The following is a 217,771-nucleotide window of genomic DNA, read 5'->3' on the forward strand; positions in this document are numbered from 1 at the left end:
TCCAATGCCCTCCAGCAACTCGCTGACGCGGTCGATGGCGTCGCGGACGCGGATCGCGGTGATATTCGGGTATTCCCCGGCGAGGTCGCGCAGGATCTGCGCCTCGGCCTCGGGCGCGGCATAGACGGTCGAGATGAACGTATGCGGCGCGGCCTCGAGCGCCGAGGGGTTCATCGACATGACAAAGCCGATCCCGGCGGTTGAGAAATCGACCTCGCGGAACGAGGTGATCGTCGCGGTGATGTCGCGGCCGAGGATGTTGACGGTGATCGTGTCGCCCAGTTTCAGGCCCATTTCCTCGGCTTCCTCAGCCGCGAAACTGACCTGCGGCGGGCCGCTGTAGTCCTCGGGCCACCACGCACCATCCGTCACGGTGGTGCGGCCGTCGGGTTTCACCGAATATGTCACGCCTCGGTCACCCCGGATCACCCAATGCTCTCCCACCACCTCTTTCGCCGGGCGGTCATTGATCCGGGTGATGATGCCACGCAGCATGGGTGCGCTGTCGATCCGGGTCACGGCGGGGTCGTTTTCCAGCCGGTCGAGGTAGCCCGCCATCTGGTCCTTCTGGATGTCGACGAAGAAATACGAGGGCGCGACCTCGGGCAGGTCGCGGGCGATGGCGGTGCGCAGGTTGCCGTCGATCTGGCCCACGGCTGCCAGCACCGACAGGCCGAGGCCGAGGGACAGGACGACCGCCGTCGCGCCCTCTCCCGGCCCGCCGATGGCCGACAGCGCCCAGCGCAGGATTGGCCGGCCCCGCGCGGCGGTGGTGGCGCGGCGCGCGGCCCAGCGGATGCCCAGCGCGGCCAGCACCAGCAGCGCCAGAGCGAACAGGATGCCGCCCGCTGTCCACAGTGTCAGCATGACCGCCCCCGAGAGCAGCGCCGCGGCCCCGACCAGCAGCGCCAGCAGCGCCCCTGTCGCCGCGATGTAACGCGGGCGGGGCAGGGCGCGCGCGCCGCCCAGCGCGTCGCGGAACAGGGTCGCGGCGCGCACCTCTTCGGCCCGGGCCAGCGGCCAGAGGGTAAAGACCAGCGCCGTCAGCACGCCATACAGCGCGGCTTCGGCCAGCGGTGCGGGATGCAGGGTGAAGATCGCAGGAACCGGCAGGGCGGCCGAGATCAGCGGTCCCAGCAGAATCGGGATCAGTGCGCCAAGGATCAGCCCCAACGCAATCCCCAACAGCGCCAGCACGCCGATCTGGAGGAAATAGGTCAGAAAGATCACCCGGCCGGTCGCGCCCAGCGTGCGCAGCGTGGCAATGACCGATGTCTTGCGCCCGATATAGGCGCGCACCGCCGCGCTGACGCCGATCCCGCCCACGGCCAGACCGGACAGGCCGACCAGCACCAGGAACGATCCCAGCCGCTCGACGAAACGCGCGATGCCGGGCGCGCCGTTGCGTGCGTCGCGCCAGCTGAGGCCGGTCTGCTCGAACCTGTCGCGCGCCTCTTGTCCTACGGTGTCGAGGTCGGCGCCCTCGGGCAGCAGCAGGCGGTATTCCGTCTCGAACAGGGTGCCCTCGGACAGCAGGCCGGAATCCGCCAGATCGACCGTGCGCACGATGGTGCGCGGGCCAAGGCCAAAGCCGTCGCCCGCATCGTCGGGTTCGCGCATGATCACGGCGCGCAGGGTGAAGGTCGCGGTGCCCAGTCGGAACGTGTCGCCTGGTTTCAGCCCCAGCCGGTCGGCCAGGACGGGGGCCATGACGCCGCCATGATCCGCCAGCGCCTGGGCCAGCGGCATCGATGGTTCGAGCACCATCTCGCCCAGCAGCGGATAAGCGGCATCCACCGATTTGACCTGTGTCAGCCCGCGTTCCGGCCCGTCGGACCCGTCCACCACCGCCATCGAGCGGAAATCCGTCACCTCGGACACGGCGGTTGCGGCGCCCGCCATCCAGGTGCGTTCCTCGTCGGTGGCGAAACGATAGGTGAATTCCGCCTGCGCGTCTCCGCCCAGTAAGATCGCGCCTTGGTCGGCCAGCCCCGCCTCGATCGCCGAGCGGACCGATCCGACCCCGGCAATCGCTGCCACGCCCAGCGCCAGGCAGGCGATGAAGATGCGAAAGCCGTGCAACCCGCCGCGCAGTTCGCGTGCGGCAAGGCGCGCCGCGATGGACAGGCTCATTCCGCGGCCCTCACCTGCCGGTCGATGCCACCGTCGCGCAGTTGCACAACGCGGTCGCAGCGCGCCGCGAGGTCGGGCGCGTGGGTGACAAGAACCAGCGTCGCGCCGGTTTCCGCCGACAGGCCGAACAGTAGGTCGATGATGGCCTGCCCGTTGGCGCCGTCGAGATTTCCGGTGGGCTCGTCCGCCAGCAGGATCGCGGGGCGCGGGGCAAGGGCGCGGGCCAGTGCGACGCGCTGCTGCTCGCCACCCGACATCTGCGCCGGGTAGTGGTCGGCCCGGTGCGACAGGCCCACCGCCTTCAACCCGTCGGCCGCGCGGTCGAAGGCGTCGCGCGCGCCCGCCAGCTCCAGCGGCGTCGCCACGTTTTCCAGCGCCGTCATGGTGGGGATCAGGTGGAACGACTGGAACACCACGCCCATGTGGTCGCGGCGGAACCGCGCCAGCGCATCCTCGTCCATCGTTGTCAGGTCACGGCCCAGTGCCCGCACTTGGCCTGCCGTCGCCCGTTCGAGCCCGCCCATGACCATCAGCAGCGACGACTTGCCCGATCCCGACGGCCCGATCAGCCCGACGGTCTGGCCCTTTTCCACGTCCAGCGTGATGCCGTGCAGGATTTCCACTGGTCCGGCATTGCCCTGAAGGGTCAAATGCACATCTTTAAGAGACAGAACGGGATCGGGCATAAGGCATTCCGGCTATGAGTGACCACGTGACATATGGGCTGTCGGCCCTGCGCAGCAAGGCATTTGCGACAATCCTTGCCGTTCTGCCGCTGCCGCTTGCGGCAGAAACGGTGGATATCCTCGCGCTGGGCGACAGCCTGACGCAGGGTTACGGGCTGATCGAGGAGCAGGGATTTGTCCCGCAATTGCAGGCCTGGTTGCAGGCGCGCGGGCATGACGTGCGGATCGTGAACGGCGGCGTCTCGGGCGATACCACCGCTGGCGGACTGGCCCGCGTCGACTGGTCGCTGACGCCCGAGATCGAGGCGATGATTGTCGCGCTGGGCGGCAACGACCTGTTGCGCGGAATCGCGCCCGAAGTGTCGCGCGCCAATCTGGATGGCATCCTGCAGATGGCACAGGGGCGCGGCCTGCCCGTGCTGCTGATCGGCATGCAGGCGCCGGGTAATTACGGCCCGGACTACAAGGCCGCCTTCGACGCGATCTATCCCGATCTCGCAGCGCAATATGGCGCGCTTCACCTTGCCTCCTTCTTTTCCGGGCTGATGGAGGGGGGCGCGATGCCCGCCGAACCGGCCCGGTTCATGCAGCCGGATGGCATCCATCCCAATGCCGAGGGCGTGGCGCGCATCGTCGAGGCGGTCGGTCCCGAGGTCGAGGCGCTGATCCTTCGCGCCATCGATTAAGCCGGCCATTCCCGGGGTTGCCTTTCGGCACACGCGCCCCACTTACCCTACGGGTTAGAAGGAGCGACTCTCATGTCCAATGTCGAAGATCGGTTGAGCAGCCTCGACCATCAGCGCCTCGAGGCGCGTTACGAAGCGGCCAAGGCCCGAATCCTGCGCAACCGCCGGATCGAGAACGGGCAGGCCGGTGCGATGGTGTTCGCAGCCCTCGCCTATGGCGACGCGCTGGAGGAAAATGCACTGTTCGCGAAGGCCTCGCATTGGGCAAAGCTCGTCTGCATCGCAGCGGCGTTCGTGATTCCGAACCTGCTGGTGATCCGGGTTCTGCTGTAACAGGAGAGGGGGCCTTCGGGCCCGCGCCCGCCTTTCGGGTCGGCCGCTTGTCAGGCCAGGACGGGCTGTTCCGGGCAGGTCGGCCGCAAGGCGGCAGCCATGGCGGTAACCAGACCGAAGCCAACGGCGGTGGCCATGTAGAGCATGAAGGCAGAGAATAGTGGCAGGTTGAACGCCATGAGACCCGCCAGCGCGGCGACCAGCCCAAGCACACTGCCAAGAATAATACCGATGATCGCCATGCTTGTCCTCCGCGCTTCAACGTGCCGCGCACTTCCTTACAAATCGTTAATTGCGGCTGTTTCGGGCGGAATTGTGACGCCGGTCTGGCAGTCCTGCGGCGCAAGCGTCAAATGCCGCGGATCGCGCGCAGGGCAAAGGATGGCAGTCGGCGCGCCATCTGGCGCATGAGCGGACCGTATTCCGTCTCTCCTGCCATCAGGCGCAGGTATTCGCCGCGCAGGCTGCGCGAATTGCGGAAACTGCGGATGAAGGCGGGACGGAGCGCAGGGCGGAAAAGGATCTGGCGCAGCATCCGGGCCTGCCGAAGGCCCCGGTGGATCGGGTCCAGTGCCTGCTTGTAGCGGTCCAGCGCGCTATCCGGCGCGCCGGCACCCAGCGCCTGGGTTGCGGCCTGCGCAGCCAGCGCCCCGCTGGACAGTGCATGGGCGATGCCCTCTCCGGTAATCGGGTCGACAAGCCCGGCGGCGTCGCCCGCCAACAGCACCCTTCCACGTCCGGGCTGGGCGCGGAAGTCGCCGAAGGGCAGGAACTGGCCTTTGACCTTGTGCCCGCCATCCGCCCCCAGAAGCGCAACGTAGCGGGCCAGCGCGGCTTTCATGTCGGGGTTGCGGCGCAGTACGCCACCCACGCCGATCGTGGTGCCGCAGTGCTTGGGGAACTGCCAGCCATAGCCCCACTCGGCGGCGCCGAAGTCGATCCGCAGAGGCGTGTCCTCGTCCACCTCGGGATGCTCGATCTCGAGCGCAAAGCCGATCCGGTCCCGATCATAGGGTGCACCGAACAAGTGCCGCGCGACGGGGCTGGAGACGCCGTCGGCGGCGATAACCAGCGGCGCGCGCAGCACCGTGTCCCCCAGCGACAGCGTGCCCGACGCGGGGTCGAGGCTCCCATCCCGGCCGGTGAAATCCTGGGCGCCCGCCCGCAAGGCACAGTCTACCAGGTGGCGGTCGAAGTCGCGGCGCATGATGAGGTGGATCGGCGGAGCGCCGGGCGAGGCGCCCAGGTCGGCGCCGAACCCGTGGAAGTGAAAGCAGTCACGCCGGACCATTGGCGTTTCCGGTGCCTCGCGTCCGAAGATCGCGCGATATTGCCCCATCGCCCGCCCGGTCAGCCCGCCGCCGCAGAGCTTGTCCCGGGGAAAGCGGCGCTTGTCGACCAGAGCGACGCGCAGCCCGGCAGAGGCCGCGGTCATGGCCGCAGCGGCGCCCGCCGGGCCAGCCCCGATCACGATGAGGTCGAACGACACGCGTGCGCGGCGGTCAGAGAATGGTGACGGTGGTGCCGACGGGCACGCGTTCGTACAGGTCCATGACGTGTTCGTTCAGCATGCGGACGCAACCGTTCGACACCGACTGTCCAATCGAGCGGGGCGCAATCGTGCCGTGGATGGCGTTGTAGGTGTTGCGGCCATCCTGAAACAGGTACATCGCCCGTGCGCCCAGAGGGTTGCCCGGCCCGCCAGGCTGGACATAGTCGTTGCCGATGAACTTGGAATAGGTGCCGGGGTCGCGTTCGATCATCGCGTTGGTTGGCCGCCATGTCGGCCATTCCTTGCGCGCGCCGACGGAATAGGTGCCCGCCAGTTCCTGACCGGCCTTTCCAAGCCCTACACCATAGCGCATCGCGGTGCCCGGGCCGTCGACGAAGTAGAGAAAATGGGCACCCTGCAGGATCAGGATCTGCCCCGGTGCGATGTCGGGCTTGATGCTGACGCGCTGCGGGCGAAAGATCGGGCTCACCTCGAATGCATGGGCAGGCACGGCGGCCATGGCAGCGGCTGCGGCAAGAAATGTGCGGCGGGAAATCATGGTGGGGCTCTTTTCCGTTGAACAGATGCGGATTGCGCCATTCTTTTCCCGCCTTGGCCGGAATTCAATCCCGTCATCGGTCGAACCCTTGTCACGATGGCGTCAGAACAACATATAGGTTTGGACGAATACGACGGAGGTCGAGATGACGGCTGCCACCCTGACATGCCTTGCCTGCGGGCAGGGAAACCGTGTGCCATCCGACAGGAACCGCAGCGCGGCGCGATGCGGCACCTGTGGCGAGACGCTGTTTCCGGATCGTCCGATCGATGTTGATCCCGCGACGCTGCAAAAGGCGATCCGACGCGACACCGTTCCCCTGCTGGTCGATTTCTGGGCGCCCTGGTGCGGCCCCTGCCGGGCGATGGCGCCGGAATTCGCCAAGGCGGCGGCCGCGTTGCAAGGGGATGTCCGGCTGGTCAAGGTGGACACGCAGCGGTTTCCCGAGGCGGCGCAGACCCACGGTGTCCGGGGCATTCCGATGATGGCGCGATTCGAAGGCGGCAAGGAAACCTCCCGCCAGACCGGCGCGCTTCCCTCGGCGGCGATCATCGGGCTTGCGCGCGGGCACAGCCCGGCGCGCTAACCCTTCATTCCTTCGGGACATTGGCGTTGCGCCCGGCGAGGATGACGCTGATCGTGTAGGCCGCCGTCGGGCTCAGGCCCGCCATCACCGCCGCCGCTGCATTGGGACGCATCCGGCCGATGAAACCGGCCGCGAATTCCGGGTCCATTTCCTCGAACAGGGCGGCGGCCTGCTTGGGCTTCATGTTGGCATAGACATCGGTCAGGCGGGCGATATCGCTTTCTGCCGCGTCGCGGGCTGTGGACAGGGTCGCGCGCAGACGCGCCTCGGCATCCTCGAGTGCGACCAGCTTGCGGTCGACCTCGCTTTCGGCCAGCGACAGGGCCTGCATGCGGCGGTCGATCTCGGCCTCGCGTTTCGCGATCCGCTCCTCGCGGGCGGTCAGCGCCTCGAGCACGGGCAGAAGATCCGCCTCGCCGATGCTGGCCAGCCGGGGTGAGGGATTGCTGTGGTCCGTGGATTGCCCGGCCCCCGCGACATTCTCGAAAAGACCGGACCCTTCGCGGGCCAGCGCCTCTTCCGCGCCGATCGCGGCGCGGACCACGGCGGATGCGATCAGCAGGCCGCCGATCGTGGCCAGGGCGCCGCGCGCCTTGCGGCGGGGCATTCGCGCCTGTGCCGGTGCCCTTTTCCGAAACAGCCCGATCATCCCGCACTCCTGTTGCGAGGATGGCGGACAAAGACTGTGTCCAGCCGTTCCGGTTCCGGCGGCGGCGGCGCCTCCTTTGGCAGGTCATGCATGGACGCGACCAGCAGTTCCAGCCGCCGCGCCACGTCCTCGGCCCGCGCCGTCAGTTCGGTGAGTGATTCGCTGGAGGCGCTGGCGGTCTTCTGCGCCGTTTCCAGCGTCTTCGACAAGTCGTCGACCTGGGCGGACAGCACGGCGACCGCGCCCCCCACGCCATTTTCCAGATCGGTGAAGCGCGTCAGCCGGCGCGCCAGCACGAAACAGTACAGCCCCGCGCCAAGTGCTCCCGCCACCAGAAAAATGTCTGCGATCAGTTCCATCCCGTCCTCTCAGTTCAACACGAAATCAAGTATCAGCAGGTCCTGTACCCGCCCTTCGCCGACGACGAGCTTGATCCGGCGCAAGAGTTGCGCCCGGATGCGCACCAGGGCGGCGGCCTGTTGAAGATCCTCGGTTTGCAGCGCCCGCAGGTAGGTATTCATCACGTCCTGCACGCGGGGCAGGATCGCCAGCACCTCCTGCTCGTGCGCCTTGGGCACCTCGAGGCTGGCGCGGAACCGCAGATGTCCGGCCTGCATGGCCTGGCCCAGCGTGATCGTGACCGGCGGGACCTCGACGAAGGCGACATCGGGCAGGGGGCCGGTTTCCGGCAGGTCCTCGGCCGCATGTTCGGCCTCTTCAGCATGGGGCGAAGCCCCGCCTAGCAGGCCGGATTGCACGGCATAGAAACCGCCGCCGCCGCCGGCGATTGCCAGTACCAGACCAATGATCAGCGGCAGCCTGGATGGTTTTCCCGCCTTCGTGGCCGTGTCGTCGACGGTGGCGTCAGTCATTCTTAACCTCATCGCTCGAACAGGTTCCGTATAGGCGCAAAGGGGCTAACCGATTGTTAAGCCCGTTGGTCCAATCTGCCCCCAACCCGAACAGAACGTTTGGAGCGGAGGTCGGTCTTGCAGCAGTTCACGTCAGTCTGGAACGCGCTTGGTGCGCGTCAGCGCATCATTGTCCTGGGCGCGACGCTCGCCATGATCCTGTCCGTCTGGGGCCTTGCCCGCCTGGCCACGACGCCGAATCTCGCCTTGCTTTACGCTGGCCTGGAAAACGGCGCTGCGGGAGAGGTGGTCAAGGCGCTCGAGTCCCGGGGCGTGCCCTATGAGGTGCGCGGAGGGGCGATCTTCGTCCCCGAGGGTGACCGTGATTCGCTGCGCCTGACGCTCGCCAGCGAGGGGCTGCCGGCCAACGGCGCGCAGGGCTACGAGCTGCTGGACGGGCTGTCGGGCTTCGGAACAACCTCGCAGATGTTCGATGCCGCCTACTGGCGTGCCAAGGAGGGCGAGCTTGCCCGCACGATCGTCTCGAACCCGGCCATTGCGACGGCCCGTGTCCACATCGCCAACAGCAGCGCCAATCCCTTTCAGCGCAATGTCACGCCTTCGGCGTCCATCTCGGTCACGACGTCCGGTGGCGTGCTGACGCCGCAGCAGGCGCGGGCGCTGAAGTACCTCGTGGCGTCCGCGGTTCCCGGGCTCGACGCCGAACAGGTGGCGGTCATCGATGGCAAGGGCGGGCTGATCGGCGCCGAGGGCGAGGCGCCGGCGTCGCAGGCCGACGATCGCGCCGCACAGATGCGCGAGCGCGTGCAGCGCCTGATGGAGGCGCGGGTCGGCACCGGAAACGCCGTGGTCGAGGTCAGCGTCGATACGGTGACGGAGACCGAATCGATCCTCGAACGCCGCTTCGATCCCGAGGGGCGCGTCGCGATCTCGACCGATACCGAGGAACGGTCGGACAATTCGCAGGATGCCGGCGGCGGCAATGTCACCGTCGCCTCTAACCTGCCCGATGGCGAGGCCGGTGGCGGCCAGGGATCGCAATCGCAGGCCAACGAAACGCGTGAGCGGGTGAATTACGAGGTTTCCGAGACCACGCGCGAGATCACCCGCGCACCGGGCGCGATTCGCCGTCTCACCGTTGCGGTCCTGGTGAACGGCACCTACGCGCCCGACGCGTCCGGCGCGCAGCAGTTCCAGCCGCTGCCCGATGCCGAACTGGAGGCGCTGCGCGACCTGGTGTCCTCTGCCGTTGGCTTTGACGAGGCGCGGGGCGACCGCATCACCATCCGGTCGCTGCCCTTCGAACGCCCCGAAGGACTGGGAACCGGCCCGATCGAACCGGGCCTCTTTGCCGGCCCGATCGATGCGATGCGCCTGATCCAGATGGGGGTCGTGGCGGCCGTCGCCTTGATCCTCGGCCTGTTTGTGCTGCGCCCGATCCTCGCGCGCGGTCCCGCCGCCTCGGGCAATGCCGCCGCCCTGCCTGCCCCCGGTGCCGCTGCCCCCGAACCCCTGACCGGAGAGATCGAGCCTGATGGTGGCTTCCCGGACCTGCCGATGATGCAAGCCAGCAGCGGTGAATTCGGTGGCATGGGCATGGTCGATTTCGATTCGCCCACGCAAGAGGACCCTGTCGAGCGCCTGCGCGGCCTCATCCAGGAACGCAAGTCCGAGACGGTCGAGATCCTGCGCAGCTGGCTTGACGAGAAGGAGACCGCGAAATGAGCGCCTTGTGCGATTTTCTCGAGGATTTCAGCAGCACGCCTGCTTCCTCGACCGACATGGTCCCGATGATCGACGAGGCCGAGATCGAGGCGCATCGCCTTGCTGCCTTCGAGGAGGGCTATCGCGCCGGATGGGATGATGCGGTCAAGGCCCAGAGTGCCGATCAGGCGGCGTTGAGCGACGGGTTGCGGCAGGCGTTGCAGGACATGTCCTTCACCTATCACGAAGCCTATGGCCAGATGATGACCGCGATAACGCCGCTGCTCGAGGACCTCGTGCAGGTGCTGCTGCCGGGAATGGCGCGCGCCACGCTTGGGGCCCACGTGGTGCAGACCCTGAAGGATCTCAGCCACGAAATCGGCGCGCTGGACGTGGAACTCGCGGTCTCTCCCGACGCGATGGAGGCGGTAGCGCCCCTGCTGGAGCAGGATTTCGGCTTTCCGATCCGCCTGGTCGCGGATTCCGCGCTCTCGACGGAGCAGGCCGATCTTCGCTTCGGCCAGAGCGAACGGCAGATCGACCTGGCAGAGTTGCTCAACACGGTGACCGAGGCGGTCCAGGGCTTCGTGCACGATCAACGGAGGAAGACGGCAAATGGATGACCTTCACGTCAGTGAACACGCGGATCACGGCACGCCTTTCACCCGGGTGCCGATCGAGATCACCGTGTCGGTGGGCCGCGCCCGCCCCTTGGTGCGCGAATTGCTGCAATTGGCCGAGGGCGCGGTGCTGACTCTCGACCGCAAGCTCGAGGATCCGGTCGAGCTCTATGTCGGTGAAAAGCTCATTGGGATCGGCGTGCTCGAAGTCGTCGAGGGCGACGGCCAGAACCAGCTTGCCGTGCGCCTGACCGAGGTTGTCGGCATGAAGGGTCAGGCCTGAGCCATGCGGCTGTTCCTCGCCGCCCTGCTGCTGGTCCTGCCGGCCGCGGCCCAGGCGCAATCCCTGTCGATCGACCTGGGCGATGGCGGGTCGATCACCTCGACCAGTGTCCAGTTGATCGCGCTGATCACGCTGCTCAGCCTCGCGCCAGGCATCGCCATCATGGTGACCTGCTTTCCCTTCATCGTGACGGTGCTGGCGATCCTGCGCCAGGCCGTCGGGTTGCAGCAGTCGCCACCCAACATGCTGCTCGTCAGCCTGGCCCTGTTCCTGACCTATTTCGTGATGGAGCCAGTCTTTACCGAGGCCTGGCAGGCCGGCATCGACCCTCTCCTGCAAGAGCGGATCGAGATTGACGAGGCGGTGCCGCTTGTGCTTGACCCGTTCCGGGTCTTCATGGCCGGCCGAACCGACCCTGACACTTTCGCCGCCATGGCCGACCTGCGCCCCGATGCAGCCGGAACGACCCTGGCGCCCGAGGCGCCGCTGTCGGTCCTCGTCCCCAGCTTCATGCTGTCCGAGGTGGCGCGGGCCTTCCAGGTGGGATTCCTGATCTTCCTGCCCTTTCTCATCATCGACCTGGTCGTGGCCGCGGTGCTGATGTCGATGGGCATGATGATGGTGCCGCCGGCCATCGTCTCGCTGCCGTTCAAGCTGGCCTTCTTCGTCATCGCCGATGGTTGGGCGCTCCTGGCGGGCAGCCTTGTCCGGGGCTATTTCTGACGGCGACCCGCGCGGGGGCAAGCCGGGCGGGGAATCCCCGCCCTGACCTGTCAGCCCAGAACCTGCGCCACGGCGCGGGCGGTCTTGCCGGCGATCTCGTCCGCCTCCTCCCGGCTGAGGCAGAAGGGCGGCGCGAAGCCCAGGATGTCGCCTTGCGGCATGGCGCGGGCGATCACGCCCTGCTCCAGCAGCGCCGCCGCGATCCGCGGACCGACCTTGTCCGACGCGTCGAAAAAGCGCCGCTTGTCCCGGTCGGCGACGAAGTCCACCGCGGCCAGCATCCCCTCGCCGCGCACCTCGCCCACATGCGGATGTGCCGCCAGCGCGTCGCGCAGCACGGCGTTCAGGTAGGCACCGGTCTCTCCTGCCGCCTGGACCAGCCCCAGTTCGTCGATCAGCCGAAGGTTGGCAACGCCCGCTGCCGCGCCGATGGGATGGGCGGAATAGGTCCAGCCATGGCCGATGGGCCCGTTCTCGTCCGTGCCGCGTTCCAGCACCGCCCAGACCTTGTCGGACACGATCGACCCGGACAGGGGCGCATAGGCCGAGGTCAGGCCCTTGGCTATGGTGATAAGGTCCGGTTTCAGCCCGTAATGCGTCGAGCCGAACATCGACCCAAGCCGGCCGAAACCCGTCACAACCTCGTCGGCGATCAGCAGGATGTCATGCCGCGCAAGCACGTCCTGGATCGCGGTCCAGTAGCCAGCGGGCGGGGGCACGATGCCACCCGTGCCCAGTACCGGCTCGCCGATGAAGGCGGCGATCGTGTCGGCGCCTTCGCGGTCGATCAGCGCCTCCAGCTCTGCGACGCAATGCGCGACGAAACCGGCCTCGTCCATCGCTGGATCGGGACGGCGGAAGAAATACGGCGCTTCGGTGTGCAGAACCTGCGCCAGCGGCAGGTCGAATTTCTTGTGGAACAGCTCCAGCCCGGTCAGCGAGCCGGTCATCAGTCCCGAGCCGTGATAGCCCCGCCAGCGCGAGATGATCTTCTTCTTCTCGGGCCGGCTTAGGATGTTGTTGTAATACCAGACCAGCTTGACGTTGGTCTCGTTCGCGTCCGATCCGGACAGGCCGAAATAGACTTTCGACATGTGCGCGGGCGCGCGGTCCATCACCATCTTGGCCAGGGTAATCGAGGCTTCGGTCCCGTGGCCCACATAGGCGTGGTAATAGGCCAGCTCGCGCGCCTGGTCGGCAATGGCCTCGGCGATCTCGGGGCGGCCGTAGCCCACGTTCACGCAGTAGAGCCCGGCGAAGGCATCCAGCAGGCGGTTGCCCTCGCGATCCTCGATGTGACAGCCGGACCCGCCCGTCACCACCCGGTTGGGCAGGGCGCCGCGGGCGAAGTCGGCCAGGTGGGTCGAGGGATGAAAGAAGCTCTCGCGGTCCCACCGGTCGAGCTGGTCGTTGACAAGCATGACTCTCTCCTTGGTTTGGCGCAGCATAAGGGGTGACCGGCGGGGATGAAAGGCGGGCGGCGACAGTGTGTTGCACACAACCGACAAGGCAAGAAAGGGATTGAAGGATATTACCGCTGAATTTGACCCATGTTGTGCACAACATGGATGCCCGGAAAGCCCCCAACAATTCGCTGTCGCGGCGTTTCAAATGCTCCTAGTCTTGCGGCCATGACGGACCGCGACGCGATCTTTGACAGCCCCTATTCCTGGGGGCGGCTGGGCCTGACGCTGTTGATCGGCGTCATGGGCAATACCGGCATGTGGGTCGTCACCGTGATCCTGCCCGAGGTGCAGGAGACCTTTGGCGCGACCCGCGCGGCGGCCTCGATGCCCTATGTCATGACGATGATCGGCTTTGCGCTGGGCAACCTGCTGATCGGCCGAGCGGTGGACCGGTTCGGCGTCACGGCGGCGCTTTCGGGCGCGGCGGTGCTGATCTCGGTCGGATACGCGACGGCGGCGATGGCACCCTCGATGCTGGTCCTGAGCCTTTTGCAACTGGCCATCGGTTTCGGCACGGCGGCCAGTTTCGGCCCGCTGATCGCGGACCTGTCGCAATGGTTCCAGCGGCGGCGGGGGATCGCCGTGGCGGTCGCGGCCTGCGGCAACTACCTGTCGGGCGCGATCTGGCCGGTGCTGCTGGGATGGCTGGCGGCGGATGCGGGCTGGCGCTGGGTCTATTGGGCGCTGGCGGTGCTGACGCTGGTCATCATGCTGCCGCTGGCGCAGTTCCTTCGCCGCCGGGTGCCCGCCGATGCCTTGGCGCGGGCCGATGCCGCCGCCGCCGCACAGGCTCGCGCCACGGGCTTTTCGCCCGGCCAGTTGCAGGGATTGCTGGGCCTGGCGGGCATCGGTTGCTGCGTAGCGATGGCGATGCCGCAGGTTCATATCGTCGCGCTTTGCGTCGACATGGGCTTTGGCGCCGGGGTCGGGGCCGAGATGCTGTCGCTGATGCTGGTGGGTGGGGTACTGTCGCGGCTGGTTTCGGGCGTCATGGCCGACCGGTTGGGTGGCGTGCGGACGCTGCTGATCGGGTCGACCCTGCAATGCATCGCGCTGTTTCTGTATCTGCCCGCCGGCGGGCTGGTGAGCCTTTATGTCGTGAGCTTCGTCTTTGGCCTCAGCCAGGGAGGCATCGTGCCCTCCTACGCAGTGATCGTGCGAGAGTTCCTGCCCGCCCGCGAGGCCGGGGCGCGGGTCGGCCTGGTGATGATGATGACGATCCTCGGCATGGCGCTGGGCGGCTGGATGTCGGGCGCGATCCGCGACTGGACCGGCGATTATCAATGGGCCTTCATCAACGGGATTGCCTGGAACGGGCTGAACATCGCGATCATGGTGCTGATCCTGACGCGCGGCAACCGCGCGCGGCGCGGGGCCGTAGCCGCCTGAGGCGAGGGCGGAGGGGTGCTGCCTCCGCCCCTTCGGAGCTCCCCTGGGATACGTTCGGCCAGAAGAAGCCTAGAGGTCTTCGGGAATGTCGGCGTGCAGGTGCCGTTCGCCACGGGCGCGGGCCAGCGCGATCTGCCTCTCGCGCTCGCGGAAGCGGGCCTTGTCCTCGTCCGAGGTCTCGTCGATGCACATGTGGCAGGAGACGCCGTGTTCATATTCGGGACGTGTGCGATCCTCGGGCAGGATCGGGCGGCGGCAGGCGTGGCAAAGCTGGTGCGGTCCCTCGCGCAGGCCGTGGCCGACCGAGACGCGTCCGTCGAAGACAAAGCACTCGCCCTGCCAGGTGCTGTCCTCTGCGGGCACGTCCTCGAGGTATTTCAGGATGCCGCCCTTGAGGTGATAGACCTCGTCCACGCCCTGCCCGATCAACCAATTGGTCGATTTCTCGCAGCGGATTCCGCCGGTGCAAAACATCGCGATGCGCTTGTTGTGGAAGCGGTCTTTATTCCTCTCCCACCAGGCGGGAAAGTCGCGGAAACTGGCGGTCTCGGGGTCGACAGCGCCCTCGAACGTGCCGATGGCGACCTCGTAATCGTTGCGCGTGTCGATTACCGCCACGTCGGGGCTGCGGATCAGGTCGTTCCAGTCCTGCGGGTCGACGTAGTGACCGACGCGGGCGCGCGGGTCGACGTCAGGCTGACCCATCGTCACGATCTCGCGTTTCAGCCGGACCTTCATTCGGGCGAAGGGGCGGTCGGTGGCCTGCGACAGCTTCCACTCGAGATCGGTGCAGCCGGGCAGGGCGCGGATATGCGCCAGAACGGCGTCGATGCCCTCGGCGGGGCCAGCGATCGTGCCGTTGATCCCCTCGCGGGCCAGCAGCAGCGTGCCGGTGACGGCCTGCGCGCGGCACTGGTCAAGCAGCGGCTGTCGCAGCGCGGCCGGGTCGTCGAAGCGGGTGAAGTGATACAGCGCGCAGACGGTGAACATGGCGCCGAAATAGGCGGCGAAGTGTGTCGGGCGCAAGAGGGCAGGAGGCCGCGCCCTTGACCGATCTGCCCCCGCGCCCTACCCAAGGCGCCAAAGGATGGAGGTGCCGATGAAAGCCCTGATCGTGATCGACGTGCAGAACGATTTCTGCCCCGGAGGCGCGCTGGCCGTCTCTGGCGGGGATGAGATCGTGCAGCCCATCAACGCGCTGATGGCCCGGTTCGACGCGGTGATCCTGACGCAGGACTGGCACCCGGCCGGGCATTCTTCTTTCGCATCCAGCCATGCGGGCAAGGCACCCTTCGACCTGGTCGAGATGCCCTATGGTCCGCAGGTTCTGTGGCCGGATCATTGCGTTCAGGGGACCGAGGGCGCGGCCTTTCACGCTTCGCTGGACGCGACCCGCGCCGACCTGATCATCCGCAAGGGGTTCCGCCCGGCGATCGACAGCTATTCGGCATTCTTCGAGAACGACCACGTGACGCCCACGGGGCTGGAGGGCTACCTGCGGACGCGTGGCATCACCGATCTGACGATGGTGGGCCTCGCGACGGATTTCTGCGTGAATTTCTCGGCGGTTGATGCGGCGAAGCTGGGCTTTGCCGTGACCGTCCAACAGGATCTGTGCCGCGCCATCGATCTCGACAGATCGCTGGCTGCGGCGCAGAGCGGCATGCGGGATGCGGGTGTGACGCTGGCATGAGCCGCATCGCGTCGCGGATCGCCGAGGCACGGGTCGGCACGCGCCCCGACGTGGCGGATCGCGCACGGCGTGGGCTGGTCGCCTGGGCCGAGGCGGAGGCGGCGCAGGGCACGTCCCCCGATCTGGTGCTGGACCGGCTGGCCGATGGCACGGCGGCGCAGGGCCTCGGACGCTTGGCGCTGTCGGCCTCACCCGTGCCGCAGGGGCTGGCCTGCGCGTCGGGTTGCGCCTTTTGCTGCATCCTGTCGGGCGCGGATGGCGGCACCATCACCGAGGCCGAGGCGCGCGACCTGCACGCCGCGCTGTCGCCGCTGGCCGGGCAGGCTGACGGGCGCGCCTGGCATCCGCGTGCCTGCCCCGCGCTCGACCCCCAGACCCGTGCTTGCCGCGCCTACGATGCGCGGCCCGTGATCTGCCGGGCCTATGTCTCGGTCGACGTGACCGCATGCGAACAGGTGGCCGGGGGCGAGGCGGTCGAAGGGCCCGGCACGCTGGGCCCCTATCACACCTATCTTGCCGCGCTGGGGCTGAGCCGCTCGGCGCTGAAGGGCACCCGCCGGGTATCGACCCATTCGCTGGCCCGCCTTGCCGCCGCCGCGGTCGAGGGCCAGACGCTGGACGAGGCGCTGAAGGTCTCGCGTCACAAGCCCGGTGAACTCGACGAAGAACTGCGGCGCAGCAAGCGCGATCTGGGCCGCGCGGCGGGTCCGGGCTTGCCCTGACCGCCCCGCATGCACTAACCCCGTCACAGGCGGAGCCACCGGAGGCCCACATGGTCGATATCGCCACCCGCGTGTGGAACCACAAATGGAAGATCGACCCCATCGTGCGGTCGCTCATCGATACGGATTTCTACAAGCTGCTGATGTGCCAGTCGGTTTTCCGCAACCGGCCCGACACGACCGTGACGTTCAGCCTGATCAACCGTTCCGACCACGTGCCGCTCGCGCGCCTGATCGACGAGGGCGAGTTGCGCGAGCAGCTTGACCACATTCGCTCTCTTTCGCTGACGCGGGGGGAATCCACCTGGCTGCGCGGCAACACGTTCTACGGCAAGCGCCAGATGTTCACGCCCGAATTCATGGAATGGTTCGAGGCGCTGCGCCTGCCGCCCTACCATCTCGAACGGGTGGGCGATCAATATGAACTGACTTTCGAGGGCAAGTGGCCCGAGGTCATGATGTGGGAAATCCCGGCGCTGGCCGTGCTCATGGAACTGCGCGGTCGGGCCGTGCTGCATGACATGGGCCGGTTCGAGTTGCAGGTGCTCTATGCCCGCGCCATGACCAAGCTCTGGGAAAAGGTCGAACGCCTGCGGCAGGAGCCGGGCGCGCGCATCGCCGATTTCGGCACGCGGCGGCGGCATTCCTTCCTTTGGCAGGACTGGTGCGTGCAGGCCATGCTCGAGGGGCTGGGCGAGAGTTTCGTCGGCACCTCCAACTGCCTCATTGCCAAAAACCGAGACCTCGAGGCGATCGGGACCAACGCACATGAGTTGCCGATGGTCTATGCGGCGCTGGCCGAGGACGATGCGGCGCTGGCCCGCGCCCCTTACGACGTGCTGGCCGACTGGCACGAGGAACACGACGGCAACCTGCGCATCATCCTGCCCGACACCTACGGCACCGAAGGCTTCCTGCAGCGCGCGCCCGACTGGCTGGCGGGCTGGACCGGCATCCGCATCGACAGCGGTGATCCGGCCGAGGGCGCGGAAACCGCGATCCGCTGGTGGCAGTCGCGCGGCGAGGATCCGACGAAGAAACTGGTGATCTTCTCGGACGGGCTGGACGTGGACGTGATCCTGTCGCTTTACCGGCAATTCGCGGGGCGCGTGCGCGTGTCCTTTGGCTGGGGAACGCTGCTGACCAACGATTTCAGGGGGCTGACCCCGGATGACCGGCTGGCGCCCTTCAGCCTGGTCTGCAAGGCGGTCAGCGCCAATGGCCACCCCACGGTCAAGCTGTCGGACAACCCGAACAAGGCGATGGGCCCGGCCGACCAGATCGCCCGATACAAGCGCGTCTTCGGCGTTGGCGAGCAGACCGCGATGGAGGTCGTGGTCTGATGCGGCAGCGCGGCACCTTGGTGCTTCCCTCTGCCCGCCACGGACGGTAAAGCAGGCCGGGTCAAGGAGGTGCCACATGGGCCGTTTCGTTCCGCAACCGGGGATCATGGACATCGCGCTGTATGTCGGGGGCAAGGCCAAGCTCGACGGGGTGACGAATGTCATCAAGCTCAGTTCGAACGAGAACCCGTTCGGACCCAGCGACGCGGTGAAAGAGGCGGTTGCCCGCTCGGCGCATGACCTGCATCGCTATCCCTCGACGGATCATGCCGACCTGCGCCGCGCCATCGCCGAGACGCACGGGCTGGATGCCGACCGGATCATCTGCGGCGTGGGCAGCGACGAGGTGTTGCAATTCCTCGCGCAGGCCTATGCCGGGCCGGGCGACGAGGTGATTTACACCGAGCACGGCTTTTCCATGTATCGCATCATTGCGCTGGCCGCCGGGGCCACGCCGGTCTCCGTGCCGGAACGCGGCCGCGTGGTGGATATCGACGCGATCCTGTCCGCCTGCACCGAGCGGACCAAGCTCGTCTACCTGACCAACCCGGGCAATCCGACCAGCACGATGATCGGCCTGTCCGAGGTCGAACGCCTGGCCGAAGGCCTGCCGAAGCAGGCGATCCTCGTGCTGGACGGGGCTTATGCGGAATATGTCGACGGCTATGACGGCGGCGCCAAACTGGTCGAGATGCGCGACAATGTGGTGATGACGCGCACCTTCTCCAAGATCTACGGGCTGGGCGGGATGCGCGTCGGCTGGGGTTATGCCCCGCGCGAGGTCATCGACGTGCTGAACCGCGTGCGCCAGCCCTTCAACCTGTCCAACACGGCGCTGGCCGCCGCCGAGGCGGCAGTGCGAGACACCGCCTACCTGGAGTATTGCCGCAAGGAAAACGCCCGCCTTCGCCACTGGCTGGCCGAGGCGCTGGGCGAGCATGGTGTGCCTTGCGACACGTCGATGACGAATTTCGTCCTGGCCCGCTTCGCCGACAGGGCAGAGGCCGAGGCCTGCGACGACTTCCTGCAGAAACAGGGCATCCTGGTGCGGCGCGTGGCGGGCTACGGCCTGCCCAATTTCCTGCGCATCACCGTGGGTGACGAGGCGTCGTGCCGCCGGGTCGCCCATTGCATCGGCCTGTTCAAGGCAGGCGAGCGATGACCGAACCCTACAAGCGCGTCGCGCTGATCGGCCTGGGCCTGATTGCGTCGTCGATGTTCTGGGCGATGCGCCGCGCCGGCATGGCGGCTGAGGTGACGGGCTATGCCCGCTCTGCCGCCACGCGCGACACGGCCCGCCGCATCGGGCTGTGCGACCGGGTCTGCGACAGTGTCGAAGAGGCGGTGCAGGGCGCCGACCTGATCGTGCTGGCGGTGCCGGTTGGTGCGATGGGTGCCGTGGCCGAGGCCATCGCCCCGCACCTGGCGCCGGGGGCCACGGTGATCGACGTGGGGTCGGTCAAGCGCGCGGTGGTCGAGGCGGTCGGCCCGCACCTGCCCGAAGGCGTGCATTTCGTGCCCTGCCACCCGATGGCCGGGACAGAGCATTCCGGCCCGGAATCGGGCTTTGCCACGCTGTTCGACAACCGCTGGTGCCTGATCGTGCCGGGCGATGCTGCAGAGGGCGCGGTGGGGCGGGTCGAGGCATACTGGCGCGCGCTGGGCGCCAATTGCGAGCGGATGGATGTCGAGCATCACGACCTCGTCTGTGCCGTGGTAAGCCACATTCCCCACCTGATCGCCTACACGATGGTGGGCGTCGCCGACGACCTGCGCCGCGTCTCCGACCAGGAGGTGATCAAGTTCTCGGCCGCCGGTTTCCGTGACTTCACCCGCATCGCGGCCTCTGACCCGACCATGTGGCGCGACGTGTTCCTGAACAACAAGGACGCTACGCTGGAAATCCTGGGCCGCTTCACCGAAGAGCTGTTTGCCCTGCAACGCGCCATCCGAACCGGCGACGGTGAGCAGCTTCACGCCTATTTCACCCGCACCCGCGCCATCCGGCGTGGCATTCTGGAGGCAGGTCAGGATACTGATAAGCCAGACTTCGGACGGGTGAAGGTGGATCGGTGACACGGCTTCTTGTTCTTTCCCTCCTGTTTCTCGCGGCCTGCGGCGCGGGGCGCGAACGCGTGATGACGCGGGATACCGGTGCGCTGGACGGCGTCCGGTCCTTCCTGTCCACCGCCTTCGAGGGCGAGTCGGCCGGTGGTGGCCTCTGCGGCGACCCGGCTCTGGTGGGTGAACCCGTGGGTGCCGTCGAGGCCGAGATCGCCGGGTGCGGCATCGACGAGGCAGTGCGGCTGCGCGCGGTGGGCGAGGTCGGGCTCAGCCAGGCGGCGCTGATCGACTGCGCCACGGCGCGCGCGCTGCGCCGCTGGATCGACGACACTGCCGCTCCCTCGCTGCGCCGCCAGGGCGGCGGGCTGGCCGAGATAAAGGTCGCTGCGCATTACGCCTGCCGCACCCGCAACCACAAGCCCGGTGCGCCGATTTCCGAGCATGGGCGCGGCAAGGCCATCGACATTTCGGGCTTTCGCCTGCGCGACGGGTCAGAGGTGACGGTGCTGAACGATTGGGGCAGCGGCAAGCGCGGCAAGGCGCTGCGCCAGATGCATTCCGACGCCTGCGGACGCTTTGGCACGGTTCTTGGCCCCGGCTCGGATGGCCATCACGAGGACCATTTCCACTTTGACACGCGGATGCATCGCGGCGGGCCTTACTGCCGCTAGGGCTCAGCCCTCTGCCAGAAGCGCGGGCAGGGCGTCGGCCAGCACGTCCCAGACCAGCCGCACGCGCGGGTTGGTGCGCAACTCGCGATGCGCGACCAGCCACACCGGGTAGTCGAAGAACGGCCCGTCGGGCAGCACCCGCCGCAGGTCCGGGTCCGAATCGCCCAGCCCGCAGGGGCCCACTCCGATCCCCAGTCCGGCCCGCGCCATCTGCCAATGCGCCGGATGGGTGGAGGCGATGACCGGAAAATTCGCCTCTGACACCGGCACGCCGTAGCGGCGCAGCGCGTCGATGTAGTTGGGCGTGTCGTCGAAACCGATGAAATCCGCCCGCGCCAGGTCGTCCAGCGCCGCGATATGGCCAAGCCGATCAAGGTAGGCGGGGGTCGCGAAGAAGGTGCCGCGATCCTCAGCCACCAGACGTGCGATCAGATCTGGTTGGTCGGGGCGGGCGTTGCGAATGGCGATGTCCGCCTCGCGCCGTTTCAGGTCGCGGATCGCATTCGAGGCGACGACCTCGATCGTAATGCCGGGCGCCTCGGCCCGAAGGCGGGGCAGGATGCGCGGCAACAGCCAGGTGGAATAGATCTCTGACGCGGTGATCGCGACGTGCCCCTCGACGGCGGTGGACTGGCCCCGCGCGGCCAGCGACAGCGCACCCGCCGCATCACCCATGCGGCGCGCGTGATCCAGCAGGCGGGTGCCCGCCTCCGTCAATTGCAACCCGCGCCCGACGCGCTCGAACAGGGTGACGCCCAGTTCCGCCTCCAGCGTCGAGACCTGTCGCCCAAGCGTGGGCTGCGCCATGTTCAGCGCCCGCGCGGCGGCGGAGAGCGAGCCTTCTTCGGCGGTCACCAGGAAGGCCCGTGCGCGGTTCCAGTCGAACTCCACCGATCTCCAATCCATGCATAAATGCATAGATTGTCTGAGAATCCAGTCAATATGAAAAGATACCGTATCAGTTATTGTGCATTGGACCGATCCAAAGGAAAGGAGGCCCGGCATGAAAGCCGCGATCTACACAGAATATGGCGCCGCCGACACCGTCCGCATCGCCGAAATCCCTACCCCGGCACCGGGCCCGAAGCAGGTCCTGATCCGGGTGCGTGCCAGCAGCGTGACGACCGCCGACTGGCGGCTGCGCGCCTCGGCCTTTCCGGGCATCCTGTGGCTGCCGGGGCGGCTGATGACCGGGCTGCTGCGACCCCGCAATTCCGTGCTGGGGATGGAAATGGCCGGAGAGGTGGTGGCCGTAGGCCATGCCGTGACCCGCTTTACCCCCGGTCAGAGGGTGTTCGGCTTTGCCGGCGGCGGGGCGCATGCGGAATTCCTGGTGCTGGACGAGGATGCGACGATCCTGCCCACGCCCGACGACCTCAGCGATGCCGAGGCGGCGGCGCTGCCTTTTGGCGCACTCTGCGCGCTGGTATTCCTGCGCGACGTGGCCAATGTCGCGCCGGGCCAGCGCGTGCTGATCCTGGGCGGATCGGGCGGCGTTGGCGTCTACGCCATCCAGGTCGCCAAGGCGCTGGGAGCCAATGTGACGGCCTCGGCGTCGGCGGGCAATTCCGGGCTGATGCGCGATCTTGGCGCGGACGTGGTGCTGGATTACCGGGTCGACGATCCCGCCTCGGCCGGGCCCTATGACCTTGTGTTCGATACGGTCGGCGCGACGAACTGGGCGCGGATCCGCACGGTGCTGCGGAAAACCGGCCTGTTCCTGCCGTTGAATTTCGGCGCGCGCGAACTGTGGCACATGCTGCGGGCCAAGCTGGCAGGCGGGCCGCGCATCGTTCTGCATGTCAACGCCGACAGGGCCGACGACCTGCGCGTGATCCTGGGAATGATCGCGGACGGGTTGCTGCGCCCGGTGATCGACCGCCGTTTTCCGCTCGAGCGGATCGCGCAGGCGCATGTCTATGTCGAGGGGCGACACCGCAAGGGTGCGGTGATCGTCGATGTGACCCCGGCAGCACAGGTTCCCGCTGCCGCCTGAACGCGAAAAGGCCCCGGGATCGCTCCCGGGGCCACGCAACGGCGAAAGGGCCGGATCAGTTGACGGCGTCGGCGTCGACCACGTCCTTGGCGGCGGGCAGGCTGCCGGCCCGGGCAATGGCGATCCGACGCGATTTCAGCGCCTCGGGGATCTCGCGCTGAAGGTCGATATGCAGCATGCCGTTCTCATGCACCGCGCCCACGACGCGCACATGGTCGGCCAGGTGGAACCGGCGCTCGAAGGCGCGGGTGGCGATGCCGCGATGCAGGAAGGTGCGGCCCTGCTCTTCCTCGACCTTGCGGGCCGAGACGACCAGCGCCTGCTCCTTGACCTCGACGGTCAGGTCGGCGTCAGAAAAGCCCGCCACTGCGATCGAGATGCGATAGGCATCGTCGGCGGTCTTTTCGATGTTGTAGGGCGGGTAGCCGGGCTGGGCGACGTCATTGGTCAGCACCCGGTCCATCAGGTCGGCGATCTGGTCGAAGCCGACGGTAGCACGATACAGCGGTGCAAAGTCGAAAGTACGCATGGAATCCTCCGTTGAGCGATACCTGGTTGTGCGGCGCCTTCCCCAGGGGACAGGCGTCTGTTCCTTGTCGGGACCCGCCACGCGGCATCCCGACCACTCTCAGGTGGGCAACGGAAAAGCGGATTTCAAGAGGATCAATTGCGCGCGTAGACATCCTGGTAGCGCACGATGTCATCCTCGCCGACATAGGAGCCGGTCTGCACCTCGATCAGCACCATGGGCAGTTTGCCGGGGTTTTCCATCCGGTGGACCGACCCCAGCGGGACATAGATGCTTTCATTCTCGCTCACCAGCCTGACCTCCTCGTCGACGGTCACGCGGGCTGTTCCCTGAACCACGATCCAGTGTTCCGAGCGGAGGAAATGGCGTTGCAGGCTCAGCGAGGCGCCCGGATGGACCACGATGCGCTTGACCTTGAACCGGTCGCCCACCACGAGGTTTTCGATCCAGCCCCAGGGGCGGTGATCCTTGGGGAATTGCGTGGCCTGGGCAGCACCCTTCTGTTTCAGCGCCTCGACCGCGCGCTTCACGTCCTGGGCGCGCGACATGTCTGCGACCAGAACCGCGTCGTTCATTGCCACGGCCATGATATTGTCCAGCCCGATGCCCACGACCTCCAGCCCTTCGCCGTCTGCGCGCAGCAGCGTGTTGGTGCAGTCGATGGCGGTGGCGTGTCCGGATGCGACGACACCGTTCGCGTCGGGATGGCTTTCGCGCCAGACCGCATCCCAGCCGCCAAGGTCCGACCAGTCCGAGGCGAAGGGCACAACCGACAGGTTCCCTGCCCGTTCCATCACGGCGTAGTCGATCGAGATATCGTCGGCCTTTGCCCAGGATTCGGGTGCGAGCCGCAGAAAGCCGAGATCGGGCCGGGCCTGCGTAACGGCCGTGCGCACCGGGTCCAGCAGCGCGGGGGCATGCGCCTCGAAGGCGCGCAGGATGTCGGCTGCTCGGAACAGGAAGATCCCCGCGTTCCACAGGAAATTTCCCGAATCCAGCATCTTGCGGGCGCGCGCCGCGTCGGGTTTCTCGACGAACCGCGACAGCTTGACGGGCCGGGTGCCCTTGGGACTGGCCCCGAGTTCCAGGTAGCCATAGGCGGTTTCCGGGTGGGTCGGCTGGATGCCGAAGGTCACCAGATCGCCGCCGGCTACCGCGTCGAGACCCGCGGCCACCGCGGCGTGAAAGGCCGTGGTGTCGGGCACCACGTGGTCGGACGGGGCCACCAGCAGGATCGCATGTGGATCGTCGGCCATGGCGTGCAGCGCCGCGGCCAGGATCGCCGGTGCGGTGTTCCGCCCCTCGGGCTCGATCAGCACGGCGCCCGGATCGATCCCGATCGCCTGGAGCTGTTCCGTCACGATGAAGCGGAAGTCGGAATTCGTCATCACCAGCGGCGACGCAAAGTGCAGCGCATCGCTTTTCCCGGACATGCGGCGGGCTGAGGCCTGGAACAGTGTTTCCTCTCCGACGAGATGGACGAATTGCTTGGGATAACTCTTGCGAGACAGCGGCCAGAGACGTGCTCCGGAACCGCCGCACAGGATGACCGGGGTAATCAGGGACAAGGCCATGGCACCTCTCCGAACACGTCCGTGAAGGCTGCCTTCCACGAATGGCCCCATGGATCAACCGCGAAACGGTGGGTGAGCACGGGGGTCGGATGCCAGGTCATGGCTTGACGAATTTTGCACCGGTGTCGCGCCGCGTCCCGGCGTCGAGCCGTTCCAGCCCTGCCCCGGGGTTCTCTGCCGTCTCCAGCAGCGCCCGCACCTCGTTCAGCGGCTCCAGCAGGGCGGTGCCCAGCGACACCGGCGTGCCATCGGCGGTCGCCTTGGCCGAGACCACCGAGACGATCCGGGGCCGCCCGTCATCGGCGAAACTGAACACCGGAGAGCCCGACGCGCCGAAATCCACCTCGCAGGACAGAACCAGGATGCCATCCTGCCGCGAGATCACCTCGCAGGTTTCCTGGAGGTTGGGTGCCTCGGAACGGTCGTGCCGATAGGACACCACGCCGACGCTGTCACCCAGCTCGGGTCGGGTGTCGGTCTCGAACGGGCGGATGGTCGTGTTCCGGATCGGCAGTTGCAGTTCCAGCAGCGCGATGTCGTTGCGCACCCGGTCGGAATCGGCGGGCCCCAGAAAGTCGTAGTCGGGATGTGCCACTGCCCGCTTGACCCGGCGATAGGCCGAGGCGCGCCCGTTGCGCCATCCGGCGAGGAAGTTCAGATCCTCGACCGGCACGGGTTCGCCGGTGGTCGTGTCAAAGATGCAATGCGCTGCCGTGAGGACCAGGCGCTCGTCGATCAGGGCGCCGGTGCAAAAGGCCTCACCGGCCAGTTCCAGCCGGCCCACGGCCTCCCACATGCGACCGTCTTCGCGGCTGTTGAGGGAAAACAGCCCTTGAGCCTGCGCGGTCGTCGCCAGACAACCGAACAGGATCCCCCATATAATCCGCATGTGCCAATGATCTCCGCCATTTTTCAAACAGTAGTATTGTCCGGTTTCGGCGAAAATGCGGCGACGCGTCAGATTTTTTCCACCAGCGCGGGGGGCTTGGGCCCACCGGTCGCCCAGTCCAGCAATTCGACCGTGTGCACGATCGGCACCCCGGTTCCCGAGCCGATCTGCATCATGCAGCCGATATTGCCGGCGGCGATGATGTCGGGCTGCTTCGCCTCGAGCGTGCGCACCTTGCGCGCCTTCAGCTTGGCCGAGATTTCGGGCTGCATCAGGTTGTAGGTGCCCGCGCTGCCGCAGCACAGGTGGCTGTCGGCAGGTTCCACCACCTCGAAGCCGGCGCGTTTCAACAGGTCCTTGGGAAAGGTCTTGATCTTCTGCCCGTGCTGCAGCGAACAGGCGGCGTGATAGGCCACGCGCAGCCCTTTGGCCGCGCCCTGCGGCAAGTCCAGCTTCATCAGCACTTCGCTGATGTCCATGGCGATTCCGCTGACCCGTTTCGCATCCTCGGCCAGCGTTTCGGTCCGGAACATGTGGCCGTAATCCTTGACCGTCGTGCCGCACCCGCTGGTGTTGATGACGATCGCATCCAGCCCCGCGCCATCCATCTCTCGCGTCCAGGCTCGGATGTTCCTTGCCGCCGTGCCGTGCGATTCGTCGGTCTTGCCCATGTGGTGCGTCAGCGCCCCGCAACAGCCCGCGCCCTCGGCAACAACCACCTCGCAGCCCAGCCGGGTCAGCAGGCGGATCGTGGCGTCGTTGATGTCTGTGTTCAGTGCCTTCTGCGCGCAGCCGGTCATCAGCGCGACGCGCATCTTCCTGACGGCCGCTGGCGCAAAGCTCTGCGGGTCGTCGTTGCGCGACACCGGCGGGATGCGTTTCGGCGCCATGGCCAGCATCGCGCGCAGCCGCGCGTCGGGGATCAGCGGAGCAAAGGGCTTGCCGATCTTGGCCAGCAGCAGCGCCACGCGGAACCGCGTCGGATAAGGCAGGATCCGCGCCAGGACCCAGCGCAGCGCCTTGTCGTGCCAGGGCCGGTCATAGTTCTTCTCGATGTAGTCGCGCGCATGATCCACCAAGTGCATGTAATGCACGCCAGACGGGCAGGTCGTCATGCAGGCGAGGCAGGACAGGCAGCGGTCGATATGCTTGACGGTCTTCGCGTCCGGCTTGCGCTCGTTCTCGAGCATGTCCTTGATCAGGTAGATCCGGCCGCGCGGCGAATCCAGCTCGTCGCCAAGCACCTGGTAGGTCGGACAGGTCGCCGTGCAGAAGCCGCAATGCACGCAGGACCGCAGGATCTCGTTCGCCCGGCTGATCCCCGGGTCTTTCAGCTGCTCTTCGGTAAAGGTCGTCTGCATGTCACACCATCAGGTCGGCCGTGGCCAATCCGAACCACGGCAAGGTCGTTGCAAGAAGCGCGCTCACGGTGATCCAGCGTCGCGGGCGGGGATTGGCCGTGCGTCGGCGCAGGCCCATGGCGATCATCGTCACCGACAGCACCCAGGCCAGCCATAGCAGGGCCAGGCCGGCCAGAACCCCGTCCCGGTCCTGCAACCACAGCGCAAGGCTCACCGACGTGGCCACGACCAGCGCAAGGCCCGACACGATGGCTCGGCGGTCGGGCAATCGCATCAGGCCCGCCGACAGGGCGGGTCCTGCGACGAAGCATATCGCGAAGGCGATCAGCGCGGCCGGTGTCATGCGTCCATGAGACCCGGGTTGAGCACTCCGCGGGGATCGAACCGGGCGCGGATGCCCGCGGTCAACGCGGCCAGCGGCGCGGGTTCGGGCTGAAACACGGGCAAGGCGGCGCGGCTGGCGTCAGAGCCTCGCACCAGCGTGGCATGGCCGCCAAGGGCGCCGAGCCGCGCGCGCGCATCCGTGCCTTCGGGCAGCAGTGCCCAGATCAACCCGCCGCCCCAGTCGAACAGCAGCTTGTCGGCGTCCAGCCGGTCGGCCAGCGCCGGCGCGTCCGACGGCTTGCACGAAATCCGCCAGACATCGCCCGCAGTGCCCTGCATTGGAGCCACATCGCGCACCCAGGCCCAGCCTTCGGCCACCTTGGCCGCATCGTGCTCGACCCGCACCGCGTGGTCGGAAAACAGCGCCGCCAGTTGCCCGGCGCGATAATCCACCGATCCGGCAAATCCCTCGATCCGCAGCATCGTCACCGGATGCCCATCCAGCCCGACAGGCACATGCGCCGCCCCCGTCACCTCGAAGGGAGAGGCCAGCGCCTTTGACATCGCGCCCACGGCGTTCGCGACGGACAGGCTGTCGATCAGGATGCAGGCGGCGCTGTCGGGCTTGGGCAGCACCTTGAGGCTGACCTCGGTCAGCACGCCCAGCGTGCCCCAGCTCCCGGTCATGAGCTTGACCAGGTCGTAGCCGGTGACGTTCTTCATCACCCGGCCGCCATTCTTGACGATCTGCCCGGTCCCATCGACAAAGCGCACACCCAGCATGAAATCGCGGCAGGCCCCCGCCTGCACCCGGCGCGGCCCGCTGACATTGGCGGCCACCACGCCACCGACCGTGGGCGTGCCGCTGGTTCCCAAAAGCCCGCGATAATCCATCGGCTCGAAGGGCAGGCGCTGTCCCTCGGCCTCCAGTGCGGCCTCCACCTCGGCCAGCGGCGAGCCCGCCTTGACCACCACGGTCAGCGCGCCCGGCTCATACAGCGTGATGCCTGACAGACCGCCCGTCTCCAGCACCGCACCCGTCACCGGCTTGCCGATGCTGCGCGTGCCACCACCGCGGATATGGAAAGGCCCCGAGGCCCCGGCGATGATCTCGGCCAGTTCGGCCTCTGTCTCTGGTTTCATCTTCATCTTGCCAAACAAACTCCGGGGTCCGGGGCAGAGCCCCGGTCCTCACTCCGCCGCCAGGGCGATGCTTCGGCGGCTTTCCGAGGCCGCCAGCGGGAACACCTTGGCCGGGTTCAGCAGCCATTTCGGATCGAACACGTCCTTCACCGCCATCTGCGCCTCGAGATCGGCGGGCGCGTACTGGTCCACCATCAGGTCGCGTTTCTCGATGCCCACGCCATGCTCGCCGGTCAGGCAGCCGCCCACCTCGACACACAGCCGCAGGATATCCGCCCCCAGCGCCTCGCAGCGTTCCAGGTCGCCCGGCTTGTTGGCGTCGAACAGGATCAGCGGGTGCATGTTGCCGTCGCCCGCATGGAACACGTTGGCCACGTCCAGCCCGTATTCCTTCGACATCTCGCCGATGCGCTTGAGCACATAGGGCAGTTCGGAAACCGGGATCGTGCCGTCGAGGCACATGTAGTCGTTGATCTGGCCCATCGCGCCAAACGCGGATTTCCGGCCCAGCCAGATCCGGCCCGCTTCGTCAGCATCCTTGGCCTCGCGCAGTTCCACCGGGTTGTGCCGGCGCGCGATCTGCAGGATCAGGCCCAGCTGTTCGTCGATTTCCGCCGGGCTGCCCTCGACCTCGACGATCAGCAGTGCCTCGCACATCGGGTATCCGGCCTTGGCAAAGGCCTCGGTTGCCTCGATGCAGGGGCGGTCCATGAACTCGATCGCCACAGGCAGCACGCCCGCCTTGATGATGTCGGAAACACAGGCGCCGGCCACCTCGTTTGAATCGAAGCCCATCAGGACCGGCCGCGCGCCCTCGGGCTTGCGCAGGATGCGCAGGGTGGCCTCGGTCACGACGCCCAGCTGGCCTTCGGATCCGCAGATCACGCCCAGCAGGTCGAGCCCGCCCGAATCCAGATGCGCGCCGCCGATCTCGACCACGGTACCGTCCATCTGCACCATGGTCACGCCCAGCAGATTGTTTGTGGTGACGCCGTATTTCAGGCAATGGGCCCCGCCCGAGTTCATCGCGATATTGCCGGCGATGGCGCAGGCCAGCTGGCTTGACGGGTCGGGCGCGTAGAAGAAATCGTGCTCCTCGACCGCGCCGGTCACGCTCAGGTTCGTGCGCCCTGTCTGCACCCGGATGAAACGGTTGTCGTAATCCGTCTCGAGTACCTCGTTCATCCGTGCGACGCCCAGGATCACGCTGTCGGCGGTGGGCAGCGCGCCCCCCGCGAGGCTGGTGCCAGACCCGCGCGGCACCACCGGCACGCCCTCTTCCCAGCAGACGCGCAGCACCTTCGAGACTTCCTCAGTCGTCGAGGGCAGCACCACTGCCAACGGCGGGCAGCGATAGGCGGTCAGCGCGTCGCATTCATAGGCGCGCGTCTCGGCCTCGTCGTCTATCACCGCGTCGGCGGGCAGCACCTTGCGCAGGCGCTCTACGATCCGGGCCTTGCGCGCCAGGATCGAGGCATCGGGTTTGGGCATCTGCATCGGCGTTCCTCCCTGAATTGGTCAACTTATATAACCAAAATCGCGATCCGGCGAGTCAAAATCGTCTCACCCCGTCGCGGCATCTTGAACTTTATCGTGTGGGCCGGTCAGGTGCGCGCATGAACTGGATCAAGATCATACACATTCTTTGCGTCATGGGCTGGATGACGTCGATCTTTGCCGTGCCGCGCGCCCTGATCTACTGGAAGCGCGAATGGGACCGGCTGGGCGAGTTTGGCCCGTTGGGTGACCTGACGATCCGGCTCTACCGTTTTTCGCTGGGGCTTGGCGTGATCGCCATCGTCACCGGGCTGTGGCTGGCGCATCTCTGGGGCTGGCCGGCCTGGACGCATCTCAAGATCGCCCTCGTGCTGGCGCTGGCGGCGCATTACGGCTGGACCGGGCGCCTGGTGCTGCGTGCGCGGCGCGGCGTTTTCACTGAAAGCGACAAGTATCTGCGCATCTTCAACGAGGTCAGCGTCTTTGGCGCCATCGCGATTCTCTGGGTCGTGGTGGTCAAGCCGTTCTGACAGGCCCATGACCCTGATCGAAAGCCTAACGCTGTTCTCGCCCGCCGACTGGGCGGCGGTCGGGTTCCTGGTCTTCGCATGGTTCGTATCGACGCGGTTGATCGAGCATCCGCCGAAACGCTTTCCCTCGACTTCAGCCCTGATGGCGGGGTATCGCCGCGAATGGATGGTGGCCTTTGTCCATCGCAACCCGCGCATCTTCGATTCGCAGATCGTCGGGCAGTTGCGGCAGGGCACGGCGTTCTTCGCCTCGGGCAGCATGATCGCGATCGGGGGCGGGTTCGCGTTGTTGGGCAATGCCGAACGGTTGCGCGGCGTGGCGCAGGACCTGACGCAATCCGCCGACCCGGTCGTGGTCTGGGAGATCAAGCTGATCCTGATGCTGCTTTTCGCCGCCAACGCGTTCCTGAAGTTCGTCTGGTCGCACCGGCTGTTCGGCTATTGCGCCGTTCTGATGGCGGCGGTGCCGAACGATCCCGACGATCCGGTGGCAATGCCCCGCGCCCGCAAGGCCGGTGAGATCAATATCTTTGCCGCGCGCGGCTACAACCGCGGATTGCGCTCGGTCTATTTCGGCATCGCCAGTGCGGCCTGGCTGATCGGTCCGGCCGCGTTGCTTGTCGCGACGGTGTTTACCGTTGGCGTGATCCTGCGGCGCGAATTCGCGTCGCAATCCCGCGCGATCCTGCTGGAACAGGAACCGGGGCAGGCCTAGGCGGCCGCCCCTCCCCGCGGACCCGAGCGGCCCTCGCGCAGCCAGGCACCCACGATCAGCGCCGATGCCAGCAGCAGCACCAGCCACGCTGGCAGCAATGGCGTCTGCGTCACGTCCAGCGTTTCGTAGGCCTCGCGTGGCGTGATGCCGATCCAGCCTCGTCCGGCGGCGGGACGACCCTCGCGCACCTCGCGGATCTGCGGCACACCCTCCTCCAGACGCGGCGTGCCGCCATTGGTGCCGTCGATCAGCGGCGTCAGCGCCTCGGCCGAGGCAATGGTCTGCTCGAACTCGCGCGGGGCGGCTGGCCCAAGGCCGATCACGACGCTCTGCTCGCCCTCGGACAGGCGGTAAAGCCCGATCTCGGGGCCGGTATACAGCGCCTCGAACCGGCCGGGGCTGACCTCGGACAGGGTGACTTCTTCGGTCGTGCCGTCGGGGCGGGTGATCGTGACCGGACCCACGCTGTCCTCCAGCGTGCGGCGGATGATGCGCATGGTCTGGCCGGTGGGCTGGGCCCAAAGCGCCTCTTCCTCGAGTTCGGGTTCCTTCATCATCCAGTGGGCGAGGCGGCGCAGCAGTTCCAGTTGCGGGCCGCCACCCTCGTAGCCGCGCGACCAGAGCCATGCGTGATCCGAGGCCAGCAGCGCCACACGCCCCTCGCCGACCCGGTCGAGGATCAGCAGAGGCCGGTCTTCGGCGCCCGACATGACCACGTCGCCCGCCACCGGGTCGACCTCGATCTGGCGCAACCAGCGGCCCCAGCTGTCCTCGCCCAGCAGGCCCGCCGTCACCGGGTGCTTCTGACCCAGGTCGGTGACCTTCGGCCGATAGCCCTCGTCGACGACGCGGGCCGTGGGCTCTGCCGGGATGATCTCTGCCAGCGGAGAGCGATAGATCGAATCCGCGCTGGCGAAATCGGGTCCTGCGGCGACCAGCAACGCGCCGCCCTTCTCGACATAGTTGCGCACGTTGTCCAGGTAGATCGACGGCAGGATTCCGCGCCGCTTGTAGCGGTCGAAGATGATCAGGTCGAAATCGTCGATTTTTTCCAGGAACAGCTCACGAGTCGGGAAGGCGATCAGCGACAGTTCGTTGACCGGCACGCCATCCTGTTTTTCCGGCGGACGCAGGATGGTGAAATGCACCAGGTCGACGCTGGAGTCGGATTTCAGCAGGTTGCGCCAGGTGCGCCCGCCGGCATGAGGCTCGCCAGATACCAGCAGCACGCGCAGCCGGTCGCGCACGCCGTTGATCTGCACCAGCGCGGTGTTGTTGCGGTCGGTCAGTTCGCCCTCGGCGGCGGGAACGGTGAATTCGATCACGTTCAGCCCGCCATGGGGCAGGGTGATCGGCAAGCTCAGATCCTCGCCCACCGGAACGCGAAACGTCTCGGGTTCCGCGCCATCGACGGAAATCAGCAACTCGGTCGACAAGTCGCCGGGCGCGGCGCCGTCATCCTCGATCCGCAGGGTCAGGTTTACTTCTTCGCCGAGAATGGCGAAGGCGGGGGCATTCTTGACGATCAGGCGGCGGTCCCAGTCTGTCTCGCGCCCGGTCATCAGCAGGTGCAACGGCGCGGGCAGGTCGGGGGCGCGTTCGAGATCGTGCAGGCGGCCGTCGGACAGCAGGAAGATCCCGGCGATGCGGGCGCGCGGTTCCTCGGCCATCGCCTGGGAAAGCGCGCTCATCAGGAGGGATCCGCTGTCGCCCTCGCCGTCGCCCACCGGGATGCGGCGGATCTCGGTGTTGGGGCGGGCGAGGATCTGCGCCTCGAGCGCGTCGGCGGCATCCGCCGTCACGCCAGCGCGTTCCGCCAGTTGCTGCGAGGCGCTTTCATCCACCACCATCAGTACGATGTCGGACAAGGGCGCGCGATCCTCGACCTGATAGGAGGGCTGTGTGAGCGCGCCGATCAGCACGATCCCGGCCAGCGCGCGCAACGCCCAGCCCGACAGGCCGCGCCACAGCGCCAGTCCCACGCCGGCCAATGCCAGCGCAGCCAGAACCCAGATCGCTTCCCAGGGAAGCAGCGGGTCAAAGACGATCTGCCCGCTCATTGGCCGAGCCTGTCGAGCAGGGCAGGCACGTGGACCTGGTCGGATTTGTAGTTGCCGGTCAGCACATGCATCACCAGGTTCACTCCGAAACGATAGGCTATCTCGCGCTGGCGTTCGCCGCTGAAGCCACGCCCGATGGGCACCAGGGGATTGCCGCTGTCATCCATCGCCCAGGCGGCGGCCCAGTCGTTGCCGCCGATCACCACCGGGGTCACGTTGTCGTTGAGGTTGCGAAATGGCATCCCCTCGATCAGTTCGGCGTCGGGCGGCGCCGCCTCGACCCAGACGCCGCGGCCGGTATAGCGGCCGGGGAAATCCTGGAGCAGGTAGAAGGTGCGGGTCAGCACGTGGTCCGCCGGCACGGGTTCCAGCGGTGGTATGTCCAGCGGGCGGGCGAGGTCGCGCAGCTTGCGCCCCTCGGGGGTGTTGGCGCCGAAACCGGCCACGTCCGCGTCGCGCGTGTCGAACAGGATCATCCCGCCCGAGCGTAGGTAGGTATTGAGCCGCGCATAGGCCTCGTCCGAAGGGGTCGGCTGCGAGGCGGTGATCGGCCAGTAGAGGAACGGGTAGAAGGCGAGTTCGTCGGTTTCCAGGTTCACGCCCATCGGTTCGGCGGGTTCGATCGAGGTGCGGAAGAAAAGCGTTTCCGACAGGCCGCGCAGCCCGGCGCGGGCCAGACGGTCGATCTGGTCGTCGCCGGTGATGACATGCGCCAGTGCCACATCCGAAGTGGCGGCGATGGCGCGGGCGTCATCGGTGGTGTCCTGCGCCTGCGCGCGCGGCGCCGGGATCAGCAGGGCCAGCGCCACCAGCGCCGCGGTGGTCGCCCGCGCACTGCGCAGCCGTCCCGACAGCGCCAGCGATGCCACCACGTCCGCCAGAAGCAGCGCGATGGTCAGACCGAGCAGCCAGCCCGCCAGCGGGGTTTCCTGCGGGCGGCCCAGCCCCTCGACCGGGATGCGGTCGGGCCAGACGGCGGGCAGCAATTCCGTCCCGGCGGCAATTACGTTGCGCGCGATGGTGCGGTCTTCGCCTTCATAGAGGCCGGGGCGCAGGTCGGGGCCCAGCGCCGCCGACACCAGCAGATCGCCCGCCACGCCGGGCAGGGTCCCGGCGTCGCGCGGCGCGCCGAAGGCGTCCAGTACGCGCACCGGCTGCCAGATGGTCCCTTCGAGCTCCTTGGCGGCGGGCGCCTCGGCCAGCGACGACACGGCGAGGCGTTCAAGCATTTGCACGAACAGTCCCGAAAGAGGCAGGCTCGACCATTCGGCGTTTGCGGTGACGTGGAACAGCACGACCTGCCCCAAGCCCACCTCCTTGCGGGTGACCAGCGGCGTGCCGTCGGTCAGCTGCGCCACGACACGGTCCGCCAGCGTGGGATCGGGCTGGGCCATGACCTGGCTGTTCACCGTCACGTCAGGGGGGATCGCGAGCCCGAAGAACGGGCTGTCGGTACCGAAGGGGGCCAGGGCCTTGGGCTCTCCCCAGCTCATCGCGCCGCCGACGCTGCGGCCACCGGCGCGCAGGCGCACGGGCATCAGTGGATCTTCCTCGTCGCGGCTGACATCGCTGGCGGCAAGGCGCGGCCCGGCGAAGCGCAGCAGCATCCCGCCCTTGTCCAGCCAGTCCAGCAGTGCCGCCTGTTCAGCGTCGGACAGCGTCGCCACGTCGGCCAGGATGATGACATCGGGATTGGCGGGCAGGATGTCCAGAAGCGCGCCATCCAGCAGGTCGGCGGTCGGTTCCAGCGCCTTGTGCAGGTAGTGCAGCGGCGACAGCAACTCCAGCCCTTCGCGGTTCTCGCGGCCCGCGATCAGCGCGATCTCGCGCCGGCTGAGGGAGTCGTCGGGCAGGGTGACGGCGCCGGCGCTGCGGATGCCCTCGACCTCGAACCGGGTGATGCGGGCGCGCAGCTCGGCGGGAAGGGACAGTGCCAGATCGGCGCGCAGGGCGTCGGCCTCGAAGGTGACGGGCGCGCGCACCAGCACGGCGGGGTTGCCGGCGGGGTCCAGCCCGTGACCCGCAATCGAGACCTCGGTCTCGGGGCCGGGGCGCAGGCGGGCCAGCGTCAGGGCGATGTTGCCTTCCTCGAACCGGGCGGGTTCCAGCGTGTAGAGGCTGCGGGGGCTTTCAAAGACCGTGACTTGCCCTCGTTCCTCCAGAGCGGCGAGCAGCGGTGCACGGGCCTCGCGGGCCAGCCCGTCGGACATCCAGTAGCTGTCGAAATCGCCCTCGGGCAGGGCGGCGAGGGTGGCCTCGAGCCGCTCGGCCCCAGGCTCCCACGGTTCCGGCAGCAGGCCGGTCAGGCGCGATTGCAGCACGTCGGCGGACAGCATCTGCACCGGCTGGGGATCGGTCAGGCGCAGCACGCCGACGGGGCGGCCTTCGCGACCGGCACGCGCCAGCAGCCCGTCCAGCGCGGTGATCCGCGCCCGCCAGTCCGCCGCCGAGGCCCAGCTGGCATCCATGACGATCAGCAGGGGGCCGTCGCCTGCGGCGCGGTCCTCGGTTTCGGGATTCAGGACGGGCCCGGCGAGGCCCAGGATGACCGCCGCCACCGCCAGCATGCGCAGCAGCAGCAGCCACCACGGCGTGCGGTCGGTGACCTGGTCGTCATCCTTGAGGCCCAGCAGCAGAACGACGCCGGGAAAGCGCCGTCTGATCGGGGCGGGCGGCACGGCGCGCAGGATCACCCAGAGGATGGGCAACGCCAGGAGCCCCAGCAGAAGCCAGGGAGTGGTAAAGCCCAACGCTCCGCCGAAGAGGGTCATCCGTGGCCTCCATCCATGGCCCGCCAGATCCACAGCAGGGCCGATTGGGCGCTGTGGTCGGTGTGATGCACAAAATGCTGCCAGCCCGTCAGGCGGCACAGCGAATCGAGCCGAGCCTTGCGTTCGGCGAGGCGCGCCAGATAACGCGCGCGCAACTCGCCCGCCTTCAGCGTCTCATGCGCCAGGGTGCCGCCCACCGATTCGAAAATCGTCCGCCCCTCGAAGGGAAAGCGCTCCTCTGCCGGGTCCAGCACCTGCAACAGCACGCCGCGCACGCCGCGATCAGCGGCCTTGGTCAGCGCCGCCTCGACCGGGGTCACGTCGCCCAGGAAATCCGACACGAATAGCGCGCGCGCATGGGGCAGCATGCCGCGCGCCTCGGGTTCGGCGTAATCGTCCTCGCCCTCTTCCGACAGCATCTGCGCCAGCCGCAGGATCTGCGGCTCGCCTCGCTGCGGCGGCAGTTTCCAGCCCGTCAGGCCCACGCGTTCGCCCCCACGCACCAGCAGGATCGACATGGCCAGCGCGATCAGGCGGGCGCGATCGGCCTTGGTGGGCAGGTTTCGGTCACCGGCAAAGCGCATCGAGGCGCCGGGATCGACCCAGAGCAGGACCGACTGCGCGATCTGCCATTCGCGTTCGCGCACGAACTGGTCGTCGCCCCGCGCGGACCGACGCCAGTCGATCTGGCGATAGCTGTCGCCGGGGCGCAGCGGACGGTATTGCCAGAAATCGTCGCCCAAGCCGGCGCGGCGGCGGCCATGCTCGCCCAGCAGCACCGTGCCGGCAAGCTGTTCGGCCCGCGCCAGAAGCGCAGGCAGGCGCGACGCCTCTTCCTGCGCGCGCTGCCTCAGAAGGGCGACCTCGGATGTCACGCGGCGGCCTCGGAGCGCATCATGCCGCCTGCCACCTCGTCGATCAGCTTGCCAAGGTTCTCGCCGCGCGCGCGGGCCGAGAAGGTCAGCGCCATCCGGTGCACCAGCACGGGCCGCGCCATGTTCAGAACGTCCTCGGGCGAGGGCGCGAGGCGGCCTTCCAGCAGGGCCCGGGCGCGCACCACCAGCATGAGCGCCTGCGCGGCGCGGGGGCCGGGGCCCCAGGCCACCATCTCGCGCACCTTGTCGCTGGCCGAGGGATCGTCGGGCCGGAAGGCGCGCACGAGGTCCAGGATCATCTCGACCACCGCATCGCCCACCGGCATCCGGCGGAGCAGTTTCTGCGCGGCAATCAGGGACGCGCCGTCGAAGACCTCGTGGCTTTCGGCCTCTTCGGTGCCCGTGGTGGCCAGCAGGATGTCACGCTCGGTCTTGCGGGTCGGATAGGGCACGTCGATCTGCACGAGGAAACGGTCGAGCTGCGCCTCGGGCAGGGGATAGGTGCCTTCCTGCTCGATCGGGTTCTGCGTGGCGAGCACGTGGAAGGGCGCCTCGAGCTTGCGGGTCTGGCCTGCGACCGTGACGGCCTTTTCCTGCATCGCCTGCAGCAGCGCCGACTGGGTACGCGGGCTGGCGCGGTTGATCTCGTCCGCCATCAGAAGCTGGCAGAAGATCGGCCCCTCGATGAACTTGAAGGTGCGCGAGCCGTCGACGCCGGTTTCCAGCACCTCGGACCCGAGGATGTCGCCGGGCATGAGGTCGGGCGTGAACTGCACCCGGTTGCCCCTGAGACCCATCACGGTCGAAAGCGTTTCCACCAGGCGGGTCTTGCCCAGGCCCGGCAGGCCGATCAGCAGCGCGTGTCCGCCGCAGAGCAGAGCGGACAGCGTGAGTTCCACGACCCGATCCTGGCCGATGAAGCGCGCCGTGATCGAACGCTTGGCCTCGGCCAGCTTGTCTTCCAGCGCCTCGATCTCGGCGACCAGGTCCTCGGCCATGTTATCTCTCCTGCAAGTTCTATATGTGTGGAGTTGAGTGTATTGCTGTAAACGGAAATGGCAAAACGAATGAGTGCACAAAATCTCGTGACACCCTCTGCCGAGGGCCTGGCTGCCTCGGTTCGCAGCGCGACGCGCAAAGGGCCGCCGCCGGTGCACCTGTGGAACCCGCCCTTTTGCGGGGATCTCGACATCCGGATCGCGCGGGACGGCACATGGTTCTACCTTGGTACGCCGATCGGGCGCTTTGAACTGGTCAGGCTGTTCTCGTCGATATTGAAGCTCGAAGATGGTAAATATTTCCTTGTCACGCCTGTCGAGAAGGTTGGCATCACGGTAGACGACGCGCCGTTCGTCGCTGTCGACTTCGCCGCCGAGGGGGACGGCGATGCGCAGGTCCTGACCTTTACCACACATGTGGGGGACGTGACCGTCGCAGGCAAGGACAACCCGATCCGCGTCCTGCGCGATCCGGAGACGGGCGAACCGTCGCCCTATGTGCATGTGCGCGCCGGGTTGGAGGCACTGATCGACCGAAAGAGCTTCTATCGGCTGGTCGAGATCGGTGCGCATCACGCGGTGGACGGGATCGACTGGTTCGGCCTGTGGTCGGGCGGCGTGTTCTTTCCGATGATCCCGTCGGCGGAGCTTCCGGGCTAGGGTTTCGGATCGCAAGGGGCGACCCGAGTCCGCCGCCCCCAAGGGTATTTCTGGTCCGAAGAAACAGCGGTCAGGACAGCAGCCGGGCCACCATCGGGCCTCCCGGGTCTTCCAGTCCTTCGATCACGTCGAAATGGTGCTTGCCCGGTTCGACCACGTGACCACAGCCCCAGGCGTTCGCGAGCCGTTCGGACTGGTCGAGCAGGGCGGGGCGTTCGTTCGCGCCGACCCAGATCGTGACAGGGACCCTCGGTTTTGCCTGATGCACCGGGCTTTCGGCGCGCGCCTCGGCCGCGTCGATGCGCAGGTCGGCGTTCATCGCGGTCTGCATGAGTGGTGCGAGGTCGGTGAGTGGCGAGATCGGCAGGATATGGGCGAGGCGGGCGGCAATCTCGTCTGGCAGGATGCCGGGCGCGGCCATGCGAGCGACCAGGTGCCCGCCGGCGGAATGGCCGGTGAGGCGGATCGGGCCGGGAACCTCTCGCGCGGCGAAGGTAACGGCCTGCGCGACCTGGCGGGTGATGTCTGTGATGCGGACGGTCGGGCAGAGATCGTAAGACGGTAGCGCCACCGCCGAGCCGCGCGCGCGGGCGCCTTCGGCCAGGTGCGACCAGCTGGACCGGTCGAAGGCCAGCCAGTAGCCGCCATGCACGAAGACGACGAGCCCGCGCGGCGAGCCCTCGGGCAGGAACAGATCGAGCGCCTGCCGCGTTCCGTCACCATAAGCCAGGCCCAGACGGGCGTGGCCCGTCTCGGACAGGCGGTTGCGAAAGGCCTCGGCCTTTTGCGCCCAGAGGGGTGGGTATGCCTCGAATCCGGGAGTATGCTTGGAAATGGAATAGGCGTCGCTCAGGTCCATGATCGGCTCACTCTGGGGGTGGACTTGCAGTTCATCAGATGATCTGGCTGTCGCCAAGCCGAAACGAAAGACGTCGGAGGACATCATGCTCGACCAAATGACCGATCTGAAAAGCCTGCTCAAGGACCCTTCGCTGCTGGAAACGCGCGCCTATGTCAACGGCGCCTGGGTGCAGGGCGAAAAGACGTTCGACGTGACCAACCCAGCCCGCGGCGACGTGATCGCCCAGGTCGCGGACCTGTCGCGCGAGCAGGTGGCCGGGGCGATCGACGCCGCCTATGCCGCGCAGAAGGAATGGGCCAAGTGGACCGGCAAGGAACGCGCCGCCGTGCTGCGCCGCTGGTTCGACCTGATGATGGCCAACCAGGAGGACCTGGGCACCATCATGACCGCCGAGCAGGGCAAGCCGCTGGCCGAGGCCAAGGGCGAGATCGCCTATGGCGCCGCCTTCATCGAGTTCTTCGCCGAGGAGGCCAAGCGCATCTACGGCGAGACGATCCCCGGCCATCAGCGCGACAAGCGCATCACCGTCATCAAGCAGCCGATCGGCGTCGCCGCCTCGATCACGCCGTGGAACTTCCCGAACGCGATGATCACCCGCAAGGCGGGACCGGCGCTGGCGGCGGGTTGTGCCTTTGTCGCACGCCCCGCATCCGAAACGCCGCTGTCGGCCATAGCGCTGGCGGTGCTGGCAGAGCGCGCCGGCATCCCGGCGGGTGTATTCAACGTGGTGCCGTCGTCGTCCTCGTCGGCGGTGGGCAAGGAGTTCTGCGAGAACCCCAAGGTGCGCAAGCTGACCTTCACCGGCTCGACCGAGGTGGGGCGAATCCTGCTGCGGCAGGCCGCCGACCAGGTGATGAAGTGCTCGATGGAACTGGGCGGCAACGCACCCTTCATCGTGTTCGACGACGCCGACCTCGATGCGGCGGTCGAGGGCGCGATCCTGTGCAAGTTCCGCAACAACGGCCAGACCTGCGTCTGTGCCAACCGGATCTACGTGCAGGAAGGGGTCTATGACGCCTTTGCCGAAAAGCTGGCAGCCCGCGTGGCCAGGATGAAGGTGGGTGACGGGCTGGAGCCGGGCACCGACCTTGGTCCGCTGATCAACACCGACGCCATCACCAAGGTGCAGGAGCACGTGGCCGACGCGCTCGCCAAGGGTGCCAAGGTGCTGATGGGTGGGGGCGAGCCGATGCAGGGGCCGGGCAACTTCCTGCCGCCGACCATCGTGACCGGCGTCACGCAGGACATGCTGGTGGCCAAGGACGAGACATTCGGCCCGATGGCGCCGCTGTTCGCGTTCAAGGACGAGGACGAGGTCATCGCGATGGCGAACGACACGATCTTCGGCCTGGCCTCGTATTTCTACGCCAAGGATCTCAGTCGCGTTTACAAGGTGGCCGAAGCGCTGGAATACGGCATCGTCGGCGTGAACACCGGCATCATCTCGACCGAGGTGGCGCCGTTTGGCGGGGTCAAGCAATCGGGCCTTGGCCGTGAAGGCAGCCATCACGGCATCGAGGATTACCTCGAGATGAAATATATCTGCATGACGGTCTGAGGCGGCGGTGGTGGGGCGGCCCAGCCAGGGTGACGGTCCCGCTGCCGCGACGCTGGCGGCGTGGCTCGAAGCCGCCCATGGCGGTGCGGGTACGCCCTGGCTGTCACGGGACGAGGCCTTGCTGCTGGCGCTTTACGCGCTGGAACGCGGCGAGGGCGTGTCGATGATGGAGGCCGCCTCCTACATGCTGCACGAACCCCCACGCGACATCGGCTGGGAGATCATCGGTGCCGATCTCCCGGGCGAGAACTGGGAGGATCACCGCGATCCCCGTCGTGCCTTCGTGCTGTTCCGGCGCAAGCTGCGGGATGCAGAACGATCCGGGGCGCGCCTGCAATACAAGCTCTGGCTGAGCCGCGCGGATGGCGATGGCTGAGACAGGAGTCGTCCGCATCCACCTGCCGCCGCCGGTGCGCGCGCGGGCCGAGGCGGGGCGCGATCCGTTCCTCTCTGCGCTGGGCGGTGTGCTGGAGGCGGCGGGGCTTTCCGTGGTCCTGCGCGATGACGGCCCGGCCGACCTGGTCGAGGCCGCGCATCTGCCTGGCCCGGCCATCTTTCGCATGATCGACCCGCCGCATCCGGATGGCGTGACCTTCCGGCGCGGCTATCTTGGGCCGTTCTGGCACATCGAGAAACATGGGCGGCGCTGGGACTGGCCGGTGGCGCGGGCGGCCTTCGATCCGTCGGAGGTGAACCCGCCGAAGGCCGCGCGCTTTGCCGGCAATTGGCGGCACCGGCTGTTTGGCGATGCGGTCGCCGTCGATGGCGGGTTCATCCTGGTGCCCTTGCAGGGGCGGCTGCTGGCGCAGCGGTCGTTCCAGACCTGCGCGCCGATGGCCATGCTGGATGCCGTGCTGCGCCACGACCCCCGCCCGGTTGTCGCCACGCTGCACCCACAGGAAACTTACAGCACACCCGAACTGGACGCCCTGCGGGCCCTGGCCGGGGTGCATCCGCGCCTGTCGGTGCAGACCGGCGGCTCGGACGCGCTGCTGCCGCGCTGCAGCTTTGTCGTGACGCAGAATTCCTCGGTCGCGCTCAAGGGCTTCCTGCTGGACAAGCCCGCCGTCCTGTTCGCGAGGATCGACTTTCACCATATCGGGCTGCGTGTGACAGAGATCGGGGCCGAGGCCGCTCTTGCCGCCGCCTCCGCGCACCGCCCCGATTTCGCGGCCTATCTGTGGTGGTTCTTCCGCCGCCACGCCATCGACATCTCGCGGCCCGACGCTGCGGCGCAGATCGCGGCGGCGCTGCGGCGGGCGGGTTGGGTCATCCCTTGAACCGGTTGCCCGCGGGCGCATCTATTGGCATCACCGAAAGACCAAGACCGACGGGAGACAGACGATGAAAGACGCCGCAACCACGGTGAAACCGCCGTTCCGCGCCGATCACGTGGGCAGCCTGCTGCGCCCGGCCGCCGTGGCCGAGGCACGCAAGGCTGGCATCACCGGCGCCGCGCTGAAGGAGATCGAGGATCGCGAGATCCCGAAACTCATCCGGATGCAGGAAGAGGCCGGGCTGAAATCCATCACCGACGGCGAGGCGCGCCGCGCCTTCTGGCACTACGACTTCATGGACATGCTGACCGGCCTCGACATCGAGCAGGACGATGGCGAGGGCTTCAACTTCAAGGGGGTCAAGACTCCGGGCGTGTTCCCGGCCATCAACGGGCCACTCGACTTTCCCGACGATCACCCGATGCTCGACCATTTCCGTTTCGTCGCGGACCACACCACGCAATGCCCCAAGATCTCGATTCCCGGCCCGTCCTGCGTGCATTTCCGTCTGGACCCCAAGCGCGTGCGGTACGCGCCATACAAGGATCTCGCGGTGCTGTTCGAAGACATCACAGCGACCTACCGCAAGGCCGTGGCAAAGTTCTACGAGGCGGGTTGCCGCTATCTCCAGATGGACGACATCTTCTTCGCCTATCTCTGCGATCCGAAACATCGCGCGCAGAAGGCCGAGGCAGGCATCGACCCGGACTGGCTGATCGGCAAGTATGCCGACATGCTGCGCGGCGCCATCGCCGACCGGCCCTCCGATATGACCATTGGGATGCACATGTGCCGCGGCAACTTCCGGTCGACCCACGCGGCCGAGGGCGCCTATGACCTCGCGGCCGAGGCGATCTTCTCGACCGGGGTGGACGTATTCTTCATGGAATACGACACCGACCGCGCCGGCGGGCTGGAGCCGCTGCGCCTGCTGCCGAAGGGGTCGCAGCGCATCATGCCCGGGTTCATCACCACCAAGACGCCGGAACTGGAATCGCTAGACTGGCTCAAGGCGAAATTCGACGAAGCGTCGAAATACGTCGATCTCGACCAGCTGGGCATCGCCCCGCAATGCGGGTTCGCCAGCACCGAGCATGGCAATGCCGTGACCGAGGACGACCAGCGCCGCAAGCTGGAACTGGTGGTGGCTTGCGCCGAGGCAATCTGGGGCGAGGCCTGATCGCCGGCCGTGGGGCATCGGCAAGCGAGGCGGGGACCATCCCCGCCCCTTTCTTTTCGCTTGCCAAGTCACGCGCTCCGGCGCATGGCTTTGTGCAGGGTCAGGCGATGGCGTCGCCTTGTTTCATACCCCACACGTCCTGAACGCCGGGATCTTGCTTTGCCAATGCGGCAGGGGAGGATCCCGCCGCGTGAAGGAGTGAACAAAATGGACCGTCCCCAGTTCTACCGCTTTCACCAGGGCGACCGCGTGCTGCCATTCGCCCCCGAGGAATATGACGCGCGCGTCAAAGGTCTGCGCGCCCGGATGGAGGATGCCGGCGTCGAGGCCTGCGTCTTCACCTCGATGCACAACATCGCCTATTACTCCGGCTTTCTCTATTGCAGCTTCGGCCGGCCCTACGGGCTGGTTGTGACGGCAACCGACAGTGTCACCATCAGTGCCGGGATCGACGCGGGCCAGCCCTGGCGGCGCTGCCACGGCGACAACATCACCTACACCGACTGGGCCCGGAACAACTACTGGCGCGCGGTCATGTCCGTCACCGGCGAAGGAAGTGTGATCGGATACGAAGCCGACCACCTGACGCTGGCGCAGCGCGACCTGATGGAAGACTTCCTGAAGCCCGCCGCGATGGTCGACATGGCACCCGCCACCATGCGCCAGCGCATGCACAAGTCGCCCGCCGAGATCGCCCTGATCCGGCATGGGGCGCAGGTGGCCGACGTGGGCGGCTATGCCATCCGCGACGCGATCCGCGAGGGCGTGCGCGAGATCGACGTCGCCATGGCCGGACGCGACGCAATGGAACTGGAAATCGCGAAACGCTTTCCCGATGCCGAATATCGCGACACCTGGGTCTGGTTCCAGTCCGGCATCAACACCGACGGGGCGCACAACCCGGTCACGGCGCGCAAGCTGCAACGCGGTGATATCCTGTCGCTGAACTGCTTCCCGATGATCTCGGGCTACTACACCGCTCTGGAACGGACACTGTTCGTGGGCGAAGTCGACGATGCCAGCCTGAAGATCTGGGAGGCGAACGTGGCCGCCCATGAATATGGTATCAGCCTGCTGCAACCGGGCGCCTCCTGCGCCGAGGTCACGCAGGCGGTCAACGCCTTCTTCGCGGAACGCGACCTGCTGCAATACCGCACCTTCGGTTACGGCCACAGCTTTGGCGTGCTGTCGCATTACTACGGACGCGAGGCCGGGCTGGAACTGCGCGAGGATATCGACACGGTGCTCGAACGGGGCATGGTCATCAGCATGGAACCGATGCTGACCCTCGCCGAAGGCCAGCCCGGCGCTGGCGGCTATCGCGAGCATGACATCCTCGTCATCACCGAGGGCGGCAACGAGAACATCACCGGCTATCCCTATGGGCCGGGGTTCAACGTCGTCTGAAGTACCATAAAGCGGGCGCGCGGCATCTTCTGTGCCGCGCGGCACTCGAGGCGGGCCGTCAGGCCCGCCGCCGCAACAGCGGCGACCAGGCGCGCAGGTCGCGCAGCGCCTTTAGCGTCGCGGCCACCGCCAGCGCGCAGAGCAGCGTCTTGGACAGTGGACCCATCGTTCCCTCGATCAACAGGGCGTGCACCACGCTGCCCGCGACCGTGACTGCGACCAGCGCGGAATGCGCCGGGCGCCACAGGCGCGGCGCGATGCGCAGTGGTCGGCGCAGTACGGCCAGCAGGGCGGCGCCGAACAGCGTCCACATGGCGACGACCCCCCAGGCTGAGAACGGCGTCGGCGAGGTGAAGGTCAGCGCGTCGATCACGTCCGGCGGGCTGGTCAGCCAGAGCCCGCCCACATGCAGCACGATGGCGGCGACCAGGGCCAGGCCGACGCCGCGATGCACCCGTCGCCCCCGCACACCTGCAAGGCCCGGCAGGTAGCCGCCCGCCAGCAGCGGCTGCACAAGGATCAACCCCAGCGCCGCCACCCCGGCCAGGCAAGCGGCGATGTAGACCGGGCCGCGCCAGGCCATCAGCGGGCTGGCCGCTGCAATGCCCAAGGGCAGCATGACCGCCGCCGCGACGGCGGCCCAGGCCAGCATCGCGCCGATCCGGGGCATGGCGGTCAGGCCGGTTGCAGCACGAAATGCGCGCTCAGGCTGATGTCACGCGGGCTGGGCATGACCGGGCGCAGGAACACCGTCTGGAAGGCCGGATCGTCATAGGCGAGGTGGCCATGCGGTTGGCCGAAGGCGGGCACGATCTGCGGCATTTCCAGCCGGAAGGTGCCGTCCGCCCGCGTCAGCGTGGCGCCGTGGCTGTGCGGGTCACGTTCGTGGCCCTCGGTCGTATGGGCCCAGATCTGGATGCGGATGCCTTCCAGCGGTGCGCCGTCACCCGCCCGCCGGACCGTGCCGGTCATCCAGAACCCGCCGCCGCCGATGCGTTCGACGATAGGGGCGCCGGGGCGGTAGTTGTTTGCGCCGCCGCGCATCGTCGGTGTCGGGGCAAGGCCCTGCGCGCGGGCCGGTACCACCAGGCCGGTCGCGGCGGTGATGAACGCCGCCCCGACACCGGCGGCAAGGAAACGGCGGCGTGTCTGCTGTGCCACGGTCATGGCGATGGTCTCCCCTCTGGCTCGTGTCATCTGGCGGCGCCGTATCCGGGCGCGCGCCTGTGTCGTTCTACACCAAGAATGGCGCGTCGCGGGCGGGATGGAACCGGGCTTACGCCTTTGTGATCGGGGTTCGGCGACCTGCGCCCGGGTTGTGGACAATTCGCGGCACCTGTCGCTTGATCGCTGAGCGCGCGAAGCGCATTCTTGGCGCATGATCGTTGCGCTGCTTGTTCCCTCGCTGATCCTGATCGCGCTCGCCATCCTGCTGACGCGCGCCATCGAACGCATGATGCCGGAAACCGTGCCGGGCATGGTCCTGACCGGGATCGTGGCGTCGATCCTGATGTGGCTGCTCTCCGGGGCGATGTTCGGTTGGTTCTACCTGCTGCGCGAGGCGCAGGTCGCCCCCATGCTGGGAACCGGCCGCGGCATGAGGCACCTTGCCGCGCTGGGCGGCAAGGCGGCGCTGATCTGGCTGCCGATCGTGCTGATCACCGTCGCCACCGCGCCGCGGCGCTGGAAAACCAACACCTGGTAGCTTGATTTCGCGCGCCCGCTGGGCCACCTCGGAAACAGGAGGCGGTCATGCTGGCGCTTGCGCGGTTCTTTATCCTCGGTTTTCTGGTGCTGACAGTGGTCTATGTCTCGCTGTCGCTCTATTCCCGTGCCGTGCGGCGCGACAAGCTCGAGGCCAAGTGGGACGAACACCCCGAGGGCGACCGGGACGCGTTTGTCCAGGCGGGCCTGAAGGAGTATGATCACAGCCTGCGCCGCAAGCTGATCCTGGGCGTCTACGTGGTGCCCATGGTGCTGATCGGCATTATCGTGTATCTGACGAATTTCCATTGAGGGGGCAGGCATGGTTTACGTGAAATGGGTCTTCATCACCCTGTTCTGGGCGGTGGTGGCGGCCTTCCTGCATTACACATTGCCGCAGACAGATATCGCGAGGGTGATCGACACCTATGAACGCAGGGTCGATTTCGGCGAGAACAGCTGGTTCTGGTCGGGCGCCGATACCGGCGAGGCGACGACGGGCGCGAACCGTGACGTCTTCTTCATCCAGACCCGCCGGGCCAATGGCAGCGTCATGGACTACCGAAACGAGGATACCGGCTGGGGCTGGCCGCCCTATTTCAAGTTCGACACCTCGAACCTCCAGGCCGAGGCGGCCGACCTGCGCTCGACGTCCGAGAGCCCGCGCTGGGTCGCGATCAAGCATTACGGCTGGCGCAACGAGTTCATCTCGATCTATCCCAACGCGATCTCTATCCGGGCGGTGGACGGCCCGGACGTCACCATCATCCCCTGGCTCAACATAGTAATCCTGACCACGCTGTTCGGCACGATCTGGGCGATCTGGGTGCGCTGGCGGCGGTTCCGTGAAAACCGGCTGGACCCGCTGTTCGAGCGGATCGGAGACCGTATCGCAGGAGTCAGGTAACGCCTCAATCCCCCAGCTTGGCGTGCACCTCGTCGAGGTCGATCTCGCCCAGTGGCAACTTGTTGGCCGGGTTGTCGAAATCGTAGCGGAACAGCTGAAAGTCCCGGTGGTAGATTTCCTTCATCAGGTGCATCGACAGGTCGTCGAAGTAGTCCTCGACCGGGTGCAGGCGTTTCGGCCCGTGACCCTCTGACTCGTTAAAACGCGGGATCGTGCCCAGGTCGACGGGGTAGGGCGTCTGCACGTTGTCCAGAACGGTCTGCATTCCCTCGTTGAACTTCTCGGTCCAGAAGATGTGGCGATAGCGCCCGCCATTCACGATGAAGGTCGAGACATGGCCCGACACGGACGACCAGTGAATGTCCGGCTCCATCGGGCGGCGCCAGCGGATCGTGTCGCGCACGAACAGCAGGAAGCGGCGGAAACTGCGGACCTGGTCGAATTCCTCGGTCCCGTCGTCGCCGCCCACCTCGATCCCGTATTTCTGGATCAGCAGCGGCACGAGATTGCCGCGATACCGCTTGCCGTTGCGCTGGATGCCGCAAATCTTGTCGAAGAAGGACGACAGAACCCGCGAATACGGGTTGCGCACGCAGGTGAACGTATAGCCCGTGCGCGTCTTGATGCTGGCCTTGATGATGGGCTGGCTGTGTTCCTGCGCCCATTTGTGCAGGCCCTCGGTGGCGTCGTGGACGTCGCCATCATAGAACCGCCCGTGGTCCGAGTAATACATGATCTGCCCGATGGTCGAGCAGGCGCATTTCGGCACCACCCGATACACCATGCTCTGGCTTTCGGTCATCCACGTCCCGGGAAAGGCCATGCGGTTCGCCCCTGAGGTTTTTTGTCCTTGTGCCGCGGCTTTCTTTGCAAAACGCTAAGAAAGCCGGTTTAATCCGGCCTCAACCCTTCCTAGAAACATAAACAATCGGGCGAAAAAAGGGCGGATGGTTGACTGAATGGCAAGAATTGCCTTCATCCTGCTGTGTCACAAGGACCCTGACGCCATCATCCGGCAGGCTCAAAGCCTGACCGCCGTGGGCGATTTCATCGCCATCCATTTCGACGGCCGCGCGCCCGACGCCGACTACCGCCGCATCCGCGCCGCGCTGAAGGACAACGATCGCGTGACCTTCCCGAAACGGCGCATCAAGTGCGGCTGGGGGGAATGGAGCCTGGTGGATGCCACCCTGCGCACGGTTCAGGCCGCTGCCGACGCCTTTCCGCGGGCGACGCATTTCTACATGGTCTCCGGCGACTGCATGGCGATCAAGTCGGCGCAATATGCGCGCGACTTTCTTGACCGGCGCGACTGCGATTACATCGAAAGCGTGGATTTCTTCCGCTCGAACTGGATCGCGACCGGCTGGCGCGAGGAACGGCTGGTCTATCGCCACTATGTCAACGAGCGGAAATACCGCCGCCTGTTCTACGCCATGTTCGAGGTGCAGAAGCGCCTCGGGCTGAAGCGGAAGATCCCCGATGACCTCGAGGTGATGATCGGCAGCCAATGGTGGTGCCTGCGCCGCCGCACCGTCGAGGCGGTCCTGGCCTTTGCCAAACGGCGGCGCGACGTGCTGCGCTTCTTCCGCACCACATGGATCCCCGACGAGACGTTTTTCCAGACCGCCGTGCGCCACCTGATCCCCGGGCACGAGATCGACAGCCGCACGCTGACCTTCCTTATGTTTTCCGACTACGGCATGCCGGTCACTCTGTATAACGACCATTACGACCTGCTGCTGGCGCAGGATTTCCTCTTTGCTCGCAAGATCAGCCCCCATGCCACCGAGCTGAAGCGCCGGTTGGGCGTGCTCTGGGCGGCAGAGGGCGTGCGCTTTCGCATCTCGAACGAGGGGCGACAACTCTACAAGTTTCTGGCCGCCAAGGGCCGCGAGGGCCGCCGGTTCGCGCCGCGGTTCTGGGAAAAGGAAAGCACGTTGGGGCGCGAGCGCGAACTGCTGATCGTGATCTGCAAGAAATGGCACGTGGCCAAGCGCCTGGTCGAACGCATCCGCCAGATGACCAACGTCCCCTGCATCGAATACCTGTTCAACGAGGAGGCCTGCGACCTGCCCGACCTCGGCGGTATCGAGAAGAGCCTTGCCAAGCGCCACCGCCACCGCCGCGCGCTGATGCGGATGCTCTACGACTATTACGGCACCGACCGGATGGTGATCTGCGTCGATCCGCTCAACCTCGATCTGCTGGAGGATTTCGGCCGCGACCGCGCCGTGACCCGGATGCTGGAGATCGAGTGCGTTTTTTCCGATGACTACCTCGTGGGCCATGCGATGCGCTCTGGCCTGGCGGGGGACCGCACCCCGCGCGAGACGGTGGACCGCCTGCTGCCCACGGTGCGCAACGACATCCTGCACGAAAGCGACCGCATCCGGGATGCGCATTTCGACCATTTCCACCGCATGCGCGAGGCGGATCGCCCCGAGGCGAACGCGCAGGCGCTGCAACTGTTTCTCGGCGTGACCGAGGCGCAGGCGCTGGACCTCGCCCGGACCGAACACCTGTTCTCGGATTGACGGCGCGGGGGTGGATTGCTCTACAGGGGCAAAATCCGGAGAGACGCCATGGCCTATACCTATGACGACCAGAACATCTTCGCGAAGATCCTGCGCGGAGAGATTCCCAACCAGACGGTGCTGGAGACCGAGCACAGCATTGCCTTTCGCGATATCGCCCCGCAGGCGCCGACCCATGTGCTGGTGGTTCCCAGGGGGCCCTATGTCTGCTTCGACCATTTCGCGCAGACGGCCTCCGAGGCCGAGATCGTTGATTACGTCCGCGCCATCGGCGAGGTCTGCAAGATGGAAGGCGTCGAGGAGGACGGGTTCCGCCTGATCGCCAATGCGGGCCGGGCGGGCGTGCAGGAGGTGCCGCACCTGCATGTGCATATCCTTGCGGGGCGTCCGCTGGGCCGGATGCTGACCCGGGACTGATCCATCGGAGCGGCTGCGCCGCGCAGGTTTGTCTTGCGTTCGGGCCACGCAGGCCTCGGGGGCTTTGCCCCCGAACCCCCGCGCTATTATTCAACCCAAGAAGTTGGCAGTCTGGGATCGCTCCCGGAGCGGTCGATCGCTGTGTCGCGGACTTTTCCACTTCGTCTTGCCTGATGAACTCAGGGGGCCGGGGCCAGAGCCCCCGGCGCCATCCGCAAGGAACCCGGCTATGGGCCGCGAACCGCGCCTCAGGTGCTGCGGGTCAGCGACAGGAAGACATCCTGGAGGTCGGCCTGTTCGGTGCGCACGTCGCGGATGCGGATACCGGCGGCGCGCACCGCCTCGAGCACCGCCTCGGCGCCGGTTTCACGCGCGCGGTAGCTGATTGCGATGGTGCCGTCCTCTCGGGTTTCGGCGATCAACCCTTTGCCATGGGGCAGGCGGTCGGCCGGGGTCTCGGGGTGGATCACCATCGTCTTGGCATCGAGCTGGCCCAGCAAGTTCGCGGTGCTGTCGCGCGCCACAAGTTGCCCGTGGTTGATGATGGCGATCTCGTCGCACATTTCCTCGGCCTCCTCGAGGTAGTGGGTGGTGAGGATGATGGTCATGCCGTTGTCGCGGTTCAGCTTGCGCACGTTCGACCAGAGCATCTGGCGCAATTCGATGTCGACGCCGGCGGTGGGCTCGTCCAGCACCAGAACCTGCGGCGCGTGGACCAGTGCCTTGGCCAGCAGCAGGCGGCGGCGCATGCCGCCCGAAAGGGTCCGCGCATAGGCCTCGGCCTTGTCGCTGAGGCCGACCATTTCGAGGATCTCGTCGCTGCGGCGCTGGGATTTCGGCACGCCGTAAAGGCCCGCCTGCACCTCGAGCGCGCCGCGCGGCGTGAAGAACGGGTCGAGGTTCAGCTCCTGCGGCATGACGCCGATCGCCGCGCGGGACTGGCGCGGGTTGCGGTCCTGGTCCCAGCCCCAGATCTGCACGTGGCCGGCGGACTTGGTCACGAGGCCCGCGAGGATGTTGATCATCGTCGACTTGCCGGCGCCGTTCGGACCCAGCAGGCCGAAGATCGACCCGGCGGGAACCGTCAGGTCGATGCCCTTCAGCGCCTGCTTGCCGCCGGCATAGGTTTTCTTCAGCCCTTCGATGCGGATCGCGTCCTGTGTCATGCCGTCCCCTTGCCCATGGCTGCCGGATTGCCCATAACGCAAGCGACAAGGGACATGCAAAGGGAAGACGGCCGATGACCATCGAGGCGCCCGAGACGAAGATCGTCGACAGCCACCGCATCGCCTGCGACGGCGGGGAGGGGGCTTTGGGCCATCCGCGCGTCTGGCTGTCCATCCCGCACGAGACGGGGTTCGTCGAATGTCCCTATTGCGACGCGAAATACGTGCATCGCGATTTCGAGGGCAAGGTCTGATCGCCGGCCCTGCACGGCGTGGCTGGTTGCGGGAGCCTCCGGCGGGAGTTTATCTGGCAAGATGAAGGGCTGGGTGGCGCAGGGCGGCCCGCATCGTTGCGTTTGACGGAGGGGAAGACATGGCGTTCGGCAAGGGGTGCCACCTGCATCTGATCGACGGGTCGGCCTATATCTTTCGTGCCTTCCATGCGCTGCCGCCGCTGACGCGCAAGTCGGACGGGCTGCCGATCGGGGCGGTGTCTGGCTTCTGCAACATGTTGCAGCGCTATATCGACGGCAACAACGGGTCGGACGCGCCGACCCACGTGGCGGTGATCTTCGACAAGGGCAGCCACACGTTCCGCAACGACCTCTACGACCTTTACAAGGCCAACCGCGAGGCGATGCCCGAGGATTTGCGTCCGCAGATCCCGCTGACGCGCGAGGCGACGCGGGCCTTCAACATCGCCTGCGAAGAGATCGAGGGCTTCGAGGCGGACGACATCATGGCGACGCTGGCGCGACAGGCCCGTGAAGCGGGCGGGCGCGTCACCATCCTGTCCTCGGACAAGGACCTGATGCAGTTGGTGGGCGACGGCGTCGACATGCTCGACCCGATGAAGAACAAGCGGATCGACCGCGAGGGCGTGATCGAGAAGTTCGGCGTGCCCCCCGAGCGGGTGGTGGATGTGCAGGCGCTGGCCGGGGATTCGGTCGACAACGTGCCCGGGGCGCCTGGCATCGGGATAAAGACCGCGGCGCTGCTGATCAACGAGTTCGGCTCGCTGGAGGACTTGCTGGATCGGGCGGAGGAAGTGCCCCAGCCCAAGCGGCGCCAGACCCTGATCGAGATGCGTGAGCAGATCGAATTGTCGAAGAAGCTTGTGCAGTTGGACGACCGGATGGCGTTGCCGTTTTCCCTCGATGATCTCGAGGTGCGGCCGCCCGAGCCTGAAAAGCTGATGGCCTTCCTGACGCAGATGGAGTTCCGCACGCTGACGCGGCGGATCGCCGAGAGCCTGGGCATCGAGGCGCCGGCGATCCCCGACACTACGCCAGAGGGCGCGAACCCCGACACCGACGCGCCCCCGCCGCCGCCCGTGGCTCCCGAGGCCTACGAATGCGTGCGCGACATGGTGGCGCTGGAACGCTGGATTGCGCAGGCGCGGGACCGGGGCTGGGTCGCCTTCGACACCGAAACCACGGGTCTCAACGAGATGACCTGCGATCTGGTTGGCGTATCGCTGTGTGTCGAGGCGGGGACCGCCTGTTACGTCCCGCTGGCGCATCGGGCACCCGGGGCGGATGATCTGTTCGGTTCGTCCGAGCTGCTGGAGGGGCAGATCCCGATGGACCGGGCTCTGGCCGCTCTCAAGCCGCTGCTGGAGGATCCGGCGGTGCTGAAGATCGGCCAGAACATGAAGTACGATGCCAAGGTGATGGCGCGCTATGGCATCCGGATCGCGCCGATCGACGACACGATGCTGATGTCCTACGCGATGAATGCGGGCCTGCACGGGCATGGCATGGACGCGTTATCGGAGCGCTACCTGTCGCATACGACCATCCCGATCAAGGACATGATCGGCAGCGGCAAGGCGCAGATCACCTTTGACCGGGTCGGGATCGAGGAGGCGACGAAATACGCCGCCGAGGATGCGGACGTGACGCTGCGCCTCTGGCAGAGCTTCAAACCGCAGTTGCACCGCGTGCAGGTGACCCGGGTCTACGAGGGTCTGGAACGGCCCCTGGTGCCGGTTCTGACCGAGATGGAGATGGCCGGGATCAAGGTGGATCGCAACGTGCTCAGCCGCATGTCGGGCGCATTCGCGCAGAAGATGGCGCAGCTGGAGGAGGAGATCCACCAGCTGGCGGGCGAGGCGTTCAACGTGGGAAGTCCCAAGCAGCTGGGCGAGATCCTGTTCGACAAGATGGGGATCGAGGGAGGCAAGAAGGGCAAGACCGGGGCCTATGCCACCGGGGCCGACATCCTAGAGGACCTGGCGACGGAGCATGAACTGCCACGCCGGGTGCTGGACTGGCGACAGATCAGCAAGCTGAAATCGACCTATACCGACGCGTTGCAGGACCACATCAACCCGGACACGGGGCGGGTGCACACGTCCTATTTGATCGCGGGGGCGAACACCGGGCGGTTGGCCTCGAACGATCCGAACCTCCAGAACATTCCCGTTCGCAGCGAGGAAGGGCGGCGCATCCGCGAAGCCTTTGTCGCCGACGAGGGCAAGGTCCTGGTATCGCTGGACTACAGCCAGATCGAATTGCGCATCCTGGCGCACATGGCCGACATCCCGGCGCTGAAAGAGGCGTTCCGCGAGGGGCAGGACATCCATGCGATGACCGCGTCCGAGATGTTCAACGTGCCGCTCGACCAGATGACGCCGGATATCCGCCGGCAGGCCAAGGCGATCAATTTCGGCGTGATCTACGGGATTTCGGGCTTTGGCCTGGCGCGCAACCTGCGGATTCCGCGGGCCGAGGCGCAGGGTTTCATCGACCGCTATTTCGAGCGCTTCCCCGGCATCCGGCAATACATGGACGACACGGTGGCCTTCGCGAAGGAACACAAGCGGGTCGAGACGATGTTCGGGCGGCGAATCCATACGCCCGAGATCGGTGCCAAGGGACCGCGCGCGGGGTTCGCGCAGCGTGCCGCGATCAACGCGCCGATCCAGGGCACGGCGGCGGATATCATCCGGCGCGCCATGATCCGGATGCCTGCCGCGATCGCGGGCCTGCCCGCGCGGATGCTGTTGCAGGTGCATGACGAATTGCTGTTCGAGGTCGACAAGGCTGCGGCGGAGGATTTGATCGGCATTGCCCGTGATGTCATGGAAGGCGCGGCAGAGCCGGTGGTAAAACTGGACGTGCCGCTGATCGTCGATGCCGGGCAGGGCGCGAACTGGGCCGAGGCGCACTGAGGGGGGTCTGCCCCCGTCGCGCGGTGCGCGACTCTCCCTGGATGTTTGAGGCCAGAAGACGTCTCAGCCGAAGAAGCGGTTGGCAACCGGGCCGGTCATGTGGGCGATCTGGCCGCCCGCGATGGTGGCGACGATCTGGCGATCCGCGTCCATCACGATCAGATCGGCGCGCAGGCCGGGATCCAGCCTGCCCCGGTCGGCGAGGCCCAGCAGCCGGGCGGGGCCTTCGGAGACAAGGCGCCAGGCGGCGGCCTCGTCCAGCAGGCCCAGTTCCACGCAGCGCCATGCTGCTCGGGCGGGCGATGGATAGTGGTAATCCGAGGCCAGCGCATCGCAAAGCCCCGACGCGATCAGGTCGAGCGCCGAGGCGTTGCCCTTGTGGCTGGCGCCGCGCACGGCGTTGGGCGCACCGAGGACGATGGGCTCGCCATGGGCACGGGCGGCCTGTGCGGCGTCGAGGGTTTCAGGGAATTCAGCGATGCTTGCGCCCCGCGCGCGCCATGCCGCGCGGTCTGCGGCGGTTTGGTCGTCGTGGCTGCCGAGGGTCACACCGACAGCGGTCAGGCGGGCGCAGAGCGCGTCCAGCGCTGCGGGCACCTGCGGGCCGCGCGCGTGCAGGTCCATCAGCATTGCGAAATGCGCCTCGGGGCTGCGCCCGGATTTCAGCGCCTGCCCGGTCAGGCGAGGCGGTTTGCGTCCCTCCGACAGGCGGTCATGGGGCAGGTGGTCGTTGAACACGACATAGCCGATCCGGTGACGCTGGATCGCGGCCTCGGCCCGGTCGAATCCGTCGAGCAGGTGGGTTTCCAGCCGCAGTTGCGCGCGCAGGTCGACCGGCACGGTCGGGCGGGCCTTGTCGATTGCGTCGAACACGGTTTCGGCGAAATCCGGGCCGCGCAGCCCGCCTTCCCAGCTCCAGAACTGGGCGAACATGGCGGTGGTGATGCCGCAGGTGGCGAGCTCGGCCGCGGCGGCGCGGATCCCGGCGGCGCTTTCGCGCAGGGCGCCGCGGCGCGGGGCCATGTGCCGTTCGAACCCGTCGCCATGGGCATCGACGATGCCCGGCAGGATGCTGTAGCCGGTCAGGTCGATGACGTGGCTCTCGGGCGCGTCGGTGATGATCCCGTCTGCGATGGAGAGCGGCGCGCTGTCCCATCCGCCGGGACGCAGCACGCGGGCGCCGGCAAAGGTCAGTGGGATCACGGCTTGCGGTCCGGGCAGTCGTCACGCAGCAGACAGCGCAGCTCGTCGGTGAGGAAGTAGTCGCCCCAGTCCAGTTCGATGTCGAACCGACCCTCTTCGAGGAAGAGGGCGACCTGCGCCATCACCCTTGGATCCTGCATGATGAAGGTGTGGGTGACGTTCATCGTGATATGGGCAGCCATGCCCTCGACCTTGGTCGCCTCGACCGAAACCTTGCCATCGTCAAGCCCGGGGATCATGGCGGAGAAGACGGGGTTCAGCGTCTTGTTCCCGGCGATGATGCCCAGCGGGAAATCCACCGCCGGCAGGGCAGGGGGCAGGCCGTCCGTTCCCAGCTGCATCCCGGCGGGACCGTTCAACCATTCGAAAAGCTCGAGGCTTCCCAGTTCGTCGACCAGTTCGCTGCCCTTGTTCGGCGGCGCGAGCATGACGACCCGGCCCAATCGCTCGGGCCGGTGGCGGGGCATCCAGAACCGCAGCAGGATTCCGCCCATCGAATGAGTGACGAAATGCACGGTGCGCTCGCCGCAGGCGGCGACGGCCTCGGGCAGCGCCTCTTCGGCGAGGGTCTGGACCCGGAACTCGGTCGAGGGATAGCCGGGCACGATCACCTCGTAATCGCGCAGACGAAAGAATTCGGCCATCAGGGCAAAGGAGTATTCGCTGCGCGCGAGGCCATGCAGCATCACGATGCAGTCCTTCGCCGCGGCGGGTGCAGCGGTCAGGCACAGGCAGAGGGCGAGGAGGCGGCGCATGTGCATGGCATAGCCGCCGCGCCGCGCCTATGAAAGAGGGGAAAGGAGCGCATCCCATGCCAAACCCCCGACTCGCCGTGCGCGCGGTGATCCTGCACGAGGACCGGTTGTTGCTGGTCAACGCCTATGCCGGAGACCGGTCGGACCTTTGGTGCGCGCCGGGCGGCGGGGTCGAACGCGGCGCCAGCTTGCCCGACAACCTGGCGCGCGAGGTCTTCGAGGAGACGGGCCTGCGGATCGCCGTCGGAGCGCCCTGCCTCGTGAACGAGTTCCATGATCCGGCAGGCACGTTCCACCAGGTCGAGGTGTTCTTTCGCGCGCGGATCGTCGAAGGGGTTCTGGACGAGGCATGGCGCGACCCCGACGGCGTGGTGTCACGGCGGGGTTTCTTTACCCGCGAGGCGGTGGCGGCGCTGCGGCTGAAGCCGTCGAGCCTGCCGCAGGTCGCCTGGCAGCGGGGCTTCGGATACGATCCGCTGGAGGCGATCGTGTCGTGACGCGCTCGGCAGGGGGACCTCGCCCTACTTGAGGACGGAAAGCGCCACGCCGCCGAGCACCGCGACCGAGGCCAAGACGAATTGCGTGGTCAGTGCCTCGCCCAGGAACAGCATGCCGCCCGCCATGGCGATGACAGGGACGGTGAGTTGCGCCACCGCGGCGACGGTGCCCGGCAGTTGCGGCAGCACCCGATACCACAGCGCATAACCCAGGCCCGAAGTCAGCGCACCAGAGACGATTGCCAGCGTCAGGCCGGTTGCGCTCAGTGACACGATCTCGGCCGGGGTGGGCAGGGCCATCGCCAGCAGCAGGCCCAGCGGTGCGGCGAGCAGGAAATTCGCCGCTGTCGCCATCAGCGGGTCACGCGCCTTGCGCCCGGTCAGAGAATACGCGCCCCAGCCGATCCCGGCCGCGACCATCGCCAGCCCGTGCAGCGGCGACAACGTCGTGCCTGTGCCGGGCCAGAGCAGCCAGGCGAGCCCCGCAAAGGCCAGCGCCGCCCCGGCCCAGCGCCGTCCCGGCGGGCGTTCGCCGCCTGCAAGGCTGCCTGCGAACATCGTCACCTGCACCGTGCCGAACAGGATCAGTGCACCGAGGCCCGCGTCCAGCGCAAGGTAGGCGGTGGAAAACCCGTAGATGTAGACCAGCAGGCTTAGAACGCCCGCGACCCGTCCCGGCCCGCCCAGGGCAATCCCGCGTCGCAGGATCAGCACCAGCAGCGTTAGAATAGCGGCGCCCGCGATCAGGCGGATCGTGCCGAATCCCGGCGCGTCGATGCCGTCGCCGGCCAGCGCGGCGCGGTTCAGAACGGAATTGGCGGCGAAGGCCACCATGGTCAGGGCGGTCAGAAGAAACAGGCGCATGGCGCAGCGTTACGCCATCGCGCCGGCGCCGAACAGGGGTCAGGCGACCATCTGCTCTGCCTTGCGCAGGTCGACCGAGACCAGCTGGCTGACGCCCTGCTCCTGCATTGTGACGCCGAACAGGCGATCCATCCGCGCCATCGTCACCGCGTGGTGGGTGATGATGAGGAAGCGCGTGTCGGTCCGGCGGCACATCTCATCCAGCATGTCGCAAAAGCGGGTCACGTTGGCGTCGTCGAGCGGCGCGTCGACCTCGTCCAGAACGCAGATCGGCGCCGGATTCGCCAGGAACACGCCAAAGATCAGCGCCAGTGCGGTCAGCGTCTGTTCACCGCCCGAGAGCAGCGACAGTGTCGACAGTTTCTTGCCCGGCGGCTGGCACATGATTTCAAGGCCGGCCTCCAGCGGGTCGTCGGATTCGACCATCACGAGGTTCGCCTCACCGCCGCCGAAGAGGTGTGTGAACAACATCGAGAAGTTGGCGTTCACCTGCTCGAAGGCGGTCAGCAGGCGTTCCCGCCCCTCGCGGTTCAAGCTGGCGATGCCGTTGCGCAGGGCACGCACCGCGTCTTCGAGGTCGGCCTTTTCGCGCTGGAGTTCGTCATGCTCGGTCTGGACCTCGCGGGCGTCCTCCTCGGCACGCAGGTTGACGGCGCCCAACGCATCGCGCTGGCGTTTCAGGCGGTTGACCTCGGCCTCGATCTGGTCGGCCTGGTCCATCGCTTCGGGATCGACGGCGAGTTGCGTCAGCAGCACGTCCGGCGTGGTTTCCAGGTCCTCGGTGATGCGCTCGGCGGCAAAGGCCACCGTCTCGCGCGCGGCGTCCAGCCGAGCCTCGGCCCGGGCGCGGGATTCGCGCGCCTCGCCGGCCAGACGCTCGGCCTCGCGTTCGGTCATGGCGGCTTCGCGCAGCGCACCCTCGGCGGCTGACAGCGCATCGCTGGCGTCGGCCTTGCGTCCCTCGGCCTCGGTGATGGCGGCGGAGAGTTCGTCGCGCTTGGCGGTCAGTTCGGCAGGAACGGTCGCGGCGTCGCGCAACTCGGCCTCTGACTGAGTCTTGCGGTCGGAAAGCTCGGTCGCGCGCTTTTCGGCGGTCTCGAGCCTGTGCCGCCAACCGGACAGCTCCTTGGTCACCTGCTGGCGGCGACCCTTGCGCGCCTCGCCCTCGCGGCGCAATTCGTCATGGGTGGAACGGCGGGCCATCATCGTCATCCGCGCGGCCTCGACCGTCATGCGGATGTCCTCGACACGGGCGCGCGATTCTTCGAGATCGTCCAGCCCGGCAATGGCGCGTTCGGCCTCCAAAAGGACGCCGCGTGCCGCGGTGGCCTCGTCATCGAAGCGGGTCACCGCCAGCCTGGCGCTGTCCAGACGGCTTTCGGCCATGGCGCGGTCGGCCTCGGCCCGGCTGAGGGCGCGGGCGGTGTCGGTCACGCGCTGGTCGGCGGCGCGGCGGGCCTCGCGCGCGGCCTTGTCGGCGCCGGTCAGGTCGGCGAGGCGCTGCGACAGCGCCTCGTGCGCGGCGCGGGTACCGTCCAGCCGGGCCTGCGCCGAGGCCATTTCCTGTTTCAGCGATTCCAGCCGGTTCAGCTGTTCCAACCGCAGCGCCGCGGCCGAGGGCTGATCCTCGGCCCAGGCGCGGTAGCCGTCCCAGCGCCACAGGTCGCCCTCCAGCGAGACCAGCCGCTGGCCCGGTTTCAGCAGGGGTTGCAGGCGCGGCGCGTCCTCGGCGTCGATCAGGCCGATCTGCGCCATGCGCCGGGCCAACACCTCGGGGACCGAGACATGGTTTGTCAGCGCGGTCACACCCTCGGGCAGGGGCTGGTCGCGGTCATAGGCGGGCAGCACCGTCCAGCCGGTCGGGCCGTCGGCGGCGACCTCGGGGGCGCGCAGGTCGTCGGCCAGCGCGGCGCCCAGCGCCTTTTCGAACCCCTGTTCGACCTGCAAGCGGTCGAGGATTTGCCCGCCCTCGGCGGTGTCTCGGTCCAGCAACCGGGCCAACGCCGTCACCTCGGCGCGCAGCGCGTTCATCAGCCCTTCGGCCTCTGACCGTTCGCCCCGCGCCTCGGCCTCGCGGACCTGTGTCTCGGCGCGGGCGGCCTCGGCCTCTTGCAGGGTCTCTTCGGCGCGCAGGGCCAGGTCCTGCGCGGCGGATTGCTCTTCGATGGCATGCTCAGCGGCGTCGCGGGCGGTGGCGAGGGTCTCGCCCGCCTGCTCGACGGTTTCGCGCGCGCGGTTGGCCTCGGTTTCGGCCCGCTCCAGCGTCTTGCGGCAATCGGAGAGATAGCGTTGCGCGGACTGGTGACGCGCCGACAGCCGCGCCATGTCCTCGGTCTGGGTGGCGAGATCGGATTCGCGCGCCTGAAGCACGCTGGCTGCCTCGGACGCGCCCTCTGCCGCCTCGGCCAGACGGTCGTCATGGCCCTCGGATGCCTTGTCGAGTTCGCGCGCCTCCCATTCCAGTCTCTGGATCGTCTCGCCCGCGTCGCGGTTCAGCCCGGCCTCGCGCTCGATGTCGCGGGCCAGCTGTTCGATGCGGCGTTCCAGCGTGGCGATGGCGTCCTGCGCGCGGGCCTCCTGTTCGGTCAGGGCGTCGCGCTGCACCACCAGCCGTTGCAGGATGGCGGCGGCGATGGCCTCTTCCTCGCGCAGGGGGGGCAGGGTGTCCTCGGCGGCCTGGCGGCGCTCGGACGCCTCGCGCGACAGGCGCTCGGCCTTGGCGGCGGCGGTAATGCGCTCGCGGTGGTCGGCCTCGGCGCGCAGGCGGGCCTCGTCGGCCTCGCGCCAGCGGCGATAGAGCAACAAGCCCTCGGCCCGGCGCAATTCCTCGCCGATGGCGCGATAGCGCGCGGCCTGCTTGGCCTGCCGGTCCAGCTGTGCCAGCTGGTTGGCAAGCTGTTCCAGCACGTCGTCGACGCGCAGCAGGTTGGCCTCGGTCCCCTTCAGCTTCAGCTCGGCCTCGTGCCGGCGCTGATACAGGCCGCCGATCCCGGCGGCATCCTCCAGCACCCGGCGGCGGTTCTTGGGCTTGGCATTGATCAGTTCCGAGATCTGCCCCTGCCGCACCAGCGCCGGAGAGGTCGATCCGGTCGAGGCGTCGGCGAACAGCATCTGGACATCGCGCGCCCGCGTATCCTTGCCGTTCACCTTGTAGGCGCTGCCCACGTCGCGAGTGATGCGGCGCACGATGTCCAGATGGTCGCTGTCATTGTAGCCGGCGGGCGCCAGCCGGTCGGAATTGTCGATGGTCAGGCAGACCTCGGCAAAGTTGCGTGCCGGGCGCGAGGCGGCCCCGGCAAAGATCACGTCCTCCATCCCGCCGCCGCGCATGGCGGTGGGGCGGTTCTCGCCCATGACCCAGCGCAATGCTTCGAGCAGGTTGGATTTGCCGCAGCCATTTGGCCCCACGACTCCGGTCAGGCCCCGAGCGATGATGAGATCGGTCGGGTCGACGAAGCTCTTGAAGCCGGTCAGTCTGAGCTTGGTAAAGCGCATGGCGGCAGACCTTGTTTCACAGGGTCCAAGTCTGGAATCCGGCCAAGGGTCGAGTCAAGGGCACGAACCGCGTATTTGGCGTGACAGCCTGATTTGTCCACAAGATATTGCGTCAGCGCGCGCTACATACCAGCCCGCTGGAGGGGCTGTTCCCCGTGGTCAGGTCGCAAAAGAAGGTGCGGTCGCGTTTCGGGCGGCGCGGTGCCTTGCGGCCGTCGCAGGACAGGCCCATCAGCATCATCGCCGGGTCGCCCTCGATCCAGGCGGGGCGGCAGCCGGGCAATTCCGCCTCGACCACGAAGGCGGCCTTGCGCGCCACCGTTTCGAAGCGCGGCATCCATTCGGGCGAGGTGCGGATCACCTCCACGAGGTCGCCGGCGAAGCGCAGGGTGAAGCGCGATCCATCGAATTCGCGTTGCACCGCCGGGGCGGAGCCGAAACCGGGACCGGCACTGTCACAGGCGGCCAGAAGCATGACAAGGGCAATCAAGAGGCGCATGACCACAGCTTGCGACAGCATGGTTAGCGTCGGGTTAACGCGCCAGGACCTCGGCCGGGTTTCGACCGGTTTGACGTAGATCAATTGAATTCCATAGTTTGCATGCAATACGTATTCCTTAAATTGAATACAAAAGGGGGCCGCCATGGCTGACACACTGAAAAGACCGGCAGACACCTATTCTCCGCTGTATTTTCTTGCTTCTCTGGGCGCCGGCGGAATCGCCGTTACCTTCTTCATGTTCCTGATGTTCTGGGTGCCGCATCCGGACCGCCCTGTTCCGGTGTTCGAGGACATCTCGGCGGCCTTCACCAAGGGCGGTGCCGCGCTTCAGGCTGGGATCGTGATCGCCGTGCTGGGTATCGCGCTGTTTGCCGTCCTGAACATCAAGTCGCTGCTGTGGAACCTATCCTCCTACGCCACATTCAAGAGGACACAGGCTTACAAGACGCTTCGCAACTCCAATGCCGAATCGACGCTGCTGGCCATGCCGCTGGCCTTGGCGATGAGCGTGAACGCGCTGTTCATCGTCGGGCTCGTCTTTGTGCCCGGTCTGTGGAGCGTGGTGGAATACCTGTTTCCGATGGCGCTGGTGGCCTTCGGCGCGATCGCCTGGATCGCCTTCCGCCTGATCGGCGATTTCCTGGGCCGGGTCCTGTCGAAGGGTGGCGTGTTCGACGTAACCGCGCACAACTCGTTTGCCCAACTCCTGCCCGCCTTCGCCGTGTCAATGATCGCCGTCGGCTTTTCCGCCCCCGCAGCGATGAGCACGACGCCTGCGACCGTGACCGTGGCGCTTCTGCTGTCGACGGTGCTGGGCGTCGTCGCCATCCTCTATACGCTGCTGGCCGCCGCGACCGCGGTGGGTTCGATGCTTCAGCATGGCACCGCGCGCGAGGCCGGACCGACGCTGATGATCGTCGTGCCCATCGTCACCGTGTTGGGTATCATGGCATTGCGCCAGAACCACGGGCTGCACACGACCTTTGGCGTGCATGGCGGCGATGGCGAGACGATGATCTTTCTCGCGCGACTGCTTTCGATCCAGATTGCCTTTCTTGGTCTTGGCGCGGTCGTGTTGCAGGCGCAGGGGTATTTCAAGGATTTCGTGATCGGGTCGCGGACCTCGCCCGGTTCCTATGCGCTGGTCTGCCCGGCCGTGGCCTTTTCGGTGATGATGCATTTCTTCATCAACAAGGGCTTGGTCGCGGCAGGCGCCATCGCCAAGTTCGGCTTGGCCTACTGGTCGCTGTCGGCCGTGGCCATCGCGGCGCAGATCGTGGCGATCCTGCTGGTCTGGCGTCTGGGGCGGCAGCACTTCGCACGCCGCGCCGATGCGGTTGCCGTGCCGGCGGAATAACCCCCCGTTCGTCCGTCACATGGCAAGACCGGGTCGCGTAAGCGGCCCGGTCTTTTCATGCCGGGTCAGTCGGCGATACGCGCCTGCCACTTGGCCGCCAGGCTGCGCATCGTCTCGGCAAAGATCACAAGGTCGGCGCCCACGGCGACAAAGCTCGCCCCGCTGGCGAAATGCCGTTCGATCGCGTCGTCGGGCACGTCGATGATCCCCGCAGGCTTGCCGGCGGCGCGGATGCGGCGCAGCGCGTCGGCCACGCGGTCGAGCATGACGGGATTGTTCATGTCGGTCAGATAGCCCATGTCGGCGGCCAGGTCGGCCGGGCCCACAAAGGCGGCATCGACCCCTTCGACCGCCAGGATGTCCTCGAGATTGTCGTAGCCGGCCTGTGTCTCGATCTGCACGACCAGGCACATCTGGTCATTCGCCGTCGCTGCATAATCCTGCACCGTGTTGAAATGCGAGGCGCGCCCCAGCGGATAGCCCACGCCGCGGATGCCGTGCGGCGGATAGCGCATGGCGCGGACGATGGCGCGGGCCTGATCGGCGGTGCTGACCATCGGCGCCAGCAGAGACTGCACGCCGGCATCCAGCGCCTGCTTGATGAGCCAGGGCTCGTTCACCGGCAGGCGCAGCACGGGGGCTACATGCGGCTCGAGCACCTGCAACTGCGCGACGATGCTGCGCAGGTCGTTGGGGGCGTGTTCGCCGTCGATCAGCACCCAGTCAAAGCCCGCGCGGGCCACGGCCTCGGCCATGTAGGGATCGCACATGCCCATCCACATGCCGATGCTGCGGGGCTTGTCGCGCAGGAGCGCCTTGAAGCGGTTTTTCGGGGCTGCCATGACCGACCTCTACCTGTTGCGCCAGAGTTTCAGGGCGGACCAGATCGCCGTCCCGCCAAAGAAGGCACCCGCGATGCCGATCACCTCGACCAGCGCGGGCCCGTTCGGAATGCCGCGGATCGCGATGGCCGCCACCATCAGGCAAAGCCCGGCAAGGCTGAAGATGAGGCGGAACCAAAGCTCGCCCCGGTCCGGTTTCAAAATCGCACCTCTACCCCCGGCAGGTTCAGCGCCTTGATCAGGTCGCGCAGTTCCTGTCGTGCGGCGACGTTCGAGATGTTCAGTTGCTTGACGCCGACATCCTTGAGGTCAAGCAGGGTCAGACCGCGCGGAAAGAGTTCGCGGAACACGACGCGTTCCGAAAAGCCCGGAACGATGCGAAAGCCGATCCGCTTGGACAGGCGTTCCAGGGCGCGTTCGATCTTCATCTTGTTGACCATCTGCTGTGCGCCAAGACGGTTGCGCAAAACGACCCAGTCGATCGGCTGCAAGCCCGCCTGCGCCCGCAACTGCCGGGCGGACCAGACCATTTCCGAATAGACGGACGGGCCTAGGATCTTGACCCCGTCATTGTCGACCCGCGCCAGGAGATCGAAATCGATGAAACTGTCGTTCATCGGGGTAATCAGCGTGTCGGCCAGCGAATGCGCCACCTGGCTTAGCCGTGTATGCGATCCAGGGCAGTCGATGATGATGAAATCCGACTTGCCCTCAAGTTCGGCGACCGCGTGGCTAAGGCGATGGTCATAGGCGTTCTCGCCCGGGGTCAGGCTGTCCGCCTCGATCTGCGGTAATTCCGCCAGCACCGGGCTGGGCAGGTCCATCCCGGATTTCTTGAGGAAGGCATAGCGGTTGTCCAGGTAGCGGCCAAGCGTGCGCTGCCTCAGGTCTAGGTCCAGTGCGCCAACGCGATGGCCAAGCCGCGCCAGCGCGGTCGCCACGTGCATCGAGACGGTGGATTTGCCCGCGCCGCCCTTTTCGTTCCCGACAACGATGATATGTGCCAAACCTTGCCCCTCGGTTACGCTTTCTTGTCGAACCGTGGGAGAATCCTATCCCGCACGGGCTGTCAAGCCTAGCGGGGGCGTAACACGCGCGCTCAGCCGTGGCTGCGCGGCCATAGGCGAAACGGCAAAAGGCCCGGCGCAGGGCCGGGCCTTTGCATTTCCGGTGACCCGGAAATCAGTGCAGCTTGGCGCCGACCTCGTCGATCGAGGCGTCGATCAGCTTGTTCGCGTCGGTCGCGGTCATCTGCTTGGCGATGACCTCTCGTGCGGCGGCCACGGCCACCATCGCGGCGCGGTCGCGCACATCCTTGATGGCCTTGGCCTCGGCCGAGGCGATCTGGCTTTCGGCGGCGGCCAGGCGGCGCGCCAGCGACTTTTCCATTTCGGCATGGGCTTGTTCGGCCAGCAGCTTTGCCTCGTCACGGGCATGGGCCACGATGCGGTCCGCCTGTTCCTTGACTTCACGGCTTTTGCGTTCGTAGCTGGCCAGAAGCGCCTGCGCCTCGTCCCGCAGGGCGCGGGCCTCGTCGAGGTCGTTCTGAATGCCTTCGGCGCGCTTGTCGAGCAGGCCGGCCAGCAGGCTCGGCACCTTGAAGTAGACCAGCACCGCGATGAACAGCAGGAAGCCAAGCGTTACGATGAAGTCGGTGTTCTTCAGCGAGAAGAACGGGCCGCTTGCTGCAAGCGCCGGGGTGGCGCCCAGAGCCGCGACGGTCGAGAGGGAAATCAGCTTGCGCATGGTCTTACCCTTTCATCCGGTTCGCGACGGCAGCCGCGATGGCGGCTTCGTCTGTCTTGCCGCCCAGGGCGGCAACGATTGCCTCTGCCGCGTCCTTGGCCACGACCTCGACATTCTCCATCGCCGAGGCGCGGATTTCCGAGATCGCCTTTTCCGACTCGGCCGCCTTGGCGGCGATCTGGTCGTCGGCGCGGGCGATGGCCGCGTTCAGGTCGGCCTTGATCTCGTCGCGGGTCTTCTGGGCGATGGCCTGCGCTTCGGCGCGGGCATCGGCCAGGGCTTTCTGATAGGCGTCTTCGGCCTCTTCGGCCTTGCGCTTGAGCTCTTCGGCGGCGGCGATGTCGTTCGTGATCGTCCCCTGACGTTCCGCGAGGATCGAAGCGATCCGGGGAAGCGCGATGCGCGCGAGGACGAAGTAGATCGCCACCAGCGTGACGATCAGCCAGAAGATCTGGTTGCCCCACCAGTCGAAGCAGAGCTGCGGCATGCCGATTGCGGAACCGCCCGCATCGACACAGCTGCCGACGGCGTGGGCCGCGTTTTCGGCTCCGGTAGTTTCGGTCGCCATGGTGTCCTCCGTCGGAACTTTGTCGTTACAGCGGGCGGTGCGTCATACGCACCGCCCGTGCGTAAGGATCAGGTCGTTCCGTGGATCAGACGGCGAACATCAGCAGCAGCGAAACGAGGAAGGCGAAGATGCCCAGCGCTTCTGCGAATGCGATGCCGATGAAGAGGGTCGCGGTCTGCGAGGCAGCCGCCGAGGGGTTGCGCAGTGCGCCGGCAAGGAAGTTGCCAGCCACGTTGCCCACACCGATTGCGGCCGCGCCGGAACCGATTGCTGCGAGGCCTGCGCCGATATGTGCCAGATCGCCTTCCATGATGAATCTCCTTACGATTGGAAGTGGGTATTTTCAGGTGTCGGATAAGAGGCGCGCCGCCGGGGCGCACCGCTGCGTCAGTGATGCGGGTGAAGTGCGTCCTTGAGGTAGACGCAGGTCAGGATGGTGAACACGTAAGCCTGGATGAAGGCCACCAGCACCTCGAGACCGTAGATCGCGGTGATGGCAAGCACCGAAAGCGGAGAGATCGCCGCGACGGCCGCGAAGCCTGCGAAGACCTTGATCACCGCGTGACCTGCCATGACGTTGCCGGCAAGACGGATGGAATGGCTGACCGGACGCACGAAGTAGGAAATCAGTTCGATGATCGCCAGGATCGGGCGCAGCGCCAGCGGCGCGCTCGATACCCAGAACAGGCCCAGGAAGGCCGTGCCGTTCTTTACGAAGCCGAGGATGGTCACCGTTAGGAACACCGCCAGCGCCAGCACCACGGTCACGGCGAAATGCGAGGTGGTGGTAAAGCTCTTGGGCAGCAGGCCCAGGAAGTTCGCGAAGACGATGAACATGAACAACGTCATGATGTAGGGGAAATACTTGAGCCCCTCCTTGCCGGTCACGTCCTCGACCATCTTGTAGACAAAGCCGTAGGCGAGTTCCGCGATCGACTGGCCGCGGCCCGGGACGATGGCGCGCTTGGAGGTGCCCAGCACCATCAGCGCAATCACCGAAGCGACGGCCAGGAACAGCCAGAGCGTCACGTTGGTGATGGTGAACAGGCCCACATCGCCATGGCCGAACAGCGGCTTGACGATGAACTGGTCCATCGGGTGGAACACCAGGCTGCCGCCCTCGCTGTGGGCTGCCGCTTCTGCACCGGTCGTTTCGGTCGCCATCGCTATTCCCTCTCGTCCTCGGGGGTGCGCGTCCCCGCTGCGTCCTTCGGCCCGGCGGTGCGGGCCTCTTGTGCCTTCTGGATCTCTTTGGCGGTGCGGATCATCACGTTGATCCCCGCCGCGATCCCCAGCAATGTGAACAGCACCATGAGCCACGGGGTCGTTCCCAGCAGGGTGTCTAGCCCGTAGCCGATGCCAAAGCCGATCCCTAGACCGGCCACCAGTTCCGTCACCATGCGCCAGGCGTGTTGCGCCTGCGAATAGTGTTCCTCCTGATGGACCTTGCCACTGCTGTCGCGGGCCCGGCGTGCTGCCAGCTTCGCGTCCAGGTCGGCCATTTTGCGTTTCCGATCGTCGTCGGCCAAGCGAAAGCCCAATCATGAGGTTCGCTGCATGTGCTAAGTGCAGCGGGCGTCCGAGTCAATGCCGGGTTTGGGCAGGTTTTCCGCCTATTAAAGTGTTGAAAATATTGTAATGTTTTGCCGTTTGAAGATCTCCGGTCATTCCGCCGCAGGCCGCCCTGGCCGGGAAAGCCGCCGGATTCCAAATTCAACTTAGCGGTTGAGTTTCCGGCGGCGTTGCGGCTTGTGTTCGGGGCACATCCGCAATCCGAGGCCCCGCGCACCGCCCATGTCCGACCGGCTCGACAGTGTTTTTGCAGCCCTTGCCGACCCGACGCGGCGCCGCATCCTCGCCATGCTGCTCGAGGACGACATGGCCGTGACCGACGTGGCCGAGCCCTTTGCGATGTCGCTGGCGGCGATTTCCAAGCACCTCGTCATCCTGACGCGCGCCGGTCTCATCAGCCAGGACAAGCGCGGCCGGGTGAAATGGTGCAAGCTGGAGCCGGACGCCCTGCGCGAGGCCTCTGTCTGGATGCAGGGCTTCGGCCAGTTCGAGCCGGTGAACCTGGACGCTTTCGAGCGCTTCCTTGCCAGCGAACTCGCCGAACCGGACGGGACCGCCGACGACACTCCCTGACCGGGGTTCGCAGACAGGGCGCCGGTCAGTCGCGCAGCAGCATCAGCAGCGCCAGCGCCGTCAGGGCGACGCCGGGAAGGACCAGCGCCGGGGGCACGCCCTTGCCCAGCGCGATTTCCCACAGGATCACCCAGCAGGGTGTGAGGTAGGTATAGGCCATGACCTTGGCCGAGGGCAGACGCAGCGTCGCGTAGCGCACGATGGCAAAGGTCAGCCCCGTCGCCGCCACCGCGACATAGAGGATCGTCACCCAGACGATGGTCGGCAATGCCATCCAGTCGGTCTCCATCAACCCCCGCCATCCCCAGAGACACAGGATGATCGCGCCCGCCGTCAGGATGCCGGCATTGAAGGTCAGCGCCTGTTCGCCGCGGTTCAGACGCCGCAGCAACGGCGAATACAGCGCGTGCGCCACGCAACCCCAGAAAAAGATCGACTCGCCGCGCCCGATCTCGAAGGCGCGCAGGGCCTCAAGGTCGGCGTCGAAGATCACCCACAGCGCGCCCGCCCCGCCCACCGCGATGGCCAGCGCCATCCAGGGGGTTGTCACCTGGCGCACGACGAGATAGCCGAACACCGCCGTCAGCGCCGGGTTCAGGGTAAAGACCGCCGCCATGCTGACCGGGTCCGCCGTCTTCAACCCCTCGAACATGGTCACGAAATAGATCACATACAGGCCCGCCAGCGCGAAATAGCGCCAGGGGGCTGCCAGCGCGGCGCGGTCCACGCCGCCCAGGGCCACGGTCAGCGCCCACATCACCGCCGCCCCGATGATGAAGCGCACGGCATTCAGCGCCGCCGGGTCGATGAAGGGCGCAGCGATGCCGCCCAGCGAAAAGCTGCCCGCCACCAGCGCCGAGAAGGCCAGCATCGCAAGGTGCCCGCGCGCGGCGGGGCTGAGACCGCCCTCGGCGAGGGCGCTCACCGCGAGGACTCCTCTCCGGCATAGGTCTTGAGATGCTTGAGAAACGCCTGCACCTTGGCGGTGCGGTGGAGGTCCACATGCGTGACCAGCCACAGCGGCGAGGCCCATTCCGGTTGCGGCGGCATGACCTGCACCAGGTCGGGATGCAGCGAGGCCTCGCGCTCGCCGAAAAAGCCGATGCCCGCCCCGGCGATCACCGCGCCTTCCATCACGCGCGAGTCCGTGCTGCGGAACACCACCTGTTCATAGGGGATGTTGGCGCGCAGCCAGCGTTGAAACGGTGCGCGGCCTTCGGGGTTGTCATGCGCGACAAAACGGTGGGTCTTGAGCGCCTCCAGCCCGTCGGGCATGCCGTTTTCCGCGACATAGGCACGACTGGCGTACAGACCGATCTGCTGCGGGGTAAAGGCCTGCACCACGTTGTCGGGCTCGTCCGGCTGGCTGCCGGCGCGCAAGGCGACATGCGCCTCGCCATATTCCAGCCGGAACACCCGGTCGTCGGTCAGGTAGCGCGCGACCACCTGCGGATAGTCCCGCTGAAAGCTGGTCAGCGCGCCGATCATCAGCGGCGCGAAGGCCACCAGAGAGGTCACCAGCAACTCGCCCGAGACATCGTTGCCGCGGCCCCGGATACGCCCTTCGAGCTGCTGGAACTGGTCGTCGGTGGTCTGGGCTACGCGCATCAGGTCATGGCCCGCCTCGGTCGGCGTGTAGCCGCGGGCGTGGCGCTGGAACAGCTTGACGCCCAGTTGCCCTTCGAGCGCGTCGATATGGCGGATCACCGTGGCATGGTGGACGCCCAGCGCCTCGGCGGCGCCACTGACCGTGCCCAGGCGGGCCACCTGGTAGGCGGTGCGGATCTCGTCCCAATTGTCCATTTTACGCGCGGCCTCTTTGTGCGTCAGATCACAGGATAGGTGCATTTGGGGAAATTGTGTTCGCATTTGCAAGCGCCATTTCTTTTGTAGTCAACGAATTGAAAGGACACCTCCCATGACCCGCACTCTCCTGCGCATCGACGCATCCGCCCGCACCGATGGCTCCGTCTCGCGCGAACTGGCCGACCGCGTCGTCAACCGCCTGGCACCTACCCAGGTCATCCGCCGCGATCTGGCCGACAGCCTGCCGCAGATCGATGCTGCCTGGATCGGCGCGAACTTCACCGCCGCCGAGGCAAGGACAGAGGACCAGCGCGCGGCTCTGGCCCTGTCCGACACGCTCATCGCCGAGATCGAGGCCGCCGACACGCTGCTGATCGCGCTGCCGATCTACAATTTCGGCGTGCCGACCGCGCTGAAGACCTGGGTCGACCACGTCGCCCGCGCCGGCGTCACCTTCCGCTATTCGGAGGACGGCCCCGAGGGCCTGCTGCGCGGCAAGCGCGCCATCGTTGTCGTGGCCTCGGGCGGCACCGAGGTCGGCGGCCCGATCGACTTTGCGACGCCGTGGCTGCGGCACGTCCTGGGCTTCATCGGCATCACCGATGTTCAGGTCGTCACCGCCGACCGCCTGGCCATCGACCCGGATGCCTCGCGCGCCAAGGCCGAGGAGCAGATCGAGAAACTGGCGGCCTGACCGCCGCGCCTCGGCCTAGAGGGGGCCGTCCGGGCTGCGCGGGCCGAGAAGGGCGCGCGCTCCCGGACGTTCGGGGTCGATCCCGACGAAACGCAGCGCCTCGTCGACGCTGCGCACGACCGTGATCTGGAACGGTACCTTCGTCTCGACGATGGACTTGTACATCCGCGACATGCCGAAGGCGATGTCGCCGGGGCAATAGAAAGCGGTACGCGACCGCTCCGTCCTGACCGCGTAATGCGACTCCAGCCGCATCCCGAGATTCCGCACGTCTTCGTAGAAGGTGTTGTGAAAGGTGCAGTCGGACTGGTCCATCAGGACGTGCCGGTTGCCGTCGAAATCGGGACCGGCCTGGTGGGCCAGGAAAGCCTCCCATATCTCCTGCATGGCGACCTCTCCCGTAAAGCGGGCGACCAGGACATCGAAGTCTCTGTCGATCTGGCAGGAAACCGGCATTCCAGGCAACCATGTCTATCGGATTGCCGCCAGTATGGACGGTTCCTGCCGGCCCGCAAGCCGCCTTGCAGGCTTGACTCGCAGGGGTCATCGGCGTAATCCGCCCATCAAATCCGGAATGCGCAAGCCTTCCGGTCCCATGGGCCATGCCCGGGATCGCCCTCCGTCAGCGCGTCGCGCCCACGGGGGCCGCCCCGTATTTCGGCCCCGCGATTGAGAAGCCGGTGGCGCGTTCCCATCTTCGGGACGTCCCGCTAACGAAGAAGAAGGAGGCCCTGCCTCATGTTCGAGAATCTGTCCGAACGCCTTGGCGGCGTCTTCGACCGGCTGACCAAGCAGGGCGCTCTGTCCGAGGATGACGTGCGCACCGCCCTGCGCGAGGTGCGAGTCGCCCTGCTCGAGGCCGACGTTTCGTTGCCGGTGGCGCGCAACTTCATCAAGGCGGTCGAGAAGAAGGCGACTGGCGCGGCGGTGACGAAGTCGATCACGCCGGGCCAGCAGGTCGTCAAGATCGTCCATGACGAGCTGATCGCCGTGCTGGCGGGCGAGGACGAAGATCCCGGCAAGCTGCGCATCGACAACCCGCCCGCGCCGATTCTGATGGTCGGCCTCCAGGGCGGCGGCAAGACGACGACCACGGCCAAGCTGGCCAAGCGCCTGAAAGAGCGTGACGGCAAGAAGGTGCTGATGGCCTCGCTGGACGTGAACCGGCCCGCGGCCATGGAACAGCTGGAAATCCTCGGCAAGCAGATCGGCGTCGACACGCTGCCCATCGTCAAGGGCGAGGATCCCGTGGCGATTGCCAAGCGGGCCAAGACGCAGGCCAGCCTCGGCGGCTATGACGTCTACATGCTGGATACCGCCGGTCGCCTGTCGATCGACGAGGAACTGATGGCGCAGGTCGCGGCGGTGCGCGACGTGGCGAAACCGCGCGAGACGCTGCTGGTCGTCGACGGTCTGACCGGCCAGGACGCCGTTCACACGGCCGAGAATTTCGACAACCGCATCGGCATCTCCGGCGTCGTGCTGACCCGGATGGATGGCGATGGCCGCGGCGGCGCCGCGCTGTCGATGCGCGCGATCACCGGCAAGCCGATCAAGTTCGTGGGCTTGGGCGAAAAGATGGACGCGCTCGAAACCTTCGAGCCCGAGCGCGTCGCCGGCCGCATCCTGGGCATGGGCGATATCGTCGCCCTGGTCGAAAAGGCCCAGGCCACGCTGGAGCAGGAGCAGGCCGAGCGCATGATGAAGCGCTTCCAGAAGGGCCAGTTCAACATGAACGACCTGCGGATGCAGCTTGAACAGATGATCAAGATGGGCGGGATGCAGGGCATGATGTCGATGATGCCGGGCATGGGCAAGATGGCCAAGCAGCTGGAGGGCGCCGATATCGACGACCGGCTGCTGAAACAGCAGATCGCACTCATCAACTCGATGACCAAGGCCGAGCGCGCCAACCCGCTGATCCTCCAGGCCAGCCGGAAAAAGCGGATCGCCGGCGGAGCGGGCATGGACGTGTCGGACCTGAACAAGCTGCTCAAGATGCAGCGCCAGATGTCCGACATGATGAAGAAGATGGGCAAGATGGGGAAGGGCGGCATGCTGAAACAGGCCATGCGCGGCATGTTCGGCAAGGGCGGGATGCCCGCCGACATGGCGCAGGGCATGGACCCCAAGGCGATCGAGGCCGCTGCCCGCCAGATGGGCGGCAAGGGCGGATTGCCCGGCCTTGGCGGCGGCGCGCTGCCGCCCGGCCTGAGCGGCCTCGGCAAGAAGAAATAAGTGGTCGCGGCCCCTGTCATAACCGCGGCGCGTTTGCGCCTGAGTGGCCTCGTTCCTTGCGGAACCGGGGTGCGGCTGCGTGCCTTCCGTGTGGAGGCCCGTGCATGAGCCTGACCAACGCACCCCGGATTGAAACAGAGCGCCTGATCCTGCGCGGCCCCGAGCCGCAGGACGCCGAACCGATGATCGAATTCCTGATGGATCACGATCACGCTTCGGGCTTTGGCACCTATGACAACCGCGGCGACGCGTGGCGCTGGTTCGCCACCAATATCGGCCACTGGCATATCCACGGCTACGGCTATTTCATGCTGGAACTCAAGGAAACCGGCGCACCCATCGGCATCTCCGGCATCTGGAACCCCGAGGGTTGGCCTGAGCCGGAACTGGGCTGGGCGGTCTTTGCCGCCTACGAGGGCAAGGGATACGCCCGCGAGGCGGCGGAACGCGCGCGGCTCTGGGCCTACCAGGGTCTCGGCATGACCACGCTGACCTCGAACATCGTGCCGTCCAACACGCGGTCCAAGTCGCTGGCGGAGCGGCTGGGCGCCACCTACGAGCGGACCTATCAGAACATCACGATGGGCGAGGACGAGCTCTGGCGCCACCCCGGACCGGCGGAGGTGTCGGCATGATGGCCTGCGTCACGCTGCGGACCGAACGGCTGGTCCTGCGCACCCCACTGGAAGAGGATTATCCCGCCATCGCCGCCTTCATGCGGTCGGCCCGGACCACCTTCATCGGCGGCCCGGTCGAGGCGGAATTCGATGTCTGGCGCGGCTTTCTCGGCACGATCGGACATTGGGGCCTGCGTGGCTATGGCTTTTTCACCGTGCTGCGCGACTCGGTGCCGGTGGGCCGGGTCGGGCTGGTCAACCACATCATGTGGGACGAGCCCGAACTGGGCTGGCATTTGTTCGAAGGGCACGAGGGGCAGGGCTATGCCACCGAGGCGGCGATCGCGGCGCGCGACTGGGCGCTGCGGGCGCACGGGCTGGGGCGTCTGATCTCTTACATCCATCCCGACAATGTCGCGTCGCAGCGGGTGGCGGAACGGCTGGGCGCGTCGGTCGAGCGCGATTCGACGCTGCTGGGCCATCCGGTGCAGGTCTGGCGCCATCCGGAGGTGCCCACATGAAGGCGCCCTGCGAACGCCATCGCCCCGGCCCTGCTGCCCGCGCCGCCGCCCGGCTGGGTGGCAAGGTGCCTGTGCTGGACACGCGGCGCCTGCAACTGCGCGGGCCGCGGATCTACGATTTCGACGCCTATGCCGCGATCCTGTGTTCCGACCGCGCGCAATACATGGGTGGGCCGTTCACCCGCGCGCAGGCTTGGTCGGATTTCACCAATTACACCGCGCTCTGGCTGCTGCACGGGCATGGCCTGTGGACCATCGACGCGCAGGTTGCGCCGTCGGCGGGCTTTGCCTTGCTGGGCTACGAATATGACGACCCCGAGGCCGAGCTGGGTATCTTCCTGACCGAGGCTGTCGAGGGGCAGGGTATCGCGCAAGAGGCGCTCGAGGCCGTGCGCGACCATGCTTTCGGCGCGCTGAACTGGGACAGCGTCGTGTCCTACGTCGATCCGCTGAACACCCGCTGCATCGCCCTGATGGAGCGAGTAGGCGCGCGCCTCGACACGGCTGCGATGGAAACGCTCGAAGCGACGCTGGTCTACCGGCACGAACGGGGGGCGGCATGATCCCGACGCTGACCACCGACCGGCTGATCCTGCGCGCCCCGGTGATGGAGGACGCGGCGCCGCTTGCTGCCTATCTCCAGGGGCCGCGCTCTGCCACCGTGGGCGGGCCGTTTCCGGCTGGCGAGGCCTTTGACCGGCTCTGCGCCCTGCTGGGCCACTGGAACCTGCGCGGCTATGGGCGCTGGATTGTCGCCGATCGCGACAGCAACGCTGCGCTGGGCATCGTCGGACCCTATTTTCCCATGGACTGGCCCGAGCCGGAAATCGCCTGGACGGTGTTCGACGCCGCCGAGGGCCGCGGCATCGCGCACGAGGCCGCGCTGGCGGCGCGTGACTATGCCCGCGCCGAGTTGGGCTGGCACCACCCGATGAGCGCGATTTCCCCGTCCAATACCCGCTCGGCCGCGCTGGCGCGCCGACTGGGCTGTACACCCGAGGGGGATTTCACCCATCCGGTCTACGGCCGGCTCGACATCTGGCGGCACCCGGAACAGGAGGTGCGTCATGGGACATCGTGACATCCCTGTGCTGGAAACCGAACGGCTGGTCCTGCGCGGACCGGAACCGCAGGACTATCCGGATTTCAAGGCGACCTTTGCCAGCTACCGCTCGCGCTTCATGGGCGGGCCGCTCAATGCCTACGAGACCTGGATGCTCTACGCCGCCGAGATCGGCCATTGGGAAATCCGCGGCTATGGCATGTGGATGGTCCACCTCAAGGAAACGGGCGAAACCGTTGGCATGGCCGGCGGCTGGTTCCCCGCCAAGTGGCCCGAGCGCGAGATCGCCTGGATCATCTGGCCCGACAAGGCTGGCAAGGGCTATGCGCTGGAGGCGGCGCATCGCGTCCGGCGCTATTTCTACGAGGTCCGGGGCTGGGAGACGGCGGTCAGCTATATCGACCCCAAGAACCTCGACAGCATCCGCCTGGCCGAGCGCCTGGGTTGCCGCAAGGATGCCGACGCGCCCTCGATCGACGGCAGCGATGCGGTCTATCGTCATCCGACCTTGGCGCAGTTGCAGGGCCAGCTGGGCCATGGCATCGCGATGGAGATCGCCCATTACCGCGATCCTCTGTTCAAGCCGAAGGGATGGGCCCTTGACTGAGCGTCTGTCCATACCGGTCCTCGCGACCGAGCGGCTGCGCCTGCGTGGTCCTCTGGAGGCGGATTTTGACGCCTATGCCGCCTTCTGGGCCGGTCCGCGCACCGTGTTCGTCGGTGGCCCGCAGGACCAACGTGCCTCGTGGCAACGCTTTGCGGCCAACTTGGGGCACTGGGCGCTGAAGGGGTTCGGCTGGTGGATCGTGACCGAGGCCGGCCGCCCGGTGGGCACGGTCGGCCTGCATCATCCGCCCTACCTCGCCGATACCGAGTTGGGCTGGGTCACGTTCGACGGGCATGAGGGGCGCGGCGTCGCCTTCGAGGCCGCCAGCGTGGTGCTGGCCTGGGCCGCAAGGACGCAGCGGCCCGCCCGGCTGGTCAGCACCATCGCACCCGCCAACACGGCCTCGGTTCGGCTGGCGCAGCGCCTTGGCGCCGTGATCGCGGGCCCCGCAGCGCATGACCCCGATGCCATGACCCATGTCCACGATCTGCAAAGGTATGCCGCATGACCGATGCCATCACCCGCGCCGCCACGCTGCTGAAGGAGCACCGCGAGAGCATCGACCGGCTCGACGCGATCCTTGTCTTCACGCTGGCCGAACGCTTCAAGCACACCCAGGCCGTGGGCGTCCTCAAGGCGCAGCACGACCTTCCGCCATCCGATCCCGCGCGCGAGGAAAAGCAGATCGCGCGGCTCCAGGATTTGGCGATCCAGGCCGATCTGGACCCGGAGTTCGCCAAGAAATTCCTGAACTTCGTCATTCAGGAAGTGATCCAGCACCACAAGCAACACCAATCCTGACGGGGTTCCCGTCAACCAGCCATCCAAAGGAGAAATCACATGGCTATCAAGATCCGGCTCGCCCGCGGCGGCTCGAAAAAGCGCCCCTTCTACCGCATCGTCGCCGCCGATTCGCGCATGCCGCGCGACGGCCGCTTCATCGAGAAGCTGGGCACCTACAACCCGCTCCTGCCGAAGGACAGCGAAGAGCGCGTGAAGATGGATGTCGAGCGCGTGCAATACTGGCTGGGCCAGGGCGCGCAGACCACCGACCGCGTGTCGCGCTTCCTCGAGGCCGCCGGCGTCATCGCCAAGAAGGAGCGCAGCAACCCCAAGAAGGGTACCCCGGGCAAGGCTGCCCAGGAGCGCGCCGAGGCCAAGGCTGCCAAGGCCGCCGAAGCCGCCGAGGCATCGGCCGACTGAGTCCTGGTCCGTCGAAAATCGCGCCGGGTGGCCCACCCGCCCGGCGCATCCGGTCCCCGTGGCCGGAGGGCAAGGGTGCGCGGGCAACACTCGCGCACCCTTTGTCATGTCCGGGACCGATCGTCGTTGCGCATCCCGGTCGCGGACCCATATGACCCCCCAACTGCCAACGAATCCCCGGGGGATCTGCCATGCTGCGCCAACTTCTTGCCCTGACCGCTCTTGCCGCGGCCACCTCCACCGCCGCCCTTGCGGGCAGCCCCGAGGCGACCGAACCCGCGCCCGTTCTCGTCCTGCCGCAGGAATCTGCCCCGGCACGCTCGGGACTGGTGTTCACGCTGGGCCTCGGTGGCGCGGTGAATCCGGCCTATTTCGGCTCGGACGAGTATGCATTCGGCCCCTCGGGCAGCTTCAAGTTCCACTACCTGGGACTGGGCGGCAGGTCTTTCGGCAATCCCGATCCGACCGTGGTGCAGACCGGCTTTGGCGTGCACGGTTCGCTGCGCTTCGTGTCCGAGCGGGACAGCTCGGACTTTTCCGAGATCGCCAGCCTGAACGACATCGATGCGGCACTCGAACTGGGTCTGGGCGTGGGCTACACCGCCCGCAACTTCGAGGTCTTCGCCGACGTCCGCCGTGGCTTTGGCGGGCATGAGGCTTGGGTGGCCGAGGCCGGCGCGGATGCCGTCCTGCGCCCGACCGATGCCCTGACCGTGACCTTCGGCCCGCGCCTGTTCTGGGGCGACGACGATTACGCCGGCACCTATTTCGGCATCACCGCGACCGAGGCGACCGCGGCCCTTCCGGCCTTCTCGCCCGAGGGTGGTCTGCTGTCGACTGGCCTCGAACTGGGCATGACCTATCGCCTGAACGACGATTGGGGCCTTGAGGGCGCGATCACCTATGATCGCCTGACCGGCGACGCCGAGCGCAGCCCGATCGTCCGCCGGGGCAGCCGCGACCAGTGGGGCGTAAGCTTTGGTGTGACCCGGGTGATCCGCATCGGCGGCTGACCCCGCCTGCACGATTGCACCCCGCCCGTCGCCGGTTTATCCAGACCGACGACGGAACAAGGGATGGTGCGCCCGTGAACGAGGACAAGATCTGTGTCGGGGCGATTGCCGGCGCCTTTGGCGTGCAGGGCGAGGTGCGGTTGAAAAGCTTTACCTCCGATCCCCTGGCAATCGTCGATTACGCGCCGCTCTGCCGCGAGGACGGGACAGGCGCCTACGAGATCGAGATCACCCGCGAGATCGCCAACGGCTTTGCCGCGCGCCTGACCGGAATCCAGACCAAGGAACAGGCCGACGCGATGCGCGGCACCCGGCTTTACGCCCCGCGCGACCGGCTGCCGCAACTGCCCGACGACGAGTATTACCACGCCGACCTGATCGGGCTCGAGGTATTCGACACCGGCGGCGCGCCCCTGGGTCGCGTCAACGCAGTGCTGAACCATGGCGCCACCGACCTGCTTGAACTGGCCGTGCCGGGGCAGAGCCGCACCGTGCTGCTCCCCTTCACCCTGGCGGTCGTGCCCACTGTCGACCTGACCGCGGGCCGCATCGTCGCCGACCCGCCCGAGGGCCTGTTCGAATGACGCGCATCGTCGTGCACGCGGGGTTCCACAAGACCGGAACCAGCAGCGTGCAGACGATGATCGACCGCAACCGCGTCGTGCTGGCCCCCGTCTTGCGCGCCTTTCTGAAACCCGATTTCACGCCCCTAACAGAGGCCGCGCGCGGCTTTTCCGCGGCGCCGCACAAGGTGCCCCCGGCCGCGGTGGGCATTGCGGCGCGCGCCTTCTTCGCCACGCTCGACCCCGCCGACCCGCGCCCGGTGCTGATGTCCTCCGAGGATCTGTCCGGTCATATGCCCGGCCGCCGGGGGATCGACCGCTACGGCGCCGCGCCGACGGTCATGCGGCAGATCGCCGATGCCGCGCGTGGCCACTTCGGCGAAACAGCCGAGGTGACGTTTCACTTCTCGACCCGGGGTGCCGAGGCCTGGCTGCGTTCGGTCTGGTGGCAGAACCTGCGGGTGACGCGACTGACCGACGACCTGCCCGGTTTCACCCGCGCGCATGCGGGCGCTGCGGATCTCGAAGGGATCGTCGCCGAGGTGGCCACGGCCGTTGCCCCGGCGCGCGCGGTTTCCGTCCGACTGGAGGACATCGTCCCTTGTCCGCGCGGCCCGCTGGAGCCCCTTCTGGACCTTCTCGACCTGCCTGCCTCGGTTCGTGACGCCCTGACGGTGGTGGGGCCGGTCAACGCGCAGCCGGATGTCGATCTGGGGCCGGTGCTGCTGGCCTTGAACCGCTCGGGTTTCGACGATGCGCACTTGTCCCGCGCCAAGACGCACTTGCGTCGGTTGGCAAACAGTCAGAGCGACCTGAGCTGATCATTTTCCTGGTCCAGGATTGCCTTGAAACGCCTCGCGACTTTCCATCCAAGCGCCACATTTGCGATTCAAGATCTGTTGGAATTTGGTGATATTCGGGGTTTCCATTGGATCAGGCGTTTGAGCTTCTTCTTTGGGCTGGCGTTGCGCTCTTGTCGGTCGTCGCCGTTGTGGTGGTTCCATTCGGCCATGGCCTGGCTCTTGGGATTTCGTTCCTCGCCGCGACGGGCAATCTGCTGGCGACGATTTCGATATTTCGCCCGGAAATTCTCTCGAGAATTGCCAAGCCGGGGCTGCTGAGACGTTCGGCTTTACGGACGCCGCCGATGGACCTGCCGGAAGAGGCCGCGATGCGCGACATGCTGGCGCTGGAGCAGCGCCGGGTTGCCTGCGCGGATCCTGCCATGCCGCCGGATGCCGATACGGCCATCTCTCAGATCGTCTGCCGGATCATGTCGGGCTGGAAAACGCCATCGGTCGTGGCGCTGTCGAGGGACGATCTCGTGGAACTGATCCTGCTGCGCCGGCTGCTGCGGGCGGGCGCACATGAGGCCGGCGCGCTGGCGCAGCTGTTCGTTCGGCCGGATGCCGTGCTCGACCTGCGCGACGAGGTGCAGCGCATTGCCGCCTTCCGGGCATCTCATGACCGGGACATGCGGGCGCTTGAGGCGACGCGCCGGCTGTGGTCGCAGATGCGGTCGGAAGGACATGGCGCGTCTCTTGTCGCGGCGTTGGAGCGGCTCGACGCCAGCGACATCGATCTCTGGCACCGCATCGTCGCCGAGCATGATCCGGCCGATCCCGCACAGCGCGCGGCCGCCTTCTGGTGTGTGCGGCAGACCGCCTGCGACCGGTCCACGCTGGCGCTGTTCCTGACGATGCTGGTCGAGAACGAAGCCATCCCCAAGGCAGCCCAGGCCCGGGACAAGGCATTGCTGGAGACAGTGGCCGCGATCCTGACGCAATGGGATGCCGGCGCCTACGCCACGGCAGAGCTTGCCTCCTTGCCTGCCGCACGGCTTGATGCGGCACGGCGCGGTCTGACCGCACTGCTCGACGGCCTTGCGCAGCGTCCGGGCATGCGGCGTTGGCCTGACCCGGTCGGGTTGTTCGAAGCGCGGGCGGGACGTGCGCCGCGTCCGCGCGGCCACTGGGATCTGGCGCGGGGCATGATCCTGCGGGCGCCGGATCCGGCCGACTATCGTACCGCGACCGTGGCAGAGCCCCTTTTCTAGGCGTCCCGCCCAGCGTATCACGGCGCCATGACCGACACGCCCAGATCCCACGGCCGCAAGACGATCCGGCCCTCGCTCCAGCCTCGTGACCTCATGTCGGAAGAGGTCCACCTGGTTCGCGCCTGGCAGGCGCAGGTCATCACCCTGTTCCCCGAGGCGTTTCCCGGCGTTCTGGGCCTGTCGCTGACCGGGCGCGCCCTGCAGGAGGGGCGCTGGCAACTCCATGCGATCCCGTTGCGCGAGTTCGGCGAGGGTAAGCACCGCAATGTCGACGATACGCCCGCGGGCGGCGGGGCCGGCATGGTGCTGCGCCCGGACGTGATGGGGCGCGCGGTGGAGACGGCGATGCAGCGGGTCGCGGGCCCGGTCATCTACCTGTCGCCGCGCGGCCGTCCGTTCAGCCAGGCAATGGCGCGCAGCTTGGCGACTATGCCGGGTGCAACCTTCATCTGCGGGCGTTTCGAAGGGCTCGATCAGCGGGTGATCGACCATTACGACATCGCCGAGGTGTCTGTCGGCGACTTTGTCCTGACCGGTGGCGAAATCGCCGCCCAGGCGATCATCGATGCCACCGTCCGCCTGCTTCCGGGTGTGCTGGGCAACGCGGCCTCGACCGAGGAAGAGAGTTTCTCGGAGGATCTCCTGGAACACCCGCAATACACCCGCCCGGCCGAGTGGCAGGGCCGTGCGATCCCGGATGTGCTGATGTCCGGCCATCATGGCGAGATCGCCCGGTGGCGGCGCGCGCAGGCCGAGGCGATCACCCGCGCCCGCCGCCCCGACCTCTGGGCGCGCCACATGGCCCGGACGGGCCGCGCCGAGGAGTGACGCGCCTTACCCGGCGGCGCGCAGCGGGGGCTGTTCCGTCCAGCTCCCTGTCCCCTCGGCGGCGTCGAGTTCGAAGACCGAGACGGTGTCGCGCAGGTGGGTTGCGCCCGATTTCATCTCTTCGCCTGCGTCATGGGCCTGGTTGGCCAGCGCCGCATTTTCCTGCGTCGCGGTCTCGATCAGGCGCATGCCGTTGTTGATCTCGGACAGGCCATGCGACTGGCTTTCGATCTCTGTCGCGATCTCGCCCACCAGTGAGCCTAGCGAGAAAACCTTTTCCAGCACCGCGCTGATCGAGGTGCCGGTTTCCTTGACCAGGCGGCTGCCCTCCTTGACCTGGTCGATGTTCTTCTGGATGAGGCCGCGGATCTCGCCGACGGAGTCCGAGGCGCGGGCGGCAAGGCTGCGCACCTCTGTCGCGACCACGGCAAACCCCTTGCCGGCCTCGCCCGCGCGCGCCGCCTCGACCCCGGCATTCAGCGCCAGGAGGTTGGTCTGGAACGCGATATCCTCGATCAGGTTGACGATCGAGTCGATCTCGTCCGAGGCGGTCTCGATCCGCTGCATGGCCGACACGGCCTCTTCAAGGCGTTCGCCGCTGGCGCGGGACAGGTCCGTGCTGGACCGTGCTAGGCCGTTGGCATCCGACACGCGCGCGCTGATCTGCTTGCCGCTGCCGGCCAGTTCGTCCAGCGCTGCGGCGGTCTGCTCGAGCGTGGCGGCCTGGGTCTCGACCCGGCGAGACAGGTCCGACGCCAACCCACCCACGCCCTCGGCCGCGTCACGCAGGCTGGCGGCGACGCCGACGATCTCGATCATGGCATCCGACAGGTTTTCTGCCGCCTTGTTGAAGTCGCGGCGCAGCGCCTCGTATTCGGCGGGGAAAGCCGCATCCTCTGCCAGGCGCCAGCCAAGGTCGCGACGCGACAGGGCGGCCAGCCCCTCGCGCAGGTGGTCGACGACCTGACGCTGCTTTTCCTGCTGCTCCTCTTTCTCGCGTTCGACCTGGCGGGCATCGGATAGCTGGGTGCGAAATTCGGCGACACGGCGCGCGATGTTGCCGATCTGGTCGCGCCGTTCGGTATGGGGCACCTCGGCCTCGAGGTTGCCGGCGCCGATCTGCGAAATCGCTCCGTCGAGCCGGCTGAGCGGCCGCAGCAGCCGGCGCGCGGCCAGCAGCGTGACGACCGCGCCCGCGACCAGCAGCGCCGCGACCAGCATCAGCGCCTGACGCTGCATCGCCGCCGTCGTCGCATCGATCGCGCTGCGTTGCACCCCGACATAGAAGATTCCCACGGTCCGGCCCGCCGCGTCGAGGATCGGCTTGTAGATCGTCAGGTAGGGCAGGCCTAGGATCACCGCCTCACCGCGATAGGTCTCGCCACGCATCATGGCCGCATGCACCGGATTCTCGACCCCCAGGTAGGTGCCGACCGCGCGCGTGCCGTCCGGCTTGATGATGTTGGTGGTCAGGCGGATGAAGTCGCCCTTGGCCGCGTCCCAGCCGAACAGCGTTGCCGTCTCGCCCGAGATTCTCCCGACCTCGTCGATGAGGTCATGGGTTTCTGGCGCGGTCATGCCGTCCCATTCGACGCGGGTTGGCACCCCGTCCAGGGTCTGCACCCGGATGGCATCGCCATAGGATTCGCTGAACGTGTCCAGCAGAACGCGCAGCGAGGTGCGCTGCCGGTCCTGTGCGGCCTCGTGCAACCCGGCCTCTGTCAGCCTGGCCATCAGGAAGAACAGCGCCAGCGACAGGGCGACCATCAGGCCGGTCACGACCAGGCAGATCTGAGTGCTGAGGGAAGGGGTGCGCAGAATTGACATCGGCGGCCTCGTCTTGCTTGTTTCAGGCCTTGCTAGACCGCAGGGGTTTAACAAAGGCTTTCGGCCATCCGAGGCAGGGCTTGAAAACCATCCGATTTGTCCGTAATAGGCGCAAGCGCGGCGGTCCGACCGCGCGGGATCGATTCCGTGTTCAGGCTGGCCTGTCTTTGGCCAGAAAAAGGGGCGCGGCACGACGAGGCAACATTGTCCGAACCTCCGGCGGGCGCATCACGCGGACCCGATCAAAGACGCGGAGTTCTGGGGCAAACGAAACCTTCACGGACCAACCGTGAGCAAGTCAGGAGATAGGTCCATGGACCTGATCGCACAGCTCGAGGCGGAACAGATCGCCTCGCTCGGGAAAACCATTCCCGATTTCAAGGCCGGCGACACCATTCGCGTCGGCTACAAGGTGACCGAGGGCACCCGCACCCGTGTGCAGAACTACGAAGGCGTCTGCATCAGCCGCAAGAACGGCAAGGGCATCGCCGGGTCGTTCACTGTCCGCAAGATTTCCTTCGGTGAAGGCGTCGAGCGCGTGTTCCCGCTCTACTCCACCAACATCGAGTCGATCGAGGTTGTCCGCCGCGGCCGTGTCCGCCGCGCCAAGCTCTACTATCTGCGCTCGCGCCGCGGCAAGTCGGCCCGGATCGCCGAAGTCGCGAACTACAAGCCGCGCGAAGGCGCCGAGGCATAAGGACCGTCACGATGAAAAAGAACATTCATCCCGATTATCACCTCGTGAACGTCAAGATGACCGACGGGACCGAGTTCCAGACCCGCACCACCTGGGGCAAGGAAGGCGACACCCTGTCGCTGGACATCGACCCCACCGTGCACCCGGCCTGGACCGGCGGCAGCTCGCGCCTGATGGACCAGGGCGGCCGCGTGTCGAAGTTCAAGAAGAAATACGAAGGCCTGGGCTTCTGATCCCAAGCTCGTTTTCGAGACTGACGCCGTCCCTCGGGGCGGCGTTTTTCGTTTCGGCGTCTGTCTGCTCTGGCCCTCCTCCTTTCGGACGCTAGGTTTCGACTTTCAGCTTTTGCGTGTTACGCTGACGTCGGCGCCATGGAAACGCGCGTGCCATCCAGGGAGGACAGGGAATGGCCATAACCTTGAAAATCAATGGACAGGAACACGCGGTCGAGGCGCCGCCCGACATGCCGCTGCTCTGGGCGATTCGGGACATCGTCCGGCTTACCGGCACCAAGTTCGGCTGCGGCGTGGCGTCCTGCGGGGCCTGCACGGTGCATGTGGACGGCCAGCCAACGCGGTCCTGCCAGGCCTGGATCGGTGACCTGGAAGGCGCAGAGATCACGACGATCGAGGGCTTGCAGGGCCGAGTCGCCGAGGCCGTGCAGGGCGCGTGGCGCGACCTGGACGTGGTACAATGCGGCTACTGCCAGTCGGGCCAGATCATGCAGGCGATCGGCCTGCTGACCGAGACGCCCAAGCCCAGCGATGACGACATCGACGCGGCGATGAACGGCAATGTCTGCCGCTGCGCGACCTATGTCCGCATCCGCGCCGCGATCCACGAAGCCGCCAAGCGACTGGAGGCCTGAGCCATGACCCTCAAGACATCCCGCCGCGCCTTCCTGAGGGGCGCATCCGCCGCCGTCGCGACGCTGGTCGTGGGACTGGACCCGCGTGGCGCATGGGCCGCCGGACACGGTGGCGACCTGGTGCCCAACCCCTTTGTCAGGATCGGCGCTGATGGCAGCGTGACCGTCATCGCCAAGCATTTCGAGATGGGGCAGGGCACAACGACCGGCCTTGCCTCGCTGCTGGCAGAGGAACTGGACGCCGACTGGGAACAGGTCCGGGTCGAATTCGCGCCGGCCAACACGCAGCTTTACGTCAACACGCTGTTCGGTGTGCAGGGCACGGGCGGCTCGACCGCTCTGGCCAACAGCTTCATGCAGTATCGAGAGGCCGGAGCCGCGGCGCGGTCGCTGCTGGTGCAGGCGGCGGCAGCCGAATGGGGCGTGCCCGCGGCCGAGATCACGGTCGCCAATGGCGTCGTCAGCCATGGCGACAAGAACGCCGGGTTCGGCGACCTCGTGGGCAGGGTGCCCGCCGATGCGCAGCCTGACGTGGTGGTCAAGACACCGGCTCAATTCGCACTGATCGGCAGGGACAAGCTGCCGCGCAAGGACAGCGCCGCCAAGACCGACGGCACCGCGACCTTCGCGATGGACGTGATGCCCGAGGGCGTGATCTTTGCCGTGATCGCCCACGCGCCGAAATTCGGCGGCACGGTGGTATCCTTCGATGCGACCGAGGCGCTGGCCATGCCCGGCGTGATCGACGTGAAACAGGTGCCGATGGGCGTGGCGGTCTATGCGGAAAACACCTGGGCCGCGATGATGGCGCGCGACGCGGTGCAGATCGAGTGGGATTTCTCGAACGCCGAGACCCGCTCGATGGACGCGATGGAGGCAGAATACGCCGCCGCGATGGATCAGCCGGGCCTGCCCGCCCGCGCCGATGGCGGCACGGACGATGCGCTGGGCGCCGCGGCCAGCACCATCGAGGCCGAGTTCCACTTCCCCTTCCTTGCCCATGCGCCGATGGAAACGCTCAACTGCGTGGTCCAGATCAAGGATGGCAAGGTGCAGGTCTGGGACGGCTCGCAGTTCCAGACCGTCACGCAGGGCGCGGTCGGCGCGGTCTCGGGTGTCGGGCCGGAAAACGTGGCCATCGAGACGGTCTATGCCGGCGGTTCCTTCGGGCGCCGGGCGAACTTCACTTCGGATTACGAGGTCGAGGCCACCTTCGCCGCGCAGGCGCTGGGCACCGACCGCCCGGTGAAACTGGTCTGGACGCGCGAGGACGACATTCGCGGCGGCTATTACCGTCCGATGACGCGGCACCGCATCCGCGCGGGTGTCGATGCCGACGGCAAGCTGACCGGCTGGCATTCGACCATCGCCAACAAATCGATCTTCACCGGCACCCCGATGGAGGCGATGGCGGTGAATGGCGGGGTCGACCATTTCAGCGTCGAGGGCGTGGTGGATACTGAATACGCCCTTCCTGCGATGCAGGTGGACCTGCACAACATGCAGTCGGCGGTGCCGGTGCTGTGGTGGCGGTCGGTCGGGCATTCGCATTCCGGCTACGCGATGGAGGTGGCCATCGACATGGCGGCAGAGGCGGCGGGCCGCGATCCGGTGGAATTCCGGCGCGAGTTGCTGGCGAATGCGCCGCGCTCGCTGGGGGTGCTGAACCTGGTGGCGGAAAAGGCGGACTGGGGCGCGCCGCTGCCTGCGGGCTGGGGCCGGGGCGTAGCGGTGCACAAGTCGTTCAACACCTATGTCGCCGAGGTGGCCGAGGTGTCGACCGACGCCGAGGGCCGGGTAAAGCTCGAACGTTTCGTTGCCGCTGTCGATCTGGGCGTCGCGGTGAACCCTGACGTGATCCGCGCGCAGGTCGAGGGCTCCATCGGCTATGGCCTGGGCCACGTGATGCGACAGAAGATCACCTTCACCGAGGGCGAGGTCGACCAGTCGAACTTCCCCGACTACGAGCCGCTGCGCATCGCCGACATGCCGCGGGTCGAGGTGCATATTGTTCCCTCGACCGAGGCGCCGACCGGCATCGGCGAGCCGGGCCTGCCACCTGCCGGGCCGGCACTGGCCAACGCGATTTACGCCGCGACCGGCAAGCGCGTGATGCGCCTGCCGATGGTGGATGACGGGATCGTCTTTGCCTGACAATTTGGCGCCGCCCCGGAATCCGGGGCGGCCCTTGTCCATGCGATGCGCCCAGCGATGTGACGGCACTCCCGCCAAGGGGTTCCGCACGGAGGCGATGCCAACTGAGGGCGTTCTGCACAGGCGGACCTTTGTTGCTAGACCCGCCGCGCCGATACAACCACATGCGTCAGTGAGAAAAAGAACCGGCCCTCGCGCGCCAGCGCCTCCTGTTCGTCGCTCCAGTCCCTGGCTTCTTCTGCGGAAACATGACCGTTCTGAACCGCGTAGCGTGTCATGAAGACCATCATCATGCGCGCGATCCCGTCCGTCCGCAGCAGATGGTCGACGAAGGTGAACGGTGCGACGGAGTCGACCTCGAAGCTCGCGTTCCTCAGCAGCGCGGGTAGAAGCAGGGGAAGATCGGTATGCACCACGTGGCGATCCCAGGCATTGCAGAGTCGCGCCATGCGGTCGGGCTTTTCGCTGTGCCAGACCAGGCTGCCGAACAGCATGTCACCCAGCACCAGCCGCCCGCCGGGCCTCAGGACCCGGTGCAGATCGGTCAGCGCAGCGGGGACGTCCTCGATATATTCAAAGACCTGAACCGAAACGGCGCGGTCCACGCCGGAAGTGTCCAGCGGCAGGTCGCCGGCCATGCCATCACGGATGGAGACATTGTCCATGTTACCGGTTCGCGCCTCGGCGGCACCTCGCATGTCCGCGCTCGGGTCGATACCGATCACCTGCCCGAAGGGACCGACGGCGCGCGCCAGATCGGCTGTCATCAGCCCGTTTCCACATCCCAGATCGAGCACCGTGTCGCCGGGCCGCGGGTCGAGCGCGAAAAAATTCGCCCGGCGCCGTTCCGTGATATCGCGTCCAAGGTAGGCGGTTTCGAGCAGGCGCGTCGTTGCAGCATCGAATTGCAGCATCGAAATGTCCTTTTATGGAATATCGTGCATTATGCCACGGATTTCCCGCCTGCGCCAAACGCGGCGTTCTGGACAGCACGCGGACTGTCGCTAAAAGATCCAGCATTCAGATATCAGCACCGAGGCCCGCCATGAAGGACGACAACTTTCTCAAAGAGAACAACGCCCGCCAGCTGTGGAGCCCGATGGGTCACCCGCGCGAGCAGATGGAACAGCCGCCCAAGATCATCACGCGGGCCGAAGGCGTCTACATCACCGATATCGACGGGCATTCCGTTGTCGATGCTGTGGGCGGGCTGTGGTGTGTGAACCTCGGGTATTCCAACGACGCCATCAAGGAGGCGATCAGCCGCCAACTGTATGACATGCCGTATTGCTCGGGCTTCGCGGGCAGCACGCATCCGATGGCCATCGAGGCCGCGCATGCGGTGCAGGAGTTCTTTGCCGAGGACGGGATCGAGAGGGTCTTCTTCACCTCGGGCGGTGGCGACAGCGTGGACACCTGCCTGCGTCTTGCCCGGCAGTATCACAAGCTGCGCGGTGAGCCAGGCCGGACCAAGTTCCTGAGCCTGAAGAAGGGCTATCACGGCACCCATTGGGGTGGCGCCAGCGTAAACGGCAACAACCGATTCCGCATCAATTACGAGCCGCTGCTGCCGGGCTGCTACCACCTGCCCGCGCCCTACACCTATCGCAACCCGTTCGACGAGACCGACCCGGCCCTGCTGGCGCAGAAGATCGCCGCCATGATGGAAGACGAGATCGCTTTCCAGGACCCCTCGACCATCGCCGCTTTCATCATGGAGCCAATCCTGGGCGCGGGCGGGGTGATCGTGCCGCACGAGACCTTCATGCCCCTGATGCGCGACATCTGCGACCGTCATGGCATCCTGATGATTGCGGACGAGGTCATCACCGGTTTCGGCCGCACCGGCCATTGGTCGGGCTCGCGCCACTGGGGGGTCAAGCCCGACCTGATGAGCGCCGCAAAGGGCATCACCAGCGCCTATGTGCCGGTGGGGGCGGCTCTGATTTCCGGAAAGGTGGCCGAGGTGTTCGAAGGCGCGGGCGCTGCCGGCACGATCTGGCACGGCTACACTTATTCGGCGCATCCGGTGGGCGCGGCGGCGGTCGTCGCCTGCATGTCCGAGACGCTGCGCCTGAACACCGCCGCCAATGCGGGGCCGCGGGGCACACAGCTTTTCGAGGGCGTCAAGCGACTGGCCGGGAAATATGACGTGATCGGCGATGTGCGCGGCGGGCATGGGTTGATGACGGGCATCGAGATCGTCTCGGATCGGACGAAGAAGACCCCGATGGACGCCGCCACCATGAAGCGCCTGCACCAGGCCACATACGAGGCCGGCGCGATGGTGCGGTTGGGGATGCACAACATCCTGATGTCGCCGCCCCTGACCATCACCGAGCAGGAGGTCGACACCGTCCTGTCCGCGCTCGACGCGGGCTTCGCCGCAATCTGATCGGAATTGCAATGACTTGCCCGGCCATTTCGGAATGGTGGCCGGGCAGGTGCGAAGTGCTGTCGCAGTCACCGGAAAAGCGGCATTTCTCCCCTATGTTCACCCTCAACCGAGGTAAAACATCAGGGGCTTCCAGATGGACGCGCTTCTTCTGTCCCGTATCCAGTTCGGGGCGAACATATCCTTCCACATCCTCTTTCCCACGATCACCATCGCGCTGGGCTGGGTGCTGCTGTTCTTCAAGCTGCGCTTCAACGCGACCGGCGACCAGAAGTGGATGGAGGCCTATCGCCTCTGGGTAAAGGTCTTTGCCCTGTCCTTTGCGATGGGCGTGGTCAGCGGCATCACCATGTCCTTCCAGTTCGGCACCAATTGGCCGGGCTTCATGGAGACGGTGGGCAACATCGCGGGGCCCTTGCTGGCCTACGAGGTGCTGACGGCCTTCTTCCTCGAGGCGGTGTTCCTGGGGATCATGCTGTTCGGCTTTTCCAAGGTGCCGGGCTGGCTGCACACGCTGGCGACCTTCCTGGTGGCCTTCGGCACGACCATGTCGGCCTTCTGGATCATCGTGCTCAACAGCTGGATGCACACGCCCGCAGGCTTCGAGATGCGCGAGGGTGTGGCTCATGCGACCGACTGGATGGCGATCGTCTTCAACCCGTCCATGCCTTACCGGCTGGTGCACATGCTCCTGGCCTCTGGCCTGACGGTGGCCTTCCTCATCGCGGGTCTCTCGGCCTTTGCCTGGCTGATCGGGCATCGCACGGCGGGCACCCGCGCCACGCTGCGCACCGGCCTCGTGATGGGCGCCGTGCTGATCCCGATCCAGATCCTGGCGGGCGACATGCACGGGCTGAACACGCTGGAGCATCAGCCGCAGAAGGTCGCGGCGATGGAGGGCAACTGGGAGACGGGAGGCAACGTGCCGCTGCTGCTGTTTGCCCTGCCAGATGAAGAGGCGCGCCAGAACCGGTTCGAGATCGGCATCCCGAACGGCGCCTCGCTGATCCTGAAACACCATGCGGATGGCGTCGTGCCCGGCCTGAACGACTTCGTGGCCGAGGACGGCACTGTACTGCACCCACCCGTTGCGCCGGTGTTCTGGAGCTTCCGCATCATGGTGGGCACCGGAATGGCGATGCTGGCACTCAGCTGGGCGGGCGTGATGCTGATGACCTTCCGCAAGATCACGGTGAATGGCACGCGCCGGCGTGCCGGGATCGACGGTCTGCCGATGCCGCTGCTTTACGCGCTTGTGCCGATGGCCTTCTCAGGCTGGGTCGCCACGCTGGCGGGCTGGTACACGACCGAGATCGGCCGCCAGCCCTGGTTGGTTCAGGGCGTGCTGAGCACCGAACAGGCGGTGGCGGCGGTGCCGGCACCCTTTGTCGGCCTGTCGCTTGCCGCCTACCTCGCGATCTACGCGGTTCTGTTGGTCGCCTATGTCTCGGCGCTGTTCTACCTGGTTCGCAAGGCGGCCAAGGGCGAGGGCGTGACGCCCGCAGCGCCGCTGGCCGCCCATGCCCCCTTGCCGGCGGAGTAAGGCCATGACCTTGTTCGGAGATCCCGCAACCTGGCTGCCGCTGACCTTTGCCGCGCTGATGGGCCTGTCGATTTTGATCTACGTCGTGCTCGACGGGTTCGATCTGGGCGTCGGGGTGCTGTTCCCCTTCGCCGAGGATACGGAAAAGGACCGCATGATCGCCAGCATCGGCCCCTTCTGGGATGCCAACGAGACCTGGCTGGTGCTGGCCATCGGCATCCTGCTGGTGGCCTTTCCCACGGCGCATGGCACCATCCTGACCGCGCTTTACCTGCCTGTGGCGGTCATGCTGATAGGCCTGATCCTGCGCGGCGTCGCGTTCGAATTCCGGGTCAAGGCGCCTGTGCAGCAGAAGGGCCGCTGGAACATGGCGTTTCTCGTCGGGTCGCTGATGACCTCGCTGTCGCAGGGCTTCATGCTGGGCCTCTACATCATGGGGCTGGATGTGACGCTCTTCACGCTGGGCTTCGCTGCGATCACGGCGGTGTTCCTGACGGTGGCCTACAGCTTCATCGGGGCGACCTGGCTGATCCTCAAGACCGACGGTTCGTTGCAACAGAAGGCGGTCGTTTGGGCGCGGGGCGGCATCTGGGGGCTGGTTCTGGGCATGGGCGCGGTTTCGGTCGCGTCGCCGCTGGTCAGCGAGCGGATCTGGGGCAAGTGGTTTTCCATCCCCGAGATCTTCCTGCTGGCACCGCTGCCCCTGATGTCGGCATTGCTGATCTCACTTCTGGCCTATGCGCTGCGCCACCTGCCCACCCGGAACGACAGCTGGGCCTGGTTCCCCTTTGTCGCGACGATCGTGCTGTTCGTGCTGGGCTTCTTCGGGATGGCCTACAGCTTCTATCCCTACGTGGTGCCAGAGCAACTGACGATCTACGAGGCGGCCAGCGCGCCGGAAAGCCTCTTCATCATCCTGATCGGGGTTTGTTTCGTGCTGCCGATGATCCTGGGCTACACCGCGCTCGCCTACACGATCTTCCGTGGCAAGGCGACGACGCTCAGCTATGACTGAGGCTGCGCAGCCCCGCGACAGGGGCTGCGACACTTGACCCTGTAACAAATTCACTCCCGTGAATGTATAAGGCGCGCAGATTTCCGACTCAGGAGCGCGCCCATGGACTTCCGCAAGATCACCGACGACATGTCGGTCATGCCCCAGATCACTGCAGACGATCTGCCCGCAATCGCGGCGGCGGGGTATCGGTCGATCATCTGCAACCGTCCCGATGGCGAGGGCGCCGACCAGCCCGCTTTCGAGGAGATCCGCAAGGCGGCGGAAAAGGCGGGGCTCCAGGCCCGCTATGTCCCGGTCGTGTCGGGCAAGGTGATGGACGAGGATGCGCAGGCCTTTGGGGCCGCGCTGCGCGAATTGCCCAAGCCGGTTCTGGCCTATTGCCGCACCGGCACGCGCTCGGCCACGCTGTGGTCGCTCGCCGAGGCACGGACCCGCGCGCCGGCCGACATCCTCGCTGCGACCAAGGCGGCGGGCTATGACATGGCGGGCGTCGTGCGCCGTATCGTGAACGGCGGCAAGACACCCACGGACGAGGGTGACGCCCGGTTCGACGTTGTGATCGTGGGCGGCGGCGCGGCGGGCATCTCCGTTGCCTCCAGCCTGAAATCGCGCAAGCCGGGCCTGAGCATCGCGCTGCTGGACCCGGCCGACATCCACTATTACCAGCCCGGCTGGACAATGGTCGGCGGCGGCATATTCGAGGCGTCGACCACCGCGCGCACCATGGCCAGCCTGATCCCGCAGGGCGTACACTGGATCAAGTCCGCCGTCGCCGCCTTCGAGCCGCAGAACAACGCCGTCATCCTCGACGGCTGCCGCGTGGTGAAATACGACCGGCTGATCGTCTGCCCAGGGCTGAAGCTCGACTGGGGCAAGGTCGAGGGGCTGGTCGAGACGCTGGGCAAGAACGGCGTGACCTCCAACTACCGCTATGACCTCGCACCCTATACCTGGGAACTGGTCAAGGGTCTGAAGGAAGGCCGCGCGCTGTTCACCCAGCCGCCGATGCCGATCAAATGCGCCGGTGCGCCGCAAAAGGCGCTGTATCTTTCGGGTGACCACTGGTTCCGCACCGGGCGCCTCAAGAACATCGACATCCAGTTCATGAATGCCGGCGGCGTGCTGTTCGGGGTCAAGGAGTATGTCCCTGCACTGATGGAATACGTCCAGAAATACGACGCCGACCTGAACTTCTTCCACAACCTGATCCGCGTCGATGGCCCGGCGAAAAAGGCGACCTTCAAGGTGGCCAAGCCGGATACCGAGCCGACCGAGGTCACGGTCGATTTCGACATGATGCATGTCTGCCCGCCGCAATGCGCGCCGGATTTCATCCGGGTATCGCCGCTGGCCGATGCCGCAGGCTGGGTCGACGTCGACCAGGCGACGCTGCGCCACAAGACCTATGACAACGTCTGGAGCCTTGGTGACGTGATGAACGCCCCCAACGCCAAGACAGCCGCCGCCGCGCGGATGCAGGCGCCCATCGTGGCCGAGAACGTGGTTGCGGACATCCGCGGCGGATCGCCCCGCGCGGCCTATAACGGCTATGGTTCGTGCCCGCTGACGGTGGAACGCGGCAAGATCGTGCTGGCCGAGTTCGGCTATGGCGGCGCGCTGCTGCCCAGCTTTCCCAAGTGGCTGCTGGACGGGACGAAACCCACCCGCGCGGCCTGGATCCTCAAGGAGCAGATCCTGCCGCCAGTCTACTGGAAGGCGATGCTGCGCGGCAAAGAGTGGATGGCCAAGCCCGAGAAGGTCACGGCGGGCTGATGCAAGGCAATCGCGCCCCGGCTTTCGGGCCGGGGCATTGCCGCCCATGGGCGGACCGGGTCTTTCCGCACTAGACAAATTCAAAAGACTGAATATATAAGCCGCACATGCGCAGGGGCCGAGTCGGGCCCAGTGGAACAGGATACCCGCCATGACCCTTCCAAAGATCCGGCTTCGCCAGTATCTGCCCATCCTGGATTGGGCTCCTAAGTACGACCGCGACACCGCTACTTCGGACCTCGTGGCCGCCGTGATCGTGACGATCATGCTGATCCCGCAATCGCTGGCCTATGCGTTGCTGGCCGGGCTGCCGCCGGAGATGGGGCTTTATGCCTCGATCCTGCCACTGGTGGCCTACGCGATCTTCGGCACCTCGCGCGCGCTGGCCGTCGGGCCGGTGGCCGTGGTCTCGCTGATGACCGCTGCCGCCATCGGTAACCTCGGCCTGACCGACCCGGCGCAGATCGCGATTGCGGCGGGCACGCTGGCCTTCATCTCTGGTGTCATGCTGACCGTGATGGGCGTGTTGAAACTGGGCGCGCTGGCGAATTTCCTGTCGCACCCGGTGATCGCAGGTTTCATCACCGCCTCGGGCGTTCTGATCGCGGCAAGCCAGCTCAAGCATATCTTCGGCGTGAAGGTGTCCGGCCACACCCTGCCCGAGGTGCTGGGATCGTTGCTGGAAAACCAGGGCGATACCAACGTCATCACGCTGTTCATCGGGGTCAGTGCCACGGCCTTCCTCTTCTGGGTGCGCAAGGGGCTGAAACCGCTGCTGATCTCGACGGGGATGAAGCCGCGCCTCGCCGATATCCTGGCCAAGGCCGGGCCGGTGGGCGCCGTGGTCGTCACCACGCTGGCGACCTGGGGCTTTGGCCTGGCCGACAAGGGCGTGTCGATCGTCGGGTCGGTGCCCATGGGCCTGCCGCCGCTGACCATGCCCAGCCTGTCGCCGGACCTGTGGTCGCAGCTGTTCCTTTCGGCGCTGCTGATCTCGATCATCGGCTTTGTCGAATCCGTCTCGGTCGCGCAGACCCTGGCCGCCAAGAAACGCCAGCGCATCGTTCCCGACCAGGAGTTGATCGGTCTCGGCACCTCGAACATCGCGGCGGCGATCTCGGGCGGCTATCCGGTGACGGGTGGTTTCGCGCGCTCGGTGGTGAATTTCGACGCAGGCGCCGAGACGCCGGCGGCGGGCGCCTTCACCGCCGTGGGCATCCTGTTCGCCGCGCTGCTGCTGACGCCGCTGATCTACTTCCTGCCGACCGCGACGCTGGCCGCGACGATCATCGTCGCCGTGCTGTCGCTGGTCGATTTCTCGATCCTGTTCAAGGCATGGTCCTATTCCAAGGTCGACTTTGCCGCCGTCGCCGCGACCATCGTCCTGACACTTGGTTTCGGCGTCGAGATCGGCGTTTCCGCGGGGGTGCTGATCTCGATCGGCCTGCACCTCTACAAGACCTCGCGCCCGCATATCGCCGAAGAGGGGCTGGTGCCCGGCACCCAGCATTTCCGCAATATCCACCGCCACAAGGTCGAGACCTTTGCCCACGCGGTGACGCTGCGGATCGACGAGAGCCTGTATTTCGCCAATGCCCGCTTCCTCGAGGATTACATCCTCGACCGTGTCGCACGGGACAAGGCGCTGCGCCACGTCGTGCTGCATTGCGCCGCGGTGAACGAGATCGACATGAGCGCGCTGGAAACGCTGGAAGAGGTGAACCGCCGCCTGCGCGAGACCGGGATCAGCCTGCACCTGTCCGAGGTCAAGGGCCCGGTGATGGACCGGCTGAAGCGGTCGCATTTCCTGGACGACCTGTCGGGCTCTGTCTTTCTATCACAATATGACGCCTGGCAGGCGCTGAAGGCCGACGGCAGGGCCGATCCCGAAGCGACAGAACGTCTGGCGGCGCAGTAGCGACGCGCATCGTCGCGGGCGTTTCGTAGCACGACAGGATATGAAAAAGGCGCCGTCCCGATGGGGCGGCGCCTTTTCGCTGCGTGTGTGGCCTGGCCTCAGGCGACGTCGAATTCCAGCGGCTTGATCTGCTGGAACAGGCCCGTTGCCTTCAGGTCGGCGATGGCCTGCATGGGCATCGGTTCGTCGATGTAGAGCAGGGCGATGGCCTCGCCCTTGGCCTCTTTCCGACCGAGGGTGAAATTCGCGATGTTCACGCCATGCTTGCCGCAGGTCATGCCCAGCGTGCCGATGATGCCCGGCACGTCCTCGTTGGTGGTATAGACCATGTGGCGGCCGACCTCGGCGTCGATGTTGATGCCCTTGATCTGGATGAAGCGGGGCTTGCCGTCGCTGAACACGGTGCCCGCAATGGACCGCTCGCGCTTGTCCGTCACGACCGTGACCTTGATGTAGCCCTCGAATGCGCCGGTCTGGGTCTGGTTGGTGGTGCTGATCTGGATGCCGCGTTCCTTGGCGATCAGCGGGGCCGAGACCATGTTCACCTCACTGCTGATCGGCTTCATGATGCCGGCGATCAGCGAGCAATTCAGCGCCTCGAGGTTCATCTCGGCAGCATAGCCATCGTAAAGCACGTTGATCGCCTTGATCGGTTCCTCGGTCATCTGGCCGATGAAAGCGCCCAGGTGATCGGCCAGCTTGATCCAGGGGCCCATGATCTTGGCCTCTTCGGCGGTGACGCTGGGCATGTTCAGCGCGTTCTGCACGGCGCCGGTCAGCAGGTAGTCGGCCATCTGCTCGGCCACCTGAAGGGCGACATTCTCTTGCGCCTCGGTGGTCGAGGCGCCGAGATGCGGCGTGCAGACCACGTTGGGCAGGCCGAACAGCGGGTTTTCCGTCGCCGGTTCCACCGCGAACACGTCAAAGGCCGCGCCGGCGACATGACCGGATTTCAGCAGGTCGGCCAGCGCCTCTTCGTCGACCAGACCGCCGCGGGCGCAGTTGATGATGCGCACGCCCTTCTTGGTCTTGGCGAGGTTCTCGCGGCCGAGGATGTTGCGGGTCTGCTCGGTCAGTGGAACGTGCAGGGTGATGAAATCGGAGCGCTTGAGCAACTCGTCCAGCTCGACCTTCTCGATCTGCATCTGCTGGGCCCGTTCCTCGCCGAGGAAGGGATCGTAGGCGATGACCTTCATCTTGAGGCCGCGGGCGCGGTCGCAGACGATGCCGCCAATGTTGCCCGCGCCGATCACGCCCAGCGTCTTGCCGGTCAGTTCGACACCCATGAAGGCGTTCTTTTCCCACTTCCCCGCATGGGTCGAGGCACTGGCCTCGGGGATCTGGCGTGCCACGGCGAACATCAGCGCGATGGCGTGTTCGGCGGTAGTGATCATGTTGCCGAACGGGGTGTTCATGACGATCACGCCCTTCTTCGAGGCCGCGTCCTTGTCGATGTTGTCGGTGCCGATCCCGGCCCGACCGATCACCTTGAGGTTGGTGGCGTGCTCGAGGATCGACGGCGTGACCTTGGTCGCCGAGCGGATGGCGAGACCGTCATACTGGCCGATGACCTGGGCCAGCTTTTCCTTGTCCTTGCCCAGTTCGGGCATGAAATCCACGTCGATGCCGCGATCGCGGAAGATCTGCACGGCGGCGTCGGAGAGCTTGTCGGAGATGAGAACCTTGGGAGCCATTGGGTTAGTCCTTTGGATATGTCGGGAGGGAGGGGCGGGGGTGAAACCCCGCCCTACGATCTGTGAAAACGATTGGTAGGGCGGGGTTATCTACCCCGCCTTGCGCTCACGCGGCCTTGGCCTGGGCCTCGATCTCGGCCGCAAAGGCCCAGTCGATCCAGGGGAGCAGAGCCTTGATGTCGGCGGTCTCGACCGTGCCGCCGCACCAGATCCGCAGGCCGGCGGGCGCGTCGCGATAGGCGCCGATATCCAGCGCCACGCCTTCCTTCTCCAGCCGCTTGGCGACGGCCTTGGCAAAGGCGGCGCCATCGGTGATGCGCGGGTCGGTGAACTTGAGGCAGACGCTGGTGTTCGAGCGGGTCGCCGGGTCGGTCGCCAGGTTGGCGATCCAGTCGCGGGTCTCGCAGAAGTCGAAGATCGCCTGCGCGTTGGCGTCGGCCCGGGCGATCAGGCCCTCGAGCCCGCCGACCGAACGCGCCCAGTCGAGCGCCACGAGGTAATCCTCGACCGCCAGCATGGAGGGCGTGTTGATCGTCTCGCCCTTGAAGATGCCCTCGATCAGCTTGCCGCCCTTGGTCATGCGGAAGATCTTCGGCATGGGCCACGCGGGCGTGTAGCTTTCCAGCCGTTCGACGGCACGGGGGCTGAGAACGAGCATGCCATGCGCGGCCTCGCCGCCCAGAACCTTCTGCCAGGAGAAGGTGGTCACGTCGAGCTTGTCCCAGGGCAGGTCCATGGCAAACGCGGCGCTGGTCGCGTCGCAGATCGTCAGGCCCGCGCGGTCGGCGGGGATCGCGTCGCCGTTCGGTAAGCGCACGCCCGAAGTGGTGCCGTTCCAGGTAAAGACAACGTCGGTGTCGAAATCGACCGTCGCCAGGTCGACGATCTCGCCGTATTCGGCGGTCTTGACCTCAGCGTCGAGCTTCAGCTGCTTGACCACGTCCGTGACCCAGCCGGCGCCAAAGCTTTCCCAGGCCAGCATGGTGCATTTGCGGGCGCCCAGCAGCGACCACATGGCCATTTCCACGGCGCCCGTGTCCGATGCCGGAACGATGCCGATGCGGTAGTCGGCGGGGATGCCGAGAATGTCGCGGGTATCCTCGATTGCCTTCAGCAGCTTGGCCTTGCCGATGGCGGCGCGGTGCGAGCGGCCCAGGGGCGCGTCGGACAGCTTGTCGAGGGAGAAATCGGGGTTCTTAGCGCAAGGGCCCGAAGAGAAGCGCGGATTTGCCGGGCGCGCAGCCGGTGCTTGGATAGCCATGTAGCCTAACCTTCCAGATAGATGCCCCTCGTTGGGGAGGGGTGTCCCACGGACGCATCTACGAGAGTCGCTGGAGGCGCACAAGTCGGAAAATGGGCGCATTCGGTCGCATCCAGGCGACGCGGCGACCGGCGTGGAGCGGATCGGAAACCGGCGCGACGGATAGCGCTCTGCGCCTGTCCCGGATTGCATCCGGAAAGAGGCAGGCTCAGAGGTTCTTCAGTCCACCTTCGGCGAAATCCGCGGCGAGGGCGGCGAACTCGGCACGGCTGAGGCCCTTGCCCGGACGGTGCCACTGGTAGACCCAGTTGAGGATGCCGAAGACCGTCATCGTGGCGGCGCGCAGGCGGTCGCCCCTCAGGTCGGGGCGCTGGATTTGCAGAGCGCCGGACATGAGGCGGACAAGGTGGCGCTGCTTTTCGAGGATCGGCGCGCGCAGGGCGTCGGGCAGGGTGTTCAACGATTCGAGTTGCAGCTTGTGCTCGGCGTCGGCGTGTTCGAACGCCTCGAGCAGGGCGGCGATCAGGGCGCGCAGGCCATCCGGCGCCGCGGCCTCTGCGCGGGTGACGACATCCTGGTAATGGCTGTCGAGGATGTCGTGCAGCAGCGCCTCCTTGCTGTCGTAATAGTGGTAGAGCAGCGCCTTGGACACGCCGCAAGCCCTGGCCGCGCCGGCCATGGACGCGCGGTCGAAACCATGCGCGGCGAAGTATTGCGCCGAGCCATCGCGCAGCGCGTCGCGCTTTTCCGAATGGTCATGGGCTAGGCCACGCGGCATGGGTCAGCCCTTGGGCCGGTTGTCGACGATGCGCACCGCCTTGCCTTGGCTGCGGGCGACGCCACCGGGGTCGGTCACGCTGACCTTGACCGAGACGCCGACAACCTGCTTGATCTTCGCCGCCAGGTCGCGCCCCGCCTCGGGGCCCGAGCCGGCCGTGTGCGGCCAGGGTTCAACCAGCACGGTCATGACGTCCTTGTGGTCGAGCCGGTCCAGTTGCAGCTGGAAATGCGGGGCGAGGGCCGGCACCGTCATCAGCTGTTCCTCGATCTGGGTCGGGAAGACGTTGACGCCGCGCAGGATGATCATGTCGTCCGACCGCCCCGTGACCTTTTCCATCCGGCGCATGCTGCGGGCCGTGCCGGGCATCAGGCGAGTCAGGTCGCGGGTGCGGTAGCGGATAATCGGAAACGCCTGTTTCGTCAGGCTGGTGAACACCAGTTCGCCCAGTTCGCCGTCGGGCAGGACCGCGCCGGTCTCGGGGTCGATGATCTCGGGGTAGAAGTGATCCTCCCAAATGTGCAGCCCATCCTTGGTCTCGACGCATTCGTTGGCGACACCCGGCCCCATGACCTCGGACAGGCCGTAGATGTCGACAGCGTGCATGTCGAAGGCCTGTTCGATCTCGCGGCGCATTGCGTTTGTCCAGGGTTCCGCGCCGAAGATGCCAACTTTGAGCGGGCTTTGCCGCGGGTCGCGCCCCTGTTCCTTGTATTCGTCGATGATCGACAGCGCGTAGGAGGGGGTCACGGTGATGCCGGTCGCGCCGAAATCCTCGATCAGGCGAACCTGGCGCTGGGTCATCCCGCCGGAGATCGGCACCGTGGTCAGGCCCAGCTTGTCGGCGCCAAGATGGATGCCGAGGCCCCCTGTGAACAGGCCGTAGCCATAGGCGTTGTGCAGTATGTCGCCGGGTCTCAGGCCGGAGGCGCGCAGGGATCGCGCGACGACCGTGGCCCAGGTGTCGAGGTCGCGCTCGGTGTAGCCTACCACGGTCGGCTGGCCCGTGGTGCCTGAGGAGGCATGGATGCGTTTAATCCGGTCGCGCGGGACGGCGAACATGCCGAAGGGGTAGTTGTCGCGCAGGTCGCCTTTCACCGTGAAGGGGAACTTCGCGAGGTCTTCGAGGGAGTTGAGGTCGTCCGGGTGAACGCCCGCTTTGTCGAAACTGGCCTTGTAGAAAGGCACGTTGTCATAGGCGTGGCGCAGCGACCATTTCATGCGCTCGAGCTGCAACGCCGCGATTTCGTCGCGCGAGGCAATCTCGATGGGTTCGAGGCTGTCGCGAGCCGGTGTCAGGTCTTCCATGCTGTCCTCCCTCCGCGCGTCAGATCCGTTCCATGACCAGTGCGATCCCCTGACCGACGCCGATGCACATGGTGCAGAGCGCGTAGCGCCCCGTCGTCTCGGCCAGCGTATGCCCGGCGGTCAGCGCCAGCCGCGCGCCGGACATGCCGAGGGGATGACCCAGCGCAATAGCCCCGCCGTTCGGGTTCATATGGCCCGCGTCGTCGGGCAGGCCAAAGCGGCGAGTGACGGCCAGGGCCTGCGCGGCAAAGGCCTCGTTCAGCTCGATCACGTCCATCTGCCCGATCCCCAGCCCCAGCCGGTCCAGCAGTTTTTCCGAGGCGGGGGCAGGGCCGTAGCCCATGATACGGGGCGGCACGCCGGCCGTTGCCGCACCCAGCAGGCGGGCGACCGGCGTCAGGCCGTGTTTCTCGGCGGCCTGCGGCGAGGCGACGATCAGCGCGCAGGCGCCATCATTGACGCCCGAGGCGTTGCCCGCCGTCACGCTGCCGCCGTCACGGAAGGGGGCCTTCAGCGCGGCGAGCTGCTCGAGGGTCGTGGCGCGCGGGTGTTCGTCGGTATTGACCACGGTATCGCCCTTGCGGCCAGGGATCGTGACCGGTGTGATTTCCCGTGCCAGGCGGCCATTGGCGATGGCGGCGGCGGCGCGCTCCTGGCTGCGCAGGGCAAAGGCGTCCTGGTCCTCGCGGGAAATACCGAATTCCTCGGCCACGTTCTCGGCCGTCTCGGGCATGGAATCGATGCCGAACTGGCGCTGCATCGCCTTGTTGACGAACCGCCAGCCGATGGTGGTGTCATAGACCGCGTTCGCACGGGTGAAGGCCGCGTCGGCCTTGGGCATGACGAAGGGCGCGCGCGACATGGATTCGACCCCGCCCGCAACGACGATCTCGGCCTCGCCGCATTTCACCTGCCGCATCGCCATGGCCAGCGCGTCGAGGCCCGATCCGCAGAGGCGGTTGACCGTGACGCCCGGCACGTCCTCGCCCAGCCCGGCCAGAAGGGTTGCCATGCGGGCGACGTTGCGGTTGTCCTCGCCGGCCTGGTTGGCGCAGCCCATGATGACCTCGTCCACGGGCAGGCCCTGCGGGACCGTGGCACGGATCACATGCGCCAGCAGGTCGTCGGGCCGGACCGTGGACAGCGCGCCGCCATAGCGGCCGATGGGGGTGCGGGTTCCCTGGCAAAGCCATGCGTCACGCATCTGGGGTCTCCTCGAAATTCTGGCCCTTGATGGTGCGTGACAGGCCGCGCATCAGGGCGACGGTGCGGCCATCCGCACCCGTCACCGTGACGTCGTAGATGCCGGAGCGGCCGGTCTTTGACGTCTCCTGACAGGTGGCGGTCAGGCGTTCGCCGGGCTTGCCGGGGGACAGGAAGGTGATCTGGTTCTGCTGCGCGACTGTCACCTGGTTGTAGCTGTTGCAGGCAAAGGCAAACGCGCTGTCGGCGAGGGTGAAGATGAATCCGCCATGACAGATGCGGTGCCCGTTCAGGTGCCGATCCTCGACCGTCATCGACAGCACGGCGCGGCCGGGCGTTATTTCGTCGATGCGCATGCCCATCTGCTGGCTGGCGGTGTCGGTCGCCCACATCGCTTCGGCCGAGCGCCGGGCGCGGTCTTGTGGTGTCATGGTGGTCCTCCCTGCCGCTGACGATGCACAAAGCCGACCGAACGGTCAAGTCTGTTGCAAACGGGCGTGATCTGGCGCAGCATCCTGCGGGGACGGGTCAAACCCGCCCCACGACAGGTCCGGACGGGAGGAGAGGGTATGGCGATCATAGAACCGGCAAGCTACGCGGCAGGTCACTGGGTCGGGCCGGGGGGCGACGCGCGCCTTGTGCATGGTCCGGTGGACGGGGCTGCGATTGCCCGGACCGGTGGTGCGCCGCTGGATTTCGGCGCGATGATCGAGTTTGCCGTGACCCGGGGCGGCCCTGCCTTGCGGGCGATGACCTTTCACGAGCGGGCCAAGATGCTCAAGGCGCTGGCGGCCTATATCGCCGAGCGAAAGGAGACGCTTTACGCCCTCAACCCGCTGACCGGGGCCACGCGCAAGGATGGCGCGGTCGATATCGAGGGCGGCATCATCACCATGTCGGTCATCGCCTCGAAGGGGCGGCGCGAGATGCCGGATGGGAATGTCTATGTCGATGGCGCGCTCGAGCAGATCAGCCGCAAGGGCAGTTTCCTCGCCCAGCACATCGCGGTGCCGTTGCGGGGCGTCGCGGTGCACATCAACGCGTTCAACTTTCCGGTCTGGGGGATGCTCGAGAAACTGGCGCCGACGCTGCTGGCGGGAATGCCCGCCATCGTGAAGCCCGCGACGCAGACCTGCTACCTGACAGAGGCCTGTTTCCGCCTGATCGTCGAGTCGGGTCTGGTGCCCGAAGGCGCGGTGCAACTGGTCATCGGCGGCACGGGCGACCTGCTGGACCGGTTGGCTGCGCAGGACGTGGTCAGCTTTACAGGGTCGGCCGAAACTGCCTTGCACCTGCGGGGCAAGCCAAACCTGCTGCGCCACTCGGTGCGGTTCATGGCGGAACAGGACAGCCTGAATGCCTCGGTCCTGGGCCCGGACGTGACGCCGGACAGTCCGGAATTCGACCTGTTCGTGAAACAGGCGGCCACAGAGATCACCGTCAAGGCGGGCCAGAAATGCACCGCGATCCGGCGGATCATCGTGCCGCAAGCCCTCCTTGACCCGGTGGCGCAAGCGCTGTCGGCGCGGCTGCGGCAGACGACCATCGGCGACCCCTCGGGCGATGTGCGCATGGGGTGCCTCGCCTCCGAGGCGCAGCGCGGGGATGTCGCGGCCCGGGTGGCGCAACTGCGGCAAGAGGCGCGCGTGGTGCTGGACGAAACCGGTTTCGAGATGCCGAACGGACCGGGCTTTTTCGCGCCCACGCTGCTGGCCTGCGACGACCCCGACGCCGGGCAGGCCGTGCATTCGGTCGAGGCTTTTGGCCCGGTGTCCACCCTGATGCCCTATCGCGACCTGCCCCATGCGGCGGCTCTGGCGAACCGGGGCGGCGGGTCGCTGGTCACGTCGCTGGTCACGCAGGACCCGCAGGTCGCGCGCGCCATGGTGCTGGAAAGCGCCGCCTGGCATGGACGTCTCTACATCATCGACCGCGACTCGATGGCCGAGGCGACAGGCCACGGCGCGCCGCTGCCGCATCTGGTGCATGGGGGCCCTGGCCGCGCGGGCGGGGGCGAGGAACTGGGCGGCGTCCGGGGCGTACTGCACTACATGCAGCGCACCGCCGTGCAGGGCGGCCCGGACGTGCTGACCGCCGTCACCGGCCAATGGGTTCCTGGCGCACGTCAGATCGAAGGCCCGGCGCATCCGTTCCAGCGCACCTATCACGAGTTGCAGATCGGCGAGACCATCACCACCGACAGCCGCATCGTCACGCTGGCGGATATCGAGCATTTCGCCCGGTTCACTGGCGATACCTTCTATGCCCACATGGACGAGGAAGCCGCACGCGCCAACCCGTTCTTCCCCGGTCGCGTGGCGCATGGCTACCTGCTGCTGAGTTTCGCGGCGGGGCTGTTCGTGCAGCCGGATCCGGGGCCGGTCCTGGCCAATACCGGTCTGAATGCGCTGAGTTTCCAGAAACCTGTCAGCCCTGGCGACAGTCTGCATGTTCGCCTGACGGTCAAGCGCAAGACCGGGCGCACCGAGACCTATGGCGAGGTGGCCTGGAACGCGACGCTGTTCAACCAGGACGCCGAGCAGGTGGCGGAATACGAGTTGCTGACGATGGTGGCCTACGACCGGGCGTGACGGGGAATTGCGGCTGCTGGAAAAGCGCGTAGACTCAGCGGCATGGACCCGCTTCAGCCTCTGATCGACACGCTCGACGCCGATGGCCGCCCGCGCGTCTGGTCGCTGGTCGTCACTGTCTTCGGCGACGCGGTGCAGGTGCGCGGCGGGCAGATCGCCACCGGGCGCCTTAGCCGCCTGCTGGGCCGTATCGGGATCGAGACCGGGGCGCTGCGCACCGCACTGTCGCGCCTTTCTTCTGAAGGCTGGGTGAAGGGGCGGCGCGAGGGGCGCACCTCGCGCTATACGCTGACGCCAGAGGGGCAGCGCCAGTTTGCCCCTGCCACCGCCCGCATCTACGCGCCACCGCGAACAGAGCCTGTCCCCGCCTGGGTCTTTGGCGAAGGCGCGCGGCCCGGAGCGCTGTCCGTCGCGGGTGGCTGGCTTGCGCCGGCGCCTGTCGATGCACCGGGTTTCGCCATCACCGGGCAGTTGTCGACGGGCGCGGCCGAAGCTGTCTGGCAGGCGCTGGACCCGGACCACCGCGTTGCGGTGGATCGGCTGGCCTCGGACTTGGCGGCGTTGCAGGCGCTGCCAGACACCCCGCTGGACGCCGCCGTGGCGCGGATGCTGCTGGTCCACCGCTGGCGGCGGCTGGTGCTGCGCTGGCCGGAACTGCCGGCCGACCTGGTGCCCGAGGGCTTCGCCCCGCGTGACCTGCACCGAACCGTGGCCGAGCGTTATGCGGCGCTGGCGCCTCTGTCGGAACGCTGGTTCGACGAGCCTTGCGACGACCTCGATCCGCTGCCAGCGTCATCAATCGCCTTCGCACGGCGCTTTGGCTCTGCGCAAATGCCTTGATCCGCGGCCGTTTCGGCGCAACTCTTGAAGCATGAACAGCCTCACTCCCTTTCCCCCGCGATCCGAGGCCGATGTCGTGGCCTTTCATCGCACCGAACTGGCGGTCATCCTGTCGCTTTACGGGCGGATGGTCGCGGCCGGCGAATGGCGCGATTACGGCATCTCGACCCTGCGCGACGTGGCGGTGTTCTCGGTTTTCCGGCGCACGGCGGAAAACCCGCTCTACCGGATCGAGAAACGCCCCAAGCTGCGCGCGCGGCAGGGCGAATACGCGGTATTCGGCATGGAGGGGCAGGTGCTCAAACGCGGTCACGACCTGCGCGCAGTCCTGCGCGTGCTGGAACGCAAGCTGATCCGGCCGGTCGACTGAGGCGCGCGCAGTCGCGAACCTCAGCCGGTTTGTCACGCCCCGGCAAGCATGGCGCAAAGCAGTTCGAACATGATCGACGCACCCAGGAAGGCGGTGCCGCCGCTGGAATCGAAGGGTGGCGAAACCTCGACCAGGTCCGCGCCGACGATGTTCAGCCCGGCCAACGCGCGGCAGACCTGCAACGCCTGGTAGCTGTTCGGTCCGCCCACCTCGGGCGTGCCGGTGCCGGGGGCAAAGGTCGGATCGACGAAATCGATGTCGTAGCTGACATAGGTCGGACCAGTGCCGGCGATCTCGCGCGCCTCCTGCATCACATCCTCGACGCCGCGGGCAAAGAATTCCTCGATCTCGACGATGCGGATGCCTTCCGCCTTGGCGAAATCGCGGTCCTCGGCATCATACATCGTGCCGCGGATGCCGATCTGGATCACCCGCTTCGGGTCCAGCAACCCCTCTTCCACGGCGCGGCGGAAGGGGGTGCCGTGGGTATACATCGTGCCGCCGAAATAGGAGTGGAACAGGTCGGTGTGGCTGTCGAAATGAACCATGCCCAGCGGGCCGCCCCTGGCCAGCGCGCGCAGCACGGGCAGCGAGGTCAGGTGGTCGCCGCCCGCCGTCAGCGGGCGGATGCCGGCCTGATGCACGCGGTCGTAGAAGGACGTGATCCGCGTCATCGAATCGGCAATGTCCGCCGGGTTCGGCCCGACGTCGCCGAGGTCTGCGCAAGCGGCTGTCTCGAAGGGGCGCATCCCGGTGGGCTGGTGCTGGGCGCGGATCATGGTCGAGGCGTCGCGCAACTGGCGCGGCCCGTGGCGCGGGCCGGGCCGGTTGGTGGTGCCGCTGTCCCAGGGCACGCCGATCAGGCCGATCTGCACATCGTTGAAGCGCGGATGATCCGGGCTGACATGCGGCAGGCGCATGAAGGTCGGCACGCCGGCGAAGCGCGGCAGGTCGAAACCGGATACGGGGTGGAAGAACGGATCGCTGGGCATGGGGGATTCCTTTTTCCGGCAGAGTGCCTGTGGTGGATAGTGTGCTCAAGGGGGCTCTGTCCCCGTCCCTGCGGGACTCCCGCGGGATACTTTCTGCCAGAAGAAGGGCTCAGAGCGACAGGCGGGCGTGGCGGATGACGGGACCCCCGCCCTGCGCCTGGATGCGCGCGATGGCCTCTGTCAGCGGCTCGAAAGTCACGGCCATGTGGAAGGCGTTGGCGTGCAGCAGCGTGTCGGTGTCCGAGACCCAGGCGACGTGGCCCTTCCAGAACATCAGGTCGCCGCGCCGGGGCGGCGTGCCGGGAGGGAGTGCCCGGCCAAGGACCATCTCCTGCGGGTGGCTGTCGCTGGGGCATTTCTGGCCGCAGGCCATGAGCGCCGCATGCACGAGGCCCGAGCAGTCGAGTCCCCAGATGCTGTTGCCGCCCCAGAGATAGGGCACGCCGAGATAAAGCGCGGCCACTGAGACAGGATCCTCGGCGGGCCTGTCGGTCAGGTGGTTCGTGGGGATCCAGCCCAGTTCGGTCTCCGAGAATCGCCCATCCTGGCGAAGAACCGCGACGCGCGAGAGATGCGTCAGCGCGCAGGTTTCGCGGGTCTTGAAATCTGGCTCTGGGTAGACGTGGGTCTGCCTTGCTCCGACCCAATGCGTCGGAGCCGGGCGCCTGGAATTCGGGGCAAGCGCAGACTCGGCGATCCAGCCGGAATGGCCTGCCAGAACGGAGTCACCGGTCGCGAAACCGTCACGCCTTTCATAGACGTCGAACGGCTCTCCGTACCGCAGCTGGCGGTCGCGGCCAAGCTCGGGACGCCGCCGCAATTCAGCCAACGGCACCCGGCAATACCCGCGCATCAACGGATCGCGAGCAAAAGAGTCGCGGTCGAAGACCTCGGTGCTCACAGGTCGAGCGCGGGCGCCAGCGCGTCGAGGATCGCGCGCGGTCCCTGTCCCAGGCCACCCTTGGCGCGGCCGGGTGCGGGGCGCGGCTGCCACGAGTAGATGTCGAAATGCGCGTAGCTGAGCGCCTGCTCTACGAAGCGGCGGAGGAACAGCGCAGCGGTGATCGAACCCGCCATGCCGCCCGAGGGGGCGTTGTCGAGATCGGCTATCCCCGGTTCGATCAGCGCCTCGTAGGGTTCCCAGAAGGGCAGGCGCCAGACCGGGTCGGCCTGCCGACGACCGGCCTGTTCCAGTTCGATCGCGAACGACTCGTCGTCTGTGTAGAAGGGAGCAAGGTCGGGTCCGAGGGCGACACGCGCCGCACCGGTCAACGTGGCCATCGAGATCAGCAGGTCGGGCTTTTCCTCGTCGGCATAGGCCAGCGCGTCGGCCAGAACCAGTCGGCCTTCGGCGTCGGTGTTGTTGATCTCGACCGTCAGGCCCTTGCGCGAGGTCAGGATGTCCTGCGGTCGAAAGCTGTTGCCCGAGACGGCGTTCTCCACCGCCGGGATCAGTACGCGCAGGCGCACGGCCAGCTTCAGCGCCATGATCATGTGCGCCAGGCCCAGAACGTTGGCGGCGCCGCCCATGTCCTTCTTCATAAGCCCCATGGAAGAGGCGGGTTTGAGGTTCAGCCCCCCGGTGTCAAAGCACACGCCCTTGCCCACCAGCGTCACCAGCGGCCCGGAGTTGCCCCAGCGCAGGTCGATAAGGCGCGGCGCCTGGGCGGCGGCGCGGCCGACGGCGTGGATCATCGGGAAATTGCGCGTCAGCAGCGCGTCACCGGTGATGACCTCGGCCTTCATGCCGAAGGTTTCGGCGAGGTTGCGCGCGGCGACTTCGAGCGCCTCGGGGCCCATGTCAGCGGCGGGCGTGTTGACGAGGTCGCGGGTCAGAGCCTCGGCCTCTGCCATGATCTCGATCCTGCGGGCGTTGATGCGATGGGGCGGCACCAGCGCGGGGACACGCGGCGTGGCCTCGCGGTAGCGGGAAAAGCCGTAGCCCGCCAGCAACCAGCCGAGGCATTCCATCGCCAGCGCGTCATCCGGCACGCCGGAGGCGATCCGGTAGGTGCCGGGTGCCAGCAGCGGTGCCGCGGCGGCCAGCGGAAAGCGGTCGCGCGCCCGCTGTCTCGCGGTGCCGTAACCGGCAAGCGCGGCCTGAGGCGTGCCGCCCGGTCCGGGGATCATCAGGGCCGAGCCCAGGGCGCCGGAAAAACCAGATGCTTCGACCCAACGGCGGATGTCGTCGGTCTGCTGCGCGCACCAGACCTCGACCTCTTCAGGTTCGACGACGTAGAGCGGCCATGCCTCGGCGTCGACTGGGGCAAAGGTCAGCGGCATGACAGGTCCTCTTTCTGGGTTTGCCAGACCCTAGACTCTCCTGCCGCAGCCGCAAGGGCGCATCGGTCAGACCGAGACGTCCTGCAAGTCCCAGAGCGCGGACAACGACCGTTCGCCGATGCGCGCAAGGCGCGCCAGCGTGGCGGAAAGCGCCACGGGATCGTTCCGTTCGACGCAGTGCATGACGTGCCGCGCCACCTGTGCGAGGCCGCACAGCCCGATCCGGTCGGCGATGCCCGACAGATCCTCGAGCGTGTCATACAGCGCCAGCGGACGTTCCTCGAACGCCAGTTGCTGCACCCGGAACAGGCGGTCCCCCAGTTGCTCCATTGCCCGGCAGACCGCGTCCTCGGCGCCGCGTGGACCAAGATCCGTACACAGTGCCTCGAGCTGTGCCGCGTCCATGCGCGGCCGTTCCACCGGCGAAAGAATGTTCACCTCACCCACGTTTCACCCCATTTCCACCGCCCCCACGGCTGGGTGAAGATTGACGGTGTCACCTTCCCAAAAGGTTAGCCCGTGACGCTTTTTCCCCTCGAACTTTCGGCGAATTCTGCCTATCCGTCGGGGCATTCCTGACCGGAGGTTCCAGATGGACGGAATACGCCCGCTGCCCGCCTACCTCGTGCAACGCTATCACGGGTGGAAGGCCACGCAGTATGCCGAGAACCGCGCCTGGTATCGTCGGCTTGCCAGCGAGGGTCAGAGACCGCGCGCGATGGTGATCTCGTGTTGCGACTCTCGCGTGCATGTCACCTCGATCTTCGGCGCCGACCAGGGAGAGTTCTTCATCCACCGCAACATCGCCAACCTGGTGCCGTCCTACGAGCCCGACGGCAACCAGCACGGCACCAGCGCGGCGGTGGAATACGCGGTGACGGCGCTGCGCGTGGCGCACCTGATCGTGCTGGGCCATTCCGAATGCGGCGGTGTGCGCGGCTGCCTGGACATGTGCGAGGGCCGCGCGCCCGAACTCGAGGAAAAGACCTCTTTTGTCGGGCGCTGGATGGATATCCTGCGCCCCGGCTACGAGCGGGTGAAGGACGCGGCGCCTGAACTGGTGACGGGGGCGCTGGAAAAGGAAGCGGTGCGGGTCTCGCTGCGCAACCTGATGACCTTTCCCTTCGTCCGGTCGTCGGTCGAGGCCGAGGAACTGACCCTGCACGGGCTGTGGACCGATATCGGCGAGGGTGGGCTGGAATGGCTGGACCCGGCGACCGACCGTTTTCTTCCGGTCTGACGCCCGGCTTTCAGTGCAGGCTGCCGGCCTGGCCGCTGCGGTCGACCCGGATGCAGGGCCGGCCGATCCGCGCCGCGATCCGGCGCAGCGGCACGCCGAGGCACCGCCCGGTGCACAGCGGCGCGCCCTCGGCGTTCAGGATCACCAGGTGCCCTTCGCGGAAGCCCAGCCCATAGCCCTTGTCTGCCAGCCGGTCGGCGATCTCGGGCCAACTGGCTGCGGTTTCGAGGATCGGCGCGATGAAGCGGCGCATCAGGGACAGTGTCTCGCAGTCGAGTGAGAGCGACAGATCCCCGAGCGTGCTGCCAGACGGGTCCGCGACGGTTTCCTTTTGCTGTCTCATGTCGGAACTCCTTGCCCGTCCGATGATGCTGGCACCCATTCCGGGCAAGATTGCGACCAGACCGGGCCCATTGTTCAGATTTGGGTGACGGGTGGCGCAACGGCCACGGTCAGGCCGGCACGCGGATCGGGCGGGCCCGCCGAGTGCCCACACGGCGTGCACCGCGCGCAGGCGTCGCGCCCGGGACAGGGTCAGAAAGTCTTGTGTCACAGCGGGCTCTCAGGTCCGGTCGCGCGCATCCTTGGCCGGTACTCGCGGCATGAATGCGACCCGACACCGGAACTCCGGCCGTCCGCCCCGCCTCAGCCCAGAAGCCGGCGGATCAGGCGATACATCAGCCCCAGCCGTGGCGGACGCGGCACGCTGCGGGTCCGCTCCATTTCCTTGGCGGCGACAGCCACGATCCGGCGGCCACGGGCGATGTCTGAAAGATCGATCTTCATGTCGGGTCTCCTGGGATCAGAGCCCTTCTGGCTGTCGTGTCGCCTTTTGGCGCTCTTTTCTATCCGCAACCGGTAAGGCGGAACTGTGCCTGAACCCGGCCCCGATCGTGGCAATCCTGCGGCGCTTGCGGGGTTAAAACGAAAAAGGCCGAGCATCTCTGCCCGGCCCTGCCTGCCGCACAACTCGGTGCGTCAGCCCTTTTTCAGCGCTTTCTGTCCCAGCACCTCGGCGATCTGCACCGCGTTCAGCGCCGCGCCCTTGCGCAGGTTGTCGCTGACGCACCACAGGTTCAGACCATTCTCGATCGTCGAATCCTGCCGGATGCGGCTGATGAAGGTGGCGAAATCGCCAACGCATTCCTTCGGCGTCACGTAGCCGCCGTTCTCGCGCTTGTCGATCACAATGATCCCGGGCGCCTCGCGCAGGATGTCGCGCGCCTCGTCCTCGTCGAGGAATTCCTCGAACTCGATGTTGATCGCCTCGGAATGGCCGACAAAGACCGGCACGCGAACGCAGGTCGCGGTCAACTTGATCGACTTGTCAAGGATCTTCTTGGTCTCGGCCACCATCTTCCACTCTTCCTTGGTCGAGCCGTCCTCGAGGAAGACGTCGATATGCGGAATGACGTTGAAGGCGATTTCCTTGGTGAACTTCTTCGGCGGCACGTCGGCGATGGGGTTGTAGACCGCCTTGGTCTGTTCCCACAACTCGTCCATGCCTTCCTTGCCCGCGCCGGACACCGACTGGTAGGTCGAGACGACGACGCGCTTGATCCGCGCGCGGTCGTGCAGCGGCTTCAGCGCGACGACCATCTGCGCCGTCGAGCAATTGGGGTTGGCGATGATATTCTTCTTGGTATAGCCCAGCACCGCGTCGGCGTTCACCTCGGGCACCACCAGCGGCACGTCGGGGTCGTAGCGGTAGAGCGACGAGTTGTCGATCACCACGCAGCCGGCGGCGGCGGCGATGGGGGCGTATTTCTTGGTTGCGTCCGAGCCAATGGCAAACAGCGCGATGTCCCAGCCCTTGAAGTCGAACTGTTCGAGGTCCTGTGTCTTGAGGGTCTTGTCGCCAAAGCTCACCTCGGTGCCCAGCGACCGGCGCGACGCCAGAGCGGCAAGCTCGTCGACGGGAAATTCCCGCTCGGCGAGGATGTTGAGCATTTCGCGGCCCACGTTGCCCGTGGCTCCCGCGACGACGACCCGGTAACCCATTCGGTCCTCCATCGGTTCATTTGGTGCGTAACGGCCCGCACCCGGCTGGCGCGGCTCATAACTCAGGAAAGAGACGCGCGAAAGGGCGCAAGGGTTCCCGCAGGGCCGAAAACCGGTCCTTCGACCGCGGCATTTGTGCCGTCAGGCGATCCGGATTCGGGAAATCCGGCCTGTATCTTCTGTTTTTTGCCCGGATCATGGGCAAATGCGGGCATCGGCCGGCCGTTTTTCGCATATGCAGAAAACCGGTATTGTTCATTTGTTGGACAGTGGCCTATTACGAAGGCAGTCATGGGCCGGCCGACGAGGCACGGCATGGCGCAAACGGGGCGCGAGAAACGCGGCTGGGGTGAGGGACTATGCTGTTCTATCGGCTCGTGACCGCCATGACGCGGACCCAGAAGCAGGTCGTTTTCGGTCTGATCGACGGGTTGGCCGTGGCAGTGTCCCTGATCGCCGCCGTCTTTCTCGAAGCTTCGGTCCCGGCAAGCTACGACACCTTCCGCGCGATCCTTTGGCTGATCCTTCCTCTGACCGCGCTTGGCGTCGCGGTTTCTTGGTGGCTTGGGCTGCCGCGTATCAAGCTGAACGCCTACGAGGTGCGCAGCGTGGTCCGCACCGCGACCTTCGCCGCGCTCACGGCGATGCTCGGTCTTGTGCTGGACCGCATCCAGGCGACGGGCCTGCCGGTCAATGTCTATCTCATCTTCGGGCTTGCGCTGCTGGTCCTCGGGGCCACCTGGCGCCTCCTGCTGCGGCAGGTCACGCTGGAGATCTACCGGACCGGAACCGCGCGCATGCGGTTGCTGATCTACGGCGCCGGACAGACCGGCCAACAGCTGGTCGCCGCGCTGCGCCATGACGACAAGGTGACGCCGGTCGCCTTTGTCGACGACAATCCCACGCTGCAAAGCCTGGTCGTCTCGGGCCTGCGGGTGCATGCGCCCAGCAAGATCAAGAGCCTGATCGAGGAAAAGCAGATCGACCGCCTGGTGCTGGCGATGCCCTCGATCAGCCGTCCCGAACAGGCGCGCATCATGCACAAGCTGCGCAATATCGGCTGCGAGGTGCATGCGCTGCCGTCCTTCGCCGAACTTGTGGCGCAGGGCGACGCGCACAAGCAGACGCGCACCGTCGCGCTGGACCAGCTTCTGGGCCGCAACGGACTGGACAAGGAACTGCCGGGGGTCAAGCACGCCTATTCCGGCCGTCGCATCCTGGTGACTGGGGCGGGTGGCTCGATCGGGTCCGAACTTTGCCGCCAACTGGTCGACTGCGCCCCGGCCTGCGTCGTGCTGGTCGATCATTCCGAACTGGCGCTTTACCAGATCGACAAGGAACTGCGCGACCTGAACCCGTCGCTGCACGTGGTTCCGGTCCTTGGAACGGTGCTCAACGATGCCCTGATGCGCGAGACGATCCGCAAGCACCGGGTCGAGGTCATCCTGCACGCCGCCGCCTACAAGCACCTGCCGATGGTCGAGCACAACCCGCTGACCGGCCTCGAAAACAATGTTCTGGGGACCAAGCGTATCGCCGATGCTGCCCGCGAACTGGGCGTCGACCGCTTCATCCTGGTGTCATCGGACAAGGCGGTGCGCCCGACGAACGTCATGGGCGCGTCGAAACGCCTGGCGGAACTGATCGTGCAGGATCTCGCCACGCGCAGCGCGGGCACCCGGTTTTCGATGGTGCGCTTCGGCAACGTGCTAGGGTCCAGCGGGTCGGTGATCCCGCTGTTCAAGGAACAGATCGCCCGCGGCGGTCCCGTGACCCTGACGCACAAGGACGTGACGCGCTACTTCATGACGATCTCCGAGGCGGTGCGCCTCGTCCTGCTGGCCGGCTCCTTCGCGCGCGGCGGCGATGTCTTCGTGCTCGACATGGGCGACCCGGTGCCGATCCGCAAGCTGGCGCGACAGATGATCGAGGGCGCTGGCTACACCGTCAAGGACCGCGCCCATCCCGACGGCGACATCGAGATCCGGGTGACCGGCCTGCGACCCGGCGAGAAGCTGCACGAGGAATTGCTCATCTCGCCCGACATGCTGACCACGCCGCACCCCAAGATCCTGCGCGCCCAGGAGAACCAGCTGTCGGAATTCGAGATGGCGACAGCCCTAAAGGACCTGCGGCTGGCCATTGACACGCTGGATGTCGATGGTGCACGCGCCGTGATCGCCCGCTGGGTCGAAAAGGGGTCGCTGCTCGAGGCGGCGCGCCGGGGCTGAGCCTCAGCGCCCCGGGATATCCGACCGCGCCGGCGCGGGATCCCAGTTCTCGATCATCTCGGCCGCTTCCTCGGCGGTCTCGACAAAACGGAACAGGTCCAGGTCCTGCGGGCTGATCGTGCCTGCATCGGCCAGCGCATCCCAGTTGATGATCCGTTCCCAGAAGGCGCGGCCGAACAGCAGGAAGGGCACCCGCCGCATCCGTCCGGTCTGGATCAGGGTCAGCGATTCGAACATCTCGTCCAGCGTGCCGAAGCCGCCCGGGAACACGCAGACCGCGCGCGCACGCATCAGGAAATGCATCTTGCGGATCGCGAAGTAATGGAAGTTGAACGCCAGGTCCGGCGTCACGTAGGGGTTCGGCGCCTGTTCGTGCGGGAGCACGATGTTCAGGCCGATGGAAATGCCGCCTTCTTCCGCCGCGCCGCGATTGCCCGCTTCCATCACGCCTGGCCCGCCGCCGGTGCAGATCACGAACTCGCGGTTGCCGCTGGCGATGGATTTCCGTGTCATCAGCCGCGAGAACCGCTCTGCCTCGTCGTAGAAATGCGACAGCTCGGCCAGCGTCTTCGTGCGCGCATTGTCCTTCTCGGCCGGTGCCGGAATCCGCGCGCCGCCGAACAGCACGATGGTCGAGTCGATCCCGTGCTCGTCCAGCAGCATCTCGAACTTCAGCAGTTCCAGTTGCAAGCGTACCGGGCGCAGCTCGTCCCGGCACAGGAACGTCTCGTCGGCGAAGGCGAGGCGATAGCTGGGTGACCGCGTCTGCGGCGTGTCCGGCACATGGCTGGCGGTCACCCGGTCGGTGCCTGCGTCGCGGAACGGGCTGCGGCGGTCGTCGTTCATGGCGGTGTCCTTGTCTGTGTCCCGGTCTGACTATAGCCTGCGCCGGCAAAGCGCCAGCGGGGGACGACATGGACTGGACAGCCGAGATCGAGGCCGCCGCAGCGCGAATCGCCGGGCACGTGGTGCGCACACCGGTGATGCAGAGCGACACGCTCTGGGACCGACCCGTGGCGCTGAAACTGGAACAGACCCAGCACACCGGCAGCTTCAAGGCGCGCGGCGCCTTCAACACGCTTCTCGCGGCCAAGGTGCCCGATGCCGGGATCGTCGCCGCCTCTGGCGGCAATCACGGCGCGGCGGTGGCCTTTGCCGCGCGGCGGCTGGGGCATCGCGCGCGTATCTTCGTGCCGGAAATGGCCGGCCCGGCCAAGATCGCGCTGATCGAACGCGCTGGCGCCGCGCTGACGGTCGTGCCCGGCGAATATGCCGACGCTGCGGCGATGGCCGCGCGCTTTCGCGATGAACAGGGCGCGATCGAGGTCCATCCCTACGACGCACCCGCCACCGTGGCGGGGCAGGGCACCCTGATGCTGGAATGGGAAGACCAGGGCCTGGACGCCGACACGGTGCTGATCGCAGTCGGCGGCGGCGGCCTGATCGCTGGCGCGATGGCTTGGACACACGGCCGCAAACGGATCGTCGCCGTCGAACCCATGAGCTGCAACGCCCTCGCGGCGGCGATGCAGGCCGGCAAGCCGGTGGACGTGCCGGTTTCCGGCGTTGCCGCGAACGCGCTGGGGGCGCGGCGCATCGGCTCGATCTGTTTCGACCTGGCCCGCGCGCAAGACGTCCAGACGGTCCTGGTGCCCGACGGGGCCATTCTCGAGGCGCAGAAGTCGCTCTGGCAGGCGCACCGCCTGCTGGTCGAACCGGCCGGCGCCACGGCACTCGCCGCGTTGCAATGGGGCGCCTACAAACCCGAGCCCGGCGAACGCGTCGCCGTCCTGCTTTGTGGTGGCAACATCGCGCCCGATCCGCTGTCCTGATCTTCATCTTGCCAGACCAACTCCGGGGAGGCGCGAGGGACAGCGCCCTTCGCAGGCGCCAGGTCGCATCCCGCTCCGCCGCCCATTGTAGCGCGCCCCCCTTGCGGCTATAGCCCTTCGCGACCGATCCAAGGGAGAGACCCATGTCCAATGCAAAGCTCGAGGCGGCGATCGAAGCCGCATGGGAAAACCGGGCCGAGATCACGCCCACGACCGGCGGCGAGACCCGGGAGGCGATCGAGGACACGCTGAACGCGCTCGACAGCGGCAAGCTGCGCGTGGCCGAACGGCAGGAAGACGGCACCTGGCACGTCAACCAGTGGGCCAAGAAGGCGGTGCTGCTGGGCTTCCGCATCAAGGACATGGAAAAGCAGTCGGGCGGCCCGCAGGGCGGCGACTGGTGGGACAAGGTGGACAGCAAGTTCGCCGGCTGGAAGAAGCACGACTGGAAAAAGGCCGGCTTTCGCGCCGTGCCGAACTGCATCGTGCGCAAGTCCGCCTATATCGCGCCGGGCGTGGTGCTGATGCCATCTTTCGTGAACCTGGGCGCCTATGTCGACGAGGGCACGATGGTCGACACATGGGCCACCGTGGGCTCCTGCGCGCAGATCGGCAAGAACGTGCACCTGTCCGGCGGCGTCGGCATCGGCGGCGTCTTGGAGCCGATGCAGGCCGGCCCCACCATCATCGAGGACAACTGTTTCATCGGGGCGCGCTCCGAAGTGGTCGAGGGCTGCATCGTGCGCGAGGGTTCGGTCCTTGGCATGGGTGTATTCATCGGCCAGTCGACCAAGATCGTCGACCGCGAGACCGGCGAGGTCATGTATGGCGAGGTGCCGCCCTATTCCGTGGTCGTTGCCGGATCGATGCCGTCGAAGAACGGCATCAACCTCTACTGCGCGGTGATCGTGAAGCGGGTCGATGAACGGACCCGCTCCAAGACCGGGATCAACGAGTTGCTGCGCGACTGATGCGCAGCGACTCGGCGGCGCGGCAGGTCGTGCAAGGCCTCGCCGCGCTGTCCGCAGTGACTGCGGCAGTCTAGCCGTTTGAACGTGGTCATGGCCGCAACTCGATCCTGAGGGCGCCGATCCGGAAAACCCTGTGCGGCTGGGTTTTCTGGCCCGGGGTCTTTCGGACACCGCGATCCAGAGTGCCGCGCAGCGGATCGTTGTCAGGACGAATGCCGCCGAGCCACTGCCACGCACGCAGTCTTCGCGGATCCGGTCTGCCGATTTCCACCAACGGGACAGGTGGTTCCCGACCGAGTTTGCAGAAGCGACTGACCATGTGCCCCGGAATGCGACAGTATGATGCTGTCGGACATTCACAAGCGCTCGGATCTTGACCAGATGTGTCTTCGTTGAATCCGCAGCGCGCAAGTCCTCCTGACGCTCCCGCCTCCGTTCCGCGATTCGATCCTGGGAAGCATCCATCACATGATGGAAGTGGCACATCACTGGAACCCCTGTTTCGATCGGCTTGGTCCCGATCAGGCCGCGCTCCGGGCCTGGCTGCCGTGGTTCGACAACGCGGGAGAAACGATGGCCTCTGCGCGAAAGCGTGGTTCTGTGGCAGCGGATGCAGTGGTCAGGAACAGGCGCCTGTGTTAGAGCCGGCGCTTCGCGGATCCGCAACAGATTCCGAGGAGAGGGCAATGCAGTTTTCGGACAACGGCACCCGGGTGCAGGACAGGCTGGCCCGCCAATACGGAATCAGCCCCGATGCCGTGCGGACGATGATGGATGCGGTGTCGCGCGGTGGCGGGTATCAGGCGCAGTTCAGCCACCCAGAGCTTGGCGGGATGGGCCAGTGGCAACGCGGCGGGATGATCATGGTCGGCGACATGTTCAATGCCAACCTTCAGGCGCTGGTGTCGAACCTGTGCAACGATATCTCGGACGCATTGTCTGAAGGATCGTTCTACAAGCCCGCAGCGGGAGGCCTGTCCGGCGGCAGTGGCAACTGGTGGCCGTCCGATCTGGGGCAGCCCTCGTCCACGGGGATGCAGAACGATCAGGGCTACGCGATCTTTCCGGCGACGGCGCGGCTTGCAATGCTGCAGAATGGTCTGGTTCGGATCTATGACACCGGTGCGCACAGGATTGGTGGCGTCGGCCAGCAGCAGGCGCAGGACGGATCGGTGACGTTTACCTCGCAGCTTGGCCCTGTCCCGTTGAGCCAGTTGCGCGAGATCACGGCCACCGAACCGGATGCAGATACCCGCTCGACCCCGGACGAGACGCCCGGGCAAGATCCCCTGCCCGCACATATGGTCTCCGTCGAGTCACCACCCGTCACGACCCCCAAGGTAGCGCAGACCCCGGCGCTTCAGGCCGCGCCGGACGGTCCCAACCCCTTGCCGGCGTCCGGCACGGTCGATGTCTACGAAGCCCTTTCTCGTCTGGGCGAACTGCGCGACAAGGGAATCCTGACCGACGCCGAATTCCAGGCCAAGAAGACCGAGCTTCTCGCACGTATCTGAGGAAACGCCCATCATGTCCAAACCCGGCTCACGGCAAGAGGTCTATACGCTGCTGGTCGAAGTCGGCCGCAAAGACGGCGACGGCCTTCCCAAGGGCGCGACCGGCGCGGCGCTGATGTGCTACGCCTCGGGCGTGGACGAGGCCGAGGCGGTGCGCGAGACCGTGGCGATCCTGAAACAGGCCGACATGGCACCGCTGGACGTCACCGGCTATGGCACCGCCGAAGAACGCCGCGCCCAGGGCCACGAGATCGACGACGAGGAACAGGCGCTCATGGATCGTGCGCTGGCCGAGAATTCCGTGATTGTCGCGCAGATCAGCCCTTTTTACGACTGAGCCTGCGCCGGTGGGCGGCGTTGCGGGGGCTTTGCCCCCGTCGCTCTTGCAGAGCGATTCCCCCACGGTATTTTCGGGCCGGAGAAACTCAGGGCGGGACGCATGAAACCGGCCGCGAAAGAGGAAAGCCAATGACCACCGATCCCGTCGACCTGACCGCGCGGCTTGTCCGTTGTCCCTCTGTCACGCCCGAAGAAGGCGGTGCGCTGGTGCTGTTGCAGGAGGTGCTGGAAGGCGCGGGGTTCGCCTGCACGCGGGTAGACCGGGGTGAGGTCAGCAACCTGTTCGCGCGCTGGGGCGCGCGAGGGAACCAACGCGCCTTCGGCTTCAACGGGCATACGGACGTGGTGCCGGTGGGCGACCGCGACGCGTGGTCGGTCGATCCGTTCGGAGCCGAGATCAAGGAAGGGTTCCTGTATGGGCGCGGTGCGACCGACATGAAATCGGGGGTCGCGGCCTTTGTCGCGGCGGCGGTAGACTTCGTGACCGAGACCCCGCCCGACGGTGCGGTGATCCTGGCCATCACCGGCGACGAGGAGGGCGACGCGGTGGACGGCACCACGGCGCTTCTGGACTGGATGGCCGAGCAGGGCGAACGGATGGATGTCTGCATCGTCGGGGAACCGACATGCCCCGAGACACTGGGCGACATGATGAAGATCGGGCGCCGCGGCTCGATGAACGCGTGGTTCACGGTGACGGGCAAGCAGGGCCATTCCGCCTATCTCGACCGTGCGCTGAACCCGATGCCGGCCATGGCGCGGCTGATGGATCGTCTGTCCTCGCACGTGCTGGACGAGGGAACGGACCATTTCGATCCCTCGACGCTGTCGGTCGTCACCATCGACACCGGAAACAAGGCGACCAACGTGATCCCGGCGCAGACGCGCGCCACGGTGAACATCCGCTTCAACGATCTGCACAGCGGCGCCGCGCTGTCGGACTGGCTGCGACAGGAGGCAGCCCGTGTGGATGCCGAGTTCGGAACCAAGACCGACCTGCGGATCAGCATCTCGGGCGAGAGTTTCATCACCCCGCCAGGCGCGCTGTCGGACCTGGTTTCGAAGGCGGTCGAGGCCGAGACGGGGCGCAAGCCCGAGCTGTCGACCACGGGCGGCACCTCGGACGCGCGGTTCGTCAAGGCGCATTGCCCGGTGGTCGAGTTCGGTCTGGTCGGGCGCCGGATGCATGGCGTGGACGAGCATGTGGCCGTTGACGAGATCCACCGGCTGAAGGCGATCTACGGCCGCATCCTGCGGGATTACTTTGCCTGAGCGCATCCTGATCGTGATGGTCAAGGAGCCGCGCGCGGGCCGGGTCAAGACGCGGCTCGGGCGCGAGATCGGGATGGTTCCCGCGGCCTGGTGGTTCCGGCATCAGGTGGGGGCGCTGCTGCGGCGCCTGCGCGATCGGCGCTGGCGCGTCGTGCTGGCGGTATCGCCGGATCAGGCCGTTTCCAGCCGGGCTTGGCCCGCCGATCTGCTGCGCCTGGCGCAGGGGCGGGGCGACCTTGGGCGACGGATGGCGCGTTGCCTGGGTGCAGTCGGGTCCGGGCCAGTCTGCCTGATCGGCGGAGACGTTCCGGGTGTCACGCGCGCGGCGATCTGGCGGGGCTTTGCCGCGCTGGGCACGCATGACGCGGTGTTCGGTCCGGCCGAGGATGGCGGTTTCTGGCTGGTGGGGCTGCGGAACGGGTCGCAGGTGCCAGGGGGGCTGTTCCGGGGCGCACGGTTTTCGACGGAACATGCGCTGGCTGACAGCGTCGCCTCGCTGTGCGGCGCACGGGTGGCGCTGGTAGACCGGTTGCACGACGTCGATACGGCGGATGATCTGAAGCGCGCGGAGGGGGCTCTGCCCCCCGCGCCTGCGGCGCCCCCCGGAGTTTATCGGGCAAGATGAAGCGCCCCGCGTTTCCCTGCATGACGCCGAGCCGGACCCGTGCTAACTGGGGCGCATGACACAGTTGCCCGACAAGTCGGCCGTCCTCGAGTGGATCGCCGCGAACCCCACGCTCACCTCGAAGCGCGACATCGCGAAGGCCTTTGGCGTGAAAGGCGCGGCGCGGATCGACCTCAAGCGCCTGCTGAAGGAACTCGAGGCCGAGGGGCACCTCGAAAGGCGCAAGAAGACCTATCGCGACCCGGACCGCCTGCCGCCTGTCTCGGTGCTTCAGGTCAAGGCGCCGGACGCGAACGGCGATCTGTTTGCCCGCCCGCTGGAATGGCACGGTGAGGGGGTGGAGCCTATCGTGCTGATCGTCCCGCGCGAGAGCGACCCCGCGCTGGGCGAAGGCGACCGCATCCTGGCCCGCCTGCAAGTCGTACACGAAGAGGATCACAATTACGAGGCCCGCCTGATCCGCCGGATCGGGGTTGCGCCGCGCCGGGTCGTGGGCATCTTCCGCAAGACCGCCGAGGGCGGGCGGCTGCTGCCGATCGACAAGGGCTCGGACCGGGAATGGCTGGTGACGCCGGACGCGACGGGGGGCGCGCAGGAAGGCGAACTGGTCGAGGCGGAACAGGCCGGGCCTGCGGGGCGGTTTGGCCTGCCGCGGGCGCGGATCGTGCTGCGGCTGGGCGATCCGTCGGCGCCGCGCGCCGTGTCCCTGATCGCGATCCACCAGCACGGCATCCCCGACGACTTTCCCGACGATGTCCTGGCCGAGGCGGACGCGATGAAGCCCGCCGGTCTGAAGGGGCGCACCGACCTGCGCGACCTGCCGCTTGTCACCATCGACCCGGTCGATGCGCGCGATCACGACGACGCGGTCTATGCCCAGCCCGATGACGACCCCAAGAACAAGGGCGGTCACGTGATCTGGGTCGCCATCGCGGATGTCGCGCATTACGTGCAACCGGGATCCAGACTGGACCGCGAGGCGCAGAAACGCGGCAATTCCAGCTATTTCCCCGACCGGGTCGTGCCGATGCTGCCCGACCGGCTGTCGGGCGACCTGTGCTCGCTGCACGAGGGCGTGCCGCGTGCCTGCATCGCGGTGAAGATGCGGATCGACGCCGAAGGCAACAAGCTGTCTCAGCAGTTCGTGCGGGGTCTGATGCGGTCCCCGGCAACGCTGAATTACCGCGAGGTGCAGGAGGCCCAGGACGGCAATCCCAATGACCGGACCGGGCCGCTGCTGGAGCCGGTGATCCGGCCGCTGTTCGCAGCCTACGCCGCGCTCGCGGCCGCGCGCGACCGGCGGCAGCCGCTGGACCTCGACCTGCCCGAACGCAAGGTGGTGCTGGACGATGACGGCAAGGTTGTCTCGGTGGCCTTCGCCCCCCGGCTGGATGCGCATCGCCTGATCGAGGAATTCATGGTGCTGGCCAATGTTGCCGCCGCCGAGACGCTGGTCGCCAAGAAGACCCCGCTGGTCTTTCGCGTGCACGAGGAGCCGCCGCAGGACAAGCTGGAATCCCTGCGCGATACCGCCGAGGCGTCCGGGTTCATTCTCGCCAAGGGTCAGGTGCTGAAGACCGCGCATCTGAACCACCTGCTGCACCAGGCGGCGGGCACCGAGGATGCCGAGTTGATCAACCTGTCGACCCTGCGCAGCATGACGCAGGCCTATTACAGCCCGAAGAATTTCGGGCATTTCGGCCTTGCCCTGCAGAACTACGCGCATTTCACCTCGCCGATCCGGCGCTATTCCGACCTGATCGTGCATCGCGCGCTGATCCGGGCGCATGGCTGGGGCGACGATGGCCTGACGGTGGACGAGATCGAGCGGCTGGAGCAGACCGCCCAGCACATCAGCGACACCGAACGGCGGTCGATGATGGCCGAGCGCGACACGACCGACCGCTACCTTGCGGCCTACCTGTCGGACCGGCTGGGGGCCGAGTTCACCGGGCGGATCAGCGGGGTGGCGCATTTCGGCGTCTTCGTGAAGCTGGACGAGACGGGCGCGGACGGGCTGGTGCCGATCAGCACGCTCGGGCGCGAGTATTTCAATTTTGACCGCGACGCGGGCACCCTGATGGGCGCCGAGAGCGGGCGGCTGATTGCCATCGGCATGCGCGCGCGGGTCAAGCTGATCGAGGCGGCGCCGGTCACGGGCGGCATCGCCTTCGAAATGCTCGAGGTCGCGGACGAGGCCTATGAAAGCCCGGGCCAGCGCGGTCCGCGCGGCAAGGGCCGCAGCAAGCGCTATGGCAAGGCGCCCAAGGGACCGTCCAAGCGCAAGCTGACGCGGGCAAAGGCCAAGGACGCCAAGGTCAAGCGCAAGGTCACGCGGCAGAACCGGCAGGAGCGCTGAGCGCGGTCAGCGGCCCTCGTCGCAGGGTCCGCCGGCAAAGCACGATTGCAGCCGGTCCATGTCCTGTTGCGTGGGGTTGGGGAACAGCATGCTGCCGCAGGGGTCGGCGATGATGATGCTGCGACCGTTCTCACGCTTGACGAAGGCAAGGTAGGTGGCGCCGCTGCGGGGCGACGGGCACCATGGTCCAAAGCAGAGCACGCGAACCGTCACCGCGTGCTGGAAGGGGCGGTTCCAGCCCTCGGGTGTCAGGGAATGGCCAACCATCTGGCCGCGGATCTCGGTTTCGGGCGGGACCTCGCCCTGGCGGTCCCAGTCGACCACGGGCAGGCGGCTTTCGTCGAAGTCGAGCCGCCCCACCGCCGCGCCCCATGGCGCATCGTCGGCATCCACCTGCTTGTAGGTGCGCACGACATCGGCCGGCAGGCAGGACAGGGCGGCGGCTTGACCCGCCGCAAGCGAAAGAACAAGGGCCAGCCGGATCACAGCCTTCCCCGGAATGCCTCGATCACCCGCTGGTAGACCGCGCGCTTGAAGGGGACGATCTGCGCCACGACCTCGTCGGCGGGCAGCCAGCACCATTCGCTGAATTCCTGGTGATCGTCGGCGTCGATCCTCACCTGGTCGTCGGTGCCGTGAAAGCGCAGCAGGAACCATTTCTGCTCCTGCCCCTTGTAGCGGCCTTTCCAGATCTTCGGCACAATGTCATGCGGCAGGTCATAGGCGATCCAGCCTTCAGTTTCCGCCTCGACCGTCACCAGCTCGGGGGGAACGCCGGTTTCTTCCTGCAACTCGCGCAGGGCGGCTGCACGGGGATCCTCTCCCTTGTCGATGCCGCCCTGGGGCATCTGCCAGGCGGGGATTTCGCTGTCGATGCGCTGGCCGACAAAGACATGGCCCGCCGCATTGGCAAGGACCACGCCCACGTTGCGGCGATAGGGCAGGGCTGCGATCTGTTCCGGTGTCATTCCAGATGTCCGACAAAAGTCGGGGCGGGGTTTGCGCCCCGCCCCTCTTGTCTCAGTTCTTCGGTCCCAGCGCCGACAGCCCCTTGAGGATGTCGATCGCGTAGGCCAGCTGGTAGTCCTCCTGCCGCAGCGCGGCCGAGGCCTCGGCCTTGGCACGGTCGGCTTCGATCTGGCGGATCTCGTCCTCGGTCAGGCTGTCATTGTCCAGCCGCCCGCGCAGATCCGCCTCGGACCGGCCGAATGCATCGGTTTCCTCCTCGTCGGCATCGGGGGCGGGGCGGGGCTGTTCGACGACGATGTCGGGCGAGACGCCCAGCGCCTGGATCGACCGGCCCGACGGCGTGTAGTAACGCGCCGTGGTCAGGCGCATCGCGCCGTCGCCACGCAGCGGCATCACCGTCTGGACCGACCCCTTGCCGAAGCTCTTTGTGCCGACAACGATCGCCCGCTGGTGATCCTGCAAGGCGCCCGCCACGATCTCGGATGCCGAGGCCGAGCCGCCGTTGATGAGCACGACCAGCGGCTTGCCGACGGCGAGGTCGCCGGGCGTCGCGTTGAAGCGCTCGCCATCGGCCGGATCGCGCCCGCGGGTCGAGACGATCTCGCCCTCTTCGAGGAAGGCATCGGACACGCGGATCGCCTGGGTCAACAGGCCGCCGGGGTTGTTGCGCAGGTCAAGGACGAAGCCGTTGACGTTCTCCATGCCGCCCGCCTCTTCGACGCGTTCGGCCAGCATCTCGGACAGGTTGGGATAGGTCTGGTCGTTGAAGGTGGTGACGCGCAGCACCACCGTTTCGCCCACCACGCGCGACCGAACGGCGGTCAGCTTGATCGTGTCGCGGATGATCGAGACGTCAAAGGGCTCTTCCTCGCCCTCGCGCACCACGGTGATGATGATTTCAGAGCCCACCGGGCCGCGCATCATGTCCACCGCCTCGTCCAGCGTCAGGCCCAGCACCGACTCTCCGTCGACATGGGTGATGAAGTCGCCCGCCTCGATCCCGGCCTCGTCCGCGGGCGTATCGTCGATCGGCGACACCACCTTGACGAAGCCGTCTTCCTGCGTGACCTCGATGCCGAGACCGCCGAATTCGCCACGGGTCTGCACGCGCATGTCGGCGGCATCGTCGGGCGGCAGGTAGCTGGAATGCGGGTCGAGCGAGGTCAGCATGCCGTTGATCGCTGCCTCGATCAGGTCCTTCGGCTCGACCTCCTCGACATACTGGGCGCGGATGCGTTCAAAGATGTCGCCGAACAGGTCCAGCTGTTCATAGACGCTGGAGGGTCGGTTCTGCTCCTGCGCCAGCAGCGGGCCCACGAACTGGGTCGTCGCCACGACCGATGCCAGCGCACCGCCGGCGGCGGCCATCACGAATTTCTTCATGTCTCTTTTCATCCTTTGCCCGTGCCCCTGCCGATCATTGCGACGGTGCGAACCATGTCAGCGGATCGACTGTGCGATCACCTTCTCTGACCTCTATATAGAGCGTTTCCGTGCGCCCGGCGCCACCCCTTTCACCGGAAGGTGACAGGATCTCGGTCACGGCCTCCGGCGTGCCGCCCATCAGGCCGACAGGGCTGCCCTCGGGCAGGACCTGTCCGGCCTCGCCGAATGTCTGGTCCATTCCCGCCAGCACGATCAGCAGGTTGGCCTGCGGTTCCAGGATCGTGACCAGCCCGTAATCCAGCAGCGGCCCGCTGTAGCGCACGGTCGCGGCGGTAGGGGTGACGACCAGCGCCTGCGGCCCGGTGGCCAGGACAATGCCGGGCCGTTTCACTCCGGCGGCGTCGGCCTCGTTCGCGCGGCGCAGGATCACGCCCGACGACGGCAGCGGCAGCGTGCCCTTGCGGTCCTGGATGCGCGGCAGGTTCTGCGGCGCCTCGTCCTCGGCGATCTGGCTGAGGCCACTGGCGAAGGCGTCGAGCGTCTCGGTGCCCGCGATCAGGATGGCGGTGCGCACCGGGTCCTCGGTGAACCGCACGGGCAGGGCCCCGCGGTCGGCGATCGCCTGGCTGAGCGTGGTGCGCGCATCCTGCACGGATGCGAGCCCGTCCTGAAGCGTTTCTGCGGCGTTCTCCTGCAACTGGCGCAGCGCCGTGACCTCGTCGAGATCGGCACGCAGGGCGCGCGCCCTGTCGGCCAGCGCGGGCGTGACCGAGGCCACCAGCATCCCGGATCGCGCCATGCCCAGCGGTCCCTGCGGATGCAGCAGCGTCGTCGGCTGTGCCTGGCCGCCCAGCGCGGAGAGCACGCCCAGCAACTGCGCCACCTCGGTTTCCTGCGTGGCCAGCTTCCGGGCGAGTTCCGTCTCGCGGATCGCGGCCTTGCGCAGCCCGTCGCGCATCGCGGACAGCCCGTCCTCGAAGGCGCGCACCGTCCGGGTCAGCGCCGCCACCCGGTCGCGGGCACTGTCGGCCTCGTCCAGCAGGACCGCGGCCTGCTCCAGCGCGCGCGCGGCCTCGCGCGCCGCCTGTCCGGCGTCCTGCGCGGTCACGGCACCGGCGCCGGCCAGCAAGGCAAGGATCAGCGCGAGCCGCGTCACAGGATCAGGCTTTCCCCTGTCATCTCGGGCGGCCTGGGCAGGCCCATCAATTGTAGAAGCGTGGGCGCCACGTCGGCCAGCCGCCCGTCGCGCAGCCTTGCGCCCTCGGGCCCACCGTAGAGGATCACGGGCACGGGGTTAGTGGTGTGGGCCGTGTGTGGTCCGCCGGTTTCGGGGTCCACCATCGTCTCGCAATTGCCGTGATCGGCGATCACCAACATCGCGCCGCCGGTCTCCTCGAGCGTCCTGACCACCTGGGCCAGGCCCTGGTCCACCGCCTCGCAGGCCTTCATCGCCGCCGCCAGATCGCCGGTATGGCCCACCATGTCGGGATTGGCATAGTTGACCACGATCAGGTCATAGCCCTTGCGGATCGCATCGACGAAATGCTCGGTCACGGCGGGCGCGCTCATCTCGGGTTGCAGGTCGTAGGTCGCGACCTTGGGCGAGGGCGGCATGAAACGGTCCTCTCCCGCCTCGGGCGCTTCCTTGCCACCGTTGAGGAAGAAGGTGACATGGGGGTATTTCTCGGTCTCGGCCAGGTGGAACTGGCGCAGTCCGTGTTTAGCAACCCACTCGCCCAGCGTGTTGACGATCTGCTGTTTCGGATAGGCCGTGGTCATGTAGGCGTTGTGGGCCGTCGAGTAATCGACCATGCCCAGCAGCGCCGAAAGCAGCGGCCTTTCACGGGTGAAGCCGTCGAATTCCGGCGCACCGATGGCGGCGAGGATTTCGCGCGCGCGGTCTGCTCGGAAATTGAGGCAGAAGAGCCCGTCGCCGGGATGCACGCCATCATAATCGCCAATCACCGTGGCGGGCAGGAATTCGTCGGTCTTGCCGTCGTCATAGGCCTGACTGACGGCTGTCGCGGCGTCGGGCGCCTGCGCGCCTTTCCCGAGGATCATCGCGTCATAGGCTTGCTGCACCCGCTCCCAGCGGTTGTCGCGGTCCATGGCGTAATAGCGGCCGATCACCGTTCCGATGCGGGCTGCTTCGGGCAGGCTGCCGGCGAGGTCGGCGACAAAGCTCTCAGCCGATGTCGGTGCGACGTCGCGCCCGTCGGTGATGGCGTGCACGATCACCGGCACGCCCCGGCCGGTCAGCAGTTTCACCGCCGCCTTGATGTGCTGGATATGTCCATGCACCCCGCCATCCGAGACGACACCCATCAGGTGCGCCCGCCCGCCTGCCGCCTTCACCCTGTCGGCAAAGTCCAGGATCGCGGCATTCTCGAAGAACGACCCGTCCTCTATGGCAAGGTCGATCTGGCCCAGGTCCATCGCCACGACCCGGCCCGCGCCGATGTTCATGTGGCCGACCTCGGAATTGCCCATTTGTCCCTTGGGCAGGCCCACGTCCGGGCCGTAGGTGATCAGCGTGGCATTGGGACAAGTGGCCGTCAGGCGGTCCATCGTGGGCGTGGCGGCCAGCGCGGGGGCGTTGGCGGCGCGTTCGGCACGCAGGCCCCAGCCGTCGAGAATGGTCAGGATCACGGGTTTGTTCATGGCACGGCCCTTTCTCTTGTGCGGCGGTTTAGCAGGGGGCCGGGGCGAGGGAAAGCGCGGCTTTGGGCCGCCCTCCGCCCGTCAGATCAGTCGCGCCAGCCAGTCGCGCACCTCGGCAAAGCGCACCGGCTTGGCCAAGTAGAGATCGACGGCCTTGCTGTCGTCCTCGTCGGGCCGGGCAAGACCGGTCAGCAGGATCGTGACCGTCTCGGGCCGGCGCGCCTTGATCCAGGCCGCGACGGCCAGGCCGTTGCCGTCGCCCGGCACGAAATTGTCCAGCAGCGCGACATGGAAATCGGTGGTCTCGATGGCCTTCAGCGCCTGGTCCACCGTCGCCGCCTGCGTCACCTCGAAGCCCCAGGATTCCAGCCTGTTGCGCGTGACGCGACGCAGCGACTCCTCGTCCTCGAGCACGAGGGCGCGCATGCCCCCAAAGGTCATCGCGGCCGGGTCGTCGACCAATCGCGCGGCCGAGGCGGTGGCCTCCTGCGCGGGGAAATAGAGCATCACCTCGGTGCCTTCGCCCAGCGTCGAGCGGATCACCACGTCGCCGCCCAGCTGCCGCATGAAACCGGCGGTCATCGACAGGCCGAGGCCCGACCCCTGGGTGCGCGACTTGGTGGTGAAGAAGGGCTCGGTCACGCGGGCGAGGTGTTCGGGACGGATGCCGGCCCCGTTGTCGCGGATCGACAGCCGGGCAAAGGGCCCGCCGGTCAGGCCGGTTTCGCGCGCCAGCGCGCTGTCGGCCGGAATATCGAGCAGGTCCGCCGACACCCCGATGCGGCCGTTTTCGCCGATCGCGTCGCGCGCGTTGATGAGGATGTTGACGAGAACCGCCTGAAGCTTGTCCCGGTCGGCGTAGATCGTGATCGGGCCGACGCCCGTCTGCCGCGTCACCGGGTTCTTGAGCAGCGCGGTGCGTTCGAACAGCGTGACCGCCTGCGTCAGCTCGGCCACCAGATCCAGCCGGACCGGCTGCACATGCGCGCGCTGGGCAAAGTTCAGCAGGCTCTGCGTCAGCTTGCCGCCGCGTCGCGCCGCATCGACGATGTCGCGCAACAGGGCCTTGTCCTCGTCGGACAGGTCGAGGTCGGCCAGCAGTTCGGCGTTGCCCATGACGATGGCGAGGATATTGTTGAAATCATGTGCGACTCCGGCGGTCAGTTCGCCCAGCGCCTGTAACCGGGTCGTCTGCGCCTTGCGCTCTTCGTCGCGGCGGCTTTCGGTGACGTCGAGGCTGCTGCCCAGCCCGCGCACGATGGTCCCGTCCGCGTCCCGGTCCGGCGATACGTTCTCGCGGATGTAGCCGATCGTGCCGTCGGGGCGGTAGAAGCGGTATTCCATCTCGATCGTTTCGCCGTTCAGCAGCCGGCGATAGGCCGAGCGGATCAGGTCGCGGTCGTCGGGATGGATCATCCGCATCTCGCCCTTGAGCCCGGTCACCGTGTCGACGAACTGCTGCGGGGTGAAGCCGAAGATCGCCGCGTGCCGAACCGAGCAGAGCTCGACAATTCCCTCGGGCACGTTGAACACGAAATAGCCCAGCTGCGCGATCCGCGCCGCCTGTTCCAGCATGAGGGCATGCGGCTTGGTCTGCGTCCCGATGCGGGCGTAGAGCGCGTCGTCCGCGTCCTCGGGCAGAGACATGGGCCGTGGTCTCCTTGGTTTGGCGCCCGGACGATGCAATAAAACGTCCTCAGGGCGGGGCGCCTTCGACATTGTCTTTAAACGGCATGGCGCGCGATTGAAAAGATGAATTCCCAGTTGCCATGCGGCGGGGAAGCGCCTATAGGGGCCGCTCATCCACGGACTCCACCGGAATCAGGGTGACCTTGCGCATTGCAGGCAAGGGCCTACCGGTGATGTTGAGAAAGGAAAAGGCGATGAACGCCAACGAACTCCGTGACAAGACCCCGGACCAGCTCCGGGACCAGCTTGTCCAGCTCAAGAAAGAGGCCTTCAACCTGCGTTTCCAGCAGGCCACCGGCCAGATGGAATCGACTGCCCGCATGCGTCAGGTCCGCCGTGACGTGGCCCGCGTGAAGACCATCCTGAACGAAAAGGCCGCAGCCGCGGCCAGCACGGAGGCATAAGACAATGCCCAAGCGTATCCTGCAAGGCACCGTGACCTCCACCGCCAACGCACAGACCGTGACGGTCCAGGTCGTCCGCCGCTTCAAGCACCCGGTTCTTCAGAAGACGATCAAGAAGTCGAAGAAGTATCGTGCGCATGACGAGCACCAGAAATTCGCCGTGGGCGACGCCGTTCGCATCATCGAATGCGCGCCCAAGTCGAAGACAAAACGCTGGGAGGTGCTGGCCGAGTAAGGTCAGCCCTTTCAGTTTCATCGAAACCCCCGGGTCAATGTCCCCTGCAGGGCGGTCCGGGAAGTCGGGAGAAACCACATGATCCAGATGCAGACCAATCTGGATGTCGCTGACAACTCCGGCGCACGCCGGGTGCAGTGCATCAAGGTTCTCGGCGGGTCGCACCGTCGTTATGCATCGGTCGGCGATATCATCGTCGTCTCGGTGAAGGAGGCCATTCCGCGCGGTCGCGTGAAGAAAGGTGACGTCCGCAAGGCCGTCGTCGTGCGCACCGCCAAGGAAGTCCGCCGCGAAGATGGCACGTCGATCCGCTTCGACCGCAACGCCGCCGTGATCCTGAACAACGCGGGCGAGCCGGTCGGCACCCGTATCTTCGGGCCGGTGGTGCGCGAACTGCGCGCCAAGAACTTCATGAAGATCATCTCGCTTGCTCCGGAGGTGCTGTAATGGCTGCCAAGCTCCGCAAGGGTGACAAGGTCGTCGTGCTGACGGGCAAGGACAAGGGCAAGACCGGCGAGATCGTCGCGGTCGACCCCAAGGCCGGCAAGGCCGTCGTCGACGGCGTGAACATCGCCATCCGCCACACGCGCCAGTCGCAGTCCGCCCAGGGCGGCCGACTGCCCAAGGCGCTGCCGATCGACCTGTCGAACCTCGCCATCGTCGACGCCAACGGCAAGCCGACCCGCGTCGGTTTCCGCATGGAAGGCGACAAGAAGGTTCGCTTCGCCAAGACCACGGGGGACGTGATCGATGCTTGATACTGCAAACTACGCCCCGCGCCTGAAGGCCGCCTATCGCGAGACGATCAAGCCCGCGATGAAGGAGGAATTCGGCTACACGAACGACATGCAGATCCCCCGGATCGAAAAGATCGTTCTGAACATCGGCTGTGGCGCCGAGGCCGTGCGCGACTCCAAGAAGGCCAAGTCGGCCGTCGAGGATCTCGGCAAGATCGCTGGCCAGCAGGCCGTGACGACCAAGGCCAAGAAGTCGATCGCAGGTTTCCGCGTCCGTGAAGAAATGCCGATGGGCGCCAAGGTGACCCTGCGCGGCGACCGGATGTACGAATTCCTCGACCGCCTGATCACCATCGCGATGCCGCGCATCCGCGACTTCCGCGGTGTGAAGCCCTCCTTCGACGGTCGTGGCAACTTCGCCATGGGCCTGAAAGAGCACATCGTGTTCCCGGAAATCGACTTCGACAAGGTCGACGAGGTCTGGGGCATGGACATCATCATCACCACCGATGCGCAGCAGTATGGCGACCATTCTGCTGATGCGCAGGCCAAGGCACTGTTGAAGCATTTCAACATGCCGTTCAACGCGTAAGGAGCGAGAGACACATGGCCAAGAAATCCATGATCGAACGCGAGAAGAAGCGTCAGGCCCTGGTGGAGAAGTATGCCGCCAAGCGCGTTGCGCTGAAGCAAATCGCGAACGACGAGAGCAAGCCGATGGAAGAGCGCTTCAAGGCGCGCCTGAAGCTGGCGAAACTGCCCCGCAACTCGGCACCCTCGCGGCTGCACAACCGCTGCCAGCTGACGGGCCGTCCGCACGCCTACTACCGCAAGCTGAAGATCAGCCGGATCATGCTGCGCGAGCTCGGCTCGAACGGTCAGCTGCCCGGCGTCGTCAAGTCGAGCTGGTAAGGGAGAGACACGATGAACGATCCTATCGGCGATATGCTCACCCGGATCCGGAACGCGCAGATGCGTGGCAAGTCGACCGTGTCGACCCCCGCTTCCAAGCTGCGTGCCTGGGTGCTCGACGTCCTGGCGGACGAGGGCTACATCCGCGGCTACGAGAAGGGCACCGACGAGCGCGGTCACGCGACGCTGGAAATCAGCCTGAAATACTTCGACGGCACCCCTGTCATTCGCGATGTGAAGCGGGTCTCCAAGCCCGGTCGCCGCGTCTACATGGGCGTCAATGACATCCCGCAGGTCCGTCAGGGCCTGGGCGTGTCGATTGTCTCCACCTCGAAGGGGGTGATGTCCGATGCAAATGCACGCGCAGCCAATATCGGCGGCGAAGTGCTTTGCACGGTGTTCTGAGGAGGGTTCCATGTCTCGAATTGGGAAAAAACCGGTCGAGCTGCCCTCTGGCGTTTCCGCCAGCGTGTCGGGTCAGACCATCGAGGTGAAGGGGCCGAAAGGCACCCAGACCTTCACCGCGACGGACGACGTCACCATCACCGTCGACGGTGGTTCGGTGGCGGTCACCCCGCGCGGGTCGTCCAAGCGCGCACGTCAGCAGTGGGGCATGTCCCGTACGATCGTCGCGAACCTCGTCCATGGCGTCCAGAACACCTTCAAGAAGGAACTGGAAATCCAGGGCGTGGGTTACCGCGCAGCCGTGCAGGGCAATGTCCTGAAGCTGAACCTGGGCTACAGCCACGACGTGGACTTTGACATCCCCGCGGGTGTCACCGTCCAGTGCCCGAAGCCGACGGAGATCATCCTCGAAGGGCACGACAAGCAGCTGGTGGGCGAAACGGCCGCGAAGATCCGCGACTGGCGCCGTCCCGAGCCGTACAAGGGGAAGGGTATTCGCTACAAGGGCGAGTACATCTTCCAGAAGGAAGGCAAGAAGAAGTAAGGACGCAGGGATATGGCAAACAGCAAACGTACGTTGTTCCTCAAGCGCCGCCTGCGCGTCCGGAACAAACTGCGGAAGGTCAACGCGGGTCGCGTTCGCCTTTCCGTTCATCGCTCGAACAAGAACATCAGCGTTCAGCTCATCGACGACGTTGCCGGCCGCACGCTGGCAGCAGCCTCGTCGCTGGAACCGTCGCTGGGTGTGGTCGGCAAGAACAACGTGGAGGCCGCCGCAAAGGTGGGTGCCGCGATTGCCGAGCGGGCAAAGGCAGCCGGTGTCGAAGAGGCTTACTTCGACCGTGGCGGGTTCCTGTTCCACGGCAAGGTGAAGGCCCTGGCCGACGCCGCGCGTGAGGGCGGACTCAAGATCTGATGGACCTGGGGCGCGGGAGTCATCCCCGCCCCATGGCTCGTCGCACAGGTCAGGCGGGGTTCTGCCCCGCCTTGCCATTCAAACGCAGACGGAAACGTCTCGATGATCCGGGCGACGGTCTGACCGTGACGCACCTGGATTGGACCAAAGGGCGCAGCCGCGCCGCAAAGCAAGGAATGCCAGATGGCAGAACGTGAAAACCGCCGCGAAGGTGGCCGTGGGCGCCGCGACCGCGAGGACGCTGCTCCCGAATTCGCCGATCGTCTTGTCGCGATCAACCGCGTGTCCAAGACCGTCAAGGGCGGCAAGCGGTTCGGCTTTGCCGCGCTGGTCGTCGTCGGCGACCAGAAGGGCCGCGTCGGCTTTGGCAAGGGCAAGGCCAAGGAGGTCCCCGAGGCCATCCGCAAGGCCACCGAGCAGGCCAAGCGCAAGATGATGCGCGTGCCGCTGAAAGAGGGCCGGACCCTGCACCACGACATGGAAGGCCGCCATGGCGCGGGCCGCGTCGTGATGCGCACTGCCCCGCAGGGTACCGGGATCATTGCCGGTGGTCCGATGCGCGCCGTGTTCGAGATGCTGGGCATCCAGGACGTGGTCGCCAAGTCGATCGGTTCGCAGAACCCCTACAACATGATCCGCGCCACGCTGGACGGTCTGACCAAGGAGCAGTCGCCGCGCAGCGTCGCGCAGCGTCGTGGCAAGAAGGTCGCCGACATCCTGCCGAAGCGCGAAGACGCCGCGGCCGAAGCCGCCACCGAGGAGGCCTGAGACTCATGGCAAAGACCATTGTCGTCAAGCAGATCGGCAGCCCGATCCGCCGCCCCGCCATCCAGCGCCAGACGCTGATCGGCCTGGGCCTGAACAAGATGCACAAGACCCGCGAACTCGAGGACACGCCCTCGATCCGCGGCATGATCCGCAAGATCCCGCACCTCGTCGAGATCGTCGAAGAGCGCGGTTGACGCATCCCGGCGCACCGCGCCGCAGGGCAACACCAAAGACCCCCCGGAGCGTCCGGGGGGTCTTTTTCTTTATCCGGCTGTGCTTTGCGGCACAGATCATGCGCGATCTTCCGGACCCTCTGCGTATTGCCGGCAGTCATGGCGGATCTACCTGTTCCCCATCAAAATCAGGGAGCGACCAGATGAATCAGACCCGCCGCACTTTCCTTCGGACCGCCGCCGCCGCGGCCGGTTCGATCACCGTGATCCCCTTTGCCGCCAGTGCCGGCGGCCACTCACCGCATGAATTCCCGGTCAACGGCGGTGTCGTGACGGTAAACCCCGTGCACCATGCCTCCATCGTGCTCGAGACGCCGATGGGCGTTCTCTACATCGACCCGGTGGGCGAGGCCTCGGAATACGCCGACCTGCCCGCGCCCGACGCGATCCTTATCACGCACCAGCATGGCGACCACTACAACGCCGACCTGCTGGCCGCGATCAAGACCGCCGAGATCCCGATGGTCGTGAACCCGGCCGTCTTCGACATGCTGACAGACGACCTGAAGGCGAACACCACCGCCATCGCCAACGGCGAGGCCGGTGAGCTGCTGGGCATCGCGATCGACGCAATCCCGGCCTACAACATGGATCCGGAAAAGCAGAACTTTCATCCGCAGGGTCGCGACAACGGCTATGTCCTGACGATGGGCGATTTCCGCGTCTACGTCTCGGGCGACACCGAGGACATCCCCGAGATGCGCGCGCTGACCGAGATCGACCTGGCCTTCGTTTGCATGAACCTGCCCTTCACCATGTCGGCCGAGGCCGCCGCAGACGCCGTGCGCGAATTCCGGCCCGCCAACGTCTATCCCTACCACTATCGTGGCCGCGACGGCGGCACGCAGGACCCGGCGAAATTCGCCGAACTGGTGGGCGATGCCGCGACGGTCAAGATGGGCGACTGGTACAAGCCCGGCGAACTGGGCTGATCCTCGGCTGATCGCACCGGTTGAAACGATACGGCCCTTCCCGCACTCTGCCCGCGGGGAGGGCCTTTTCATGCCGCTGGATATCGACGTGTTCGATCTGAACCGTATCGGGCCGGATTTCATCGAGAACCCGCATCCCACCCTGCATGCCCTGCGGGCACGCAGCCCGATGCACCGCAATGGTGACGGGTCGGTCTACCTGACGCGGCATGACGATGTGCTCAAGGTCTACCAGAGTCGCGCCATGTCGTCAGACAAGACGGCGGCCTTCGGTGACAAGTTCGGTGCCTGCCCGCTGTTCACCCATCACACCACGAGCCTCGTCTTCAACGACCCGCCGCGTCACACGGTCGTGCGCAAGCTGATCTCGGGTGCCTTCACCCCGCGCAAGCTGACCGAGTTCGAATCGCTGATCGAGGGCATCGTCGATCGCCTTCTGGACCAGGTCGAGGACATGGGCCGACTGGACCTGATCGACGATTTCGCCAAGGTCCTGCCGACCGAGATCATAAGCGTCATGCTGGGCATCCCGCAGGAGTTCCGGGCCCGGCTGCGCGGCTACAGCCTTGCCATTCTCGGCGCGCTCGATCCCGTGGTGACACCCGAGCGGCTGGAGGCCGGGAACCGCGCGGTCGAGGAATTCGGCGCCATCCTGTCCGGCCTTATCGATCACCGCCGCGCCAATCCCGATGGTGGAGGGCAGGGCGAGGTGCTTGAGGCGCTCATATTTGGCGAACATGAGGGGCGTCGCCTGACGCAGGACGAGTTGATCCAGAACTGCATCTTTCTGCTGAATGCCGGGCACGAGACGACGACCTCGTTTGTCGGCAACGCCCTCGGCAGCCTGTTCGACAATCCCGACCAGCACCGCCTGTTGCGGGACGATCCCGGCCTGATTGGATCGGCGGTCGAGGAACTCCTGCGCGTGGAAAGCCCCTTGCAGATCGGCAACCGGCTGGCGCTGGAGGATATCGAGCTGTCCCACGGCACCGTGCCGAAGGGCACCTACATCCACACATCGATCGCTGCAGCGAACCGCGACCCGGCGGTTTTCGGCGACCCCGACAGGCTTGATCTGGCGCGCAGGCCGAACCGGCACCTGGCCTTCATCACCGGGACGCATGTCTGCCTCGGCGCCAGCCTTGCGCGGGCCGAGGGGCGCATCGCCATCGGGCGGCTGGTGCGGCGCTTTCCCGGCATCGCGCAGGACGGGCCGCGGGTTCGCGTGCCGCTGGCGCGGTTCCGCGGTTTTGCCAGCCTTCCGGTCAGGGTGCGGTGATCAGTTGCCGGCCAGCGTGCAGCAGCCGGAAAGGACGACCGGACCCTGACCCTCGAGCCGCAGGATCAGGTCGATCCCGATCCCGAAAAGCCGATCCGACATGCCGTCGGAGCAGATCCCGGCGGCATAGACGGCGTCAAGCGTCCCGGCCCCGTCCAGCAGCAGGCCAGCCCGGTCCAGCCGCCCGGAGGCGGGCAGGATCGTGGGCGGGCCGTAGGGGATCTCGGCCTCTCCCAGGCGGTCCAGCCGCGACGCGGCCTCGCCCAAAGTCAGGGTCCAGAAAGGTTCGGTGCCAAAGCAGCGGCGCGGCACCGGCGGTGTGCCTGCCCCCGGCTGCTGGGCCATGTAGGTCAGCGAGGCCCAGCCGCTGCCCTCGCCGCTGTTCAACCGGCCCCAGTTGCCCTGCCGTTCGACCACCTCGATATCGGTGGCGTCGGGCGCCAAGGCGCCGATGATGGTGCCGCTGACAGAGGGCGCATCGCGCACGTTCAGCACGTCACCCGCCGAGACGCCGCTCACGTCATGCAGTGTCGGAAACCCCTGCGCCATCGCGGCACCGGAAAGCACCAGCCAGAGAACCGCCGCCCGGATCATTGCCGCGCCCCCCACGAGGCCGAGGCATGCTTGCGTGTATAGAACTCTCCCATCAGGCCGATCATAAGCAGCGCGATGGAGACGTAAAGCGCGTATTCCCAGTCGGAATTGCGCGGGTTGTAATTGACGAAGGCATAGCCGCGCGACTGGTCGATGGTGTGGAACAGCGGGTTCCAGTCGAAGATGACCAGCATGTATCCGGGCATCGCGTTGGCCACGAACATCTTGCCCGAGGCGATCATGTTGGCCCGTTGGTAGACCGTCGAGATGATGGACACCGGTGTCGGCGCCCAGGGCTTGATCGCCAGGAAGACCATGCCGATCGCCGCCCCCGAGAACCACGACAGCAACACCATGGAAAGGCAGCCGATCGGGTCGTGGATTTCCATCATCACGAAGGGATTGAAGGCCACGTCGTAGACGAACAGGATCGCCAGCAGCGACAGCATCTGGATATAGAGCGTGCTCAGCATGGCCGCCGCGATCGAGATCGCCGTGTTCATCGGCGCGTGCTGCATCATCGGGCTGGCCGGCCCCTCGGACGCGACCACGGCGCCCAGCGTCTTTGAATGGGTCATGTAGAGGAACACGCCGGTCATGATGTAGACCATGAAGTCGCCGCGCACCGCGGTGCCCCGCATGCCGAGCACCTTGAACATGAAATAGAAGGCGAGCACGAAGATCACCGTCTGCAACATGTTCATGAAGATCGCCATGAAGGCGTTGCCATGCGTCTTGCGCACCGCGCGGACCGCATTGTGATAGATCAACTCCGAGATGTAGAGCGCGGAACCAAGACGCGACCGCGGTGCCGTGATATGAAACATGGCTCTCTGCTCCGAAAAGCGGCAGGGCGTCTGCTGCGCCTGTGTGTCCGGGATGCCCGGCTTGCCGTTCGTCCTCGAACGCAGCATAAGGCGGCGAGCGTTGCAAATCAATAAATCCGCGCGGCTGGCGCGGGCATGGAGGATTGCCTTGAATTATTCCGAACTGGTGACCGTGATGCGGAAACTGGCCCTGGAGGCGGGCGACAGGATCATGCAGATCTACGATGCCGATGATTTCGATGTGAAGGTGAAATCTGATGCAAGCCCGGTGACAGAGGCCGACGAGGCCGCCGACGCGCTGATCTCGGCAGGCCTGCGAAGCGCCTTTCCGGACATGGCCCTTGTCACCGAGGAGCAGGCAGACAGCCATGATACGCAGGCGATGACCTTTCTCATTGTCGATCCATTGGACGGGACCAAGGAATTCATCAACCGTCGCGGCGACTTCACCGTAAACATCGCGCTGGTCGAGGATGGCGTGCCGACGCGCGGCGTCGTCTATGCTCCGGCCAAGGGGCGGATGTTCTACACGGATGCGCTGGGCCAGTCGGTCGAGGAGCAGGGCCCCTTCGATGCTGAGACGCCGGGCCAGACGCGACCGATCCATGTAACACGACCCGACAACGATGCGCTGATGGTGGTGGCCTCGAAATCGCACCGCGACCAGGCGACCGACGACTATATCGGGAAGTACGCGGTCAAGGACATGACCAGCGCGGGATCGTCGCTGAAGTTCTGTCTGGTGGCCACGGGCGAGGCGGATCTCTATCCTCGGCTCGGGCGGACGATGGAATGGGACACGGCGGCGGGCCACGCTGTCCTGGCCGGCGCGGGCGGGCAGGTGGTGCGTTTCGACGATCACACGCCGCTGTCCTACGGCAAGACAGGCTTCGCAAATCCGTTCTTCATCGCCTACGCGCCGGGGGTCGCTTTGAAAGGTGCGTGACCTGCAGGCGCGACTCTGCCGGACCTGCGCTCAGCGGGCTCAAGACCGCGCCGCATGGCGTCAACAAAACGCCATGAATCTGTGCATAGGTGGTGAAAAACAGGACTAAGCTTACAGTAATCCCTGCCCGGGTATGGTTTCGCGCTATAGTGGTAGGGTGGAATTCATGCCATAAGCCGTACAGCGGACCTAAAGGAGCTGGCCATGCGCAAGAAGATCACCAAGGCGATTTTTCCGGTCGCGGGACTGGGAACGCGCTTTCTTCCGGCGACCAAATCTGTCCCCAAGGAAATCATGACGCTCGTCGACCGGCCGCTGGTGCAATACGCCATCGACGAGGCACGCGCCGCCGGGATCAAGGAATTCATCTTCGTCACCTCGCGTGGCAAGGGCGCGCTGGAGGATTACTTCGACCACGCCCCGCAGCTGGAACAGGAGCTGCGCAAGAAGGGCAAGCATGACCTGCTTGAAACCCTGCGGTCGACCAACATGGAGTCGGGCGAGGTCGCCTATCTGCGGCAGCATCGTGCGCTGGGCCTTGGCCACGCGGTCTGGTGCGCCCGCCGCCTGATCCACAACGAACCCTTCGCAGTCATGCTGCCCGACGACGTGATCGCGGCCGAAAAGCCCTGCCTGCAGCAGATGGTCGAGGCCTACGAGGAAACCGGCGGCAACATGGTCGCCGCGATGGAGGTGCCGGCCGAGCGCGCCTCGGCCTATGGCATTCTCGACGTGCGCGAGGACATGGGCTCGATCGTGTCGGTCAAGGACATGGTCGAAAAGCCCAAGGCAGGCGAGGCGCCGTCGAACCTGGCGGTGATCGGGCGCTACATCCTGACGCCCGCCGTGCTGCGCAACCTCAACAAGATGAAGGCCGGCGCGGGTGGCGAGATCCAGCTGACCGACGCCATCGCGCAGGAAATCGACGGCAACGGCGTCTATGGCTTCCGCTTCCGCGGCCAGCGCTTCGATTGCGGGTCCAAGGCGGGCTTCCTCCAGGCGACCGTGGCCTTTGGCCTGGCGCGGGACGAGTTGCGCGATGACCTCGAATCCTTCCTGCACGAGATTATCGCGGCGCGCAAAGCGGCCGAATAAGGCATGACCGACAACGTCCTCGTCACCGGCGGCGCCGGCTATATCGGCAGCCACGCCTGCAAGGCGCTGCGCGCTGCGGGATTTACCCCTGTTACCTACGACAACCTGTCGACCGGATGGCAGGACGCTGTGAAATTCGGGCCGTTCGAACAGGGCGACCTGATGGACCGTGCCACGCTGGACGCGGTCTTTGCCCGCTGGCAGCCGGTGGCGGTCATGCATTTCGCCGCCCTCAGCCAGGTCGGCGAAGCGATGGCCAAGCCCGGCCTCTACTGGCGCAACAATGTCGAGGGCTCGCTGACCCTGATCGAGGCGGCGGTCGCGGCGGGTTGCATGAACTTCGTCTTTTCGTCAACCTGTGCCACCTATGGCGAGCACGACAATGTCGTGCTCGACGAAAACACCCTGCAGGAGCCGCTGAACGCCTATGGCGCGTCCAAGCGCGCGGTGGAAAACATCCTGCGCGATTTCGAGGGGGCCTATGGTCTGAAATCGGTGATCTTCCGCTATTTCAATGTGGCCGGCGCCGATCCGGATGGCGAGGTGGGCGAACACCACCGCCCCGAGACGCACCTGATCCCGGTCATGCTCGAGGCGATCGATGGCAAGCGCCCGGCGCTGACGATCCACGGCACCGACTACGATACGCCCGATGGGACCTGCATCCGCGATTACGTGCATGTCTGCGACCTGGTGGATGCGCATGTGCTGGGCCTGAATTGGCTGGAAGAGGGCAAGGGCAGCCGCGTCTTCAACCTGGGCACCGGCACGGGCTTCAGCGTGCGCGAGGTGATCGACGCCTCGCGCGCCGTGACCAATCTCGACGTGCCGTTCTCCGAGGGGCCGCGCCGCCCCGGTGATGCGACCAAGCTGGTCTCGGGCTCGACCCGGGCGGCCGCCGAACTGGGCTGGGCGCCAAGGCGCTCGACCATGCCGCAGATGATCGGGGATGCGTGGCTCTGGCACCGCACGGGCGCGTATGAGCGCTGATGCCGGGGGGCGGGCGGCTCTCTGATCTCTGGGCCGCCTACCGGGCGCGCATGGCGCGCCGTGCGCTGCTCTGGCGCAGTTTCCGCAGCCGACACCGCCTGGCGCCGGTTTCCGTCCATGAAAAGGCGATCCGCGCCGCGCCGATCCTCTGCTTCGCCGTCGTGCGGATCGAGGCGGCGCGCCTGCCCTGGTGGCTGGATCATCACAGGGCATTGGGCGTCGGACATTTCCTGGTGGTCGACAACGGCTCGACCGACGGAACGCGCGACGTGCTGGACGCGCCTGACATCTCGGTCTGGCGCACCGATGCGGTCTATCGGGAGGCGCGGTTCGGGCTGGACTGGGCCAGTTGGCTGCTCATGCGCCACGGGCACGGCAAGTGGTGCCTGACGCTGGATGCGGACGAGCTGCTGGTCTACCCGCATCACGACCGCGCCGGATTGTCGGCGTTGACAGCGGAACTGGACCGGCGCGGTCAGCCGGCCCTGGGCGCCCTGATGCTCGATCTCTATCCAAGGGGGCCGCTGGGAGCGGGGGACTATCGACCCGGAACCGATCCGGTGCAGACGATCCCCTGGTTCGACACGGCGTATCGCGCCCGGCGCGTCGGCCCGCGCCGCAAGCTGTGGGTGCAGGGCGGCGTGCGCGACCGTGCCTTTTTCGCCGAGACGCCAGAGCGCGCGCCGACCCTGAACAAGCTGCCGCTGGTCCGTTGGAACCGGCGCTTTGCCTACGACAACTCGACCCACACCGCCCTGCCGCCCCGGCTGAACATGGCCTATCCCGGCCCGCCCGGCCTGCTGGACGAGCCTGATGCGCTGTCGGGCGTCCTGCTGCACACCAAGTTCCTGCCCGAGATCGTCGGCAAGTCCGCCATCGAGAAGTCGCGGGGCCAGCATTTCCACGACCCCACCCTGTTCCACGGCTACTACGACGCCATCACCGGCGCGCCCGACCTCTGGCATCCCGGGGCACAGCGCTACTGCGACTGGCGGCAACTGGTCGACCTGGGGCTGATGTCCGCGGCGGGCTGGCAGCCGCCCGAGGGATAAGGGCTATGCAAGGGACGTTGTTGGGAATAATTTGTTAAAAAGAGGCGAATAGAGTGCGACCGTCGTCAGAAGGCGGCGGGACATCGTGGGCGGCAACGCCCCGGACAGGCAACAGGATCGGGCAGGCTTGGGTATCTGGCAGTCATATCGCATGCGCGTGCGCCGCAAGCGGCTGGGCCTGCGTGCGCTGCGCAAACGGCGTGAGCTGCGGCCCGTCGCCGATCGCACCGCCGATCTTTCCCGCCGCGACATCCTGCTGTTCTGCACCCAGCGGAACGAGGGCGCGCGCCTGCCGCATTTCCTCGATTATTACCGGGCTCTGGGCGTCAACCACTTCTTCTTCGTCGACAATGACAGCGACGACGGCTCGCTTCAGATACTGGCCCGACAGAAGGACGTGTCGGTCTGGACGACCCGCGCCAGCTACAAGCGGTCGCGCTATGGCGTGGACTGGATGAACTGGCTCTTGCGGCGCTACGGGCATGGCCATTGGTGCCTGACCGTCGACCCGGATGAGCTGTTTGTCTACCCGTTCTGCGACACGCGCCCCCTGCGGGCGCTGACCGACTGGCTGGAGGCGAGCAACGTCAAATCCTTCGGGGCCATGCTGCTGGACATGTATCCCAAGGGCCGGATCGACGCGCAGCCCTATCAGCCGGGGGATGACCCCCTGCGCATCGCCTGCTGGTTCGACGCCGGCAACTACGCGATCACGCGCAACCCCCAGCTTTGGAACCTCTGGATCCAGGGCGGGCCGCGGGCGCGGGTCTTTTTTCGCGACACGCCCGAAAAGGCGCCCGCGCTGAACAAGATCCCGCTGGTGAAATGGGACCGGCGCTATGTCTATGTCTCGTCCACCCACAACCTGCTGCCGCGCGGGTTGAACCTGACCTATGACGAATGGGGCGGGGAAAAGACCAGCGGCATGTTGCTTCACACGAAATTCCTGTCCACCTTCCCGCAGAAGGCCGAGGAGGAGCTTGCCCGACGCCAGCATTACGGCGCTAGCCGCGAATACATCGCCTATGCCGACGGGATCCGCGACAATCCCGATCTCTGGTGCCGCTTCTCCGAGAAATACATCAATTGGCGCCAGCTTGAAATCCTCGGCCTGATGTCCAAGGGCAACTGGGCATGAGCGGCCGGCAGGGCGGCGGCCCCGTGGGCATCGTCATGCTGGTGCACACCGCCCTGCACAGGGCCGAACAGGTGGCTCGACACTGGGCACGGGCGGGGTGCCCCGTCGTGATCCATGTGGACCGGATCGTGCCCAGGGCGCGTTTCGACGCCTTCCGCCACAGCCTTGCCGACCTGGACCACGTGACGTTCTCACAGCGCCATCGCTGCGAATGGGGCTCGTGGGGGCTGGTGGCGGCCAGCCAGGACGCGTCGGACATGATGCTCGACCGCTTTCCGGACGTGCGGCATGTCTACCTCGCCTCTGGCTCCTGCCTGCCCTTGCGCCCCGTGCGCGAGTTGCAGGACTACCTGAACCGCCATCCCCGTACCGATTTCATCGAAAGCGCCACCACCCAGGACGTGCCCTGGACGGTCGACGGGCTCAACCACGAACGGTTCACCCTGTTCTTCCCGTTCTCCTGGCGGCGCCAGCGGCGGCTCTTCGATGCCTTTGTCGAGGTGCAGCGCTCCTTGCGGGTGCGTCGGCGGATGCCCTCGGGGCTGGTGCCGCATCTGGGCAGCCAGTGGTGGTGCCTGACGCGTCAGACCCTGTCGGCCATCCTCCAGGACCCGAACCGCGCGCGGCATGACCGTTTCTTCCGGCAGGTCTGGATCCCGGACGAAGCCTATTTCCAGACGCTGGCGCGGAAGTATTCCACGCAGATCGAAAGCCGGTCGCTGACCCTGTCCAAGTTCGACTACCAGGGCAAGCCGCATGTCTTCTACGATGACCACATGCAGCTGTTGCGGCGGTCGGACTGTTTCGTGGCACGCAAGATCTGGCCGCATGCCGACCGGCTCTATGACTTCTTCCTGTCCGACGACGGGCGCGCCGTGTCGCGGCAGGAACCGGCGCCGGGCAAGATCGACCGTCTGTTCGCCCGCGCGGTCGAGCGGCGCACGCGCGGCCGCCCCGGCCTGTTCAGCCAGAGCCGCTGGCCTAGAGCCGGCCGCACCACCGATGCCAGCGCCGCGAAATACGCCGTCTTCCAGGGCTTCGCCGAGCTGTTCGAGGATTTCGAGGGCTGGTTGTCGCGGGCCACGGGCGCGCAGGTGCACGGCCATCTCTATGCGCCTGACCGGGCGGAATTCGCCGGGCGTCAGGCGGTGATCGCCGGTGCTCTGTTCGACAGCGCCGCGTTGCGCGACGCCAACCCGCGCGCCTTCCTGACGAACCTGCTCTGGAACACGCGGGGCGAGCGGCAGTGTTTCCAGTATGGCCCCCGCGACACCGCCACGGCCTGCGCCATCATCGCCGCCGATCCCAATGCGCAGGTCAGCGTGATCTCGGGCGCCTGGGCCGTGCCGCTGTTCCAGTCCAATGCCAACTTCGCCGATATCCGTGCCGAGGCCGCGCGCCTGCAAGGCGTCGAGGCCAGGATGCTAAAGACCTGGCGCGATGGGCGCACCAGGGCGCGCGTCCGCATCTGGACCATGGCTGAATTCATCGAGGCACCGACAGAGGCGCTGCAACTGGTGCTCGAGGATGCGGGACCTGCCAAGGCGCCCCGCCTGTCCGAGGCGCCGCGCCTTCGCGACCTCGCGGGTTTTGGCCAGTTCCTGCAAAACCTCAAGAACCAGGGGATGCATCCCTACCTGATGGGGGATTTCCCTGCCGATCCCATGGTGCCGGCGCCGAAAGACCCCGAACGCAAACCCTATCTCGTGCGAAAGTAGTCCATGGACCGACACTTTGACTGTTTCGTCCTGTTTGCCGAGATGCGGACAGGCTCCAACTTTCTCGAGGCGAACCTGAACGCCTTCGACGGCATCGCCTGTCACGGCGAGGCGTTCAACCCAGCCTTCATCGGCTATCCCAAGTCCGAGGAAATCCTGACCGTCACGCTGGAAGAACGCGACCGCGATCCCTTTCGCCTGCTCGAGGCGATCCGGGCGAAGGATGACGGCATCGGCGGCTTCCGCTTTTTCCACGACCACGATCCGCGCGTGCTGGACGCGCTGCTGACCGATCCGCGCGTGGCCAAGATCGTGCTGACGCGCAACCCGGTGGACAGCTATGTGAGCTGGAAGATCGCCAGGGAAACCGGCCAATGGAAGCTGACCAACGTCAAGAAGCGCAAGGATGGCCAGGCCAGTTTCGACGCCGAGGAATTCGAGCGCTTCATGCAGGATCTCCAGGATTTCCAGGTGAAGATCCTCAACACGCTTCAGACCACCGGGCAGACCGCCTTCTACATCGCCTACGAGGATCTCCAGGACGTGGCGGTGATGAACGGGCTGGCGCAATGGCTGGGCTGTTCGGCGCGGCTGGACAGCCTGAATACCGCGCTGAAACGCCAGAACCCCGAGCCGATGGCCGAGAAGGTGGCGAATTTCGACGAAATGGAGCGCGCGCTGGCCCGGCTCGACCGGTTCAACCTGCACCGCACACCGAATTTCGAACCGCGCCGTGGCCCTGTCGTGCGCAGCTTTGTCACCGGGGCAGGGACGCCGCTTCTGTATATGCCGATCCCCTCTGGCCCCGACCGCGCTGTGCGCAAGTGGCTGGCGGCGCTGGACGGGGTCAAGGGCGACGCCCTGCCCGCCAGGCAAAGCCAGGGAGAGTTGCGCCAATGGATGCGCGACAATCCCGGCCATCGCAGCTTTACCGTGATCCGGCACCCGCTGGCCCGCGCGCACGAGGCCTTCTGTTCCAGGATCCTGACCACCGGGCGAGGCGCCTATGTGGGCATCCGCAAGACACTGCGCCGCGCCCACAACCTGCCCATCCCCGAGGGCGAACCCGATGGCGCCTATGATGTGAACGCCCATCGCGAGGCCTTCACCGCTTTCCTCGACTTCGTGAAGGCCAACCTGAACGGGCAGACGGCGGTGCGCGTGGACGGGCATTGGGCCAGCCAGGCGGCCTGCCTGCAAGGCATGGCAGAGTTCGTGCTGCCGGACATGATCGTGCGCGAGACAGAAATGGAAGGCTACCTGCCCGCATTGGCCGTTCAGGTGGGCCACCAGGCACCGCCAGAGCCGCAGGCGGTTGCCAACAAGGCGCCCTATTCCCTGGCGCAGATCTATGATGACCAGATCGAAAGCCTCGCCCGCGAGGCCTATCAGCGCGATTACGGGATGTTCGGTTTCGACGACTGGGCCTGATCCGGTTCAGGCCGCCTTGTCGGCCTCGGCTGCCGTCAGAATGGTATAAAGCTTGGTGGAGTCTGGATTGGCGCGCAGCTTGCTGCGCAGGGACGGCTCGCGCAGGCTGCGCGACACCAGGGCCAGGGATTTCAGGTGCTCGACCCCGGCTTCCTCGGGGGCGAACAGGGCAAAGACCAAATCGACCGGCTGGCGGTCGACCGAGTCGAAATCGACCGGCCGTTCCAGCAGGATGAACACGCCCACCACATCCTGGAGATCGGGCAGGCGCGCATGGGGCAGGGCGACGCCGTGGCCCACGCCGGTGGGCCCCAGCGACTCGCGCTCCATCAAGGCCTCGACCGTGGCGGGGGCGGAAAGGCCATAGGCCGCTTCCGCCAGGTCCGCCACGTCATGCATCAATCGCTTCTTGCTGGATGTGGCGCTCAGCACCTTGACCGCCGAAGGCTTCAGTAGATCAGAAAATTTCATGCTCTGCCTGTCGTTTCAGCCGGTGCCATGCCGTCCTGCGGTCACGGATCGATCCAGCCGATATTCCCATCTTCACGCCGGTAGACGACGTTCACGCCATCCTTCTTCTCGTTCCGGAACACCAGTACGGGCGCCCCTGCCAGCTCCATCTGCATCACGGCCTCGCCCACGGTGAGCGACGGGATCTTCGTCTGCATCTCGGCGACGATGATCGGCTGCAGGCTTTCGGGCTCTTCCTCTTCCGTTTCGGCAGTTCCGGCCGCGAGGATATACGAGGATGCTCCCATCAGTTCAACCGGTTCCGTCCGGTCCTTGTGATGGTCTTTCAACCGGCGCTTGTAGCGACGCAGCTGCTTGTCCATTTTTTCGGCGCAGGCGTCGAACGCGGCGTAGATCTCGGTTGCATGGGCCTTGGCGGCTGCGGTCAGCCCGGTCGACAGGTGGACCGTGGACTCGCAGACGAATTCATGTGCGCTCTTTGAAAAGATCACGACGGCTTCGGTCGGTCGCTGCGAGTACTTCGCAAGCACCGTCCCAAGCTCGTCCTTCACATGCGTCTGCAAGGCGTCGCCGATGTCGATATGCTTTCCCGTGATCTGATAGCGCATGGATACGTCCTTTCGTTGACAACCTTCCCGGCACGGAACACGCCGATGCGTGCCCGAGATTTGGCCCGGTCAGGTTTGGGAAAACGGTCCGCCCACCGTGGTTTGACCATGTTCGGCCCCGGCGCCCTGGCGCTGGGAAGCATCGGTCAGCCGTGCGGCGATGCGTGTCGTCATGTCTTCATATGAAGGGAGCCAAGGGCCGGCTGTCAATGGAAACCAAGCGGATGGCGATGGAAACGCCCTGTTGCGGGATCGGATCATCCGAACTTGAAATTCTCGCCAAGGTAGACGCGGCGCACGTTCTCGTTGCGCACCACCTCGTCGGGCGTGCCGGACATCAGCACCCTGCCGTCGTGCAGGATATAGGCGCGATCAACGATCTCGAGCGTCTCGCGCACGTTGTGATCGGTGATCAGAACGCCGATGCCGCGTTTCTTCAGATCGGCGACCAGGTGGCGGATATCGCCAACGCTGATCGGATCGACCCCGGCAAAGGGCTCGTCAAGCAACAGGTATTTCGGATTGGCGGCGAGGCAGCGCGCGATTTCGACCCGGCGGCGTTCGCCACCCGACAGAGCCAGTGCGGGGGCACGGCGCAGATGCTCTATCGAGAAGTCGCCCAGTAATTCTTCCAGGCGCTCGCGGCGCTGGTGCCGGTCGCGGCAGGCGATGTCCAGCACGGCGGCGATGTTGTCCTCGACGCTGAGACCGCGAAAGATCGACATCTCCTGCGGCAGATAGCCGATGCCCAGCCGCGCGCGGCGATACATCGGCAGGTAGGTCGCGTCGCGGCCATCAATCAGAACCTGTCCGCCCTCGGGGTTCAGAAGGCCGGCGATGGCGTAGAAGGTCGTCGTCTTGCCGCAGCCGTTCGGGCCCAGCAGTGCGGCCACCTCGCCCCGGTCGACGCGCAGGCTGACATCGCGGATCACCACCTTCTTGCGGTAGCTCTTGCGCAGGTGGCGAATATCCAGACCGCTGCTGCCCTCGGTCACGGTCAGGGCGGGAACAGGGGCCATCAATTGCCCCCGGACGGTTGCAGGACAGAGCGGACCCGCCCGGTCATCCGCGCGGTGCCGTCGTCGAGATTGACGATCATGCTTTCCGAGGTCAGCGCGCTGTTGCCTTGTGTCAGCAGCACGTCGCCCGTCAGCACCAAGGTGCCGGTGTCGAAATCGTAATCTGCGCGCTGCGCCTCGGCCGCCTCTTCGGGTCCGACAAGGGTGACGCCGCCTGTCGCCTCGAGCCGTTCCAGGCGGCTTGCCGCCTCGGAGTAGACCACCAGCACGCTGGGCGCGGCGAGGCGCAGGTCGCCCTGCACCACGACCACGTTACCGGTATAAAGCGCGGTGCCTTCGGTCTGGTTGATCTGAAGGGCGTCTGCCGTCACCTCGACCGGGGCGCTCGTGTCCTGCTTGAGGCCGCCGACGGCAACCTGCGTATCCTGTGCTGCGGCACAAACGGGCAGAAGGGCCAGGAGGCCGAGAGTGGTCAGGATACGGGACATGCGGCAGCTCGATCTGTTTCGCGAACCCTATACCAGCTTAGGGGCAGCGAAGGCCAGACATTGCGCGCAGCGCCTGCCAGCGCGCCTCAGACATGGGCAAAGATGTCGGTCTCTGGCCAGCCTTCGAGGTCGAGACGGGCCCGCATCGGCAGGAAGTCGAAGCAGGCTTGCGCCATTGCGCTGCGTCCCTCGCGTTCCAGCATCGCGTCCAGCGCCTCGCGCAGGCGGTGCAGATACAGCACGTCCGACGCGGCATAGTCGAGTTGTGCCTCGGTCAGCTCAACCGCGCCCCAATCGCTGGTCTGCTGCTGCTTCGAGATGTCGACGCCCAGCAGTTCCTGCGTCAGTGCCTTGAGCCCGTGGCGGTCGGTGAAGGTGCGCACGAGGCGGCTGGCGATCTTGGTGCAATAGACCGGCGCGGCGAGCGCGCCGAAGGCATGATGCATCGCGGCGATGTCGAAGCGGCCGAAATGGAAGAGCTTCAGCACCGCCGGATCCTCGAGCATGCGGCAGAGATTGGGCGCCTCGGTCTGGCCGCGCGCCACCTGGATCAGATGCGCATGGCCGTCGCCGCCCGACAGCTGCACCACGCAGAGCCGGTCGCGATGCGGATTGAGTCCCATCGTCTCGCAGTCGATGGCCACGATCGGGCCGAGGTCCAGCCCGTCGGGCAGATCGCCCTGGTAAAGATGGTTGGCCACGCGCCGCTCCGTCGTTGAGGTTCCGGTTGCGCCGCTCTTATCGCCGTGCCCTGCGGCTTGCAACGGAAAGGCGGCCACAATTCGACGGAAACGCCGGTGGAATGCGGCGCGATTCTGTCGAAATGTGGCAGATGCGAGGCAAGCCTGCGGCGCGATTCGGGTCGCCGATCGGGCACTTTCAGCGGATTTGTAACATACCGTGAGAATGCGTGCTCTGCCTTGGATTGTGCCTGCCCTCCTGGCGCTCGAGGATCCGCCACTTGAACCCGGCAGCGCCTTTCATTCCCCGGCCACGGACGGAGCCGCCACGCCCGATTGAGGCGCGCGGCCCATTGTTGCCATGCACTGCCAGTGTTTTCCGTGAAACCGCGAAGTTTTCATCTACGAAATTCCCTGACCTCGCCAATTGTTTCCATTGAGCGGTCAATGTTTCGGGGCAATCGGTAAATTGTTTCCGTCGATCCAGGGGGGGGAAACATGGCCGGTGCGATCAGGTGACGTTGCGGAATGCCGGCTGCGACGGGCGGTCGCCGGGTCGCCCCGACCATTCGCTACAAACATTTGCAATGCATCAAAAAATCCTGCAATTCAACTTTTGATTGAGGCTGGATGTACCAGTTGACGATGAGAGCGAAAGATTGGCATAACCATGTCGTCGGGCGAATTCGGACACAAAGCCGTCTCAATTCGCGTTAAACGGCACTCGGGGGTTGGTGCTTCCATTTTGGGAGTAATTGTAAGTCTGCTGCGATCCACCTGGATCTTACACGACAGGATTGGCGTCCGGCCCGTGCCGGAAGCACCGCTTGCGGTGAACGATCTTTTTGTGCCTGGCGTCGCGACCGGCCTGCAGTTCTCCATCATCTGAAGGAGGTCAATTTGACACCTCAACTGCATCAGGCGCTCCCTCTTCCGCGCACCGAAATCCTGCTGGACGATGCTTTCCGCGCCAAGCCCGGCGCGGCGCTCTACCGCGATGGCTTCAAGCGGGCGGTCGATGTCGTTCTGGTGCTGGTCGGCGCGCTGCCCGTCCTGCTGCTGCTCGCCGTGCTTTGCGCGATGATCATGCGCGACGGCGCATCGCCCTTCTATCGGCAAAGGCGTCTGGGCCGGAACGGTCGGATCTTTCACATGTGGAAGCTGCGTTCCATGGTGCCGGATGCCGATGCGCTGCTCGAGGCGCACCTCTCCGAGAATCCGACGGCGCGTGCCGAGTGGGCGGTGAATCAGAAGCTGCGCAACGACCCACGCATCACCCCGGTCGGTCGGATCATCCGCAAGACCTCGCTGGATGAACTGCCGCAGTTGTGGAACGTTCTGCGGGGCGACATGTCCTTGGTCGGGCCGCGCCCGATGATGGTCAACCAGCAGGATCTTTACCCCGGCACCGCCTATTACGCGCTGCGCCCGGGCATCACCGGGCTCTGGCAGACCTCGGTCCGCAACGACTCCAGCTTTGCCGAGCGGGCGGGTTTCGACACCGAGTACCTGCGCCAGCTGTCCTTCGGCACTGACGTGGCGATCCTGCTGCGGACGGCGCGGGTCGTCCTGCGCGGCACGGGCTGCTGACCGCCTGCCTGCTTTCGGAGTTTGACGGGCGACGGGGCGGCAGGGCATGGTGCCCGCGTCGCCGCAGCCGAAAGCCCCTGCCATGTCGCCCAGCGTCGCCTCGCTCGATCATCTCGTCCTGACCGTGGCGGACATCGCCGCCAGCGTCGATTTCTACGAAACCGTTCTTGGGATGCGGGCCGAACGGTTCCAGCCCGCCGAGGGCCCGCCGCGCTGGGCGCTGAAGTTCGGCAACCAGAAGATCAACCTGCACGAAGCCGGGGCCGAGTTCCGGCCACACGCCGCGCATCCCGGGCCCGGCACCGGCGATCTGTGCTTTCTGACCGAGACGCCGGTCGCCGCCTGGCAGGCCCATCTGGCCGCGCATGGCGTGGCGATCGAGGAAGGGCCGGTGCGCCGCACGGGTGCGACGGGACCGATCCTGTCGCTCTACCTTCGCGATCCCGACGGCACCCTGATCGAGGTGTCGAACGCGCTTTGACGGTCAGGGCCGGCGGGCTTCGGCCGCGCGGCGCAGATCCGTCATGAGTTCGTCCAGCAGGCCTATGCCGCGCTCGTTGGTCAGTCGGCCTTCGGGGTCCCACTGGTCGTTGGTGGCGCCGATCAGCACTTCGGGTCCGGGCAGCAGGTACGGGCGGAACGGCGTCATGCAAAGCCGCGCCATGTTCTGCGCGCGTTCACCGCCGGCGCGGCCCGCCGACGCCGAGAGCAGCGCCACGGGCTTGTCCCGCCACGGGTTGCCCTCGACCCGGCTGATCCAATCCAGCGCGTTCTTCAGGACGCCCGAGATGCCCTTGTTATATTCCGGCGTTGCGACCAGGACCGCATCCGCCCCGGCGATCGCGTCGGCGGCGGCCTGCACGGCGGGTGGAATGCCCTCGGCCGCTTGCAGGTCCTCGTCCATCAGGGGAAAGCGCAGGTCCAGTTCGGCAAAGCGGGCCGGGCCAAACCGGCGCGCGGCCTCTTGCAGCAGCAGGCGGTTGGTCGATGCGGCGCGCAGTGCACCACACAGGCCGACAAGGGTCAGGTCGGACATGCAGGATCTCCTTTGGCGGTTTCCGTCGCAGGGTTACCTGTAACGCAACAGCGCCGCGGCAAGCCGCGGCGCTGCATTCCGTCCCCGGAAGGGCGGATCAGTTCGGCAGGATGACGATCTCGACCCGGCGGTTCTGGGCGCGGCCCTCGGGTGTGTAGTTCGACGCGATCGGCTGATCCTCGCCCCGTCCGATGGTCTGGAGGCGGAAGGACGGCACGCCCTCGGCGGCCAGAACGTTGGCCACGGATTGTGCCCGGCGCTGCGACAGGTTCAGGTTGTAGCCCGCGTCACCGGTGTTGTCGGTGTGGCCGATCACCTGAACCGTGGTGTCGGGATAGGACAGCAGGCTTCGCGCGACGGTGCGCAGGTCGGCCTGAAGCGCCGGACGCAGGCTGGCGCTGTCGGTGGCAAACAGGATGTCCTGCGGCATCGTCACAATCAGCCGGTCGCCGGTGTTGCGGATGTCGGTCTGGCTGCCGAGCGACTGACGCAGTTCGGCTTCCTGCCGGTCCAGCTGGTTGCCGATCGCGGCCCCCGCGGCGGCGCCCACCAGCGCGCCCGCAACGGTGGCGCGGTTGCGCTCTCCCACGTTGTCACCGCCGGCGATGCGGCCCGTGATGGCGCCCAGGCCGGCGCCGATCAGCGCGCCCTGCTTGGCCTGGCGGTTGGGGTCGTTGGGGTCGAACATGGGACCGGTGGTGCAGGCGCCAAGCAGCATCGTGCCGGCCACGGCAAGGATAAGGGGGGATTTCGCCCGGATCATTTTCTGAGTGCCTCGAAAGTTGTTTCTGCCCCGGGAAATGGGGCCGTGTCCGCTTGATATACAATAACCATACGCGGGGAGGCACCCGTGTCACGGGAAAATCGGCAATGGACCGCCTGTCGCGCAGCATAGGCGGGGCGTTGCCGCATGCGCATCAACCTGTCGTTCCGTCGAGCCGCGCCGATTCCCAGGCGAGCAGAGCACGCTTTACCGGCAGGCCCCAGTGGTACCCGCCCAGCCCGCCGGATTTGCGCAGGGCACGGTGGCAGGGGATAAGGTAGCTGATCGGGTTGCGCCCAACCGCCGTGCCCACGGCGCGCACGGCGCGCGGGTTGCCGATGCTCTGCGCGATCTCCGAATAGGTGGTGACATGCCCCGAGGGGATGCGCATCAAGGCCTCCCACACCTTGATCTGGAAGGGTGCGCCGATCAGAAACAGCGGCACCGGCCCGTCCTGCTGCCCAAAGGCGGCCTGCACCCAGGGCCGCAGCAGGGGGGCATCCTCGACGTAGTGCGCCTCGGGCCAGCGCGCCGTCATGTCGGCCATGGCCGCGTCCTCGCCGGTCTCTGCGGCAAAGGCGATGCCGCAGATGCCGCGGTCGGTGCCCATGACCAGCGCCGGGCCAAAGGGACTGTCGAACCAGCCCCAGTGGATCGTGAGGCCCGCGCCGCCCGTGGCATAGTCGCCAGGGCTCATCGCCTCCCAGCGCAGGAAGAGGTCGTGCAGGCGCCCCGGCCCAGACAGGCCTGCCTCCTGCGCGGTGGCCAGCGTGGTGAACCGGTCCTCGAGCAGCGCCTTGGCATGGCTGAGGGTCAGGTATTGCTGGTAGCGTTTCGGCGAGACGCCGACCCACTGGCTGAACAGGCGCTGGAAATGCGCGGGACTCATGTTCAGTTCGCGCGCCAACGTATCCAGCCCGGCCTGCGGGCCGAGCCGGTCCACCGCCTGAAGCGCACGGCGCATGACGTTGTAGTGATAGCTGTCTGACATGTCGTTCGGCATGGTCGCGCCTCCATCAGGGTGACGCGACCATAGCCAGTCCGGGCCGCAGCCGCGACCCGGATCATGCGCAAGTGCCCCCGGTCAGACCGCGGGCACCGTCGTCATCTCCATCGTGTCGCCGGGGTTCGCGACCTTCTCCATCGTGTTGATCGAGACATGCGGCCATGCGATCGCGCCCGCCGTGCCGTCGCGCCGCGGGAAGAAGTCCAGCATCACCACCTGCAGATACTGCATCACCAGCTTCGGCTCGCCGTCGAAACCCGGCTCGTCCAGCTCCATGATCCAGAAGGTCGACTCCATCAGCGAGGCATCGGCCTCGCGCACGATGAACGGAATGTTCGAGATGCCGCCATCCTGGAGGTTGGTGGTCATCGCGAGCCGCGTGGTGCGCAGGACGTTCTGTGGCATGCCCAGGGTCAGCAGTTCCGCGGGCTTCACCGGGTTGAAGCCGGGAAAGCCCGGCGTGCCCGGCGGCACGGTGCCGAAGAACGGGTTGGTGTCGAAATGCTTGTAGGGCGCGAGATAGGGATTGCCCTGCAGGTTGGGTGGCGTGCCCACGCCCACCGGCAGCCCGCTGATGGCGGGGATCGTCGGCGGGCCATTGAAAATGTCGACGGAGTCGTCGAAATGCCCCATAGCCAGCAGCGCGTTGCCATGCGGGATCGTTCCCATCCGGGCGATGTCGACCGACTTGGTGACGTGGTTCGTCATGTTCAGGAACAGGCCCGGCTCGTGATGGATGGCGAGGCCATCATTGCCGGCCTTGCCGCTGTTCGGCTCGTCGGCGGCCCGCACCTGGTTGATCGTCTGGATGTAGTTCAGCGTCACGATGAACTGGTCCAGCGAGACCGAAGGCGACATCACGCGGTCGACGCCGCGGTTCGGCACGGCCTTGTCGACCGTCGTGAATTCGAGCTTTTCGTTGTAGTGGTTCATCAACAGCCGATAGTTGAACGGGCTGGCGGGCTCGGTTCCGAAGGGCAGGGCGATCATGTTCCAGCCCTGGGGAATCTGGGGATTGGCGTTCTGCCATGTCCCCGGAAGCAGCTTTAGCGGTCCAAGCAACGCGTCCCGTGGCTGGGCGATCTCGATGCTGCGCCCTTTCTGGCGAAAGTCTTCGGCGCGTTCGACGTTATCCATCATGCAAATCCTTCCTCAAATTATGATGCGGCGTGGGGAACCGCTGAACAGAAAACCGTGAAAAAAACGCCATGATCGAAATTGCGATTCAATGATCGCCCAAAGATTGTATCAAATCTGGTCGATACACGCAAAACATCATGTCCGACATGAGTGAATCTCTGCCGCTCACCATGCGTTCCGTGGCTTGTCCTTGGTCCGCGTGTCGGGGATAAGGCTTTATGGCGCAGCAGCTTGACTATCATACGATCCGAGAGATCTTCACCCGCTTCCACGCGGCGGAGCCCGAGCCCAAGGGCGAACTGCACCATGTCAACGCCTATACCCTGGTCGTTGCCGTGGCGCTGTCGGCGCAGGCCACCGACGCGGGGGTGAACAAGGCGACCGCGCGGCTGTTCGAGATCGCCGACACGCCGGAAAAGATGCTGGCGCTCGGTGAGGCCGGGCTGATCGAGCATATCAAGACGATCGGCCTGTTCCGCAACAAGGCGAAGAACGTCATCAAGTTGTCGCAGATCCTGGTCGAGCAGTATGGTGGCGCGGTGCCGTGCAGCCGGGCGGCGTTGCAGAGCCTGCCGGGTGTCGGCCGCAAGACGGCCAACGTTGTCCTGAACATGTGGTGGCGTTACCCGGCGCAGGCGGTGGACACCCATATCTTTCGCGTGGGCAACCGCACGGGGCTCTGCCCGGGCAAGGACGTGGTGGCCGTGGAACGCGCCATCGAGGACAACGTGCCGGTGGATTTCCAGCAGCACGCACATCACTGGCTGATCCTGCACGGCCGCTACATCTGTGTCGCGCGCAAGCCCAAATGCGGGGCCTGCCTGATCCGCGACCTGTGTCAATTCGAGGAAAAGACGGAATGAAGACCTATCAGCTCGTGGGTATCGGCAATGCCGTGGTGGACGTGATCGCGCGGACCGAGGACGCGTTCCTCGACCGCATGGGGATCGAGAAGGGCATCATGCAACTGGTCGAACAGGACCGGGGCGAGACGCTGTATCACGCGATGGGCAACCGGGTGCAGACGCCGGGCGGCTCGGTCGCAAACACCATCGCCGGGGCGGGCAACCTTGGCCTGCGCACGGGCTTCATCGGGCGGGTGCGCGACGACGAGTTGGGCCGGTTCTATGCCGAGGCGATGACCAACGAGGGCATCGCCTTCGTCAACGCGCCGGTCTCGGCGGCGGATCTGCCGACCTCGCGCAGCATGATCTTCGTCAGCCCGGACGGCGAACGGTCGATGAACACCTACCTCGGCATCTCGGCGGAGCTTGGCCCCGAGGACGTGGCCGAGGCCGTGGCCGGCCAGGCCGAGATCCTGTTCCTCGAAGGCTACCTGTTCGACAAGGACAAGGGCAAGGAGGCCTTCCTGAAGGCCGCACGCCTGTGCCGGGCTGCGGGTGGCCAGGCGGGAATCGCCATTTCCGACCCGTTCTGCGTCGAGCGTCACCGCGACGATTTCCTTCGGCTGATCGAGCACGAGATGGATTTCGTCATCGGCAACGAGGCCGAGATCCGCTCGCTGTACCGCAACGACGACCTGGAGGCCGACCTTGCGGCGGTCGCCGCGATCTGTCCGCTGGTGGTCTGCACGCGGTCGGGCGACGGCGTGACCATCATGCACGAGGGCGTGCGCACCGACATTCCCGTGACCAAGGTGACGCCGGTCGATGCCACTGGCGCGGGCGACCAGTTCGCCGCCGGGTTCCTGTTTGGCCTGGCCACCGGCGCCGACATGGCGCGGGCAGGCCGCATGGGCTGCACCGCCGCCGAAGAAGTGATCGGCCATATCGGCCCGCGCCCCGAGGCGGACCTGCGTGCGCTCTTCGCTGCCAGGGGCCTGATCTAGGACTGCGTTTTTCACGCGGCGTTCACGGCGTCGTTCTTTCGCCGCCGGGCACGGGCTGGCAGGCTTGCGGCTGAATGCTGTCAAGTGGTGTGTCATGGCCCGTTTCACGGTTCTCCGCGACAAGGCGTCGGGCGGTGCAGCGCCGGGCGGGACCGAGTGCGATCCCTGTGTCGAGGTCGCAGAGATCGAGCCGCGCGACCTGCGTGACCTGGCCTGCGACCCTGGTGTGCTGGGCATTGCCCGGTCGATTCCCATCCGGATGATAACGCCCCAACCGATGGAGGATGCCCGGCCCGAGGATGCGGTGCCGGGCTGGGGTCTGGCCGCCATAGGCGGGCGACGCACCGTGACAGAGGCGGTGCGACTGGCGCTGCTGGATACCGGGATCGACCGGGCCCATCCTGCCTTTGCAGCCGCGCGGATTACCGCGCAGGATTTCGTGGGCTCCGGGCTGGACGATGCGAACGGGCATGGCACGCACCTGGCAGGCACGGTGCTCGGGGCGCTTGAGGGGCCGATTCAGCTGGTTCTGGGCAAGGTCGTGATGGATTCGGGAGAGGGCCTGTCGGACCGGTTCCTGGCGGCCCTGGTCTGGGCGGCCGAACAGGGGGCCTGTGCCATCGGCTATGCGCTGACGCTGGATATGGGCGCGACGGTTCGGATGCTGAGGGACGAGGGCCAGCCCGAGACGCTGGCCGCCGCCGCCGCCACCACCCTGTGCCATGAGACTCTGTGCCTGTTCGCCCGCTTGCGCGCGTTGCTCGACCGCCGGCACGCGGCACGGGGGGGCGTGCTGCTGGTCGCGGCGGCGGGCAATGACAGCCGACGGACGATCGCGCCGGGCTTTGAGGCGGGCTGCGTCGGGCTGGCCGCCGGGGCGCAGGTGTTGGCGGTAGGCGCCGTCGGGCCGGGCCTGGCGGTCGCACCGTTTTCCAACACCCGGCCCGACCTGGTCGCGCCGGGCGTCGGGATCGTCTCGGCCGCTGCCGGTGGCGGGACGCGCGCGCTGAACGGAACCTCGATGGCGATGGCCCATGCGCTGGCCGCGGCCGGGGCGTGGATGCCCAGGGCGCGCGACGCGCAGGCGCTGCGGGAGATGCTGCTTTCGCGGGCCGATCCGCGCGGGATCGGGCCGCATCCCGGGCCGTTCGATTGCGGTGCGGGTCTGGTCCGGATGCCGGACTAGCCGCGGATCACGCGGTTGACATGGCCCATCTTGCGGCCGGCCTTGACCTCGGCCTTGCCATAGAGATGCAGCGCGCAGGACGGGTCGCGCGCCAGTCCCGGCACGCGGTCAAGGTCGTCGCCGATCAGGTTCTCCATCACCACGTCGGCAAAGCGGGTGCCATCGCCCAGTGGCCAGCCCGCGACGGCGCGGATGTGCTGCTCGAACTGGTCGACAGTGCAGGCGTTCTGCGTCCAGTGGCCGGAATTGTGCACGCGCGGCGCGATCTCGTTCACGATCAGGCCCTGCGGCGTCACGAACAGCTCGACCCCCATGACACCGACGTAATCGAGCGCGTTCAGGATGCGGGCCGCCAGCAGCACGGCATCGGTGCGCAGCCGTTGCGGCAGGGTGGCGGGCACGGTCGTGGTGCGCAGGATGCCCTCGCGGTGCACGTTCTCGCCCGGATCGAAGGCCGCGACCTGCCCGTCGGCGCCGCGCGCGGCGATCACGCTCACCTCGGCGCTGAAATTCACGAAGCCCTCGAGGATGGCGGGAGCGCCGTTCATCTCGGCCAAGGCGGTCTCGGCCTGGTCGGGGGACATGATCCGGACCTGCCCCTTGCCGTCATAGCCAAAGCGGCGGGTCTTGAGGATCGAGGGCGTGCCGATCGCTTCCAGCGCGGCCTTGAGGCTTTCTGCATCGTCCACCGCCGCATAGGGTGCGGTTTGTAGGCTGAGGCCGGTCAGGAAGTCCTTTTCGGTGACACGGTCCTGGCTGACGCGCAGCGCCTCGCGCCCCGGACGGATGACGCGATGCGCCTCGAGCCGGTCGAGCGCCTCTGTCGGGATGTTCTCGAACTCATAGGTGATGACATCGACCGAGGCGGCGAAGGCGTCGAGCGCGTCGGCATCGTCATAGGCAGCCGTCGTCACGGCGTCGGCCACGTGACCCGCGGGCGGGTTCGCGCCCGGCTCGAAGATGTGGCAGCGCAGGCCGAGGCGGCTTGCCGCGACCGACAGCATGCGGCCCAGCTGGCCGCCGCCGAGAATACCGATGGTGCTGCCCTGCGGCAGCGGGAAGAGATCCTGTGTCATGCGCCCCTCTTGGCGCAGCAGCGCGGCCCGCGCAAGATCAACCGCGCTGTGGCTCTTCGGGGATCGAGGCCGACAGCGCCGCGCGCCAGGCGTCCAGCCGGGCTGCAACGTCAGGGTCGTGCAGGGCGAGGATCTGCGCCGCCATCAGGCCCGCATTCTTCGCGCCCGCCGCGCCGATCGCCATCGTCGCCACGGGATATCCGCGCGGCATCTGGAGGATGGAATAAAGACTGTCGACGCCCGAAAGCGCCTTGGTCTGCACCGGCACGCCGATCACCGGCACGCGTGTCTTGGAGGCCATCATGCCCGGCAGGTGCGCAGCACCACCGGCGCCCGCGATGATGACATGCAGGCCACGGTCCACCGCAGTCTTGCCATACTCCCAAAGCCGGTCAGGGGTGCGATGGGCCGAGACGATGCGCGCCTCGTAGGGAATGGCCAGCTCGTCCAGGACATCCGCCGCCTCGACCATGGTCGGCCAGTCCGACTGGCTGCCCATGATGATTCCGACCCGTGTTTGCGCCATGCCTGCCTCCGCCGCCGATGAGGCACGGACTATAGCCGGTTCAGGCGCGGGGGCAATTGGCCCGCTCAGGCAATGATGTCGGGGGTCAGCCGATCCTCGATCAGCGCGATCTTGTCCTTCAGATACAGCTTCTTCTTCTTCAGCCGCTGCAGCGTCAGCTGGTCGGCGGTGCCCTTTTCCTGGAGGGCGCGGATGGCCTCGTCGAGGTCGCGATGCTCATGCTTGAAGACTTCGAGTTCGACCCGAAGCACATCGTCCGTCTTCATCGAGATATCGGTCGGTGCGTTCATTCCCTGTGATCCCCGAAACCGCTGACAGGCCCCTAACTTAACGATTCTCGAGGATATCGCAAAGGTCTTGCGAATGGCGGGCCCTGTTCCCATATTTGCGACATGGGTCGCCTGACGGGGCCCATGTGACGGTCGCTTGTGCAAAGGACGTGTCGATGACCAAACTGACCCTTGGGTCGCATCCGCATATGCTCGGCTTCGAACAGCTCGAGCGTCTGCTGGAGCGCACCGCAAAATCCGCCGAAGGCTATCCGCCCTTCAATATCGAACAGACGTCCGAGGCGTCCTATCGCATCACGCTTGCCGTGGCGGGGTTCTCGGAATGCGATCTGTCGATCACCGTCGAGGACCGGCAGTTGGTGATTCGCGGGCGTCAGCAGGATGACGGTGCCGGTCGAATCTTTCTGCATCGCGGCATTGCCGCCCGGCAGTTCCAGCGCAGTTTTGTCCTGGCCGATGGCGTCGAGGTTGGCGAAGCGGTGATGGAAAACGGCCTGCTGCATGTCGACCTGACCATGCAGCGTCCCGAGCCCGTCGTGCAGACCATCCGGATAAAGAGAGGGTAAGTCATGGACACGAAACACGATCTTAGCAATCTCGGCGACGACCGCATTGTCTACGTGCGGTCCGTCAAGGCGCAGGACCTTCCCGAGGATGTGCGCGCGCAACTGGGTGGACTGGACCACCTCTATGCCGTGCACAACTCCGATGGCGAACGCCTTGCGCTGGTCAAGGACCGCAAGCTGGCCTTTGCGCTGGCACGGCAGAATGACCTTGCGCCGGTAACGGTGCACTGAACGCCGGCGCCGGTTTTCGGGTGCGGCGCAGCCTGTGAAAAGGCCGGGGCGTTTTCACGCGCCCCGGCCTTTTGCTTTTCCATCGACGGGCGTCAGGACGCCGCGATCAGGCCCATGCTTTCCAGCTTCAGGATCACCTGGTGGGCGCAGTTGTCCACGTCGGTGCCTTCGGTCTCGACGCGCAGCTCGGGGTTCTTGGGCTCTTCGTAGGGGTCCGAGATACCGGTGAATTCCTTGATCTTGCCTTCGCGCGCCAGCTTGTAGAGACCCTTGCGGTCGCGACGTTCGCATTCCTCCAGCGCGGTCGCAACGTGGACCTCGAGGAAGGCGCCATAGGCCTCGATCATCTCGCGCACTGCGCGACGGGTCGCGGTATAGGGCGCGATCGGCGCGCAGATCGCGATGCCGCCGTTCTTGGTGATCTCGGACGCGACATAGCCGATCCGCTTGATGTTGATGTCGCGGTGTTCTTTCGAGAAGCCCAGTTCCGAGGACAGGTGTTTCCGCACCACGTCACCGTCCAGCAGCGTCACGGGGCGGCCACCCATTTCCATCAGCTTGACCATCAGCGCGTTGGCGATGGTCGACTTGCCCGAACCGGACAGGCCGGTGAAGAACACGGTAAAGCCCTGGTTGGAACGCGGCGGACGGGTCTTGCGCAGTTCGGTGACGACCTCGGGGAACGAGAACCATTCGGGGATCTCCAGCCCCTCGGCGAGGCGGCGGCGCAGTTCGGTGCCAGAGATGTCGAGAACGGTGTCACCCTCGGGAACCTCGTTGGCGGGATAATACTGTGCCTTCTCCTGCACGAAGACCATGTGCTTGAAGTCGACCATCTCGATGCCGATCTCGGCGGCATGCGCGGCGAACAGTTCCTGCGCGTCATAGGGGCCGTAGAAATCCTGCCCGGCAGAGTTCTTGCCCGGGCCGGCATGGTCGCGGCCGACGATCATGTGCGTGCAGCCGTGGTTCTTGCGGATCAGGCCGTGCCAGACCGCCTCGCGCGGGCCGGCCATGCGCATGGCGAGGTTCAGCAGGCTCATCGTCGTGGTCGAGGCCGGGTACTTGTCCAGCACGGCCTCGTAGCAGCGCACGCGAGTAAAGTGATCGACATCGCCCGGCTTGGTCATGCCGACGACGGGATGGATCAGCAGGTTTGCCTGCGCTTCCTTGGCAGCGCGGAAGGTCAGTTCCTGGTGCGCGCGGTGCAACGGGTTGCGGGTCTGGAAGGCGACGATCTTGCGCCAGCCGACCTTGCGGAAATAGGCGCGCAGTTCGTTGGGCGTGTCGCGGCGGGCGCGGAAATCGTAATGCACCGGCTGCTGGATGCCGGTCACCGGGCCGCCCAGGTAGACAGCGCCGGCCTGGTTGTGCAGGTAGTTCACCGCCGGGTGGGCCAGGTCATCGGCGCCGAACACCTTCTCGGCCTCGCGGGCCTTGTTCGGCACCCACTTGTCGGTGACGGTCATCGTGGCGAGGATCACGCCTTCCTGGTCGCGCAGGGCGATATCCTGGCCGATCTCGACCGTTTCGGCGAACTTCTCGGTCACGTCCAGCGTGATCGGCATCGGCCACAGCGTTCCGTCTGCCAGCCGCATGTTCTCGACCACACCATCGTAATCCGCCTCGGACAGGAAGCCCTTGAGCGGGTTGAAGCCGCCGTTCATCAGCAATTCCAGGTCGCAGATCTGGCGCGCGGTCAGGTCGTGCGAGGTCAGGTCGGCGGCCTCGGCCTTGAGCTTTTGCGCGCTGTCATACGACACGTAGAGTTCGGGAATCGGGGCGAGATTGTTCTGCATCAGTTCTGTCCTGTGTTTGATGGGGACGAGGCCGCTGGTCGTGCCGGTCAGTTCGGCGTGAAGCGCATCATACTCTGCGAGTTTCCGGGCCAGGAAACGGTCGGCCAGCCGGGATTTCTCGGACGCCCCGCGCAGGGTCAGCGCATAGGCGAAACGTTGGCGCCGGTCCGGTCCGGGCCGGTCCGAGATGTTGACAAGGCCAGCCTCTGCCGCCGCCCGGAGCCAGGCGTTGAGCCGCCCGAGCGAAATGCCGAGCGCTTCGGCCGTCACCCGCTGCGAAGCCTCCGGCGTCCGGTCGAGCTGGCGCAGAAGGCGGAAGAGCTGGTCTTCTTCCGGCAGGTTGGGGGCGGGATGCGAGGCGATCATTTCCAGAGACTCAAAGTATGTTCAGCGCTGAACGCTTCGCACGGATCTTGACGCCGGGAAACCCCCGAAGGCCGGTGACAAGCGGTTTGTTGCTGAAATGCTGCGTTGCAGCGGGCGCATGGCGTGCCGTCAGGCGCGCGGGTCCAGACGGACGGGCAGGCCGTTCTTCGGGCGCGCCGTTGGCACGCGCTGCCATTCCGGCGCATCCGTCCCGCCGCGCGCGATGCTGTGGCGGCTCAGCAGGGAGCGGGTGAAGGCCTTGACCTGCAAGGTGGCGAAATGCAGCCCGATGCATTTGTGTGCGCCGCCGCCGAAGGGCGCCCAGGCGAACCGGTGGCTGCGATCCTCGGCGCGGTTGTCCGAGAACCGCTCGGGGTCGAAGCGGTCGGGGTCGGTAAAGTAATCCGCCGAGCGCATCACCATCGTGATGTTGGCGCTGACCGGCGTGCCTGCGGGAATCCGCATGCCCTTCCATTCGAAATCCCGCAGCGCCACGCGCGGCACCAGCGGCACCGGCGGCATGAAGCGTAGCGCCTCACGGAACATCATGTCGGTCAGGGGCATCCGGTCCGGCATGTCGGGCGTGAACGGTCCCGGTCCCAGCGCATCGACCTCGTCGCGCAGCCGATCCTGCCAGTCGGGGTATTCGCTTAGGGCCCATGTCATGGTGGTCAGCGCGCTGGCGGTTGTGTCATGCGCGGCCAGCACCAGGAAGTTGAAATGCTCGGCGATCTCGGAATCGGTCCAGTGCCGTCCGTCCTCGTCGGTGGCGCGGCACATCTGGGACAGGAAATCGGCCCCGTCGGAATGCCGCCGTTCCTCGACGAGGTCGTGAAACCGGGCGATCAGCGTCTCGCGCGCCTTCATGCCACGGCGGAAAAGGGTGAAGGGCAAGGGCTTGCGGACCACGGTCACGGCGGCGGCCAGCTCGTCGATGAAGGCCTGGTTGAGGCGGTCTGCCTCGGGCGTGTCGGCGGGCAGGCCCATGAAGACATGCGCACCCAGCCGCAGCGTCAGCGCCTTGATCGCGGGATAGAAGGCAAAGGTCTTGCCCGTGGGCCAGTCCTGCAACAGCCGCTCTATCTCGGGCGCCATGAGTGTCAGGTAGCTGTCCAGCGCCGGCTTGCGGAACGCCGCCTGCATGATCCGGCGGTTCACCCGGTGCTCTTCGCCGTCATGCATGAGCAAGCCGCCGGGAAACAGTTTCGCCAGCGAGTCGGCCCAACCTCCTTTCGACGAAAACAACTTGTCCGGGTCCATCATGATGTATTCGGCGGCGTCCGCGCTGGTGAACGCAACCCGCCATCGTCCCATCATCCTGATCCGGTAGACTTCGCCGAAGGCAGCCTTGTTGCGGCTGGAAAACCCGTAGAAGTCGCGCACGACATCCAGGGTGTTGCCGATAAGCGGCGTCTGCGGCGGGTGGGGAATATGCGCAAGCGGATCAGCCGGGGCTGCCATCGGAACAATCCTTTTCCGAAAAGGTCTTTGGGAAACAACCCGGACCCTAGCACGGATGTCCCTTTGCCGATACGGAAAAGCCAGCGCGCCTGTGCGCGCCACGGGACCGGCTGCGCCGGTCCGCGTCTCAGGCCTCGAGACCCCAGCCGTCCGGGGCGAAGCCGTGTTCCAGCGCAAGGCGCGTCGCCACTTCCTCGCCAATCCACAGGCTTTCCGCCGACAGCGCCTGGTCGGTCAGCGTGGCAACAAGGTAGGGGGCGCCGTCATCCTCGACGTATTGGCAGTCATAGCCCTCGCGCGACAGCGCGTCGGCCAACGGGCGCCAGTCGGCCTCGTCCGAGGTTGGGACAAGGAAATAGTCGATGTCGGCGGTGTCGGGCAGCGGCCCCTCTGCCGCCATCTCGGCATAGGCGGCGAGGGTTTCGGCCTTCTGGGTGGCCATGTCGTGAGGCATCGGAGACTCCGTTCCGAAAGAAGAGGCCCCGGCGCGGGGGCCGGGGCGGTGTTCGACCTGCCGGGGCGGATCACTCTGCCGCAGGGGCCTCCGCGCCGTGGCCAAGGGGCTCGGTCGTGACCTTGCCGGAGTCCTGGCCCTGCTCGGCCAGCCAGCGTTCGGCCTCCAGCGCGGCCATGCAGCCCATTCCTGCACTGGTGACGGCCTGGCGATACTTGTGGTCGGTCAGGTCACCCGCGGCAAAGACGCCGGGGATCGAGGTTTCGGTGCTGTCGGGCTTGGTCACGACATAGCCGCCCATGTGGGTTTCCAGCACGTCCTTGACCAGTTCGTTGGCGGGCGCGTGGCCGATCGCGACAAAGACGCCCGCGCAGGGGATTTCCCTGATCGCGCCGGTATCGACGTGCTTGACCCGCACGCCGGTGACGCCCTTGGGATCGTCCTCGCCCACCACTTCCTCGAGTTGGTGATGCCAGAGCGTTTCGATCTTGGGATGCTTGAACAGCCGGTCCTGAAGGATCTTCTCGGCCCGCAATTCGTCGCGGCGGTGGATCAGCGTGACCTTGGAGGCGAAGTTGGTCAGGAACAGCGCCTCTTCCACGGCGGTGTTGCCGCCACCGATCACCACGATCTCCTTGCCGCGATAGAAGAAGCCGTCGCAGGTGGCGCAGGCCGACACGCCGAAGCCCTTGAAGGCGTCCTCGGACGGCAGGCCCAGCCATTTCGCCCGCGCGCCGGTGGCGAGGATGATCGCATCGGCGGTATAGGTGGTGCCGCTGTCGCCATGCGCGACGAAGGGCCTGCGGTCGAGTTCCAGCCGGCTGATGATGTCGCCGATGATCTCGGTGCCCATCGCGCGAGCATGGGCCTCCATCCGCACCATCAGGTCGGGGCCCTGCACCTCGGTGTCGCCGGGCCAGTTCTCGACCTCGGTGGTGGTGGTCAACTGGCCGCCGGGTTCCAGACCCTGAACGAGAATGGGCTCCAGCATGGCGCGGCTGGCATAGACGCCGGCGGTATAGCCTGCGGGGCCCGATCCGATGATGAGAACCTTGGTATGGCGCGTCTGGGACATGGCTTCGCCCTTTCCTTGCAGCGGGTCAGGCCGCAGATATAACGGCGCGACCCCGTGGCGGAAAGGGGTCTGCGACATGTCGTGGACCCGGAAAAGATTATTGCGCTTCCGTGAAACATTATTGCGCGCGCTGGCCTTGATGCTATATCATTCGCAACAGCAGGGGGAGAGACATGGCAGCGCATCGGCTCGACGATATCGATCGGAAGATCCTGGCCGAGTTGCAGGCGGACGGTCGCATGACCAACGTCGAACTGGCAAGACGGGTGGGCATCTCGGCCCCACCATGCCTGCGCCGGGTGCGCACGCTGGAGGAGCAGGGTTTCATCCGCGGCTATCACGCCGAGGTGGATGCCCGCGCGCTGGGATTCGAGGTGCAGGTCTTTGCCCATGTCGGGCTGCAAAGCCAGGCCGAGGCCGACCTGCGCGCCTTCGAGGACCGCTGTCGCGCCTGGCCGCTGGTGCGCGCCTGCCACATGCTGAACGGCGAAGTCGACTTCATCCTGAAATGCGTGGCGCCGGACCTGTCCACTTTCCAGAGCTTCCTGACCGGCGAGTTGCTGACCGCGCCGAACGTGTCCAGCGTCAAGACATCGCTGGTGATCCGCGGCGCCAAGGACGAACCGGGCGTGCCCTTCGACGTTCTTGAAGAACGGCTGCGGCGCAGCGCCTGACGGACGGGGGACAAACCGGCCCGCGCAATGCCGAAAGCGTCTGCGCGGTCAGGAAGCGCTAAGGCAGGGCGGGTTTGCAACCGCCCTTTTTCACGTGTCCAGCAGGCTGTCGATGACTTCGCGGGTGGTCCGGCTCAGGCGCAGGGGGCCGAAATCCTCGGGCCGGGCGACATGCGGGAACATCGACAGGAACAACTGGCGCATGGCTTCGCCCCCCGCATGAACCAGGGCCTTACCGGGATGGTAGGTCTCCAGTTCGAGGCCGCCGATCCGCACCGTGCTGTGGCGCTCGACCATGAAGTGATACAACTGCACCGGCCCGCCCGGCGTGATGTCGAGAAACCGGTCGCCATCGACGTAATCCGCCACCGGCGCCAAAACCGCCTCCTGTCCCAGCAGGCGTTGCAGGCGGGGATGGCGGACGACGCGTCGTGCGGCGGGGCCAACCAGCACATCCATGCCCGGCTGGCCAAAATCCTGCGCCTCGGCGGTAATCCGCGTGAGCGAGGTCAGCGACGTGCCCTCGTCGCTGCGGCCGGGAATATAGGTGGTCGATCCGATCCAGAGGACGGCGTCATGCCCTTCGGCCGTCTCGACGTAATCGCCGGGTGCCAGGTCCTCGATGGCCACCGGCCCGCGCAGGGTCGGGATCAGCGTGCCGCGCGCAAAGGCGCAGGCGGATTCCTCGAACTGGGGTGTCGCCGGCGCGACCAGCGTCTTGAGCGAGACGGACAGGTCCGCACCCAGCCAGGCCACCTCGTATTTCCGCATGAGTGAGACAGTGCGGCGAGGGGCGGCCTGGCGGGCAAAATCCCGCTCTTGCGGAATCTGCAGAGAGATGGCGCGCGAGGCGCCGTGGAGACCGGGGTGGAGACTTGACATGTGATCACCTCGCAAGGTTGGTCACATCCGTGTTGGCCCCCACCAACAACGACAGACGGAGAGATTGGTTCGTCGATCTGGTGACGATAAAGCCGCAATCCGCCGTCGGGGTCAAAATTGATCGCCCGCACCCCGGCCGCAAACGAACAATCCCGGCGCGATGGCCGGGATTGTCGATCAGGGTCTCGGGGCGGCGCCACAATTCGCGCGTGGCCGCTCTGGTCGGGGGCGAATCGCGCGTTTGGTCAGGCGCGCTTGCGGTCGTCGGGCTGGGCCTTGCGTGCCGCCAGCCGTGCGGCGCGGGTCTTGCCCCGCGTCCAGGGTAGTGCGGTCGTTGTCCGTGCCGCCGTTTTCAGGATGGATGCCGTAAACCGGGTCTTTGCCATGTCTGCTCCTTGTCGTCCCGTGCCGGGTCTCTTGCCTGTGGTTAACCAAGAACCTCGCAGCGGATTGGGGCAGAGTTTTGACGGATCGGCGACAATCAGCGGAAACCAATCGCTTTGTTCGCGCCTACAGCCGGATGGTCGAGATCAGCCGGCCGTAATCCGCCTCGCGTGCATGGGTCGCGCGGCGGTAGCTGTAAAAGCGGTCGGGGTCGGAATAGGTGCAGTGCCGCGTCCATTCCGCGTCGATCCCGGCCTCGCGCAGGCGGTGCAGCCCGTACGCGGGCAGGTCGAAATGCGGCCGCCCGCCCGGTCCGCCGGCGAAGAACCGCGCATTGGTCGGGTCGTCGGCAAGGAAATCCTCCATGAATTCCTCGCCGACCTCGTAGGCGCGCTGGCTGATCGAGGGGCCGATGACGGCGCGGATTGCCTCGCGCCGGGCACCCAGCGCCAGCATCGCCTCCACTGTCGCCTCGAGCACGCCGTCGCGCGCGCCGCGCCAGCCGGCATGGGCCGCGCCGATCACGCCGGCCTGGGCGTCGGCGAACAGCACTGGCTGGCAATCGGCCGTCAGGACGCCCAGCGCGAGGCCCGGCGTGGCCGTCACCAGCGCGTCGGCGCGCGGCCGATCTCCGCTCAGCGGGGTGTCCAGCGTCACGACGTCGGCGGAATGGGTCTGGTGCAGGGTGGCCAGCGCCTCGGGCGCAACGGCCATTGCCTCGGCAACGCGCGCGCGGTTGATCGCCACGATCTCGCTCTGGTCGCTGGAGCCGGGGCCGCAGTTCAGTCCGAAGAACACGCCCGATGAGGCGCCGCCGCGCCGGGTGAAGAACCCGTGGCGCAGGGGGGCAAGGGTATCTGCGGTGATGATCTCCAGCGTCATGGGTCCAGTCCCGGGGGCGGATTCGCCTTTGCCGGGTAAAGCCCCAGCACCTTGAACAACGAACCCATTTCCTCGGGATGCGTCAACCGGCGATATGCGGCGACATGGTTCTCCAGCCGGTCGCCTTGCAGGGCGCGGGCCAGTGCCTGCGCACGGGCGGCGATTCCCAGCCGTTCCAGAAACACTCCCTGCGGCGTCAGGCGGCTGTGCCGGGCCGGGAAGGCGGCCTGCGCCAGAGCCTCGAAATCCACGTGCGCCGTCAGATCGGCCAGCCCCGGTGCCGCAAAGGGATCGGCTGGCGCATGGCCTTGCAGCGCCTGAAGCGTGTCGCCCAGGCTGTGCCAGTCGCCGTAATCGACGATCAGCGCCGCGCCGCCCGCCTGTGCGATCCGCGCGCCGATCCCGGCGGCCACGGCCTGCGCGGGGGCGCAGGTCTCGACGATGTCGCCGTCGCGCGTGTCGTCCAGCCGGTGGGTCAGCGCTCCCTGCGCGGCGCGGTCTGACAGGCCGGGGCGCAGCGCGTCACCCTGAAACCCCACGACGGTCTCTCGCCAGCCGTCGCCGTCGCGGCGAAACTGCCGGATGGGCAGCGCGTCGAAGAACTCGTTCGCGATCAGGAACAGTGGACCCTCGGGCAGGTCCTCGATCCTGTCGCACCACGCAGGGGCATGGCCTGCCAGCGTTCGCGCCTGCACGGCGCGCAAGGTGGGTGAGGCCTCGACCAGCACGACCCTCGCGGCCTCGAGTAAGCCGGGCACGCCCCGCGCCGCCCGCAGCATGTCTGCCATCAACGTGCCGCGTCCGGGGCCGAGTTCTGCCAGCACGAAAGGCGCGGGTGCACCCTGGTCCAGCCATGCCTGTGCGAGGCACAGGCCCATGAGTTCGCCGAACATCTGACTGATTTCCGGTGCGGTGGTGAAGTCACCCGCAGCGCCCAGCGGGTCGCGGGTGCTGTAATAGCCGTGTTCGGGATGCAGCAGGCAGGCCGCCATGTAGTCGGCCAGCGTCATCGGCCCGGTGGTGGCAATCTGCCGCCGCAGGATCTGCGCCAGCGCGGTCATGCCCGCCGAGACCGGACGATCAGCCAGACCCCCAGCGCGATCATCGGCAGGGTCAGGATCTGCCCCATGGTGAGGCCCCAGCCGCCGACATGCAGCGCAAGGCCCAGCGGGTTGCCCGGCCCGACGAACTGGGCGTCGGGCTGGCGTACGAATTCCACCGCGAACCGGGCGACGCCATAACCGGCAAGGAAGACGCCCACAATTCGCCCTGGCGTCCTGAGTGCCCCGCGTCGCAACAGCACCAGCAGGACAAGGCCCAGCAGCAGTCCCTCAAGCCCCGCCTCGTAGAGTTGCGAGGGATGGCGGGCGCAGGGCTCTCCCACGGGCTGGCTGCAATCCTGCGCACGGACACCCGGAAAGATCACGCCCCAGGGCAGGTCGGTTTGCCGGCCCCAGAGTTCGGCATTGATGAAATTCGCGATCCGACCCAGCATCAGGCCCAGCGGGGCCGCCAACGCCAGCATGTCGGCGACCTGGAGTTTCGGCGCCTTGATGCGGGACGAGAACCACCACGCGCCCACCACAACGCCCAGAAGCCCGCCGTGAAAGGACATGCCGCCGCTCCAGAGCATCGGGATTTCCCAAGGGCGCGACAGGTAATAACCGGGCTGGTAGAACAGCACGTAGCCCAGCCGCCCGCCCAGGATCACGCCGAGGATGACGGCGGTCAGCAGATCCTCGACCTGTTTTGGCGTCATCGGTGGCGTGTCGCCCGGCCAGAGCGCCGGGCGCTTCACCAGCGCGACGGCGATCCGCCAGCCCGCGAGCAGGCCGGCGATATAGGCCAGCGCATACCAGCGTAGCGCGAACTCCATCCCGAAGAGCGGGATCGAGACGATTTCGGGCGATAGGTCGGGAAAGGGAATGCCTGCGCTCATGCCGGTTTGGTTCCTTGTCGCGACGGGGAAGTCAACCTTGAGAATGTCGGCCATGCGGGCCATATAGACAGCGAACGCAAAGGCGGAGTGACCCATGCAGACGCGCAACAAGATCTTCGACGACATCAGCCAGCTGATGACCAACGCGATGGGCGTGGCGCAGGGCGCGCGCGAAGAGGCCGAGACGGCGATGAAGTCGATGATCGACCGCTGGCTGGCCGATCGCGATTTCGTGACGCGCGAAGAATTCGACGCGGTCCGCGCCATGGCGCAGAAGGCCCGGGAAGAGAACGCGGCGCTGAAGGCCCGGCTGGACGCGCTCGAGGCCAAGGCCAACGGCTGACGGCGCTGTTCCGGCTGCGCCGGAATGCGCCCCGCCCGCCGTCCCATGCGCCGTGGCTTGTGGGCCCTTCCGTTACCGCTAAAGTCCGGGGCATCACTCGGATTCGCGGTGAGGGAGGAAACAATGACCACCGGCTTTTTCGACGGTATCGCGCCCGTGCGCTTCGAGGGGGCGGAGAGCGACAACCCACTGGCCTTCCACCACTATGACCCTGACGTGATGGTGCTGGGCAAGCGCATGGAGGATCACCTGCGCTTTGCCGTGGCGTGGTGGCATGCCTTTGCCTGGGAGGGCGGCGATCCGTTTGGCGGGCCGACCTTTGTCCGGCCCTGGCACCCGCAGGACAGCATGGAGGCGGCGCGGCGCAAGGCCGATGCGGCCTTCGAGATGTTCGACATCCTCGGCCAGCCGTTCTATTGCTGGCATGACGCCGACATCCGGCCCGAGCAGGGCAGTTTCGCCGACAACCTCGCCCGGCTGGACGAGATCGTGGACTACATCGCCGACAAGACCCGCGGCGCCAAGGCGCGGTGCCTCTGGGGCACCGCCAACCTGTTCAGCCATCGCCGCTTCATGGCGGGGGCGGCGACCAACCCCGATCCCGATGTCTTTGCCTTTGCCGCCGCCACGGTGAAATCCTGCCTCGACGCGACGCACCGGCTGGGCGGGCAGAATTACGTCCTGTGGGGTGGCCGCGAAGGCTATGAGACGCTGCTCAACACCGATCTCGCCCGCGAGCAGGACCAGATGGGCCGTTTCCTGGCGATGGTGGTGGACCACAAGCACAAGATAGGGTTCGAGGGTACGATCCTGGTCGAGCCCAAGCCGCAGGAACCCTCCAAGCACCAATACGATTACGACGTGGCAACATGCATCGGTTTCCTGCGGAAATACGGCCTGGAGGGCGAGGTGAAGCTGAACATCGAGCAGGGGCACGCGATCCTTGCCGGCCATTCCTTCGAACACGAGATCGCCCTGGCGGTGGCCGAGGGGATGTTCGGTTCGATCGACATGAACCGCAACGACTACCAGTCGGGCTGGGACACCGACCAGTTCCCCAACAACGTGCCCGAGGTGGCACTGGCCTATTATCACGTGCTGAAGGGGGGCGGTTTCACGACCGGGGGCACCAATTTCGACGCCAAGCTGCGGCGGCAGTCGCTGGATGCCGAGGACCTGATCGCAGCGCATGTGGGGGCGATGGATGTCTGCGCCCGTGGGCTGAAGGCCGCGGCTGCGATGCTGGCAGATGGCGGGCTGGAGCAGGCCTTGTCCGAACGCTATGCAGGCTGGGAGCGGGCCGAGGCGCAGGCGATGCTGCACGGCGATCTGGACAGCATCGCGCGGCGTGTGCTGGCGGAGGGGATCAACCCCGAACCGCGCTCGGGCCGGCAGGAGCGGCTGGAGAATTACGTGAACCGGTTCGTCTGAGCGTTGCGGCCGGGCAGGGGCTTCGCCGCGCCATGGCGCGGCGACCGGCTTGCGGGGCTTTGTCCCGTTCGCGACTCGGACTTGCCATTGGCCGGTCCGCCGCTGTGCGATCCGGCGCTCCCCCCGCGGTGCTTGTGAACCGGAGAAGACAAGAACGTTTCGCGCAGGACAACGGTCAGGTTCAGCGCAGGCGGGGCGGTTTGTCGGGGTCGGACCCGGGCGCCTCGATCGCCCGAACCTGCGGCGCCTCGCGTTGCGGCAGGTCGAAGCGCAGGGCGACGCGGGCCAGCTCGGCGGCCAGCGGATCGCTGTCGTCGAGAAAGGTCACGTCCAGCGCTCCGGCCTCGAGCCCGGAAAACACCAGCGCCTCGTTGACCGCACCGGCCAGTGCGGCCTCTGCCTCGGATTGCGCGCCGGTGATGCCCAGCAGGTGACCGCGTGTGCCGTCGTCGTAGGTGACGCCGGCCAGGTACGCGGCGCGGGCGAGGCCCGTGGCGGTGGACAGTTTCGCGTCCAGCGCGCTTAGCAGCACCTCGGGCAGGCCGCGCGGCTTGTGCAGCGCCTGGGGCCGCGCCTCGGCCGTGCCCGGGCCGTGGTCCAGCGTTTCGACCAGCCAGGCCAGCGCCTCGGGCGGCAGCAGGATCGCCGAGGGGGCGACCTCGAGATTCAGCGCCAGCCCGATCCCCTGCGCCGCGGCCAGCCGGGCCAGGGCGCGACCCGATAGCGCCGCATAGGGAACGGGCCGCCCGGCAAAGGCGGTCAAGCGTTCCTCGAGATCGAAGGCCAGCACGAACCGCGCGTCACCCAGGTCGAAGATCTCGGGGTTGACGCTGTCGCCTACCGGCTCCTTGCCCAGCATCAGCACCAGTTCCGCATCGGCCAGCCGTTCGTAGAAGCGCAGCCGCGCGGCATCGTCCAGCGGCGCGGCTTCCATCGCGGCATGGGCACGGTCAATCGGGGTCTGCATCCATCACCTCGCGGACATGGGCGCGAAGCACGGGCAGAAGCTCGGCCTCGAACCAGGGGTTGCGGTTCAGCCATGCGGTATTGCGCCAGGACGGGTGGGGCAAGGGGATGGCGTCGGGCAGAAAGTCGCGCCAGCGCGCAACGGTCTCGGTCACACCGCCGCGCGCGCCCAGGTGCCAGCGCTGGGCATGGCCGCCCACCAGCAGCGTCAGGCGCAGGTCCGGCAGGCCGGCAAGCACGCGCGCGCGCCACGTCGCGGCGCAGATCGGCGGTGGCGGCAGGTCTGATCCCTTGCGGTAGCCGGGAAAGCAGAAAGCCATCGGCACGATGGCGACCCGCGTCTCGTCGTAGAAGGCCGCCTCGTCCAGCCCCAGCCAGTCGCGCAGCCGGTCGCCAGAGGGATCGAGGAAGGTCCGGCTGGCCAGGTGTGCCTTCATCCCCGGCGCCTGCCCGGCGATCAGCAGCCGGGCGGTGGGCGCGATCTGGAAGACCGGATTGGGCGTGTGCGCCGTCTCGGTTGCGGCAAAGCGCCCGGCGCAAAGGCGGCAGGCGCGCAGGTCCATGCGCAGGTCATCCATGGGATGCAGATAGGGGCGTCTTGGGCGCGGGCCAAGGGAAACATTTCGACAATCGTGAAACTGTTCTTGCCCGGCGCTTATATTTCGATAACACTCGAAACATGAAAATGATCGACTCACCCCTCCTGAGCCCTGAACGCGCCGCGTCGAAATTCGCGGCGCTCGGGTCCGAACAGCGATTGGCCGTGCTGCAAGCCTTGGTGCGCGCCGGACCCGAGGGACTGACCATCGGCGCGCTGGGCGAGCGCACGGGCATCACCGGCTCGACCCTGACCCACCACCTGCGGGTCCTGGCCGCCGCCGACCTGGTGCGGCAGCAGAAACAGGGGCGGTCGATCCTGTGTGTCGGCGCGGATTACGCCGAGGTTCAGGCGCTGTCCTCGTACCTCTTGACCCAATGCTGTGCCGACGCCGCCTGCCTGCCCGAGGAGCACGATCATGGCTGATCTCAATGCCGTCCCGCAGCGGCGCCTGCCTTTACCCCCGCGCGCCTGGCTTGCGTCGCTGGCGATCCTTGCCGGGGTCGCGCTGTTCGATCCGACGGATCTGTGGCCGACGGTGAGTTTTGCCGCCGGAGCGCTATGGCACACGGCGCCCTTCATCCTGTTCGCTGTCGTGGCGGTCGCCTGGCTCAAGGCGACCGGGGCCGAGACGATGCTGGCCCGCGCCTTCGAGGGGCGCGAGGGGCGGATGATCGTGATGGCGGCGGCGCTGGGCGGTCTTGCGCCCTTCTGTTCCTGCGAGGTAATCCCCTTCATTGCCGCGCTGCTGGCGGTGGGGGCGCCGCTATCGGCGGTGATGGCCTTCTGGCTGGCCTCGCCGCTGATGGACCCGGCGATGTTCGCGATCACCGCAGGCACGCTGGGCTTCGATTTCGCGCTGGCCAAGACGGTGGCCGCGGTGGGGCTGGGCCTGCTGGGCGGTGTCGGAACCATGCTTTTCGCGCAAAGCCCCGTGTTTCGTGATCCGCTGCGCGCAAAGCCGCAGGTGGGCGGCTGCTGCGGGGTGAAGATGCCGTTCCGTGGCGCACCGGTGTGGCGCTTCTGGCGGGAACCGGCGCGGCGCGAGACCTTTCGCGAGACGGCGGTGCAGAACGGCCTGTTCCTGCTGAAATGGCTGACGCTCGCCTACGTGATCGAGGCGCTGATGCTGCGCCACGTCCCGGCCGAGACCATCGCCGGGCTGCTGGGCGGCACGGGCGCGTGGCCGGTGCTGCTGGGCGCGCTGCTGGGCGCCCCGGCCTACCTGAACGGCTATGCCGCCGTGCCGCTGGTCGATGCGCTGCTGGCGCAGGGCATGGCGCCGGGCGCCGCGATGAGCTTTGTCCTGGCCGGCGGGGTCAGCTGCATCCCCGCGGCTGTCGCGGTCTGGGCGCTGGTCAGGCCGCGCGTCTTTGCCGCCTATCTTGGCTTCGCGCTCATCGGATCTGTCCTCGCCGGTCTGGCCTGGGGCCTCATCGCCTGAGCCGTGCATTGGCACGATGCTGCATGGGGCCGGGTGAGCGGCGTCCCAACCTTTGCCCTGCCCCCGCCAATCCTTTAAGCCGACAGGAAACGGCCAAGGGGGGGCGGCATGTATCGTGTCTGGAGTTTTCTGACCGACTATTCGCTGCTGCTGATCTTCGGCGCGGTGATCGCCCTGATCTGGGCCAACCTGGATGCCGACAGCTATCACCATTTCATCGCGTTCGTGATCTGGGACCATGCGCCCATCGGCCACCTGCACGACGGCCACCGCACCCTGACGCTGCATTACCTGGTGAACGACGTGCTGATGGCGCTGTTCTTTGCCATCGCCGCCAAGGAAGTCTGGGAGGCGGTGATCCTCGGCAACGGCAGCCTGCGCGGCAAGAAGGCGGCGACGCCGCTGATCGCCACGGCGGGCGGGATGCTGGGGCCGATCAGCGTCTACCTGGGCCTTGCGTTGCTGATGGGTTCGGACACCTACAGCGCAGTGGCGAACGGCTGGGCGATCCCCACCGCGACCGACATCGCGTTCAGCTATCTCGTCGGGCGGATCGTGTTCGGCGCGGGCCACCCGGCGGTGCGCTTTCTGCTGCTGCTGGCCATCGCCGACGATGCGGCGGGGCTCATCATCCTGGCCATCTTCTATCCCTCGGGCGATCTCGCGCCGTCTTGGCTGCTGGTTTCTCTGGGCGCCTCGGTGGCGGTGTTCGTGCTGTTCAACTGGCTGCCGCGCACCATGGACCGGGGCAAGCAGGACCGGCCGAATTCGACCTGGGTGCGCAAGGCACTGTCCTTCTGGCCCTATGCTCTGGCGGGCTGCGTGTCGTGGTATGCCTTCATGCGTTCGGGCCTGCACCCGGCGCTGGGCCTTCTGCCGATCATCCCGGCCATTCCCCATGCCGACCGCGCCTTCGGTATCTTTTCCGCAGCCGAGCAGTATCTCGGCGACGTGCTCAACATGATGGAACATGCGCTGAAGCATCCGGTCGAGGTGATCCTGTTCTTTTTCGGCCTGCTGAATGCCGGGGTCGAGTTCTCGTCTATGGGCGATGCGACCTGGCTGGTGCTGGCGGGCCTGCTGATCGGCAAGCCGGTGGGTATCTTCCTGTTCGGCTGGGTCGCCGCCGTGCCTATGCGGCTGGGCATCCCGCAGGCGATGCGCCTTGTCGATCTGGGGGTGATCGGCTGCGTCGCGGGGATCGGCTTTACCGTGTCGCTCTTCGTGGCCTCGGTGGCCTTCGATACCGGCCCTGTGCAGGACGCGGCCAAGATGGGCGCGCTGTTCAGCTTCACCGCTGCCATTGTCTCGATCATGGTGGGCAAGCTGACCCGGGTGCAGAAGCAGGCACTCTGAGCTTGCACGCTCACGGATTGTTGCGCGTGGGGTCCCTGACGGTCCCTCGCGTTGTTTTTGTTTCCCCGCAGGGTCATAATAAGGTCAGATTTGGCGCCTACGTCCAGGAGCGTCCCGAAGGCATGGGACAGGGGCAGCAGCGGGCATCGCGATGCTTGAATTCGACATGGTCAGCAAGTCCTTCTGGACCGGCACCCAGCGCAAGGTGATCCTTGACCGGGTGTCCTTCCGTGTCGACCTGGGCGAAAGCCTGGGCATCCTCGCGCCCAATGGCACCGGCAAGACGACGCTGATCAAGATGATGGCCGGGCTGGAAAAACCCGACGAGGGCGAGATCCGCCGCCATTGCCGCATCTCGTTCCCGCTGGGCTACATGGGTGGCGTGGTGTCGAAGATCTCGGCGCGCGAGAACGCGCGCTACATCGCCCGGCTCTACGGGCTCGATCCCGATTACGTCGAGTCGTTCTGCCGCTGGCTTTGCGGGCTGGGCGAGTATTTCGACCAGCCGGTGGGCACCTATTCCTCGGGGATGCGGGCGCGGTTCAGCTTTTCGCTGATGCTGGCGCTTGATTTCGACGTCTACCTGATTGACGAGGGGATGCCGAACTCGACCGACGTGGACTTCAACCGCCGGGCGGGCGAGGTCCTGGCAGAGCGTCTGCGCACCACGACCATCATCATCGTCTCTCACCAGGCGGCGATCCTGGAAAAATTCGCGCGCAAGGCCGCTGTCCTGATGGGCGGGCGGCTGCACATGTTCGATACCTTGGAAGAGGCGAAGCAGCTTTATGACTACGAAACCCAAGGCTAGGAAATTCCGCATCCGCCGCGCGTCCTCGACCGATGGCGAGGAGGGCACGCGCGCCTCTGCGCCGACACGGTCCGCCGCCGCCGCGCCTGCCGCCGCCAAGGGCGCGGCAAACCCTGCACGGGATGCGGCGACGCCCAGCCCCACGACGGCCGGGGCCGCCCCCGCCGCGCAGACCGCGGCCGAGACCGATCTCGACGCGATCCGCCGCGAGGGTCTGACCGGGCGACAGCTGCGCCTCGCGCGCCGTGTCGCCGCGCGCCAGGGGCTGGCGCCGACCTCGGATTTCGATGCCGTGCGCCTGCTGCGCGCGCGCGGGATCGACCCGTTCCAGCGTTCGACCATGCTGGAACTGGTCGTGCCGCCGGGCGCCCAGCCGCCACAGACCGCGCCAGAGCCGTCGCGCGCGCTGACCGCCGCCGCCGGGCCCGAGGCGCGGATGCAGTTGCCGCAGACCGTCCCGGTCGAAAAGCGTGCCGTCGCCGCGCCTACGCCCGACAGCCGCAGCCCGGCGGAACGCCGCGCCATCGAGATCCAGCAGATCCAGCAGGATCTCGCCCGCCGCCGCCGCCGCAAGATGGCGCTGCTGATGACGCGGCTGGCCTTCTTCGTCGGGTTGCCGACGCTGATCGCGGGGTTTTACTTCTACGTCGTTGCGACGCCGATGTATGCCACCAAGTCCGAATTCCTGATCCTCAAGGCGGAAAGCTCGGGCGGCGCGATGGGCTCGCTGTTTTCCGGCACGCAATTCGCCACCAACCAGGATGCCATCGCCGTGCAATCCTACCTGACATCCAAGGACGCCATGCTGCGGCTGGACCAGGACGAGGGGTTCAAGGCGCATTTCACCCAGTCCTGGATCGACCCGGTCCAGCGCCTGCCCGACGATCCGTCCAACGAAGAGGCCTATTCGCTTTACAAGCGCAATATCGAGATTGGCTATGACCCGACCGAGGGCGTCATCAAGATGGAGATCATGGCCGCCGATCCCGAAACCGCGGCCGGGTTCAGCCGCGCCTTGATCGGCTATGCCGAGGAACGGGTCGACAACCTGTCGATGCGCAAGCGGTCGAACGCGGTCAGCGATGCCGAACAGGGGTTGATCGAGGCAGAGCAGGGCCGCCGCACCGCACAGGAAAAGCTGGTGCGCCTGCAACAGGAAGGCGCGGTGATCGACCCCGAGGGGCGGATCGCCTCGCTTCGGGCGCAGATCAGCCAGTATGAAATCCAGTTGCAGGAAAAGCAGTTGCAACTGCAGGCGCTGCTCGACAACGCCCGCCCCAACAGCAGCCGGGTCGACGGCGCGCAGGGCGACGTGCGGCGGCTCGAGGCGCTGCTGGCGGCCCTGAATGCCGAGATGACCTCGGCCACCAGCACGGGCGGCAACTCCCTGGCCGAGAAGGCTGTGCAGATCAAGCTGGCCGAAGCCGACCTGGCGACGCGCGACCTGATGTTGCAGACGGCGCTGGAACGGCTGGAACAGGCGCGGCGCGATGCCGACAGCCAGGCGCGCTACCTGACGACCTCGGTTCAGCCGGTGGCCTCCGAAGACCCCAGCTATCCGCGCAAGTTCGAGAACACGATCCTGGCCTTCCTGATCTTCGGCGGGTTCTACCTGATGGTGTCGCTGACCGCGTCGATCCTGCGCGAGCAGGTGTCCAGCTGACGGGTGCCGCTCAGGCTGCGAGGCCCTTGGATCCCATGGCAAGGAACTTCTTGCGTCGCGCCGTGACCAGCGCCTTGCCGTCCATGGCGGAGAGGTCCTTCAGCATGACGCCTATCGCCTTGCCCACCGCGTCGATCGTCGCCTTGCGGTCGCGATGTGCACCGCCCATCGGCTCGGGGATGACCCGGTCGCAGACGCCCAGTTGCAGCAGGTCCTGCGCGGTCAGGCGCAGCGCCTCGGCGGCCTCGCGCATCTTTTCCGAGTCCTTCCACAGGATCGAAGCGCAGCCCTCGGGCGAGATGACCGAATAGACCGAGTGTTCCAGCATCGCCACGCGGTTCGCCGTGGCAAAGGCCACCGCGCCGCCCGAACCGCCCTCGCCGATCACCACGCTGACCAGCGGCACGCCGATCTGGAGGCATTTCTCCGTGCTGCGGGCGATCGCCTCGGACTGGCCGCGTTCCTCGGCGCCCTTGCCGGGATAGGCGCCGGGCGTGTCGACCAGCGTCACCACCGGCAGGCCGAACCGGTCGGCCATGTCCATCAGGCGCACCGCCTTGCGATAGCCCTCGGGGCGGGCCATGCCGAAATTGTGGGTGATGCGGGATTGCGTGTCGTGACCCTTTTCATGGCCGATGACCACCACGGGCTTGTCGTCGAACCGCGCCACTCCGCCCAGCACGGCGTGATCGTCGGCAAAGTTCCGGTCGCCGGCCAGCGGCATGTACTCGGTGAAAAGCGCATCGATGTAGTCGCGGCAATGCGGACGCTCGGGGTGGCGGGCGACCTGGCATTTCCGCCAGGGCGTCAGCTTCTTGTAGAGGTCGGCCAGCATGTCGCGCGCCTTGCGGTCCAGCGCGGCGGCTTCCTTCTCGATGTCCATTTCCTTGTTGGCCCGCGCCATGGCGCGCAGCTCTTCGGCCTTGCCTTCGATCTCGGCCAGCGGTTTCTCGAAGTCGAGGTAGTGGGTCATGGCATGCGCCTCTTTCGCAGGACGCCCGCTATATGGCGCTGTCAGGGGCGAGATGCAACAAAGCTGCGCATCCCGCCGCGATTTCGTGCCTGCGCGCGACCGGCCCGGTCACTGACCGGCGGCGAGTTCCAGCATCTTCGCGAATTGCGCCTCTGTCAGCACGGCCCGCCAATGGTCCGTGCAGTCCGACCGCATCATCACCAACTGCGTCTCCAGCTTGCCCACCGCGTCGGCCAGGCTCTGGCGCTCTGCTGCCGGGGCCCCGGCGACGATGGCGTCACGCAGCGCCGCGCGGGCCGCGACGGCCTCGTTCTGCAACGCCTCGCGCTGGGCTGGCATGGTTTCGAGCCAGGCTTTGAGGTCGGCGCGCTGCGTCTCGGTCAGCTCCAGCGTATCGGCGTTCTTGGCGATCACCGGGGTGAAGGCAACGATCGGATCGGACAGTTCGCCGGGCATGGCGGCAAAGGCCGTGCTTGCGGCAAGGGCAAAGGCGCTGGCGAGGAAGAAATGTTTCATGTCGGGTCACTCCTGTTCACGACGGGGCCGGTCGGCCCGCTGTGGAGTTGGTATTCTAATATTGGAATGTGACAATTGATCGAAATCAATATCCGGGATTCAGATTACCGTGCCAGAAGCACCGGCAGCATGGAGGCGACCAGCAGGGCGGCCATGCTCCAGTTGAAGACGCGCAGCCGGACCGGGTTGGTCAGGAACCGGCGAATCTGCTGGCCGAGCACCGTCCAGGTGCTGGTTGAGATGACACCCATCGCGACGTAGGAGCCCGCGACCCAAAGCACCGCGCCGAAACTGCGGTCGGGCGCATAAAGCGTAATCGCCGACAGGGCCATGGACCAGGCCTTGGGGTTGACCCACTGGAACGCGGCGACCTGCGGAAAAGTCAGAGGGCGCGCGCCGGCCCTTGCCTCTTTCGGCGCGCCGGCATGGGCAATCCGCCAGGCCAGCCACAGCAGGTAGGCGACCGAAGCGACAGTCAGGATGGTGCGCAGCGGCGGCCATGCCTCGAACGCCTGCATCACGCCCACCCCCACGGGCAGGATCATCAGGGGAAAGCCCAGGCCCACGCCCAGCATGTGCGGGATCGTGCGGCGAAAGCCGAAATTCGCGCCCGAGGCCATCAGCATCAGGTTGTTCGGCCCGGGGCTGATGACGGTGGCAAAGGCAAAGCCAAGCAGGGCGATGAACTGGTCGGCGGTCATGCGGGTGGTGTCCTGTCAGTCCGGTTGAATGCCCAGAACGGCAAGCCGTTCGGCGACTTGGGCATCGGGTGTCTCGTCGGTCAGGTGATCCTGCAGCCGGGCCGACCCGAGGGTCACGCAGCCGCCGATGGCGGGCGAGGCGAGGCACTGGATCAGCGCGCCGTCGGTCTCGATCCGCTTGCGCACGACACGGTTGAAGCGCGCGCAGCTATCGACCGCCGCCTCGGCCTCGGCCTGCGGGCGCAGGTCGATCAGCGCGTTGGCTGCGAGCGCCATCAGGCCGGATTGCAGGCCCGCCTGGGCGTCCAGCCCAAGCGTACTCAGCACCTCCGCCAGCGGGCGACCCTCCGTCCCGGCGGCGCCCTGTATCGAACGAAGAACAGAGGGATCGAGGTGGCGCGTCATGCGTTCCTTGGGCACGTTGTGCGTGCCGAAGCCGAACTCGGGCGACCATGCCGCAACGCGGGTCGTCAGAAGGCGGCTCATGCCCTCGCCGCCCTGAAGCAGCGGCGCGCCGCGATGGAACAGGTCGTTGCGGAAGGTGCGGGCATGCATAAGGTCGCGCGCCGTCTCGCCCCAGCCCTGGCCAACTGCCTCGCGCAGCCACGCCACCTCGTCATCCTCGAGGAAAAGCGCGTCGAGTCCCTCGACCAGAACGGCGGGACAGGCATAGGACATCTTCGCCCCGGATAGCGTCTGCCCCAGATCCTCGGGCCAGATCCCGGTGCCATTGGTGCTGCCAAGCTCGTGCGAAAGGAACTCGTCAGAGGCTTCGGACAGTTTCTTCCACAGCCGGCGAAGCGCCGGCGATTCCGTGCCGCGCAGGTCGAACCAGCGCTCGACGGCCTGGCGCGCCGGGGCAAAGCGCTGTTCGGCCGGGCCGCGGGGCGCGGCACGGAAGATGCGCCGCAGGGGCGCTGCTGCCGACCAGCCCGCAGCAGAGTTGTAGCCGAAATAGGCCAGTGCGCCCGGGGCCAGCCATTGGTTCAGGACCGAGACGATCTGCGCCTGCACCGCCGGGTCGACCCAGGTCCAGACCCCGTGCGCGGCCGCGAAATCGAACCGCTCTGCCGGCGGATCGACAGCCATCTCTGCAAAGTCGCGTTCTTCCACCCGCACGTTGGAAAGTTCGGCCTCATCGATCAATTGGCGCGCGCGAACGACGTGCTCGGGCATGAAATCCACGCCCAGGAACTCGGCCTGGGGATAGCAGGCGGCCAGCGCGATCAGCGTCGTGGCCGACCCGCAGCCCAGTTCAAGAAAGCGGAAGGGCCGGTTGGTCGCGGGCCCCTGCCGCTTGACCAGCAGCAGCGACCGGTTCCAGCGCGCCGGGGCGATCTCGGCCTGCGCGTTGTCGATGTAACTTGTGTCCGTCGGGTAGCCTTGCGACCAGTCGCTCATGACGCCGTTCCTCGTCCTGCCGCAGGAACCATGAAAGGCGGCGTCGCGAAACGCAAGAAAGCGCGACGGCCGGTCCGCCGCGCCGCCCTTGTCATTCCGCCGCGATCATCTCGGCCTGGCGGACGATGACCTCGGCCTGCTTGATGCTGGCGATGTCCACCAGCCGGCCCTTGTAGACGGTCGCGCCCTCGCCCTTGGCCTTGGCGGCCTCCATCGCGGCGAGGATCTCGCGCGCTTCGGTCACGGCGGCCTCGGACGGGGTGAAGACCTCGTTGGCGAGCGCCACCTGTTTCGGGTGAATCGCCCATTTGCCGACCATGCCCAGCGTGGCCGAGCGCAGCGCCTGCGCGCGGAACCCTTCGTCGTCGCTGAAATCGCCGAACGGGCCGTCGACCGGCAGCACGCCATGGGTGCGGCAGGCGGCGACGATGGCGGTCTGCGCCCAGTGCCACGGATCCGACCAGTATTTCGCGCCCTCGTGTAGCATGTAGTAATTCGCCTGCGTGCCGCCGATACCGGTGGTCTGCATGCCCATCGACGCGGCGAAATCGGCGGCGCCGAGGCTCATCGCCTGAAGGCGCGGCGAGGCGGCGGCAATTTCCTCGACATGGGCGATGCCTGCGGCGGATTCGATGATGACCTCGAAGGCGATGGGCTTTGTCCGGCCCTTGGCGCGCTCGACCGCTGTCACCAGCGCGTCGACGGCATAGATGTCTGCGGCGCATCCGACCTTGGGGATCATGATCTGGTCCAGCCGCTCGGAGGCGTTTTCCAGCAGGTCGACCACGTCACGATACCAGAAGGGCGTGTCCAACCCGTTGATCCGCACCGACAGAGTCTTGTTGCCCCAGTCGATGTCGCCGATGGCCTGGATGACGTTCCTGCGCGCGCTGTCCTTGTCCGAGGGTGCGACCGAATCCTCGAGATCGAGGTTGATCACGTCGGCGGCCGAGGCGGCCATCTTTTCGAAGATCGCGGGGCGCGAGCCGGGCCCGAACAGCTGGCAGCGGTTGGGACGGGCGGGCGGCTGGGGCTGGATGCGAAAGGACATGACGCGACTCCGGGTAAGGAAATTTCGTGTTTGGCGGTGTGAGGGTTATTAAATTGCGAAATGCTGCGCAAGCGAAATCCTGCGGCACTGCGGCGAAAGCCCCGACGCGCCAGTGCACGATTTTTCGACAAAGCCGTGAACCCACGGTGGATTCGTGCGTTTCCGTCCCGATCTCGTCGCGCTTTGCGATGCAATCCCGCCGCAGGCTTGGCAGGGTCGGGCAAAAGACAGGAGTGAAGAATGATCGAGACGCCGTATCTGCTTTTCCTCGGGGATGCGCCGGACGGGCTTGCTGCCAAGGTAGCCCAGGGCATCCGCGACTGGCGCCCGGAAAACTGCGTTGGCCAATACCGGATGGAGAGCTGCCGCGCCGACATGAACCTGCCCGACGTGACGCTGGAAGAGGCGAAGGTGGCGGGCGCGAAGACCCTGGTGATCGGTGTCGCAAACCGCGGCGGCGTCATAAGCCAGGCGTGGAAGAAGGTCCTGGTGCAGGCGCTCGAGGAGGGCTTTGACCTGGCGTCGGGCCTGCACAACCTGCTGCGAAACGAGCCCGACCTGGTCGCCGTGGCGCAGGCCACGGGGCGCAGCCTGCATGACGTGCGCGTGCCCGAGGTCAGCTACCCGATCGCCGATGGCGTCAAGCGCGCGGGCAAGCGCGTGCTGGCGGTGGGCACGGATTGCTCCGTGGGCAAGATGTACACGACGCTGGCGCTGGACGCGTCGCTGCGCGCGCGCGGCATGAAGAGCACGTTCCGCGCCACCGGGCAGACCGGCATCCTGATCACTGGCGACGGCGTGCCGTTGGACGCGGTGGTGGCCGATTTCATGGCCGGGTCCATCGAATGGCTGACGCCGCCCAATGAAGAGGACCACTGGGACGTGATCGAGGGGCAGGGGAGCCTGTTTCACCCAAGCTTCTCCGGGGTGACACTGGCGCTGATCCATGGCGGCCAGCCGGACGCGCTGATCCTGTGCCACGAGCCGACGCGGACGCACATGCGCGGTTTGCCGGGTTATGCGCTTCCGTCGCTCGAGGACGTGCGCGATCTTTCGTTGCGCCTTGCGCAGGTGGTGAACCCGGAGTGCCGGGTGGTGGGCGTGTCGATCAACACGCAGCACATGGGCGAGGCAGAGGCCGCGCGCTATTGCGCCGAGGTCGAGGCGCGGATGGGCTTGCCCACTGTCGACCCGTTCCGACACGGCGCGGGCCGGCTGGCCGAGGCGCTGGCCGGCTGACGGCGGGACGGCGCTGTCTTGCCTGTCGGCAAGAGGCGCCTCGCCTGCCGTCCCGTGCGGCTCCTGTCCCGGCCTTGCGGGGGATGGATGGTGCGGGAGCCTCCGGCGGGAGTTTTTCTTGCAAGATGAAGTTGGGAGCAGACATGAGCATCACCGTGACGCGGGAAACGTTCCGGCTGGCCGAGACATTCACCATCAGCCGCGGCTCTCGGACCGAGGCGCAGGTGCTGACCGTCCGGGTGACGCAAGGCGGCGTGACGGGGTGGGGTGAATGCGTGCCCTATGCACGCTATGGCGAAACGCTGGACAGCGTGGAGGCTCAGGTTGCCACCTTGGCCGGCGATCTGACGCGCCTTGCCTTGCAGCAGGCATTGCGGCCCGGTGCGGCGCGCAACGCGGTGGATTGCGCGCTGTGGGACCTGGAGGCGAAGCAGGCAGGGCGCAGGGTCTGGGACCTTGCCGGCCTGCCCGCGCCGGGGCCGGAGATCACCGCCTTTACCCTGTCCCTGGACACACCCGACCGAATGGAGGCGGCGGCGCAGCGTCATGCGCATCGCCCGCTGTTGAAGATCAAGCTGGGCACGCCTGATGACATGCCCCGGCTGGAGGCGGTGCGGCGGGGCGCGCCCGAGGCCCGGATCATCGTCGACGCCAACGAGGGGTGGAGCGCAGAGATCTACGCCGATCTCGCGCCGCACCTGGCGCGGCTGGGCGTGGCGCTGGTCGAGCAGCCCCTGCCCGCCGGGCAGGACGCGGCGCTGGACGGGATCGCGCGCCCGGTGCCGCTGTGTGCCGATGAAAGCTGTCATGACCGGGCTTCGCTGCCGGAATTGCGGGGGCGCTATGACATGGTCAACATCAAGCTGGACAAGACCGGCGGACTGACCGAGGCGCTGGCGCTGCGCGATGCGGCGCTTGCGGCGGGGTTCGGCGTGATGGTGGGCTGCATGGTCGGCTCGTCCCTGGCGATGGCGCCGGCGGTGCTGGTGGCGCAGGGTGCGGCCGTCACGGATCTTGACGGGCCGCTGCTTCTGGCCGAAGACCGGCCTCATGCGCTGCACTATGACGCCGCCGGGGTGCATCCGCCCGAGGCCGCGCTCTGGGGATGAGGAGAAAGCCAGAATGACCCGCACCGTCTATGTCAACGGAGAGTATCTGCCCGAGCACGAGGCCAAGGTTTCGATCTTTGACCGCGCCTTCCTGATGGCGGATGGCGTCTACGAGGTGACCTCCGTCCTCGATGGCAAGCTGATCGATTTCGGCGGTCACATGGCCCGGCTGGACCGGTCGCTGTCGGAACTCGACATCCGCAAACCGGGCTGTTTCGACGACCTGCTGGAAATCCACCGTGAGCTGGTGCGCGTGAACGGGATCGACGAGGGTCTGGTCTATCTCCAGATCACCCGCGGATCGCCGGGTGACCGGGATTTCGTCTTTCCCGATCCCGAGACGACCGAACCCACGGTGGTGCTGTTCACCCAGAACAAGCCCGGACTGGCCCAGAGCCCGGCGGTGAAGACGGGGCTGAAGATCGTTTCCATTCCCGACGTGCGCTGGGGCCGGCGCGACATCAAGACGGTGCAGCTGCTGTATCCGTCGATGGGCAAGATGATGGCAAAGGCGGCAGGGGCAGACGATGCCTGGATGGTGATGGACGGGTTTGTGACCGAGGGCACCTCGAACAACGCCTATTTCATCAAGGGCAACAAGATCGTCACCCGCGCGCTGTCGCACGACATCCTGCACGGGATCACCCGCGCCGCCGTGCTGCGCTTTGCCGCCGAGGCGCAGATGGAGGTCGAGGAGCGGGACTTTACCGTGGCCGAGGCGCAGGATGCGGACGAGGCCTTCATCACCTCGGCCTCGGCCTTTGTGATGCCGGTGGTCGAGATCGACGGCGTGGCGCTGGGCGGTGGCGTGCCGGGGCCGCGGGCGGCCCGCCTGCGCGAGATCTATCTCGACGAGAGCCGCAAGGCGGCGGTCTGAGCCCTGGCGGGGAACGGGGCGCTGCCCGACTGATGTTTGCAGGTCGGGTTGTTCTGGCACATGTCGACCTGTTGGTCCGATGGGCTGCCATCGGTGATGTGAGCCCGACGCGCCTGTGCTGAAGGATTGATCGGCAAGCGGGTCGGGGCACGCACATCGGTCTGTGCCGGGCGATTTCGGTTCTTGGGCGGTGAGCGTGTGGCGACGCCCCATTCATGACGGTCGCGGCTTTCGTGGCCGCTTGGGCTGTAGCGGAAAAGATGCGCAGAAACCGGACCTATGCCGCAGACGCCTTTACATGCCAGCCCCCATCGGCCATCGACGGATGGGGGCGGATTGCCGACCCTCGCTGCGGGTGTGGAGCATTTCGCGTTTCAGCCGAATAGCCGCCGGTAGCGTATCTGAAAGACGAGGGTTCTGGACAAAAACAGTCAATTTCCCTTACGCCATTGCCAACCTCATGCAGGTTTGTGCAGGCTGACAAATCAATCGGATCAGGAGTTCGCGTGTCACTCTTCTTAATCGTAGCCTTACCATTCTTTGGCGCATTGCTGCCCGGCCTGATGAACTCGGCCGGTCGCTCCGCGTGTGCAGGGGTGACATTCACCGTCTCACTGGCCGCTTTTGTTGGACTGCTGACCAATCTGCCATCCGTTCTTTCGGGCGACGTCGTCATGGCACGGGTCGACTGGATGCCGGCGCTCGGGTTGAACTTCACGCTGATGCTCGATGGGCTGGGGTTCTTCTTTGCCCTGTTGATCCTGGGAATCGGCCTTTTGATCATCGCCTATGCGCGGCACTATCTGAGCCGCGACGACAATATGGGCGAGTTCTTTACCTACCTCCTGCTTTTCCAGGGGGCGATGGTGGGTATCGTTCTCAGCGATAACATACTGCTGTTGCTGATCTTCTGGGAGTTGACGTCGCTATCTTCCTTCCTGCTCATCGGCTATTGGAAACACCTGCCAGAGGGCCGGCAAGGCGCGCGGATGGCCCTGGTGGTCACCGGCACGGGCGGCCTCGCGATGATCGGTGGCATGCTGATCCTGGGTCAGATCGTCGGCAGCTATGACCTGAGCGTGATCCTGGCGAATCGCGACCTCATCCAGGCGGATCCGCTGTACGTTCCGGCCTTGATCCTGATCCTGCTGGGATGCTTCACGAAATCGGCACAGTTTCCGTTCCATTTCTGGTTGCCGCACGCCATGGCCGCGCCGACGCCGGTGTCGGCCTATCTGCACTCGGCCACGATGGTGAAGGCGGGCCTTTTCCTGATGGCCCGCATGTGGCCGGTCCTGTCCGGCACGCCGGAATGGTTCATGATCGTCACCACGGCCGGTTTGGTAACGATGGTGCTGGCGGCGGTGATTGCCCTTTTCAAGCATGACCTGAAGGCGCTTCTGGCCTTTTCGACGGTCAGCCACCTTGGCCTGATCACGATGCTTCTGGGCACGGGCACGGCCTTTGGCGCGATGGCGGCGATGTTTCACATCCTGAATCACGCCACCTTCAAGGCTGCACTTTTCATGTCCGCCGGCATTGTCGACCACGAGGCGCACACCCGCGATATCCGCCGGTTGGGCGGCCTGCGGACCCTGATGCCCGTGACGTTCGTGATCGTGACGCTGGCTGCGCTGTCGATGGCCGGGATTCCGCTGCTCAACGGTTTCCTTTCCAAGGAAATGATGCTGGAAGAGGCGACCCACACCACGCTTTTCGGCATGCCTTGGCTTGTCCCTGCGCTGGCGACCTTCGGCTCGCTTTTCTCGGCGGCCTATTGTTTCCGGCTGATCGGGCATGTGTTCCTCGGTCCGGTCCGGAACGACTATCCCGCCAAGCCGCATGATCCCGGTGCAGGTCTGTGGTTGCCGCCTGCGATCCTTGTCGTCTTTGTTGTGGGCATCGGCATTGCGCCCTTCCTGGCAGAGCCCTTTGTCAAGCTTGTCACCGCATCGGTTCTGGGCGGCGAGGCGGAGGTGCCCAAGGCCTATTTCAAGATCTGGCACGGATTGGTTCCGGCACTCTTCATGTCCATCGCGGCCGTCGTCGGCGGTCTGCTGTTGATGGCCGTCTATAATCCGGCGCTGCGCCTGTGGGATGCGGCACCGCGGCCCGAAGCCAAGGTGATCTTCGAAGCCATCGTCGAGGCTGTGGCCCGACTGGCCCGAAGGCTGATCCTGCCGCTGCACAATGGTGCATTCACGCGCTATGCGGTCATCGGAGCGATCGCGATCGTCGCGGCGGGCCTGCATGCCTGGATCTCTGGTACGGCCGCTGCGCCCACGCGCACGATGCAGCCCGCAACCCCCATAGCGATCGCGGGCTGGCTGATGCTGGTCGGCGCAACCTGCGGGCTGGTCCTGATGCACCGGGACCGCCTCTTGTCGCTGATCCTGATCGGCATCGTCGGCCTCATGGTCTCGATCGGGTTTGCCTTCTTCAGCGCGCCGGATCTGGCAATGACGCAATTCACCGTCGAGGTGGTCACCATCATCCTGCTGCTGCTGGCGCTCAACTTCCTGCCAAAACGGACGCCGGTGGAAAGCTCGGTGCTGCGCCGTGTCCGTGATGCGGGCGTGGCCATCGCAGGTGGCCTGGCGACGTTCACGCTCGCCTATCACTACCTGCTGCGCGATGCGATCGGCACGCCGATCTCGGAATTCCACCTTGCCAACTCCTACAAGGGCGGCGGCGGCACGAACGTCGTCAACGTCATCCTCGTCGACTTCCGGGGCTTCGACACCTACGGCGAAATCATCGTTCTGGGAATCGCGGCCTTGCTGATCTACGCGTTGACCGAGACGCTTCTGCGCGGTCCGGTCCGCGCGCGGCTGTTGAACCGAAAGCCTGATCAGCCGCGTGCGGGCGACATGCACCCGATGATGATGGTCGTGCTGACCCGGGTCGTGATGCCTGTCGTCCTGATGGTCGGCTTCTACATCTTCCTGCGGGGCCACAACGAACCGGGCGGCGGTTTCATCGCAGGCCTGATCGTTTCGATCGCCGTGGTGATGCAGTACATGGCAAGCGGGTTCGCCTGGACTTCCGCGCGGCTGAAGTATCCCTATCATGGGGTGATTGGTGCCGGCGTGCTGATCGCGGGGTTGACCGGGATCGGATCGTGGTTCGTGGGCAAGCCTTTCCTGACCTCGGACTTCACGTATGTCCGCATCCCACCCTTCCAGGAATTCGAACTGGCCACGGCGGCCCTGTTCGACCTGGGCGTCTTCCTGTCGGTTGTCGGCGCGGTCATGCTCTCGCTGGAGAGCTTCTCCCGACTTGCACGGCGCGCAGACGAGACGGACAGCGAGTATCCCATGGATATCGATCCATCCCGAGACAATCCGCCACCTGACGCGGTCCAGCCCGCAAGGGAGAGTGTCTGACATGGAACTGCTTGTTGCGACCGCCATCGGCATAATGACAGCCGGCGGGCTGTACCTCGTGCTGCGGCTGCGGACCTTTCCGGTGATCCTGGGCATGTCGCTGCTGACCTATGCGGTCAACGTATTCCTCTTCGCCTCAGGTCGCCTGACCGTCGGGGCACCGCCGATCCTGCGCGATGGGGTCACCACCTATACCGATCCGCTGCCGCAGGCGCTCGTTCTGACGGCAATCGTGATCTCGTTCGGGATGACGGCCGTGGTGGTCATGATCGCCCTCGGGGCCTTTCTCGGGGCTGACGACGACCATGTGGACGACCAGCCCGATACCGCTGACACGAAGCCGGAGGGCAAAGCATGAACCACTGGATCATCGCCCCCGTGGTTCTGCCCGCCGTGCTTGCGCCGTTCATCGTGCTGGCCGCGCGGTATCACATCGGGATTCAGCGTACCTTTTCCGTGGCCGGTGTGCTGGCTCTGATGGCCATCGCCCTTGGGCTTGTCGTGCAAGTGTCCGATGGGTCCATCCTGCTTTACCAGTTGAGCCATTGGGCCGCTCCCTTCGGCATCGTTCTGGTGGGAGACAGGCTGTCGACGATGATGGTCCTGCTGACGGTGGTGCTGGCGCTGTTCGTGCTGCTTTACGCGATCGGGTCCGGCTGGGACAACCGGGGGCGCCATTTCCACGCGCTGTTCCAGTTCCAGCTGATGGGGATCCTTGGCGCGTTCCTGACCGGCGACCTGTTCAACCTTTTCGTCTTTTTCGAGGTGCTTCTGATCGCCTCCTATGGCCTGATGATCCATGCGGGCGGCAACGCGCGGCTCAAGGCGGGGGTGCAATACGTGCTCTTCAACCTCGTCGGCTCCACCCTCTTTCTGTTCGCGCTCGGGTCGATCTATGCCGAGACCGGCACGCTGAACATGGCCGACCTTGCCAATCGCGTCACGCTGATCGGCGCGGAGGAAACCGTGGGCATTCGCGTCGCGGCGGTTCTTCTGCTGTTGGTCTTTGCGATCAAGGCGGCGGTCGTGCCGCTGCACTTCTGGCTGCCGTCGAGCTATGCCGAGGCGCCGGCTCCCGTCGCGGCCCTTTTTGCGATCATGACGAAGGTCGGGGCCTACGCGATCATCCGCGTCTACACGATGATTTTCCCGCCAGACCTGCAAGCCACGGCAGGGTTGCATGACCTGTGGCTGCTGCCGGCGGCGCTGGTCTCTCTTGCCATCGGGATGGTCGGCGTTCTGGCCGCCAGACGGCTGGATCGGCTGGTGGCCTTCTCTGTCATCGGATCGATGGGCATGGTGATGGTGGCGATCTCGCTGTTTACCCCGGCGGGCATTGCGGCGGCGCTTTACTACATCGTGCATTCGACCCTGGCGGGTGCCGCCCTGTTCCTGATCTCGGATCTGGTGCGGACGGGTCGCGCAAACCTGGAACTGACGCCGCAGCCACCCTTCGGCGGACTCGCCTTGACCGCCGGGCTCTTCTTCGCGGGTGCGATTGCCATGGCGGGATTGCCGCCCTTGTCAGGGTTCCTCGGCAAACTCCTGGTGTTGGACGCCGCTATCGGTTCAGACCTTGTCGTCTGGATCTGGGTGATCGTGCTGGTTTCAAGCCTGATCGGCATCGTGGGTTTTGCACGCGCGGGCAGCATGGTGTTCTGGAAGTCTCATGGTGAAGCGGCGTCCGAAGTCGCCTCGGCGATGACGCGTCCAGCGGTCCTGTCCTATGTCGCCGCGGGTGGTCTGATCTCGCTTCTGGTCGCAAACACGGTGTTTGCGGGACAGATGCATGCCTACACGACAACCATGGCCGCAGAGTTGTTCGCGCCGCAGCCCTATATCTCGACCGTGGTTGACACACCCGGCAAGCTCAGCAAGCCGAAGGAGGGCCTTTGATATGGCACGTGCATTTCGCTGGCTGCTGCCGCACCCGTTACTGACGCTCCTTCTCACCTTGGTCTGGACGCTCTTGCAGAATGAGGTCTCGGCCGGGATGGTGGTTTTCGGCTTGATCCTCGGGATCATCATCCCGTGGGGAACCTCGATCTGGTGGCCGGATACGCCGAAAGGATTCCGGCCGGGCAAGATGATCAGCTACAGCATCATCGTGCTGTGGGATATCATCGTCGCCAATGTGCAGGTTGCATGGATCGTCCTGACCGTTCCGAATTCAAGGTTGAAACCGGCTTGGATCGTGGTTCCGCTGGACCTGCGCAAACCCGAGGCCATCACGGTACTCGCCGGGACCATCACGCTCACGCCCGGCACGGTCTCGGCCGACCTGTCTGACGAGGGGCACAGCCTGTTGGTGCATGTGCTGCACACGGACGATCCCGATGCCGTGCGAGACGAAATCAAGGTCCGCTACGAGCGTCGGCTGAAGGAGATTTTTTCATGACGTCAGCTCTGGGACTGCTGAACATCGCCCTGGTCATTGCCTTCGTCTCGCTCGCGCTCGGACAAGTCCTGTCCATGGTGCGTCTGATGTTGGGGCCGACCTACGGCGACCGGATCCTTGCGCTTGATACGATGGTCATCAACGCCCTGGGTCTGGTTGTCGTCATCGGCATCCGTCAGGGCGTGCAGATCTACTTCGAGGTTTCGCTGCTGATTGCCATGCTGGGGTTCGTCTCGACCGTCGCATTGGCACGCTTCATTCTTCGGGGGGACATCATCGAATGACTCTGGACGTTATTGCAACCTATGCCACGGCGGTCTTCCTGTTGATCGGATCGGGTTTCGTCATTGTAGGCGTGATCGGACTGTTGAAGTTTAACGATCCGATGACGCGCCTGCACGCACCGACGAAGGTCGGGACCATCGGGATCGGCATGCTGCTGCTTGCATCGATGACCCATGCGTTCGCCTCGGGCGACGGCTCGCTCCATGAATTGCTGATCATGGCGTTCCTGTTTGTCACGGCGCCGATCTCTGCGAACTTCATCGCAAAGGTCAACATCCACAGCCGGACCTGCGAAGTCCCGCCTTCGCCATCACGCGACGATACATGGTCAACGCTGAAGTCACCGGACCTGGATCAGGAGATCAAAGGCGGGGTGCAAGAGTAGGCCCGCCTGGCACCCTTGCCCGCTCAGTTGAGCTTGGGCTCAGGACCCATGACCACCAGGTGGCGGTTGCGGCAAGCGCGATGGCCGAGAAGCAGGCAGGTCTGGACAACGCTCATACCTGCCTTTTTCACACGCCTTCCGCCGCTGACCTGCCCGGCAAGGATAAAGGCGCTGATCGGGCGTCTCGGCCCGTCGCCAATGGTATGCCGCTTCGTGTTCAGACCACCTTGGGTGCGCCCGATCAAGCGGCCGCACTCCCCTCTTGGGTGTGCAGACCGCACGTCGATCGGCGGGCCAAAGGTCCCTTCGATCATCACTCTTTTGTATTCGCGGCGGTCGGCAGTCAGCCCGACTATCGTCCGGGCAAGGAGTCCGCTGCCGCTCTACAGCGTCCACCGCCTTTGAGCGTCTTGTGCGGACCGCATCCCTGCAAAGCATCGCTCCAGCGCAAGCCATTGCGATTGAGGAAACCAGTCCCACTTGGCATCTTGCGGTCATCGTCCCTTGGCGTGCCGTGGGACCTTGGAAAAACAGCCGCCGGACGCGCCATCCGTGTGTCGCTCAGCCAGAAGGGATCAGACATGTCACCGCTCGATTCATCGAGCGGTGGATCACGCCGCGCGCCGGAAATCGATGCGTCCTGACACAGGAGCATCTGCACTCGTTTCCGGTTTCAGAGGGACTGACCGCTCTTGGCGTCGAAGATCTTGGCCTTTGACAGGTCGACCTCGAATCTGAACCGCGTGCCTGCCTCTCTTGCGTCTTCCGGTCGGACCCGGGCGATCAGTTCGGTCTCGCCGATGCTGAACACGATCATCGTATCGGGACCGGTCGGTTCGACCACTTCAACCGTTTTCTCGAATACGAAACGATTGGGCCCAGGCAATTCAGTTCCAGCCGCAAAGATCGCCTCGGGCCGCATACCTAAGACGAGTTCTGCGCCTTCCCGTGCATCGAGCCGGTCCGAAATCTCGGAAGGCAAAGGAAAATGCAGTTCGGCTTCCGCTCCATGGGGTTCGAATACCAGACTGCCGTCCCGGCGGCGCAACCTTCCAGGCAGCATGTTCATCGGCGGTGAGCCCATGAAACCTGCGACGAACAGGTCCACCGGATGTTCGTAGATCTCGCCCGGAGGTCCAAACTGCCGAATGTGACCGTTGTCCATCACGGCGATCCGCGAGGCCAGTGTCATGGCCTCGATCTGGTCGTGCGTGACATAAACCACGGTCTTTCCAAGCCGCTGATGCAGCTTCTTGATTTCGGTGCGCATGGATATGCGCAGCTTCGCGTCCAGGTTTGAAAGCGGCTCGTCGAACAGAAAGACTTCGGGTTTGCGCACGAGGGCGCGGCCCATGGCGACCCGCTGGCGCTGGCCGCCACTCAACTGGCCCGGCTTGCGCGCCAGCAGATGGTCGATCTGGAGCAGCTTGCTGAACTCCTTGAGCGCAGCCTGTTGCGCCTCGTGCGGGATGCGGCGGGTCTGCATGCCGAACGTGATGTTCTCGTGCACGGTCTTGGTTGGATACAGCGCATAGGACTGAAAGACCATGGCGATGTCCCGGTCGCGGGGAGGTGTGTCGTTCACCAGCGCCTCGCCGATGCGGACTTCGCCGCTGGTCACCGTCTCGAGCCCGGCGATCAGGTTCAGCAGCGTGGACTTGCCGCAGCCCGACGGCCCGACAAGGACGACGAATTCCCCCGGTTCGATGGTCAGGTCGACGCCCTTGATCACCTCGGTCGAACCGAAGGTCTTGCGGAGCTTGCTCAGCCGGATACCCGAGGCCATGCCTATCCTTTCACTGCGCCTGCCGACAGGCCGCGGACGAACCAGGCGCCGGCCACGACGTAGACCAGCATCGTGGGCAGCGCCGCGATGATCGCCGCAGCCATGTCGACATTGTATTCCTTCACCCCGGTCGAGGTGTTCACCACGTTGTTCAGCGCCACCGTGACCGGGTTGCTGTCGCCGATGGTAAAGGCCACGCCGAACAGGAAGTCGTTCCAGATCTGGGTGAACTGCCAGATCACCGTGACCACGATGGCCGGAATCGACATGGGCAGCACGATCTGGAAGAAGATGCGGAAAAAGCCCGCGCCGTCCACCTTGGCCGCCTGCAGAATCCCGTCCGACACCCCGACGAAGAAGTTGCGGAAGAACAGCGTCGTGAACGCCAGTCCATAGACCGTGTGCACGAGGATCAGGCCCGTCACCGTTCCGGCCAGCCCCAGCTGCCCCAGCGTCCGCGCCATCGGCAGCAGGATCACCTGGAACGGGATGAAGGCGCCGAAGAGGATCATCGCAAAGATCCAGTCCGCCCCCGGAAAGCGCCATTTCGTAAGCGCATAGCCGTTGATCGCCCCCAGCGTCGTCGACAGCAGCACTGCCGGAACTGCCATCGCGACCGAGTTCCACATGAAGGGCTTGAGCCCGTCGCAGCGCACACCGACGCAGGCGGAATCCCACGCCTTGCCCCAGGCCTCGAAGGTGATGGCCCGAGGCAGGCTCAACAGCGTGCCCTCGCGGATCTCGGCCAGCGACTTGAGCGAGGTCGAGGCCATGACGATCAGTGGAAAGAGGTAGTAGAGGCAGAAGAGCCCCAGCACGAGGAACAGCGACCCGCGCATCAGGACGTTGTGCCAGCCTTTCGGGCGGACGATGCCGCCAATGCTGCGCTGTCTCATCGGCCCGTCTTTCGCAATTCGGAATAGAGATACGGCACGATGATCGCGATGATTGTCATGAGCATCATCGTGGCGCTGGCCGCAGCGACGCCCAGTTCGCTGCGCTGGAAAGCGAAGGCATACATGAAGGTCGCCGGCATGTCGGTGGCGTATCCCGGCCCGCCCCCGGTCAGCGCGACAACCAGGTCGAAACTCTTGATCGCGAGATGCGCGAGGATAATGACGGTGGACAGAAATACCGGCCGCAGGATCGGCAGGACGATGCTGGTGTAGGTCTTCCAGGGGCTCGCGCCGTCGACGGCCGCGGCCTTGAGGATCTCGTCGTCAACTGAGCGCAGCCCTGCCAGGAACAGCGCCATGGCATAGCCCGAGCTTTGCCAGACCGCCGCGATCACCAGCGTGTAGATCGCGTAATCCGAGTTCACCAGCCAGTCGAAGGTGAAATTCTCGAACCCCATCTCGCGCATGTAGCGCTCGATCCCGAGGCCGGGGTTCAGGATCCATTTCCACACGGTCCCCGTAACGATGAAGCTCAGCGCCATGGGATAGAGGTAGATGGTGCGGATCAGCCCTTCGGCCCGCACCCGCTGGTCCAGCAGGATGGCCAGCAGGATGCCGATGACCATGGATATGGCGATGAACAGGCTGGAAAAGATGAAAAGGTTCTTGATCGCCACGTACCATCGCGGCGTGGCCCAGAGACGGTCATATTGCGAGAAGCCGATGAAATCGTAGACCGGCATGATGCGCGAAGGCGTCATGGAGATGTATGCCGTCCAGACGATGAAGCCGTAGACGAAGAACAGGCTCAGCGCAAAGAGCGGCAGGACGACGATTTGTGGCAGTCGCCGTTCAAGCCAGCGTTCCGTGCGCAGGCGGAGAGAGGGTGTGTCAGCCATCATGGTCCGGCCGGGGCCAGGCGACTCCGCCCGGTCCCGGCCCATTCGGTCACATGGCGCGCGCGACGGCGTCGGCGAGCTTTTGAGCTGCGTCCTGCGAACCCATGTCGGAGTTGAAGAACTCGGTCACGAGGTCGAGGAACTCACCCCGCACAGAGCGCGGGATCGCCATCTCATGCGCCATCGACGGCACCAGAGCGTTGCTCTCGATCGCGGCAAGAAGGTCGGCATGAGAGCGCTGGGCGCAGGTGTCAAACTCGTCCAGCGGAACATCCGTCCGGGCCGGGATCGAACCCTTGGCCAGGTTGAAGGTCTTCTGGAACTCCGGCGACATGATCAGGCTCGCCAGAACCTGCTGGCCCTTGAGGTTGTCGTCCCCCGACACCTTGAAGAAGGTGAAGCTGTCGGAGTTCAGGACGTACCCGTTGCCCGGCGTCGGCGCGCAGAGGAAATCCGTGCCCGGCACCTTGCCCGCGGCCAGGAACTCGCCCTTGGCCCAGTCGCCCATGATCTGGAACGCGGCCTCTCCTCGCATCACCATCGCGGTGGCGAGGTTCCAGTCGCGGCCGGGAAAGTTCGGATCGACATAGCCGCGCAGCTTGCGCAGCTGGTCGAAGGACGCGACCATCATGTCCGATTTGAGCGCGTCCTGATCGAGTTCCACCAATGCCTTGCGGTAGAAATCTGCCCCGCCAACGCCCAGCACCACGTCCTCGAACAGGGTGGCGTCCTGCCAGGGCTGGCCGCCATGGGCCAGCGGCGTGATGCCCGCCGCCATCAGCTTGTCGGCGGCGGCGTTGAATTCCTCCCAGGTGGTCGGCATCGCCTCGACCCCGGCTTTGGCCAGCGCCTCGGGGTTGGCCCAGATCCAGTCGACGCGGTGGATGTTGACCGGAGCGGCGACATAGTTGCCGTCATACTTCATGATGCTCGCCAAGGCGGGCGGCAGGACAGAATCCCAGTTCTCGGCCGAAGCGACGGCCTGCACGTCATTCAGCGCGCCCTGCTCGGCCCATTCCTGGATACCGGGCCCCTTCAGCTGGACGGCGGTGGGCGGGTTGCCCGCCACGACTCGCGCCCGCAGCGCGGTCATTGCGGCGTCACCGCCGCCGCCGGCGATGGGTGAATCGATCCACGTCCCGCCCTGCGCCTCGAAGGCCTCCTTGAGCGTGCCGACCGCCTTGGCCTCGCCACCCGAGGTCCACCAATGCAAGACTTCGGCGGTTCCGTCCGCCTGGGCAACTCCGCCAGAGGTCAGCGCCAACACCGCGCAAAGCGCGGAAATTCTACGAATGATCTTCATGTGTGACATCCTCCCCAGATGACAGCGGCGGGACACTCCCTTTCCCGCTCCACCACCAACCTCTCGTCAGGGAGATTGAGGAAAGCGAATCAATTTCCTCACCGCATCGAGAAGGGTAACGCGAAGGGTGTTGACCGCACTTGACCCAAATCAAGGCTCTGCCGCGCGGGCAAATCTGACATTCGAGCCAGCCGCCCTGTCAGAGTTCGATCCTTCACGGCACTCGAATTGGCTTCCTTGTCTTTTGACCGAGACGCCGTTCGGCAACAGCATCGCCGGACTGGTTCCAAACCGGGAATAGGTCTGCTTGTGTTCTGTCACCTCAGCGATGGGCCTGAACGGCAGGGTTTGGCCGTACGCGGACCAGGCAACGGCACCAACCGCTCAAGTGATGGCGTCGTCCGGGTTGCCGGGTGTGGCAACTGCCGCCGTTGCACGTCGCTGTTCATCTGTCTCGACGGCGCTGTCCTGCGGCGCCGGCCAGCAGCGTGGATGGACCCGAGCAAAGCAGCCCGTGCTGCGATTGCGGGCCATGGCGCGCGAGGCCGCGCAGGCAATGTGCACAAGGCCAACGGGTTCCTGCACTTGCCGAGCGGGCTGACGAGCCGCGGTATCCGCGGCCAGCCCTTCGAAAAGGTCGGCTGGAACCGCTTCGGCTGCCACGAAGCGAAGGGATCGCTTGCGACATCCGTATGTCGATCCCGCGCACACGGATCGAGGCTCGGCTGTTTGATCGGCGTGACGCCGCGATGACGAACCCGCCCCTCATCGCAATCCTCGAGGAGACGTTTGCGGCTGAACTCCGCACTCTGGGTGGTCTCGATTTCGACCACGGCCTGAAACGCGCGCAGACAGGGCGTGACCTGAATGCCACCGAGCAGGCGTCCCGTCGCCGGACCGCCGATCGCCTCGAACGGCAAGCCGCCCGGAAGGCCTCCTATCCTTCCTGACGACACTTTCCATGCTCGCCTTTCCTTGGCGCCCATCTGGTGGGCGCACGCCAGCCTCCGCGGACGCAACGGCCCGTGTCCGGGAAAGCCACCGTGTTCACGGCCACATGCTCGCAAGAACGACAAACACAAGACAGGCGGGGGGCTCTGCCCGCGTCTGCTTTCGGTCGCCTCCCCGGGATATTTCCGGCCAGAAGAAACAGGGATCAGCGCCAGTTGGCGGCATGACGGCCGGCCCACAGGCCTGTCGCCATGCAGGCATTGAGCAGGTAGCCCCCGGTCGGCGCGTCCCAGTCGATCATTTCGCCGGCGACGAAGGTGCCGGGGCGGTCGCGGAGCATCAGGTTTTCGTCCAGTGCTGCCCAGGGCACGCCGCCGGTGGTGGAGATCGCCTCGTCCATCGGGCGCAAGCCGGAATGCGCGATGGGCAGCGCCTTGACGATGCGGGCAAGATCCCCCGGATCGTGCGGCAGGGGGCGGGCAAATTCGGCCAGCAGGGCGCGTGCGACGGGTGACAGGCCCAGTGCGCGGCGCAGGTGGTTGGACAGGCTCTGCTTGCCGCGCGGTCTTGCGAGGCGCGACGCGATGTCGGCCTGCGACAGGTCCGGAGCGAGGTCGAGTGTCAATGCCGCGCCCGCCCGCAGCGCTGGGGAGAGCGGATATACCCCGCCGCCTTCGATCCCCTTGGCCGAGATCACCGCCTCGCCGCGCGAGACGATCGTGCCGGCCTGCCAGGCGACGCCCTTGATCGGCGTGCCGAAATGCGGGGTCATGTGGGGCGACCAGTGGACCGCGATGGCGGCATTCGAGGACGCGAAGGGCACCGTCGGCAGGCCGGTGGCGGCGAAATGCGCGGTCCAGCCGCCATCCGAGCCCAGCCGCGCCCAACTGGCGCCACCGAGGGCCATCACGGTGACGGTGGGGCTGAGCCGATCCGGCCCGTCGGGCGTGTCGAACAGGCACTCTGCCCCAGCCCAACCCTGCCAGCGCCAGCGCGTGCGTCGGTCGAGCCCCGCGGCATCCAGGCGCGCCAGCCAGGCGCGGAGCAGGGGCGAGGCCTTCATCGCCCTGGGAAACAGCCGGCCGGTGGAGCCGGTGAAGGTCTCCTGTCCCAGCGCCTCGGCCCAGACGCGCAGGGCGTCTGGGGGCAGCGCCGCGAGCATAGGGCGCAGGCACTCTGCGCTGTCGCCGTAGGCGGCGAGGAAATCCTCGAACGGTTCTATCCTTGTCAGGTTGAGGCCGGACTTGCCCGCCATCAGGAACTTGCGCGCCACGGTTGGCTTGGCCTCGGCCAACAGGACGGGAACGCCCGCGCCCAGCAGTGCCTCTGCCGCCATCAGCCCCGCCGGGCCGCCGCCGATCACCAGCGCCTGTGTCATGTCACCTCGTTCCCGGGGTGTGCCGGCCCCGCCCCTTGATCCCTGTGCCGCGCATGTCATCCTTTGGCCCGCCCCGTTCCCGGCTGCAAGAGGTGCCCGTGACCCAGACCGACCCGATCTGCCCGCTCTGCCTGCGGCCGATCCCGGCGCATGTGCGGCAGAGCCTGCACCACCTGGTGCCGAAGCTCAAAGGCGGAAAGGACGGGCCGACGGTGCTGCTGCACCAGATTTGCCATTCGGAAATCCATGCCCGGTTCACCGAGGCCGAACTGGCGCGTGACCTGAACACAGTCGATGCACTGCGGGCGCATCCGGAGATGGCGAAATTTCTGGCCTGGGTGGCGCGTCGTCCCCCGGAATTCCACAGCCGCAGCGCAGGTGGGCGGCGCAAGCGCTAGAGGCGGAACAGCTCGCCCAGCACTGAGGCGCAAGCCACCGGGTCGTCGATCATCATCGCGTGGTCGACCCCGGGAATGACATGCACACCGACGCCGTGGGCGCGCAGCAGCTCCGGCTCCGGCGTATCGGGAACAGGTTGTTCCGCACGCGCCAGAAGGGTCTTTTCACCGTAGACGAAATGCCGCTTCATCGACATCGTCAGGAACCGCTCCAGGAAATCGTCGGACAGGTCAACCAGTGTGCGGGCATTGCCGTGTAGCCCCCTTGGGTCGCCACCCTGTCTGGCGGCCCAGAGAAAGCCGGCAAAGCTGTCGCCGCCGACCGCCTGTTGCGCCAGCCGCTGCATTCGGTCGGGGTTCACACTCGTGACGAAGGTTTCCGGGTCGCAGGCCGCGATCCGCCGGCTGGCCGCGCCGCCACCGGGGATCAGGTTGCCTTCGCAGACGACCAGCCTTGCGACAAGGTCGGGGCGTGCCTGGGCTAGAGCGATGGCAACCGAACCACCCATGGAATAGCCCAGCAGTTGCACGAGTTCGTTGCAGGCCGTGTCGAGGACCGCCGCGATGCTGCGCGCGTGGTCGTCGAGCGTGTAGCCGAAGCTGTCGGAATGGCCGCTGAGCCCGGAGCCGATGTAATCGACCATCAGAACGCGGCGGCCCCGGAATTCGGGCCGGGTCATCATCGGCAGGAAATTCGGCACCGCGGAAAAGCTGAAGCCGGGCAGGCAGACGATTGCCGGGCCTTCGCCGGGCAGTTCGGACCAGCGGATGACGGTCTGCCATTCGGGCAGGGGCAGGCTGTGCATGGCGATGGCCTTTCCTGTCTTTCCGAGACTTGCGCATCTCAGGGGGCCAGGGACCGAGCCTGCCCTTTCAACTCGGAGTAGTCCACCATCACATGGGTGCGATAGGCCGGGCGGGCGGTCAGCGTGGCGTACCAGTCCTGTAGCCCCTCGGGCGTCTCGCGCGGCAGGTCCAGCGTGAAATAGCGATACAGGACATGACCCGCCCAGATGTCGGCCAGGGACGGCCGGTCGCCCATCAGCCAGGGGGCCGTGCCGCGTTTTGCCATGGCCATGGCGGCCAGCGTTTCGAAGCGGCGCAGCGCCTTGAGCACCGCCGGCATGTCGCGGTCGGCCTCGGGCGTGCGGTAGAAGCCCCAGAAGACAGGCATCGTGAAGGCGGCGCAAAGCGTGTGCTTGGCCCATTCCGCCCAGGCGTCGCATTCGGGCGCGGTGTCGAATGGGCCGGGCCCATGACGACGCAGAAGGTAGCGCAGGATGGCCGCGCTTTCGAACAGCGTCACAGCGCCGTCCTGAAGCACCGGCACCAGCCCCATCGGGTTCATGGCGCGGAATTCGGGCGTGTCGTTTCCACCGAACCGGCCGCCGACGTCGCGCCGGTCGACGGTCAGGCCCAGCTCGGCCGCAACCCACATCACGGCCTGCACGTTCGACGAGGTCGCCCGCCCATGCACGGTGATGCTGGTGCCGGTCATGCCAGCCGCCCCCAGAGGTCGTATTCGCCGGCCTCGTCCACCTCGACCGTCGCGATCTGGCCGGGCAGCAGGCCCTCGGCGCCCTCGTCGATGAACAGGTTTCCGTCGATCTCGGGCGCATCCGCCTTGGTGCGGCAGGTGGCGATGCCGTCCTCGTCCACCTCGTCGACGATGACCTCCATCGTCTGGCCGACCTTGGCGGCGAGCTTCGCCTCGGAGATCGCCTGCGCCTTCTGCATGAAGCGGTCCCACCGGTCCTGCTTGACCTGTTCGGGGACGTGATCGGGCAGCGCGTTCGAGCGCGCGCCCTTGACGTTCTCGTACTGGAAACAGCCGACGCGGTCGAGTTGCGCCTCGTCGAGCCAGTCCTGCAGTGTCTGGAATTCGGCCTCGGTCTCGCCGGGGTAGCCCACGATGAAGGTTGAGCGCAGGGTGATCTCGGGGCACACAGCGCGCCAGGCGGCGATCTCGTCCAGCGTGCGCTCGGCGGCGGCGGGGCGCGCCATGCGCTTCAGCGTGTCGGGATGGGCGTGCTGAAAGGGAATGTCGAGATAGGGCAGCACGCCACCATCCACCATCAGCGGCACCAGATCGCGCACATGCGGATAGGGATAGACGTAGTGCAGCCGCACCCAGGCCCCCAGCGAGCCGAGGTCGCGCGCCAGGTCGAGAATCGGGAACTTCGCATCGCGATCCTTCCAGTCGGTGCCATAGGCGCTGGTGTCCTGGCTGATGACCAGCAATTCCCGTACCCCGGCCTCGACCAGTTTTTCGGCCTCGCGCATGACGGCCTTATGCGGGCGGCTGACGAGGCGTCCGCGCATGTCGGGGATGATGCAGAACTTGCAGGTGTGGTTGCAGCCCTCGGAGATCTTCAAATAGCTGTAATGCCTTGGCGTCAGGCTGACACCGGAGGCGGGCAGCAGGTCGACAAAGGGATCGGGCGCGGGCGGCACGGCGGCATGGACCGCGTCGAGTACCTGTTCGTATTGGTGCGGGCCGGTCACGGCGAGGACGCGGGGATGCGCGCCCGTGATATAGTCGGGCTCGGCGCCGAGGCAGCCGGTGACGATCACTCGCCCGTTTTCCGCCAATGCCTCGCCGATCGCCTCCAGGCTCTCGGCCTTGGCGCTGTCGAGGAAACCGCAGGTGTTCACGATCACCGCGTCGGCCCCGGCATAGTCGGCGCTGATGCCGTATCCCTCGGCGCGCAGCCGGGTGAGGATGCGTTCGCTGTCGACCAGCGCCTTGGGACAACCAAGGCTGACCATGCCGATGGTCGGCTGGCCGTCACGCACGGTTTCGGAAACGCGGGCGCGGGCGAGGTCGGGGCGAAGATCGGGCGGATTCTGCATGCGCGGCATATAGGCGGAAAAGACCCGCCACGGAAGGGCTCAGTCAGGGATGCCGGCGATGGCGAGATGGCGAAAGTATTCCTCCTCGAAATGGACGGCGGCGGGGGGCAGGCAGGCCTTGAGATAACGGATGGTGACATGCGGCAGCGCCTCCATCAGCCGCGCCACGGCGGCCTGTGCGGCGTCGAGCCGCCCCAGCCGGACATTGGCCGCCGCTACCATGCGCCAGGGCCAGATGACGCCGGGGTGTCGGCGCAGCCCCTCCTCGATCATGGCAAGTCCCTCGGTCGGGTCGTCGGCCCAGCGATAGGTCGCGGCGGCCCGGCCAAAGGTGATCTGGTGGGCGAACGGGTCCAGCGGGCTGAGGCGCTCGGCCCGGTCGAACGCCTCCAGCGATCCGGCCGTGTCGCCCGTGTATTGCCGCAGCCAGCCGAGGCGGATCCACGCCCAGGCATTGTTCGGATCAATGCGCAGGACGCGGTCGATACAGGTCTCGATCAGCGCCTTGTCCGGGCTGGCCTGCGAATAGGTGGCCGCGATGGCCAAGAGGGTCGGCGCGTGGTCGCCGACCTGTTCCGCCGCCCGCGCCGCAAGGCTCAGGGCGCGGGCGCGTTCCGCCACGGGATCGGTGGACCACATGTAGGTGTTCTGATGCGCATGGACCCACGAGCGCAGCGCCATCGCGGGCAGGTATGCCGGGTCGCGCTCCAGCGCGCGGTCCAGCAGCGCGCCCGCCTGCGCGTTGCCTTCGCGCCGCAGCGACCAGAACAGGGGATAGGCGGTCAGCATCAGTTCATAGGCGGTGCGGTCGCCGGGCGGCGTTTGACCGGCGCGGGCGATCTCGGCCGCGCGCAGGCTGGGTGAAACCTGACCCGCGACCTGCGCCGCGATGCGGTCCTGCAGGTCGAAGAGGTCGTCGAGCCGGTCGTCGAAGCGTTCCGACCACAGGAGATGCCCGTCCCCGCCCCGCACCAGCTGCGCGGCGATGCGAACCCGGTCGCCCACGCGGCGCACCGATCCTTCCAGCAGGTAATCCGCGCCCAGCCTCTCTGCCGCCTCGGGCACCGACAGGGCCTGTTCCCGCAGCGCATAGGCCGATTGTCGCGCGATCACGTCGAAATCCCGGCTGCGGCTGAGCGCGCCGGTGATCTCCTCGACCACGCCTTCGGCGAACATGTCGCTTTCGGCGGCACCCAGTTCGTCGAACGCAAGGACTGCCAGCGTGGCGCGCTCCGGCTTCTTGGCTCGTGGCTGGGCAGCTGCCGTGTCCTGCTCTGCCGCGCGCTCATCCCTCAACCAGTCCTCGAACCCTTCGGATGGCAGGTCGAACCCTTGGAGAAAGACACCGCCCTCACGGCGTGCCGTGACCTTGTGCGTGACCAGCCAGACCGCCTGCCTGTCCGCCTCTGCCACGTCGCCCAGCGCCTTGCGCAGCACCGACAACTCCTGCCGCAGCGAGGCGCGAGCCTGGTCCTCGCTGCGGTCCGACCACAGCAGATCGGCCAGTGCCCCGCGTTCCGCGCGCATCCCCGGCTGACAGGCGAGATAGGCCAGCATTCCCTGTGCCCGGCGGCTGATCGCCTCCAGCGGCGTGCCGTCCAGGTCGGCGCGGAAGGGGCCGGTCAGGTGCAGGGTCAGATGGGGCATGTCTTCCCGATCAGTGGATTTTGCGGTCTCTTGCGCGGATTTGACGGAACTATTGCACAAGGCTCCCGGTCCCGCAGCCCGCATTTTGCGGAGCTCTTGCGGGGTTGCCCGAGGATGGGTCCATCGCAACGAAGGAGACACACCATGGACCGCATCCTTTCCATCCCCCGCCTCGCCCGCCCCCGAACCGGCCTCATTGCCATGATTCTGCGCCGTGTCGGGCATGTCGCCCGGATACGGGCCGATGCCGCCCGCATCGACGCCCTGCCGCGCGACCGCCTGGAGGACATGGGGCTTTCCCCCCGCACCGAGGCCAACCGCCGCGACAGTGGCCAGGCTGGCCCGCCCCCCCGCGCGCCGCTTTGGTAAGCCGATCACGCGGATTCCCGCGCATGGGCATCCGATACCCGGCTGGACTCGATGATGCTGGCCGGTGGCCCCGCAAGAGCCCTTGCGGCGCTTGGTCGACTGCGCCACGCTTGCCGAAAACGGGAGGCAAGCATGCGGCTGATCTGGAAAACCCTCGGCTTTCTGGCCGTCCTTCTCGTGCTCCTGGTCGGCGGGCTGTTCCTGCTGCCGGCCGATCGCCTGGGCAAGCTGGCCGCAGACCAGTTGTCGAAACAGCTGGGACGCCCGGTCTCGATGGGCGAGGCGCGGATCGCCATCTGGCCCGTCGCCGGGATCGAGGCCGCAAACCTGACGGTGGCGAACCCCGGCTGGGCCGGATCAGAGCCTATGCTGACCGCGCGCGCGGCCTCCTTTGGGCTGGACCCGCTGTCTGCCCTGCGCGGCACGTTCGCCTTTCGCAGCATCGCCATCGACGGGCCGACCCTACGCCTGACCAGTGACGCACAGGGGCGGGCGAACTGGACCTTCGAAACGCCGTCAGGGGCGGGTGGAGGGCAGGGCGGCGGCGCCCGGTCCTCAGCGGCCCCGGCCGGGATCACGCTGGACAGGCTGTCGATCACCCGTGCCACCCTGATCCTGACAGGGCCGGGCGGCACGACGCGGATCGAGAATGCAGACATGTCCGTGCAATGGCCCGACGCGGCTGGCCCGATGCAGGCCGAGGCCCGGCTCGACAAGGACGGCCACCCGCTCCGCGTGTCCGCCCGGATCGAGGCGCCCCGCGCGCTGCTGGCGGGCGCCGCCGCGCCAGTGGCGTTGACGCTGGGAATGCCCGGGGGCGACATCGTCTTCGATGGCGCGCTGGGCGCTGCCCCCGAGGCGCAGGGCCGCGTCCGCCTGAACCTTTCCGACACGGCGCGCGCAGCCGCCGCGCTGGGCCAGGTCGGGCTGGACCTGCCCGAGGGTCTGGGCCGCAAGGTCTCTGGCACGCTTGACCTGACGCTGACGCGGGCGGGCCAGCTGGCGATCCGCGACGCCGCGCTGCAACTGGACGGCAACCGCGTGACTGCCGCCGCCGACATCACGCTGGCGGCCAAGCCGCGCGTGAATGCCAGGATCGAGGCCGAGGCGCTGGACCTGTCGGGCCTTGCGGGCGGCGCAGCCGAGGGCGGCAGCCGAGGTGGCAGCGGCGGCGGCAGCGCGGCGTCCGGCTGGTCGACGACCCCGATCGACGCCTCGGGCCTCGCCGCCTTCGACGGCGAGATCGGGCTGGTCGCGGGCAGCGTGACACTGGGCGACATGTCGTTCGGCGCCACCCGCGCCCTGATGACGGTCGAGAACAGCCGCGCCGTTTTCGACCTGCGCGAGTTGCGCGGCTATGACGGCCTGCTGACCGGCCAGTTCGTCGCCAACAACCGGGGCGGCCTGTCGGTGCGTGCCAACCTGTCCTTCTCTGACCTGGCGCTGCGCCCGCTGCTGACCGACGCGATGGGGATCGACCGATTTTCTGGCCCCGCCGATGGCAGCGTGAACCTGCTGGGATCGGGTTCGAGCATCGCGGCGATCATGGCATCGCTGTCGGGCGACGGCAGCCTGCGCGCCGGGCCCGGCCGGATCGAGGGCATCGACCTCGAGGCCGCGCTGGGCGGCAATGCCTCGGGCGGCACAACGATCTTCGACACCGGCACCGCGACCTTCCGCGTCGACGCCGGCGTGCTGCGCAACGACGACCTCGCGCTGACCCTGCCGCGGCTCAGGGCGCGCGGCGAGGGGCGCATCGACCTGGGCGCGCAGCGGCTGGACTACCTGTTCACCGTGCTCGACCCGCGGGCGCGCGGCGGGCGCGGGCTGGCCATTCCTGTCCGGCTCAAGGGGGCGTGGCAGGCCGTGTCCATCCGGGTCGATGCGGGCGAGCTGATCGATCAGAACCTGGCCGAGGAACGCGACAAGCTGGAACAGCAGGCTCGCGACAAGGTGAACGAGGCGATCGAGGACAGGCTGGGCGTCAAGGTCGAAGAGGGCCAGAGCGTCGAGGACGCGTTGAAACAGGAACTGGAAAAGCGCGCCGTGGATGGCATCCTCGACCTTCTGAAACGCTGAAGCCCCCTATCCCGGCCTTCGCCGATCTGGTTAACCTGCCGCCATGCTGGCCTATCTCGCCAAACGCCTCGTCTCCCTCGCGGTCAGCCTCGCGGTCGCGTCGCTGGTCATCTTCCTCGTGGTCGAGGTCGCGCCGGGCGATCCGGCCAGCTACATGCTGGGCATTAACGCGCGCCCCGACACGGTCGCCGCGTTGCGCGCCGAGCTGGGCCTTGACCTCTCGAAACCCGAGCGATACGTCGCCTGGGTCGGCGGCATGCTGACGGGCGATTTCGGCACGTCCTACACCTACCGCACCCCGGTTTCGCAGATGGTGGCGGACCGTCTCTGGGTGTCGCTGCCGCTGGCGCTCTATGCGCTGAGCCTGTCCACGCTGATCGCCTTTCCCGCCGGCCTTTATGCCGCGTCGCGCCGGGGGCGGATGGGCGACGCGGCGGTGATGGGGGCGACGCAGCTGGGTGTCGCGGTGCCGAACTTCTGGTTCGCGATGCTGCTGGTGCTGCTCTTCGCGATCAAGCTGGGCTGGTTCGCGGCGGGCGGATTTCCCGGCTGGGATGAGCCGCTTCAGGCGATCAAGGCGCTGACCCTGCCGGCCATCGCGCTGGCGCTGCCGCAGGCGGCGATCCTCGCCCGCGTGATGCGGTCGAGCCTCATCGACATCCTGGGCGAGGATTTCATCCGAACCGCCCGCGCCAAGGGCCTGTCCCCCGGCCAGGCCCTGCGCCGTCACGGGTTGCGCAATGCGCTGATCCCGGTGCTGACCATCGTCGGGCTGCAATTCTCGTTCCTGCTGGCGGGCGCGATCATCATCGAGCAGGTCTTCTTCCTGCCGGGCCTCGGGCGGCTGATCTTCCAGTCGATCACCCAGCGCGACCTGATCGTGGTGGAATCCGTGGTCATGCTGCTGGTCTTTGCGGTCATCGTGGTGAATTTCCTCGTCGATCTCGCCTATGCCGCCGTCGATCCGAGGCTGAGGACGCGCCGATGAACCGATCGCTGATCCTTGGTGCCGCGCTGACCGCGATCTTCCTTGTCGCCGCCGCGCTGTCCTTCCTCTGGACGCCCTACGACACCGAAACGCTGGTCATCGCCAACCGGCTGAAGCCGCCCTCGGCGGTGCATTGGCTGGGCACCGACCATTTCGGCCGCGACATCCTAAGCATGATCATGCTGGGCGCGCGCACCTCGATCGCCGTGGCGCTGGTTGCGGTGGGCATCGGCATGGGGCTGGGTGTGCCGCTGGGCCTTGCCGCCGCCGCGCACAAGGGCGGCTGGCTCGACGAGGTCATCTCGCGCGGCGGCGACCTCGTCTTCGCCTTCCCCAGCCTGGTCATCGCCATCCTGATCACCGCCGTCTTCGGCCCCGGCGCCACGAATGCCATAATCGCCATCGGCATCTTCAACATCCCTGTCTTCGCCAGGCTCACCCGCGGTGCGGCCCTGTCTCTCTGGACGCGGGAATTCGTCCTCGCCGCTCGCGTGGCGGGCAAGAACCGCGCCCGCATCAGCGTCGAACACATCCTGCCCAACGTGATGAACCTGCTCATCGTGCAGGGTACGATCCAGTTCTCCCTCGGCATCCTGGCCGAGGCGGGCCTGTCCTATGTCGGCCTCGGCGCGCAGCCGCCCATCCCCAGCTGGGGTCGCATGCTGGCCGACGCGCAGACCATGGTCACGCTGGCCCCCCATGTCGCCATCATGCCGGGCCTCGCCATCGTGCTGATGGTCCTCGGCCTCAACCTGATGGGCGACGGCCTGCGCGATGCGCTCGACCCCCGGCTGAAAGTCCTGCGCACATGACGTCTTCTGGCCCCAAATATCCCGGGGGAGCCGAGCGCAGCGAGGCGGGGGCAGAGCCCCCCCTTCTCGACGTCGACCGCCTGTCGGTGACCATCGGGGGCAAGACCATCCTGCACGCCATCTCCCTCCAGATCGCGGCCGGAGAGATCGTGGCGCTGACCGGCGAAAGCGGCTCTGGCAAATCCATGACGGCCCTGGCCACGATGGGTCTTCTGCCTGGCCGTGCACGGGCCAGCGGTGCGTTGCGCCTCGACGGCCGGGACCTGCTGCCACTGACCGAGCCGCAGCTTTGCGCCATCCGCGGCAAACAGATCGGCATGATCTTCCAGGAGCCTATGACCGCGCTCAACCCGCTCCAGACGATCCACACGCAGGTGGCCGAGACGATCCTGATCCACGGTGCCGCCAGCCGGGCCGAGGCCAGCCGCATCGCCGCCGACACGCTGGCCCGCGTCGGCCTGCCCCCCGACCGGATCAGCCACGACCGCTATCCGCACGAACTGTCGGGCGGCCAGCGCCAGCGCGTGATCATTGCCATGGCCATTGCTCTGCGACCGAAACTGCTGATCGCGGACGAGCCGACCACCGCGCTCGACGTTACCACCCAGGCGCAGATCCTGACGCTGCTGAAACGGCTGGTGCGCGAGGACGGCATGGCGCTGATGATGATCACCCATGACCTCGCCGTGGTGCATGACATGGCCGACCGGATCGCGGTGATGAAGGACGGCGAAATCGTCGAGACCGGGCCGACCCGCGCCCTCTTCGCTAACATGCGCCACCCCTATACCCGCGCCCTGTTCGAGGCATCACGCCACCGCGCCGTGTTGCACCGCCGCGAAGCCGCCGAGCCTTTGCTGCGGGTCGCGCAGGTCCACCGCGTCTATCCCGGTCCACGACAGGGCCTGTTCGGACCGCGCAGCGTCACGCAGGCGGTGCGCGGCGTCTCCTTCGACATCGCGCGGGGCGAGCGCGTGGGGCTGGTGGGCGAATCCGGTTGCGGCAAGTCCACCCTGACCCGCGCCATCCTGGGGCTGGAGCCGGTCACAAGCGGCACCATCACGCTCGACGGCCATCCGGTCTTTACCCACGGCCACCCGAACCTGTCGGTGCGTCGCAGGATGCAGGTCGTGTTCCAGGACCCCTATGGCAGCTTCAACCCGCGTCACCGCGTCGACCGGCTGATCACCGAGCCCTTTCACCTGCTGCCCGACCCACCCAGGGGCGCCGCCCGGGACATGGCCATCGACGAGGCGCTGAGCGCCGTGGGGCTCTCGCCCGACGACCGGCACAAGCACATCCACGCCTTTTCCGGCGGTCAGCGTCAGCGGCTTGCCATTGCCCGCGCCCTCATCATCCGGCCCGAACTGATCCTGTTTGACGAGGCGGTGTCGGCGCTGGACGTGCGGGTGCGGGCGCAGATCCTCGACTTGATCGCGCAGCTAAGCCGCGATTATGGCCTGACCTATCTGTTCATCTCGCACGACCTGAGCGTGGTGCGCGGCATCACCGACCGCGTGCTGGTGATGCAGGCTGGGCAGATCGTCGAACAGGGTCCGACCGACCGCGTCTTCGATGCGCCCGAACACCCCTATACGAGACAACTCATCGCGGCGGCCCCCGTGCTGCCGGAAACCGGAGGCCACGATGCTGCCGCCCCTGCCCATTGATCCCTCGCAGATGCTGATCGCCGGCGCATGGCGCCCGGCGGCGCAGACGCTGCCGTTGACCAACCCCTCGACAGGCGAGCAGATCGGCGCCATCGCGCGGGGGCAGGCAGCGGATATCGACGCCGCCGTAAGCGCCGCCCACGCCGCGAGAGACGGCGACTGGGGGCGCATGACCGCCGCCGAACGCGGCCGCATCCTGCTGCGGCTGTCGGCGCTGGTCGCCGCGCATGAGGATCTGCTGACCGAGGTGGAGGCGCTGGACGTGGGCAAGCCTCTGACCCAGGCGCGGGCGGATGCAAGGGCGCTGGCCCGCTATTGCGAGTTCTACGGCGGCGCGGCGGACAAGGTGCACGGGGCGACCATCCCCTATCTCGACGGCTACACCGTCTACACCCTGCGCGAACCGCATGGCGTCACCGGCCATATCGTGCCCTGGAACTACCCGATGCAGATCATCGGGCGCTCCGTCGGCGCGGCTCTGGCGATGGGCAATGCCTGCGTCCTGAAACCGGCCGAGGATGCCTGCGTGACGGCGCTGCTGTTCGCCCATCTGGCGCAGGAGGCGGGGCTGCCGCCTGGCGCGCTGAACGTGGTTCCGGGGCTGGGGGCCGAGGCAGGCGCCGCCTTGTCGGCGCATCCGGGTATCCAGCACATCAGCTTCACCGGGTCGGTCGCCACCGGGGCTGCGGTACAGATCGCGGCGGGGGCGAACGTGGTTCCGGTCACGCTGGAGCTGGGCGGCAAGTCGCCCCAGATCGTCTTTGACGACGCCGATCTGGACGCGGCTCTGCCCTTCCTCGTCAACGCGGGGCTTCAGAATGCGGGCCAGACCTGTTCCGCCTCCAGTCGCATCCTCGTACAGCGCGGCGTCTATGACACGGTGGCGCACCGCATGGCCGAGGCCTATCGCGCCAAGCGCATTGGCCCTGCCGACACCGACCCCGATATCGGCCCGCTCATCAACGCCCGCCAGAAAGAGCGTGTCCTTGGCTTTCTCGATCACGCCGCCGACCTGCCGCTGCTGGCGCAGGCGGTGCCCGGTAACGTGCCCGAGGGCGGGCACTACGTTCCGGCCTGCCTCTATGGTCCCGTCCCGCCACAACACAGGCTGGCGCAGGACGAGGTATTCGGCCCCGTGCAGGTGATGATCCCCTTCGATACCGAGGACGAGGCCCTGCGCATCGCCAACGGCACCGAGTATGGCCTTGTCGCCAGCATCTGGACCGATAGCGGTGCGCGTCAGATGCGGATGGCCAAGGGATTGCGGTCGGGTCAGATCTTCATCAACAATTACGGCGCGGGCGGCGGTGTCGAATTGCCCTTTGGGGGGATTGGCAAATCGGGCCACGGGCGCGAGAAAGGGTTCGAGGCGCTCTACGGCTTCTCGACCCTGAAAACGGTGGCCGCGAAACATGGCTAGAAGTTTCCTGATCCTTCTGGGGCTTTCTGTTCTGGCCGCGGGCCTGTTCGGTGCCCTGCACAACCAGCTGAGCTATTCGGTGGGCGCCAGCTATTTCCACGACCTGAAGTTTCCGCAATTCGGCATCGCCGAGGATTGGCGCAACCGGGCGGGTGCGGCGCTGGTGGGCTGGCGGGCCAGCTGGTGGATGGGGCTGGCGCTGGGCCTGCCAGTGTTCGGACTGGGGCTGGTGCTGGTCGACCGACCGAACCGGTTCCGGGCGCTGGGGCTGGCGGTGCTGGTTCTGGCCCTGATCCTGGCGCTGGCGGGCGCGATGGGCGGGCTGGCGTTGGGCATGATCGCGCCGGGCTATGCGGCGTCGCTGCCGCTGCCCGAGGAGATCGGCAACCCCGCCGGCTACCTGCGCGCGGCCCTGATGCACGAAGGCGCCTACATGGGCGCCGCGCTGGCGCTGCCCGCGGGGCTCTGGATCATGTGGCGCGCGCGACGGGGCGCGGGCCCGAAGGAAAGGAAAAAGGCATGAGGTTCACCGACAAGACTGCCATCGTCACCGGGGGTGCCTCTGGCATTGGCGCGGCCATCGCCCGGCGGCTGCGGGACGAGGGCGCCACAGTCATGCTTTGGGACATCAGCACGGGCAACCTGGACGCCATGGGCGAGAGCTTTGGCACGCGGGTGATCGACGTGACCGACGCGGGCGCGGTCGGTGCCGCGATGCAGGAGGATTCGAAGGCCATGGGCGGCCTGTCGATCCTCGTCTGCTCTGCCGGGATCACCGGGCCGAACATGCCCGTCGCGGATTACCCGCTGGACGCCTGGCACAAGGTGTTCGACCTGAACCTGCACGGGCTGTTCTATTGCAACCGTGCCGCCGTGCCGATCCTGCGGACGTCGGGCAAGGGGCGGATCGTCAACATCGCGTCGATCGCCGGGAAAGAGGGCAACCCGAATGCCAGCGCCTATTCCGCATCGAAGGCGGCGGTAATCGGGCTCACGAAGTCTCTGGGCAAGGAGCTCTGCGATACCGAGATCACGGTGAACTGCATCGCGCCCGCCGCCGTCGAAAGCCCGATCTTCGAGCAGATGACGCCGGATCACATCGCCTACATGAAATCGAAGATCCCGATGGGCCGCTTCGGCACGCCGGAGGAGATCGCGGCGATGGCCTGCTGGCTGGCGAGCGACGAGGCGTCGTTCTGCACGGCGGCGGTGTTCGACCAGTCGGGCGGGCGGGCGACATACTGAGGGAGGGTGACATGAGGCTTGAAGGCAAGCGCGCCATCGTGACGGGCGCGGGATCGGGGTTCGGCGCGGGCATCGCGCGGCGATTCCTGGCCGAGGGGGCGATGGTGATGGTCGCCGACATCAACGAGGAGGCCGCGCGGGGCGTGGCCGAGGAATTTGGCGGCATCGCGCATCACGCGGACGTGGCCGACGGCGCCTCTGTCGATGCGATGATCGCGCGCGGGATCGAGGTGATGGGCGGCATCGACATCCTCGTGAACAACGCGGGCGTCACCCATCTGCCCGCCCTGATGGAGGACGTGACGGAGGCGGATTTCGACCGCGTCTTTGCCGTCAACTGCAAGTCGATCTACCTCGCCGCGCGCACCCTCGTGCCGCACATGAAGGCGGCCAAGGCAGGAAACATCCTGAACATCTCGTCCACGGCGGGCCTGTCTCCGCGGCCCCGGCTCAACTGGTACAACGCCTCGAAGGGCTGGGTGAACACGGCGACCAAGGCGATGGCGGTGGAACTGGCGCCCTCGGGCATCCGCGTCAACGCGCTGAACCCGGTGGCGGGCGAGACGCCTTTGCTGAAAAGCTTCATGGGCGAGGACACGCCCGAGATGCGGGCGAAATTCCTTGCAACGATCCCGCTGGGCCGCTTTTCCACGCCCGAGGACATGGCCAATGCCGCGCTTTACCTGTGTTCGGACGAGGCCAGCATGGTGACAGGCGTCTGCATGGAAGTGGATGGCGGGCGCTGTATCTGACGGCAAGGGAAGGGCAGGGCATGCGCCCCGGAGCAAGAAACCTCATCACCGATGTCGCGGGCTTTCGCGTCGGCAACGCGCAGGATGCGGGGCTGAAATCCGGCGTCACCGTGCTGACGGCGGACGCGCCCTTTGCCGCGTCGGTCGCGGTTCTGGGCGGCGCGCCCGGCACGCGCGAGACCGACCTGCTGGCCCCGGACAAGAGCGTGCCGGGGGTGGATGCGCTGGTGCTGGCAGGCGGCAGCGCCTTTGGCCTCGCCGCCGCGCAGGGCGTGATGGAGGCGCTTCATGCGGCTGGGCGCGGCTTTGCCGTGATGACCGCGCGGGTGCCCATCGTGCCGGCGGCTATCCTGTTCGACCTGCTCAACGGTGGCGACAAGGACTGGACCGAGAATCCCTATCCCGCGCTTGGGCGGCGGGCGCTGGGCGCGGCGATGCCGGATTTCGTGCTGGGCTCTGCCGGGGCAGGCATGGGGGCGCAAACGGCCATGCACAAGGGCGGCATCGGCTCAGCCAGCCTGGTGCTTGACGATGGGATCACCGTGGGAGCGCTGGTGGCGGCAAACCCGATGGGCAGTGTGACGACGCCCTCGGGGCGGCATTTCTGGGCCGCCCCTGCCGAGTTCGGGGACGAGTTCGGCGGGCTTGGCCCCGACCCGGCGAAGGGCTGGCAGAAACCGCCGCCCAGCCGCCGGATGCGCGCCATGGCGCAGGCCAACACCACCATCGCCATCGTGGCGACCGACGCAGCCCTGACCAAGGCGCAATGCCATCGCGTCGCCGTCGCGGCCCATGATGGCATCGCCCGCGCGATCCAGCCCGCGCACACGCCGCTGGACGGCGATTTGGTCTTTGCCGCAGCCTCCGGCGCGCAGGTGCTGAGCGAGCCAGAGATGCAGCTGCCGATGATCGGCCACGCGGCGGCGGTCTGCCTGGCCCGTGCCATCGCCCGCGCCATCTGGCTGGCCGAACCCGCACCGGCTGACACGCTGCCCACGATACGGCAGGACCTGGGCCATGCCTGAGGTCGCGCTGAACGGAATCACCCTGCACTACGAATTGGCTGGAGAGGGACCGCCGCTGTTGCTGGTGCCGGGCATGCTGTCTGACGGCGCCAGCTGGCAGCCGCTGGTTGCGCCTTTGGCTGATCGGTTCACCCTGATCCTGCCGGACCTGCGTGGTGCGGGCCGGACCCGGCCGCTGGATGCCGAGATCACGCTCGAGCTGCTCGCCGCCGACATGCTGGCGCTGGCCGATCACCTTGGCCATGCAAGGCTGGCCGTGGCTGGGCATTCCCTGGGCGGGCTGGTGGCGGCGGTCATGGCGGCGCAGGCGCCTGAGCGGTTGACACATCTGGTCATGCTGGCCTCGACCCCGCTGCCCTCGGCGCGGCTGCCGGCGATCTTCGCGACGCTTTGCGCCCTGCGGGAACAGGGCGGCGACGGCTGGCAGCGGATGCTGTTCGCCTGGCTGTTCAACGACGCCTTCTTTCGCGACCGGGCAGCAGTGGAGGCTGCGGTGACCGCAGCGCTGGACTATCCCCATGCGCAGCCGCTAGCGGCGATGCGGCACCAGACCCGCGCGCTGGGCCGGATCAACCTGCGCGCGCTGCCTGCGAGCCTGCCGATGCCCACCCTGGCACTGCTGGGGGCCGAGGATGCGCTGATCGCGCCCGGCCCTGCCGAGGCCGCCTGGAAGGCAAGGGGCGCAAGCACACGGGTCCTGCTGGGCCTCGCGCATTCCCCGCACTGGGACGCGCCCGAGGCCG

The 217,771-nt window shown here is 66.5% G+C and carries 231 protein-coding genes (2 of these 231 only partly in view); 126 read left to right on the plus strand and 105 right to left on the minus strand.

The features are described 5' to 3' along the window. Together KB874_RS16725 and KB874_RS16730 are read right to left on the minus strand one after the other, a co-directional pair. Window positions 1-2,133: the 5' portion of an ABC transporter permease gene (locus KB874_RS16725; protein ID WP_212537703.1), read on the minus strand. Its footprint begins 384 nt before the window's first position; only the first 2,133 of its 2,517 coding nucleotides appear in the window; its start codon is at window positions 2,131-2,133; its stop codon lies off the left edge, out of view. Beyond that, window positions 2,130-2,819 (minus strand): ABC transporter ATP-binding protein, encoded by a 690-nt coding sequence (locus KB874_RS16730; protein ID WP_212537704.1) that lies wholly within the window; start codon window positions 2,817-2,819, stop codon window positions 2,130-2,132. The genes KB874_RS16725 and KB874_RS16730 overlap by 4 nt, the downstream gene beginning before the upstream one ends. A 14-nt stretch (window positions 2,820-2,833) precedes the next feature. On the opposite strand from KB874_RS16730, the gene KB874_RS16735 reads away from it, so the two are divergent. Next, window positions 2,834-3,505: an arylesterase gene (locus KB874_RS16735; RefSeq protein ID WP_212537705.1), complete on the plus strand. Its 672-nt coding sequence runs from the start codon at window positions 2,834-2,836 to the stop codon at window positions 3,503-3,505. Between the two features lie 72 nt (window positions 3,506-3,577). After that, window positions 3,578-3,838, plus strand: a complete 261-nt coding sequence (locus KB874_RS16740; RefSeq protein WP_212537706.1) for a hypothetical protein — start codon at window positions 3,578-3,580, stop codon at window positions 3,836-3,838. Between the two features lie 50 nt (window positions 3,839-3,888). Here the strand turns inward: KB874_RS16740 and KB874_RS16745 are convergent, their stop codons facing one another. The 3 genes from KB874_RS16745 to KB874_RS16755 form a co-directional block, all read right to left on the minus strand. Next, window positions 3,889-4,080, minus strand: coding sequence for a hypothetical protein (locus tag KB874_RS16745; RefSeq protein WP_212537707.1), 192 nt, complete (start codon window positions 4,078-4,080; stop codon window positions 3,889-3,891). A gap of 107 nt (window positions 4,081-4,187) precedes the next feature. After that, window positions 4,188-5,327: a geranylgeranyl reductase family protein gene (locus KB874_RS16750; protein WP_346346564.1), complete on the minus strand. Its 1,140-nt coding sequence runs from the start codon at window positions 5,325-5,327 to the stop codon at window positions 4,188-4,190. Between the two features lie 13 nt (window positions 5,328-5,340). Next, window positions 5,341-5,889 carry a L,D-transpeptidase gene (locus KB874_RS16755; protein ID WP_212537708.1) on the minus strand — a complete coding sequence of 183 codons (549 nt, stop codon included), beginning with the start codon at window positions 5,887-5,889 and terminating at the stop codon, window positions 5,341-5,343. A 145-nt stretch (window positions 5,890-6,034) separates the two neighbouring features. Between KB874_RS16755 and KB874_RS16760 the strand changes: the two genes are divergently transcribed. Then, a complete protein-coding gene (locus tag KB874_RS16760; protein WP_212537709.1) occupies window positions 6,035-6,475 on the plus strand; it encodes a thioredoxin family protein in 441 nt (146 codons plus the stop codon). Between the two features lie 4 nt (window positions 6,476-6,479). Here the strand turns inward: KB874_RS16760 and KB874_RS16765 are convergent, their stop codons facing one another. Genes KB874_RS16765 through KB874_RS16775 form a run of 3 tightly spaced genes read right to left on the minus strand, consistent with a single transcriptional unit; the run spans window position 6,480 to window position 7,996 of the window. Next, window positions 6,480-7,124, minus strand: a complete 645-nt coding sequence (locus KB874_RS16765) for a MotE family protein (RefSeq protein WP_212537710.1) — start codon at window positions 7,122-7,124, stop codon at window positions 6,480-6,482. Beyond that, entirely contained in the window at window positions 7,121-7,483 is a 363-nt protein-coding gene (locus tag KB874_RS16770; RefSeq protein WP_212537711.1) for a hypothetical protein, read from the minus strand. Before KB874_RS16770 ends, KB874_RS16765 begins: the two co-directional genes overlap by 4 nt. A 9-nt stretch (window positions 7,484-7,492) precedes the next feature. Further along, complete coding sequence (locus KB874_RS16775) at window positions 7,493-7,996, minus strand: flagellar basal body-associated FliL family protein (protein WP_212537712.1); 504 nt, start codon at window positions 7,994-7,996, stop codon at window positions 7,493-7,495. Window positions 7,997-8,113: 117 nt separating this feature from the next. On the opposite strand from KB874_RS16775, the gene fliF reads away from it, so the two are divergent. The 4 genes from fliF to fliP are packed head-to-tail and all read left to right on the plus strand — an operon-like array spanning window position 8,114 to window position 11,326. After that, window positions 8,114-9,721: a flagellar basal-body MS-ring/collar protein FliF gene (gene fliF, locus KB874_RS16780; RefSeq protein WP_212537713.1), complete on the plus strand. Its 1,608-nt coding sequence runs from the start codon at window positions 8,114-8,116 to the stop codon at window positions 9,719-9,721. Further along, entirely contained in the window at window positions 9,718-10,323 is a 606-nt protein-coding gene (locus tag KB874_RS16785; protein ID WP_212537714.1) for a FliH/SctL family protein, read from the plus strand. The genes fliF and KB874_RS16785 overlap by 4 nt, the downstream gene beginning before the upstream one ends. After that, a complete protein-coding gene (locus tag KB874_RS16790) occupies window positions 10,316-10,603 on the plus strand; it encodes a FliM/FliN family flagellar motor switch protein (RefSeq protein WP_212537715.1) in 288 nt (95 codons plus the stop codon). Before KB874_RS16785 ends, KB874_RS16790 begins: the two co-directional genes overlap by 8 nt. Window positions 10,604-10,606: 3 nt before the next feature. Next, window positions 10,607-11,326 carry a flagellar type III secretion system pore protein FliP gene (gene fliP / locus KB874_RS16795; protein ID WP_212537716.1) on the plus strand — a complete coding sequence of 240 codons (720 nt, stop codon included), beginning with the start codon at window positions 10,607-10,609 and terminating at the stop codon, window positions 11,324-11,326. 50 nt (window positions 11,327-11,376) lie between these two features. Here fliP and KB874_RS16800 read toward each other — a convergent pair whose 3' ends face one another. Beyond that, window positions 11,377-12,747 carry an aspartate aminotransferase family protein gene (locus KB874_RS16800; RefSeq protein ID WP_212537717.1) on the minus strand — a complete coding sequence of 457 codons (1,371 nt, stop codon included), beginning with the start codon at window positions 12,745-12,747 and terminating at the stop codon, window positions 11,377-11,379. A 210-nt stretch (window positions 12,748-12,957) separates the two neighbouring features. On the opposite strand from KB874_RS16800, the gene KB874_RS16805 reads away from it, so the two are divergent. Next, the gene (locus tag KB874_RS16805; RefSeq protein ID WP_212537718.1) at window positions 12,958-14,181 is read left to right on the plus strand and encodes an MFS transporter; all 1,224 of its coding nucleotides are present in this window, start codon (window positions 12,958-12,960) and stop codon (window positions 14,179-14,181) included. A gap of 69 nt (window positions 14,182-14,250) precedes the next feature. Here the strand turns inward: KB874_RS16805 and trhO are convergent, their stop codons facing one another. Then, entirely contained in the window at window positions 14,251-15,171 is a 921-nt protein-coding gene (trhO, locus tag KB874_RS16810) for an oxygen-dependent tRNA uridine(34) hydroxylase TrhO (protein WP_212537961.1), read from the minus strand. Window positions 15,172-15,280: 109 nt separating this feature from the next. Here trhO and pncA point away from each other — a divergent pair, with 109 nt between their 5' ends. From pncA to KB874_RS16840, 6 genes are all read left to right on the plus strand, one after another. Continuing rightward, window positions 15,281-15,874 carry a bifunctional nicotinamidase/pyrazinamidase gene (pncA, locus tag KB874_RS16815; protein ID WP_212537719.1) on the plus strand — a complete coding sequence of 198 codons (594 nt, stop codon included), beginning with the start codon at window positions 15,281-15,283 and terminating at the stop codon, window positions 15,872-15,874. After that, the gene (locus KB874_RS16820) at window positions 15,871-16,596 is read left to right on the plus strand and encodes a YkgJ family cysteine cluster protein (RefSeq protein WP_212537720.1); all 726 of its coding nucleotides are present in this window, start codon (window positions 15,871-15,873) and stop codon (window positions 16,594-16,596) included. Before pncA ends, KB874_RS16820 begins: the two co-directional genes overlap by 4 nt. A 50-nt stretch (window positions 16,597-16,646) precedes the next feature. After that, a complete protein-coding gene (gene pncB / locus KB874_RS16825; RefSeq protein WP_212537721.1) occupies window positions 16,647-17,939 on the plus strand; it encodes a nicotinate phosphoribosyltransferase in 1,293 nt (430 codons plus the stop codon). A gap of 76 nt (window positions 17,940-18,015) precedes the next feature. Beyond that, on the plus strand, window positions 18,016-19,101 hold the full coding sequence (gene hisC / locus KB874_RS16830) for a histidinol-phosphate transaminase (protein ID WP_212537722.1): 1,086 nt from the start codon (window positions 18,016-18,018) through the stop codon (window positions 19,099-19,101). Continuing rightward, window positions 19,098-20,015 carry a prephenate/arogenate dehydrogenase family protein gene (locus KB874_RS16835; protein ID WP_212537723.1) on the plus strand — a complete coding sequence of 306 codons (918 nt, stop codon included), beginning with the start codon at window positions 19,098-19,100 and terminating at the stop codon, window positions 20,013-20,015. Before hisC ends, KB874_RS16835 begins: the two co-directional genes overlap by 4 nt. Next, on the plus strand, window positions 20,012-20,674 hold the full coding sequence (locus KB874_RS16840) for an extensin-like domain-containing protein (RefSeq protein ID WP_346346565.1): 663 nt from the start codon (window positions 20,012-20,014) through the stop codon (window positions 20,672-20,674). Before KB874_RS16835 ends, KB874_RS16840 begins: the two co-directional genes overlap by 4 nt. A gap of 3 nt (window positions 20,675-20,677) precedes the next feature. Here KB874_RS16840 and KB874_RS16845 read toward each other — a convergent pair whose 3' ends face one another. Beyond that, window positions 20,678-21,580, minus strand: coding sequence for a LysR family transcriptional regulator (locus tag KB874_RS16845; RefSeq protein ID WP_212537724.1), 903 nt, complete (start codon window positions 21,578-21,580; stop codon window positions 20,678-20,680). A 97-nt stretch (window positions 21,581-21,677) separates the two neighbouring features. Here KB874_RS16845 and KB874_RS16850 point away from each other — a divergent pair, with 97 nt between their 5' ends. Then, a complete protein-coding gene (locus tag KB874_RS16850; protein ID WP_212537725.1) occupies window positions 21,678-22,670 on the plus strand; it encodes an NAD(P)-dependent alcohol dehydrogenase in 993 nt (330 codons plus the stop codon). A 55-nt stretch (window positions 22,671-22,725) separates the two neighbouring features. Here the strand turns inward: KB874_RS16850 and KB874_RS16855 are convergent, their stop codons facing one another. From KB874_RS16855 to KB874_RS16885, 7 genes are all read right to left on the minus strand, one after another. Continuing rightward, window positions 22,726-23,199 (minus strand): Hsp20 family protein, encoded by a 474-nt coding sequence (locus tag KB874_RS16855; protein WP_212537726.1) that lies wholly within the window; start codon window positions 23,197-23,199, stop codon window positions 22,726-22,728. A gap of 134 nt (window positions 23,200-23,333) precedes the next feature. Continuing rightward, the gene (locus KB874_RS16860) at window positions 23,334-24,773 is read right to left on the minus strand and encodes a mannose-1-phosphate guanylyltransferase/mannose-6-phosphate isomerase (protein ID WP_212537727.1); all 1,440 of its coding nucleotides are present in this window, start codon (window positions 24,771-24,773) and stop codon (window positions 23,334-23,336) included. A 97-nt stretch (window positions 24,774-24,870) separates the two neighbouring features. Continuing rightward, window positions 24,871-25,662, minus strand: a complete 792-nt coding sequence (locus KB874_RS16865) for a trypsin-like serine peptidase (RefSeq protein ID WP_212537728.1) — start codon at window positions 25,660-25,662, stop codon at window positions 24,871-24,873. 68 nt (window positions 25,663-25,730) lie between these two features. Then, entirely contained in the window at window positions 25,731-27,023 is a 1,293-nt protein-coding gene (gene glcF, locus KB874_RS16870) for a glycolate oxidase subunit GlcF (RefSeq protein WP_212537729.1), read from the minus strand. Between the two features lies 1 nt (window position 27,024). Beyond that, the gene (locus KB874_RS16875; protein WP_212537730.1) at window positions 27,025-27,366 is read right to left on the minus strand and encodes a hypothetical protein; all 342 of its coding nucleotides are present in this window, start codon (window positions 27,364-27,366) and stop codon (window positions 27,025-27,027) included. Continuing rightward, entirely contained in the window at window positions 27,363-28,490 is a 1,128-nt protein-coding gene (locus KB874_RS16880; RefSeq protein WP_212537731.1) for an FAD-binding protein, read from the minus strand. The genes KB874_RS16875 and KB874_RS16880 overlap by 4 nt, the downstream gene beginning before the upstream one ends. A gap of 48 nt (window positions 28,491-28,538) precedes the next feature. Continuing rightward, on the minus strand, window positions 28,539-29,987 hold the full coding sequence (locus KB874_RS16885) for an FAD-linked oxidase C-terminal domain-containing protein (RefSeq protein WP_212537732.1): 1,449 nt from the start codon (window positions 29,985-29,987) through the stop codon (window positions 28,539-28,541). A gap of 119 nt (window positions 29,988-30,106) precedes the next feature. Here KB874_RS16885 and KB874_RS16890 point away from each other — a divergent pair, with 119 nt between their 5' ends. Then, complete coding sequence (locus tag KB874_RS16890) at window positions 30,107-30,517, plus strand: CopD family protein (RefSeq protein ID WP_212537733.1); 411 nt, start codon at window positions 30,107-30,109, stop codon at window positions 30,515-30,517. 7 nt (window positions 30,518-30,524) lie between these two features. Continuing rightward, on the plus strand, window positions 30,525-31,232 hold the full coding sequence (locus KB874_RS16895; protein WP_212537734.1) for a DUF599 domain-containing protein: 708 nt from the start codon (window positions 30,525-30,527) through the stop codon (window positions 31,230-31,232). On the opposite strand, the gene KB874_RS16900 is transcribed toward KB874_RS16895, so the two are convergent. Genes KB874_RS16900 through KB874_RS16915 form a run of 4 tightly spaced genes read right to left on the minus strand, consistent with a single transcriptional unit; the run spans window position 31,229 to window position 37,936 of the window. Further along, entirely contained in the window at window positions 31,229-33,292 is a 2,064-nt protein-coding gene (locus tag KB874_RS16900; protein ID WP_212537735.1) for a hypothetical protein, read from the minus strand. The two genes, KB874_RS16895 and KB874_RS16900, sit on opposite strands and share 4 nt — an antisense overlap. Beyond that, window positions 33,289-36,063, minus strand: a complete 2,775-nt coding sequence (locus tag KB874_RS16905; RefSeq protein WP_212537736.1) for a DUF4159 domain-containing protein — start codon at window positions 36,061-36,063, stop codon at window positions 33,289-33,291. Before KB874_RS16905 ends, KB874_RS16900 begins: the two co-directional genes overlap by 4 nt. Beyond that, complete coding sequence (locus KB874_RS16910) at window positions 36,060-36,938, minus strand: DUF58 domain-containing protein (protein WP_212537737.1); 879 nt, start codon at window positions 36,936-36,938, stop codon at window positions 36,060-36,062. The genes KB874_RS16905 and KB874_RS16910 overlap by 4 nt, the downstream gene beginning before the upstream one ends. Beyond that, complete coding sequence (locus KB874_RS16915; protein ID WP_212537738.1) at window positions 36,935-37,936, minus strand: AAA family ATPase; 1,002 nt, start codon at window positions 37,934-37,936, stop codon at window positions 36,935-36,937. The genes KB874_RS16910 and KB874_RS16915 overlap by 4 nt, the downstream gene beginning before the upstream one ends. Before the next feature lie 69 nt (window positions 37,937-38,005). On the opposite strand from KB874_RS16915, the gene KB874_RS16920 reads away from it, so the two are divergent. Beyond that, window positions 38,006-38,596: a DUF1285 domain-containing protein gene (locus KB874_RS16920; RefSeq protein ID WP_212537739.1), complete on the plus strand. Its 591-nt coding sequence runs from the start codon at window positions 38,006-38,008 to the stop codon at window positions 38,594-38,596. Window positions 38,597-38,666: 70 nt separating this feature from the next. On the opposite strand, the gene KB874_RS16925 is transcribed toward KB874_RS16920, so the two are convergent. Beyond that, window positions 38,667-39,455, minus strand: coding sequence for an alpha/beta hydrolase (locus tag KB874_RS16925; RefSeq protein WP_212537740.1), 789 nt, complete (start codon window positions 39,453-39,455; stop codon window positions 38,667-38,669). An 85-nt stretch (window positions 39,456-39,540) separates the two neighbouring features. Between KB874_RS16925 and KB874_RS16930 the strand changes: the two genes are divergently transcribed. From KB874_RS16930 to KB874_RS16950, 5 genes are all read left to right on the plus strand, one after another. Then, window positions 39,541-41,016, plus strand: a complete 1,476-nt coding sequence (locus tag KB874_RS16930) for an NAD-dependent succinate-semialdehyde dehydrogenase (RefSeq protein ID WP_212537741.1) — start codon at window positions 39,541-39,543, stop codon at window positions 41,014-41,016. A gap of 10 nt (window positions 41,017-41,026) precedes the next feature. Then, the gene (locus tag KB874_RS16935; protein ID WP_212537742.1) at window positions 41,027-41,392 is read left to right on the plus strand and encodes a hypothetical protein; all 366 of its coding nucleotides are present in this window, start codon (window positions 41,027-41,029) and stop codon (window positions 41,390-41,392) included. Next, the gene (locus KB874_RS16940) at window positions 41,385-42,296 is read left to right on the plus strand and encodes a hypothetical protein (protein WP_212537743.1); all 912 of its coding nucleotides are present in this window, start codon (window positions 41,385-41,387) and stop codon (window positions 42,294-42,296) included. Before KB874_RS16935 ends, KB874_RS16940 begins: the two co-directional genes overlap by 8 nt. Before the next feature lie 64 nt (window positions 42,297-42,360). After that, complete coding sequence (locus KB874_RS16945; protein WP_212537744.1) at window positions 42,361-43,473, plus strand: 5-methyltetrahydropteroyltriglutamate--homocysteine S-methyltransferase; 1,113 nt, start codon at window positions 42,361-42,363, stop codon at window positions 43,471-43,473. 207 nt (window positions 43,474-43,680) lie between these two features. Beyond that, window positions 43,681-44,880, plus strand: coding sequence for a M24 family metallopeptidase (locus KB874_RS16950; RefSeq protein ID WP_212537745.1), 1,200 nt, complete (start codon window positions 43,681-43,683; stop codon window positions 44,878-44,880). A gap of 58 nt (window positions 44,881-44,938) precedes the next feature. On the opposite strand, the gene KB874_RS16955 is transcribed toward KB874_RS16950, so the two are convergent. Together KB874_RS16955 and KB874_RS16960 are read right to left on the minus strand one after the other, a co-directional pair. Further along, complete coding sequence (locus KB874_RS16955) at window positions 44,939-45,550, minus strand: ferric reductase-like transmembrane domain-containing protein (RefSeq protein ID WP_212537746.1); 612 nt, start codon at window positions 45,548-45,550, stop codon at window positions 44,939-44,941. A gap of 5 nt (window positions 45,551-45,555) precedes the next feature. Continuing rightward, window positions 45,556-46,047, minus strand: coding sequence for a peptidase associated/transthyretin-like domain-containing protein (locus KB874_RS16960; protein WP_212537747.1), 492 nt, complete (start codon window positions 46,045-46,047; stop codon window positions 45,556-45,558). Between the two features lie 211 nt (window positions 46,048-46,258). Between KB874_RS16960 and KB874_RS16965 the strand changes: the two genes are divergently transcribed. Genes KB874_RS16965 through KB874_RS16975 form a run of 3 tightly spaced genes read left to right on the plus strand, consistent with a single transcriptional unit; the run spans window position 46,259 to window position 47,491 of the window. Further along, complete coding sequence (locus tag KB874_RS16965) at window positions 46,259-46,585, plus strand: hypothetical protein (protein WP_212537748.1); 327 nt, start codon at window positions 46,259-46,261, stop codon at window positions 46,583-46,585. A 47-nt stretch (window positions 46,586-46,632) separates the two neighbouring features. Then, the gene (locus KB874_RS16970) at window positions 46,633-46,896 is read left to right on the plus strand and encodes a hypothetical protein (protein ID WP_212537749.1); all 264 of its coding nucleotides are present in this window, start codon (window positions 46,633-46,635) and stop codon (window positions 46,894-46,896) included. A gap of 10 nt (window positions 46,897-46,906) precedes the next feature. Next, complete coding sequence (locus KB874_RS16975) at window positions 46,907-47,491, plus strand: DUF1523 family protein (RefSeq protein WP_212537750.1); 585 nt, start codon at window positions 46,907-46,909, stop codon at window positions 47,489-47,491. A 4-nt stretch (window positions 47,492-47,495) separates the two neighbouring features. Here the strand turns inward: KB874_RS16975 and KB874_RS16980 are convergent, their stop codons facing one another. Next, window positions 47,496-48,314 carry a sulfotransferase family protein gene (locus tag KB874_RS16980; protein WP_212537751.1) on the minus strand — a complete coding sequence of 273 codons (819 nt, stop codon included), beginning with the start codon at window positions 48,312-48,314 and terminating at the stop codon, window positions 47,496-47,498. A gap of 136 nt (window positions 48,315-48,450) precedes the next feature. Here KB874_RS16980 and KB874_RS16985 point away from each other — a divergent pair, with 136 nt between their 5' ends. Further along, window positions 48,451-50,028 carry a DUF5928 domain-containing protein gene (locus tag KB874_RS16985; protein ID WP_212537752.1) on the plus strand — a complete coding sequence of 526 codons (1,578 nt, stop codon included), beginning with the start codon at window positions 48,451-48,453 and terminating at the stop codon, window positions 50,026-50,028. Between the two features lie 48 nt (window positions 50,029-50,076). Beyond that, entirely contained in the window at window positions 50,077-50,445 is a 369-nt protein-coding gene (locus KB874_RS16990; protein ID WP_212537753.1) for a histidine triad nucleotide-binding protein, read from the plus strand. Between the two features lie 248 nt (window positions 50,446-50,693). Here KB874_RS16990 and KB874_RS16995 read toward each other — a convergent pair whose 3' ends face one another. After that, complete coding sequence (locus KB874_RS16995; RefSeq protein WP_212537754.1) at window positions 50,694-51,611, minus strand: ABC transporter ATP-binding protein; 918 nt, start codon at window positions 51,609-51,611, stop codon at window positions 50,694-50,696. 74 nt (window positions 51,612-51,685) lie between these two features. On the opposite strand from KB874_RS16995, the gene KB874_RS17000 reads away from it, so the two are divergent. Together KB874_RS17000 and polA are read left to right on the plus strand one after the other, a co-directional pair. Next, window positions 51,686-51,865 carry a zinc-finger domain-containing protein gene (locus KB874_RS17000; RefSeq protein ID WP_212537755.1) on the plus strand — a complete coding sequence of 60 codons (180 nt, stop codon included), beginning with the start codon at window positions 51,686-51,688 and terminating at the stop codon, window positions 51,863-51,865. Between the two features lie 119 nt (window positions 51,866-51,984). After that, on the plus strand, window positions 51,985-54,786 hold the full coding sequence (gene polA / locus KB874_RS17005) for a DNA polymerase I (protein WP_212537756.1): 2,802 nt from the start codon (window positions 51,985-51,987) through the stop codon (window positions 54,784-54,786). 63 nt (window positions 54,787-54,849) lie between these two features. Here the strand turns inward: polA and KB874_RS17010 are convergent, their stop codons facing one another. Continuing rightward, window positions 54,850-55,989 carry an alpha-D-ribose 1-methylphosphonate 5-triphosphate diphosphatase gene (locus KB874_RS17010; protein ID WP_212537757.1) on the minus strand — a complete coding sequence of 380 codons (1,140 nt, stop codon included), beginning with the start codon at window positions 55,987-55,989 and terminating at the stop codon, window positions 54,850-54,852. Continuing rightward, window positions 55,986-56,744 carry an esterase/lipase family protein gene (locus tag KB874_RS17015; protein ID WP_212537758.1) on the minus strand — a complete coding sequence of 253 codons (759 nt, stop codon included), beginning with the start codon at window positions 56,742-56,744 and terminating at the stop codon, window positions 55,986-55,988. Before KB874_RS17015 ends, KB874_RS17010 begins: the two co-directional genes overlap by 4 nt. 56 nt (window positions 56,745-56,800) lie before the next feature. Here KB874_RS17015 and KB874_RS17020 point away from each other — a divergent pair, with 56 nt between their 5' ends. Next, window positions 56,801-57,241: an NUDIX domain-containing protein gene (locus tag KB874_RS17020; RefSeq protein WP_212537759.1), complete on the plus strand. Its 441-nt coding sequence runs from the start codon at window positions 56,801-56,803 to the stop codon at window positions 57,239-57,241. 24 nt (window positions 57,242-57,265) lie between these two features. Here KB874_RS17020 and KB874_RS17025 read toward each other — a convergent pair whose 3' ends face one another. From KB874_RS17025 to KB874_RS17035, 3 genes are all read right to left on the minus strand, one after another. Then, window positions 57,266-58,105: a DMT family transporter gene (locus tag KB874_RS17025; RefSeq protein ID WP_212537760.1), complete on the minus strand. Its 840-nt coding sequence runs from the start codon at window positions 58,103-58,105 to the stop codon at window positions 57,266-57,268. Between the two features lie 39 nt (window positions 58,106-58,144). Next, a complete protein-coding gene (smc, locus tag KB874_RS17030; RefSeq protein WP_212537761.1) occupies window positions 58,145-61,600 on the minus strand; it encodes a chromosome segregation protein SMC in 3,456 nt (1,151 codons plus the stop codon). Between the two features lie 112 nt (window positions 61,601-61,712). Continuing rightward, the gene (locus KB874_RS17035; protein WP_212537762.1) at window positions 61,713-62,099 is read right to left on the minus strand and encodes a hypothetical protein; all 387 of its coding nucleotides are present in this window, start codon (window positions 62,097-62,099) and stop codon (window positions 61,713-61,715) included. A 145-nt stretch (window positions 62,100-62,244) separates the two neighbouring features. On the opposite strand from KB874_RS17035, the gene KB874_RS17040 reads away from it, so the two are divergent. Then, window positions 62,245-63,459: a TsoY family (seleno)protein gene (locus KB874_RS17040; RefSeq protein WP_212537763.1), complete on the plus strand. Its 1,215-nt coding sequence runs from the start codon at window positions 62,245-62,247 to the stop codon at window positions 63,457-63,459. Between the two features lie 65 nt (window positions 63,460-63,524). Here the strand turns inward: KB874_RS17040 and KB874_RS17045 are convergent, their stop codons facing one another. From KB874_RS17045 to KB874_RS17080, 8 genes are all read right to left on the minus strand, one after another. Beyond that, the gene (locus KB874_RS17045) at window positions 63,525-64,301 is read right to left on the minus strand and encodes an HpcH/HpaI aldolase family protein (RefSeq protein WP_212537764.1); all 777 of its coding nucleotides are present in this window, start codon (window positions 64,299-64,301) and stop codon (window positions 63,525-63,527) included. Between the two features lie 9 nt (window positions 64,302-64,310). After that, window positions 64,311-64,502, minus strand: coding sequence for a hypothetical protein (locus KB874_RS17050; RefSeq protein WP_212537765.1), 192 nt, complete (start codon window positions 64,500-64,502; stop codon window positions 64,311-64,313). After that, window positions 64,499-65,308 carry a division plane positioning ATPase MipZ gene (locus KB874_RS17055; RefSeq protein WP_212537766.1) on the minus strand — a complete coding sequence of 270 codons (810 nt, stop codon included), beginning with the start codon at window positions 65,306-65,308 and terminating at the stop codon, window positions 64,499-64,501. The genes KB874_RS17050 and KB874_RS17055 overlap by 4 nt, the downstream gene beginning before the upstream one ends. A gap of 175 nt (window positions 65,309-65,483) precedes the next feature. Continuing rightward, window positions 65,484-66,047: a F0F1 ATP synthase subunit B gene (locus tag KB874_RS17060; protein WP_212537767.1), complete on the minus strand. Its 564-nt coding sequence runs from the start codon at window positions 66,045-66,047 to the stop codon at window positions 65,484-65,486. 4 nt (window positions 66,048-66,051) lie between these two features. Next, window positions 66,052-66,615, minus strand: coding sequence for a F0F1 ATP synthase subunit B' (locus KB874_RS17065; RefSeq protein WP_212537768.1), 564 nt, complete (start codon window positions 66,613-66,615; stop codon window positions 66,052-66,054). A gap of 85 nt (window positions 66,616-66,700) precedes the next feature. Next, a complete protein-coding gene (locus tag KB874_RS17070; protein WP_005981269.1) occupies window positions 66,701-66,925 on the minus strand; it encodes a F0F1 ATP synthase subunit C in 225 nt (74 codons plus the stop codon). A gap of 77 nt (window positions 66,926-67,002) precedes the next feature. Continuing rightward, window positions 67,003-67,779: a F0F1 ATP synthase subunit A gene (locus KB874_RS17075; protein WP_212537769.1), complete on the minus strand. Its 777-nt coding sequence runs from the start codon at window positions 67,777-67,779 to the stop codon at window positions 67,003-67,005. Window positions 67,780-67,781: 2 nt separating this feature from the next. Continuing rightward, window positions 67,782-68,144, minus strand: a complete 363-nt coding sequence (locus KB874_RS17080) for an AtpZ/AtpI family protein (protein WP_212537770.1) — start codon at window positions 68,142-68,144, stop codon at window positions 67,782-67,784. Between the two features lie 265 nt (window positions 68,145-68,409). Here KB874_RS17080 and KB874_RS17085 point away from each other — a divergent pair, with 265 nt between their 5' ends. Beyond that, window positions 68,410-68,760 (plus strand): ArsR/SmtB family transcription factor, encoded by a 351-nt coding sequence (locus KB874_RS17085; protein ID WP_212537771.1) that lies wholly within the window; start codon window positions 68,410-68,412, stop codon window positions 68,758-68,760. A gap of 25 nt (window positions 68,761-68,785) precedes the next feature. Here KB874_RS17085 and KB874_RS17090 read toward each other — a convergent pair whose 3' ends face one another. Both KB874_RS17090 and KB874_RS17095 read right to left on the minus strand, forming a co-directional pair. Then, the gene (locus KB874_RS17090) at window positions 68,786-69,685 is read right to left on the minus strand and encodes a DMT family transporter (protein WP_346346566.1); all 900 of its coding nucleotides are present in this window, start codon (window positions 69,683-69,685) and stop codon (window positions 68,786-68,788) included. After that, window positions 69,682-70,563 (minus strand): LysR family transcriptional regulator, encoded by an 882-nt coding sequence (locus KB874_RS17095; RefSeq protein WP_212537773.1) that lies wholly within the window; start codon window positions 70,561-70,563, stop codon window positions 69,682-69,684. The genes KB874_RS17090 and KB874_RS17095 overlap by 4 nt, the downstream gene beginning before the upstream one ends. 115 nt (window positions 70,564-70,678) lie before the next feature. Here KB874_RS17095 and KB874_RS17100 point away from each other — a divergent pair, with 115 nt between their 5' ends. Then, window positions 70,679-71,260, plus strand: a complete 582-nt coding sequence (locus tag KB874_RS17100; protein WP_212537774.1) for an FMN-dependent NADH-azoreductase — start codon at window positions 70,679-70,681, stop codon at window positions 71,258-71,260. Window positions 71,261-71,275: 15 nt separating this feature from the next. Here KB874_RS17100 and KB874_RS17105 read toward each other — a convergent pair whose 3' ends face one another. Next, entirely contained in the window at window positions 71,276-71,647 is a 372-nt protein-coding gene (locus tag KB874_RS17105) for a hypothetical protein (RefSeq protein ID WP_212537775.1), read from the minus strand. A gap of 351 nt (window positions 71,648-71,998) precedes the next feature. On the opposite strand from KB874_RS17105, the gene ffh reads away from it, so the two are divergent. The 14 genes from ffh (at window position 71,999) to trmD (ending at window position 81,969) form a co-directional block, all read left to right on the plus strand. Then, window positions 71,999-73,498, plus strand: a complete 1,500-nt coding sequence (gene ffh / locus KB874_RS17110) for a signal recognition particle protein (protein WP_212537776.1) — start codon at window positions 71,999-72,001, stop codon at window positions 73,496-73,498. A 104-nt stretch (window positions 73,499-73,602) separates the two neighbouring features. Further along, a complete protein-coding gene (locus tag KB874_RS17115; RefSeq protein WP_212537777.1) occupies window positions 73,603-74,133 on the plus strand; it encodes a GNAT family N-acetyltransferase in 531 nt (176 codons plus the stop codon). Continuing rightward, window positions 74,130-74,636, plus strand: coding sequence for a GNAT family N-acetyltransferase (locus KB874_RS17120; RefSeq protein ID WP_212537778.1), 507 nt, complete (start codon window positions 74,130-74,132; stop codon window positions 74,634-74,636). The genes KB874_RS17115 and KB874_RS17120 overlap by 4 nt, the downstream gene beginning before the upstream one ends. Then, the gene (locus KB874_RS17125; RefSeq protein WP_212537779.1) at window positions 74,633-75,199 is read left to right on the plus strand and encodes a GNAT family N-acetyltransferase; all 567 of its coding nucleotides are present in this window, start codon (window positions 74,633-74,635) and stop codon (window positions 75,197-75,199) included. The genes KB874_RS17120 and KB874_RS17125 overlap by 4 nt, the downstream gene beginning before the upstream one ends. After that, entirely contained in the window at window positions 75,196-75,717 is a 522-nt protein-coding gene (locus KB874_RS17130; protein WP_212537780.1) for a GNAT family N-acetyltransferase, read from the plus strand. Before KB874_RS17125 ends, KB874_RS17130 begins: the two co-directional genes overlap by 4 nt. Next, on the plus strand, window positions 75,704-76,306 hold the full coding sequence (locus KB874_RS17135) for a GNAT family N-acetyltransferase (protein ID WP_212537781.1): 603 nt from the start codon (window positions 75,704-75,706) through the stop codon (window positions 76,304-76,306). Before KB874_RS17130 ends, KB874_RS17135 begins: the two co-directional genes overlap by 14 nt. Continuing rightward, entirely contained in the window at window positions 76,299-76,814 is a 516-nt protein-coding gene (locus tag KB874_RS17140; RefSeq protein ID WP_212537782.1) for a GNAT family N-acetyltransferase, read from the plus strand. Before KB874_RS17135 ends, KB874_RS17140 begins: the two co-directional genes overlap by 8 nt. Then, window positions 76,811-77,107, plus strand: a complete 297-nt coding sequence (locus KB874_RS17145; protein ID WP_212537783.1) for a chorismate mutase — start codon at window positions 76,811-76,813, stop codon at window positions 77,105-77,107. The genes KB874_RS17140 and KB874_RS17145 overlap by 4 nt, the downstream gene beginning before the upstream one ends. Window positions 77,108-77,146: 39 nt before the next feature. After that, a complete protein-coding gene (rpsP, locus tag KB874_RS17150) occupies window positions 77,147-77,509 on the plus strand; it encodes a 30S ribosomal protein S16 (protein WP_212537784.1) in 363 nt (120 codons plus the stop codon). 191 nt (window positions 77,510-77,700) lie between these two features. Further along, entirely contained in the window at window positions 77,701-78,522 is an 822-nt protein-coding gene (locus KB874_RS17155) for a MipA/OmpV family protein (protein ID WP_212537785.1), read from the plus strand. A 74-nt stretch (window positions 78,523-78,596) separates the two neighbouring features. Next, window positions 78,597-79,106, plus strand: coding sequence for a ribosome maturation factor RimM (rimM, locus tag KB874_RS17160; protein ID WP_212537786.1), 510 nt, complete (start codon window positions 78,597-78,599; stop codon window positions 79,104-79,106). Then, window positions 79,103-79,906 (plus strand): hypothetical protein, encoded by an 804-nt coding sequence (locus KB874_RS17165; RefSeq protein WP_212537787.1) that lies wholly within the window; start codon window positions 79,103-79,105, stop codon window positions 79,904-79,906. Before rimM ends, KB874_RS17165 begins: the two co-directional genes overlap by 4 nt. 326 nt (window positions 79,907-80,232) lie before the next feature. Beyond that, complete coding sequence (locus KB874_RS17170) at window positions 80,233-81,141, plus strand: hypothetical protein (RefSeq protein WP_212537788.1); 909 nt, start codon at window positions 80,233-80,235, stop codon at window positions 81,139-81,141. Window positions 81,142-81,168: 27 nt separating this feature from the next. Next, window positions 81,169-81,969, plus strand: a complete 801-nt coding sequence (gene trmD / locus KB874_RS17175; protein ID WP_212537789.1) for a tRNA (guanosine(37)-N1)-methyltransferase TrmD — start codon at window positions 81,169-81,171, stop codon at window positions 81,967-81,969. A 6-nt stretch (window positions 81,970-81,975) separates the two neighbouring features. On the opposite strand, the gene KB874_RS17180 is transcribed toward trmD, so the two are convergent. Continuing rightward, on the minus strand, window positions 81,976-83,796 hold the full coding sequence (locus KB874_RS17180; RefSeq protein WP_212537790.1) for a methyl-accepting chemotaxis protein: 1,821 nt from the start codon (window positions 83,794-83,796) through the stop codon (window positions 81,976-81,978). A 313-nt stretch (window positions 83,797-84,109) separates the two neighbouring features. Here KB874_RS17180 and rplS point away from each other — a divergent pair, with 313 nt between their 5' ends. The 4 genes from rplS (at window position 84,110) to KB874_RS17200 (ending at window position 87,515) form a co-directional block, all read left to right on the plus strand. Beyond that, a complete protein-coding gene (gene rplS / locus KB874_RS17185; protein ID WP_212537791.1) occupies window positions 84,110-84,493 on the plus strand; it encodes a 50S ribosomal protein L19 in 384 nt (127 codons plus the stop codon). Window positions 84,494-84,504: 11 nt separating this feature from the next. Next, window positions 84,505-84,726 carry a 50S ribosomal protein L31 gene (rpmE, locus tag KB874_RS17190; protein WP_212537792.1) on the plus strand — a complete coding sequence of 74 codons (222 nt, stop codon included), beginning with the start codon at window positions 84,505-84,507 and terminating at the stop codon, window positions 84,724-84,726. A 173-nt stretch (window positions 84,727-84,899) separates the two neighbouring features. After that, window positions 84,900-85,361, plus strand: a complete 462-nt coding sequence (locus KB874_RS17195; RefSeq protein WP_212537793.1) for a (2Fe-2S)-binding protein — start codon at window positions 84,900-84,902, stop codon at window positions 85,359-85,361. A gap of 3 nt (window positions 85,362-85,364) precedes the next feature. Next, complete coding sequence (locus KB874_RS17200; RefSeq protein ID WP_212537794.1) at window positions 85,365-87,515, plus strand: xanthine dehydrogenase family protein molybdopterin-binding subunit; 2,151 nt, start codon at window positions 85,365-85,367, stop codon at window positions 87,513-87,515. Between the two features lie 137 nt (window positions 87,516-87,652). Here KB874_RS17200 and KB874_RS17205 read toward each other — a convergent pair whose 3' ends face one another. Continuing rightward, complete coding sequence (locus KB874_RS17205) at window positions 87,653-88,429, minus strand: methyltransferase domain-containing protein (protein WP_212537795.1); 777 nt, start codon at window positions 88,427-88,429, stop codon at window positions 87,653-87,655. A 131-nt stretch (window positions 88,430-88,560) separates the two neighbouring features. Between KB874_RS17205 and KB874_RS17210 the strand changes: the two genes are divergently transcribed. The 5 genes from KB874_RS17210 to KB874_RS17230 all read left to right on the plus strand — a co-directional run bounded on the left by KB874_RS17210 (window position 88,561) and on the right by KB874_RS17230 (window position 96,162). Further along, a complete protein-coding gene (locus tag KB874_RS17210; protein ID WP_212537796.1) occupies window positions 88,561-89,910 on the plus strand; it encodes an aminotransferase class III-fold pyridoxal phosphate-dependent enzyme in 1,350 nt (449 codons plus the stop codon). 136 nt (window positions 89,911-90,046) lie between these two features. Next, window positions 90,047-91,453, plus strand: coding sequence for a cytochrome ubiquinol oxidase subunit I (locus KB874_RS17215; RefSeq protein WP_212537797.1), 1,407 nt, complete (start codon window positions 90,047-90,049; stop codon window positions 91,451-91,453). 4 nt (window positions 91,454-91,457) lie between these two features. Continuing rightward, a complete protein-coding gene (locus tag KB874_RS17220; protein ID WP_212537798.1) occupies window positions 91,458-92,468 on the plus strand; it encodes a cytochrome d ubiquinol oxidase subunit II in 1,011 nt (336 codons plus the stop codon). A gap of 102 nt (window positions 92,469-92,570) precedes the next feature. Further along, the gene (locus KB874_RS17225) at window positions 92,571-94,244 is read left to right on the plus strand and encodes a bifunctional protein tyrosine phosphatase family protein/NAD(P)/FAD-dependent oxidoreductase (protein WP_212537799.1); all 1,674 of its coding nucleotides are present in this window, start codon (window positions 92,571-92,573) and stop codon (window positions 94,242-94,244) included. 151 nt (window positions 94,245-94,395) lie between these two features. Next, window positions 94,396-96,162, plus strand: coding sequence for a SulP family inorganic anion transporter (locus KB874_RS17230; RefSeq protein WP_212537800.1), 1,767 nt, complete (start codon window positions 94,396-94,398; stop codon window positions 96,160-96,162). A 98-nt stretch (window positions 96,163-96,260) separates the two neighbouring features. Here KB874_RS17230 and serA read toward each other — a convergent pair whose 3' ends face one another. The 6 genes from serA to paaI all read right to left on the minus strand — a co-directional run bounded on the left by serA (window position 96,261) and on the right by paaI (window position 102,837). After that, a complete protein-coding gene (gene serA / locus KB874_RS17235) occupies window positions 96,261-97,856 on the minus strand; it encodes a phosphoglycerate dehydrogenase (RefSeq protein ID WP_212537801.1) in 1,596 nt (531 codons plus the stop codon). Window positions 97,857-97,962: 106 nt separating this feature from the next. Continuing rightward, window positions 97,963-99,117, minus strand: a complete 1,155-nt coding sequence (locus tag KB874_RS17240) for a phosphoserine transaminase (protein WP_212537802.1) — start codon at window positions 99,115-99,117, stop codon at window positions 97,963-97,965. Window positions 99,118-99,325: 208 nt separating this feature from the next. Beyond that, a complete protein-coding gene (locus KB874_RS17245) occupies window positions 99,326-99,895 on the minus strand; it encodes a TetR/AcrR family transcriptional regulator (RefSeq protein ID WP_212537803.1) in 570 nt (189 codons plus the stop codon). 3 nt (window positions 99,896-99,898) lie between these two features. After that, entirely contained in the window at window positions 99,899-101,203 is a 1,305-nt protein-coding gene (gene paaK, locus KB874_RS17250; RefSeq protein ID WP_212537804.1) for a phenylacetate--CoA ligase PaaK, read from the minus strand. Window positions 101,204-101,222: 19 nt separating this feature from the next. Then, a complete protein-coding gene (gene pcaF, locus KB874_RS17255; protein WP_212537805.1) occupies window positions 101,223-102,407 on the minus strand; it encodes a 3-oxoadipyl-CoA thiolase in 1,185 nt (394 codons plus the stop codon). Further along, window positions 102,400-102,837, minus strand: a complete 438-nt coding sequence (gene paaI, locus KB874_RS17260) for a hydroxyphenylacetyl-CoA thioesterase PaaI (RefSeq protein WP_212537806.1) — start codon at window positions 102,835-102,837, stop codon at window positions 102,400-102,402. Before paaI ends, pcaF begins: the two co-directional genes overlap by 8 nt. Window positions 102,838-102,975: 138 nt before the next feature. Between paaI and paaZ the strand changes: the two genes are divergently transcribed. Genes paaZ through KB874_RS17275 form a run of 3 tightly spaced genes read left to right on the plus strand, consistent with a single transcriptional unit; the run spans window position 102,976 to window position 106,207 of the window. Beyond that, window positions 102,976-104,997, plus strand: coding sequence for a phenylacetic acid degradation bifunctional protein PaaZ (gene paaZ / locus KB874_RS17265; protein ID WP_212537807.1), 2,022 nt, complete (start codon window positions 102,976-102,978; stop codon window positions 104,995-104,997). Window positions 104,998-105,039: 42 nt separating this feature from the next. Further along, window positions 105,040-105,837 (plus strand): PaaX family transcriptional regulator C-terminal domain-containing protein, encoded by a 798-nt coding sequence (locus tag KB874_RS17270; protein ID WP_212537808.1) that lies wholly within the window; start codon window positions 105,040-105,042, stop codon window positions 105,835-105,837. Window positions 105,838-105,868: 31 nt separating this feature from the next. Then, window positions 105,869-106,207, plus strand: a complete 339-nt coding sequence (locus tag KB874_RS17275; protein WP_212537809.1) for a DUF2794 domain-containing protein — start codon at window positions 105,869-105,871, stop codon at window positions 106,205-106,207. 32 nt (window positions 106,208-106,239) lie between these two features. On the opposite strand, the gene speB is transcribed toward KB874_RS17275, so the two are convergent. The 4 genes from speB to KB874_RS17295 all read right to left on the minus strand — a co-directional run bounded on the left by speB (window position 106,240) and on the right by KB874_RS17295 (window position 109,920). Then, entirely contained in the window at window positions 106,240-107,199 is a 960-nt protein-coding gene (gene speB, locus KB874_RS17280) for an agmatinase (RefSeq protein ID WP_212537810.1), read from the minus strand. A gap of 109 nt (window positions 107,200-107,308) precedes the next feature. Next, window positions 107,309-108,052: a C40 family peptidase gene (locus KB874_RS17285; protein ID WP_212537811.1), complete on the minus strand. Its 744-nt coding sequence runs from the start codon at window positions 108,050-108,052 to the stop codon at window positions 107,309-107,311. A 44-nt stretch (window positions 108,053-108,096) separates the two neighbouring features. After that, window positions 108,097-109,482, minus strand: coding sequence for a leucyl aminopeptidase family protein (locus tag KB874_RS17290; protein WP_212537812.1), 1,386 nt, complete (start codon window positions 109,480-109,482; stop codon window positions 108,097-108,099). A 66-nt stretch (window positions 109,483-109,548) separates the two neighbouring features. Further along, window positions 109,549-109,920 (minus strand): hypothetical protein, encoded by a 372-nt coding sequence (locus tag KB874_RS17295; protein ID WP_346346567.1) that lies wholly within the window; start codon window positions 109,918-109,920, stop codon window positions 109,549-109,551. 154 nt (window positions 109,921-110,074) lie between these two features. On the opposite strand from KB874_RS17295, the gene KB874_RS17300 reads away from it, so the two are divergent. Then, window positions 110,075-110,722, plus strand: a complete 648-nt coding sequence (locus tag KB874_RS17300; protein ID WP_212537813.1) for a carbonic anhydrase — start codon at window positions 110,075-110,077, stop codon at window positions 110,720-110,722. 10 nt (window positions 110,723-110,732) lie between these two features. Here the strand turns inward: KB874_RS17300 and KB874_RS17305 are convergent, their stop codons facing one another. The 3 genes from KB874_RS17305 to KB874_RS17315 form a co-directional block, all read right to left on the minus strand. Further along, window positions 110,733-111,065, minus strand: coding sequence for a hypothetical protein (locus tag KB874_RS17305; protein ID WP_212537814.1), 333 nt, complete (start codon window positions 111,063-111,065; stop codon window positions 110,733-110,735). Between the two features lie 302 nt (window positions 111,066-111,367). Beyond that, window positions 111,368-111,508: a hypothetical protein gene (locus KB874_RS17310; RefSeq protein ID WP_212537815.1), complete on the minus strand. Its 141-nt coding sequence runs from the start codon at window positions 111,506-111,508 to the stop codon at window positions 111,368-111,370. Window positions 111,509-111,700: 192 nt separating this feature from the next. Further along, window positions 111,701-112,723, minus strand: coding sequence for an aspartate-semialdehyde dehydrogenase (locus KB874_RS17315; RefSeq protein WP_212537816.1), 1,023 nt, complete (start codon window positions 112,721-112,723; stop codon window positions 111,701-111,703). A gap of 359 nt (window positions 112,724-113,082) precedes the next feature. Here KB874_RS17315 and KB874_RS17320 point away from each other — a divergent pair, with 359 nt between their 5' ends. After that, window positions 113,083-114,954, plus strand: coding sequence for a nucleoside-diphosphate sugar epimerase/dehydratase (locus tag KB874_RS17320; protein ID WP_249200570.1), 1,872 nt, complete (start codon window positions 113,083-113,085; stop codon window positions 114,952-114,954). A 3-nt stretch (window positions 114,955-114,957) separates the two neighbouring features. On the opposite strand, the gene KB874_RS17325 is transcribed toward KB874_RS17320, so the two are convergent. Beyond that, window positions 114,958-115,800 carry an LOG family protein gene (locus KB874_RS17325; protein ID WP_212537817.1) on the minus strand — a complete coding sequence of 281 codons (843 nt, stop codon included), beginning with the start codon at window positions 115,798-115,800 and terminating at the stop codon, window positions 114,958-114,960. A gap of 68 nt (window positions 115,801-115,868) precedes the next feature. Here KB874_RS17325 and KB874_RS17330 point away from each other — a divergent pair, with 68 nt between their 5' ends. From KB874_RS17330 to rnr, 7 genes are all read left to right on the plus strand, one after another. Continuing rightward, a complete protein-coding gene (locus KB874_RS17330; protein WP_212537818.1) occupies window positions 115,869-116,786 on the plus strand; it encodes a threonine/serine dehydratase in 918 nt (305 codons plus the stop codon). A 143-nt stretch (window positions 116,787-116,929) separates the two neighbouring features. Further along, the gene (dapD, locus tag KB874_RS17335) at window positions 116,930-117,757 is read left to right on the plus strand and encodes a 2,3,4,5-tetrahydropyridine-2,6-dicarboxylate N-succinyltransferase (RefSeq protein ID WP_212537819.1); all 828 of its coding nucleotides are present in this window, start codon (window positions 116,930-116,932) and stop codon (window positions 117,755-117,757) included. Window positions 117,758-118,443: 686 nt separating this feature from the next. After that, window positions 118,444-119,271, plus strand: a complete 828-nt coding sequence (locus tag KB874_RS17340) for an SHOCT domain-containing protein (protein ID WP_212537820.1) — start codon at window positions 118,444-118,446, stop codon at window positions 119,269-119,271. A 13-nt stretch (window positions 119,272-119,284) separates the two neighbouring features. After that, complete coding sequence (locus tag KB874_RS17345; protein WP_212537821.1) at window positions 119,285-119,608, plus strand: hypothetical protein; 324 nt, start codon at window positions 119,285-119,287, stop codon at window positions 119,606-119,608. Window positions 119,609-119,739: 131 nt separating this feature from the next. After that, complete coding sequence (dapE, locus tag KB874_RS17350; protein ID WP_212537822.1) at window positions 119,740-120,882, plus strand: succinyl-diaminopimelate desuccinylase; 1,143 nt, start codon at window positions 119,740-119,742, stop codon at window positions 120,880-120,882. Window positions 120,883-120,898: 16 nt separating this feature from the next. Next, entirely contained in the window at window positions 120,899-121,507 is a 609-nt protein-coding gene (locus KB874_RS17355; protein WP_212537965.1) for a TIGR04282 family arsenosugar biosynthesis glycosyltransferase, read from the plus strand. A 55-nt stretch (window positions 121,508-121,562) separates the two neighbouring features. Then, window positions 121,563-123,866: a ribonuclease R gene (gene rnr, locus KB874_RS17360; protein ID WP_212537823.1), complete on the plus strand. Its 2,304-nt coding sequence runs from the start codon at window positions 121,563-121,565 to the stop codon at window positions 123,864-123,866. A gap of 6 nt (window positions 123,867-123,872) precedes the next feature. On the opposite strand, the gene KB874_RS17365 is transcribed toward rnr, so the two are convergent. The 6 genes from KB874_RS17365 to KB874_RS17390 all read right to left on the minus strand — a co-directional run bounded on the left by KB874_RS17365 (window position 123,873) and on the right by KB874_RS17390 (window position 130,529). Further along, window positions 123,873-124,352 (minus strand): hypothetical protein, encoded by a 480-nt coding sequence (locus KB874_RS17365; RefSeq protein WP_212537824.1) that lies wholly within the window; start codon window positions 124,350-124,352, stop codon window positions 123,873-123,875. Then, the gene (locus KB874_RS17370) at window positions 124,349-124,834 is read right to left on the minus strand and encodes an RNA pyrophosphohydrolase (protein ID WP_212537825.1); all 486 of its coding nucleotides are present in this window, start codon (window positions 124,832-124,834) and stop codon (window positions 124,349-124,351) included. The genes KB874_RS17365 and KB874_RS17370 overlap by 4 nt, the downstream gene beginning before the upstream one ends. Before the next feature lie 52 nt (window positions 124,835-124,886). After that, window positions 124,887-126,218 carry a S41 family peptidase gene (locus KB874_RS17375; RefSeq protein ID WP_212537826.1) on the minus strand — a complete coding sequence of 444 codons (1,332 nt, stop codon included), beginning with the start codon at window positions 126,216-126,218 and terminating at the stop codon, window positions 124,887-124,889. A 34-nt stretch (window positions 126,219-126,252) separates the two neighbouring features. Next, on the minus strand, window positions 126,253-127,377 hold the full coding sequence (locus KB874_RS17380; RefSeq protein ID WP_212537827.1) for a murein hydrolase activator EnvC family protein: 1,125 nt from the start codon (window positions 127,375-127,377) through the stop codon (window positions 126,253-126,255). Then, a complete protein-coding gene (gpmI, locus tag KB874_RS17385) occupies window positions 127,374-128,882 on the minus strand; it encodes a 2,3-bisphosphoglycerate-independent phosphoglycerate mutase (protein ID WP_212537828.1) in 1,509 nt (502 codons plus the stop codon). Before gpmI ends, KB874_RS17380 begins: the two co-directional genes overlap by 4 nt. An 81-nt stretch (window positions 128,883-128,963) precedes the next feature. Continuing rightward, the gene (locus KB874_RS17390; protein WP_212537829.1) at window positions 128,964-130,529 is read right to left on the minus strand and encodes an ATP-binding protein; all 1,566 of its coding nucleotides are present in this window, start codon (window positions 130,527-130,529) and stop codon (window positions 128,964-128,966) included. A gap of 236 nt (window positions 130,530-130,765) precedes the next feature. On the opposite strand from KB874_RS17390, the gene rpmC reads away from it, so the two are divergent. From rpmC to KB874_RS17455, 13 genes are all read left to right on the plus strand, one after another. Continuing rightward, window positions 130,766-130,975: a 50S ribosomal protein L29 gene (rpmC, locus tag KB874_RS17395; protein WP_212537830.1), complete on the plus strand. Its 210-nt coding sequence runs from the start codon at window positions 130,766-130,768 to the stop codon at window positions 130,973-130,975. Between the two features lie 4 nt (window positions 130,976-130,979). Beyond that, the gene (gene rpsQ / locus KB874_RS17400; RefSeq protein WP_212537831.1) at window positions 130,980-131,210 is read left to right on the plus strand and encodes a 30S ribosomal protein S17; all 231 of its coding nucleotides are present in this window, start codon (window positions 130,980-130,982) and stop codon (window positions 131,208-131,210) included. A 78-nt stretch (window positions 131,211-131,288) separates the two neighbouring features. After that, window positions 131,289-131,657 carry a 50S ribosomal protein L14 gene (gene rplN / locus KB874_RS17405; RefSeq protein ID WP_009805806.1) on the plus strand — a complete coding sequence of 123 codons (369 nt, stop codon included), beginning with the start codon at window positions 131,289-131,291 and terminating at the stop codon, window positions 131,655-131,657. After that, on the plus strand, window positions 131,657-131,968 hold the full coding sequence (gene rplX / locus KB874_RS17410) for a 50S ribosomal protein L24 (RefSeq protein WP_212537832.1): 312 nt from the start codon (window positions 131,657-131,659) through the stop codon (window positions 131,966-131,968). Before rplN ends, rplX begins: the two co-directional genes overlap by 1 nt. Continuing rightward, window positions 131,961-132,539, plus strand: a complete 579-nt coding sequence (gene rplE / locus KB874_RS17415) for a 50S ribosomal protein L5 (RefSeq protein WP_212537833.1) — start codon at window positions 131,961-131,963, stop codon at window positions 132,537-132,539. The genes rplX and rplE overlap by 8 nt, the downstream gene beginning before the upstream one ends. A 14-nt stretch (window positions 132,540-132,553) precedes the next feature. After that, on the plus strand, window positions 132,554-132,859 hold the full coding sequence (rpsN, locus tag KB874_RS17420; RefSeq protein ID WP_212537834.1) for a 30S ribosomal protein S14: 306 nt from the start codon (window positions 132,554-132,556) through the stop codon (window positions 132,857-132,859). Window positions 132,860-132,871: 12 nt separating this feature from the next. Then, the gene (rpsH, locus tag KB874_RS17425) at window positions 132,872-133,264 is read left to right on the plus strand and encodes a 30S ribosomal protein S8 (protein WP_212537835.1); all 393 of its coding nucleotides are present in this window, start codon (window positions 132,872-132,874) and stop codon (window positions 133,262-133,264) included. Window positions 133,265-133,274: 10 nt separating this feature from the next. Further along, window positions 133,275-133,808 carry a 50S ribosomal protein L6 gene (rplF, locus tag KB874_RS17430; protein ID WP_212537836.1) on the plus strand — a complete coding sequence of 178 codons (534 nt, stop codon included), beginning with the start codon at window positions 133,275-133,277 and terminating at the stop codon, window positions 133,806-133,808. A 12-nt stretch (window positions 133,809-133,820) separates the two neighbouring features. After that, the gene (gene rplR, locus KB874_RS17435) at window positions 133,821-134,180 is read left to right on the plus strand and encodes a 50S ribosomal protein L18 (RefSeq protein ID WP_212537837.1); all 360 of its coding nucleotides are present in this window, start codon (window positions 133,821-133,823) and stop codon (window positions 134,178-134,180) included. A 183-nt stretch (window positions 134,181-134,363) separates the two neighbouring features. Further along, window positions 134,364-134,948, plus strand: a complete 585-nt coding sequence (gene rpsE / locus KB874_RS17440) for a 30S ribosomal protein S5 (RefSeq protein WP_212537838.1) — start codon at window positions 134,364-134,366, stop codon at window positions 134,946-134,948. Window positions 134,949-134,953: 5 nt separating this feature from the next. Then, window positions 134,954-135,142, plus strand: a complete 189-nt coding sequence (rpmD, locus tag KB874_RS17445) for a 50S ribosomal protein L30 (protein ID WP_043845711.1) — start codon at window positions 134,954-134,956, stop codon at window positions 135,140-135,142. Window positions 135,143-135,324: 182 nt separating this feature from the next. Then, entirely contained in the window at window positions 135,325-136,113 is a 789-nt protein-coding gene (locus KB874_RS17450; protein ID WP_212537839.1) for an MBL fold metallo-hydrolase, read from the plus strand. A gap of 70 nt (window positions 136,114-136,183) precedes the next feature. Further along, window positions 136,184-137,392 carry a cytochrome P450 gene (locus KB874_RS17455; RefSeq protein ID WP_212537840.1) on the plus strand — a complete coding sequence of 403 codons (1,209 nt, stop codon included), beginning with the start codon at window positions 136,184-136,186 and terminating at the stop codon, window positions 137,390-137,392. On the opposite strand, the gene KB874_RS17460 is transcribed toward KB874_RS17455, so the two are convergent. Both KB874_RS17460 and KB874_RS17465 read right to left on the minus strand, forming a co-directional pair. Continuing rightward, window positions 137,393-137,986: an SH3 domain-containing protein gene (locus KB874_RS17460; RefSeq protein ID WP_212537841.1), complete on the minus strand. Its 594-nt coding sequence runs from the start codon at window positions 137,984-137,986 to the stop codon at window positions 137,393-137,395. It abuts the gene before it with no gap. Beyond that, a complete protein-coding gene (locus KB874_RS17465; protein WP_212537842.1) occupies window positions 137,983-138,813 on the minus strand; it encodes an ABC transporter permease in 831 nt (276 codons plus the stop codon). Before KB874_RS17465 ends, KB874_RS17460 begins: the two co-directional genes overlap by 4 nt. A 148-nt stretch (window positions 138,814-138,961) precedes the next feature. Between KB874_RS17465 and cysQ the strand changes: the two genes are divergently transcribed. From cysQ to KB874_RS17500, 7 genes are all read left to right on the plus strand, one after another. Beyond that, window positions 138,962-139,759 (plus strand): 3'(2'),5'-bisphosphate nucleotidase CysQ, encoded by a 798-nt coding sequence (gene cysQ / locus KB874_RS17470; protein WP_212537843.1) that lies wholly within the window; start codon window positions 138,962-138,964, stop codon window positions 139,757-139,759. A gap of 204 nt (window positions 139,760-139,963) precedes the next feature. Next, window positions 139,964-140,854, plus strand: coding sequence for a UTP--glucose-1-phosphate uridylyltransferase GalU (gene galU, locus KB874_RS17475; protein ID WP_212537844.1), 891 nt, complete (start codon window positions 139,964-139,966; stop codon window positions 140,852-140,854). Between the two features lie 3 nt (window positions 140,855-140,857). Then, window positions 140,858-141,844 (plus strand): UDP-glucose 4-epimerase GalE, encoded by a 987-nt coding sequence (gene galE, locus KB874_RS17480; RefSeq protein WP_212537845.1) that lies wholly within the window; start codon window positions 140,858-140,860, stop codon window positions 141,842-141,844. Beyond that, window positions 141,844-142,896 (plus strand): glycosyltransferase family 2 protein, encoded by a 1,053-nt coding sequence (locus KB874_RS17485; protein WP_212537846.1) that lies wholly within the window; start codon window positions 141,844-141,846, stop codon window positions 142,894-142,896. Before galE ends, KB874_RS17485 begins: the two co-directional genes overlap by 1 nt. A gap of 151 nt (window positions 142,897-143,047) precedes the next feature. Beyond that, complete coding sequence (locus KB874_RS17490; RefSeq protein WP_212537847.1) at window positions 143,048-144,034, plus strand: glycosyltransferase family 2 protein; 987 nt, start codon at window positions 143,048-143,050, stop codon at window positions 144,032-144,034. Next, complete coding sequence (locus KB874_RS17495) at window positions 144,031-145,752, plus strand: DUF5927 domain-containing protein (protein WP_212537848.1); 1,722 nt, start codon at window positions 144,031-144,033, stop codon at window positions 145,750-145,752. The genes KB874_RS17490 and KB874_RS17495 overlap by 4 nt, the downstream gene beginning before the upstream one ends. A 3-nt stretch (window positions 145,753-145,755) precedes the next feature. Next, window positions 145,756-147,183 (plus strand): nodulation protein NodH, encoded by a 1,428-nt coding sequence (locus tag KB874_RS17500; RefSeq protein WP_212537849.1) that lies wholly within the window; start codon window positions 145,756-145,758, stop codon window positions 147,181-147,183. A 6-nt stretch (window positions 147,184-147,189) separates the two neighbouring features. On the opposite strand, the gene KB874_RS17505 is transcribed toward KB874_RS17500, so the two are convergent. From KB874_RS17505 to KB874_RS17525, 5 genes are all read right to left on the minus strand, one after another. After that, the gene (locus KB874_RS17505; protein WP_212537850.1) at window positions 147,190-147,654 is read right to left on the minus strand and encodes a PTS sugar transporter subunit IIA; all 465 of its coding nucleotides are present in this window, start codon (window positions 147,652-147,654) and stop codon (window positions 147,190-147,192) included. A gap of 41 nt (window positions 147,655-147,695) precedes the next feature. Further along, window positions 147,696-148,262, minus strand: coding sequence for a ribosome hibernation-promoting factor, HPF/YfiA family (gene hpf / locus KB874_RS17510; protein ID WP_212537851.1), 567 nt, complete (start codon window positions 148,260-148,262; stop codon window positions 147,696-147,698). Window positions 148,263-148,519: 257 nt separating this feature from the next. Beyond that, the gene (lptB, locus tag KB874_RS17515) at window positions 148,520-149,281 is read right to left on the minus strand and encodes an LPS export ABC transporter ATP-binding protein (RefSeq protein WP_212537852.1); all 762 of its coding nucleotides are present in this window, start codon (window positions 149,279-149,281) and stop codon (window positions 148,520-148,522) included. Next, window positions 149,281-149,769, minus strand: a complete 489-nt coding sequence (locus KB874_RS17520) for an LptA/OstA family protein (RefSeq protein ID WP_212537853.1) — start codon at window positions 149,767-149,769, stop codon at window positions 149,281-149,283. The genes lptB and KB874_RS17520 overlap by 1 nt, the downstream gene beginning before the upstream one ends. 86 nt (window positions 149,770-149,855) lie before the next feature. After that, window positions 149,856-150,470 carry a ribonuclease D gene (locus KB874_RS17525; RefSeq protein ID WP_212537854.1) on the minus strand — a complete coding sequence of 205 codons (615 nt, stop codon included), beginning with the start codon at window positions 150,468-150,470 and terminating at the stop codon, window positions 149,856-149,858. Window positions 150,471-151,349: 879 nt separating this feature from the next. On the opposite strand from KB874_RS17525, the gene KB874_RS17530 reads away from it, so the two are divergent. Then, window positions 151,350-152,039: a sugar transferase gene (locus KB874_RS17530; RefSeq protein ID WP_212537855.1), complete on the plus strand. Its 690-nt coding sequence runs from the start codon at window positions 151,350-151,352 to the stop codon at window positions 152,037-152,039. An 82-nt stretch (window positions 152,040-152,121) separates the two neighbouring features. Further along, a complete protein-coding gene (locus KB874_RS17535) occupies window positions 152,122-152,520 on the plus strand; it encodes a VOC family protein (RefSeq protein WP_212537856.1) in 399 nt (132 codons plus the stop codon). Window positions 152,521-152,523: 3 nt separating this feature from the next. Here KB874_RS17535 and KB874_RS17540 read toward each other — a convergent pair whose 3' ends face one another. The 4 genes from KB874_RS17540 to KB874_RS17555 all read right to left on the minus strand — a co-directional run bounded on the left by KB874_RS17540 (window position 152,524) and on the right by KB874_RS17555 (window position 155,984). Then, window positions 152,524-153,075, minus strand: a complete 552-nt coding sequence (locus KB874_RS17540) for an NADPH-dependent FMN reductase (RefSeq protein WP_212537857.1) — start codon at window positions 153,073-153,075, stop codon at window positions 152,524-152,526. Between the two features lie 97 nt (window positions 153,076-153,172). Then, window positions 153,173-153,838, minus strand: a complete 666-nt coding sequence (locus KB874_RS17545; RefSeq protein WP_212537858.1) for a YiaD family glycine zipper/OmpA-like lipoprotein — start codon at window positions 153,836-153,838, stop codon at window positions 153,173-153,175. A gap of 154 nt (window positions 153,839-153,992) precedes the next feature. After that, window positions 153,993-154,841: a bifunctional helix-turn-helix domain-containing protein/methylated-DNA--[protein]-cysteine S-methyltransferase gene (locus KB874_RS17550; protein ID WP_212537859.1), complete on the minus strand. Its 849-nt coding sequence runs from the start codon at window positions 154,839-154,841 to the stop codon at window positions 153,993-153,995. Window positions 154,842-154,922: 81 nt separating this feature from the next. Beyond that, window positions 154,923-155,984 (minus strand): heme-binding protein, encoded by a 1,062-nt coding sequence (locus KB874_RS17555; protein WP_212537860.1) that lies wholly within the window; start codon window positions 155,982-155,984, stop codon window positions 154,923-154,925. A gap of 218 nt (window positions 155,985-156,202) precedes the next feature. Between KB874_RS17555 and nth the strand changes: the two genes are divergently transcribed. The 3 genes from nth (at window position 156,203) to KB874_RS17570 (ending at window position 159,019) form a co-directional block, all read left to right on the plus strand. Beyond that, complete coding sequence (gene nth, locus KB874_RS17560) at window positions 156,203-156,847, plus strand: endonuclease III (protein ID WP_212537861.1); 645 nt, start codon at window positions 156,203-156,205, stop codon at window positions 156,845-156,847. Next, the gene (locus tag KB874_RS17565) at window positions 156,844-157,833 is read left to right on the plus strand and encodes an adenosine kinase (RefSeq protein ID WP_212537862.1); all 990 of its coding nucleotides are present in this window, start codon (window positions 156,844-156,846) and stop codon (window positions 157,831-157,833) included. The genes nth and KB874_RS17565 overlap by 4 nt, the downstream gene beginning before the upstream one ends. Before the next feature lie 94 nt (window positions 157,834-157,927). After that, window positions 157,928-159,019 (plus strand): S8 family serine peptidase, encoded by a 1,092-nt coding sequence (locus KB874_RS17570; protein WP_212537863.1) that lies wholly within the window; start codon window positions 157,928-157,930, stop codon window positions 159,017-159,019. Here KB874_RS17570 and KB874_RS17575 read toward each other — a convergent pair. The 3 genes from KB874_RS17575 to KB874_RS17585 all read right to left on the minus strand — a co-directional run bounded on the left by KB874_RS17575 (window position 159,016) and on the right by KB874_RS17585 (window position 160,911). Then, complete coding sequence (locus tag KB874_RS17575) at window positions 159,016-160,095, minus strand: 5-(carboxyamino)imidazole ribonucleotide synthase (protein ID WP_212537864.1); 1,080 nt, start codon at window positions 160,093-160,095, stop codon at window positions 159,016-159,018. The genes KB874_RS17570 and KB874_RS17575 overlap by 4 nt on opposite strands. A gap of 37 nt (window positions 160,096-160,132) precedes the next feature. Then, window positions 160,133-160,621, minus strand: coding sequence for a 5-(carboxyamino)imidazole ribonucleotide mutase (gene purE, locus KB874_RS17580; RefSeq protein ID WP_212537865.1), 489 nt, complete (start codon window positions 160,619-160,621; stop codon window positions 160,133-160,135). A gap of 65 nt (window positions 160,622-160,686) precedes the next feature. Beyond that, window positions 160,687-160,911: a YdcH family protein gene (locus KB874_RS17585; RefSeq protein ID WP_212537866.1), complete on the minus strand. Its 225-nt coding sequence runs from the start codon at window positions 160,909-160,911 to the stop codon at window positions 160,687-160,689. Window positions 160,912-161,066: 155 nt separating this feature from the next. Between KB874_RS17585 and KB874_RS17590 the strand changes: the two genes are divergently transcribed. Continuing rightward, window positions 161,067-161,477, plus strand: a complete 411-nt coding sequence (locus tag KB874_RS17590) for an Hsp20 family protein (RefSeq protein WP_212537867.1) — start codon at window positions 161,067-161,069, stop codon at window positions 161,475-161,477. Window positions 161,478-161,480: 3 nt separating this feature from the next. Next, a complete protein-coding gene (locus KB874_RS17595) occupies window positions 161,481-161,708 on the plus strand; it encodes a DUF1150 family protein (RefSeq protein ID WP_212537868.1) in 228 nt (75 codons plus the stop codon). A gap of 92 nt (window positions 161,709-161,800) precedes the next feature. Here the strand turns inward: KB874_RS17595 and KB874_RS17600 are convergent, their stop codons facing one another. The 4 genes from KB874_RS17600 to trxB all read right to left on the minus strand — a co-directional run bounded on the left by KB874_RS17600 (window position 161,801) and on the right by trxB (window position 166,863). Continuing rightward, entirely contained in the window at window positions 161,801-163,873 is a 2,073-nt protein-coding gene (locus tag KB874_RS17600) for a bifunctional sulfate adenylyltransferase/adenylylsulfate kinase (RefSeq protein WP_212537869.1), read from the minus strand. Window positions 163,874-164,002: 129 nt separating this feature from the next. Continuing rightward, entirely contained in the window at window positions 164,003-165,334 is a 1,332-nt protein-coding gene (locus KB874_RS17605) for a cytochrome P450 (RefSeq protein ID WP_212537870.1), read from the minus strand. A gap of 127 nt (window positions 165,335-165,461) precedes the next feature. Further along, window positions 165,462-165,788, minus strand: coding sequence for a ribonuclease E inhibitor RraB (locus KB874_RS17610; protein WP_212537871.1), 327 nt, complete (start codon window positions 165,786-165,788; stop codon window positions 165,462-165,464). Window positions 165,789-165,858: 70 nt separating this feature from the next. After that, a complete protein-coding gene (trxB, locus tag KB874_RS17615; RefSeq protein WP_212537872.1) occupies window positions 165,859-166,863 on the minus strand; it encodes a thioredoxin-disulfide reductase in 1,005 nt (334 codons plus the stop codon). Window positions 166,864-167,036: 173 nt separating this feature from the next. On the opposite strand from trxB, the gene KB874_RS17620 reads away from it, so the two are divergent. Then, the gene (locus KB874_RS17620) at window positions 167,037-167,537 is read left to right on the plus strand and encodes an Lrp/AsnC family transcriptional regulator (RefSeq protein WP_212537873.1); all 501 of its coding nucleotides are present in this window, start codon (window positions 167,037-167,039) and stop codon (window positions 167,535-167,537) included. Window positions 167,538-167,627: 90 nt separating this feature from the next. On the opposite strand, the gene KB874_RS17625 is transcribed toward KB874_RS17620, so the two are convergent. The 5 genes from KB874_RS17625 to lgt all read right to left on the minus strand — a co-directional run bounded on the left by KB874_RS17625 (window position 167,628) and on the right by lgt (window position 171,624). Continuing rightward, window positions 167,628-168,308 (minus strand): Hint domain-containing protein, encoded by a 681-nt coding sequence (locus KB874_RS17625; RefSeq protein WP_212537874.1) that lies wholly within the window; start codon window positions 168,306-168,308, stop codon window positions 167,628-167,630. A gap of 356 nt (window positions 168,309-168,664) precedes the next feature. Beyond that, window positions 168,665-168,805 carry a hypothetical protein gene (locus tag KB874_RS17630; protein ID WP_212537875.1) on the minus strand — a complete coding sequence of 47 codons (141 nt, stop codon included), beginning with the start codon at window positions 168,803-168,805 and terminating at the stop codon, window positions 168,665-168,667. A 124-nt stretch (window positions 168,806-168,929) separates the two neighbouring features. After that, window positions 168,930-169,685 carry a peptidoglycan editing factor PgeF gene (gene pgeF, locus KB874_RS17635; protein WP_212537876.1) on the minus strand — a complete coding sequence of 252 codons (756 nt, stop codon included), beginning with the start codon at window positions 169,683-169,685 and terminating at the stop codon, window positions 168,930-168,932. Then, window positions 169,682-170,746, minus strand: a complete 1,065-nt coding sequence (locus KB874_RS17640; protein WP_212537877.1) for a class I SAM-dependent methyltransferase — start codon at window positions 170,744-170,746, stop codon at window positions 169,682-169,684. Before KB874_RS17640 ends, pgeF begins: the two co-directional genes overlap by 4 nt. After that, window positions 170,743-171,624 carry a prolipoprotein diacylglyceryl transferase gene (gene lgt, locus KB874_RS17645; RefSeq protein WP_212537878.1) on the minus strand — a complete coding sequence of 294 codons (882 nt, stop codon included), beginning with the start codon at window positions 171,622-171,624 and terminating at the stop codon, window positions 170,743-170,745. Before lgt ends, KB874_RS17640 begins: the two co-directional genes overlap by 4 nt. A 94-nt stretch (window positions 171,625-171,718) precedes the next feature. Between lgt and KB874_RS17650 the strand changes: the two genes are divergently transcribed. After that, a complete protein-coding gene (locus KB874_RS17650; RefSeq protein ID WP_212537879.1) occupies window positions 171,719-171,967 on the plus strand; it encodes an accessory factor UbiK family protein in 249 nt (82 codons plus the stop codon). Between the two features lie 123 nt (window positions 171,968-172,090). Then, entirely contained in the window at window positions 172,091-173,398 is a 1,308-nt protein-coding gene (xylA, locus tag KB874_RS17655) for a xylose isomerase (RefSeq protein WP_212537880.1), read from the plus strand. Window positions 173,399-173,579: 181 nt separating this feature from the next. Here xylA and KB874_RS17660 read toward each other — a convergent pair whose 3' ends face one another. Both KB874_RS17660 and KB874_RS17665 read right to left on the minus strand, forming a co-directional pair. After that, the gene (locus KB874_RS17660) at window positions 173,580-174,365 is read right to left on the minus strand and encodes an SseB family protein (protein ID WP_212537881.1); all 786 of its coding nucleotides are present in this window, start codon (window positions 174,363-174,365) and stop codon (window positions 173,580-173,582) included. Then, a complete protein-coding gene (locus KB874_RS17665) occupies window positions 174,349-174,942 on the minus strand; it encodes a uracil-DNA glycosylase family protein (protein ID WP_212537882.1) in 594 nt (197 codons plus the stop codon). Before KB874_RS17665 ends, KB874_RS17660 begins: the two co-directional genes overlap by 17 nt. Before the next feature lie 101 nt (window positions 174,943-175,043). On the opposite strand from KB874_RS17665, the gene KB874_RS17670 reads away from it, so the two are divergent. The 5 genes from KB874_RS17670 (at window position 175,044) to KB874_RS17690 (ending at window position 180,236) form a co-directional block, all read left to right on the plus strand. Beyond that, the gene (locus KB874_RS17670; RefSeq protein WP_212537883.1) at window positions 175,044-175,388 is read left to right on the plus strand and encodes an ArsR/SmtB family transcription factor; all 345 of its coding nucleotides are present in this window, start codon (window positions 175,044-175,046) and stop codon (window positions 175,386-175,388) included. Beyond that, window positions 175,381-176,406 (plus strand): permease, encoded by a 1,026-nt coding sequence (locus tag KB874_RS17675; RefSeq protein WP_212537884.1) that lies wholly within the window; start codon window positions 175,381-175,383, stop codon window positions 176,404-176,406. The genes KB874_RS17670 and KB874_RS17675 overlap by 8 nt, the downstream gene beginning before the upstream one ends. 108 nt (window positions 176,407-176,514) lie before the next feature. After that, window positions 176,515-177,762, plus strand: coding sequence for a Na+/H+ antiporter NhaA (locus tag KB874_RS17680; RefSeq protein ID WP_212537885.1), 1,248 nt, complete (start codon window positions 176,515-176,517; stop codon window positions 177,760-177,762). A 151-nt stretch (window positions 177,763-177,913) separates the two neighbouring features. Then, entirely contained in the window at window positions 177,914-178,573 is a 660-nt protein-coding gene (locus KB874_RS17685) for an ABC transporter ATP-binding protein (RefSeq protein ID WP_212537886.1), read from the plus strand. After that, a complete protein-coding gene (locus KB874_RS17690; RefSeq protein ID WP_212537887.1) occupies window positions 178,551-180,236 on the plus strand; it encodes a KpsE/RkpR family capsule polysaccharide export protein in 1,686 nt (561 codons plus the stop codon). The genes KB874_RS17685 and KB874_RS17690 overlap by 23 nt, the downstream gene beginning before the upstream one ends. A 10-nt stretch (window positions 180,237-180,246) precedes the next feature. Here KB874_RS17690 and KB874_RS17695 read toward each other — a convergent pair whose 3' ends face one another. The 5 genes from KB874_RS17695 to KB874_RS17715 all read right to left on the minus strand — a co-directional run bounded on the left by KB874_RS17695 (window position 180,247) and on the right by KB874_RS17715 (window position 184,878). Then, a complete protein-coding gene (locus KB874_RS17695; RefSeq protein ID WP_212537888.1) occupies window positions 180,247-181,209 on the minus strand; it encodes an acetyl-CoA carboxylase carboxyltransferase subunit alpha in 963 nt (320 codons plus the stop codon). 108 nt (window positions 181,210-181,317) lie between these two features. Further along, the gene (locus tag KB874_RS17700) at window positions 181,318-181,725 is read right to left on the minus strand and encodes a Spy/CpxP family protein refolding chaperone (RefSeq protein WP_212537889.1); all 408 of its coding nucleotides are present in this window, start codon (window positions 181,723-181,725) and stop codon (window positions 181,318-181,320) included. 104 nt (window positions 181,726-181,829) lie between these two features. Next, window positions 181,830-182,426: a LysE family translocator gene (locus KB874_RS17705; RefSeq protein WP_212537890.1), complete on the minus strand. Its 597-nt coding sequence runs from the start codon at window positions 182,424-182,426 to the stop codon at window positions 181,830-181,832. Between the two features lie 15 nt (window positions 182,427-182,441). Further along, a complete protein-coding gene (locus tag KB874_RS17710) occupies window positions 182,442-183,827 on the minus strand; it encodes a class I SAM-dependent methyltransferase (protein ID WP_212537891.1) in 1,386 nt (461 codons plus the stop codon). Window positions 183,828-183,918: 91 nt separating this feature from the next. Then, window positions 183,919-184,878: an L-malyl-CoA/beta-methylmalyl-CoA lyase gene (locus KB874_RS17715; protein ID WP_212537892.1), complete on the minus strand. Its 960-nt coding sequence runs from the start codon at window positions 184,876-184,878 to the stop codon at window positions 183,919-183,921. A gap of 240 nt (window positions 184,879-185,118) precedes the next feature. Here KB874_RS17715 and dgcN point away from each other — a divergent pair, with 240 nt between their 5' ends. The 9 genes from dgcN to mnhG all read left to right on the plus strand — a co-directional run bounded on the left by dgcN (window position 185,119) and on the right by mnhG (window position 194,557). After that, window positions 185,119-186,117, plus strand: coding sequence for an N-acetyltransferase DgcN (gene dgcN / locus KB874_RS17720; protein ID WP_212537893.1), 999 nt, complete (start codon window positions 185,119-185,121; stop codon window positions 186,115-186,117). A 143-nt stretch (window positions 186,118-186,260) separates the two neighbouring features. Further along, window positions 186,261-187,226, plus strand: coding sequence for an N-acetyl-D-Glu racemase DgcA (gene dgcA / locus KB874_RS17725; RefSeq protein ID WP_212537894.1), 966 nt, complete (start codon window positions 186,261-186,263; stop codon window positions 187,224-187,226). A gap of 13 nt (window positions 187,227-187,239) precedes the next feature. Further along, window positions 187,240-188,103, plus strand: a complete 864-nt coding sequence (locus KB874_RS17730) for a D-amino-acid transaminase (RefSeq protein ID WP_212537895.1) — start codon at window positions 187,240-187,242, stop codon at window positions 188,101-188,103. Window positions 188,104-188,609: 506 nt separating this feature from the next. Further along, the gene (locus tag KB874_RS17735; RefSeq protein ID WP_212537896.1) at window positions 188,610-191,489 is read left to right on the plus strand and encodes a monovalent cation/H+ antiporter subunit A; all 2,880 of its coding nucleotides are present in this window, start codon (window positions 188,610-188,612) and stop codon (window positions 191,487-191,489) included. A 1-nt stretch (window position 191,490) separates the two neighbouring features. Beyond that, window positions 191,491-191,847 (plus strand): Na+/H+ antiporter subunit C, encoded by a 357-nt coding sequence (locus KB874_RS17740; protein ID WP_212537897.1) that lies wholly within the window; start codon window positions 191,491-191,493, stop codon window positions 191,845-191,847. Beyond that, window positions 191,844-193,385: a monovalent cation/H+ antiporter subunit D gene (locus KB874_RS17745; protein ID WP_212537898.1), complete on the plus strand. Its 1,542-nt coding sequence runs from the start codon at window positions 191,844-191,846 to the stop codon at window positions 193,383-193,385. Before KB874_RS17740 ends, KB874_RS17745 begins: the two co-directional genes overlap by 4 nt. A gap of 1 nt (window position 193,386) precedes the next feature. Continuing rightward, entirely contained in the window at window positions 193,387-193,887 is a 501-nt protein-coding gene (locus tag KB874_RS17750) for a Na+/H+ antiporter subunit E (RefSeq protein ID WP_212537899.1), read from the plus strand. Further along, a complete protein-coding gene (locus KB874_RS17755) occupies window positions 193,884-194,171 on the plus strand; it encodes a K+/H+ antiporter subunit F (RefSeq protein ID WP_212537900.1) in 288 nt (95 codons plus the stop codon). The genes KB874_RS17750 and KB874_RS17755 overlap by 4 nt, the downstream gene beginning before the upstream one ends. Beyond that, window positions 194,168-194,557: a monovalent cation/H(+) antiporter subunit G gene (gene mnhG, locus KB874_RS17760; protein WP_212537901.1), complete on the plus strand. Its 390-nt coding sequence runs from the start codon at window positions 194,168-194,170 to the stop codon at window positions 194,555-194,557. The genes KB874_RS17755 and mnhG overlap by 4 nt, the downstream gene beginning before the upstream one ends. 23 nt (window positions 194,558-194,580) lie before the next feature. Here mnhG and KB874_RS17765 read toward each other — a convergent pair whose 3' ends face one another. From KB874_RS17765 to KB874_RS17785, 5 genes are all read right to left on the minus strand, one after another. Further along, complete coding sequence (locus KB874_RS17765; protein WP_212537902.1) at window positions 194,581-194,802, minus strand: hypothetical protein; 222 nt, start codon at window positions 194,800-194,802, stop codon at window positions 194,581-194,583. A gap of 428 nt (window positions 194,803-195,230) precedes the next feature. Then, window positions 195,231-196,343, minus strand: coding sequence for an ABC transporter ATP-binding protein (locus KB874_RS17770; protein WP_212537903.1), 1,113 nt, complete (start codon window positions 196,341-196,343; stop codon window positions 195,231-195,233). A gap of 2 nt (window positions 196,344-196,345) precedes the next feature. Further along, on the minus strand, window positions 196,346-197,239 hold the full coding sequence (locus KB874_RS17775; protein ID WP_212537904.1) for a carbohydrate ABC transporter permease: 894 nt from the start codon (window positions 197,237-197,239) through the stop codon (window positions 196,346-196,348). Beyond that, window positions 197,236-198,138 carry a carbohydrate ABC transporter permease gene (locus KB874_RS17780; protein ID WP_212537905.1) on the minus strand — a complete coding sequence of 301 codons (903 nt, stop codon included), beginning with the start codon at window positions 198,136-198,138 and terminating at the stop codon, window positions 197,236-197,238. Before KB874_RS17780 ends, KB874_RS17775 begins: the two co-directional genes overlap by 4 nt. A 49-nt stretch (window positions 198,139-198,187) precedes the next feature. Then, window positions 198,188-199,441, minus strand: coding sequence for an ABC transporter substrate-binding protein (locus KB874_RS17785; protein WP_212537906.1), 1,254 nt, complete (start codon window positions 199,439-199,441; stop codon window positions 198,188-198,190). A 692-nt stretch (window positions 199,442-200,133) separates the two neighbouring features. Here KB874_RS17785 and KB874_RS17790 point away from each other — a divergent pair. Then, entirely contained in the window at window positions 200,134-200,391 is a 258-nt protein-coding gene (locus tag KB874_RS17790; protein ID WP_212537907.1) for a hypothetical protein, read from the plus strand. Window positions 200,392-200,597: 206 nt separating this feature from the next. Here the strand turns inward: KB874_RS17790 and KB874_RS17795 are convergent, their stop codons facing one another. Next, entirely contained in the window at window positions 200,598-201,770 is a 1,173-nt protein-coding gene (locus KB874_RS17795) for a TIGR03862 family flavoprotein (RefSeq protein WP_212537908.1), read from the minus strand. 53 nt (window positions 201,771-201,823) lie between these two features. Here KB874_RS17795 and KB874_RS17800 point away from each other — a divergent pair, with 53 nt between their 5' ends. Then, entirely contained in the window at window positions 201,824-202,168 is a 345-nt protein-coding gene (locus tag KB874_RS17800; protein ID WP_212537909.1) for an HNH endonuclease, read from the plus strand. Here KB874_RS17800 and KB874_RS17805 read toward each other — a convergent pair. From KB874_RS17805 to KB874_RS17820, 4 genes are read right to left on the minus strand one after another with little or no spacing between them, the layout of a single operon-like run. Next, window positions 202,165-202,974: an alpha/beta fold hydrolase gene (locus KB874_RS17805; protein WP_212537910.1), complete on the minus strand. Its 810-nt coding sequence runs from the start codon at window positions 202,972-202,974 to the stop codon at window positions 202,165-202,167. The genes KB874_RS17800 and KB874_RS17805 overlap by 4 nt on opposite strands. A gap of 38 nt (window positions 202,975-203,012) precedes the next feature. Beyond that, window positions 203,013-203,666 (minus strand): glutathione S-transferase family protein, encoded by a 654-nt coding sequence (locus KB874_RS17810; protein WP_212537911.1) that lies wholly within the window; start codon window positions 203,664-203,666, stop codon window positions 203,013-203,015. Next, entirely contained in the window at window positions 203,663-205,030 is a 1,368-nt protein-coding gene (gene rimO / locus KB874_RS17815) for a 30S ribosomal protein S12 methylthiotransferase RimO (RefSeq protein WP_212537912.1), read from the minus strand. The genes KB874_RS17810 and rimO overlap by 4 nt, the downstream gene beginning before the upstream one ends. 30 nt (window positions 205,031-205,060) lie before the next feature. Then, window positions 205,061-206,668: a hypothetical protein gene (locus KB874_RS17820; protein ID WP_212537913.1), complete on the minus strand. Its 1,608-nt coding sequence runs from the start codon at window positions 206,666-206,668 to the stop codon at window positions 205,061-205,063. Between the two features lie 144 nt (window positions 206,669-206,812). Between KB874_RS17820 and KB874_RS17825 the strand changes: the two genes are divergently transcribed. The 11 genes from KB874_RS17825 to KB874_RS17875 form a co-directional block, all read left to right on the plus strand. Continuing rightward, entirely contained in the window at window positions 206,813-207,037 is a 225-nt protein-coding gene (locus tag KB874_RS17825) for a hypothetical protein (protein ID WP_212537914.1), read from the plus strand. 132 nt (window positions 207,038-207,169) lie between these two features. Continuing rightward, window positions 207,170-209,116 (plus strand): AsmA family protein, encoded by a 1,947-nt coding sequence (locus KB874_RS17830; protein WP_212537915.1) that lies wholly within the window; start codon window positions 207,170-207,172, stop codon window positions 209,114-209,116. Window positions 209,117-209,159: 43 nt separating this feature from the next. Next, window positions 209,160-210,104 (plus strand): ABC transporter permease, encoded by a 945-nt coding sequence (locus tag KB874_RS17835; RefSeq protein WP_212537916.1) that lies wholly within the window; start codon window positions 209,160-209,162, stop codon window positions 210,102-210,104. Then, window positions 210,101-210,916, plus strand: coding sequence for an ABC transporter permease (locus tag KB874_RS17840; RefSeq protein ID WP_212537917.1), 816 nt, complete (start codon window positions 210,101-210,103; stop codon window positions 210,914-210,916). Before KB874_RS17835 ends, KB874_RS17840 begins: the two co-directional genes overlap by 4 nt. Beyond that, window positions 210,913-212,586, plus strand: a complete 1,674-nt coding sequence (locus tag KB874_RS17845; RefSeq protein WP_212537918.1) for an ABC transporter ATP-binding protein — start codon at window positions 210,913-210,915, stop codon at window positions 212,584-212,586. Before KB874_RS17840 ends, KB874_RS17845 begins: the two co-directional genes overlap by 4 nt. Then, a complete protein-coding gene (locus tag KB874_RS17850) occupies window positions 212,564-214,006 on the plus strand; it encodes an aldehyde dehydrogenase family protein (protein ID WP_212537919.1) in 1,443 nt (480 codons plus the stop codon). Before KB874_RS17845 ends, KB874_RS17850 begins: the two co-directional genes overlap by 23 nt. Beyond that, the gene (locus tag KB874_RS17855) at window positions 213,999-214,529 is read left to right on the plus strand and encodes a hypothetical protein (RefSeq protein WP_212537920.1); all 531 of its coding nucleotides are present in this window, start codon (window positions 213,999-214,001) and stop codon (window positions 214,527-214,529) included. Before KB874_RS17850 ends, KB874_RS17855 begins: the two co-directional genes overlap by 8 nt. After that, complete coding sequence (locus KB874_RS17860; RefSeq protein WP_212537921.1) at window positions 214,526-215,251, plus strand: SDR family NAD(P)-dependent oxidoreductase; 726 nt, start codon at window positions 214,526-214,528, stop codon at window positions 215,249-215,251. The genes KB874_RS17855 and KB874_RS17860 overlap by 4 nt, the downstream gene beginning before the upstream one ends. 11 nt (window positions 215,252-215,262) lie before the next feature. Further along, window positions 215,263-216,003 (plus strand): SDR family oxidoreductase, encoded by a 741-nt coding sequence (locus tag KB874_RS17865; RefSeq protein WP_212537922.1) that lies wholly within the window; start codon window positions 215,263-215,265, stop codon window positions 216,001-216,003. Between the two features lie 20 nt (window positions 216,004-216,023). Beyond that, on the plus strand, window positions 216,024-217,028 hold the full coding sequence (locus tag KB874_RS17870; RefSeq protein ID WP_212537923.1) for a P1 family peptidase: 1,005 nt from the start codon (window positions 216,024-216,026) through the stop codon (window positions 217,026-217,028). Then, window positions 217,021-217,771: the 5' portion of an alpha/beta fold hydrolase gene (locus KB874_RS17875; RefSeq protein ID WP_212537924.1), read on the plus strand. It continues 41 nt past the right edge of the window; 751 of the gene's 792 nt are visible here — the first part of the coding sequence; its start codon is at window positions 217,021-217,023; its stop codon lies beyond the right edge, outside the window. Before KB874_RS17870 ends, KB874_RS17875 begins: the two co-directional genes overlap by 8 nt.

The organism is Thetidibacter halocola, assembly GCF_018224955.1.
GTDB lineage: Bacteria > Pseudomonadota > Alphaproteobacteria > Rhodobacterales > Rhodobacteraceae > Thetidibacter > Thetidibacter halocola.

Excerpts from the sequence above, each read along its gene's own strand:
- KB874_RS16730 (WP_212537704.1), bottom strand. The coding sequence starts at position 2,819 with ATGCCCGATCCCGTTCTGTCTCTTAAAGATGTGCATTTGACCCTTCAG.
- KB874_RS16735 (WP_212537705.1), top strand. The coding sequence starts at position 2,834 with ATGAGTGACCACGTGACATATGGGCTGTCGGCCCTGCGCAGCAAGGCA.
- KB874_RS16740 (WP_212537706.1), top strand. The coding sequence starts at position 3,578 with ATGTCCAATGTCGAAGATCGGTTGAGCAGCCTCGACCATCAGCGCCTC.
- KB874_RS16745 (WP_212537707.1), bottom strand. The coding sequence starts at position 4,080 with ATGGCGATCATCGGTATTATTCTTGGCAGTGTGCTTGGGCTGGTCGCC.
- KB874_RS16755 (WP_212537708.1), bottom strand. The coding sequence starts at position 5,889 with ATGATTTCCCGCCGCACATTTCTTGCCGCAGCCGCTGCCATGGCCGCC.
- KB874_RS16760 (WP_212537709.1), top strand. The coding sequence starts at position 6,035 with ATGACGGCTGCCACCCTGACATGCCTTGCCTGCGGGCAGGGAAACCGT.
- KB874_RS16765 (WP_212537710.1), bottom strand. The coding sequence starts at position 7,124 with ATGATCGGGCTGTTTCGGAAAAGGGCACCGGCACAGGCGCGAATGCCC.
- KB874_RS16770 (WP_212537711.1), bottom strand. The coding sequence starts at position 7,483 with ATGGAACTGATCGCAGACATTTTTCTGGTGGCGGGAGCACTTGGCGCG.
- KB874_RS16775 (WP_212537712.1), bottom strand. The coding sequence starts at position 7,996 with ATGACTGACGCCACCGTCGACGACACGGCCACGAAGGCGGGAAAACCA.
- KB874_RS16785 (WP_212537714.1), top strand. The coding sequence starts at position 9,718 with ATGAGCGCCTTGTGCGATTTTCTCGAGGATTTCAGCAGCACGCCTGCT.
- KB874_RS16790 (WP_212537715.1), top strand. The coding sequence starts at position 10,316 with ATGGATGACCTTCACGTCAGTGAACACGCGGATCACGGCACGCCTTTC.
- fliP (WP_212537716.1), top strand. The coding sequence starts at position 10,607 with ATGCGGCTGTTCCTCGCCGCCCTGCTGCTGGTCCTGCCGGCCGCGGCC.
- KB874_RS16800 (WP_212537717.1), bottom strand. The coding sequence starts at position 12,747 with ATGCTTGTCAACGACCAGCTCGACCGGTGGGACCGCGAGAGCTTCTTT.
- KB874_RS16805 (WP_212537718.1), top strand. The coding sequence starts at position 12,958 with ATGACGGACCGCGACGCGATCTTTGACAGCCCCTATTCCTGGGGGCGG.
- trhO (WP_212537961.1), bottom strand. The coding sequence starts at position 15,171 with ATGTTCACCGTCTGCGCGCTGTATCACTTCACCCGCTTCGACGACCCG.
- pncA (WP_212537719.1), top strand. The coding sequence starts at position 15,281 with ATGAAAGCCCTGATCGTGATCGACGTGCAGAACGATTTCTGCCCCGGA.
- KB874_RS16820 (WP_212537720.1), top strand. The coding sequence starts at position 15,871 with ATGAGCCGCATCGCGTCGCGGATCGCCGAGGCACGGGTCGGCACGCGC.
- pncB (WP_212537721.1), top strand. The coding sequence starts at position 16,647 with ATGGTCGATATCGCCACCCGCGTGTGGAACCACAAATGGAAGATCGAC.
- hisC (WP_212537722.1), top strand. The coding sequence starts at position 18,016 with ATGGGCCGTTTCGTTCCGCAACCGGGGATCATGGACATCGCGCTGTAT.
- KB874_RS16835 (WP_212537723.1), top strand. The coding sequence starts at position 19,098 with ATGACCGAACCCTACAAGCGCGTCGCGCTGATCGGCCTGGGCCTGATT.
- KB874_RS16845 (WP_212537724.1), bottom strand. The coding sequence starts at position 21,580 with ATGGATTGGAGATCGGTGGAGTTCGACTGGAACCGCGCACGGGCCTTC.
- KB874_RS16850 (WP_212537725.1), top strand. The coding sequence starts at position 21,678 with ATGAAAGCCGCGATCTACACAGAATATGGCGCCGCCGACACCGTCCGC.
- KB874_RS16855 (WP_212537726.1), bottom strand. The coding sequence starts at position 23,199 with ATGCGTACTTTCGACTTTGCACCGCTGTATCGTGCTACCGTCGGCTTC.
- KB874_RS16860 (WP_212537727.1), bottom strand. The coding sequence starts at position 24,773 with ATGGCCTTGTCCCTGATTACCCCGGTCATCCTGTGCGGCGGTTCCGGA.
- KB874_RS16865 (WP_212537728.1), bottom strand. The coding sequence starts at position 25,662 with ATGCGGATTATATGGGGGATCCTGTTCGGTTGTCTGGCGACGACCGCG.
- glcF (WP_212537729.1), bottom strand. The coding sequence starts at position 27,023 with ATGCAGACGACCTTTACCGAAGAGCAGCTGAAAGACCCGGGGATCAGC.
- KB874_RS16875 (WP_212537730.1), bottom strand. The coding sequence starts at position 27,366 with ATGACACCGGCCGCGCTGATCGCCTTCGCGATATGCTTCGTCGCAGGA.
- KB874_RS16880 (WP_212537731.1), bottom strand. The coding sequence starts at position 28,490 with ATGAAACCAGAGACAGAGGCCGAACTGGCCGAGATCATCGCCGGGGCC.
- KB874_RS16885 (WP_212537732.1), bottom strand. The coding sequence starts at position 29,987 with ATGCAGATGCCCAAACCCGATGCCTCGATCCTGGCGCGCAAGGCCCGG.
- KB874_RS16890 (WP_212537733.1), top strand. The coding sequence starts at position 30,107 with ATGAACTGGATCAAGATCATACACATTCTTTGCGTCATGGGCTGGATG.
- KB874_RS16895 (WP_212537734.1), top strand. The coding sequence starts at position 30,525 with ATGACCCTGATCGAAAGCCTAACGCTGTTCTCGCCCGCCGACTGGGCG.
- KB874_RS16900 (WP_212537735.1), bottom strand. The coding sequence starts at position 33,292 with ATGAGCGGGCAGATCGTCTTTGACCCGCTGCTTCCCTGGGAAGCGATC.
- KB874_RS16905 (WP_212537736.1), bottom strand. The coding sequence starts at position 36,063 with ATGACCCTCTTCGGCGGAGCGTTGGGCTTTACCACTCCCTGGCTTCTG.
- KB874_RS16915 (WP_212537738.1), bottom strand. The coding sequence starts at position 37,936 with ATGGCCGAGGACCTGGTCGCCGAGATCGAGGCGCTGGAAGACAAGCTG.
- KB874_RS16920 (WP_212537739.1), top strand. The coding sequence starts at position 38,006 with ATGAGTGCACAAAATCTCGTGACACCCTCTGCCGAGGGCCTGGCTGCC.
- KB874_RS16925 (WP_212537740.1), bottom strand. The coding sequence starts at position 39,455 with ATGGACCTGAGCGACGCCTATTCCATTTCCAAGCATACTCCCGGATTC.
- KB874_RS16930 (WP_212537741.1), top strand. The coding sequence starts at position 39,541 with ATGCTCGACCAAATGACCGATCTGAAAAGCCTGCTCAAGGACCCTTCG.
- KB874_RS16940 (WP_212537743.1), top strand. The coding sequence starts at position 41,385 with ATGGCTGAGACAGGAGTCGTCCGCATCCACCTGCCGCCGCCGGTGCGC.
- KB874_RS16945 (WP_212537744.1), top strand. The coding sequence starts at position 42,361 with ATGAAAGACGCCGCAACCACGGTGAAACCGCCGTTCCGCGCCGATCAC.
- KB874_RS16950 (WP_212537745.1), top strand. The coding sequence starts at position 43,681 with ATGGACCGTCCCCAGTTCTACCGCTTTCACCAGGGCGACCGCGTGCTG.
- KB874_RS16955 (WP_212537746.1), bottom strand. The coding sequence starts at position 45,550 with ATGCCCCGGATCGGCGCGATGCTGGCCTGGGCCGCCGTCGCGGCGGCG.
- KB874_RS16960 (WP_212537747.1), bottom strand. The coding sequence starts at position 46,047 with ATGACCGTGGCACAGCAGACACGCCGCCGTTTCCTTGCCGCCGGTGTC.
- KB874_RS16965 (WP_212537748.1), top strand. The coding sequence starts at position 46,259 with ATGATCGTTGCGCTGCTTGTTCCCTCGCTGATCCTGATCGCGCTCGCC.
- KB874_RS16970 (WP_212537749.1), top strand. The coding sequence starts at position 46,633 with ATGCTGGCGCTTGCGCGGTTCTTTATCCTCGGTTTTCTGGTGCTGACA.
- KB874_RS16975 (WP_212537750.1), top strand. The coding sequence starts at position 46,907 with ATGGTTTACGTGAAATGGGTCTTCATCACCCTGTTCTGGGCGGTGGTG.
- KB874_RS16980 (WP_212537751.1), bottom strand. The coding sequence starts at position 48,314 with ATGGCCTTTCCCGGGACGTGGATGACCGAAAGCCAGAGCATGGTGTAT.
- KB874_RS16985 (WP_212537752.1), top strand. The coding sequence starts at position 48,451 with ATGGCAAGAATTGCCTTCATCCTGCTGTGTCACAAGGACCCTGACGCC.
- KB874_RS16990 (WP_212537753.1), top strand. The coding sequence starts at position 50,077 with ATGGCCTATACCTATGACGACCAGAACATCTTCGCGAAGATCCTGCGC.
- KB874_RS16995 (WP_212537754.1), bottom strand. The coding sequence starts at position 51,611 with ATGACACAGGACGCGATCCGCATCGAAGGGCTGAAGAAAACCTATGCC.
- KB874_RS17000 (WP_212537755.1), top strand. The coding sequence starts at position 51,686 with ATGACCATCGAGGCGCCCGAGACGAAGATCGTCGACAGCCACCGCATC.
- polA (WP_212537756.1), top strand. The coding sequence starts at position 51,985 with ATGGCGTTCGGCAAGGGGTGCCACCTGCATCTGATCGACGGGTCGGCC.
- KB874_RS17015 (WP_212537758.1), bottom strand. The coding sequence starts at position 56,744 with ATGCGCCGCCTCCTCGCCCTCTGCCTGTGCCTGACCGCTGCACCCGCC.
- KB874_RS17020 (WP_212537759.1), top strand. The coding sequence starts at position 56,801 with ATGCCAAACCCCCGACTCGCCGTGCGCGCGGTGATCCTGCACGAGGAC.
- KB874_RS17025 (WP_212537760.1), bottom strand. The coding sequence starts at position 58,105 with ATGCGCCTGTTTCTTCTGACCGCCCTGACCATGGTGGCCTTCGCCGCC.
- smc (WP_212537761.1), bottom strand. The coding sequence starts at position 61,600 with ATGCGCTTTACCAAGCTCAGACTGACCGGCTTCAAGAGCTTCGTCGAC.
- KB874_RS17035 (WP_212537762.1), bottom strand. The coding sequence starts at position 62,099 with ATGCGCCTCTTGATTGCCCTTGTCATGCTTCTGGCCGCCTGTGACAGT.
- KB874_RS17040 (WP_212537763.1), top strand. The coding sequence starts at position 62,245 with ATGGCTGACACACTGAAAAGACCGGCAGACACCTATTCTCCGCTGTAT.
- KB874_RS17045 (WP_212537764.1), bottom strand. The coding sequence starts at position 64,301 with ATGGCAGCCCCGAAAAACCGCTTCAAGGCGCTCCTGCGCGACAAGCCC.
- KB874_RS17060 (WP_212537767.1), bottom strand. The coding sequence starts at position 66,047 with ATGCGCAAGCTGATTTCCCTCTCGACCGTCGCGGCTCTGGGCGCCACC.
- KB874_RS17065 (WP_212537768.1), bottom strand. The coding sequence starts at position 66,615 with ATGGCGACCGAAACTACCGGAGCCGAAAACGCGGCCCACGCCGTCGGC.
- KB874_RS17070 (WP_005981269.1), bottom strand. The coding sequence starts at position 66,925 with ATGGAAGGCGATCTGGCACATATCGGCGCAGGCCTCGCAGCAATCGGT.
- KB874_RS17075 (WP_212537769.1), bottom strand. The coding sequence starts at position 67,779 with ATGGCGACCGAAACGACCGGTGCAGAAGCGGCAGCCCACAGCGAGGGC.
- KB874_RS17085 (WP_212537771.1), top strand. The coding sequence starts at position 68,410 with ATGTCCGACCGGCTCGACAGTGTTTTTGCAGCCCTTGCCGACCCGACG.
- KB874_RS17095 (WP_212537773.1), bottom strand. The coding sequence starts at position 70,563 with ATGGACAATTGGGACGAGATCCGCACCGCCTACCAGGTGGCCCGCCTG.
- KB874_RS17100 (WP_212537774.1), top strand. The coding sequence starts at position 70,679 with ATGACCCGCACTCTCCTGCGCATCGACGCATCCGCCCGCACCGATGGC.
- KB874_RS17105 (WP_212537775.1), bottom strand. The coding sequence starts at position 71,647 with ATGCAGGAGATATGGGAGGCTTTCCTGGCCCACCAGGCCGGTCCCGAT.
- ffh (WP_212537776.1), top strand. The coding sequence starts at position 71,999 with ATGTTCGAGAATCTGTCCGAACGCCTTGGCGGCGTCTTCGACCGGCTG.
- KB874_RS17115 (WP_212537777.1), top strand. The coding sequence starts at position 73,603 with ATGAGCCTGACCAACGCACCCCGGATTGAAACAGAGCGCCTGATCCTG.
- KB874_RS17120 (WP_212537778.1), top strand. The coding sequence starts at position 74,130 with ATGATGGCCTGCGTCACGCTGCGGACCGAACGGCTGGTCCTGCGCACC.
- KB874_RS17125 (WP_212537779.1), top strand. The coding sequence starts at position 74,633 with ATGAAGGCGCCCTGCGAACGCCATCGCCCCGGCCCTGCTGCCCGCGCC.
- KB874_RS17130 (WP_212537780.1), top strand. The coding sequence starts at position 75,196 with ATGATCCCGACGCTGACCACCGACCGGCTGATCCTGCGCGCCCCGGTG.
- KB874_RS17135 (WP_212537781.1), top strand. The coding sequence starts at position 75,704 with ATGGGACATCGTGACATCCCTGTGCTGGAAACCGAACGGCTGGTCCTG.
- KB874_RS17145 (WP_212537783.1), top strand. The coding sequence starts at position 76,811 with ATGACCGATGCCATCACCCGCGCCGCCACGCTGCTGAAGGAGCACCGC.
- rpsP (WP_212537784.1), top strand. The coding sequence starts at position 77,147 with ATGGCTATCAAGATCCGGCTCGCCCGCGGCGGCTCGAAAAAGCGCCCC.
- KB874_RS17155 (WP_212537785.1), top strand. The coding sequence starts at position 77,701 with ATGCTGCGCCAACTTCTTGCCCTGACCGCTCTTGCCGCGGCCACCTCC.
- KB874_RS17165 (WP_212537787.1), top strand. The coding sequence starts at position 79,103 with ATGACGCGCATCGTCGTGCACGCGGGGTTCCACAAGACCGGAACCAGC.
- KB874_RS17170 (WP_212537788.1), top strand. The coding sequence starts at position 80,233 with ATGGACCTGCCGGAAGAGGCCGCGATGCGCGACATGCTGGCGCTGGAG.
- trmD (WP_212537789.1), top strand. The coding sequence starts at position 81,169 with ATGACCGACACGCCCAGATCCCACGGCCGCAAGACGATCCGGCCCTCG.
- KB874_RS17180 (WP_212537790.1), bottom strand. The coding sequence starts at position 83,796 with ATGTCAATTCTGCGCACCCCTTCCCTCAGCACTCAGATCTGCCTGGTC.
- rplS (WP_212537791.1), top strand. The coding sequence starts at position 84,110 with ATGGACCTGATCGCACAGCTCGAGGCGGAACAGATCGCCTCGCTCGGG.
- rpmE (WP_212537792.1), top strand. The coding sequence starts at position 84,505 with ATGAAAAAGAACATTCATCCCGATTATCACCTCGTGAACGTCAAGATG.
- KB874_RS17195 (WP_212537793.1), top strand. The coding sequence starts at position 84,900 with ATGGCCATAACCTTGAAAATCAATGGACAGGAACACGCGGTCGAGGCG.
- KB874_RS17200 (WP_212537794.1), top strand. The coding sequence starts at position 85,365 with ATGACCCTCAAGACATCCCGCCGCGCCTTCCTGAGGGGCGCATCCGCC.
- KB874_RS17205 (WP_212537795.1), bottom strand. The coding sequence starts at position 88,429 with ATGCTGCAATTCGATGCTGCAACGACGCGCCTGCTCGAAACCGCCTAC.
- KB874_RS17210 (WP_212537796.1), top strand. The coding sequence starts at position 88,561 with ATGAAGGACGACAACTTTCTCAAAGAGAACAACGCCCGCCAGCTGTGG.
- KB874_RS17215 (WP_212537797.1), top strand. The coding sequence starts at position 90,047 with ATGGACGCGCTTCTTCTGTCCCGTATCCAGTTCGGGGCGAACATATCC.
- KB874_RS17220 (WP_212537798.1), top strand. The coding sequence starts at position 91,458 with ATGACCTTGTTCGGAGATCCCGCAACCTGGCTGCCGCTGACCTTTGCC.
- KB874_RS17225 (WP_212537799.1), top strand. The coding sequence starts at position 92,571 with ATGGACTTCCGCAAGATCACCGACGACATGTCGGTCATGCCCCAGATC.
- KB874_RS17230 (WP_212537800.1), top strand. The coding sequence starts at position 94,396 with ATGACCCTTCCAAAGATCCGGCTTCGCCAGTATCTGCCCATCCTGGAT.
- serA (WP_212537801.1), bottom strand. The coding sequence starts at position 97,856 with ATGGCTCCCAAGGTTCTCATCTCCGACAAGCTCTCCGACGCCGCCGTG.
- KB874_RS17240 (WP_212537802.1), bottom strand. The coding sequence starts at position 99,117 with ATGGCTATCCAAGCACCGGCTGCGCGCCCGGCAAATCCGCGCTTCTCT.
- KB874_RS17245 (WP_212537803.1), bottom strand. The coding sequence starts at position 99,895 with ATGCCGCGTGGCCTAGCCCATGACCATTCGGAAAAGCGCGACGCGCTG.
- paaK (WP_212537804.1), bottom strand. The coding sequence starts at position 101,203 with ATGGAAGACCTGACACCGGCTCGCGACAGCCTCGAACCCATCGAGATT.
- pcaF (WP_212537805.1), bottom strand. The coding sequence starts at position 102,407 with ATGCGTGACGCATGGCTTTGCCAGGGAACCCGCACCCCCATCGGCCGC.
- paaI (WP_212537806.1), bottom strand. The coding sequence starts at position 102,837 with ATGACACCACAAGACCGCGCCCGGCGCTCGGCCGAAGCGATGTGGGCG.
- paaZ (WP_212537807.1), top strand. The coding sequence starts at position 102,976 with ATGGCGATCATAGAACCGGCAAGCTACGCGGCAGGTCACTGGGTCGGG.
- KB874_RS17270 (WP_212537808.1), top strand. The coding sequence starts at position 105,040 with ATGGACCCGCTTCAGCCTCTGATCGACACGCTCGACGCCGATGGCCGC.
- KB874_RS17275 (WP_212537809.1), top strand. The coding sequence starts at position 105,869 with ATGAACAGCCTCACTCCCTTTCCCCCGCGATCCGAGGCCGATGTCGTG.
- speB (WP_212537810.1), bottom strand. The coding sequence starts at position 107,199 with ATGCCCAGCGATCCGTTCTTCCACCCCGTATCCGGTTTCGACCTGCCG.
- KB874_RS17285 (WP_212537811.1), bottom strand. The coding sequence starts at position 108,052 with ATGCGCGGGTATTGCCGGGTGCCGTTGGCTGAATTGCGGCGGCGTCCC.
- KB874_RS17290 (WP_212537812.1), bottom strand. The coding sequence starts at position 109,482 with ATGCCGCTGACCTTTGCCCCAGTCGACGCCGAGGCATGGCCGCTCTAC.
- KB874_RS17300 (WP_212537813.1), top strand. The coding sequence starts at position 110,075 with ATGGACGGAATACGCCCGCTGCCCGCCTACCTCGTGCAACGCTATCAC.
- KB874_RS17305 (WP_212537814.1), bottom strand. The coding sequence starts at position 111,065 with ATGAGACAGCAAAAGGAAACCGTCGCGGACCCGTCTGGCAGCACGCTC.
- KB874_RS17310 (WP_212537815.1), bottom strand. The coding sequence starts at position 111,508 with ATGAAGATCGATCTTTCAGACATCGCCCGTGGCCGCCGGATCGTGGCT.
- KB874_RS17315 (WP_212537816.1), bottom strand. The coding sequence starts at position 112,723 with ATGGGTTACCGGGTCGTCGTCGCGGGAGCCACGGGCAACGTGGGCCGC.
- KB874_RS17320 (WP_249200570.1), top strand. The coding sequence starts at position 113,083 with ATGCTGTTCTATCGGCTCGTGACCGCCATGACGCGGACCCAGAAGCAG.
- KB874_RS17325 (WP_212537817.1), bottom strand. The coding sequence starts at position 115,800 with ATGAACGACGACCGCCGCAGCCCGTTCCGCGACGCAGGCACCGACCGG.
- KB874_RS17330 (WP_212537818.1), top strand. The coding sequence starts at position 115,869 with ATGGACTGGACAGCCGAGATCGAGGCCGCCGCAGCGCGAATCGCCGGG.
- dapD (WP_212537819.1), top strand. The coding sequence starts at position 116,930 with ATGTCCAATGCAAAGCTCGAGGCGGCGATCGAAGCCGCATGGGAAAAC.
- KB874_RS17340 (WP_212537820.1), top strand. The coding sequence starts at position 118,444 with ATGCAGTTTTCGGACAACGGCACCCGGGTGCAGGACAGGCTGGCCCGC.
- KB874_RS17345 (WP_212537821.1), top strand. The coding sequence starts at position 119,285 with ATGTCCAAACCCGGCTCACGGCAAGAGGTCTATACGCTGCTGGTCGAA.
- dapE (WP_212537822.1), top strand. The coding sequence starts at position 119,740 with ATGACCACCGATCCCGTCGACCTGACCGCGCGGCTTGTCCGTTGTCCC.
- KB874_RS17355 (WP_212537965.1), top strand. The coding sequence starts at position 120,899 with ATGGTCAAGGAGCCGCGCGCGGGCCGGGTCAAGACGCGGCTCGGGCGC.
- rnr (WP_212537823.1), top strand. The coding sequence starts at position 121,563 with ATGACACAGTTGCCCGACAAGTCGGCCGTCCTCGAGTGGATCGCCGCG.
- KB874_RS17370 (WP_212537825.1), bottom strand. The coding sequence starts at position 124,834 with ATGACACCGGAACAGATCGCAGCCCTGCCCTATCGCCGCAACGTGGGC.
- KB874_RS17375 (WP_212537826.1), bottom strand. The coding sequence starts at position 126,218 with ATGAAGAAATTCGTGATGGCCGCCGCCGGCGGTGCGCTGGCATCGGTC.
- gpmI (WP_212537828.1), bottom strand. The coding sequence starts at position 128,882 with ATGAACAAACCCGTGATCCTGACCATTCTCGACGGCTGGGGCCTGCGT.
- KB874_RS17390 (WP_212537829.1), bottom strand. The coding sequence starts at position 130,529 with ATGTCTCTGCCCGAGGACGCGGACGACGCGCTCTACGCCCGCATCGGG.
- rpmC (WP_212537830.1), top strand. The coding sequence starts at position 130,766 with ATGAACGCCAACGAACTCCGTGACAAGACCCCGGACCAGCTCCGGGAC.
- rpsQ (WP_212537831.1), top strand. The coding sequence starts at position 130,980 with ATGCCCAAGCGTATCCTGCAAGGCACCGTGACCTCCACCGCCAACGCA.
- rplN (WP_009805806.1), top strand. The coding sequence starts at position 131,289 with ATGATCCAGATGCAGACCAATCTGGATGTCGCTGACAACTCCGGCGCA.
- rplX (WP_212537832.1), top strand. The coding sequence starts at position 131,657 with ATGGCTGCCAAGCTCCGCAAGGGTGACAAGGTCGTCGTGCTGACGGGC.
- rplE (WP_212537833.1), top strand. The coding sequence starts at position 131,961 with ATGCTTGATACTGCAAACTACGCCCCGCGCCTGAAGGCCGCCTATCGC.
- rpsN (WP_212537834.1), top strand. The coding sequence starts at position 132,554 with ATGGCCAAGAAATCCATGATCGAACGCGAGAAGAAGCGTCAGGCCCTG.
- rpsH (WP_212537835.1), top strand. The coding sequence starts at position 132,872 with ATGAACGATCCTATCGGCGATATGCTCACCCGGATCCGGAACGCGCAG.
- rplF (WP_212537836.1), top strand. The coding sequence starts at position 133,275 with ATGTCTCGAATTGGGAAAAAACCGGTCGAGCTGCCCTCTGGCGTTTCC.
- rplR (WP_212537837.1), top strand. The coding sequence starts at position 133,821 with ATGGCAAACAGCAAACGTACGTTGTTCCTCAAGCGCCGCCTGCGCGTC.
- rpsE (WP_212537838.1), top strand. The coding sequence starts at position 134,364 with ATGGCAGAACGTGAAAACCGCCGCGAAGGTGGCCGTGGGCGCCGCGAC.
- rpmD (WP_043845711.1), top strand. The coding sequence starts at position 134,954 with ATGGCAAAGACCATTGTCGTCAAGCAGATCGGCAGCCCGATCCGCCGC.
- KB874_RS17450 (WP_212537839.1), top strand. The coding sequence starts at position 135,325 with ATGAATCAGACCCGCCGCACTTTCCTTCGGACCGCCGCCGCCGCGGCC.
- KB874_RS17455 (WP_212537840.1), top strand. The coding sequence starts at position 136,184 with ATGCCGCTGGATATCGACGTGTTCGATCTGAACCGTATCGGGCCGGAT.
- KB874_RS17460 (WP_212537841.1), bottom strand. The coding sequence starts at position 137,986 with ATGATCCGGGCGGCGGTTCTCTGGCTGGTGCTTTCCGGTGCCGCGATG.
- KB874_RS17465 (WP_212537842.1), bottom strand. The coding sequence starts at position 138,813 with ATGTTTCATATCACGGCACCGCGGTCGCGTCTTGGTTCCGCGCTCTAC.
- galU (WP_212537844.1), top strand. The coding sequence starts at position 139,964 with ATGCGCAAGAAGATCACCAAGGCGATTTTTCCGGTCGCGGGACTGGGA.
- galE (WP_212537845.1), top strand. The coding sequence starts at position 140,858 with ATGACCGACAACGTCCTCGTCACCGGCGGCGCCGGCTATATCGGCAGC.
- KB874_RS17485 (WP_212537846.1), top strand. The coding sequence starts at position 141,844 with ATGCCGGGGGGCGGGCGGCTCTCTGATCTCTGGGCCGCCTACCGGGCG.
- KB874_RS17490 (WP_212537847.1), top strand. The coding sequence starts at position 143,048 with ATGCGCGTGCGCCGCAAGCGGCTGGGCCTGCGTGCGCTGCGCAAACGG.
- KB874_RS17495 (WP_212537848.1), top strand. The coding sequence starts at position 144,031 with ATGAGCGGCCGGCAGGGCGGCGGCCCCGTGGGCATCGTCATGCTGGTG.
- KB874_RS17500 (WP_212537849.1), top strand. The coding sequence starts at position 145,756 with ATGGACCGACACTTTGACTGTTTCGTCCTGTTTGCCGAGATGCGGACA.
- KB874_RS17505 (WP_212537850.1), bottom strand. The coding sequence starts at position 147,654 with ATGAAATTTTCTGATCTACTGAAGCCTTCGGCGGTCAAGGTGCTGAGC.
- hpf (WP_212537851.1), bottom strand. The coding sequence starts at position 148,262 with ATGCGCTATCAGATCACGGGAAAGCATATCGACATCGGCGACGCCTTG.
- lptB (WP_212537852.1), bottom strand. The coding sequence starts at position 149,281 with ATGGCCCCTGTTCCCGCCCTGACCGTGACCGAGGGCAGCAGCGGTCTG.
- KB874_RS17520 (WP_212537853.1), bottom strand. The coding sequence starts at position 149,769 with ATGTCCCGTATCCTGACCACTCTCGGCCTCCTGGCCCTTCTGCCCGTT.
- KB874_RS17535 (WP_212537856.1), top strand. The coding sequence starts at position 152,122 with ATGTCGCCCAGCGTCGCCTCGCTCGATCATCTCGTCCTGACCGTGGCG.
- KB874_RS17540 (WP_212537857.1), bottom strand. The coding sequence starts at position 153,075 with ATGTCCGACCTGACCCTTGTCGGCCTGTGTGGTGCACTGCGCGCCGCA.
- KB874_RS17545 (WP_212537858.1), bottom strand. The coding sequence starts at position 153,838 with ATGATCCGGGCGAAATCCCCCCTTATCCTTGCCGTGGCCGGCACGATG.
- KB874_RS17550 (WP_212537859.1), bottom strand. The coding sequence starts at position 154,841 with ATGCCGAACGACATGTCAGACAGCTATCACTACAACGTCATGCGCCGT.
- KB874_RS17555 (WP_212537860.1), bottom strand. The coding sequence starts at position 155,984 with ATGATGGATAACGTCGAACGCGCCGAAGACTTTCGCCAGAAAGGGCGC.
- nth (WP_212537861.1), top strand. The coding sequence starts at position 156,203 with ATGGCGCAGCAGCTTGACTATCATACGATCCGAGAGATCTTCACCCGC.
- KB874_RS17565 (WP_212537862.1), top strand. The coding sequence starts at position 156,844 with ATGAAGACCTATCAGCTCGTGGGTATCGGCAATGCCGTGGTGGACGTG.
- KB874_RS17570 (WP_212537863.1), top strand. The coding sequence starts at position 157,928 with ATGGCCCGTTTCACGGTTCTCCGCGACAAGGCGTCGGGCGGTGCAGCG.
- KB874_RS17575 (WP_212537864.1), bottom strand. The coding sequence starts at position 160,095 with ATGACACAGGATCTCTTCCCGCTGCCGCAGGGCAGCACCATCGGTATT.
- purE (WP_212537865.1), bottom strand. The coding sequence starts at position 160,621 with ATGGCGCAAACACGGGTCGGAATCATCATGGGCAGCCAGTCGGACTGG.
- KB874_RS17585 (WP_212537866.1), bottom strand. The coding sequence starts at position 160,911 with ATGAACGCACCGACCGATATCTCGATGAAGACGGACGATGTGCTTCGG.
- KB874_RS17590 (WP_212537867.1), top strand. The coding sequence starts at position 161,067 with ATGACCAAACTGACCCTTGGGTCGCATCCGCATATGCTCGGCTTCGAA.
- KB874_RS17595 (WP_212537868.1), top strand. The coding sequence starts at position 161,481 with ATGGACACGAAACACGATCTTAGCAATCTCGGCGACGACCGCATTGTC.
- KB874_RS17600 (WP_212537869.1), bottom strand. The coding sequence starts at position 163,873 with ATGATCGCCTCGCATCCCGCCCCCAACCTGCCGGAAGAAGACCAGCTC.
- KB874_RS17605 (WP_212537870.1), bottom strand. The coding sequence starts at position 165,334 with ATGGCAGCCCCGGCTGATCCGCTTGCGCATATTCCCCACCCGCCGCAG.
- KB874_RS17610 (WP_212537871.1), bottom strand. The coding sequence starts at position 165,788 with ATGCCTCACGACATGGCCACCCAGAAGGCCGAAACCCTCGCCGCCTAT.
- trxB (WP_212537872.1), bottom strand. The coding sequence starts at position 166,863 with ATGTCCCAGACGCGCCATACCAAGGTTCTCATCATCGGATCGGGCCCC.
- KB874_RS17620 (WP_212537873.1), top strand. The coding sequence starts at position 167,037 with ATGGCAGCGCATCGGCTCGACGATATCGATCGGAAGATCCTGGCCGAG.
- KB874_RS17625 (WP_212537874.1), bottom strand. The coding sequence starts at position 168,308 with ATGCGGAAATACGAGGTGGCCTGGCTGGGTGCGGACCTGTCCGTCTCG.
- KB874_RS17630 (WP_212537875.1), bottom strand. The coding sequence starts at position 168,805 with ATGGCAAAGACCCGGTTTACGGCATCCATCCTGAAAACGGCGGCACGG.
- pgeF (WP_212537876.1), bottom strand. The coding sequence starts at position 169,685 with ATGACGCTGGAGATCATCACCGCAGATACCCTTGCCCCCCTGCGCCAC.
- KB874_RS17640 (WP_212537877.1), bottom strand. The coding sequence starts at position 170,746 with ATGACCGCGCTGGCGCAGATCCTGCGGCGGCAGATTGCCACCACCGGG.
- lgt (WP_212537878.1), bottom strand. The coding sequence starts at position 171,624 with ATGAGCGCAGGCATTCCCTTTCCCGACCTATCGCCCGAAATCGTCTCG.
- KB874_RS17650 (WP_212537879.1), top strand. The coding sequence starts at position 171,719 with ATGCAGACGCGCAACAAGATCTTCGACGACATCAGCCAGCTGATGACC.
- xylA (WP_212537880.1), top strand. The coding sequence starts at position 172,091 with ATGACCACCGGCTTTTTCGACGGTATCGCGCCCGTGCGCTTCGAGGGG.
- KB874_RS17660 (WP_212537881.1), bottom strand. The coding sequence starts at position 174,365 with ATGCAGACCCCGATTGACCGTGCCCATGCCGCGATGGAAGCCGCGCCG.
- KB874_RS17665 (WP_212537882.1), bottom strand. The coding sequence starts at position 174,942 with ATGGATGACCTGCGCATGGACCTGCGCGCCTGCCGCCTTTGCGCCGGG.
- KB874_RS17670 (WP_212537883.1), top strand. The coding sequence starts at position 175,044 with ATGAAAATGATCGACTCACCCCTCCTGAGCCCTGAACGCGCCGCGTCG.
- KB874_RS17675 (WP_212537884.1), top strand. The coding sequence starts at position 175,381 with ATGGCTGATCTCAATGCCGTCCCGCAGCGGCGCCTGCCTTTACCCCCG.
- KB874_RS17680 (WP_212537885.1), top strand. The coding sequence starts at position 176,515 with ATGTATCGTGTCTGGAGTTTTCTGACCGACTATTCGCTGCTGCTGATC.
- KB874_RS17685 (WP_212537886.1), top strand. The coding sequence starts at position 177,914 with ATGCTTGAATTCGACATGGTCAGCAAGTCCTTCTGGACCGGCACCCAG.
- KB874_RS17690 (WP_212537887.1), top strand. The coding sequence starts at position 178,551 with ATGACTACGAAACCCAAGGCTAGGAAATTCCGCATCCGCCGCGCGTCC.
- KB874_RS17695 (WP_212537888.1), bottom strand. The coding sequence starts at position 181,209 with ATGACCCACTACCTCGACTTCGAGAAACCGCTGGCCGAGATCGAAGGC.
- KB874_RS17700 (WP_212537889.1), bottom strand. The coding sequence starts at position 181,725 with ATGAAACATTTCTTCCTCGCCAGCGCCTTTGCCCTTGCCGCAAGCACG.
- KB874_RS17705 (WP_212537890.1), bottom strand. The coding sequence starts at position 182,426 with ATGACCGCCGACCAGTTCATCGCCCTGCTTGGCTTTGCCTTTGCCACC.
- KB874_RS17710 (WP_212537891.1), bottom strand. The coding sequence starts at position 183,827 with ATGAGCGACTGGTCGCAAGGCTACCCGACGGACACAAGTTACATCGAC.
- KB874_RS17715 (WP_212537892.1), bottom strand. The coding sequence starts at position 184,878 with ATGTCCTTTCGCATCCAGCCCCAGCCGCCCGCCCGTCCCAACCGCTGC.
- dgcN (WP_212537893.1), top strand. The coding sequence starts at position 185,119 with ATGATCGAGACGCCGTATCTGCTTTTCCTCGGGGATGCGCCGGACGGG.
- dgcA (WP_212537894.1), top strand. The coding sequence starts at position 186,261 with ATGAGCATCACCGTGACGCGGGAAACGTTCCGGCTGGCCGAGACATTC.
- KB874_RS17730 (WP_212537895.1), top strand. The coding sequence starts at position 187,240 with ATGACCCGCACCGTCTATGTCAACGGAGAGTATCTGCCCGAGCACGAG.
- KB874_RS17740 (WP_212537897.1), top strand. The coding sequence starts at position 191,491 with ATGGAACTGCTTGTTGCGACCGCCATCGGCATAATGACAGCCGGCGGG.
- KB874_RS17745 (WP_212537898.1), top strand. The coding sequence starts at position 191,844 with ATGAACCACTGGATCATCGCCCCCGTGGTTCTGCCCGCCGTGCTTGCG.
- KB874_RS17750 (WP_212537899.1), top strand. The coding sequence starts at position 193,387 with ATGGCACGTGCATTTCGCTGGCTGCTGCCGCACCCGTTACTGACGCTC.
- KB874_RS17755 (WP_212537900.1), top strand. The coding sequence starts at position 193,884 with ATGACGTCAGCTCTGGGACTGCTGAACATCGCCCTGGTCATTGCCTTC.
- mnhG (WP_212537901.1), top strand. The coding sequence starts at position 194,168 with ATGACTCTGGACGTTATTGCAACCTATGCCACGGCGGTCTTCCTGTTG.
- KB874_RS17770 (WP_212537903.1), bottom strand. The coding sequence starts at position 196,343 with ATGGCCTCGGGTATCCGGCTGAGCAAGCTCCGCAAGACCTTCGGTTCG.
- KB874_RS17775 (WP_212537904.1), bottom strand. The coding sequence starts at position 197,239 with ATGAGACAGCGCAGCATTGGCGGCATCGTCCGCCCGAAAGGCTGGCAC.
- KB874_RS17780 (WP_212537905.1), bottom strand. The coding sequence starts at position 198,138 with ATGGCTGACACACCCTCTCTCCGCCTGCGCACGGAACGCTGGCTTGAA.
- KB874_RS17785 (WP_212537906.1), bottom strand. The coding sequence starts at position 199,441 with ATGAAGATCATTCGTAGAATTTCCGCGCTTTGCGCGGTGTTGGCGCTG.
- KB874_RS17790 (WP_212537907.1), top strand. The coding sequence starts at position 200,134 with ATGTCGATCCCGCGCACACGGATCGAGGCTCGGCTGTTTGATCGGCGT.
- KB874_RS17795 (WP_212537908.1), bottom strand. The coding sequence starts at position 201,770 with ATGACACAGGCGCTGGTGATCGGCGGCGGCCCGGCGGGGCTGATGGCG.
- KB874_RS17800 (WP_212537909.1), top strand. The coding sequence starts at position 201,824 with ATGTCATCCTTTGGCCCGCCCCGTTCCCGGCTGCAAGAGGTGCCCGTG.
- KB874_RS17805 (WP_212537910.1), bottom strand. The coding sequence starts at position 202,974 with ATGCACAGCCTGCCCCTGCCCGAATGGCAGACCGTCATCCGCTGGTCC.
- KB874_RS17810 (WP_212537911.1), bottom strand. The coding sequence starts at position 203,666 with ATGACCGGCACCAGCATCACCGTGCATGGGCGGGCGACCTCGTCGAAC.
- rimO (WP_212537912.1), bottom strand. The coding sequence starts at position 205,030 with ATGCCGCGCATGCAGAATCCGCCCGATCTTCGCCCCGACCTCGCCCGC.
- KB874_RS17820 (WP_212537913.1), bottom strand. The coding sequence starts at position 206,668 with ATGCCCCATCTGACCCTGCACCTGACCGGCCCCTTCCGCGCCGACCTG.
- KB874_RS17825 (WP_212537914.1), top strand. The coding sequence starts at position 206,813 with ATGGACCGCATCCTTTCCATCCCCCGCCTCGCCCGCCCCCGAACCGGC.
- KB874_RS17830 (WP_212537915.1), top strand. The coding sequence starts at position 207,170 with ATGCGGCTGATCTGGAAAACCCTCGGCTTTCTGGCCGTCCTTCTCGTG.
- KB874_RS17835 (WP_212537916.1), top strand. The coding sequence starts at position 209,160 with ATGCTGGCCTATCTCGCCAAACGCCTCGTCTCCCTCGCGGTCAGCCTC.
- KB874_RS17840 (WP_212537917.1), top strand. The coding sequence starts at position 210,101 with ATGAACCGATCGCTGATCCTTGGTGCCGCGCTGACCGCGATCTTCCTT.
- KB874_RS17845 (WP_212537918.1), top strand. The coding sequence starts at position 210,913 with ATGACGTCTTCTGGCCCCAAATATCCCGGGGGAGCCGAGCGCAGCGAG.
- KB874_RS17850 (WP_212537919.1), top strand. The coding sequence starts at position 212,564 with ATGCTGCCGCCCCTGCCCATTGATCCCTCGCAGATGCTGATCGCCGGC.
- KB874_RS17855 (WP_212537920.1), top strand. The coding sequence starts at position 213,999 with ATGGCTAGAAGTTTCCTGATCCTTCTGGGGCTTTCTGTTCTGGCCGCG.
- KB874_RS17860 (WP_212537921.1), top strand. The coding sequence starts at position 214,526 with ATGAGGTTCACCGACAAGACTGCCATCGTCACCGGGGGTGCCTCTGGC.
- KB874_RS17865 (WP_212537922.1), top strand. The coding sequence starts at position 215,263 with ATGAGGCTTGAAGGCAAGCGCGCCATCGTGACGGGCGCGGGATCGGGG.
- KB874_RS17870 (WP_212537923.1), top strand. The coding sequence starts at position 216,024 with ATGCGCCCCGGAGCAAGAAACCTCATCACCGATGTCGCGGGCTTTCGC.